We start from the raw sequence: 189,531 nt of genomic DNA, 5'->3' as shown, positions 1-189,531 counted from the left end.
CATCAGCAGCAGGGGCATGGCCAGCAGCAGGGGCAGGGCGCGCGCGGGCGCACCGGGCATGCACAGGCGGCGGCTGACATGCCAGGCCGCCAGGGAGAGGCAGATGACGAAACCGACCTTGATCCAGAAGTCGGGCAGCAGGGCCAGCTGTTCCAGGTTGGGCCGCACGCCCAGCAGCATGGCCATCAGCGCCACGCTGGCCAGCAAGCCGGCGCCCAGGGTGGCGGCGGCGCGCCAGTGCGTGCCGGGCGGCGGCGCGGCGGCCACGTCGGGGCCGCTGGCCAGCATGGCGATCAAGTCATCGGTTTTCATGATGCAATCCCTTCATTGCCTGTTCTTAAATGGGCCGCCAGTGCCTTCAAGCCGCGATGCACGGCCACTTTGACGCTGGCTTCCGAAATCCGCATGGCCGCCGCCGTGTCGCGCACGGACCATCCGTCGAGCTTGGTATGCACGATGGCGTCGCGCTGCTGGGCCGGCAAGCTGGCCAGCAATTTGCCCAGGTCGCGGCTGGCCTCGGCCGCGTCGGCATCGGCGCTGGAAAACAGTTCCTGCGCGCTATCTTCTTCGTCATACGGCAAGTGCTGCGCTTCGCGCCGCGCATGCCGGCGCAGCCAGTCGATCAATTTATAGCGCGCAATTGCATGGATCCACGACGTCAGCGGCACGCCGGTATCGTAGCTCAGGCGCTGGTTGTGGATGGCCAGCAAGCACTCCTGCACCAGGTCTTCCACTTCGTCCGGCCAGCGCTGCAGCCGGCGCCGCAGGAAGGCGCGCAAATGGCCGCTGGTGGCCTGCAGGAAAGCGCGGTAGGCGGCCGCATCGCCGTCCAGCCCGCGCAGCATCAAGCCATGCAGCCGCAATTCCGTGCCATGCAGGTGTTCGCTTACAGGTATTCGTTGCATGCAGGCCTTTGGTGACAGGCATTGAAAAAATAAATCTTAAATTATTTGAGGGTGGCTGTAACCAATCCGCATGGTGCGGCGAATTGACAGGCAAGCACGCTTCTTATTTTTAATATACCGGCTAACGACCATGGACATCAAGCACCGTCTTGCAACACTACTTTTACCCTTGCTGAGCATGGCTGTGGCAGCGCCGGCCGCCGCGCAGATGGCGGCCGGCCAGCGCTGCGAAGTCAAAAGCGGGCCGCAGACGGCGGCGCTGGTGGAGCTGTACAGCAGCGAAGGCTGCTCCAGCTGCCCGCCCGCCGACCAGCGCCTGAGCGCCTTGCGCAGGGACGCGGCGGCGGCCGGCCTGGTCGTGCCGCTGGCCCTGCACGTCACCTACTGGGACCAGATCGGCTGGGCGGACCCGCTGGCGCAGGCGCAGTTCGATGCGCGCCAGGCCGAACTGCTGCGCCACCAGCCGCGCCATGTCGCCTACACGCCCCAGTTCTTTGTGGGCGGCACGGAATTGCGCGGCTGGGATACGCAGCTGCCAGCGGCCATCCGCCGCATCAACGCGACCGCCGCGCCCGTCAATATTGGCCTGTCCGCCACGCCGGGTCCGGGTGGCAAATTACTGCTGGAAGCCTATGCCAGCGCGCCGGACGCGCAAACGGGCGGCCAGCTGTATGTGGCCATCAGCGAAAGCGCCATCGTCTCGACAGTGCTGCGCGGCGAAAACCGGGGCGCCACCTTGCATCACGATGCGGCCGTGCGCCTGTGGCTGGGGCCGGTTGCGCTGGCGCAAGGCCGCGCCCAGCTGCGCCGCGAGGTCAATCTGCCCGCCAGCTGGCGCCCGGAGCAGCTGCAAGTGGTCGCCTTCGTGCAGCGGGCTGACAGCAGCGCCATCCTGCAAGCCGTCAGCACGGCGCAATGCGCGAAAGGAGTGTTGTGATGCATACCTCAACCTTGCCCGGCGCCACCATCCACCCCGCCTGGCTGCGCCTGACGCACTGGCTCAATGCCGTGGCCGTGGTGGTGCTGGCCACCAGCGGCTGGCGCATCTACAACGCGGCGCCATTCTTTCCGTTCGAGCTGCCGCGCGCGCTGACCCTGGGCGGCTGGCTGGGCGGCGCCCTGCAATGGCATTTCGCCGCCATGTGGCTGCTGGTGGCCAATGGCTTGCTGTACCTGATCATCAATATCGCCTCGGGACGGCTGCGGCGCCAGTTCTTTCCCTTGACGCCGCGAGCGCTGCTGGCCGATTTTGTTGCCGCGCTGAAGGGCAAGCTGACGCATGCCGATCCGCGCCACTACAACATGGTGCAGCGCGCCGCCTATCTGTTTGTCATGTTTGACTGCATCGTGCTGGTGCTGTCCGGCCTGGTGCTGTGGAAATCCGTGCAGTTCCCCATGCTGCGCGAGCTGATGGGCGGCTACGAGAGCGCGCGCCGCGTGCATTTCATCGCCATGGCGCTGCTGACGGGCTTTGTCGGCGTGCACTTGCTGATGGTGGCGCTGGTGCCGCGCACCCTGGTCGCCATGCTGCGCGGCCGCTGAAGGAGAACATCATGAAAAAGACCATCATCGTGCCGGAGCAGGGCCAGGCCATGCTGGCCGACGCCTTGCGCCAGATCAAACAGCCGTCGCGCCGCCTGTTTTTGCAGCGCAGCTTGACCTTGGGCGGCCTGGCCCTGCTGACGGGCTGCAACGTCGGCGACCCGTCCGGCATCGAAACGGCCCTGACGGCGGTGTCGCGCATGAATGACCGGGTGCAGGGCTGGCTGTTCGACCCCAATAAACTGGCGCCGACGTATCCGGACTCCATGATCACAAAGCCGTTTCCCTTCAATGCCTATTACGGCGAAGACGAGGTGGAAGAGGTCGACGGCGACGCCTGGCGCCTGGAATTGAGCGGCTTGATCGCTGACAAGAAGCCGTGGACCCTGCCGCAGCTGCGCGCCTTGCCGCAGGAAACGCAGGTGACGCGCCACATCTGCGTGGAAGGCTGGAGCGCCATCGGCAAGTGGGGCGGCGTGCCGTTTTCGCACTTTCTGCAGCGGATCGGCGCCGACACGACGGCGAAATACATCGGCTTCAAGTGCGCCGACGATTATTTCACGAGCATCGACATGGCCACGGCCCTGCATCCGCAAACCATCATGGCCTTGACGTATGACGGCCAGGCATTGCCGCCCAAGTATGGCTACCCGATGAAACTGCGCATGCCGACCAAGCTGGGCTACAAGAATCCCAAGCACATCCAGGCCATTTTTGTGACGAATACCTACCCGGGAGGGTATTGGGAGAATCAGGGCTACAACTGGTTCGGCGGCTCCTAGGAAGGCCGGGGAGGCGGCCAGGGCGGCGTTGCATTGCCTTGTCGTACTACTCGTACTGCCTGCGGCAATGCGCCTGGCCCTGACCACCTCCCGACCTTCCTTAGTTTCGGCAGCAAGCAGCACCCTGTAGCACAGCAATCGCTTTACCACCGGGCACTTGCCCATACAACCCAGAGACAAGGACATATCATGAAAACCACCATCACCACCTTCGCCGCCATCATCGCTTCCGCCATCCTCATGTCGGGCGCCGCTTTCGCGCAGGACGCCATGAAAAAAGACGCTATGGCCAAGGATGCCTCGGCCGATGCCATGCACAAGGACGCCATGCACAAGGATGCGATGGACAAGGACGGCATGCACAAGCCGATGGCCAAGAAACACATGAAGAAGGACCACATGGCCAAGGATGGCATGGCGAAAGATGCCATGGCAAAAGACGCCATGAAGAAGGATGAAATGAAAAAGGATGGCATGGCCAAGGATGCGATGGCCAAATAAGCATAGCGCGCTTGCGCCGCCCGTCTCGGCGGCGCAAGGCGAACGGGGGGGATTGACGCGGCGGGCGAGATACCGCAGAGTGCCGTGACGCCGCCCGACCCAGGATACCCATGCAGCCCTTGCCCACGATTGTAACGCCGCACGCCATCCTGACCGTGCTACATCCTGGCAATGCGCATCTTCTGCTTGCCTATCAACAGGAAAATAGGCAACACCTCGCGCCGTGGGAACCCGAACGCGACAGCCAGTTCTACACGGCAGAGGCTTGCCATGCGCGTGCCGCGAGCGCCTACCGCGCGTTTTTGGATGGCAATGCCGTCAATTTCATCGCCATCGGCCGGGACTCGGACAGGATGATTGCCGGGTGCAACTTCACCAATATCGTCAGGGGACCGCTGCAAGCCTGCCATCTCGGCTATTCTATCGCCAAGGCTTGCGAAGGCCGTGGCCTGATGCGCGAAGTGGCGGCGGCGGGCATCGCCTACGCCTTCGGGGAGCTGGGCCTGCACCGTATCATGGCCAACCACATGCCGGCCAACGTGAAAAGCGAGCGCCTGTTGCGCACGCTGGGATTCGAGCGGGAAGGCTATGCCAGGGCTTACCTGAACATTGCCGGCAAGTGGGAAGACATGGTGCTCAATGCGCTGATCCATCCGCAAGGATAAGCCGCGGTGCCATGCGGACGCGCCGCTACTCTTCGCCGCTATTCTTATATACTGGTTATCTCTTCCGCTTTTCAACCCGCAGAGCCATGACCGACCCGCACACCGCCGCGTTGTCCCCCGAAGCACCTTCTTCCGATAAATCGATCCGCCGCCGCTCGCTGTTCGCCGCCTGCGGCGCGCATGCCGTGCATGACGGCTTGACGGACGTGATCTATGTGCTCCTGCCCATCTGGCAGGCGCAGTTTGCCATCAGCTATGCCATGGTGGGCCTGTTGCGCGGTTCCTACTCGGGCATGATGGCCGGCTTCCAGCTGCTGGCCAGCCGCCTGGCGAAGCGCTGGGGGCGCGAGCGCCTGCTGGTGGGCGGCACGGCGCTGGCCGGCATCGCCTACCTGATCGCGGGGCAGGCGGGCGGCCTGGCCGTGCTGCTGATCGCCTTGCTGCTGGGCGGCCTGGGCGCCAGCACCCAGCATCCGCTGGCCTCGTCCATCGTCACCGATACGCACGAGGCGGGCGGCGGCGTGAAGGAGGCGCTGTCGCACTACAACTTTGCCGGCGATATCGGCAAGACCCTGATTCCCGCGCTGGTCGGTTTGCTGTTGCTCGTGTGTAGCTGGCAAGCGAGCGTTTCCCTGCTGGGCTTGCTGGGCCTGGCGGCGGCCGGCTTGCTGTGGTGGCTGCTGCCGAAGCCGGAAGACATCCATGCCAGCCAGAAGAAAGCGGTCAAACCCGTTACTGGCAGCGGCTCCAGGGCAAGCTTTCGCGCGCTGCTGGCCACGGGCACCCTGGACAGCGCCGTGCGCATGGGCTTTTTGACGTTCCTGCCATTCCTGCTGAAAAGCAAGGGCGCGGGCACGGCCGGCATCGGCGTGGCCTTGTCCCTGCTGTTCGTGGGCGGCGCCTTCGGCAAGCTGCTGTGCGGTTACCTGGGCGCGCGCATCGGCATGATGAAGACCGTGTGGCTGACGGAATCGATGACCTCGCTGCTGATCGTCGCGGCCCTGTGGCTGCCGCTGGCCGGCATCATGGTCATGCTGCCACTGCTGGGACTGGCGCTGAACGGCACCTCGTCCGTGCTGTACGGCGTCGTGCCGGAACTGGCCGAGCCCGGCAAGCGCGAGCACGCTTTCGCCCTGTTCTACACGGGCAGCATCGGCGGCGGCGCGCTGTCGCCCGTGCTGTTCGGCGCCTTGGGCGACCATACGAGCGTGCCCACGGCATTGCTGGCGCTGGCGGCCGTACTGCTGCTGACCTTGCCGCTGGCGTGGAAAGTCCAGAAGGGTTTGGCGCACGGTGGTGCCGCATGACAGGCCGCCTCGCATGAGTCTGCCATTGCCGCGCGATAAACACGATACGCAGAACGCGCAAGCCCTGACCGCCTTGCGCTGGGAAGAACTGCGTCCGGCCATGCCGCAGATCCTCGAGTGGGTCCAGGATGCAAACTGGCCCGTGGCCGCCATCCTCCTGCCTTACCTGGCCGGCATCGGCCCGCGCCTGGCTCCCCATATCAAAACGGTGCTGGCCAGCGACGATGAACAGTGGAAGTACATTGTTCTGCTGGGCATTGTGCGCCATTCCTCCGGGCTGGCTGCCGCCGTGGACGGGGAATTGCGGCGCTTTGCCCTGGCGCCAACGGCTGCCGAGCTGGAAGAGGGCGTGGCCGAGGCGGCCCGGGAAATTCTGGAATGCCAGGTCATCACGGTGGCCGGTCGATAATCAGGGCCATTATTGGAGTGCATCAGTATTGAATGTGCGTGCGTGTGGCCATTCCTGCTATAGACAGGAGGCAATCCGGCCCGAATATATGTCGGTATCCGGGTTTTGAAAACTGTCTATCATTTAACAGCAAGATTACATGGGCAATTTGAGTATCCCGCAAACCAATACATGATCAATAACTTTGCCTACCGCACGGGCGCCGACCAGCCATGGATATGGGCTACCGGAGAACTCAAGCGCTTTGACGAGTTCATCAACGCGTTTCGTTCCCGTTACCTGGCATACCGTATGCCGGTATTAAAGCAGAATTGCAGACGGCGAGAGCGTGACTTTCCGCTACATCAGCAGTGGCGAGGTGTACCGGAAGCGCTTGTTCGGTAATTTCCTGAATGTCAAGACACAGGAACTGGCCTTGTCGGCGCAGGGTTTGCATGTGGACGGCGTCACCTGGCCTGGCGCCAGCCTGAAGTGCATGAATCAGAATGACTGGACCGAGAAACTGACGATCAAGGATGCTGCCGGTACGACGGTGTTTTCATGCATCGGAACGGGTATCCTGAGTTTCGACCTGTTCGCCAATATGATGGACGACGAGATGAATCAGGCCGGGTAAAAATCCACCGTAAATACGGCTTTGTCGACGGCTACCATGTGCAGAAACTGGCGCTGGCGCGGCGCATCGCCGCCATTATTGCTTAGTTCGACAGGTAATCGCTGGGCGCCTGGCCCAGCACGCGGCGGAAGGCGGCCGTGAAGGCGCTGGGGCTGGCATAGCCGAGGTCGAGCGCGACCCGGGTGACGGCTTGCCCGCCGGCCAGCCGCGTGATGGCCGCCAGCAGGCACGCCTGCTGGCGCCATTGGGCAAAGGCCAGCCCCGTCTGGGCGCGGAACTGGCGCGTAAAGGTGCGCCGGCTCATGCCGGCCTGCGCCGCCATCGCGTCCAGGCCGCTGTCCAGGCTGGGGTGCTTGAGCAATTCCATGCACAGCCGCGCCAGCCTGGCGTCCCGCGGCAGGGGCGCGCTCAGGGGCAGGGGCGCCATGGCGGCGATCTCGTCGAGCAGCAAGGCCATCAATCGTCCGGCGCGCGACGCCTGCACATACAGGGCATCGACGGTGACGGCCTCGGCCAGCAGCTGGCGCAGCAGCGGCGAGGCATCGAGCACCTGGCAATCGGGTGGCAAAGCCATGCTGGCGATGGCGTGTGGATCGATAAACACATTGTGCATGGTGACGGCGCCATGCATGCGCATGCCGTGGACCAGTCCGGCTGGTACCCAGCAAGCGCGTTGCGGCGGCACCAGCCAGTTGCCTTGCGGCGTGTGTACGCTGATGACGCCGCGCGCCGCATAGGCAAATTGCCCGCGCGCATGGCTGTGGCTGGGAAAGACGGTATCGGCGGCATAGTCGCGCGCCGTGGCGATCAGGGGGCGCGGCACTTCCGTATAAAAATCATCCATGGCCTGTACTCTACAGTATTTGACCTGGCATCGCAGGCGGGCCGCCCGATCTGCCCTTACGATGCACTCTTTTTCAGGAGTGAACATGCACAATACCTATCATCGCGTGGGTCATGGACCCCACGCCGTCATCGTCCTGCACGGCTGGTTTGGCGACGCGCACGCGTTTGCGCCGATGGAAATAGCCCTCGATGGCGGCGCTTTCAGCTATGTTTTCATGGACAATCGCGGCTATGGCGGCATGCGCGGCGCGGCGGGCGAGTATTCGATGGAAGAGGTCGCCCGCGACGCGCTGGCCCTGGCCGATGCGCTGGGCTTTGCCACATTCAGCGTGGTCGGCCATTCCATGGGCGGCATGGCGCTGGAAAAGCTGGCCTTGCTGACGCCGCGGCGCTTGCGCAAGCTGGTCGCCGTGGCACCCGTGCCCAGCTGCGGCATGGCGTTCGATGGGGCGGCCCGGCAACTGTTTCTCGATGCCAGCGGCGATGTGCAGGCGCGGCGCGCCATCATCGCCCGCAGCACGGGCGGGCGCTCGCCAGCCGCCTGGCTGGATTGGAAGGCGCAGTATTCGTGGGAAAGTGCGGATCCAGCCGCGTTCGCACGCTACTTCCTGGCGTGGAGCGAAACGGATTTCAGTCGTGAAGTGATGCGGGCGGCGTCGCCGCTGCCCTTGCTGGCGCTGGTGGGGGAGCACGATCCCCGTTTCAATGCGGAATTGATGCGCCGCACGTATCTGGCGTGGTATCCGCACGCCCGGCTGGAGGTGCTGGGCAATGCGGGACACTATCCGATGAACGAAACGCCGCTGGCCCTGGCGGCCAGCATCGAGGCATTCCTGTCGAAAAACGACTAGTTAAGCCGTCTTGGCGCGCAGGCGCAGCAGGCTCAGACCCAGCAGTACGAAGGCGCCGCCCGTGATGCGGTTGAACAGCCTGGCGCGGCCTGGCGTGGCCAGCTGGGTTTTCAGCAGGCGCGCCAGGTTGGCGTAAAACAAGTGGGCCAGCATGGCGCAGGCAACAAACGAGGTGGTCAGCACGGTGAACTGGATGGCCACCGGTTCGCCCGGCGTGATGAATTGCGGGAACAGGGCCGAGAAGAACAGGATGGCCTTGGGATTGGTCAGCGCGACCGTCAAGCCCTGGCGGAAGAGTTTCCAGAAGGAATTTGGATTCGCCGCGCCTTGCACTACGGCGGGGGCCTCCGCCACGACGCTGGTTTTGCTGCGCCATTGCTTGATGCCCAGGAAGACCAGATACAGGGCACCGGCCAGTTTCAGCAGCATGAAGGCCGTGGCCGAGGTCGCCAGCACGACGCCCATGCCGGCCATGGCCACGCCGGAAATGATGAACAAGCCAAAACCATTGCCCATGCTGCTGATCATCGCGCGGCGCGGACCGACGGCGATGGCATTCGAGATGGCCAGCAAGACGGCCGGACCGGGAGAAAACGTGACGAGCAGGGCGACGCTGCAGAAAAGCAGCCAGTTCGAGAGGTGCATGGATGTTCCTGGGTGGGGCCGAAGCCGGATTGGGAGAGTCAAAACACCCGTATTGTACGAATTTTTCGGCTCCCGTGTCAGCGGCCCCGGTCTGACTCAGGCTCAAGGTCAGGCAAACAGGCTGGCGACCACATGGTTGATGGCGGCGCCGCCGGCGATCAGCCAGCAGAACAGCAGGCCGGCCAGCAGCAGGGGCTTGATGCCGGCGCGGCGGATGGCCGACATGTGCGTCGTCAAGCCCAGGGCCGCCATGGCCATGGCCAGCAGGGCCGTGTCGAACTCGGTGATGGCGGCCACTGTGCCCGTTGGCAACAGGCCCAGCGAATTGAAGGCCACCACGCCGATGAAAATGAAGGCGAACCAGGGGATGGCCAGCTTGGCCGCCTTGTCGTGGCCCGCAGCCTTGGCCTTGCCGCGCGCCAGCACGGCCGACAGGATGACGAGGAAAGGCGCCAGCATCATCACGCGCACCATCTTGGCGATCACGGCCGCATTCGCCGCCTCTTGCCCGATGGACTTGCCGGCCGCCACCACTTGCGCCACTTCATGCACGGTCGAGCCGATGTAGACGCCAAAGGCCGTGGGCGTGGCGCCCAGCACCTGCCAGCCCAGGTTCAGCTGGTACAGCACGGGGTACAAAAAGATGGCGATGGTGCCGAACACCACGACGGTGGAGACGGCCACAGTAACGTCCTCGCTGCGTCCCTTGACGACGGGCTCCGTCGCCATCACGGCGGCCGCGCCGCAGATCGAGCTGCCGGCACCGATCAGAATGGCGCTGTTGCGTTCCAGCTTGAATACCTTGGTGCCGAGCAACATGGCCAGGCCGAACGTGGACGCCAGCACCAGCGCATCGATGGCGATGCCGGCCAGGCCCACTTGCCCGATATCCTGGAAGGTCAAGCGGAAACCGTACAGGATGATGCCAAGACGCAATAACGTCTGCTTGGAAAAGGCCACGCCCGCGCCGCAAGTGGGCGCCAGGCGGCCATACACGCTGTTGCCCAGCACAATGCCCAGCATGATGGCCAGGGTCAGGGCGCTCATGCCGTGGCTTTGCATCCATTCCAGCTTGCCCAGGGCGATGGCGCCCCAGGCGATCACCCCGCTTAGCAGCAGGCCGGGCAGCAGGCGGCCGTAGCGGTCGCTGAAACTGGTGGTATTCGTCGTTGAGAGAGAAGACATGCCGTACTCCATGGTTCTTGGTTCGTATGGCAGGACTGTACAGCTCGTCGATTAAATGGTAAAACGGATTGTTTTTGTATGTTCAACCTATAAAGTAGGTAATCGAGATGGCTTTGACTTTGCGGCAACTGCAGATTTTCCTGGCCGTGGCGGACACGGGCAGCACCAGCGCGGCAGGCGAGCTGATTGCACTATCGCAATCGGCCACCAGCGCTGCCCTGAACGAGCTGGAAACCCTGCTCGGCGCGCAACTGTTCGACCGGGTCGGCAAGCGGCTGCTGCTCAACGACAATGGCCGCCTGCTGTTGCCGCAGGCGCGGCAGATGCGCGACGCGGCTGCCAGCATCGAGCGCCAGTTCGCGGGCGCCGACCCGTCCGTGCCCGTCAGCCTGCAGATCGGCGCCAGCACGACCATCGGCATCTATCTGCTGCCGCAGATCCTGGCCCAGGCGGCGCAGCAGTACGGGTGCAGCATTCCGCAAGTGACGATTGCCAACACGGCCGACATCGCGGCCGCCGTGGCCGCCTTCCAGGTCGATATCGGCCTGATCGAAGGGCCGTGCCACGAGCCGGGCTTGCTGGTGGAACCGTGGCTGACGGACCAGATGCTGATCGTGGCCGCGCCCGCGCATCCGTTGGCGCAGCTGCGCCATCTGCTCAGCTTTGCGGAGCTGAACCAGGCGGGCTGGCTGCTGCGCGAAGCGGGTTCCGGCACGCGCGAAGCCGTGGAGCAAGCCTTGGTGCCGTATCTGCACTACCTGCGCGCCGCGGGCGAATTCAGCAATTCGGAAGCGATCAAGTATGGCGCGGCGGCCGGTCTCGGCATCGCCTGCCTGTCGCGGGTCGTGGTGGCCGATCTGCTGGCCAGCGGGCAACTGGTGGAGCTGGACACCATGCTGCCGCCGCTGGAGCGCAATTTCTATCTGATCCGCCAGTCGAAAAAAATCCTCTCGCCGCGCCTGGCCGGCTTTTTGGAACTGTGCCGCCACGCCTCGCGCACGGCTTGACTGTTTTTCGTATATGGAATAAATTCCCATATATGGAAAATTCGATCTTTGTAGAAAACGATACGGAACAGCGGCTGGCGGCGCGCCTGAAACAGTTGCGCGTGGAGCAGGGCTGGTCGCTGGACCAGCTGGCCACCGCCAGCCAGGTCAGCCGTGCCACCCTGTCGCGCCTGGAAAATGGCGAAGTCAGCCCGACTACCCACGTGCTGGGCAAGCTGTGCGCCGCGTATGGCCTGGCCATGTCGCGCCTGCTGCGCATGGTCGAAGACGATTTTCCGCCCCTGCTGCGGCGGGCTGAGCAAAGCGTGTGGACGGATGCGGACACGGGCTTTGTCCGCCGTTCCGTCTCGCCGCCCGCGCGGGCGCTGGCCGGCGAGGCGCTCGAATGCGAGCTTGGTGCGGGCGTGACGATCAGCTATGCCGCCTCGCCACGGCCCGGCATGGAACACCATCTGCTGCTGCAAGAGGGCAAGCTCAACGTGACGGTTGACGGCCGCGCGCACGAGCTACAAGCTGGCGATTGCTTGCGCTACCAGCTGCATGGCGCCAGCGCGTTTGCCACGCCGCCAGACAGCGGCGCCCGCTATTTTCTTTTTCTTGTCTGAGGTCGCCATGCCCGCATCGCTACGCCATTTTTCGTCCACCGATATTCTCGAACGCCTGCCGGAACTGGGTACCTTGCTGCAAGACTGCGTGCATGACGGCGCCAGCATCGGTTTTATTCTGCCCTTCGATACGGCGGCCAGCCAGGCGTTCTGGACGGATAATGTGTTGCCGGCCGTGACGCGCGGCGTGCGCCTGCTGCTGGTGGCGGAAGTCGATGGCAAGGTGGCCGGTGCCGTGCAGCTGGACTGGGACACCAATCCCAACCAGGCGCACCGGGCCGAAGTGCGCAAGCTGCTGGTCGCGCCCGCTTTCCGCCGGCACGGCATCGCCCGCCAGCTGATGCGGGCGCTGGAAGAGCAGGCGCGCCTCTTGTCGCGCAGCCTGCTGACCCTGGACACGCGCAGCGGCGACCATGCCGAACCGTTGTACTTGTCGCTCGGCTATGCGGTAGCCGGCAGCATCCCCGCCTATGCGCTGGCGCCCGTTGGCGACCGGCTGGACGCCACCACCATCATGTACAAGCAATTGCAGCGATGAGTGATCGGCCCCTGGCTTGTTGCCAGATAAAATCACCCGCCTGATTACAGACCCGTCCTACCTCGATACCCGGCATCGTCCGACTGGCGTGTGCCGGTGCCGCGCCTACACTGTTCTTTGATAGACCCGGCGGCGGGTCCTTTCTTCTTACAGGAGGCTGATATGGCGAATATCCAGGCAGGATCGGACGGTGCGGCAAAAGAGGAAATGTCGGCAAAACGCTTGAACGTGGTCGACTGGATCTCCATGATCCTCTTGATCGTGGGCGGCTTGAACTGGGCGCTGGTGGGCTTGTTCGATATCGACATCGTGGCCCGCATCCTCGGTGCCATGACGGCGGCTTCGCGCGGCGTGTACGTGCTGGTGGGGCTGGCGGCGCTGTATTCCATCTATCTGTGCGTGCGCAAGCTGCCAGCCAAGCCTTAGATGGGAGCACACATGCCTGTTGGTGCCAGTCCCAAGCGCGAACGCGAATTCAGGAAACTGGAGCGGGATTTCACGCGGGAAGGACGCTACCCGGGCCGCGAGGAAGAAGTCGCGGCGCGCATCGTGAACAAGCAAAGGGCGCAAGCGGGCGAAACGCAGGAGGCGGCAGGCCGGGAGCGGGCGGCCACGCCTGCTGCCAAGGCGGCACGCGACTTGCCGATTGCCGGATATCAGCACCTGACGGTGCCGCAGATACGCGACAAACTGGGCGGCCTGTCTGCTGCCCAGCGCAAGCGCCTGCGCGAGTACGAGGCGGCGCACAAGAAGCGCAAGGGTGTGCTGGATGCCTTGGATAGCTAAGGCGCCATGCTGCTGTTGTGCTTGTGCTTGTGCCTGGCCTGAGGCCTTGCTTCTTGCTTCTTGCGTCTTATGGTTTTAGGTCTTACGGCGACGTCTTACTGCGTGCGCAGGTAGGCCAGCAAGTCGGACACTTGCTGCGCATTGCCGATGCCCCAGAAGCGCATATTATTGCCGGGAATGAAATCGCTCGGTGCTTTCAGGAAGCTGGCCAGGTTTTGCTCGCTCCAGACGATATTCGCGTTTTTCATGGCCGCCGAGTATTTATAGTCGGTGGTGGCACCGGCCTTGCGGCCGATGACGCCCGTCAACTTGGGGCCGAAGCCGCCGCGCGCCGATGGTCCCACCTGGTGGCAGGAGGCGCACTTGCGAAACGCCGCCTTGCCCGCTTCGGCATTGCCCGTGAGGGTGGCAGGCGCGGCTGCGTGCGCGACGGCTGCTGGCGCCAGCAGCAGGGCCGCTGCGGTCAGAGGAGAGAGCAGGCGGAAAAGAAAGGTGGATGTCATCGGTGAGGTGGAAATGCAAGCTATGGCTGTCGATCACGCATTTTACAGTCGGGCATCAAAACCTGCTTCGCAGTAGCACAGCCATGCCAGGAAATGGTACAGGCAGCGCTGCAGGCCAGACTGAAGACGGCTAGCGCTTGCCGCCCTGTGCGCCCAGCGCCGCCATGGCCGACGCGAACACGATGCAGGCGATGGCCAGCCACTGGGTCAGGCTCAGCAATTCTCCCAGCACGGCCATGGCGGCCAGGGCGCTGACAGCCGGCGCCGCGCTGCTGAACATGCCGAACACGCCTTGCGGCAAGCGGCGCAGGGCAAAGATTTCCAGCGAATATGGCAGGGCGCTGGACAGCATGGCAATGGCCAGGCCCAGCAAGGCGATCGATGGCGCAAGCAGGGCCGTGCCCGAGTACGCGACGCCGATGGGCACCGTCACCATGGCCGCCACCGTCATGCCCCAGGCAACGGCCTGGCCACCCTGCAAGGTCGAGGCGCGCTTGCCGAAGATGATGTACAGCGCCCAGCACAGGGCCGCCCCCAGCGCATAGGCCACGCCGACGGGGTCCAGGCTGCCCGGGCTGCCTTGCAGGGGCAGCAGCAGATATAAACCGAACACGGCACAGGCGACGGCAAATAAATCGCGGGGCCGTCGCGACGACAGCATGGCCACGGCTAGCGGCCCCGTCACCTCGATGGCGACGGCAATGCCGATCGGTATCAACGCAAACGCCCGGTAAATCAGCAAGTTCATCAACCCCAGCACGGAACCGTAAACCAGCAAATTCAGCACATCCTTGCGCGTCAGGCGGTAGCGCCACGGCCGGAAGATGGCCAGCAGGATCAGCGCCGAAAACCCCACCCGGTATGCCGTAATCCCCTCGACCCCGATGACGGGAAACAGGTTTTTCGCAATCGCCGCCCCCAGATTGACGGAAATCTGCCCTCCCAGTACGGCCAGGGAAGGAAGCAAAATGCTGTCAGGGAGGGAAGAGGTCGAGGCGGGGGAGGTCATGGGACAGTATTTTAATACGCCACAGGCCGCCAGTCGCTGGCATATCTGCAACGGACGGCAATTTAGCCGCCCGCATTGACGAAGGAGAGCCGGCACTGTTGGGGGAGTGCAAGTATTTTCTGATAATGCTATTCTGCCTGAACACCCGGAATCGCCGGGCGCCACCCCGATTCTTCATCTTGATGGAGCCGTCCCATGAATGGCAGAAGCATGGCAGTGACCCTCGTTCTGGCGTGTGCCGCCGGCATGGCCGGTGCGCAGGCCTTGCCGCCGCAGGCGCAATTACCGGTCTGGGCGACGCAACAGCTCGATAGCCTGGCCAAACGCGAAGCCATCGAAGTGAACGCGCGCGTCAACCCTTTTGTGTTGCGCGGCGACTTCGATGGCGACGGCAAGGGCGATCTGGCTATCCTGATCAAGAACAAGGACAGCAAGAAAGAGGGCATCGTCTTCCTGTTCAGGCAGAAGACGGCACCCCTCATCGTGGGGGCGGGGCATGCATTGTCCAGCGGCGGCGATGATTTCGCCTGGCTGGAAGTGTGGCAGGTGGAAGACAAGGGTTCTCGCCAGCACAGCTACCATGAAAAATCGCTGAGCTTGAAAACGGACGGGATCGTGGTGGCGAAGGAAGGTTCCGCCAGCGCCTTGATTTATATTAAGAGCGGCAAGGCGGCGTGGCAACAGCAGGGAGATTAATGGTGAATGGTCGAGATGATGCCAGATGACGGCAGCGGTGAGAAAAGAATGCATGTGTTCAGTATCGGCGATACCAATTTTGAAGTGGATGTCGCGACATCGCGCATCAGTCTGGCGGCACATGCCAATGGCATGCGGGAAATCAATATCAGGATCGAGGCCGACGACGAGGTGTTCATGCGGCTGACGGAAGACGACGATGCTCCCTGGTCGTGGGCGCTGTATCCGCCGTCCTTCCTTTTGCAGGGCTTGCTCGTTGCGGGAACGGAGGCGGCGCCCGTGCAGATGCTTGCTGTGGATGCCGACGACTGTGAATGCAGTCTCTACATGATGGAATACCGCGACGTCGCCGATCTGTGTCTGGTGGAATTGTCGGCGCAGCGTCTGGTCATGACGGGCAAGGTGGACTTTTTTGGCAAAAGCCTGCCTTTCGCCATCGATATGCCGCGCGCAAGCTAGCGGCAATCTTCAGCCCAGCTAGTGAACTGGGGCAGCCTGTGCGGGCCGCCCCCTTGCATCAGTCCAGCTTCAAGGCCTTCGCCACATCGCCCCACGACACATACTTGAAGTTCTGCGGTCCGTCGGGCAAGCGCTTGTAGCCGTCCTGGATCACCAGCATGCCTTGCGCGTACGCGCCGCCGAGGTTGGCGGAGGTGACGTCGAGGCCATCCGTTTCCGAGGTGCCGTCGATGCCGGCGGGCAGGTTGAATCCCACCTTGAAGCGGCCGCGCACCTTGTACGGCGCTTGCGCGTCGAGCACCACGTAGCTGCTGTCGCCCTGGCTGGAGACGATCAGATAGCCCGTATCGGGCGCGCCACCTGGCTTGCGGTAGATGGCCATGCCTTCCACGTCAGCCGTCAGGTGCGGCCCCACGGGCAAGACCATGGCGAGCGCGTCTGGCTTGGCGGCGTCGGCCGAGGTGGTCCAGATGCCGCGCGTTTCTTCGCCCAGGAACAGTCTGGCGTTGGCATCGTCGGCAACGCAGCCTTCCGGTTGCGTGGCGACCTTGAAGCTGCGCAAGAGGGTGGCGCTGAACTTGTTGCCTTCCAGGCCGATGCTGTATTGCTGGAAGGTGCCATCCTTGTCGTTGATGAACGCTTCCACGCCGCCGCTGGCAGGTTGATACAGGCACATGCCATAGATGCTTTTCAATCCCGTAGGAAAGCGGCCCGCTTCCGCCAGCTCGCCGTTGGCGTTAATCGTGAACAGCATCATGCTGTTGTCGTCGCGCTGGGTGGCCACGGCCAGGTCGACCTTGCTGCCATTGAATGGAATATTCTGGCGCACATCGACGTTGTTCAGGCGGCCCACTTCCAGCAGCTGCGTCTGCTTGCCTTGCAGGTCGTAGACCAATAGCCCCTGTTTCTTGTTGGTGCCGAGGATGCGCGCATCGGCTGGGTTGCTGGACAGCCAGATAGCCGGGTCGTCGGCTGCGTCGCCCTGGCGCGCCATCGGTTCCGTCTGCGCTTGCGGGGCGATGATGGCCACCGCGGGCGATGTTTCCGCTTGGACAACCCATTTCAAGGGCCGCGCCTGCCAACCGTTCTTGCCGCGCAGTAGCAAGGCGTCCTTGTCCAGCGCCAGCTGGCTGTCGCCCTTGCGCACGTTCAAGGCGACCGCTTGGGCCGGCTGCGCCGTCCATGTATCTCCCTGATGGGTGTACAGGTGCAGCTTGTCCGCCTTGCCGTCGAGAACGGCCACGCCGCCCGGCAGCACGGCCAGGGCGCCGGCGCCGCCGTCCAGCTGGCCATACGGCTTGCGCAGGGCCACGACTTCGCGCTTGCCCATGCCTTCCGAATCGGCCTCATACGCCCACACGCCCATGTTGGACTCGCTCACCAGCAGGCGCCGGGCGCCATCGTCGACGCGGCAATGTTTCGCGTGCGGCGGCAGGGCCAGTTTGCGTACCAGGCTGCGCTGCTCGCCCTGCATCACCCACTGTTCCGCCTGGCCATCCTTGCCGATCAAGAACAGGTGATCGAGCTGCTGGGCGTCGCGGTACAGGCACGACGCTTCCACGGAAAACGTCGGCACGGGAAATGGCGCCAGCTTGACCAGCTTGCCGGCCTGCGCATCCACGGACACGGGCAGCGGGCGCTGCGTGTCCGCTTCCAGGAACACGGCCAGCACCTTGCCGCCATCGATGCGCGTGTCAAGCTGCTTGGCGCGCACGGCGATACGGTCCTGCTCCTGGCCGACCGCATTGAACAAATGCAAGCCGTGCTTGTCCAAAGTCAGCCAGCCGCCGCCGGGCAGGCGCGCCAGTTCTTCGGCTTCCTGCGTGAAGGCAGGTACGGCAGTGGCGGGGGCGGCTTGCGCGATGCCGCCGAGGCAAGCCAGCAAAGCGCTGCAGAGTACGGTTTTTTTCATGTTATTGGAAATCATCATCAGAAGGCGCTGGCTTTCAGGCTCACTTTGAAAGTGCGGCCATATTGTTCGTTTTGCACGTTGAATTGCTTCGTGCCTTGGTAGACATAGTATTTCTCGTTGTTCAGGTTGGCTGCTTCGAACGTCACCTGGAACTGCTTGTTGATCTGGTAGGACAACGAGAAATCGAGCTGTTTCTGGCTGTCCACGATACGGTCCTGGCTTTGGTCGAGGATATCGCCGTCCATTTCCAGCAGGTAAGGCGACTTGTAGTTGAGAGCCAGGCGGGCGCTGACGGGGCCCGTTTCATAGCCCAGCATCAAGTTCATCACCTGGTTCGACTGGCCGGGCAGGCGGATATCGCGGTTCAACTGCTGCTTGCTGGCCTTGTCGTAGCGGCCGATTTGCGCGCGCGAGGTACTCAAGGTGCCGTTGACGCCGACGAGCAACTTGTTGAAGGGCGCCGGCAGCATGCGCAGCGGCTGCATATAGGCCAGTTCGATGCCCTTGACTTTCGCCGCGTCGCCGTTCGCATACGAGGTGGCCGTCGTGTAGCCCGTCCATGCTCCCGTGCCGGCCAGGTTGGTCGTGTACGTAAAGTTTTTGATGTCCTTGTAGAAGCCGTAGGCCGACATCACGCCGTCGTTGCCCAGGACTCTTTCGATGCCCAGGTCGAGGTTATTCGCTTTCAAGGGTTTCAAGTCCGGGTTGCCGATCACGGCTTCCGTGTTGCTGGCCAGGCTGATGCCGGGTGCCAGCTGGCTGAAGTTGGCGCGCACGACGGCTTGCGTCCAGGCGGCCCGCACGCTGGTTTTTTGATCGACGTCATAACGGGCTTGCAGGTTCGGTAGCCAGTTGGTGTACGAGCGTTCGCGCGTCAAGGGCGTGGCCACGGGGGTGGCCAACCCTGCGCTGTCCACCTGCGAGCCGGCGGCCTCGAAACTGGTGCGTTCGGCGCGCACGCCGCCCAGGATGTGCCAGGCGTCGAAGTCATAGCTGTTTTGCACATACATGGCGTTGATGTCTTCCCGCATGCGGTAATCGTTGATGATCGATTCCGTGGCCAGGCGCGCCTTGTCGCGGTCCAGGCCCGCGACCCTGGCGCGTATCAGCGCCGGGTCCAGCGCCACGCCGATGTTGCCCAGGTCGTAGTCGAGATTGTGGCCTTGCACGAAAGCGCTCATCGACGTGGCGCCGGCGCCCCAGTAATTGCCGCTGGAAGCCTTGCTGCTGTTATACGCCCATTGATCCGTGTCATTGTTTTTTTCGCGGCGGCTGACTTTGGCGCCGAATTTCAATGTGGCGATGTCGAACTTGCGCGCCAGGTCGATGCGTGCATGGTGCTCATTGTCTTTCGAATAGCGCTTTTGCAGGGTGATGGCGTTCAGCGCATAGCTGGCCGGGTCGTACAGCGAGGCGGGGCCGCTCAACAATGGTTGCTCGGTGCCATTGAAACGGATGCCGGCGAAATTGCTGATGCCGCGGAAACGGCCGTCGTTCAAGGATTCCGGCGTGTCTTCCGTGGCGCGGCTCATGCCGCCTTTCACGTCCAGGGTCCAGTCGCCCGATTTCTGCTGCGTGCCCAGCACCAGCGAGCGCACTTGCTGCGTGTACTTGCGCTGGCGGATGCGGCGCTCGGCGCGCGCGCTGGCCGTCTGGCCTTCGGCCAGGCTGCCGCCCGCGATATTGCTGATGGTCAGTCGGTCGCGCACTTCATCGTCGGAGAATTCGCTGACGAACGAGCGCAAAAACCAGCTGTTGCCCGCTTCCGGACGGTAATCGAGGTTGACGGCCAGGGCGCCGCGCTTGCGCACGGGCAGGTAGTCGCGCAATTCCAGGCCCGACAATTTACCCTTGCTCCAGGCGCCGCCCGTTTCCACGTCATCGGAGCCGAACGAGCGCTTTTCCGCGCTCAGGCCGGCGGCCACGCCCAGTTTGCCATCGAGAAAGCGCTGGGCCCACAGGGCGCCGCCGCTGGGGCTGGTCTTGCCCGTCTTTTCATCATGGCTGGCAGCCACGTTGGCCGACAGCAGCTTGCCCGGCAAGTCGAAGGCGGACAGCGATTTGACTTCGATGGTGGCGCCCAGCGAGTTGGCGTCCATTTCCGGCAGCAAGGTCTTCGAGACTTCCAGCGTGCGGATCAGGCCGGCGGGCAGGATATCGAGCGCCACGGCGCGGCGGCCCGCTTCCGGCGACGGCACCAGCGCGCCGTTGATGGTCACCGCGTTCAGGTCAGGCCCCAGGCCGCGCACGGTGATGTAGCGGCCTTCGCCCTGGTCGCGCTGCACGGACACGCCCGGCAAGCGGGCCAGCGCTTCGGCCGCGTTTTTATCGGGCAAGCCGCCGATATCGTCGCTGCTGATGACGCTGATGATGTTGTCGGCTTTCTCTTGCGCGGCGATGGCGTTGCGCAGGCTGGCGCGCTGGCCGCTGACGACCACGGTGGCGGCCGGCTGGCCTTCGTCCTGTGCCTGTGCTTGGCTGGTGCCGCTGAAGACGGCCATGATGGCCAGGGACAGGGCCGTCAGGCGCAGCGGGGAGGGGAAGGAAGTGTGCATGGTTTTCATGAGGAGCTCGGTTAGGAAGGAAGGAACCGGGCGGATTCTAGGCAGCAAATATGACGGTTGCGTGACAGGCAAGGGCTTGCCACCCTGAAAACAACGGCGGGTGCACGCTTTGCCGCCGGAATGCTGCCGGCATGAGCTGAAATGACCTGCCGCCGCAGGGCGCATGGGCCATGGCTTGCCGGATTCGTATCGGCCGCGCCGGCAATGATGAGCCGTTTGCACCTGCCGCACGGGCGTGGCGCATGTCATCGTGCCGTCATGGGCGGGCGCTATCGTGGCGACAGCACCACTTTTAAAGGTTTTCCCACATGCTGCCATTGCACCGTAACAGCCTGATTGCCGCCGCACTGGCCTTGCCCCTGTTCTTGTTCCTGTACGCCACACTGGGCCACGTTAAACCGTTTGCCGTCTGGAAGTGGATGGATATCGTCTGCGAAGGCGGCACGGCCGTCATGGCGGGCGTCTGGTTTTTGTTTACCCTCAGCAGCCGGCCACGTGGACGGGTGACCAGCCTGATCGCCGGCGGCCTGTGCGCCATCATGCTGGGGTCCTGGGCCGATTGCCTGGACGAATTCTTCGCCATCGACAAGCAGGAAGTATGGGATAACTGGCTGGAAGCCCTGATCCCGTTCGGCATGCTGGTGCTGACGATCGGCATGTATTACTGGCGCCAGGAACAGTTCCGCTTGAATGAACACCTGCAAAAGCGCGAACGCCTGTTCCGCGACCACCGCGCCTTCGACCGCATCACGCAGCTGGCCGATGCCAGCTACCTGCGCACGCAGATGCGCCTGGAGCAGGAACGCCGGCCCGGCCTCGATTGTGCGCTGGTCTTGCTCGACATCGACAGCTTTCACCTGATTAACCGTGAATACGGCCACCGCGAAGGCGACCGCGTGCTGCAAGCCGTGGGCCACATGCTGCTGTTGAACTTGCGTAATGACGATCTGCTGTGCCGCTATGCGGGCGACCGCTTCGCCGTGCTGATGCCGGGCGTGTCGCGCGAGGATGCGGCCGTGCGGGCGCGCCACCTGTGCGTCATGGTGGGGCAGATGCGCCACCACACCAACGACAACCGCGAAATCCGCCTGAGCCTGCGGCATGCGTGCTCGCTCACCGATGGCGTGCCGGAAGTGGTCCTAGCCGAGCTGAGCCGGGCCGTGGAAACGCCGGGCCGCAGCGCCAGTCCCAGGGCCAGCAGCGCCGCGCCCGCCTGATGCCGCTGATTCAGCAGGGCGACCCCAGCATCGCAGCCCATCACCAGCCGGCGCTGGTGCTCGATTATGCGCGCAGCCGGGATCTGGCCACGGCGCCGCTGCTCAAGGGCACGGGCCTGGACGGTGGCGCGCTGCCGTCCGCGGAAAGCCAGGTCAGCGCCGCGCAATACCTGCAATTGCTGGCCAACGTGGCGCGTGGCCTCGACAGTGCCGACACCAGCTTCATGCTGGGCCAGCAAATGCTGCCAGGCCATTACGGCGCCGCCAGCCATGCCTTGCTGCAGGCGCAGAATCTGCGCCAGGCCTTGAGCATCCTGTGCGATTTTCATACCTTGCTATGTCCGCTGCTGCAGCCGCGCTTGCGCGAGGCCGGCGACATGCACGTGCTGTACTGGGTCGACGCGTTCGGCGCACCGAGCCAGCTGCCTTTTTTGGTGGAAATGCACATGACGGCGCTGGCGGCCATGTGCCGCTGGCTGGCGGGCGAGTCCTTGCCATGGCGCTTCTGCTTCAACCGGGCGCGGCCCCGCCACGTGGAGCAGCACGAAGTGCACCTGGGCCAGTGCCTGCGTTTCGATTGTCAGGTGGACGCCATGCTCATCGATTCGAGCTGGCTCGACAAGCCCTGGCCGCGCGGCAATGCCACGGCGGCGGCGCTGGCCTTGCGCGCGGCGGCCCTGGCGCCCGTGCCGGCAGTGAGCCTACTCGGTGCGCTGTACGACTACCTGCTGGTCAATATCCGCTGCGCACCGACCCTGGAGCGCACGGCGCAGGAATTCGGCGTCAGTCCCGCCACCCTGAAACGCCATTTGGCGCGCCATGGCACGCATTTCCAGGCCGAGCTCGACCAGGTGCGCGCACACAAGGCCATCTACCTGTTCCAGGCGCATGGCTACGACAACGATGCCGTGGCCGCCTACCTCGGCTTTCATGATGCCACCAACTTCCGCCGCTCGTTCAAACGCTGGACGGGGCAGACGCCACAACTGTTGCGTCACGCGCTGGCCTTGTTTGTCGCGGGTTGAACGCCGGCGTTGCGCGCCTGCGCCACGGATAGTCGTTCCTACGGGAACAATTGCCCGTTCTGCTACATCCATAGTACACTCGATCAGAGAGCGGACAGACGCGCTTCGAGGCGCTCCGGCACGGCGTCACGCGACGCCGCGATAGCGCCATCACTATGGCGGGCCGGCGGCAGCCGACCGGCGTGCCGTGCCTTAACCCAGCCTGGAAACTGGCGTCACCAGTGTGGTGCGCTGGAAAACGGGCAACTTGATAATGCTCAATCGTGTATTCACAATCGCAGATCGATCCAGTCGTCAGTTTCCGCAACACCCAGGGTGAGGCGGTGCGCGGCACGATTTTCAACTTGCAGCGCAATTCGCTGGTCATGGAAATCTACAATCCATACTCGATTGTGCAGGTCAGCGAGGTGCTCAATGATGTGACCGTGCGCATGGGGGCGAAAAATGCCTATGTCGGCAAGGCCGTCGTCATCAGCAGCGTCAACACGGGCCTGACCGCCATCGTTTCCGTGACCCTGATCGACGAGTGGCGCGAATTGAGCGACGTGGTGGTGGTCAAGGGCGCCGTGTTGAAAGAATCGAGCGCCTTTGTCGCCGGCTGGGGCGAGCGCTTCCGCATCCGCCGCGACTATCAGATCGTCGTCAACGAAATGCGCGCCTTTTTGTCGGAGGTGGCGCGCTGGGTCGAGCAGGTCGACTTGTCCGACTCCTTGCCCAAGGAAAACGGCCGCCTGCGCCCCGATGTCTTCGACGAACTGGCCTTGCCGCTGATGGAGCAAACCCAGCTGTACTTGCGCCAGCTCGAGGTGGAAGCCTCGCTGGTCGAGGAAGAGCGGGCACCGGCCCACCGCGCGTTTGCCCAGGCGGCGCTGCACCCGCTGATCCTGCGCGCCCCGTTCGTCTTCCGCACGTTTACCAAGCCGCTCGGTTATGCGGGCGATTACCAGATGGTCAACCAGCTGCTGGACGATCCGCGCCAGGGCCCGAGCACGTACTTTCAGATCGTCAATGCGGCCTTTTTGCAGGCGGCCGTGGCCACGGCGCACCGCAACCGCATCGATATCCTGACGGAATTTTTGGCGCAAAAGGCGGCCGCGGCGCGCGCTGCCGGGCGCGTGTATAAAGTGCTCAACGTGGGCTGCGGCCCGGCCATCGAGGTGCAGCGTTTTCTCGACACCTGCCCCGATGCGCAATGGTTGGCCTTCGAGCTGGTCGACTTCAGCAGCGAGACCCTGGACTGGACGCGCGCGCGCCTGACCACCATCATGCAGCGCACGGGGCGCGTGGTCGAGATCGATTATGTGCACGATTCCGTGCATAACCTGCTCAAGCGCCGCCACGGCTCGGGCGCCACGGGCTTGCCCGGCAGTTTTGACGCCGTGTATTGCGCCGGCCTGTTCGACTATCTGTCCGACAAGGTGTGTGCGCGCCTGCTGATGCACTTCGCCTCGCGCGTGGGGCCGGGCGGACGTTTGCTGGTGACGAATGTGCACGCCGACAATCCGGGCAAGTTCGGCATGGAGCATTTGCTGGAATGGCATTTGATCTATCGCAATGAAGCGGGGCTGTCGGCCTTGCTGCCCGAACATGCGACGGAGCCGAAAATCTATGTCGACGCCACGGGCGTGAATGTGTTTGCGGAAGTGAGCATTCCTTGATGATGGATACCCCAGGCCTGCACGCCGGCTACACGGCGGTTTTGCGCGATTTCCGCCTGGAATTCAGCCGCGGCGGGGCTTACACGGGTATCGTGCTGATCCTGCTGGGCATGGGCCTCGATTCGGCCCTGTATCCGGACAAGCAGTCGGCGTTTACCAGCGCGCGCATCCTCGTGTCCGTGCTGATCTTTTGCGTCGTGCTGGCCATGCGCACGCGCTGGGCGCAAGACCGCATCCAGGCACTGACCTTTGTCTGGCTGATCCTGCCGCAAATCATGATCGCCTGGATGATCGCCGTCACGGAAGGCGCCACCTCGATCTATTATGTGGGCATGACTCTGGCCATCTATTCGTCGGGCATCGTGCTGGCCTTCGGCCTGTGGCAAAATATGGTTTTTGGCGCCATCTCCTGCCTGCTGTACGTGGCCGCCTGCGCCTGGCATGCGGGCGGCTTCGACTTGCCAAGCACGTTTGTCGTCAACTGCCTGTTCCTCATCATGTCTGCCAGTATCAGCGCCGTGTTTACCTATTTCAATGAGCGCGCCCGTTTCATGCTGTTCCAGTTGAAGGCGGAAGTGGCGCAAAAGAACACGCAGCTGGAAGAAACGAATAAAAGCCTGGCCGATATCAAGGGGCAGATGCTGCAGCAGGAAAAAATGGCCGCCATCGGCACCCTGGCCGCCGGCATGCTGCATGAAGTCAATAACCCCGTGAATTTCTGCATGATGGCCATCGAAGTGGCCATCGAAGATCCGGCCGCCAAGCAGAGCGCGCTGGTCAGCGAATGCCTGGCCGACGCCAAGCAGGGCATGCTGCGCGTGCAGCACATCGTGTCCGATTTAAAGACCTTTGCCTACCGCAAGAGCGGCAACCAGCTGGAAACGGGCCACTTCCAGTTCCGCAGCGCGCTCGACGCGGCCATCCGCCTCGTGGGCCATGAGACGAAGAATGTCAGCATCAGCCACGACTTGCCGGTCGACACCCTGGTGCGCGGCGACGAGGCGGCCATCGTAGGCGTGCTGATCAATTTGCTGGGCAATGCCGTGTTGTCCATGCGCAAGGGCAATGCGCCGCCGTTCGAGATCCGCATCACGGCCCACTGGGACGACAACCGCCTGCGCATCAGCGTGCGCGACAACGGTCCCGGCATCGCTCCGGAAAACCTGGCGCGCGTGTTCGAGCCCTTCTTCACCACGCGCGAAGTGGGGCAGGGCCTGGGTTTGGGCCTGAGCATCAGCTATGGCGTGATCGAGCGCCACGGCGGTACCCTGAGCGCTGAAAGCGTGCTGGGCGAATGGGCCAGCATGAATTTCGACTTGCAGCGCTCCGATTGGGAGGGCCGTTAAGATGGACAACGATAGCCGCGCCAGCGTGCTGTACGTGGACGACGAAGCGCTCGCCTGCAAGTATTTCGAGCGCGCCGTCGGCCAGCGCTACCGCGTGCTGACGGCGCAGAGCGTCGATGCGGCGCTGGTCTTGCTGGAAGACGAGGCCGGCCAGATCGACGTGCTCGTCACCGATTACCGCATGCCGGACCGCCTGGGCAGCGAATTGCTGCAGGAAGTGGCGCAGCGCTATCCGCACATCGTCTGCATGCTCGTCACCGCGTATGCGGACAAGGACGTGCTGCTCGAGCTGATCAATGGCGGCGCCTTGTTCCGTTTGCTGGAAAAGCCGCTCGACCTGGCCGCCATGCAAACGGCGCTGCAGCTGGCCGTGCAGACGGGGCGCGAGCGCGCCGCGCGCCGCCAGGGCCTGGTGGCGATGGAGGAATCGCTGGCTTTTCTGGCGCATGAATTGAACACGCCGCTGGCGGCCATCGCCAATTTTGCGCGCGGCATTGCGCGCCGCGCCCAGGCGGACGCCGCACCGCAGGCCGAGATCGGCGAAGCGGCCGCCCTGATGCACGACAATGCGCGTTATTGCCTGTCGGTGCTGGCCAGCTTTGTCGACACGGTGCGTCTGGCCAGCGCCGCGCCCGGCATGCAGGGCGGACGGCGCGCCGGCAGCGCGCGTCAGCTGCTGGATGCCTTGCTCGACAGCTATCCCTTGAGCACGGCCCAGCGCGCCGCCATTACGGTGGAAGTGGGCGACGATTTCTCCATTGCCGAGTCGCCCAACTGCGTCGCGCTGATTGTATCGTCGGTGCTGGCGAATGCCTTGCGTTCGGCCGGCGAGCAAGCCCATCCTGCGATCGGCATCCGCATCGATGCGGGCCGCATCACGGTGCGCGACAATGGCGCCGGCATCGCCCCCGAGATCGTCGCACAGCTGTTGATCGACCCCGTGAATGCCAGCGGAGGCGAAGGCAAGGGCTGGGGCATGGTGTTTTGCCACCGCATGATGCAGTCGTTCGGCGGCAACCTCGATATCGCCACCGAATTTGACACTTCCACCACGGTAACCCTGAATTTTCCAGTACATATAAGGAACGAGCATGATTGACGCCAATCTGCGTTTACCGGCTCAGCGTGAGCCGGCGCAAGGCTTGCCGACGATACTCTATGTCGATGACGAGGCCAACGCCCTCAAATACTTCCAGCGCGCCATCGCGCCGCTGGCCGAGGTGCTGACGGCCACTTCGGTCGAGGAAGGCAAGCGCATCCTCGACGAGCAGGCCGACCGCATCGCCGTGCTGGTCTCCGACCAGCGCATGCCGGGCGCCTACGGCAACGAGCTGCTGTCATATTGCTGGGACCGCCATCCGCACATCGTGCGCATTCTGACCACCGCGTATTCCGAGCTCGAGCACACGGTGGAGGCCGTCAATCAGGGGCAGATCCACCGCTACATCCAGAAACCGTGGGATATCGCGGCGTTGCGCATGGAACTCAAGCAGGCGCTGGAACTGGCGCGCTTGCGCAATGAACACGCCCAGTTGCTGCGCGAAAAGCTGATGGTGCGCCAGCGGCAAGCCGTCGCCAACCGCATCGGCACCCTGTACGCCTTGTGCGCCAGCCTGGCCGGTCCGGAACAGCAGCTGCCCGTGGAAGCGTATTTGTCGGCGGCCCTGACGGCCGGCGTCACGCCGCCCGAGCCGGACTGGCTGCTGATGGATTATGCCGACCTGGTCAGTTCGGAAGCCTTCCGCGGCACGGCCTTTGCCGCCGCCGTGCGCCAGCAGCTCGACACGCTCGAGCGCGAGCATCCGGGGCGCGGCGTGGAGCAGGCGATCGACATGCTGCTGCCCGTGTTTGGCGCGGCCCTGCAAAACCAGGGCGGCACGGCGCTGTTCCTCGATGGCCGGCTGTTGACGGAATTCCTGGAAACGCCGACCACGGCGCCCGTCTCGGCCATCCACTCATTCTGGCTGGCCAGCTTGCTGTGGCTGGCGCGGCGCGGCTGGTCCCTGCAGCTGAGCAAGACGGACCTGGGTTTGCAAGGCAAGGTGGTGCAGGCCGAACCGGCGCTCACACCGGACCACCTGGCCGCCTGGATCGAGCAATTCTGACAGGGCGCCAAGTAAAACAGGGCCGCGCGGGCCCTGTTGCCATGTGCTGCAAGCCGACTTAGCGTTCCGCCGCCGCCTTCAGGTTGTTCAAGCCTTTTTCAAAATCCTTGCCGATCATCCTGTCCATGCTGACGAAGACCGTCATGACCTTGCTGACGTAAGGGCTGGGGCCGGTCATGGTCCAGTTCACCTTGGTGCCGTCGCCTTCGGGCGCCATGCTGAAGGTCGTGGTGTTGTGGCTTTCGAACGGTTTCAGGAAGTCCAGCTTGATGACGGTGCGCTCAGGCTGCGCCGCTTCCGTGATTTCCATGCGCCCGGCACCCACCTTGTCATTGCCTTGCCACGCATATTGCGCGCCCTGGCCGCTGGCCGGGCCCGTAAACGTGCGGCGCATGGCCGGATCGAGCTTTTCCCACGGCGACCAGGCGGCCCAGTAATGGAAGTCCGTGATCAGGGCGGCGATTTTCTCGGGCGGGGCCTTGATGGTGATTTCGCGCTGGACACTGAAGGTGTCGGGCTTGGTGGTGGCATAGCCGAGGATGGCGGCGACGACGACGACGATCAGCAGCAGGGTTTTTTTGATCATATGCTCTCCAAATCTTGAATGGTCGATGCGAACGAATCAAGGCAATCTTAGCAGATATGAATCGCCGTGCGCAGCCTGTTGGCCTTTATTTGCGCCGGCTTTGCGCAGGGCCGCCCGTACGCCCGCCTGCATGCCCGTTCACTGCCGCACACGCCAGGCTGGTGTCGGTTTGTGGCGAGGGCCAGCGTCCGCTAGAATGCTGCCCTGCAAAGATTTCAACTAGGGAAATATGATTCAACGATCGATCGCCAGGCTGACCCTGGCATGCGGCGTGCTGGCTTCCGCCTTTGCCGCGAACCTGGCGCATGCCGATGCCTGTCCTGCCCATTACGTCGATGGCCGCAAGCCGGAAATCACCAACCCCAAGCTGGACGTGGCGACCAGGGAACTGTGCTACAACGTGTTTGGCGTCATGCACTCGGGTATCACGCGTACGCCGCTGTGGTCGGCCGAGCACTTGACGGCGAACAATCTGGAAGCGGCGCAGGATTTGTCGCGTGAAAACTCCTTCCATGCCGAACGCAAGTTGCCCGCCGCCCAGCGCGCCGAATTGGCCGACTATGCGCGCAGCGGCTTCGACCGTGGCCACATGGCGCCCAACGGCGACATGCCGGACCGCCAGAGCCAGCGCGACAGCTTTACCCTGGCCAATATGGTGCCGCAAGACGCGCGCAACAACCGCTATGTGTGGGCCGGCATCGAGGGCGCCGTGCGCAAGATGGCGAAGAAAGAGGGCGACCTGTACGTGATCACGGGCCCGGCTTTTATCGGCGGCAACTTGCGCAAGGTGGGAAGAGTCATTGTGCCCAGCCATCTGTACAAGGCCGTGTACAGCCCGCGCCAGCGCGCCGGCGCCGCCTACTTCATTGAAAACGTCGACACCAAGGCGTATGAAGTGCTGAGCATCGCGCAACTGGAAGACAGGATAGGCATCGATCTGTTACCGTCGCTGACGCGGCAGCAGAAATTGCGCATGCTGAGTTTGCCGAAGATCAATAGCAAGTCCAAAAAATAATCGCCTTGAGAGGAAATGCCATGTGCGCAAAAAAATTCGTCCCGTATGCCAATGAAAGCGATGTGCTGGAAATCGGCAATCTGACCATCGAAAACCGTGTCGACCGCATCAGCATCAGCGGCGACATCGACCTGACCCTGGACAAGCCGGGCCTGGCGCTGGCGAAGCAGCTGCACAAGCTGCTCGGCGACGTGCTGGCGCAGCTGGAAAAGCAGCCATTGCCGGACCAGCTGCCGCCGCCCGAGGTGACGTCGGTAGCCAATCCATTCGAGTGAGTTGGCTAGCGCGGGGGCGGTTGATCGTCCCCCTTGCTTACAGTTGACGCGGCCCCTGCGGGGTATCGATGTGGGCCACCAGGCGGGCGCCGCATTCCCCTGTCGATGGTTGCACCGTCAGCTGGCTATCCAGGCCCAGCGATAGCAGCAAGCGAGCAATGCGTTCGGGTTCGGGATGAAACAGTTCAAGCTTGATGAGGGACAGCCCATGATCCTGCAGCTTGGCCGCGGGGTGCGCCTCCGCCTGCCACTCGATGAGTGCCGGAGCGACGCCGTTCAGGGGCAACGCGCCATCGTCGGGTATGGTGATCAGCCAATGCAGGGCGCCCCGGCTCATGGCCTCGATATTTCCAAGCGGCTCTGAACAAGCCGCAACGCTTGCCTGGATATCGGTGCTGCGGGCTACCCAGGTGGCGAGTGCCGGTGCCGCATCGGCGGCCAGGGTGTCAAGCGCGAACCAGCGGGGCCAGGACGGTAGCGGCGCGCTGGGGTCGGACGCGATCACCTCCAGATAGACAGCATCGCCAAGCCGCAACAGAAGGTTGTGCGTCCCCATGCGGGCATGCGCTCCGCCAGCCTGAGGTTCCACCCCCAGCGCCAGCCGCACCAGTTCCGCACCCGCTTCCAGCGTTGGCGCCGTGATGGCGATATGGTCAATGTAGCAGCGTGGCATTGCAGATCCTTCACCGTAAGATCGTTGAGATGTTCATGCCAGGTCGTCCTCGGAGGCAACCTCATCCGACATGCTTCGTCAGATGAGGTTGATACTGCGCCAGCTTACTTCGCAAACGCCTGTGCCGCCGGCGTGACGGTGACGGCCTCCGGCTTGATGTTCAGCTGCATCGCGCCGATGACCTTGTCTTCATCGAGCAGGGCCTGCGGCTTGTTGCCGTCATACTTGATGGGAGAAAACGCGTCGCTGACGAGTTTTTCCTTCAGGCCGGCCGCATCCTTGGCGACGATCACCACGGACAGGTTCTTTGCCGACAGATGCTGTTTGATGGCGCGGTTGACGTCTTGTACCGTCAGCTTCGACAGGCCGTCGCGCATCAGCTTGGTAAATTCCGGCGTGCCATACCATTGCGAATCGAGCGCATAGCCGAGTTGCTGGTCCTGCGTCGACGTCATGACGAAGACGTTCTTCATCAGGTAGTCGCGCGTGGTGGCGAAATCGTCCTGCGTCAGGCCGTTGTTGACGAGCTTGCCCAATTCCGTCAGGGCCACGCGCAGGGCGAAGTGGGCGTTCTCCGGCGCCACGGGGCGGATCCAGATCTCGAACAGCTGCGCCTTGCGGCCCAGGTTCGGGTTCGGGAAGAACTGATACATGCCGCGCGGGAAGGCTTCGATGTAGGCGTAATCGCCGTAGTTCATGCCGCGGATTTCGCGGATGCGCTGGTACAGATAGGAATTCGAGGCGCGGTGCTCGCCCAGCCACGTCTTCGCCAGCCACAGGGCGGGGAAGTCCGGGTGCGTGCGCGTCACCTCCAAAGGCAGGCCGAAGGAAATGGCCGTGGCGCGCGTATTTTTCTCGATGATGTCCACTTCCAGACCCTGCGCCTTGCGGCCCGCGGGTTTCACGGTGGCCGGCAAGCCGGGGCCGGCCGGCAAGCTGCCCAGCGCCTGCGTCAGCGAGGTCGTCATGGCGTCGGACACATCGCCGGAAATGCCCACCTTCACGGCGCCTTGCGCATATGCCGTCTTCCAGAACTGTTTCACGTCGTCGAGCGTGATGGCGTCGATGCCGGCGACCGTGCCCAGCACGGGGTGGCCGTACGGCGTGCCCGCGTAGACGTTGGTCTGCAGGCGTTCCTTGGCGAATTCCTCTTCGTTATTGTCCTTCAGGTCCAGCAGCAGCGCATTCTTTTGCGCATCCTTCAGGCGGCGGAAGTCGTCTTCGCGGAAACCGGGCGAGAGCAGCAGGGGCAGGGCGATGGCGTTGAACTGCGTCCAGTTATCCCTGTGGATGGAGCCCGTAAACGTCGTCATTTCCTTGTCCGTCTGCTGGCTGAAACTGCCGGCGAGCGGGAACAGTGCCTGGTTGACCTCGTCGATCTTGCGCTCGGACGAGCCGCCGGACTCCACCATGGCGGCCGTCAGCGCGGCCAGGCCTTCTTTGCCTTGCGGATCGTGCGCGGAACCGGCCGCGAACAGCAGCTTGTAGCGGATTTGCGGCAGCGCCGATTTTTGCACCAGCACGTCGACCTTCGCGTTTGAAGCGGGCGGCAGCAGGCTGGCCAGCTTTGGCGTCGTCGCGATCGCGGCCGCCATCGGCTGGTGCGACAGGGTGGTCACCACCAGGCCCTCGTCCGTCAGGTATTTGCGCGCGGCCGCCTGCAGGTCGGCCGGCGTGAGCGTGTCGATCAGGCGGTAGTACTGGTTGATGGTGGCATACGAGCGGTCGAAGTGCACGAACGAGGCCAGGGTGCCGGCGATCTGCTCCGTGTTGTCGAGCGAACGGATCAAGCCGTACTTTTCCGCCGACTTGGCGTCCGCCAGGTCTTTTTCGCTGACGGGCGTGTCGCGCAGCCGCGCCACGGTGGCCAGGATGGCGTCGCGCACATACACGGCGTCATCGATGTTTTTCACGCGCGCGCCCAGCACGGCCAGGGTCGGATCGACGCGGTCCGGCGTCATCTCGAACAGCTGGTCGACCTTCTGTTCGTTCTGCACCAGGCGTTTATACAGCGGCGAGGTGCGGCCGAACGACAGCGACAGCAAGGTCGCCAGCGCGGCCTGGTCCTTGTCCTTGACGGAAAACGCGGGCGCATGGAAGCCCACGGCCACCCACGGCAATGTTGGCGTGGGCCAGGCCACGTGCTTGTAGACGGGGCCGCGCGGCGCGGGTTCGACGGGCACGGCCGCCTGCTGCTTGCCGCGCTGCCAGCCGCTCCAGTATTTTTCCACCAGCGCGATCGCCTGCTGCGGCTCCACGTCGCCGGCGATGATGATGGTGGTGCGCTCGGGACGGTACCAGCGGTCGAAGAAAATCTTCGAATACGCGTACTGGTTCGGCATGTCTTCGATGTCCTGGATAAAACCCATCGTCGTATGCTTGTAGGTATGCGTCGTGTAGGCGCTGTCGCGCATCACTTCGAACAGTTTCGACACGGGATTGGCGCTGTTCTTGTTGTATTCGCCCAGCACTGCCCGCGATTCCGTCTTGAACGCGTCTTCCGCGTAGTCGAGGTGCTGGAAGCGGTCCGCCTCCACCTTCAGCACGGTTTCCAGGTCCTGCTTGGCAAACGTCGTGTGGTAGTTGGTCAGGTCGTCGCTGGTGTAGGCGTTCTGGCGCGCGCCGGCGCGGGTGATGACTTCCTGGTATTTTTCGGGCGGATAAGCCTTGGTACCGCGGAACATCATGTGTTCGAAGAAATGCGCGAAACCGGACTTGCCCGGCTCGACTTCATTGCGCGAACCCGTCTGCACGGGAATCTGCAGCGAGACGAGGTTGGGAAAGCCCGTTGGCACGATGATGATTTTCAAACCGTTGGCCAGGGTCTTTTCTGTCGCCTTGAACGGCAGCAGATCGGCCTTGCCGGCGGCTGCAGTACTGGCGGCGGCCGGTTTGACGGGCGCGGCACCCAGGTTCGACGCGGCCATGGCCGACAGGGCCAGGGCGAAAGCGGGTAATAAAGCGGGCATGATTCTTGACACGAAGGCTCCTTCTTTTTTGGATGTTATGAAAGTGCAACACCGCAGCATAGAAGATTCGCGCCGCCGTGCATAGGGGCTGACAATCCGTTGTGCGGGCAGGACCATGCGGATGTCTGCGATGGCCGTAGGCATCGCTTCGGCTGGCGCCTGTTGCCTACGTCAGCGTCGTTTCCGGCAGGCTGATGCGGTTGCGGCCCAGGTGCTTGGCACGGTACAGGGCGCAGTCGGCCGTGTGGATCAGCTGACCCAGTTCCGTGCCGGGACCGGGCAGGGCCGTGGCGGCGCCGATGCTGACGGTGACGCAGGCGCCGCCGGGACGCTTGCGCGGCAGCTGCAGCCGTTCCACGCGCTGGCGGATGCGTTCGGCCACGATGGCCGCGCCCTTGAGCGACTGGTTCGGCAGGATGACGGCAAATTCTTCGCCGCCGTAGCGGGCCACCAGGTCGTTCGTGCGCATTTCGCTGGCCACGGCGCCGGCCACCTTGCGCAGGCACAGGTCGCCGCCCTGGTGGCCGTGGCTGTCGTTATATTCCTTGAAATTGTCGACGTCGACCATCAGCAGCGACAGGGGCTGCTCCTGCCGCTGGGCGCGCTGCCACTCGGCCAGGATGGTGTCGTCGAAGCAACGCCGGTTGGCCAGCCCCGTCAAGCCATCGCGCGTGGCCAGGCGTTCCAGTTCCACCTGCGCGCGTTTTTCATCGGTCATGTCGCGCAGGGTTTCGACCACGGCGATCAGTTCACCGTGATTGCCATAGATGGGACTGGCATCGACGGCCAGGTAGCGCCGCCGCCCCGTGCGCGGCATGTCGCACCAGTTTTCCGCGCACAGGTTGCTGCCCGTGCCGCTGCGATATTGCTGCTGGGCATGCAGGGCGCGCATGTCGCCGCCGCGCCCGGACAGCAGCAGGTCGGCCAGGGTGGGGCGCTCGTCGTTGTAAAAGCAGCGGCCCGGCTCGCGCGCGCCCAGCACTTCGGACGCTGGCACGCCCGTCAGCTGCTCGCAGGCGCGGTTCCAGATCATCACCGTGCCATGCACATCGAGTACGAAGGTGGGCACGACCAGTAATTCCATCATCTTGACGGCGAAACCCTGGGCTTCACCATACGGCGATACGCTGGCATGTGCGTGGCTATCCGGCATGAAAGCATCCTTCTTGGGCGTGAGTGGGGGCTGGTTCGTTGGCCATGATGCAGCGTGGCGGGCCGAAGGTGTTGATATTGAGCAATATTTTCAGCGATGGGCCATCGCCTCGTCATGGCGGACCGGCAGCGGCAGCGACAAGCACAAGGTGGTGCCCGCGCCGCTGCGGCTGTTGATGTGCAGGCTGCCGCCGGCGGCGGCCACGCGCTCATGCATGCCGGACAGGCCGCAACCGAGGCGCGGCGGCGAGTCCGGCAACCCTATGCCGTCGTCGCTGATGCGGCACTTCACAGTGGAGCCCGCTTGCTGCAGGCACAGATGGACATGCGTGGCGCGCGCGTGGCGGGCGATATTGGCCAGCGCTTCCTGCACCACGTGGTACAGCAACACGCCATGCGCGCGGCCGGCGGCGGCGTCGAGACGGTAATCGAAACGGCAATCAATGTCCGTGGTGCGCCGGAAGTCGGCCAACAGCTCCTCGCATGCTGCTTGCAGCCCGGCGTCGAGGGCGGGCGGGCGCAAGTCGTGGATCACGCAGCGCAGCGCAGCGATGCTGAGGTCGACATTGCGCACGATCACGGCCAGTTGCTGCGCCAGCTGGGGCGCCGTGCCATGCGTGCTGGTCTGCAGCATGCACAGGTCGATCTTCAAGGTCAGCAGATGCTGACCCAGGTCGTCGTGGATGTCGCGCCCGATGCGCTGGCGCTCCTGTTCGCGTGCCTGCTGCTGCCCGCTGGTCAAGTGCTCCTGCTCGGCGTCCGCGCGCAGCTGTTCCAGCGCCCGCAGGCGCAGCGCCAGGCGGTGCTGGCGCCACAGCATCAGCGCCAGCGCACCGCACAGGATGGCGCAGGCCAGCATCAGGGGCAAGGGCCTCCCGGTCTGCAGCATCGGGCCGGCGGCGTAACCGGCGTGCAGGGAAGCGAGTGCGCCGGCCGCCAGGCAAGCCAGAATGCTCAGGCGACACGGCGGGCGTAGCCAGCGTTGCATCATTTTCTCGCTCCCTAAATGTTTTCCAACAGGCAATGTTCTTACAGAAAATATATTAACCTTGGGCTATTTATATTGTCTAAACGCAAAAGCTGCGCAGTTTTGCCGGCCGCTGTGGCTTTCTTGCTGCCGGATGCCGCGGCGCCAGACGGCAGGCACGGCATTTGCACGGGAAGTGTCGTGGCGGCATATAATAGAGGGTTGTCAATCGGCTTTTGCGGTGGCGGCGCTGTGCGCCGGCGCCGGCGCGTACGCCCTGCGCGATGCGTCAGCCAGCTCTTAGGAAATACAGTGACTTATAGCATCAAAGAGATTTTTTACACCCTGCAGGGCGAAGGTGCGCACGCGGGCCGTCCGGCCGTGTTTTGCCGCTTTTCCGGATGCAATCTGTGGACGGGCCGCGAAAGCGACCGCGCCACGGCCGTGTGCCAGTTCTGCGACACGGATTTCGTCGGCACGGACGGCGAACTGGGCGGCAAGTTCAAGATGCCGCAGGAACTGGCCGCGCTGATCGACAGCCTGTGGCCGGCCAGCTATGCGCCGAGCAAATACGTGGTGTTTACGGGCGGCGAGCCGCTGCTGCAGCTGGACACGGCCCTGATCGACGCCATGCACGCGGTGGGCTTTACCATCGCCATCGAAACCAACGGCACCTTGCCCGTGCCGCCCGGCGTGGACTGGATCTGCGTCAGCCCGAAGATGGGCTCGACACTGGTCGTCCACAAGGGCAATGAGATCAAGGTCGTCATTCCCCAGTTCCAGCAAGACCTGGCCGCCTACGAACAACTGGACTTCGAGAACTTCTTCGTGCAGGCGATGGATGGCCCCCTGGCCGCGCATAACATGAAGCTGGCCATCGAGACATGCAAAAGCAACCCGAAGTGGAAGCTGAGCCTGCAAACCCATAAACTCCTGCAAATACCTTAACAAAAAATATGCTGACTATCACACGCAAGCTCGAATTCGACGCGGGCCACCGCATTCCCGACCACAAAAGCCAGTGCCGCAACCTGCACGGCCACCGCTACACGGTGGAAATCACGCTGGTCGGCAAGGTCATCGAAGCGGAAGGCAATTCCGACAACGGCATGATCATGGACTTTTCCGACGTCAAGACGCTGGCCAAGCAGCACCTGGTCGACGTCTGGGACCACGCCTTCCTCGTGTATGAAAAGGACACGGCCGTGCGCGATTTCCTGGCCAGCTTGCCCGACCATAAGACCGTCGTCATTGACCGCATTCCGACCGTGGAAAACCTGGCTCGCATCGCCTTCGAGATCCTGAAAGCGGCGTTTACCGACCATTTCGGCACGGGCTTGCACCTGCATAAGCTGGTGCTGCATGAAACGCCGAATTGCTGGGCAGAAGTAACCGATGACTGAGACGCACGCTAGTGCGCAGGACGCGCGCTACATGCAGCTGGCCCTGGAGCAGGCCCAGCACGCATGGGACCTGGGCGAAGTGCCCGTCGGCGCCGTCGTCGTCAAGGATGACGAAGTCATCGCCGTGGGCTACAACCAGCCCATCGGCCGCCACGACCCCACGGCGCACGCGGAAGTGATGGCATTGCGCGCGGCCGCCGAAAAGCTGGGCAACTACCGGCTGCCCGGCTGCGAGCTGTACGTGACCCTGGAGCCGTGCGTGATGTGTTCGGGCGCCATGCTGCATGCCCGGCTGGCGCGCGTGGTGTACGGTGCGGGCGACCCGAAGACGGGCGCTTGCGGTTCCGTGCTGGACCTGTTCGAGCAGCCCGCGTTGAACCACCAGACGGCGATCGTTGGCGGGGTGCTGGCCGACGAGTGCGGCGCTTTTCTCAAGCGTTTCTTTGCCGAACGCCGCCGTGCGCAGGCGGAGGCGCGCAAGCTGGCCAATCCGCAGGGCTAGCATCCTGTGCAGCAGGACAGGGCCCGATGGCCTTGTCCAGATGATAACCATGCCAGCCATCCGGCTGGCATTTTTATAATTGTTGCGAAATAACATCTGTCTAGACCAATTGCCATTCTCAAATGAGAATGATTCGTGTTACAGTATTGTTTTCGCCAGCAAACTTTCCTTATGCATCGTTAACACTTTCGTTATCGATCCGGGTTCAAGAGCCAGCCTCCACTCTTAAACCGGACCATCATGACTACTGTGCTTCCGCAGCGCACCGCTGCACCCGTCGTATTCTCAGCTCATCTGCCTGCCCGCCGCCCTAACCTGGTGCTGCGCGCCGCCTTGCTGGGCCTGTTCGCGGCGCCGATGCTGCCTGCTCTCGCGCAGACGGCCGCCATCAATGCGGGCACGGCCGCTCAGGAGCCGGCCAAGTTGCCTGTCTTCCCGGAAATCGTCGTCAACGCCAAGCAGGACTATGAACGCCGCGCCGGCACCAAGACGGTCGTCACGGCGGACGACCTGGAGCGCCGCAATGTCACCGAGATGGGTGGCATCGTGCGCTATTTGCCCTTGATCAGTGCGCCGGCGGCGGCCTCGGGCAGCGGCAGCGTGTGGGACGGCTCCGGCAATACCGGTTACAACATCCGCGGCCTGGAAGGCAACCGGGTCAGCCTGGAACTCGACGGCATCTCGCTGCCCGACGCGGCGCCCAAGCCGGACGGCAACACCCTCAACGCTTTCGCCACGGGCCGTGATTATTTTGATCCGGAAACCTTCCGCGAAGTGCGCATCGATTCGGGCACGACGGCGGCCAGCGGCGCCAACCCCGGCCTGGGCGGCGGCGTGGCCTTCATCACCAAGTCGCCCGAGGATTACCTGGGCGAAGGGCAAGACCATTACGTGGCCTATAAATACGGCCGCGCCACGGCCGACCGCAGCAATGCACACACGCTGACGGGCGCCGCCAAAATCGGCGCCAATCTGCAGGGCTTGGCCGTGTATGTGCACCGCGATGGCGAGCAGCTGGACAGCCGCGGCAGCACGCCCGTCAACCCGGACGACTGGCATTCGAACGCCTTGCTGTCCAAGCTCGTGTGGACCTTGCCTGGCGAACAGAAGCTGGACTTGACGGTCGACATGTTCGAGCGCAAGAACAAGCGCGACCTGCGTAGCAAGGTCAGCACGTATTATCCGACGGGCGTGCAGCAGGATTCCACCACCAAGCGCACGCGCGTGAGCCTGGGCCACGACATGGTGCTCAAGGATTTTGCCCTGTTCGACCGCCTGACGTCGAAAGTGTATCTGCAGAACGCGAAAACCGAGGACAAGACGCAAGGCCTCTACACGTTTGGCAGTCCGGCCCGGCGCTCGATCGATACCAATTTCAAGAATGACAGCATCGGCCTGACGTCGGAAGCGTTCAAGCAGCTCAATGCGGACAACGCGCTGCTGTACGGCGTGCAGCTGGAACAGCTGAAAACGCGCCGTCCGTGGCGCGAAGACCGCGTCATCGTCGCCACGGGCCAGCATCAGGTCACCAACAAGAACCGCATGGCCGACATGGACACGAGCAAGCTGGCCCTGTATGTGCGCGACGATCTCAGTTTCAATCTGGCGGGCAAGAAAGCCGTGCTGACGCCGGGCTTGCGTGCCGATTACCGCAAGAACGAACCGAAAAACCTGCAAACCTATGCGATCGCCGTGCCGAACGCGGCCAAGGAAGTGCGCGAAGAGAGCGACACGTATTTCACGCCCAGCTTGAGCCTGTCCGTGGAAGTCTTGCCGCAGATGAGCGCCTACGCCACCTTCACGCGCGGCACGCGCCTGCCGACGGCGGCCGAGCGCACGGGCACCTACGACTCGTTCAGCTATACGGGAACGGGGCAGGGCTATGCCGTGCTGGGCAATGCCAACTTGCGCAAGGAAACGAGCAAGGCGTATGAACTGGGCCTGAAGGGCGATGTCACCAGGGGCTTGAGCATGCACGCGTCCGTCTACCAGACGGAATACACGGACATGATCGACTATGTGATGCAAAAAGATGATCCGGTGAACTACCCGACCATCACGCGCGGCCTGTTCCGCCCGGAAAACATCGGCAATGCGCGCACCTGGGGCGCCGAGCTGACCCTGCGCGCCGAGCTGGGCGCCTGGGCGCCGGCCATGCAGGGCTATCACGTGGACCTGGCGACCGGCGTGGCCAAGGGCCGCTCCTTCAATACCCAGACGGGCGAGAGCGGCGGCCTGAACTCGGTGGCGCCGGCCAAGTCGGCATTGACCTTCGGCTACGACCATGCGAACCAGCTGTTCGGCCTGGCGCTGACGGCCGTGCATGCGGGCGCCAGGCAGGCGCCGGAAAACCTGCTGATCGGCGATGCAGGCCCGCTGTTTACCGTGCCGTCGTACACCATCTTCGACCTGTCGACGTACTGGAACGTGCACAAGAACGCGAAGATCGTCGTCGGCGTGTACAACTTGACGGATCGCAAGTACTGGGACTACGCCGCCTCGCGCAGCCTGGCCGCCGGCACCACGGCCGCCAGCCGCGCCGAGATCGAGCGCTACGCCAAACCGGGCCGCAACGTCGCAGCCAGCCTCAGCGTCAATTTCTGATTTTTACCGGGGAGGGGCGCCTGCCCCTCTTTTTTTCCATGTTTGATTGAATGGTCCCTCTATGAAGTTATCCAAACTCGTTCTATCCCTGCTAGGCAGCCTGCTGATTGCAAACGCATATGCGGCCCCAGCCACCCTGGCGGAACGCTGGTCCACCTTGCGCACGGAACAGCCGAAGCTGCAGATCCGCGACGCGGCGCGCGCGCTGGGCGTGTCCGAAGCGCAATTGCTGGCAACCAACATCGGCAAGGGCGTCACGCGCCTGCAGGCGGACGGCAACGGGCCGCGCGAAATCATGCGCGCCGCGCTGGACCTGGGCCTTGTGCAAGCGATCACGCGCAATGAAAACGGCGTCATCGAAACGACGGGCGTCGCCAGCAAGTTCAAGCAGGCGGGCGACAAGTCCGAGCAGGCCGACGCCAAGGACCCGGAAACGGAAGCGCGCCAGCGCAATATCGCGGGCGGCTACCTGGGCGGCCAGATCGACCTGCGCTTCCACTTTGAAAACTGGAAATACGCATTTGCCGTGGAACAAGCTGGCCGCGACGGCAAGCCCACGCGCAGCCTGCAATTCTTTGATGCCAACGGCACGGCCGTGCACAAGATCTACCTGCGCAACGAGCCTGGCGTGGCCGTCTACGACAAATTGGTGGCGACCTTCCGTGCGCCCCAGCAAACCGGGGAACTGAACGTGCTGGCCGTGGCGCCCAAGGCCGCTGAAAAGCCGGACAGCGAGATCGACGTCAAGGAATTCCAGCTGGCCTGGAAAGACATGACGGATGTGCACCAGTTTGCGCAAATCATGCGCGAATTCCATCTGACGCGCGAACAGGCCCTGCGCCTGGCGCCGGCCGGCGTCGTCGAGCGCGTGACACCGCAAGCGCTGCGCACCTTGCTGGAAAACGCGGCGAAGGACAAGGTCGCCATCATGGTCTTCCTGGGCAACGACGGCTTGACGCAGATCTACAGCGGCAAGATCGAGAAAACCATGGCCGCCGGCGGTTTCTTCAACGTGCTGGACCCGGACTTCAACCTGCACATCCGCGACACGGCCCTGCGCAGCGGCTGGGTCGTCAAGCGCGGCGGCGTCACGTCCGTCGAGTTCTTCGACAACGACGGCACGCAAGTGGTCTCCTTCTTCGGCGTGCGCGAGCGGGGCAAACCGCAGCCGCAAGCGTGGGTGGATCTGGCCGACAGTCTGCCAAAGGCAAAATAATGTTTTTTTTCAAATTGGTTGGTGTCAGCACGTGACAGAACCGTAGCGAGCGGAAGCGAATTGTGGTCGAGAAGCGCAACCGTACTTTAGGTACGGTGAGCATCGCAGGCCGCAAGTCGCGACGCGCAGTAGGTTCTGTCATGTGCAAGCAGAGCAACACTTCAGCTGGGTGCCGCGTGCCGGTCTCATGTCTGAAGCACAATAGTGGTATGCTGATTGCAAGGCCGCAGCGATCGTGTCTGCGTGCTGGTTCCTGAAGAGAGGCAATCATGGCAACCATCATGGCGAACGGCCTCAACATAGCTTATGAAAGCCACGGCGACCCAGGCGACCCGTGTGTGCTGCTGGTCATGGGCCTGGGCATGCAACTGATCGCCTGGCCGGCGGACTTCGTCGAAGGCATCGTCGAACAAGGTTTTCGGGTGCTGCGGTTCGACAACCGCGACTGCGGGTTGTCGAGCAAGATGGCGCAGGCGGGCAAACCGTATCTGCCGCTGGCCTACGTGAAAAACCTGCTGGGCTGGCCCCTGAAGACTTCCTACACCCTCAATGACATGGCGGACGACGCGCTGGGTTTGCTGGCGGCCTTGCGCATTGCGCAGGCGCACGTGATCGGCGTGTCGATGGGCGGCATGATCGCGCAAGTGATGGCGGCGCGCGCGCCGCAGCAGGTGCTCAGCCTGACCTCCATCATGTCGAGCAGCGGCCGGCGCGGCTTGCCCGGCCCGACGCGGGCGGCGCGCAATGCGCTATTGCAACGTCCGAAACGCAATGCCAGCCGCGCCGAACTGATGGCGCACATGGCGGCCACCGTGCGCGTCATCGGCAGCCCTGCCTATCCCGTGTCGGAAAAACTGCTGTACCAGCGCATCGAGGCGGCTTTGGCGCGCGGCAGTTGCCCGGAAGGCGTGGCGCGGCAGATGGTCGCCATTGCCGCTTCGGGCGAGCGCACGCAGCTATTGCCCAGCATCAGCTGTCCGGCGCTGGTGATCCATGGCGCGGCCGATCCATTGATCCCCGTCGCCTGCGGTATCGATACGGCGGCGCTGATTCCCGGCGCCACGCTCGAAGTGATCGAAGGCATGGGGCACGACATGCCGCCCCAGCTGATCGAGCGCCTGCTCGCCTTGATCGATGTGCATCTGCAAGGTAAGATGGCGCCCCAGATGCGCTCCCAGCCAGCTTAAAAAGTTACTTGGCGCGCCGACCATTTTTGAAGGCACGGGCATTTTGAAGACACCTGAGATTGGCATTGCCATCGTCGCGCCGGGCGGTTATGCGCCCGACGAGGCGGCTTTGGCGCGCGGCATCGCCCGCTTGCAGGCGCAAGGCGCCACCGTCCACAATTACTACCATTCCGAACATATATTCCAGCGCTTCGGCGGCACGGACGCGGGCCGCCTGGCGCAGCTGAACGCGGCGGCCGCCGATCCGGACGTGCAGGTGGTGCTCGCCTTGCGCGGCAGCTACGGCATCAGCCGCATCCTGCCCGACATCGATTTCGACCGCATGGCCGCCAGTCGCAAGCTGTTCGTCGGCTATAGCGACTTCACGGCTTTTCACATGGGCTTGCTTGCGAAAACAGGCCGCCCCAGCTTTGCCGGCCCCATGATCTGCGACGATTTTACGCGCGACGAGCCCGAGCAGTTTACGCTCGATCAGCTGTGGTCCTGCCTGGCAGGACCCACGCACACGGTCACGGGCACGGCGGCGGGCAATCCGCGCGTCGACGCGGTGGGTACATTGTGGGGCGGCAACCTGGCCATGCTGGTGCATTTGCTGGGCACGCCGTATTTCCCGCAGGTCGATGGCGGCATTTTGTTCCTGGAAGACGTCAACGAACACCCGTACCGGGTCGAGCGCATGCTGCTGCAATTGCTGCACGCGGGCGTGATTGGTCGCCAGCAAGCCGTCGTGCTCGGTGACTTTTCCGCCTATAAACTGAGTCCCATGGATAACGGCTACGATTTCGATGCCATGCTGGCCTATGTGCGCGAGCGCTTGCCCGTGCCCGTGCTGACTGGGCTGGAATTTGGCCATATCCGCCGGCGTGTCACCTTGCCGTTCGGTGGCCAGGCGCGGCTGCAATCGGATGCGTCCGCTTTCAGCCTGCAAATGACCGACTACCCGACCCTGGCGCGCCCCTGAACGCCGCCTTGGACGCCATGCACGCCAAGCCCGGCAGGTTGCCGCAGCTCGACGTGCTGCGCGGCATCGCCGTGTTTGGCATCCTGCTGGTGAATATCTGGGGCTTTGCCTGGGGCACGCTGTCCTTGCGCTACGGCACCTTGCCGGCGCAGCCGCCCGTGCTCGACCAGCTCGTCATTTTCGGCGTGGCGGCGCTGGCGCAATTCAAGTTCTACCCCATCTTCGCCTTCTTGTTCGGTGCCGGTTTTGCCCTGCAAACACGTTCGCTGAAGCGCCAGCTGGGCGGCTGGGCGCAGGCGCAATCGGCCTACCGGCGCCGCTTGCGCTGGCTGCTCGTGTTTGGCCTGCTGCATGGTTTTCTTGTTTGGAGCGGCGACGTGCTGACCTCGTATGCGGTGGCCGGCATGCTGATCCTGCCCCTTGCAGCCGCCAAACTGAGCCGCGTACGCAACCGCGCCTGGCTGGTGGCGGCCGGATTTTTATTATTCATGTGTTTGCTCATTCCCGTGGGCCAGCAGGGCGGCGCGCCGGACATCGCGCGCGACCTGCACAGTTTTGCGGACCGCTACGCCATCTACACGCAAGGCGGCGCGTGGGCCGTGGCCAGGCTGCGCGCCAACGATTTCCTCGTCTCCTTGCTGTACGCCGCCGTCATGCTGCCGCACATCATCGTGCTGTTCCTGCTGGGCATTTTGTCCGTGCGCTGCGGCTGGCTGACGCAGCCGCAGCGCCACGAGCGCCTGTGGCGTCGCGTGCGCGCCGTGGGACTGGGCGTGGGCTTGCCGTTCAACCTGCTGGCGGCGGGGGCCGTCGCGTGGCAGGTGGCCGATCCGTATCAGCAAGTGTTCGATACTGCCCTGTTCGAAGTGGGCCTGTTCGCAGGCGGTCCCGTGCTGGCGGCCGGCTATGTGGCGGCGCTGATGCTCGCTGGCCCCTTCCTGCTGCGCTGGCTCGGGGCATGGCTGGCGCCCGTGGGGCGCATGGCGCTGAGCAATTATCTCTTGCAATCCTTGCTTGGCACCTGGCTGCTGCAGGGGCCGGGCCTGGGCTGGGGAGCGGCACTGCGTCCGGCCGAGATGCTGGGACTGGCCGTGCTGATCATGGCGGGGCAGGTGCTGCTCAGCCGCTACTGGCTGCGGCACTTCCGCCAGGGGCCGATGGAGACGCTGTGGCGCCGGCTGGCGCGCTTGCCCGGTTGAGCTAGTCGGCGCCCCAGTCGAAGGCGCCTTGCGGCGACACCGGCGGCGCCTTGGGTTTGGCGGACGGCACCAGGGGATTATCGACGGCATGCCACTCGAACAGGTCCACGTCGAGCATGCAGGCGCGCGCCAGGTGCAGCGCCTGCTCGGGCGTCAGTGCGGGGTCGAGCCAGCGGTGCGCGTCTTCCAGGCTGACGGCCACGGGACGGCGGTCGTGGATATCGACCATGCCGCCCAGGCTGTCGGCCGTCACCAGCACGAAACCCGCTTCCTCGCGGTTGAATTTGTACGGCCCGAACTGGGCCAGCGCCAGCAGGAACAGGCGCGCGCGGTCCTTGCGGTGGATGTGCCACGGCTGCTTGCGGCCTTTCTCTCCCGTCCATTCATACCAGCCATCGACGCAGACGATGCCGCGCCCCGCGCGCAGCAAAGGCTTCCAGTAGGCGCTTGCCAATTTTTCCAGCCGGGCATTGATGGCGATGGGAATTTTTTTCTTGCCGGGGGCGGGCACGGCTTGCGCGGCCCAGGCGGGGCGGTAGCCCCAGAAGACATCGTCGACCCGGTGCACGCCATCCTGGATATGCAGCACGGGCCGGTACGTGCCGGGCGACACGTTCAGGTGCGGCTCGGCCTCGCTGTCGAACACCGCGTCGGTCCAGCCGAACGATGACGCCAGCACGCGCGCCGTGTCATTTTGATCGAATCGTCCACACATGCTGAAATCATACCCGATCGCCGGTGCCCCGAGCGCGGCGCGCGCCCTTTTCGTGAGTGTGGTCAAACGTACAGACCTGGACGGCCGCAAGGCGCACAGTGGAACCCAGTCAGATCCCTGACGCTATTTTTGCATCGGAGGAATTATGTCTTTTGAAAACCCCACCATCCACAAAGGCTTTATCATCAGTGCCACGGCCAGCCAGCGCCGCGATGGCCGCTGGGTCGGCTCGTACATCAGCCAGAACCAGACGTGCGGCGCGTATGCGGACACCTGCGATTACGACGATTGCAGCAACGAAAAAGAAGCGCAGCAAGTGGCCTTGTCGGTAGGCTGGCGACTGGCCGATGGGGTGCCTGCGCGATGAAACAGCCTTAGTGCTTGCCCCGCAGGGCCAGCAGCAAGCCTGCTAGCGGCGGCAGCAGGGCGGTGCCCAGCCGTACGGAAGTCAGCGACGCGGTTTCCACGTCCAGCACATGGGGCAAGGCCAGCAGCAACAGGGGCGCGGGTACGGCAATCGCAAAGAAAAACAGGTACCACGAGTAACCATTTTTCTTGGCCAGCAAGGCGATCAGCGCGCAGCCGACGAGGAAGACCAGCGGTAAATTCACAAATTCCATGGTGTTGGGTTTTCATCCGGGAAAGCGCGTCATTATACGCGCACCCTCGGATGGCCGGATGCGCTTGCCAGTGTCAGTTGCCGACGAAATCCGGCGGCTGCGGCGCCTGTTTTCCGGTCAGCGTCCCGTCGGCCGGCAGCAGCGCCTTGATGGCGCCGTTATAGATGAGTTCCTGGGCATACGCCGATGCCTCGATCAAGGCCGCGTGCACGGACTTGAAACTGCTCGGTGTTTCTATCAGCACGGGCTTGGCATACGCCTGCAAGGTATCGCCGCGCTTGCTGATCAGGATCATGCCCCGGTAGCGCCCATCCTTCTCCAGCGCCCCCGTCACATGAAATTCATAACCCCTGATCTGGTGTTTTTGTTGCTGATCCATGTTTACCGCCTCCAGACCTGATTGTCATGGGCCAGACCATGCTACGCGTATCGAACAGCAGAGTGCTTGATCTCGATCAATACCCCAATTTCTGACTACGATCCAACGCACGTCGTCACCCAGCGCGAATGGCGCGGATCTGCTGGGCGGTCTCTTCGATCTCCCGATACGCTTCCTGGATATAACCATTGATCGGGTGTCCATCCATCCACTCGAAATACGCGCGCTCATCGTGTTTGATGGCAAAAGGGACGTGGTGGTCGCGTATCAATTCGGCCGTTTCGCGCACCAGCGCGGCAAAAAGCAGCTCAATAGTTTCCATGATGGTCACCTTGCGAGACAGGAATGCAGAGCATTGAATGTAGCACAAAGCGCGCCGCCAGCCACGCCGGCGCTTGTGCCGTGCGCGCCCGGGCTTCAGGCCGGATGGCCGATATGCTCGTACAAGATCACGCAGCCGATGATGATCAGCACCAGGCCGCCCACGAGCTCGGCGCGCCGCCCGGCGATGGTGCCGAGCACGCGGCCCAGCATCACGCCCAGGGTCACCATGACGAAGGTGGAAAAGCCGATGGCGGCCGCCGTGACGACGATGTTGGCGCCCAGCAATGCCAGGCCCGCGCCCACGACCATGGCATCGATGCTGGTGGCCAGGCCCGTGACAGCCAGCACCCAGAACGAGTGCGATTGCGCGGGGGCTTCTTCCTCGTCGGCATCGGACAGGGCATTGCGTATCATCAACAGGCCGATGATGCCCAGCAGGCTGAAGGCGATCCAGTGGTCCCACGCTTCCACGTACGGCGCGGCCACGCTGCCCAGAGCCCAGCCGATAATGGGCGTGATCGCCTCGATGACGCCAAAGATCAGGCCCGTGCGCAGCGCCTCGCGCCATTGCGGCTTGTGCAGGGCGGCGCCCTTGCCCACGGCGGCCGCGAAGGCATCGGTGGACATGGCTAGGGAGAGGGCGGCGGTGGCGGCGAAATTCATCGTTGGCTTTCTGTAAAACCTGGCTGGGATGGTGAGTGGCAAATGACAAACCCGGCGATTTTACCCTAGGTACAGCACGACTAACGAGGCCAGCAGGCAATACGCGCCAAAGAAATGCCAGCGGCCCTGTTCCAGCCAGCGCGACAGCCAGCGCAGGGCCAGCAAGCCGGCCAGGAACGAGAGCAGCATGCCCAGCAGACTGGGACCGAGCAGCTGCAGCAGGCTGTTGCCGTGCTCCAGATGGTCCAGGCTGCCATTTGCCACGGCCTGGTAGAAGCGCCAGCCTTCCTTGACCAGCACGGCCGGCGTCAGCACGACAGCCAGGGCAAAGCTGAATTCCTCGGCGCGGCGCTGCGGCACGCCCATGGCGATGCCGGCTGAAATGGTGGCGCCCGAGCGGGAAAAGCCGCGGAAGGGCAGGCACAGGCCTTGCACGGCGCCGATCAGCATCGCTTTGCCGATGGACAAGGTGCCATGCTGGCGCGCTTGCAGGCGTGCGGACACAATGATCAGTACGCCGGCGGCGGCCAGGGCGGCGGCCATCAGTTTCGCGTTGCCGAACAGGTGTTCGATTTCAAAGCCGGGCGCATCCCTGCTCATGACATGCGTAATGCCCTTGAGCAAGCCGAAGCCGACGATGCCCGTCAGGGCCGTGGCGGCCATGAGCAGCAGGACGTTGCTGCGGAAGGCGCTGGCCGAACTGAAATACGTGGCGCGCCAGGATGCCCAGAAATACACGATGACGGCGAACATGGTGCCCGTGTGCAACATCACCAGCAGCATGGTCAGCTCGGGCGAGGTGGGGTCCAGCCCCATCATTTTTTCCGCCATGATGACGTGGGCGGAGCTGGACACGGGCAGCAGCTCGGCGAAGCCCTGGACGATGGAAAGGATAAATAATTGCAAAAAGCTCATGGCGGACGGCACTCAGGCGGGTAAAGCAGGGCCGCCGATTTTACCCGCGGCAGCGTGTGCCTGAACCGTGCGCGTCATTACAGTTTGTCCATGTTGGCGCAGGCCAGCAGCACGCCGAGGGTCATCAGCAGCGTGCCGATCAGCCGGTCGATGGTCCGCTGGTGGCTGACCATGCGCAAACGAAAGTTAGCTTGCGAGAAAAAGATGGCCACCACGGCAAACCACGCGAGGTGGATGGCGGACATGCACAGCCCGTAGCAGAACTGCACACTCAATGGCGTGCCCGGCTGCACCACCTGGGTGTAGGTGCTGATGACAAACAAGGTGGTTTTCGGGTTCAGGGCATTCGTCAGCAAGCCGTTGAGCAACATCTGATGCCGGGGCACGCGGGCGCCGCCATGCAGGTCGATGACGAGGCCCGCGCGGTTGCTCCAGGTTTTCCAGCCGATCACGATCAGGTACACGGCGCCGACAAACTTGATCACCGTAAACAGGGCCGGTGAGCTGGCGATGATCAGGCCCACGCCAAACATCGTATAGAACACGTGCACTTGCACGCCCAGCGCGATGCCGAGCGCGGCCAGCAAGCCCGCGCGGCGGCCATGCAGATAGCTGTTGCGCGTGACCATCGCGAAATCGGGGCCGGGAACGATGGCGGCCAGCAGGGTAATCAATGCAACGGCAAGCAATGCAATCATGTGTCTTCCTTGGGGAGTGGCGGCCGCATGGCAATCGGTGAGTATTCATCGCTTGTATGGGCAAGGCACTGTGCCCATGCCGGTGGCCGGAAGACGCATTATCCGTATAATGACGGACGATAAAAAACGATGATATCTTGCCGATATGCGTGAGAAAAAATGACAGATCATGAGCAGACAGACAGCACTCGGTAGCTTGCGTTTCTTCGAGGCGGCGGCCAGGCTCGGCAGTTTTGTCCAGGCGGCGGACGAGCTGCACGTGACGCACGGGGCGGTCAGCCGGCAAATCCGCCTGCTCGAAACGTCGCTGGGCACGGCCCTGTTCGAACGCCGCAACCGCGGCGTCTTCCTGACCGCGCCGGGCGCGCAGTTGCGCGATGCCGTCCAGCAGGCGTTCGAACGGCTCGACGCCGCCCTCGAAGCGGTGCGCCAGCCGGCGCGCCCGGCGCCGCTGGTGGTGTCATGCGAGCCGACGATCGCGATGAAATGGCTGATCCCGCGCCTCGGCGACTTTTACCGGCGCCATCCCGAAGTGCCGCTGCACCTGTTTGCCTCGGGCGGGCCGGTGGCGTTCCAGCGCGATGCGGTGGACGTGGCGCTGCGCCGCAACGATTTTGCGTGGGATGGAGGATTGCATGTGGAAAAGGTGTGCGACGAATGGATCGCGCCCGTGTGCGCGCCGGCCCTGCTGCGGCAAGGCCGGCTGGACCTGTCTGTGCAACGCCTGCTGCACACGGCGTCGCGCCCGGCCGCCTGGGCGCACTGGCGCGCCGCCGGCACGGACGACGGCCTTGGCTACCACGGCGACAGCCAGACCTACGAGCATTTCTATCTGAGCTTGCAAGCGGCTTGCGCCGGCCTGGGCGTGGCGATCGGCTCCATCTTCATGGCGCGCGAAGACCTCGACAGCGGGCGCCTCGTCGCGCCCTTGGGTTTCCGGCGCGACGGCAGCGGCTATTTCCTGCTGTCGCCGCTGGCGTTCGACGGCGATGCGCGCCGCACCGCCTTGCTGCACTGGCTGCGCGAGCAGATGGGGCAGGCGCTGCCGGCGCCCTAACTTTCCGCTTATTGCGGCGCGGCGGCGGGCTTGAACACGGCGCGGAACGCTTTTAATGCGGCCGGATGGTAGATGGTGCCATGTGTTTCTTCCGGCATCCTTTCTACATGCCATTGCAAGCCGGACGGCGCGTGTTTTTGCAGCACGTCGGCCAGGCGCTGCACTTCCACGGCGATGCCCGCTTCGCTGCTGGATGCCAGGTACAGGCTGTGCTTGCCCGGCTTGCCCTTGGCCAGCAGCTCCGCCGCCTGGCGCGGCAGGGCGCCCTGGTTCCACCACAGGCTGGGGTCGAACGCCAGGTAATGGTCGAACAGCTGCGGTTCCAGCAGGTATGTTTCCACCACGAACAGGCCCGCCAGCGATTCGCCGACGATGGCCGTCTCGCCCGTCGTGCGGTAGCGGCGTTTGACTTCCGGCATCAGCTCGTCGCGGATGAAGGTCCGGTAGGCTGGCGAACCGCTCACGACGGGCGCGATCTTGCGGTCTTGCGCATTATCGGTCGGCCCCGTCAGGTCGCGCCGGCGCTGCGTGTTTTGCATGCCGACCAGCATGAACGGGCGCATCGTGCCATTGGCTACCGACACCTGCAGCAAGCCGGCCACGTGCAAAAAGTCTTCGGCCACGCCGCCGTCCGGCATGTACAGCACGGGCAGCGGTGCGTCGGGCGGCGTATCCCAGGCGCGCGCCACATACACATTGATGTGGCGCTGTTCCTTCAGCGCCTGCGAATCGATCGTGAAACTTTCGCCGATGACGAGCGGCGTGGCCGCGCTGGCGGCTGCGTTGGCGGTGGCGGCGGGCGCGGCAGTGGCGAGGTGGAAGGGGCTGGACAGCAGCAGGGCGGCGGTGAGGTGCAGTGCAAGGCAGGAGCGGCGCATGTTTTCCCGTGATAAGTAGGTTGGATAGATGGCATGTACGCGTATAGACATGCCATTGAGCAATTCTATCTTATCTTTGCTGCAGCCTTACTTGATCGTCAAGAGTTTTCGCTCGCGCACGATACCGGCCTTGTCGATCGTGTAGGCGACCAGCAGCGCGCCATCGTCCACACAGGCGTGGCAAGTGATCAGGGGCGTGGAAAACAGCACGCTTTGGCCACCGTCGCTGGTGGCCGTGCTGCCGACGAACTCGGCGGGCGCGAACGGCACGGAATCCGGATGGGCGGCCGTAAACGCTTGCCAGGCGGGCGTGGCGCGGTCTTCCTCGCGCACGGAGTGCTCGTCGACATCGATGGCGGCGCCGTCGCTGCCGATCAGCAAGGTGCTTTCATTCGTGTTGGCGCGAAACGGATAGGTGACGGTGGCCAGCGCCACCTTGCCCAGCGGGCGCCAGGCAGAGATGTAGCCTGGCATGTTTGCACTGACCAGCATCCTGGCGGCGGCGATGGCTTGCGGGGGCGCACCGGTACGCTGCATGGTGCGCAGCAGGCAGACGTCGGGCGCGGAGTGCGACTGTTCGCTGCGGCAAGCCGACAGCGAGCGTTCCTGCCATACGGCGCGCGCGTCGATGGGGCCCGTCTCCAGTGCATGGGCCGCCTGCATGGCGGCCAGGGCGGAGACGGCAAGGATGGTGCGGCCGGCCAGGTGGCGGAAAAAGCGTGTGGGCATGGGCAATCCTCTCGGTGCGGGAACAATGTATCGTCACCGATTATAGAAGGCGGGCCGGGCCTGCCCACGCACCGCAGGCCCGCTCAGCGCTTCTTTGCCGCCGCCTGGCGCAGGGCCTTCGCTTCCGGTTTGTTGAGAATGTGCGGGCGCGTGGCCAGTTCCGCCTTGACGGCGGCGATGGTGGCGCCGAACTGCTGTTCGGCCTGCTCTGCGCTGGCGCCCGCATAGTGCTGCTGGTTCGATTGGGCGGCACGCAGCCGGCGCAGCAGCGCCAGCAATTGCTTGCCGTGTAGTGCAGGCAAGTCTTGCGCCAGCGCTTGTGCGACCACCGCGCCTTCCACATGGTCGGGCTCGAGCAGGCGCAGCAAGGCCAGGCCTGCGGGTTGCGGTACCGGAATCAACTTGTTCATCCAGCCATTGTAAACGAGGCCACGATTACAGGTACTCCCAGATTTCATCGAACGTCTCGCGCGCGAAATCGTTGCGCCACGCTTCCGAGTCCTTTTCGCGGCTGACGGCGAACACGGCGCGCCAGGTCTGCTTCGGCGAACTCGTGTAGGTGGCGGCGATCTTTTGCAGGCCGGCCTTGCATTGCTCGACCTTGCAGCCACTCTTCGCCAGTTGCTGGGCTGCCGGCGCCCATGCCACGGGCACCTTGACGACCTGGCATTCGAAGTTGACGGCGGCCGTCTGCATGCCGTTTTCCACCGTCACCGGGGCCGCCTTGGTGGCCTGGCAAGCGGCGCCATTCTTGGCGGCGATGACGTTCGCGGCCAGCTGTTCGGCGGCCGGCGTGACGGCCGCGCGCATGGCGGCGGGGAACAGGTCGGCGATCAGCTTGCCGGTTGCCGTCGGGAACTTGGCATCGGCCGCCTTCAAGTCGCTGTACGACGCGTATTCGGCGCTTTGCTGGCCCGCCAGGCGGGTGGGGCGCAGGTAGGCGTTGAGCTTGGCGACGCTGGCTTCATCCTGGTTGATGATGGTCTTGATGTACAGGTTGGCCACGTCCAGCGGCGCCAGTTCCGCAGTGCCGGCGGCGAAGGCGGGCTGGGCCAGCGCCATGGCGGCGGCCAAGGTTGCTGCCAGCACGGCGGTGCGCGATGTTTGTTGTGTTTGATGCATGTGTTTTCTCCACGATTCAATGTCAGGCGCCAAAAGATGCCTTGTGGCAACTCTGGCGCGCGCATTATAGATGGTGAAAGTCATAATGTTGCGCACAGAAGGTTGCGTACCTCAGACATCCGCCTTGCTGGCCGCTTCCAGTAGGGCCAGCAGCAGGTGCTTGCGCCGTCCGTCCGCCTTGCGCGCCAGGGCGGCCAGTTTTTCCAGCTTGCCCCAGATGGGATACAGCATGTGCTCGACCAGATAGCCTTCCAGCCCTTGCAGTTGCTGGCAGAACAGTTCCAGTTTCTCCACATCTTCCAGTTCCACCTGGATCTTGACTTTTGCGCTGTCCGTGCACGCGCGCAGGCAGGTCGCCAGCACGGGAGCGGAGTCGCGCGTGACGCCATATTGCTCGGCAAAGGCCGCCGTGAACTGGTCCTGCACGGACTGGTGTTCCTCGTCGACGTTGGCCATGTAGTGCTGCACCAGCGGAAAATAACGCGCGTCGAGCAGGCCCAGGCCAAACGTGGCATAGCTGCCGGGCATGCAATTCTTTTCGCCTTCCGTGTCGGCATAGAATTCGTATTGCGCGATGGCGGCGCGCGCATACGCTTCCAGCTGCGGCTGCAGGGCGGCGTAGGCGAGGGCGTTGGCAAAGAAGCGGTGCGTATCGGACCTGGCCAGACCCTTGACCGGCAGATACTGCTTGACCTTGGACTTGAGCTTGATCTGGCAGCTTTTCGGGAAACCGTTGTTGAGCAGATGCGTGATGAAGGCCAGCGCCTGCGCATACGCGCCTTCCTCTTCCCGGGCTATCGTGATGCTGATGGTGGCAAACACATCGTTGGCGCGGCATTCCAGCAGTGCATTTTTCAGGTGGATGGCGTCGGGCGCGAAAGTGCCGCTGCCTTCCTTGAGCATGCGCGCGGCCCGTTCGCTGCCCAGTTCGCGTGCGATTTCCAGGAATTTCAGGCCCTTCGACTTGGCGTAGCTCGGTTCATGGCGCAGTATCATGACGGCGCCATACAACAGGAGGTCGATCGGCTGCATGGCCTGGGCATCGAGCGCCACGGCCGCTTTCAAGGCGTATTCGGTGGCGCGGTAAGCGGACTGGACGCGATCATAGTATTGCGGCAGGAACTCGTTTTCCGCCCAGCCGGTGATGGCGCGGATGATATCGTGGCGGTGTTCGGCCAACGTGTCCGGGCTGGCCTTGTTCAAGGCCTGGATGCGGTCGAATTGCGCGATGGTCCAGGTCACGTCGAGTTGCGGGAACAGTTGCTTGTCGAGCAGGTGACGCGTGAGGAAAAACGTTTCCAGCTTTTCCGTCGGATGGGTGCCGTGCGTGAGCTTGCGGTCGACATATGCGTGTATGCGCTCAAGCAATAGTTGGCGTTTATTGTCATTCACGTATTCCAGCAAGGTCAGGTGCAGCTTGCCCTGCGCCGTCTGGAATTTGCCGCGGAAGGTGAAGCGGTAGTCGATCATGGGCGTGTTGACCAGCGGCGCCAGACGGGCTTGCACCAGCGCCGCCAGTTGCGGCGCGATCAAGTCGCGCACTTGCGCGTCATCAAGGCGCACCGGCGTCCGGGGGCGCACATCGTCGTCGAAGCCCAGGTCGATATCGTCGGCAGTGGTGCGGCCCGGTTTGTAATCGAGCATGAAGTCACTGAAGACGCCCGCTTGCAAGGTGGTACGATTCACGGCGTCGTCTAGGTCCATGCGCTGCAGCCGCTCATCGAACCAGGCGTGGATCGCCATCGTCATTTCTCGTGTTGCCTGCTCTAGCAATGTGCTCATTGACTTCCTTGCATGGCGCGTGACAGTGCCATGTTTAATATAAAACACTATTTTAGGTGGACAGGGCCGTCTGCAACAAGGGCCACACGCGAGCGACTACTGGTATGCGCCTATGTTCGGTGGCAGACGGTAGCTTGCGCGTCTTGCCGCTATTCTCGGCTGATTCCTAGCGGAAAATGGCGCCGAGCTTGCGCGCCATTGCCGCGACAACCTAGCCAGGAGCCGCCCGGCCATGCCCTATGAAATTCTCCGCGACAGTATCGCGCTCGAGCAGGCGGGTGACGCCATCCGCTTCCATCTGTCCGTCTTCGGGGCGGAAAAAACTTGCCTTATCACTGACACGGCATTGCGCAGTCTGGACCAGGAGCAGGGCGGCAACTTGCTGGACATCTTCGACACCCACCGCCTGCGCATCGGCCAGCGCGCCTTCGCTTACCTGAGCCGCGATTTGCTGGTCAGCGGCGTGGTCTTGCGCGCACTTGATTTTTAGTTACTATTTCTTTTGCCTGCCCCCGTGTCCTGGCCAGATATGGTATTTCCGCACAGATCGTCAAGTAAATGCAGGTATGGCTGGACGGAAATGTTACATCTCGGTATTCTGCGCATCTGATACTTATTTCTATACAGAAAAAGGTAAGAGGGCAGTTCGGGCCGGCGGCATCGCGGCGCGCACTGCCACGCAAGGTCAGGCATGCAAAGGTGAAGTCGTCCGCCTGCTGAGCGAAACGGTCATGTTTCGGCTCGCGGCGGGCAGGGAACAGTGCTGTCATCTTTAAAATAGTAGGAGAGGTTGCTCATGGATGCAGAAAAGGATGTTGTGTACGGTACAGAAGATTTGTTGATGAGTTTGTGCAACTCGGTGGTTCGGGTGCTCAACGTTGCAACACAAAGCAAGGTCAATTATTCAGGCATGGTGCAGCGCATCACCAAGACGGGCCTGAAGCCGGACATCGGCTGCTTCGTGATGTTCGATGGCGGTTTCACGGGCTTGGTGGTACTCAATTTTGCCGCCGATACGGCGATGGAAATCTACGAGCGCTACATGTTGCACATGGGTATGCCGAAGTCGGAGCTGGCCAGCTTCTACACGTCGGACGAAGTGTCGAACATCATGGGCGAACTGATGAACCAGATCGTCGGCGACTTCACGGGCAAGGTGCGGCGCGAGCTGCAAACGAACATCACCCAGAGCCAGCCGAAGATGCTGGTGCTGAACAAGCAGGTGATGCTCAGCGTCGACACGCCGCTGGACCGCCCGGAAATGCGCCGCGTCACTTTCTATACGGAAAAGAATAATATTTTCTATCTGGAACTGGCGATCGACCGTACCGAGTTCATCAAGCTGCACGATTTCGATTCGCGCGAAGTCGATGCCGATTCGCTGATGGATACGGAGTATGCGAACCGCGAGCGGGACGTGGCCCCCGCGCCGGCAGCCGCGCCGGAAGCCGACGACAACGAAGACTTGCTCAAGTCGCTGGGCATGTAAGCAGCGGTATCGGAGAGCGGCTGGCGGCCGGTTTGCCGCCGGCCGCTGCCGTTGACAGCCTACAGGGTCTTGCTCATGAACACGCGGCTCGTACCTTCGGGACTGCAGGCGATGTCGCCGAAGCGGCGCCAGCCGCGGCGCTCGTAAAATTCGGGCGCCTGGAAACTGATGGTGTACAGCACCGCCGAGGCGCAGCCGCGCCGGCGGCCTTCCTCTTCGAACTGCGCCAGTATCTGGCTGCCCAGTCCCAGCCCCCGCAAGGCGGCGGGCAAATAAAACAAATCGAGAAACAGCAGGCCCAGCGAGGTTCTGCCCATGGCGCCGCCCAGCACCCGCTGGCTGTCGCGGTCGCGCACGACCACGCTCAACACCTGCCTGTCCTGGTATCCCGTGATGGCATCGTTGTAGGCGTTCAAGCCGTCGAGGATGGTTTGCTCGACTTCCGCGTCGAGCGTGGCGCTGACGGAAATAGTGTAGGGCGAGGCGTTGTGCGGGGTGGCAGGCATGGCGGGCAGGAAAATAGTCGGTAACTGTATGAATATACAGTATTTTGGCTATTTTTGCCCGTCTTGTTGCGGCAACGTCAATGTTTCCATGCGGCGCATGCCCACCATGCCGCTGTGCTGGCTGTCATCGAGCGACCAGTATTCGAGCGCATACGCATAGTTGCCATCGATGATGGTCAGCGATTCCTTCTGGCGGCCGTTGGGCGCCTTGTAATACAGGCGCCGCGCGGGCCTGCCATCGACCGTGTGCCTGAACGCCTGCGGGCTGAGGGAGGCGCGCTTGCCCGCCTTGCCCGCCATCGACATCGCCGTGATCGTCACGTAAGCGCGGTCCGGGCAGCGCGCCAGCAGATGGGCGCCGCTCAGGACGGTGGGCCGCGTTTGATCGAGCGGCAAGCCGAACGGATGCGTGCCGGCGATATCCTGGCACCCCATCTGCTGCGCCAAGGTACTCAGCACGGCCGGATCGAGCGCGCTGGTATAGTGTTTTTCGGCGGTTTGCGCCTGGCCCAGCGCCAGGCGGCGCTCCAGTTCGGCCAACGAGATATCGCTGGGCACGGGCAGTGGCGCGGGGGCGTCGGGGTCGGCCGCGCTGGACGTTTCCGCCTGCATGCGCGAGGCAACGGAGTGGCTGCTCCCGGCTGTGCCATCGAGGCCGCGGGCCAATGGCATGGCGCAGGCCAGGGTCATTGCCAGCGATAAAGCCATGTGTTTCAGCATGAAATTTCCTGCAATCCGAGGCAAAATGACACGCATTGTGTCTCAGATCGCCTGCGCATGCGCGTTCTTTTTCGTTAGTGCGCGGCCATCGCCGACGCAATCTCGATCGAATTCAATTTCCAGCCCCACACGCCATGGCGCTGCAGGACCAGTGCGCCGTCCTGCGCATTGCCGTCTTGTGCGCGCACGACGAAGGTGTTCAGGCCGGCATAGCCGGCGGAATATGCGGCTTTTTTCCCGGCGCCATCGGCGGGCGCGTCCGCGTCGCCTGCGGCTCCCGCTTGCGGGCTGACGGCGCTTTTGTTGACCAGTGCGACGACACCCGCGGGCGAGACCATGGCATCGACCATCTTGCCCAGCATGGCGCCGGCGATCGACTGGCCCAGGGCGGCCAGCGGATTGCCGCTGCCGGCAGTCGCTTCGATGCTGCGCGCCATGCTCGCTTCCAACTGCGTCTTGACGCTGGCGCGCAGGGCGGGGAAGTCCACATGCCCGGCCAGGGCGTCGGCGTTGCGTTCGGCCAGGGCGGTCTTGATCTGGTGCAAGGCATAGTAGGGCGAAGCATAGGTGGTGGCGGCGACGGCAATGACGGCCACGGCCGCGGCGATGGTGATTTTTTTCAAGTGATGCCTGTGAGTTGGAGGGGTGGAAACGGATGCCACGCAGCGTATCCGTTAAATTGAAATACAGCAATCATATTTTCTTGCCATTATTTCCCCCCGCATGGGCTCCGGTGGCCCTCGGCGGACGACTATAGAGTGATGAGGGTGGGTGCTGTATAATGGGAGAAAAGTATTTAACTAGCTGTTTTAACTGAATAAAGACCCAATATCACATGCTCTCTACAGCAAATATTACGATGCAGTTTGGCGCCAAGCCATTGTTTGAGAATATCTCCGTCAAGTTCGGCGACGGCAACCGCTATGGCTTGATCGGCGCCAACGGCTGCGGCAAGTCGACTTTCATGAAAATTCTGGGCGGCGACCTGGACCCGTCGGGCGGCAACGTCATGCTCGACACCAACGAGCGCCTGGGCAAGTTGCGCCAGGACCAGTTCGCGTTTGAAGACATGCGCGTGCTTGACGTGGTCATGATGGGCCACACGGAAATGTGGGCCGCCATCCAGCAGCGCGACGCCATCTACGCGAACCCGGAAGCGACGGACGACGACTACATGCAGGCGGCCGAGCTGGAAGGCAAAGTTTCCGAATACGACGGCTACACGGCCGAATCGCGCGCCGGCGAGCTGTTGCTGGGCGCCGGTGTCGCCATCGAGCTGCACCAGGGTCCGATGAGCAATGTCTCGCCAGGCTGGAAGCTGCGCGTGCTGCTGGCGCAGGCGCTGTTCTCGAATCCGGACATCCTGCTGCTCGACGAGCCGACGAATAACCTGGACATCAACACGATTCGCTGGCTGGAAGACGTGCTCAACGAGCGCAACTCCACCATGATCATCATTTCCCATGACCGCCACTTCCTGAACCAGGTGTGCACCCACGTGGCCGACATGGATTACGGCACCTTGAAGATTTATCCGGGCAACTACGACGAATACATGTTCGCCTCGACCCAGGCGCGCAACCAGCAGCTGGCCAACAACGCGAAAGCGAAAGACAAGGTTGCGGAATTGCAAGAGTTCGTGCGCCGCTTCGCCGCCAACAAGTCGAAGGCCCGCCAGGCGACATCGCGCGCCAAGCAGATCGAAAAGATCAAGGTCGACGACATCAAGCCATCGTCGCGCGCCTATCCGTTCGTGCGTTTCGACGGCGAAAAGAAATTGCACCGCCTGGCCGTGGAAGTCGAGAACATCTCGAAAGGCTTCGACCGCCAGCTGTTCAAGAACTTCAGCATCCTCGTCGAAGCGGGCGAGCGCATCGCCATCATCGGCGCCAACGGTGCTGGCAAGACCACCATGCTGCGCTGCATCGCGGGCGACATCGCCGGCCTGCAGCCGGACCAGGGCCGCGTGAAGTGGGCGGAAAACGCCAACGTCGGCTACATGCCGCAAGACCCGACGGAAGATTTCGCCAAGGACACGAACCTGACCGACTGGATCGGCCAGTGGACGAAAGAGGGCGACGACGACCAGGCCGTGCGTTCCATCCTGGGCCGTTTGCTGTTCGGCGGCGACGATGTGAAAAAGGCCGTCAAGGTACTGTCCGGTGGTGAAAAGGGCCGCATGATGTACGGCAAGCTGATGCTGGGCCGCCACAACGTGCTGATGCTCGATGAGCCGACCAACCACATGGACATGGAATCGATCGAATCGCTGAACATCGCGCTGGAAAAATACGCGGGCACCCTGATCTTCGTGTCGCATGACCGCGAATTCGTTTCCTCGCTGGCCAACCGCATCATCGAAATCAAGGAAGATGAAGTGGTCGATTACCGTGGCAACTACGAGGACTACCTGAAGAGCCAGGGTATCGATTAAACACCTGATCAAACCTGCTGCGCGTCGCGCTTTGCGGCCTGTGATGCTCACCGTGCTTCAGCACGGTTGCGCTTCTCGGCCACAAATCGCTGCCGCTCGCTACGGTTTTATCAGGCGTTTGGAAAGCTGGTGGTGTACTCTGGTATCACCACACCGACGCGCCGCGGTTATTTCGTTCCGGCGCAATGCTTCATTGCAATCGTGCCGGTCTATCCCGTTTTTGTTTGACACAGCCATGCAAACTTTAGCCATCAAATCCGTCGAGTACGAACATCCACAAGACGGAGCCAGCTGCACCGCCCACGCCTGGGCACGCACGCCAGCGACGCCGTCCCCGGCCGAAAAAGCCGAACTGATCACGCGCATCAAGCGCCTGCTGATCGAGCGCGAAGCCGTGCTCGTTGCCCACTACTACGTTGATGCCGACCTGCAAGACCTGGCCGAAGCCACGGGCGGCTGCGTCTCCGATTCCCTGGAAATGGCCCGCTTCGGGCGCGACCATCCGGCCAAGACCCTGGTCGTGGCCGGCGTGCGCTTCATGGGCGAAACGGCGAAAATCCTCAGTCCCGAGAAAACCGTGCTAATGCCCGACCTCGACGCGACCTGTTCGCTCGACCTCGGTTGCCCGGCCGATGAATTCACGGCCTTCTGCGACGCCCATCCCGACCGCACGGTGGTGGTCTACGCCAACACCAGCGCAGCAGTAAAAGCGCGCGCGGACTGGATGGTGACGTCGTCCATCGGCCTCGACATCGTTGCTCACCTGCATGCGCAGGGCAAGAAAATCCTGTGGGCGCCCGACAAGCACCTGGGTTCGTATATCCAGAAGCAGACGGGCGCCGACATGCTGCTGTGGCAGGGTAGCTGCCTCGTGCATGACGAATTCAAGGGCATCGAACTCGATTTGCTCAAGGAAGAGTATCCGCAAGCCAAGGTGCTCGTGCATCCGGAGTCGCCCGCCAACGTGGTAGCGCTGGCCGACATGGTCGGTTCCACGTCGCAAATGATCGCGGCGGCGCAAAGCATGGACACGGACACGTTTATTGTCGCCACCGACAACGGCATCCTGCACAAGATGCGCGCGGCCGCGCCGGGCAAGCACTTCATCGAAGCGCCCACGGCCGGCAACAGCGCCACCTGCAAGAGCTGCGCGCACTGCCCGTGGATGGCCATGAACGGCTTGCTGAATCTGGCGCAAACGCTGGAAAACATGCACAACGAAATCCATGTCGACCCCGCTGTCGGCCAGCTGGCCGTGCGCTCGATCAAGCGCATGCTCGACTTCGCCGCCGCGAAAAAGGCTGGCATCCAGCCGGGCGCGGACCTGGCAAAAGAAACCAAATTGTTCCAAGGAATCGGTCCAGCATGAGTACCCTCGTTAATTCTTTCGCTCCCTTCGACCCGGCCCTGGCGCGCGCGTTCGAAGCCAATTTGCTGGCCGCCTTGCTGGAAGACGTGGGCCAGTGCGACCTGACGGGCGAGCTGGTGCCGCCCGACCACATCGTCACGGCCCGTGTCATCGTGCGCGAAGCGGCCGTGCTGTGCGGCGCGCCGTGGTTCGAAGGCATCATGAAAAGCCTGGACCGCAGCATCGACATCGTCTGGCATTATGCCGAAGGCGACATGATGACGGCCGACAGCGTCGTCTGCACGCTTCAGGCGCCGGCGCGCGCCTTGCTCACGGCCGAGCGCAGCGCCCTCAATTTCCTGCAGCTGCTGTCGGCCGTGGCCACGGCCACGCGCCGGTATGTGGACGTGGTGGCCGGCACGAAAGCTTCCATTCTGGACACGCGCAAGACCTTGCCTGGCCTGCGCCTGGCGCAAAAGTATGCGGTGCGCGTGGGCGGCGGCAAGAACCAGCGCCTGGCCCTGTATGACGGCATCCTGATCAAGGAAAACCATATCGCGGCGGCCGGCGGCGTCAGCCAGGCCCTGGAAAACGCGCGCAACCTCGATGCGGGCGTGCCCGTGCAGATCGAGGTGGAAACCCTGGCGCAATTGCAGGAAGCGCTCGATGCGGGCGCCGTTTCCATCTTGCTCGACAACTTCAGCAACGACATGATGCGCGAAGCCGTGGCCCTCACCAATGGCCGTGCCTTGCTCGAAGCGTCGGGCGGCATCAATGTCGATACCGTGCGCGCCATTGCCGAGACGGGCGTGGACCGCATCTCGATCGGCAGCCTGACGAAGGATGTGCGGGCCACCGATTACTCCTTGCGCATCGTCGGCTGATGAAAGGGGCAGGGCGGCGCCTGCTGGCCTTGGCGTTGTTGTGGCCGGCGTTTGCCGTGCCTTTGCCGGCGTCGGCGCGCGAGCTGCTGGCCGTGGGTGCGCAGTTCGAGCGCGTGTTCGAATATCAGGACAGCGGCGAATACGGCGGCCTGGGCGCGGAACTGCTGCGCGTGATGGCGGCGCGCACGGGGAACACCGTGCGTTTCCGCATGGTGCCGTGGGCGCGCGCGCAAGCCATGCTGGTGCAGGGCCAGGCCGATATCCTGATCGGTCCCTACAAGACGCCCGAGCGCATCGCCAGCATGGCGTTTTCCGACAAGCCTTTCTACCAGGACCAGATGGTCTTTTATACGCGCCAGGACGCCAGTTTCGGCTGGGATGGCGATTACGCGGCGCTGAAGAGCCGCAGGGTGGTGCTGCTCAATGGCTGGGCCTATGGCGCGGACTGGGAGCGCGTGCGGCCAGGCCTGCAGGTCAGCGTGGCCAACAATGTGGAAAATGGCTTGAAGATGCTGGTGCACAACCACGTTGACGTGTTCATCAGCAACCGCCGCAATACCGACCCCGTCATCGGCCGTCTTGGCTATGGCCGCCAGGTGAAACCGCTGCCAAGAATCATCGAACTGCAAAACGGCTATTTTGCCTATCCACGCTCACCCGCTTTCGACAGGCTGCGGCTGCAGTTCGACCAGGAACTGAATAACCTGATCGAGACGGGCGAATTGAAACGGCTGGGCAAGCGCTACGACGTCAGCATACCCTGACACTGGCTATCTTTACCGCGCTTGACACGCCTCAAGCATGCTCCATGGCCCGGTTCTACCCTGAAAGCAGGCAGCACAATACTGCCCATCACGCCGAAGGGAATGCCATGGATACGCAGCGCATCAATCACCTGATCTGCACCGGTTGCGCCGTCGCGCTGGCCGCGGCCCTGTTTGCCTGCGGCGGCGGCCACCATCATCACCATCCACCGGCCGTGAGCGCCTATGCGGCCACCAGACTGGTGTCGGACACGCCCGCCTTGCCGTCCGGGCACACGGACCCCAACCTTCTCAACGCCTGGGGCGTGGCCTTCAACCCACGCGGTTTTGTCTGGGTGGCCGCGAATGGCACGGCGAAGTCCACTTTATACGATGGCAACGGCGTGCCGCAATCGCTGGTGGTCAGCACGCCGGCCGGGCCCACGGGTATCGTGTTTAACGGCACGCAGGATTTCAAGCTGAGCCAGAACGGCGTGACGGCACCCAGCCCCTTCGTCTTCGCCAGCGAAAGCGGGACGATTTCCGCGTGGTCGCCCACGGTCAGCCCGACGACGGCCCTGGTCGTGTTCGACGGCGGCGCGGGCGGCAGCGTCTACAAGGGCCTGGCCATCTCGCGCTATGCGGGCGCCAATTACCTGTATGCGGCCGATTTCCACAACGGGCGCGTCGACGTCTTCGATGCCAATTTTGTCCGAGTCAGCTTGCCCGGCGCTTTCAACGATCCTGGCCTGCCGGCCGGCTATGCGCCGTTCGGCATCCAGGCCATTGGCGAGCGCATCTATGTGGCCTACGCGAAGCGGGAAGCCAGCGGCGACGATGAAGAGGCTGGCGCCGGCCTCGGTATCGTGAATGTGTATGACACGGGCGGCACACTGATCAAGCGGCTGGTCACCGGCGGCGCCCTGAATGCGCCATGGGGCATGGCACTGGCGCCCGCCGATTTCGGCACGGCCAGTAATATGTTGTTGATAGGGAATTTTGGCGATGGCCAGATCCATGCCTATGACCCCGACACGGGTACCGCCGCGGGCGTGCTGCTCAAGACGGATGGCACGCCGCTGGTAATCGATGGCTTGTGGGGCATCGCCTTCGGCAATGGCGTCAACAGCCAGCCCGCCAATACGCTGTTCTATGCGGCCGGGCCGGACGACGAGACGCACGGGCAATACGGGCGCATCGATTTGAAGTAGAGGCAACGTCCCCGTGCGCGCGCAGGGCGGCACCGGGGCGATCTTTACAGCTGGCGCGCCTCGAACGTATTGCACTGGGCAATCTGGCCGCTCTCGATGCCCTTGCTGAACCAGCGCACACGCTGCTCCGAGGTGCCGTGCGTAAACGAGTCCGGCACGACATGGCCTTGCGACTGGCGCTGCAGCGCATCGTCGCCAATGGCCGTGGCCGCTTTCAGGGCCGCTTCCACGTCGCCTTGCTCGAGGATCTTGCGGTCCTGGTTCGCGTGAAATGCCCACACGCCGGCAAAGCAATCGGCCTGCAATTCCAGGCGCACGGACATGGCGTTGGCCTGGCGCTCGGAGGCCGTGCGGCGCGCATTGTCGACCTTCTCGGACAAGCCCATCAGGTTTTGCACGTGGTGGCCCACTTCATGCGCGATCACATAGGCTTCGGCAAACTCTCCCGAGACCTTGAAACGCTGCTGCATCAGCTTGAAGAAATCGAGGTCCAGGTAGACTTTCTGGTCGCCGGGACAGTAGAAGGGGCCGCTGGCGCTCTGGCCCGTGCCGCACGCCGTGGGAACGCTGCCCGAGAACAGCACCAGCTTCGGTTTCACATAGCTGCCGCCTTCGGCCTTGAACAGGGCGCCCCACGTGTCTTCCGTATCGGCCAGCACGGTGCGCACGAAGCGGGTCATCTCGTCGTTTGCGGGCGTCTGGCGCGCCGGCGCCTGCTGCGTGCTGATCTGGCCGCCGCCACCGCCGCTGAGCAGATTGAGCAGGGTCAGGGGATTGACGCCCAGCACATAGGAGCCGACGAGGGCGATGACGATGGTACCGATGCCGATCGAGCGCCCGCCAAAACCGAAGCCGCCTCCGCCGCCGCCGTCTTCGCCACGGCGGTCTTCCACATTGTCGCTTTCGCGATTGCCTTCCCATTTCATGATATTTACTCCTGCTGTGCTTGTGCGATTGCGTTGTACGGTTGATGGATGACGCCTGAATATGCTTCTTGCGACGAATCTTGTTATTATCGCAGTAAACCACGCCGCGACAGGGGCGACAATGTTACCCTTTGCAACTTTCTACCGACTCCACAACAGGGACACGCATGGCGCTTGCCAACGATACACGCATTTCGCCCACGGCGGTGGTCCAGGCGCAACTGGACGCCTACAATGCCCACGACGTAGCCGCCTTGCTGGCCATCTACGCCGATGATGCACAGCAATTTCAGTACCCCGACACCTTGCTGGCCACGGGCAGCGAGCAGATCGGCCCCCGCTTCACGGCCCGTTTCGCCGCCAGCCAGCCGCAGGCGCAGTTGCTCAACCGTATCGCCTGCGGCAAGCTGGTGATCGACCATGAAATCGTCCATGGCGGCACGCCGGACGGTGTTTCCGCGCAGGAATTGGTAGCGACCTATGAGGTGGAGCAGGGCCGCATCCGCCGTGCCTGGTTCAGCTTTGGCTCTTTGACCTGCCTGAGGGTGGCGCTGCCGGCCGATGTGCCTGCCATGAACGCGCTGATCGCCCGTTCCGGCGTGGCGCTGAGCGCAGGGTTTTATACGCAGGAACAGGCCGAGGCCGTGACGCGCCACGTATTCGGCGTCGATACGCAGCTCGTTGCCGACCGCACGTATTTCGTCATCGAACGCGATGGCGCCATGCTGGCCTGCGGCGGCTGGAGCCGGCGCGCCACTCTGTACGGTGCCGACCGCGCGAAGAGCGGGTCGGACCCGTTGCTCGATCCGGCCAGCCAGCCGGCCCGCATCCGCGCCTTCTTTGTCGAACCGGCGGCGGCGCGCCAGGGCCTGGGAAGCATGCTGATGCGCCATTGCGAGCGCCAGGCCCGGGCCGCCGGTTTTACGGCGCTGGAACTGGCCGCCACCTTGCCCGGCGTGCCGCTGTACCTGGCCAGCGGCTTTGCCGTCACCGAAGATTTTTATCTCGACTTGCCCGATGACATCAAGTTGCCGCTGGCGCGCATGCACAAGCGGCTGTAAGGCTGTTTACCAGGGCAGCGGCGCCTGTTCCCCGTTGGCATGCTCGCCGTAATACAGCGACGGTAAAAAGCGCGACAGATAGGTAAATTCGCTGTAGCAATGGCGCAGCAAATTCAGGCCGAGCACGTCGGGCACGTCGCGCACGGGGTCCAGGCTATTGCGGCCCAGCAAAAAGCGGCTGCGCAGCACGCAGCCCGTCGGTGTGTCGCGCGTCAGGTGCAGCATTTCGCCATCGAGCGGATCGCCATGCGGGTCCAGTTGCACGTGCTCGCCGAAGCCGATGCGCGCGCAGACGGCGGCCGACAGGGCGCCGCTGTCCTTTGCCTGCTGCAGCTGCGCCGGGTCGAAGACTTCCTTCGGATCATGGAACTTCAGCTTGGCTTTCACGGGTGGAATATCGCCCAAGGACTCCACTGCCTCGATCGAGGCGCCGTAGTAACTCTCTCCCTTTTTCCACGCGCTGTTCCAGCCGTGATGGGCCACGTGATCGTGCGGATGCCACCACTTGATGTGCTGCGTCGTCTCGAAGAAAGTGAACCACCAGTCCAGCATGCGTCCGCTGCAGCCGTGCAGTTCCGTGCGCGCCGCCACCAGCAGGCAGCCGTCGGGCAGGCGCGTGATGCCCGTTTCCAGGTGCAGGGGAAACGGGTCAAGCAAGTCGCCCGTGCGGGCGATGGTCCAGGGATGTTCATAGTGGCGCGTATCAGTCATGTCGTTCTCCTTTGTTTGGGTGAAGCAATTATATATTAAAGAAACGAATAGCGTTTCCTAAATGTGTTTCAGTGTAAAATTGCCCATCAATCAAGCTTGGAGCCGGCATGCAGGAAGCAGAGAGCAAGACAGAGAGCAAGGCTGTGCGTGGACGGGGCCGCCCGGCGCGCCCGCCCGAAGAGGCGCGCGAGGCGGCCGTGCAGGCGGCCACCTGGCTGCTGCTGCACGAAGGCTATGCGGCCACGACCATGGAGGCGGTGGCGCGCCACGCGGGCATGGCCAAGAAGTCGCTGTATCAGTACGCGGCCAACCGCGAAGAACTCGTGGCCCTGGTGGTGCGCGGCTGGACGGACGCCTTTTTACCGGCCATGGCGCACGATGCGGCTGGCCCCGGCGAAGTGCTGCCATTACTGAAGGATATCTTGCAGGCGATGGCCGCGCGCGTGCTGACGGCGGATGCCGTGGGCCTGTTCCGTCTGCTGTGCACGGAGTTTCCCGCGCGCGCCGATTTGCTGGCCGTGTATCAACGCAACGGCATCGAGCGGGGCACGGCTTTGCTGGCCCGGTGGTTACAGCGCCAGGCCGCGCGCGGCCATCTGGTGCTGCAGGATGGGCACGATGGGCACGAACTGGCCGGCTTGCTGCTGGCCATGGTGATCGCCGAGCCGCTGCGGCAGATGGCGCTGGGCTTGCTGGCGCCAGTGCCGGCCTGGGACGCGGCGCCCCGCATCGACGCGGCGCTGCGATTGCTGGGCGGTCAGTCGTTCAAGGTCGCTGGTGCTTCAGCGCTTCGCGGTAGCTGAGGGGAGAGAGCCGTTGGCGGTGCTCTGCGGCAAAAGCCAGCACCTCTGTCGGGCTGTGGCGCGCGTAATCGCGCAAGGCCCAGCCGATGGCCTTGCGGATGAAAAACTCGTCTTCGTGGGCCAGCGCCAGCGCCGCGCCGAACAGCCAGCCGGCATCCGTGTCGGCGCGCCAGCCCAGCTGGTGCAGCATGGCGATGCGGCGCAGCCAGAAGTCTTCGTGGCGCAAGGCCGCGTCCATATGTGCATGGCCATCGCCGCCGCGCTGGCGTTCCGCCTGCAGCACCGCGCCGACAATGCCTGCTACGCCGTCGACGCTGTCCCACCACGCGCGCTGGCGCGCCAGGCCGAGCAGGGCGGGCAGGTGTTCGGCGCCCAGCTGGCGCCGGTGCAGGGCCAGCATGTCGAGCGCCACGTGCTGATACTCGCGCTCGGGCTGTTGCCACAGCCGTTGTGCATGTTCCAGCAGCACATCGGCCCCCACCTCTCTCAAGCCCGCCAGCAAGGCCTTGGCGGCCAGCCGCCGCTGCGGCGCTGCCACGCCCAGGAACACGAACTGGCCGCGCATATAGGCCTGCATGGGGGCAACACGGCCCGGTTCGGCAACCGCTTCGAGCGCCGCCTTCAATTCTGCATGTAGATCCATCGCATCCCGCTTTCTTTCAGGCGTAAAAAAGGCGCCCCGTGGAGCGCCTTTTCATCTTCATCCCATATTACTGGATTTTTGCCTTCTTCATCAACTCGTCGCGGTAGGCGGCGAGTTTTTTCTGTTGCAGCGACTCAGCTACTTGACCCTTGACTTCTTCCAGTGCCGGCAGCTTCGTCGGACGGGTTTCTTCCAGCTTGATCACGTGGAAGCCGAATTGCGATTGCACGGGCGTTTGCGTGACCTGGCCTGGTTTCAGGGCGACCATGGCGTCGGAGAATGGCTTGACGTACGAAGCCGGGCTAGCCCAGTCCAGGTCGCCGCCATTGGCCGCGGAACCGTCTTTCGATACTTTCGCCAGTTCTTCGAACTTGGCGCCGCCTTTCAGCTTGGCGATGATGTCTTTCGCTTCCGCTTCGGTGGCGACCAGGATGTGGCGTGCATGGTATTCCTTGTCGCCCGCTTGTGCCTTGAACTTGTCGTACTCGGCCTTGATTTCAGCGTCCTTGACAGGGTTTTTCTTCACATAGTCGGCCAGCAGGGCATTGATGATGATGCTTTGACGGGCATTATCGATCTGCGACTTGACTTCCGGACGCGTGCCGTAGCCTTGCTTGTCGGCTTCCTGGATCAGCACTTCGCGGCCGATCAGGTCTTTCTTGATGGCTTCGCGCAATTGCGGCGAATCGGCTTGCTTGCCTTGGGCGACGACTTGCTTGACGACCTGGTCGACGCGCGACGATGGGATGGCCTTGCCATTCACGGTGGCCACGTTTTGCGCGAACGCAGGGATCGCGACGACGGCGACCAGGGCTAAGATCAGGCGGGCTGGCTTCAAAATCATGTTCATTCCTAATAAATATACTAAAAATCGAGATGCGCGACTGTCGCGCAGTGCGCATTCAGGCGCAGAATACACGACCGGCGCCGAAAAGGGCGCCGGGGAGGTCCGTTCTTACTGAACTTTCGCTTTTTTGATCATTTCTTCCTGATACGCTTGCAGTTTCTTTTGCTGCAGCGCTTCGGCGATCTGTGGCTTGACTTCTTCCAGTGTCGGCAGTTTTGCCGCGCGGGTGTCGTCCAGCTTGATCACGTGGAAACCGTTAGGCGTTTGCACCGGCGTGTCGGTAACCTGGCCTTTTTGCAGTTTCACGAAGGCGTCCGAGAACACTTTCGGGAACGACGAAGGGGCTGCCCAGTCCAGGTCGCCGCCATTGTCGGCCGAGCCGGTATCTTTCGATTGTTTGGCCAGATCTTCGAACTTGGCGCCGCCTTTCAGCTTGGCGATGATGTCTTTCGCCTCTGCTTCGGTGCCCACCAGGATGTGGCGAACATGGTATTCCTTGTCGCCCGTCTGCGCCACGAAGCGGTCGTATTCGGCCTTGATTTCAGCGTCGTTGACCGGGTTCTTTTTCAGGTAGTCGCCGACCAGGGCGTTGATGACGATGGCTTGGCGTGCGTTCTCGATTTGCTGCTTGACGGCTGCATCTTTACCGAAACCTTTGTTTTCCGCTTCTTGCATCAGCACTTCACGGCCGATCAAGTCTTTCTTGATCATTTCGCGCAGTTGCGGCGAATCCGGTTGCTGGCCTTGTGCGACGACTTGCTTGACGACTGCATCAACGCGCGACGATGGGATAGGCTTGCCATTAACAACGGCAACATTTTGCGCAAAAACAGGTACCGCGACAACGGCGAGTAGTGCGATCAGCAAGCGGGCTGGCTTAAAAGTCATTATTAAATCCTGTTAGGGAAAGTTTCGTAAAAAACGCATGGGAAGAAAACGCGTGCATGGCGCTTGCGGCAAATGGCATACCAAGTTGCCCCGGTACGCCAAAAACGCCGTCCTTACACTACTTCGGACGGCGCCAGGGCCACAATCGCCAATGCATGTATCTCATTATGCATCATATCGTGCACGGAATCATACACCAGTCGATGGCGCATGACGAGCCTGAGCCCCTCAAATCGACTAGAAATTATGCGCAGATTGTAATGGCCTCCGCCCGAGGCGGCGCCCGCGTGGCCCCGGTGGCGCGCCGAGTCGTCTTCCAGCACGCATTCCAGAGGAGAAAGTGCCGTTTCCAGGCGGGTACGAATGCGCTCCATGCGCGTTGCCGTGTCGTTCGTCATCATGCGTCTTCCTTGATATGCTTGGCCAGGAACAGGGTTTGCGCCACGATGAAGGCAAAGAAGATGCCCGTCGCGCCAAACGCTTTAAAACTGACCCAGGCGGCCATGTCGCCCTTGTACAGCACGAAGGCCACGAACAGGTTCAGTGCGCCGATGGCGCCGAAGAAGATGATCCATGCGGCCAGCAACTGGTTCCATACGGCATCGGGCAACTGCACTTGCGCTTCCATGGTCTTGCGGATCAGGTTTTTCTTGAAAACCACGTGGGCGATCAGGAGGGCTAGGCCGGACAGCCAGTAGATCAGGGTCGGCTTCCATTTCAGGAAGAAATCGTCATGCAGATAAATGCTGGCGCCGCCGAACACGACAAAGATGAACAGCGACAGCCACAGCATGCCGTCCACCTTGCGCCCGCGCAGCAGCAGATAGCTGACCTGGCAAGCCGTGGCGATGATGCCGACGAGGGTGGCGAGTATCCATGGCGCCTGGTCAGCCTTGATCAGGCCGCCTGACACGAAGCCGGACAAATACTGCTGCACGAAATCGTGCGTGGCCGCTTCATACATGCCGCCCAGCTTGAAGGCGGCGAAGAAGGCGATCAGCGGGAAGAGGTCGAATAGAAATTTCATGGCGAGACTTTACTATGAGCGTGGTGTAAACATCTTAGGAATGACTTAGGAGCAACATTCGCGCCCCCGGTCATTCCTGTGGCATCAAGGTTGCGGATCGAAGCGCAAGGATGCCGAATTGATGCAATAGCGCAAACCGGTCGGCGGCGGGCCGTCCGGGAAGACGTGGCCCAGGTGGGCGTCGCAGACGGCGCAGACGATTTCCGTGCGCACCATGCCATGGCTGCGGTCCACGATTTCCGTCACGTTGGCCGGGTTCAGCGCCTGGAAATAGCTGGGCCAGCCGCAGCCCGAGTCGAACTTGGTGTCCGAGGCGAACAGCGGCGTGTTGCAGCAGACGCAGGTGTAGATGCCATGTTCATGGTGGTCCCAGAACTTGCCCGTGAAGGCCCGTTCGGTGGCCGCGTGGCGCGTGACTTCGTATTGCATGGAATCGAGCATGGCACGCCATTCGGCGTCCGTTTTCTTGACTTTATTGGTGGTCATAATGTCTCCTTAGGATGAGCAGCTGACTTCAAGGTGGCTGGCCCAGTCGGGTGGCAGGGCCGCATAGTGCTGGTGTTCGGGCTGTTCGTCAAATGGCTTTTGCAGTATTTCCAGCAATTTCGCCACCTCCGTGTAATCCTGCCGCTGGGCTTTCTCGATGGCCACTTGCGCCAGGTAGTTGCGCAGCACGTATTTCGGGTTGACTCCGTTCATGGCCGCTTGCCGCTCGGCATCGACGCTGTGCTCGCGCAGCAGGCGCGCGCGGTACCCCGCTGCCCACGCATCGAAGGCGGGGCGGTCGATGAACATGTCGCGCAATGCCGTGTCATGTTCGGGCGCCGCCACCTGCAGCGTAGACAAGGCGCGGAAGAAATTCGTGAAATCCACGTGATTGGCTTGCATCAGCGCAAACATGCTGTCGAACAGCGCCGTGTCTTCCTCTCGTGCCGTGCGCAGGCCCAGCTTGGCGCGCAGCAAGCTATTCATCTTGTCCGCGAAGGCCGGCTGGTAGCTGTCGAGCGCCGCCTGCGCCTCGGCCACTTCGCCGATCAGCGGCAGCAAAGCCTGGCCCAGCGCATAGCAGTTCCAGTGGCCCACTTGCGGCTGGTTGGCGTAGGAATAGCGGCCTTGCTGGTCCGTATGGTTGCAGATGTGCTCCGCGTCAAACGCTTCCATGAAACCGAAGGGGCCGTAATCGAGGGTCAGGCCCAGGATCGACATATTGTCCGTGTTCATGACGCCATGCATGAAGCCCACGGCTTGCCACTGCGCGATCATGTGCGCCGTGCGCACGCAGACCTCGGCCAGCAAGGCCTGGTATGGATTTGCTGCGGCGCGCAAATCGGGATAAAAACTGTCGATCACGTAATCGGCGAGGATTTTCAGTTCGTCCGGCTGCTTGCGGTAAAACCAGTGCTCGAACGAGCCGAAGCGCACGAACGTGGGCGCCATGCGCGTGACGACGGCCGCCGTTTCCACCGTTTCGCGCATGATGCCTTGCTGCGAACCCATGATGGACAGCGCGCGCGAGGTGGGAATGCCGAGCGCCGCCATGGCTTCCGAGCACAGGAATTCGCGGATGGACGAGCGCAGCACGGCGCGCCCGTCGCCCATGCGCGAATACGGCGTGGCGCCGGCGCCTTTCAGCTGCAGCTCCATCGGACCGTGTGCGGTGGCGATATCGCCCAGCAGGATGGCGCGGCCATCGCCCAGCTGGCCCGCCCAGACGCCGAACTGGTGGCCCGAATACACGGCCGACAGGGGGTGCGAGCGCTCGGCAACCGCATTGCCGGCCAGTAGCGCCACGTAATCAGGCTCGGCCAGGCGCGCCGCATCGAGGCCGATCAGAGCGGCGGCCGATGCGCTGGCGGCCACGAAGTACGGGGCGGGCAGGGGCGTGGGCATCAGGCGCGTATAGAACGCGGGCGGCAAGGCCGCGAAGGCGTTATCCAGTGGTAAGGTAGTAGCGCTGATGGCAATTCCATTCAAAGTAGGGATGGCGGCAAGGTGCGCCAGCCTGGAATGCGATTTTACCGCACCGCGCCAAGGCGTGTGGCGGGCGCCTGGGCGGCCGAAAACGGAATCGAAAATTCCATGCTGCATTGCAATATCGAAATGCGTTGACGATTTCCGCACGACCGTACGAAACTAAGAAAAATCTTTAATTTCCTACAATAACCGAGTAGCCACCCCAGGAGACACGATGTCGGCATTCCCCTTGAGCCCAGTGATGGGCCAGATGATGAACCAGCCCCTGCTGATTTCCAGCATTATCGAGTTTGCAGCGCGTCATTATGGCAACGGCGAAATCGTCTCGCGGCGCGTGGAAGGCGATTTGCACCGCTATACCTACCGCGATTGCCACCAGCGCACGCGCCGGCTGGCGAATGCCTTGCACGGGCTGGGCGTGGGCATGGGCGACCGGGTCGCCACGCTGGCCTGGAATGGCTACCGCCACCTGGAAGCGTACTATGCCGTGTCCGGCTCGGGTGCCGTGCTGCACACGATCAATCCGCGCCTGTTTCCCGACCAGATCGCCTATATTTCGAACCATGCGGAAGACCAGGTCTTGCTGTTCGACTTGACCTTCCTGCCCGTGGTGGAAAAGATCGCCGCCGACTGCACCTTTGTGCGCCACTTCGTGCTGATGTGCGACCGCGACCGCATGCCCGCCAGCAGCACCATCCCCGACCTGCTGTGCTATGAAGACCTGATCGACACGCATTCCGACGACTACGCATGGCCCTTGTTCGACGAGAACTCGGCCGCCACCCTGTGCTATACCTCGGGTACGACGGGCAACCCCAAGGGCGCCCTGTATTCGCACCGCTCGACCGTCCTGCACGCCTATGCGTCGGCCATGCCCAGCGCCCTCAACGTGCGCGCCACCGATACGGTCCTGCCCGTCGTGCCCATGTTCCACGTGAATGCCTGGGGCTTGCCGTATTCCGTGCTGCTGTCGGGCGCGCGCATGGTGTTTCCCGGCGCGGCACTGGACGGCAAATCGCTGTACGAGCTGTTCGAATCGGAGAAAGTGACGTTCTCGGCCGGCGTGCCCACGGTCTGGCTGGGCCTGCTGAATTATGCCTTGCAGCACGGCTTGCAGTTTTCCACCTTCCGCCGCACGGTGATCGGCGGCGCGGCATGCCCGCCGGCCATGATGGATACCCTGATCGACAAGTTCGACGTGGAAGTCATCCATGGCTGGGGCATGACGGAAATGTCGCCGCTGGGCACCACGGGCGGCTTGCAGACCAAGCACCTGGCCATGGACAAGGCGGCGCAGCGCAAGATCCTGCACAAGCAGGGCCATGCGATCTATGGCGTGGACATGAAGATCGTCGATGACGACGGCAAGGAATTGCCGTGGGATGGCGTGGCCTATGGCCATCTGCTGGTGAAGGGGCCGTGGATCATCTCCTCGTATTACAAGAACGAGGGCGGCGAGGCGCTGCAGGATGGCTGGTTCCCCACGGGCGACGTGGCCACCATCGATGCGGATGGCTACATGCAGATCACGGACCGCAGCAAGGACGTGATCAAGTCGGGCGGCGAGTGGATCGGCACCATCGACCTGGAAAACCTGGCCATGGCCCACCCGGCCGTGCTGCAGGCGGCCTGCATCGGCGTGTTCCACCCGAAATGGGACGAGCGCCCCGTACTGGTGGTGGTGCTGCGTCCCGGCATGACGGTCACGCGCGATGCACTGCTGCAATTTTTTGAGGGCAAGATTGCCAAGTGGTGGACACCCGACGACGTGCTGTTCATCGATGCCTTGCCCATGGGCGCGACGGGCAAGATCCAGAAGAACAAGCTGCGCGAGCAGTTCAAGGGGCACCAGCTGCCGGGGTTGTAAGGCAAGCTAGGCCGCTTGCGGCAGCGCCGTCTCCAGCTTTTCCAGCAAATGATCGCACTGGAAGACGGACAGGGTCTGGCGCTGCGCCTCCGTGCCGATATCGATCATTTCATCCATTTCGCCGCGCAGGTCGTCATGCGTTCCCGTGCGGATGATTTGCGGCGCCGCAAAGCGCTGGCTGTCGGAGATGGTCATGATGCTGTCGACGTGGTCGACAAGAAAGCCGTAGCGCTCGTCGCCCCGTTCCACGATCAGGATCTTGCCGCTACTGGCGTCCGGCAGGGCTGGCATCGCGTACAGCTGGCGCAGATCGATGATGCTGATCATTTGCTGACGCAAGTTGAGCATGCCGCGCATGCAGGCCGGCATGCCCGGCGGCGTGGTGATGGCGCCGCTGAAGTCGATGATTTCGCGCACTTGCCCGATTTCCACGGCGAAGCGGGTTTCCACCGTAAACGTGATGTAGACGCGGCGCCGCGCCTTGTGCGTGGCGGCGCCCGTTTCCGAGTCGGCCGGGTACAGGCGCGCGTGGCCGTCGCGCATCTCGACGATCTCCGCCTGCGACAGGATGCCCTTGTGATCGAGGAAAATAATGTCGCCCAAGCCTTCTTTCGTGATGCAGCCGGCAAACATGGTGGCGCGCGCCTTGCTCAGCAGGGGAATCGGCAATACCTCGTCGCCAAAGAAATGCACGATGCTGTCGACGGAATCGACGAGGAAGCCCACGCTCGTGTCATCGAGGCGCACGACGATGACGCGCCGATCCAGCGTGGCCGCCGAGCTGGACCCGGGCGCCTGCAGCAGGGCGCCGAAGTCGACGACGGCCACCTGGCTGCCGCGGAAATGCATGCGCCCCAGGCACAGTTCGCTGTTCAGCAGGGAGCTGTGCAATTCCGGCACGCGGATGATTTCCTGGATGGCCAGCATCTCGAAAGCGAACGTGGCGCCGGCCGCATGGAAGCTGACGCACTGGCGGCGTTCGCTTTGCGCATGGTAGCGGGCCGTGCTCAGCTTGGCGCCCGTCGCCTGCAGGGCCAGTACATGGGGCACGTTTTCAATGCGCAGCAGGGCGTGCGGGTCGAGTACCTGCAGCAGGCGCGCGCCGCCATCGAGCAAGATCGTGCCGGCGATCACGGCATGGCAGTCGCCGGCCGCATAGTGCAGGGCGCTGCGCGCGCTGGCGGGCACGCGCAGGATTTCGCCCGTATCCTGGAAGACGATGCCGATCAGCACTTGCTGGAAATCGAGGATGGCGATCTTGTCCGTGGCCAGGGCGCGCGGCGCATCGGCGCGGAACAAGCGCCCCAGGTTGACCACCGGAATGACGCTGCCGCGCAAGGTGAACATGCCTTCCAGATACGCGGGCGACAGGGGCAGGGCCGTGACTTTGGCGGGGTAGTTCACCACTTCGCGGATGCAGCTGGCGGGCAGGGCGAATTCATCGTCGCCCAGCTGGAAGGAGCCGAACAGTTCGGCGGCCGTGTCGTTTGCGCCATGGGCTTGCAAACCCGTCGCTTCATGCATATCCATATGCGCCTTCCTTGCGTGGAATCAATTCCGGTGGCGCCACCACCTCGGTGACGGCGTAGCTGTGCCGGGCGCAATCGATCAGCAACTGGCGGCCGTGGCGACCTCCCAGCGCGCAAAAACTGACGTGCAAGCCGCACTGGGCCAGATATTTATGCGCCGCTTCCGCGTTTTGCCGGCCCACCTGCAAGCGCCCGTTGCGTGGGCCAAACATGTGGGCGCCGCCTGCCAGCACCACGTCGATATCAACGTAATCGGCCCGGCGCACGCCCATCAGGCGCAGCAGCGAAGGCACGGCCTGGCTGACATAGCGCGCGCCAAGAGCATCGTCGGCCCCGGGCGCTTCCGGCAGCAGACAATGGGCCAGGCCGCAGCATGGGCCGTTCTTCCAGATGAAGCCGATGCCGATGCAGGAGCCCAGCAAGGCTTGCAGCTGCTCGCCATGCGTACCGACGCTAAGTTGCCCCATGCAGACCTGGTGCAGCGGGCCGGCACCGTCGTTGAGGAGGGCGATGCTCATGCCGTGCCCGCCTTATAAATCATGGGAAATTCGAACTGATAGCCGGTACCGAGGCGGGCGATGGTTTCCGACTCGCCCAGGATCAGCCGGCCCTCATCCTTGAGGCTGAGTCGCGCCTGGCGCAGCACGGTTTCCTGGTGCTCCGCGTCAAAATAAATCAGCACATTGCGCAGGAACACCAGGTCGAATTGGCGCGCCGGGTGCAGCGCTTCGAGCAGGTTATGCTGGGCAAAGCTGACGTGTTGCCGCAATTCCTCGTTGACCTTCACGCCATATGGCGCGGGTGAGAAATATTTGCGCAGCAAGTCCGGGTGCGACAGGCGGATGCGCTCGACGGAGCGGCCGCTGTACTGGCCGGCCCGCGCCGCGCCCAAAATCTGCTGCGAAATGTCGCTGGCCAGGATCTGGTAGCGGAAGGCGGGCACTTGCAGCTTGAATTGCTCGCACAGCATGGCGATCGAATACAGCTCCTCGCCGCTGGCGGCGGCGGCCGACCAGATGGCGAGGCAGCCGTCCGGATGGGCGCGCGACCAGGCGGGCAGGTAGCGGTCGCGGAAGTAATCCCAGACCTGCGGCGTGCGGAAGAACAGGGTGTCATTGGTGGTCACCAGGTCGATGAAATGGGCCACCTCGTCGCGGTCGCTGGCCACGCGCTCCAGGTAAGCCTGGTAGCTGTGCAGGGACAGCGCCTGCAGCCGTGGCTGCAAGCGCCGTTCCAGCAGGACGCTCTTGCGCGCGGTCATGGCGATGCCCGTATGCTGGCGTACCAGCGCGATCAGGCTCGTCAGCACCTCGGGCGTCAAGGTGGCCGCGTGGCTCATGGCCTACACCACGAAGCCGGAGACAGTCTGGTTCAGGCTGCCCGCGCGCGCGTTCAGCCCATCCGTGGAGCGGGCGATGCTGTCGCAGTTGGCGGCCGATTTTTCCGTTTCCTCGGCGATGTACTGGATCGCCGTCGACACTTCGCGCGCCGTCAGCAGCTGCTCGTTGGCCGCCTTCGAGATATCGGAGATGGCCAGGGTGGTTTTCGCCACGCCCGAGACGATCTTGTCGAAGGCGTCGCTGGCCTGGCGCGAAATCTCGCTGCCGGTGGACACCCGCTTGACGGATTCGTTGATCAGCTTGGAAATTTCCTTGGTCGCCTGCGAGGAACGCTCGGCCAGCTTGCGCACCTCGTCGGCGACGACGGAAAATCCCAGACCGTGCTCGCCCGCGCGCGCCGCCTCGATGGCCGCATTGAAGGCCAGCATGTTGGTCTGGTTGGCGATCTCGCTGATGACCTTGACGATTTCGCCGATGTCTTCCGACGAGCGGTTGATCAGGTCCATCGCCTCGATCGACTTGGCGACGGCGCGCGCGCCCGATTCCGCTTCCTGCTGCGTGGCCTTCGCCAGCGAATCGGCGTTCGAGGTGTTTTCCGCGATGGAATTGATGGAAAACGTCAAGCCGTCGATGGAGGCGTTCATTTCTTCCACCGTAGCCCCCAGCGCCTGCGTGCCCACGGCTACGCCCGTGGCCCGTTCGGCGATCGTGTGCGAAGCCTCGGCAAAGCCGCTGGCCGCCGACACCACGTTACCGATGACGCCGCGCAAGTCGACGATCATCTTGCTGATGCCGCCGGCCAGCAAATCGATCGGTTCGCCGCCTTCGGGCACGATATGGCAGGTCAGGTCGCCTTGCGCCGCGCGCGCCACCGAGTCGAGCAGGGCATTGACCTTGCGGCTGTCGTCGGCGGCCTTGGCCTGGATGCTGTTTTCCAGGTTCACCTGGTCCGTGATGTCGATGGCGAACTTGACCACTTTATACGGCTTGCCGTTCAGGTCCAGGATGGGGTTGTAGGTCGCTTGTATCCACACCACCTTGCCATGGTTGCCCAGGCGCTTGTAGCGGCCCGCGTCGAATTCGCCCCGGTTGAGCTTTTGCCAGAATTTCTTGTACTCGGCGCTGCCCTCATACTCGGAATCGCAGAACATGCGGTGGTGCTCGCCCTGGATATCGCTCAAGTCATAGTCCATGACGGCGAGGAAATTGTCGTTCGCATCGAGCACCTTGCCCTGCATGTCGAATTCGATCACCGCCTGTGCCTTGCCGATGGCGCTGACCTTGCCTTCGTATTCGGCATTGCGCTTTTTCAGGGCCGTCACGTCGCTGGCGAACTTGACCACCTTGAAGGGGCGGCCCTCCGCGTCAAAGATGGGGTTGTACGAGGCATTGAGCCAGATTTCGCGGCCGTCCTTGGTCACGCGCTTGTATTCGCCCGCGTCGAACTCGCCCCTGCCCAGTTTTTGCCAGAACTGCGCGTATTCCTCGCTTTTGGCGTACTCGGGCTCGCAAAACATGCGGTGGTGCTTGCCTTCGATCTCGTCGAGCGTGTAGCCGACGGACTTGAGGAAATTGTCGTTGGCGCGGATGATGGTGCCGTCGAGCCGGAACTCGATCACGGCCTGGGCCTTGCTGATGGCGTCGATCTTGCCTTCGTACTCGGCGTTGCGGCGCTTGCCGGCCGTGATGTCGGTGGCGAACTTGATGACTTTATACGGTTTGCCGTCCGCGTCGAGGATGGGGTTGTAAGAAGCGTTGATCCACACTTCACGGCCATCTCTGGCGCGGCGCTTGTATTCGCCCTGGTCGAATTCGCCGCGTGCCAGCTTGGCCCAGAAGTTGACATATTCGGCCGTTTTCACATACTCGGGATCGCAGAAGATGGCATGGCGCTTGCCTTGCACCTCAGCCAGGCTGTATCCGACGACACGCAGAAAATTGTCATTCGCATGCAGGATGGTGCCGTCGAGTTCGAATTCGACGACCGCCTGGGCACGGTTCAATGCAGTATGTATCGCTTCTAGGTCCAGTTCCTGAGTGTGGCTGACATGGCTGGCTGCGTCCATAGGATGTCCTTCGATGTGAGAAGAGGAATGGGGGCGATAAAGCTGCTGTTTTTGTTTTTTCTGCGATCCGTATAAGGCAAAAATGGAATTGCATCGACCGTAATTTGGTGATAATCGGTGAGAATGTGCGCAATAAACTGCCGCTAATGTTTTTTCCGCGGCGGCTCTATAGTGGATAAATTGTAGGGTATTGATTTGAATCAATAATTTTATTATTCCCCAGCGTCTGGCGAAAAACAAGGGGAGGGAATAAATAATGTAAGAATTGTCGTAATTACCCCATGCCGGCATATCGCAAACGCATTCCTTCGCATAATAAAACACCGTTATTATTATTGTGATTTTGTTATTTTATTGAATATCCAATTGATAGCTTCTACCGGAGCTTGCTGCTTGCCGCAGAATCGATCCGCAAACGATGTTGTACCATGGCGTAGCATGCTGGCGGCCGTGCGCACACGACAAAAATAATACGAGCGTTCTTTTGTGCGGTATAGTAAAGCTTCATCCCTTGCAACCACCTCATCGCTGAGCAAAACCAATAAGGAAGAGACATGAGTGCTGAATATCAAGTGAACGGCGCCGTTGCCGTCATTACCCTGGTCAATCCGCCCGTCAATGGTCTGGGCCTGGCGACGCGCACGGCCGCCGTGGCGGGCATCCGCCAGGCGCTGGCGGACGAGTCCGTTAAAGCCATCGTCATCACGGGCGCCGGCAAGGCCTTTTCGGGCGGCGCCGATATCAAGGAATTCAATTCGCCCAAGGCGCTCACGGAACCGACCCTGCACACCCTGATCAACGTCGTCGAACAGTCGACCAAGCCCGTCGTGGCGGCGATCCACAGCGTCTGCATGGGCGGCGGTCTGGAGCTGGCGCTGGGCTGCAACTACCGTGTGGCGGCGCCAGGCGCGCAGATGGCCTTGCCGGAAGTCAAGCTCGGCATCTTGCCGGGCGCGGGCGGCACGCAGCGCCTGCCCAGGGTGCTGGGCCTGGAAATGGCCCTGAACATGATCGTCTCGGGCACGCCCGTGGCCTCCGAGAAACTGGCCGGCACGGCCCTGTTCGACGACGTCATCGCGCCGGGCGCCGACCTATTGCAAGCCGCCGTGGCCTTCGCCACCAAGGTGGCCGACGTGCGTCCGCTGCCGAAAGTGCGCGAGCGCAAGGTCGATTACCCGAACCACGAAGCGTTTTTGCAGTTTTCGCGCAATACCGTCAAAGCCATGTCCGGCCCGTTCCCCGCGCCGCTCAAATGCGTCGATGCCGTGGCGGCCGCCGTGACGATGAAATTCGACGACGGCTTGAAGTACGAGCGCGAACTGTTCATGCAGCTGGTGCAGTCGCCCGAATCGAAAGCCTTGCGCCACGCCTTCTTTGCCGAACGGGTCGCCAGCAAGGTGCCCGACGTGCCTGCCGATACGCCCGTGCGCGCGATCGCCAGCGCAGCCATCGTCGGCGCCGGCACCATGGGCGGCGGCATCGCCATGAACTTCGCCAATGCGGGCATCCCCGTGATGCTGCTGGAAACGAAGCAGGAGGCGCTGGACAAGGGCCTGGCCACGATCCGCAAGAATTACGAGAACACGGTGAAGAAGGGCAAGCTGACGCAGGAGAAGGCCGAGCAGCGCATCGCGCTCGTTTCCGGCACCCTGGCGTATGCCGACATCGCGCAGGCCGACATCGTCATCGAAGCCGTGTTCGAAGAACTGGGCGTCAAGGAAAGCGTGTTCAAACAGCTTGACGCCGTCATGAAGCCGGGCGCCATCCTCGCCTCGAACACGTCCACCCTGGACCTGGACCGGATCGCCGCGTTCACCAAACGTCCGCAGGACGTGATCGGCACGCATTTCTTCAGCCCTGCAAATGTGATGAAACTGCTGGAAATCGTCCGTGGCAAGGAAACGGGCAAGGACGTGCTGGCCACGGCGCTGGCCCTGTCGAAAAAACTGAAGAAGACGGGCGTCGTCTCGGGCGTGTGCGACGGCTTCATCGGCAACCGCATGATCGAGCAATACAGCCGGCAAGCCGGTTTCCTGCTGGAAGAAGGCTGTCTGCCGGAACAGGTCGACAAGGCGGTCGAGAAATTCGGCTTTGCCATGGGCCCGTTCCGCATGGGCGACCTGGCCGGCAACGACATCGGCTGGGCCATCCGCAAGCGCCGCTACGTGGAAAAACCGGACGTCACGTATTCGAAGACGGCCGACCTGCTGTGCGAGATGGGGCGTTACGGCCAGAAGACGGGCGCCGGCTGGTACGACTACAAGCCGGGCGACCGCAAGGCCTATCCGTCGGAACAGGTCAACGCGATGATCGTGCAGCATTCGGCCGACATCGGCGTGGCGCGGCGCAAGATCGGCGATCAGGAAATCGTCGAACGGCTCGTGTACGCGCTGGTCAACGAAGGCGCGCGCATCCTGGAAGAGGGCATCGCCCTGCGCGCCTCGGATATCGACATGGTGTATTTGACGGGCTACGGCTTCCCGCTGTTCCGCGGCGGCCCGATGTTCTATGCGGACACGGTCGGCTTGCCGAACGTGCTCGATACCATCAGTGGCTACGCCAAAGGCCGCCACGGCGAAGCGTGGACGCCGGCGCCCCTGCTGGTAAAACTGGCGGGCGAGGGCAAGGGTTTCAATAGCTGATCGGGCGTTATCATCGGCGTCAACAATGCTGTCGCCAACAATGTTATCGGATGACGCGCGGCTTTGCCGCGCTAATCCGATCTACGGTTTGACAGGGGTTCAATGGCCGGGTAGGTCGGATTAGCGCGCAAGCGCGTAATCCGACGCCACCACGCGCGTTTATTTTTTCTTCGCCACCATCTTGACCGCCTCGTTGACGATGACGGGGTTGTCTTTCTGGATGTAGTAGCCGGCGCCCGTGATGCGCTCGATGGCCGGCGCGCCGGACAAACGTTGCCACTCCTTTTCCTGGGCCCGCACCACGTTTTCAAACGAGCCCATTTCCTCGATGCTGAACTTGTCGCGCACCAGCAGCATGGCGGGCACGCGCAGCGGACTGCTCATGTCCACCTGTTGCAGGCACTGCGTCTGGGCATCGAATTCGGCTGATTCCGTGCTGTTGAACATGAGTTTGCGCCGCGTTTTCACGAGCATGGCGTAGGCGGACGCGTCCGTCTGCAGGCGGTTCCATTGCTGCGGGTGCGTGGGGTCGAGCAGGACCAGGCCTGCCACGTCCTGCGGGTACAGTCTGGCATACACATACTGGTACAGCCCGCCCAAGCCGTGGCCGACCAGCACATAGGGCGGTTTCAGGCCCGCTTGCGCCAGCAGGGCGCGCTGCTGGGCGGCGATGGTGCACGGATCGCGCGGCGTGGTGGTCTTCTGGCTGTCGCCGTAGCCGGGGCGGTCGTAGACGAGCACACGGTGCTGCCTGGCCACTTCGGGCACGACATTGGCCCACACATCCTTGCCGTCACCCATGGCCGACTGGAAGACCACGGGCAAGCCGCCCTGGCCGCTCAGGGTGTACGCGATGCTGGCGTCGGGCAGGGCCGCCGTGGCGGGCACGCCTGGCGTGGCCGGGGCGGATGGAAACAGAGAGCAACCGGAAAAACAGCCTGCCAGCAGCAAGCCGGCGCTGGAGAGGAGCATGGTGCGCGCGGGGCGGCCGACGAATAGATGATGCATGAATCTCCTTCTTGGTGCGGGGACCGGGGACCGGCATGGCGTGCCAGCCATTATAGGCAAAACCATATGGAAGTGGAAATGCCGAACAGAAGCGGATTTCCCGATCTGTCAGCTGGCGTCGGCGCGATGGCAGACGGCTTCGATGCGGTTGCCGTCCGGATCGAACAGGAAGGCCGCGTAATAGCTGGCGTGATAGTGGCGCAAGCCGGGCGCGCCCAGGTCGATGCCGCCATGCGCCAGCCCCGCGCGCCAGAACGCTTGCACGGCCGCGCGCGAGGGGGCCTTGAAGCAGCAGTGGCGGCGCGGCGCGTCGTCGGGCTGGGGGCCCAGGCGCACGGAAAAGTAGCTGCGCTCAGGATGTTCCGCATCGCTGCGCTCGCCATAGCCTATCCACGCATTGGCGTGGTCGCTGCCCACCTTGGGCACGTCCAGCGCGGCGAAGACGGCGTCGTAGAAACGCTCGGCGCGTTCCAGGTCGCTGACGGTAAGGGAGACGTGATCGAGCATGGGCACTCCACTATAAAAACAAGGACGGCCATAGCATAGCCCGGATCAGGGCGGCCATGGGCGGGAGTGACCGAGTGATACTGTTGCTGGTTGACTGCCGGTTAAGGGCGGCGGGCGAGCCGCGCCACGATACTGCGGCTTATCAGTTGCACGCGGGGCGCGAACAGCATCACGGCGCAGAAGGCCACGGGCCAGGCGGCGAAGAAGGCATGGTGCCAGCGCGGCAGGAAGTCCGCCTGCAGGCCAATATTGAGCCAGGTGACCCAGGCGCTCATCAGCAGGGTCATGAGCAGCGACATCAGGAAGGCAAATACGCAGCGCAGGCGCAGGGCATCGGACATGGGGCACTTTCTAAATGGTGAAGATATGCAGCGTAACGACTTGCAGCAATCTATACTAGCGCCATATTTTTAATTTCAAATTCCGAAAATGCAATCATGCTGGACGAATCATGCTCGATGACCTGGCCCTGTTTGTCGCCATCGTGGAGGCGGGCAGCCTGCATGCGGCGGCCGTCAAGGAAGACTTGCCCGCCGCCACCGTCACGCGCCGGCTGCAGAAGCTGGAAAGCCAGCTCGGCTACCGTTTGCTCAACCGCAGCGCGCGCCGCCTGCAGCCGACGGCGGAAGGCTGGCAATACTACGAGCAGTGCCGTCCCCTGGTCCACGCCTTGCGGCAGGCGACGCAGCAGCTCGACGCCAGCCTGTCGGCCGTCTCCGGCAGCATCCGCGTGCTGGCGCCCGTCAACTTCGCCAGCGGCTTGCTGACACCGGCCTGGGTCAGCTTCATGCAGCAGTATCCGGACATCCGGCTGGAGCTGGAACTGTCGAACCTGCTGCAAGACCTCGTGGGCAGCGGCGCCGACCTGGCCATCCGCGTGGGCGCGCTCGACGATTCCTCGCTGATGCAGCGCCGTCTGGGCAGCGCCGCGCTGGTGATGGTGGCCGCTCCCGGCTACCTGGAGCGCGCCGGCGTGCCGCGCGACTTGCAGGAACTCGAACGGCACGAGCTGATTGTGGCCGAACCGCTGCGCAGCTGGCGCTTGCGACGGCCCGGCGATGGCGCCGAGATGGTGATCGAACCGCAGGCGCGCCTGCGCGTCAACGAAATGCGGCTGGCCGTGGAGATGGCCGACGCGGGCATCGGCATCCTGCTGTGTCCGCTTTTGCAGTGCCGCGACGAGGTGGCGCGTGGTTCGCTCGTGCGCGTGCTGCCCGACTGGATGCCGCAGCCGCGCCACGTGTACGCCGTGTGGACGCAGCGGCGCTACCTGCCGGCCCGCGTGCGCGTGCTGCTCGAACACCTGGCGGCGTTTGCGGCGGCCAATCCGCTGCTGAACGGGGAACTGGACGGGCAGCATGCCCCGTTGTCTCCAATCCTTTCCATTAAGTAATAACCGAGCGCTTGTACTTTTCGCCAGGATCGCGTTAAGATAAAGCTGCCCGCTTATCCAGAGGGCAATCTGGTGTTTTTTCGCGCAATCCGTCCCTATCCATGAGAGTAGCAATGAAATATCTGATCGTTCCCTTCTTGCTGGCCATCACTGGCTGCGAAGTACTGTATGACGCGAACCGGGACAAGATCGGCGAGTATTGCAACAGCCTCAATAATTTTGACGACCGGAACGCCTGCCGCAAGCGCAACCAGACCAGCTACCAGGAATACGTGCAGCAGCGCGAGCAGCTGAAAAAGGGCAAGAGCGAAAAATAAGCTTGCCGCCGCCTGCGCCGCATCCGCTGCTTAAAAAAACAAACGCCGCTGACCAGTCAGCGGCGTTTTGCTTTGCGGGCCCCGGCCTTGCGGACAGGGCTTGCATCCAATTAATCGTCGGCGTAGATATTGTTATCCTTCGTTTCCTTGACGAACAGGGTGCCGATCACGACAGTCGCCAGGGCGACGACGATCGGATACCACAGGCCGTAATAGATGTCGCCCTTGAAGGCCACCAGCGCGAAGGCCGTGGTCGGCAGCAGGCCGCCGAACCAGCCGTTACCGATATGGTAGGGCAGGGACATCGACGTGTAACGTATGCGCGTCGGGAACATTTCCACCAGCATGGCGGCGATCGGGCCGTACACCATGGTCACGTACAGCACCAGGATGAACAGCAGCAAGACGACCATCGGCTTGTTGATCTGGTCCGGATCGGCTTTCGCAGGGTAGCCCGCTTCCTTGATGCCGGCGCCGATTTCCTTCTTCAGCGCCGCTTCCTTCGCCTTGCTGTCGGCGTCGAAGTTCAGGCCGTCCGGCGTCATGGCGGCGTTAAACGAGGTGAATTCCTTCGTACCGATGCGCACCTTGGCGATCGCGCCGGCCGGCGCGTCTTCCTTCGTGTAGTTCACCGAGCTGTTCGACAGGAAGCCCGTGGCGATGTCGCACGACGACGGGAACTTCTTGGTGCCGGTCATGTTGAACTGGAAGTGGCAGGAAGCCGGGTCGGCCACCACCACCACTGGCGAGTTCTTCAGTGCCGCTTCCAGCTGCGGGTTGGCGAAGTGGGTCAGGCCGTTGAAGATGGGGAAGTAGGTCGCCGCGGCGATCAGGCAGCCGCCGAGAATGATGTACTTGCGGCCGATGCGGTCGGACAGGCCGCCGAAGAACAGGAAGAACGGCGTGGCCAGCAGCAGGGCGATGGCGACGAGCACGTTGGCCGTGGCCAGGTCCACTTTCAGGGTCTGGATCATGAAGAACAGCGCATAGAACTGACCCGTGTACCAGACGACGGCCTGGCCGGCGGTCAGGCCGATCAGGGCCAGGATGACGATCTTCAGGTTTTTCCACTTGCCGAACGCTTCCGTCAGCGGCGCCTTCGAGGTCTTGCCCTCGGCCTTCATCTTGGCAAACGCCGGCGATTCATTCATGGCCAGGCGGATCCACACGGAAATACCCAGCAGGATGACGGAAACGAGGAAGGGAATGCGCCAGCCCCATGCCTCGAAATCCTTCTCGCCCGTCGCCAGGCGGGTGCCCAGGATGACCATCAGCGACAAGAAGAAGCCCAGCGTGGCCGTCGTCTGTATCCACGCCGTGAACGCGCCGCGCTTGCCTTCAGGCGCGTGCTCGGCCACATAGGTGGCTGCGCCGCCGTATTCGCCGCCCAGCGCCAGGCCTTGCAGGATGCGCAGGATGACGAGGATGATCGGTGCGGCGATGCCGATGGAGGCGTGGCCCGGCAGCAAGCCGACGATGAAGGTCGAGCCGCCCATGATCAGAATCGTGATCAGGAAAGTGTACTTGCGGCCGATCATGTCGCCCAGGCGGCCGAAGACCAGCGCGCCGAACGGACGCACGATGAAGCCGGCGGCAAAGGCCAGCAGCGCGAAAATAAAGGTGGTGGTGGGGTCGCCGATGAAGAATTGCTTGGCGATGATCGATGCGAGCGAACCGTACAGGTAAAAATCGTACCATTCAAAGACGGTGCCGAGCGAGGATGCAAAGATGACCTTGCGTTCCTCGGGCGTAATCGGCGTTCCCTTGGTGGACATTTTCCGTACGTCGGCCGAGCCGGATGGTGATGCCATGGTTTGTCTCCCTATGTTTTATAGTGAACCGTTGCCGCGGTCTTTTTGACCATTCTTGCAACAGCTGGAGGCGAGTGTGTTCTCCGAACCTTACGTCATGCTTGCTTGAAACTTACACCAAACTTACAAATTGCTGATCATTCCAACTTTGCGAACGACCGTACTTAAATGTGCTATTCTCATTCCGCAGATACCCCACCCAATAATATCCCCACAAGGAGACACAGCATGAATGAAGCCGTCATCGTATCGACCGCCCGCACGGGCCTGGCCAAGTCCTGGAAGGGCGCGTTCAACATGACGCATGGCGCCACCCTGGGCGGCCATGTGTTGGCGGCCGCCGTTGAGCGCGCGCGCATCGAGGCGGAAGAAGTGGAAGACGTGCTGGTCGGCTGCGCCTTTCCCGAAGGCGCCACGGGCGGCAACATCGCGCGCCAGGTCGCCTTGCGCGCAAGCTGTCCCGTCACCACGGCCGGCATGACCGTCAACCGTTTTTGTTCCTCGGGCTTGCAGGCCATCGCCCTGGCGGCGCAGCGCATCATCGCCGGCGAAGGCGATATCTATGCGGCCGGCGGCGTGGAGTCGATTTCCTGTGTGCAAAATGAAATGAATACGCATATGTACCGCGAGGTCTGGCTGCAGCAGCACAAGCCGGAAGTGTACTGGCCCATGCTGCAGACGGCCGAGACCGTGGCCAAGCGCTATCAGATTTCGCGCGAGCGCCAGGATGCGTATGGCGCGCAAAGCCAGCAGCGCGCCGCCGCGGCCCAGGCGGCCGGCCTGTTCGACGCGGAAATCGTGCCGATGAGCACCGTCATGGGCGTGGCCGACAAGGCCAGCGGCATGCTGGTCTCGCGCGAAGTGACGATCGCCGCCGACGAAGGCATCCGTGCCGACACGACGTACGACGGCGTGGCGAAGATCCGCCCGGCCATCCCGGGCGGCGTCATCAGCGCCGGCAATGCCAGCCAGTTCTCCGACGGTGCGTCTATGGCCATCGTGATGAATGCGAAAGTGGCCGAAGCGAAAGGCTTGCAGCCGCTGGGCATCTTCCGCGGCTTTGCCGTGGCCGGCTGCGAACCCGATGAAATGGGCATCGGCCCCGTCTACGCCATCCCGAAACTGCTGAAAAAGGCGGGCTTGACGGTCGCCGACATCGGCCTGTGGGAACTCAACGAAGCGTTCGCCGTACAAGTGTTGTATTGCGCCGATACCCTGGGCATTCCCATGGACCGCCTGAACGTGAACGGCGGGGCGATTGCCGTCGGCCACCCGTACGGCGTGTCGGGCGCCCGCCTGACGGGCCACGCCTTGATCGAAGGCAAGCGCCGTGGCGTCAAATACGTGGTCGTGACCATGTGCATCGGCGGCGGGCAGGGCGCGGCGGGGCTGTTCGAAGTGCTGTGATGTAAGTAAAACCCAGTCTGCGGGCGGCCTGAGTGCCGCCCGTTTTCTTTTACCGCTCACTTTCTGCAAGGCGCGCCGATAGCGGGTACAGTAATGCTTCATTTATAAACAAGCAGCCTGCCACCATGATCAAGCACATCGTTTTCTGGAAACTCAAAGACCATGCCGAAGGCGCCGACCGCGCCACGAATGCCCTGAAACTGAAAGCCCTGCTCGATGCCTGTTCGGATTTGGTCCCCGGCATTGTCAAATTCGAGGTAGCCGTGGCCCAGCCCGGCCTGGAAGCGACCTACGACATCGTGCTGTACAGCGAATTCGTCAGCCGCGCAGCGCTCGACGCCTACCAGAACCATCCCGAGCACGTGAAAATCAAGCCGTTTTTTGCGGCTGTGCGGGAAGCCAGGCAGTGCATGGATTACGAGATTTAGCTGAGACACCGAAGCAAACCTACTGCGACGGTTTTGCTCGGTGTCGTGAATATCAATGTTAGCCATCAACTTTATTGACAGGAGCATGCATGACCACCTACCAACGCATCGTCCTCGCCTCGCGTCCCACGGGCGAAGTGCAGCCGGATAACTTCCGCCTGGAAACCAAAGACATTCCCGCCATCCAGGATGGGCAATTGCTGGTGCGTAACCAGTACCTGTCGCTCGACCCCTACATGCGCGGGCGCATGAGCACGAATAAAAGCTATGCGGCGCCGCAGGCGCTCGATGAAACCATGATCGGCGGCACGGTGGGCGTGGTGCTGGAATCGAAGCATCCGAAGTTCGCCGTCGGCGACACGGTGGTGGGGACCCTGGGCTGGACGGAAGTGGCCGTCTCGGACGGCACCATGCTGCGCAAGGTCGATACGACGCATATCCCTGCGTCCGCCTACCTGGGCTCCGTCGGCATGCCGGGCATGACGGCGTGGTATGGCTTGAACCAGATCATGGCGCCAAAAGCGGGCGAAACGGTGCTCGTGTCGGCCGCCAGCGGCGCCGTGGGCAGCGTCGTGGGTCAGCTGGCGAAATTGAAAGGCTGCCGCGTGGTCGGCATCGCGGGCGGCGCGGAAAAATGCGCGTATGTCGTAGACGAGCTGGGGTTTGATGCCTGCGTCGATTACAAGGCGGGCAACCTGGCAGCCGACCTGGAAGCGGCCACGCCCAACGGCATCGACGCCATCTTTGAAAACGTGGGCGGCGCCGTGTTCGACGCGACCCTGGCGCGCACCAACGCATTTGGCCGCGTGGCCCTGTGCGGCTGGATCGCCGGCTACAACGGCGAACCGACGCCGCTCGACAATGCGCGCTTCATCCTCACCAACCGCCTCACCGTGCGCGGCTTCATCGTTTCCGAGCAGCCGGAATTCTGGCCGCAAGGCCTGGCGGAGCTGGGTACCCTGGTGGCGACGGGCAAGCTGAAATTCCGCGAATCCGTGGCCGAGGGCCTGGCCAGCGCGCCGGAAGCCTTCATGGGCCTGTTGAAAGGCCGTAACTTCGGCAAGCAGCTGGTCAAGCTCAGCTGATCTCTCTGTGGAAAGGCAGGCCGTGCGACAATAACGGCCTGTCTCTTTCTACATTACACCATGACCAAGCACACCATCCGCCTCGGCGACTGGGCCACCCTGGGCCCTGACGCGACCGCCATCCGTTTTGAAGTCTTTGTCGATGAACAGAAAGTGCCGGCCGAGATCGAACTCGACGACATGGACGCCGTCTGCCTGCATGCCGTGGCCTATGATGATGCCGGCAACGCCGTCGGCACGGGCCGGCTATTGCCGGACGGCCACATCGGACGCATGGCCGTGCGCCAGCCTGGCCGCGGCACGGGCGTGGGCGGCGCCATTCTGACCTTGCTGATGGACAAGGCGCGCGAACGCGGCGATGCGGCGGTGGTGCTGAACGCGCAAACCGTGGCCGCGCCATTCTATGCGCGCCACGGTTTCGTGCAGCAGGGGGAGGTATTCGAAGAGGCGGGGATTGCGCATGTGGAGATGCGGCTGGCGTTTTAACTGTGCTTCCGGTGTTGTCGGATTACGGCCCTTCGGTCCTAGTCCGACCTAGGCCTGCGCTTGCCTGCGGCATCCATGGCAGGTCGGCTTAGCGCAAAGCGCGTAAGCCGACACCACCAGCACCATCAGTTCTGCGCGTGCGACTGGCGCCATTTATCGAGGATCACGGCCAGCACGATCACGACGCCCTTGGCCACATATTGCCAGAACGACGACAGTCCCAGGATCGTCAAGCCATTGTTCATCACGCCGATGATCAGGGCGCCGATGACGGTGCCCCAGACGGAACCGACGCCGCCCATCAGGCTCGTGCCACCCAGCACGACGGCCGCGATGGCGTCGAGTTCATAACCGGTACCCCAGTTGCCGTTGGCCGCATACAAGCGGCTGGCCGACATGGCGCCGCCCAGGCCCGCGAACAGGCCGCTGATGGTGTAGACAAACATCAGCACGAGACCGACCTTGATGCCCGTCAAACGTGCCGCCTGGATATTGCCGCCGACGGCGTAGATATGCAGGCCCAGGGTGGTCTTGCGCAAAATAAACCAGGTCAGCAAGACGACGGCGGCGGCCAGCCAGATCAGCCAGGGCACGGCCAAGAAGCTACCGTTGCCCATCCATTCGAAGCTGGGGATTTCCGTGTTCAGCACGCTGGTGCCGTCGGCCAGCAAATAGGCGGCGCCGCGCAGGGCCGTCATGGTGCCCAGGGTCACGACGAAGGGGTTCAGGCCGACGAGGGCGACGAGCACGCCGTTCAGCGCGCCCAGCAGCAAGCCGACGATGAGGAAGGCGGGAATCGAAAAGCCGGCGAACTGCGCCGACAGCGACATCAGCATGCCTGCCACGGCCGAGACGGCCAGTACGGAGCCGACGGACAGGTCGATGCCGCTGGTCAGGATGACGAAGGTCATGCCCGAGGCCAGCACGATGTTGATCGACACCTGGCGGAAGATGTTCATGGTGTTGGTGCTGGTCATGAAGGTGGACGTGCCGTCGGCCGAGAAATACACGGTCAGGCCATACATGGCCAGGTACAGCACGACCAGCACGGGCAGCATGCCCAGGCGGCGCATCAGGTTCGAGGCATTGAAGGGTTCGCCGGCGCGCGGGGCGCCGCGGGTGGTAGTTGTCATGATTTGCTATCTCCTGTTGATTATTCTTATGCCGCTTCCAGCTGTGTGGCATAGGCGAGGATGTTTTCCTGCGTGATGTCGTCGCCCGTCACTTCGCCCGTCAGGCGTCCTTCGCACATCACCATCACGCGGTCGCAGATGCCGACCAGTTCGGCCAGTTCGCTGGAAATGCACAGCACGGCCGTGCCCGCGTCCGCCAGCTGGTGGATGATCTTGTAGATTTCGCTCTTCGCGCCCACGTCCACGCCCCGCGTCGGCTCGTCGAGGATGAGCACTTTCGGTGCGATGGCCAGCCAGCGCGCCAGCAAGACTTTCTGCTGGTTGCCGCCGGACAATCCTCCCACGATGCCGTCCGGACCGGAGACCTTGACGTTCAGGTTGGCAATCGCCTCGCGCGTGAGCTGGGTCAGGGCGCCACGGTTGACCACGCCCGCCGTCGCATGCTTGGACAGGATATTCATCGACATGTTTTCCATGGCCGACAATTGCATGAACAAGCCCAGGCTCTTGCGGTCTTCCGGCAGGTAGCCGATGCCGTGGCGGATGGCCGCCAGCGGCCGGTGGATGTGCACTTCCTCGCCGTCGAGCCACACTTGCCCCGATTGCTTCTTGTCCGCGCCAAAGATCAGGCGCGCCAGTTCCGTGCGGCCCGCGCCGACCAGGCCGGCAAGTCCCGTCACTTCGCCCGCATGCAGGGCGAACGAGGCGGGCTTGACCTTGCCGCCGCCCACGCTCTCCACGCGCAGGCGCTCGGCACCGCGCGTGGTGCGCCGCTGGTGCGAATAAAAGTCGTCGGCGGGGCGGCCCACCATCATTTGCACGACTTTCTTTTGATCGAGTTCATCCTTGCCCAGTTCGCCCACATAGGCGCCGTCGCGCAGCACCGTGATGCGGCGCGCCAGGCGTTCCACCTCGGCCATGCGGTGGCTGATGTAGAGCACGGCCAGGCCCTTGTCGCGCTGCTCTTCGATGATGCGGAACAATTGTTCTGTTTCCCGGTCGGACAGGGCGGCAGTGGGCTCGTCCATGATCAGGATGCGGCTTTCGTGCACGAGGGCGCGGGCGATTTCCACCTGCTGCTGCTCGGCGATCGACAGGGTCGCGACCATGGTGTCCGCGTCGAAGCGGGAACCGAGGTCGGCCAGGATGGCGTTCGTGCGCGCGCGCATCTCGCCACCCTTGACGGTCCAGAACGGGCCCTTCGGTTCGCTGCCCATGAAGACGTTCTGCGCCACCGTCATGTTCTTGGCCACGCTCAGTTCCTGGTAAATCAGGTTGATACCGAGCGCGCGGGCCTCGCCCGGGCTGCGAATCTTGATCGGCTTGCCGTCGAGAATGATTTCACCGGCGTCCGGCGTGTACACGCCCGAGAGGATCTTCATCAGGGTGCTCTTGCCGGCGCCGTTCTCGCCCATCACGGCATGGATTTCGCCGCTGCGCACCGTCAGGTGCACGCCGCGCAGCGCGCGCGTGGCGCCAAAGCGCTTCTCGATGCCGCGCATTTCAAAAATAATATCGTCGCTCATGACTGTCCTTCCTTGCTTTTGAAACTGTCGCCCGCCCTTGGGCCGGGGCGGGCGACACGTGGTTCAGGTCAGGCAGATCAGTTCTTTACCCAGCCCGTGTAGGTGGCGACGTTTTCCTTGGTGATGGCCGGGGTCGGCAACAGCACCATGGTCTGCTTCGGCGTACGGCCGTTCATGATGTCGTAGCCCATCTGCACGGCATCGGTCGCCATGCGGTACGGGTTTTGCGCTGAGGTGGCGGCAAACAGGCCGGCCTTGTTTTTCAGGGCGTTCTGTCCATCGGGCGCGCCATCGACGGCCGTGATCAGTTTCACGTCCGTGCGCTTCGATTGCTTGATCGCCAGTTCCGCGCCAATGCCGGTCGGATCGTTGATGGCGAACACGCCGTCGATCTTCGGATGGGCCGTCAGCAGGTTCGACATCACGGTCATGCCGCCGTCGCGGCTGCCGCCTGCGTTCTGGTTGTCGGACAGGATTTTGATATCCTTGAACGCGGCCAGGGTTTTCTTGCAGCCGTTCACGCGGTCGATCACCGACGTGACGGGCGGGCCGTTGAGGATCACCACATTGCCCTTGCCGCCGATCTGCTTGGCCAGGTAGGCGCACGAGACGTCGCCGGCCATGGTGTTGTCGGACATCACGGTGGCCGAAGCGCCCACAGCGCCCACGTCGACGGCGATCACGACCACGCCAGCATTGCGCGCTTTCTTGATGGCCGGGGCGATGCCCTTCGAGTCGACGGCGTTCAGGATGATGATGTCGGTCTTGTTGGCGATGAAGTTCTCGATCTGGTCTACCTGGGTGTTCAGGTCATACTTGCTGGAAACAGTCGTGACTTTCACGCCAGGGCCGCCCAGCTTTTTCGCGCTTTCTTCCGCGCCACGGCCAATCGCCACAAAGAACGGGTTGGCCAGGTCGCCCACGCTCACGCCGATCGATTTCAGCGGTTTGTCGGCGGCGAAGGCGCCGCAGGCGGCGGACAGCAGCAGGGAGGCGGTAATGACTTTTTTCATGAGGATCTCCAAGGGTTTTTATTGTAAAAAAACAAACTGTGCTACGGGTAAAGCTTACTTGTTGCGTAATTTCTCGATCATGGCGTCCAGCTTGCCCGCATCGACGGCAAAGCCGCGGATGCCCTCGGCCAGCTTTTCGGTCGCCATCGCGTCGTCGTTCAAGGCGTAGCGGAAAGCGGCCTCGTCGTACGTGACGGCCGGCTGCGCCGCGCCCAGGTCGCCGCCCAGCGCGCGCGCGAACGGTTCGTTTGACGCTTCCAGCTTGGCCAGCAGATCCGGGCTGATGGTCAGCAAGTCGCAGCCGGACAGGGCCGTGATCTGCCCCACGTTGCGGAAACTGGCGCCCATCACTTGCGTGGCGATGCCATGTTGCTTGTAGTAGTTGAAGATGCGCGTGACGGACTGTACTCCCGGATCGTTGGACAAGCTGCGCGCCGCTTCGTCCCATGCCGCGCCCATGGACTTCTTGTGCCAGTCGTAGATGCGGCCCACAAACGGCGAAATCAGCCGCACTTTCGCGTCGGCGCAGGCGACGGCCTGGCAAAACGCGAACAGCAGGGTCAGGTTGCAAAAGATGCCATCGGCTTCCAGTTCGCGCGCCGCCTGGATGCCTTCCCAGGTGGCGGCGATCTTGATCAGCACGCGCTCGCGCTTGACGCCCGCTTGTTCGTACAGGGCGATCAAACGGCGCGCGCGGGCCACGGTGGCGGCGCGGTCAAAGCTCAGGCGGGCATCGACTTCCGTCGACACGCGGCCCGGTACCACTTTCAGGATTTCCAGGCCGAAGCGCACCAGCACCTGGTCGACTATATCGTCGAGCGAGGCATTCTTGTGGGCTGCGACCGTGCTTTCCAGCAAGGGTGCGTAATCGGGCTGCAGCACGGCTTTTAAAATCAGCGACGGATTGGTGGTGGCGTCTTGCGGCGCGAAGCGGGCCAGTTGCAGGAAGTCGCCCGTGTCGGCGACGACGGTGCTGGCTTGCTTCAATTGTTGCAGCTGATTCATTGCTATTCCTTATCACTGAGTTGGTGCAGAGCTTGCACGGCGGGAAACAGGCTACGGTAGCGGCCGTAGCGGATGCTCAAGGCTGCGCTGTGCGCGGCATCGGGCAGGAAAGTATTTTTGATGGGCAAGCCCTGCGTCAGCAGCCTGGCGTCGCCGATGGCGGCAAAGCCCAGCTTGGCCGCGCCCAGGCTGGCGGACAGTTCGCTGTTGTGCAGGGTGCGCATTTCGCGTCCCAGCACATTGGCCAGCAGCTGCGCCCAGTACTGGCTGCGCGCGCCGCCGCCCACCAGCATGCAGTGGGGCACCACGGCGCCCGTTGAGGTGACGGCGGCCATGGCATCGCGCAAGGCAAAGGCCACGCCTTCGAGCACGGCATAGCCGAGCTGGGCCGGCGTGCTGTCGTGGCCCAGTTGCAAAAAGGCGCCGCGCACTTGCGGGTCGTTATGCGGCGTGCGTTCGCCCGACAGGTAGGGCAGGAACAGAGGGGCCGAGGGCGCGATGGGCGCATCGAGCGGCAGGGCGCTTTCCACCAGCGCCAGCAGGGCCGCCTCGTCGGGCTGGCCCAGCACGCCGGTGGCCCAGCGCAGGCAGCTGGCGCCGGACAGGATCGCGCCCATCGCATACCAGCGGCCGGGCAGGGCGTGGCAAAAGCTGTGCACGCCGCCGGCCGGGTTGCCCAAGGGCGCGTCGGTGACGCTGACGATGGCGGCGCTGGTGCCCAGCGAAATGAAGCTGTCGCCGCCGTTGACGGCGCCGATGCCCACGGCCGAGACGGGATTGTCGCCGCCGCCGGCGGCCACCACCACATCCATGGGCAAGCCCAGCTGATCCGCGACGGCGGGCGGCACGGTGCCCGTGGTCGCATCGCCTTCGGCCAGCGCCGGCATCTGTGCGGGCACCAGGCCGCAGGCGGCCAGCATGGGGGCGTACCAGGCGCGCGCGGCCTCGTCCAGCCACAGGGTGCCGGCCGCGTCGGACATGTCGGTGATCTTGTTGCCCGTCAAGCGCAGGCGCAGATAGTCTTTCGGCGACAGCAGGCAGGCGATGGCGGCAAACGCGGCAGGCTCGTGCGTTTGCAGCCACAGCAGTTTCGGCGCCGTCAGGCCCGCCATGGGCAGGCTGCCTGTCACGTCGGCATACGAGGGATAGTCGCGCGCCAGGCTCGCCGCTTCGGCTTCGGCGCGCGCGTCGTTCCACAAGATGGCGGGGCGGATCACGTTGTCGTTGCTGTCGAGCAGCACGGCGCCATGCATCTGGCCCGACAGGCCGATGCAGGCGATGCGCGCGTACTCCTGCGGCCAGCCGGCGCGCAGCTGCGCCAGGGCGTTGACGCAGGCGTCCCACCAGTCCTGCGGCGCCTGTTCGGACCAGCCCGGCTGCGGGCGGCTGGTATCGATGCGCACGGAGGCCTGGCCGCGCACGGCGCCAGTGCCGTCCATCAGCACGGTTTTCAGTTCGGAGGTACCGAGGTCGATACCGAGGGAAATCGCTGGATGCATGGTCGATTACGGTAAAAGGTCAGGGGCAGCCGCAGGAATTGCGCACGCGCAAGGTCGGCGACAAGCGCTGCACATGCTGGGCGCGGCCCGGGTTGGCGATACGGTCGATCAGCAGGTCGACGGCCATGGCGCCCAGCTCTTCCAGCGGCTGCGCCATCACGGTCAGGCGGGGGCTGAAGTAATCGGCCCAGTCGAAATCATCGAAGCCGGCCAGCGCCACATCTTGCGGTACCGCAATCTGTGCGTCGCGCAAGGCGTGCATGGTGCCGATGGTCATCAGGTTATTGCCGGCCACGATGGCGGTAGGGCGCTGTCCTGCAGGCAGGGCCAGCAATTCGCGCGTGGCCGCGCCGCTGCGCTCGAGGTTGGATTCGCCCGAACGCAGCAGGTCCGGGTCGAAGGCGATGCCGGCACGCTGCAAGGCCAGGCGGTAGCCTTCGATACGCTCGTCCGTCGTGGACAGGCCGGGCGCGCCGCTGATGAAGCCGATGCGGCGGTGGCCGTGGGCGGCGATCAGATGGCTGACCAGCTGGGCCGTCGCCTCGATGTTTTCCACGCCCACCTGGTCGAACGGCTGGGGCGACATGCGGTCGACCAGCACGGAAGCGATCTTGTTGCTGGTCAAGTAGTCGAGCGTGCGGTTGCGCGTGTCGCCCGACGGCGCCAGCACGATGCCGTCGACCCGGCGCTGGTGCAGGTTCTGCACCACCTTGAGTTCCTGCTCGGGATCGTCATGCGTATCGGAAAACAGCATCATCAAGCCGTGGCGCGTGCAAGCCGCCTCGATGGCGCGCACGGTTTCGCTGAAGTAATGATTGGTGAACGCGGAAATGGCCACGCCGATGGTGCCCGACGACGAGCCGGCCAGGGCGCGCGCCAGCATGTTCGGCACATAGCCGATCTGCTGCATGGCCGCGTTGACGGCGGCGACGGTTTTCGGGCTGACTTTGCGGGTGCCGTTGAGTACGTGCGAAACGGTCGACAGCGATACGTCGGCCGCGCGCGCTACATCTTCCATGGTCGCCATGGTGTCTCCTGATGGTTTTATTCTTATTGTGTGCTGCGATTGGGTGCGGCTGTGTCGCCGCGTTGGAATCTATCGTAAACAAAAGAAAGCGCTTGCGCAAGCGCTTTCTTTTTTGTGCGGACGAATTGCAAATGGTTTTTCGATGCGGATCGGGGAGGGCGCGCAGGTCGGATTAGCGCGCCGGTGGCGCGCGTAATCCGACACAAGGACGGCGGAGATGCCGGTTGGATGCTTGGGTGGTGTCGGCTTACGCGCTGCGCGCTAACCCGACCTACTGTATGACAAGCTCATGCAATTCGCCGGGCGAGTCTGGGAACAGTTTCACGACGGTCGACGTGCGCGTGCCGTAGCCCGGCGTTTCGATGCAGACGGCGGACAGCACGCGCTCGAGGTCGAGCGGCACGCCCGTGTCGGGCAGGCGGAAGTCGGGTGCGCGCGTGGTGTCGGCCAGCATGTCGAAGTAGGCCTCGTCGGGCGCGCCCTGGCACAGCAGGCTGGCGAACTGGGCCTTGGTCTTCAGGACCTTCGGCCAAGGCGCGTCGAGCAGGGCGTTCGACAGGCCGTAGATGCCCGGTTCCAAGGGCTGGCCATTGCGTGCATCGCCATCGCCGCGGTTGGAAAACCAGATCAGCGTCTCCGCATCGCCCAGCACCAGGTTAAAGCCGTTGTAGGCACCGCTGCCCGGGCGGATTTGCGCGATGTAGTCTTGCGGCGACATATTGCCCGCCAGATAGTCGGCCACCAGGGCGCCGCGCGAGGGGGCGTCCGGGTTGCGGTCTTGCGGGCTGCGGATGTTCGTGATGGCGGCAAAGCGCGAACTGCCGCGGCCGGCCTGGGTAATGCCCATCCAGCTGCCGCCCGCCTGCAGGTCGCGGCCCGCATACACTTGCGGGTGCTCGGGCCAGGCGCCGGCCGGGGCGCTGGCGCGCTCATAGAATTCGTCGCGGTTGGCGGCGGCAATCAGCGGAATGTGCGGATTGACTTTCCAGGCAAAAACGATCAGGCACATGGGGGCAAATCCATGAACACTTCCGTATGGCGCGCGCCGGCCGTCAGGGACAGCAAGCCCGCTTCCTCGGTGGCACTCGCCAGCAGCTCGGCAAAGCCTTCGCCGACGACGGGATAGATTTCCATCCACGTCTGCAAGCCATCCTTGGCTTCGGGACGGCGCTTCAGTTGAGGCGCCACGCCGGACGCGGCCGCCAGTTTCGCCTGCAAGGCGCGCACCCGCGCTTCCAGCGCCTGGGCGTGCTCTTGCTTGACCTGATAATAAATGTACAAATCTCTCATGGCATTCTCACAAGTCGAGTGCGTCGAGCACGTAAGGCATGGGCAGGAAATGCACGGCCGCACCCTGGGCCGAGCCGTAGCGCACGGCGCCGGCGGCGCTTGAACCTTCTTCGATTGCCCCCAGCTTCATTTCAACGAGGGCGTCGATGCCGCCGTCACCGTTCGGCGCCGCGTTGACGACCATGCCGCAAGGTTGTTCGGGGTCGCTGACGGCGAACAGTTCGCCGCCGGCCACGACGCTTGCGTCAGCGATGCTGACGAGGGTGGTGCGGCGCTTGAGCTTGCCCAGATACTGGCTGCGCGCGACGATTTCCTGGCCCGGGTAGCAGCCTTTCTTGAAGTTGACGCCGCCCAGCAATTCAAAATTGACCATTTGCGGCACGAATTGCTCTTGCGTGGCGGCCGTGATTTGCGGCATGCCCGCATGGATGTCAGATAAATGCCAGGCGTCATTGCCGCCCTTGGCCAGTTTCTCAGCCAGCTGCGGCCACACGTCGCGCGCGGTGACGGCGGACGTCAGCCATTCATAGCGGGCGCTGCCGAAGGCATCGGCCACGCGCAGCAGGGTGCCCAGCGCGTGCTCGACCTTGCTGAACGGCGCGGCGGGCAGGGCGGGGAACCAGGCCGACAGGGCCGCGCCGGCTTGCTTGCCGCCCAGGCCCAGCATGACCTGGTTCGCTTCATCCAAGAACGCATCGTGCAGCTTGGCCTTGGCGCGCAGCACGAACATTTGTAAACGCTTCTGGATGGCCGGCTGTATGGCGCGCGGCAATTGCAGATAAATAGTGGTGGCGTTGCGCCACATCAGGAAACTGGCCAGCATCCGGCCTTTCGGCGTGCAGTAGCCGGCCAGGCGCACTTGCTCCTGGTTCAGGTGTTCCACGTCGTTGGTCAGCTGGCCGTGCAGGAAACTGGCTGCCTCGTCGCCGTTCAAGCCGATCAAGCCCTGGTCCGTGATGGCCGCGACAAAACCTTCTTGCAACTGGGACACTGTCAGGGACTGGCCAAAATCGGCAATAGGGGAGTTCGCGGTGCCGTCAGGCGCGCCATCGATGGCAGCGGGGCGGGCGCCTTGGGCGGTTAAAAATTGATTCCAGTTATTCATAATTTCCATTAGATCAGCGATTAAGCATTATCATTACGGGTTCATTATAGTGATGTCGCGCAGATTGCGTCGGCAGCGGCAAGATTGCCAGTGTTGGCGCCGCTTTCCGCGCACTTGCTTCACAAATGAACGATCATAACAAGCGCGCGCTGCCCGCCAGCGCGCGCATCACAAGAATCGGAACAATGGCTTTCTTTAAAAAACTTGTAGTCAGTTCAGTCATCGCCGCCATCGGCGTGGGCGGTACTTTTGTGTACTGGGCGCAGCAGCCCATCACCACGGACGGCGAAGCGATTCCGTTTACGATTGCGCCCGGCAGCGGCGCGCATGCGGCCGGCCAGCAGATCGCGGACGCGGGCGTGCCCATCGTGCCCATCCTGTTCAACATGCTGGCGCGCATCGAAGGCAAGACCTCGAAGATCAAGGCCGGTTCCTACGAGCTGAAGCCGGGCACGACGCCGCAGCGTCTGATCACACAGCTGGCGCGCGGCGAGTTTGCGCAGGAATCCTTGACCATCATCGAAGGCTGGACCTTCAGGCAGATGCGCATGGCCATGGCCAGCCATCCTGGTCTCAAGCACGATACCGTAGGCCTGTCCGACAAGGAACTGATGGCGAAGATCAGCCCCGAATATGTGCTGCCGGAAGGCCTGTTCTTCCCGGATACCTATCTGTTCGCCAAGGGCGCCAGCGAAATGCAGATTTTCAAGCAGGCGCATGCGGCCATGATAGGCCGCTTGTCCGAAGCGTGGGACAAGCGCGATCCGGCCTTGCCGTATAAAAACCCGTATGAGGCGCTGATCATGGCGTCCATCGTGGAAAAGGAAACGGGGCAAAAGTCCGAACGCGCCATGATCGCCGGCGTCTTCGTCAACCGCCTGAAGACGGGCATGCTGCTGCAGACGGACCCGACCGTGATCTATGGCATGGGCGACAATTACCAGGGCAAGATCCGCAAACGCGACCTGGAAGCGGACACCCCGTACAATACCTACACGCGCGGCGGCTTGCCGCCCACGCCGATCGCCCTGGCTGGCGCGCAATCGCTGACGGCGGCGCTGGCGCCGGCCCGCACGCAGGCGCTGTATTTCGTCGCGCGCGGCGACGGCACCAGCCAGTTCTCGGCCAACTTGCCCGACCATAACCGCGCCGTGAACCAGTACCAGCGCTAATATCCTTATCAAATCAAGAGCTTCATGACACAACACTATCAACCGCGCTTCATCACCTTCGAAGGCATCGATGGCGCGGGCAAGTCGACGCATATCGGCTTTGTTACCGATTACCTGCGGCAGCGGGGCGTGCGCCTCGTCTCGTCGCGCGAACCGGGCGGCACCAGCCTGGGCGAAAAGCTGCGCGAACTGCTGCTGCACGAAAAAATGCACCTGGAAACGGAAGCCTTGCTGATGTTCGCCAGCCGCCGCGAACACATCGCGCAAGTCATCGCGCCTGCCCTGGAACGGGGCGAATGGGTCATTTCCGACCGCTTTACCGATGCCAGCTTCGCCTACCAGGGCGGCGGGCGGGGCATGGACCTGGGCAAGATGGAAGCGCTGGAAGCGTGGGTGCACCCGCACTTGCAGCCGGACATCACATTCCTGTTCGACGTGCCGCTGGCCGTGGCCCGTGCCCGCCTGGATGCCACGCGCGCGCTGGACAAGTTCGAGCAGGAGCGATCGGACTTCTTTGCCGCCACGCGCAACGAGTATCTGCGCCGCGCGGCCCAGTTTCCGCAGCGCTTCCGCATCATCGATTCCACGCAAAGCATTGCCGATATCCAGGTGCAGCTCGCGCAATTGCTTGATGTATTGCTTGAGAAAAGCATTGCAATATACTGATTTACAAAGAATAAAATGACCAGTTCTCTCTATCCATGGCAACAGGATGCCTGGCAGCAATTGCAAGCCTTGCGCCCGCGCATGCCGCACGCCATTCTGTTCCATGGCGCGCAGGGCATCGGCAAGGCCGACTTCATCGAGCATTTTGCGCAAGCGCTGTTGTGCGAAGACGTGCGCGCGGACGGCCATGCCTGCGGTGCCTGCGCCTCGTGCGGCTGGTTTAGCCAGGGCAACCATCCCGATTACCGCCGCGTGCGTCCGGAAGCGCTGGAAGACGAGGTGGCCGACGACGGCGAAGAGGGCGAAGGCGCGAAGAAAAGCGCCAAGACCAAGACGCCGTCGAAAGACATCAAGATCGAGCAGATCCGCAACCTGGGCGACTTCATGAATATTTCCACGCACCGCCAAGGCTTGCGCGTGGTGGTGCTGTACCCGGCCGAGGCGCTCAATACGCCCGCGTCGAACGCCTTGCTGAAAACCCTCGAGGAGCCGCCGCCGGGCACCCTGTTCCTGCTGGCGTCGAACAGCCTGGACCGTTTGCTGCCGACGATCTTGTCGCGCTGCAGGAAATTCGCCTTGCCCATGCCCAGCCACGAGCAGGCATTGACGTGGCTCAAGGCGCAAGGCTTGAACGATGCGGACAGCTGGCTGCGCGAGCAGGGCGGCGCGCCGCTGGCCGCCTTGGCCCAGTCCGAATCGGGCGGCCGCGACGAAACGGAACAGCTGCTGCAAGTATTGGCCAATCCCGGCGTGGAAGCGGCCCTGAAAGCGGCCGACAAATTGCAGAAGGCGCCGCTGGCGCCGCTCGTGGCGTCCCTGCAGCGCTGGCTGTACGACGTGTTTTCCGTTAAATTGTCCGGCACCATCCGCTATTACCCGCGCCACCGGCGCGAACTGGAAGCGCTGGCCGGGCGCATCAACGTGAGCCGTCTGATGGCCGCCATCAAGGCGGCGAATGAGCGCCGGGCAATTGCCGAGCATCCTCTGTCGCCCAAGCTCTTTCTCGAAGACATGCTGCTCGACTACGCGTCAAGTTGTCAATGAAATCAAGCGCTTGTGTTACTGAGTTAATGTAAATTATCTCTACGCCGTTTGCCAGGCCCGAAACCTGGTGTTACAGTCAAGGCACTGGACAGCAACGGAGGCGTGCATGCAACGAGTCACTGGCATCGGCGGTATCTTTTTCCAGGCGCAAGACCCGGCCGCGCTGCGCGCCTGGTACCAGCGCCATCTGGGCCTGGACGTGCAGCCCTGGGGCGGCGCCGCCTTCACCTGGACGGATAGCGCTGGCCAGCCCACGGCCGGCACCACCATCTGGTCCGTGGCAGGCAAGGACAGCGAGCAGTTCGCGCCCGGCAAGGCGTCCTTCATGGTGAATTACCGGGTCGACAACCTCGATGCGCTGCTGCAAGCCCTGCGTGACGAAGGCTGCACGGTGCTGGACAAGGCGCCCGATTCGGAATACGGCCAGTTCGGCTGGGTCATCGATCCGGAAGGCAACAAGGTGGAGCTGTGGCAGCCGCCAGAAGGGCAGTAGGCGGGGGCAATAGGCGAAACCTGCGCCATTCAGCGATAATACCGGCTCAGATAACGATCCCTATTGATTATGCGCGACATTATTGCTGGATTCCTACGTTTCCAAAAAGAGGTTTTTCCTGAGCGCCGCGAGTTGTTCAAGACGCTGGCCACGGGACAGACCCCGAAGGCCCTGTTCATTTCCTGCTCGGACAGCCGCATGGTGCCCGAGCTGGTGACGCAGCGCGAACCGGGCGAGCTCTTTGTGATCCGCAACGCGGGAAATATCGTGCCCTCGTACGGCCCGGAGCCGGGCGGCGTCAGCGCCACGGTCGAATTTGCCGTGTCGGCCCTGAACGTGAGCGACATCGTCATTTGCGGCCATTCCGATTGCGGCGCGATGAAGGCGATCGCCACCTGCGCCTGCCTCGATCACATGCCGGCCGTGCGCAGCTGGCTGCACCATGCGGACGCCGCGCGCATGATCAACGAATCGGTCGAGCATCCGACGGAACAGTCGCGCATCGACGGCATGGTGCGCGCCAACGTGGTGGCGCAACTGAATAACCTGCGCACCCATCCCTCGGTGGCGCTGGCCATGGCGCAACACCGGCTGACCCTGCATGGCTGGGTGTACGACATCGAGAACGGTTCGCTCGACGCGCTCGACGAGTCGACCGGCAACTTCGTTCCACTGGCCGAACACCCGGCCTCGCAGATGTAATCGGCTGCCAGCAGCCGAACCGCCCCGGCAAGGGATGCGCGCCGCCGCCGTTCCCCTGCCAGTTTCTGCTCCCTCCGGTACAATCCCGCCTTATGTATATCGATTCCCATTGCCATATCAATTTCCCCGAGCTGGCCGCTCGCATGCCCGAGATCCTCGCCAAGATGGCCGAGAACAAGGTGACGCACGCGCTGTGCGTGTCCGTCGACCTGCCGGACTTTCCGCAGGTGCTGGCCCTGGCCGAGCAGTATCCGCATATCTTCGCGTCCGTCGGCGTGCATCCCGACTACGAGGACACGCCTGAACCGTCCGTGGAGGACCTGGTGCGCCTGGCCGATCATCCGAAGATCATCGCCATCGGCGAGACGGGCCTTGACTATTTCCGTCTGACGGGCGACCTCGAGTGGCAGCGTGAGCGTTTCCGCACTCACATCAAAGCTTCAAGAATCACGCGTAAGCCCTTGATTATTCACACAAGAGCGGCCAGCGAAGACACGATACGCATCATGCGCGAAGAGGGCGCCGGCGTGTCCGACGGCGGCGTGGCCGGCGTCATGCATTGCTTTACGGAGTCGCTGGAAGTGGCGCGCGCCGCCATAGCCATGGGTTTCTATATTTCGTTTTCCGGCATCGTCACGTTCAAGAGCGCCAAGGATTTGCAGGCCGTGGCGCTGGAAGTGCCGCTCGAGCGCATCCTCATCGAGACGGATTCGCCGTACCTGGCGCCCGTGCCGTTCCGCGGCCGTATGAACGAACCGGGCTACGTGGCGCACGTGGCGGAATACCTGTCGACCCTGAAGGGCATCCCTCTGGAGCAGGTGGCGCGTCAGACGACGGACAATTTCTTCAAGTTATTCAATCAGTTGCCATAACTTCTTAAGGTTAACCATGATGAAAAGACTCGCGCTAGCGATGTTGTTGTGCTGGGCCGCCGCCAGCCAGGCGGCGCCGGAACCGGACGCCTTCTTCCGCGCCGTTTCCGTCAACAATGACATTGGCGTGCGCAGCATGCTGCTGGATGGCATGAATCCGAACCAGCCCGACGGGCAGCGCGGCGACATACCGCTCGTGCTGGCCTTGCGCGACGATGCCGACAAGGTGTTCAAGCTGCTGCTCGACGCACCGGGCATCGACATCGAAGCGCGCTCGGCCAATGGCAACACGGCGCTGATGATGGCGGCCTACAAGCACAAGCTCGATGCTGTGAATGCCTTGCTGGCCAAGGGCGCCAAAGTCAACCAGAGCGGCTGGACGGCGCTGCACTATGCGGCCTCGGCGGGCGACTTGCCCATCATGAAGATTTTATTGGACCGCGACGCCGTCGTTGATGCGCGCGCGCCTGCCAATATCACGCCGCTGATGTTTGCCGCCCGCGAAGGACAGGAGGGCGCCGTCAAGCTGCTGTTGTCCTGGGGCGCGGACGCCAGCCTGAAAAGCGACCATGGCTGGACGGCCGTGCAGTTCGCCCAGGCCGGCGACAAGCCCGGCGTGGTGGCCATCATCGAAGCGGCCCAGAAGATGCGCGCGGCACGTAAATAAGTAGATGCAAGTAATGTTTTAATTTCAATATTTTCCATGCCAGCGCTGAAACTGGCATGGAATTGCCTCTCACCTCAGCCCTTTGTTCTCCCTGGCGATTAACGATAATGATCGTGTCGCATTAATCAGGAGATTTTTCGCATGGGTCATCACATCAACGTCAGGCGCCGGCTGGTTTGTCGCCGCCCCTCGCGCAGCCCGTGCGATATCACTGCTTTCTGGAATGACAAAACCGATCGGCCATCGGAGCCAGACTCCAAGAGGACAGACATGCTGAATGAACGAGAAATCGAGAGTTGTTACCTGGGGCAATTTATCCCCGTCCATTACCATCACAATATGTTGATGGACCAGAACCGCATGCACGGGTTCAAGTCGGCGATCGATTACGCGGTGAAACCCGGCATGAAGGTGCTGGAGCTGGGCGGCGGCACGGGCGTGCTGTCGTGGTTTGCGGCCGCGCGCGCCGACAAGGTCTGGTGCGTGGAGTTCAATCCGGACATGGTCAAGGAAGCGCGCAAGATGCTCGCGCTCAATTCCAACGGTGAAAAAGTTGAAGTCGTCCACGCGGACGCCTTCGAATACCTGCCGCCCGAGCCTGTCGATGTGGTCATTTGCGAAATGATCCATGTCGGCATGCTGCGCGAAAAGCAGGTGGAAGTGATTGAATCGTTCAAGCGCCGGTACCTGGCCCGCTTCGGCGGCCCGCTGCCGATCTTCCTGCCCGAAGCCGTCATCATGGCCGTGCAGCCGATGCAGCAGGAATACGATTTCGAGGGGTTTTATGCGCCCATCGTGCAATTCCAGGAAACCACGGCCATTCACCCGGGCGTGCAGGAGCTGGCGCCGCCTTCCGTGTACAGCATCATCGACTTCAGCCAGCCGACGGACAGCGTGTTCGGCTTCGACGGCAAGTTCGTCGTCGAGCGCAGCGGCACCTTGAACGCCTTGCGTTTCGTCACCAAGAACATCCTGGCCGTCGTGCCCGAGCGCTCGACCACCATCGACTGGCTGAACCACTACATGTGTTTGCCGCTGGCCACGCCGGTGGCGGTGAAGGCGGGCGATGTGCTGCAGGTGAGCTTCCAGTACCGGGCCGGCGGCTCGATTCCCTCGCTGGAAGCGTCGATCCGCGCGCAGGTGATCTACGACGTGAATCTGCAGCCAGTCGCGCAGAACGCCGTCTACGCCTAAATGGCATTGGTTTGAAGGCAACGCCGCAGCGATTTCGTCCTGCGGCGTTTGTCCATTCAGGGTATATTTCGTCTTTTACCACTGGACAGCTTTACTATCATGGAACAGATCGATCAGCGTTACCTCGTGCAACAGAACAAAATCAGCGACGGCGAGACCAGGCCGCCCGTGTTTGCCAAGGTAATGCGCAGCAAGGAAGGCGTGTTTGAAGGCGTGTCTTTCATCAAGTCGAAGGACAAGGCCTCCGTGCTGACCATCGAAGAGGCCAATCAGGCCATCAAATGGGCCACCAGCAAGAAGCCGAACGCGCATGAATACATCACGAAAGTGATTTGCGTCGGCCAATAAGTTCCCGTTCATTCCCGTTTTTGCACCGTTCATCCCCTTAGCACGCAGTTCGTCGCATGGCCGTTGCCGCCCCGGCGGCGCTTGACTATAGTGCCGTCACGGTAGCGGGGCAAGCACGGCTTGCTCCGCACATTTCATTCGAGGGGAACGCGATGCTGGGATTCGTGCTGTGGCTGCTGCTCTTGCTGGTGTGCTGGCCCCTGGCCTTGCTGGCCCTCGTGCTGTATCCGCTGGCCTGGCTGCTGTTGCTGCCATTTCGCCTGATCGGCATCGGCGTGGAAGGCGTGTTCGAATTGCTGCGCGCCATCGTCATGCTGCCGGCCCGCGTGCTGGGCGGCGGGCGGCACTGAACTGGATTCCGCATAAAAAAATGGCGCCCTCGGCGCCATTTTTTTATGCGTGTACTGCTTACAGGTCGACCATGAAACCGGCGCCGATCGATTTCTGCGAATAGTTGTAATCGATCAAGCTCTGGCCATAGCCGGAGAACAGCTGCAGATAGCCTTTCAGGTTGGCCTTCAGCGGGAAAGCCCAGCTCGCCTGCATGGAACCGTGCTTCTTGCTGAAGTTGCGGCGCGCCGTGACCGCGTATTCATGGCCCTTGTTGCGGTAGCTCAGGCGCAAGTCGCCATGGCCCATGTAATCGATGATGTCGATATTGTCATTGTCGGCGGCGCTATTGTCGAGGCGGTGCCAGACGCGGGCCGTGACGGCCAAGTTGTCCTTCTCCATGCCCAGTTCCGCATACACGCGGTTCCAGCTGCGCGACAGGGTCGAGGTCTGGCCATTCGACTGGTGCACCAGGCCCAGGTTCAGGTAATTGAATTCCACGCCGGCGAAATTCTTGTTGATTGGCAAGATCAACATCAGTTCCGGCTGGTAATTGGTCTCGCGGAACGGGCTCGATGCCTTGCGGTTATACGCTTGCCAGAAACTTTGCTGCGTGTAGCCGAACCACATGTCGATGGGCGTGCCGGCGATATCTTCCAGCATCTTCATCTTGAAGCTCAGCTGGAACGTCAATTCCACGTGCTGGCTCTTGATGCCGGCTGGCGTGAAATCCTGGAACGGTTCGTCGTTCGAGGCGTCGCTGTAGTTGGCCAGCAGCAGATAGGTGTCGCGGTGCGGACGGAAGTTGAACAGGCCCCGTTTCGAGGCGTCGTTCAGCTCCCACGATTGCTGCATGCGCGAAATCGGTGTTTCCGGCGGCGCCGCGCCAGTCTGCGCGACGGCGGGAATGGCGGCGTTGACGGCGTCCGGGGTGGCCACGCCGGGCGGGCTGACGGGCGTGAAGGGAGCGACCTCGGCCGCCGCTGCCAGGGTGACGGCCGCGCTGGCGGGATCGCCGCCGGCGGCGATGGTGGCTTTTTCAGCCGCCTTGGCCAGGGTATCGAAGCAACCCAGGCGGGCACTGGCGTCGCCAAGCACGGCACAACGCTGCATTTGTTGTTCCAGTTCGCCGGCCATGGCCAGCGCCGGCGAGGCCAGCAGGGAGGAGAGGATTATTTTTCTTAGTCGGATAGTCATAGGCTGAGTGGGGCATGTCATTCGGTGCGCACCTGGGCTGCATGCCGCCGGCGTCGCCTTACACGATAGATCACCGTGCGTCTTGATTCTGATTAATCTTTGTTGAATTAATAGATATGAAAGTATAGCGGAAGACGCCAATTGTCCCGTCCGTGTAGCGTGCGCGCGGGGATCGGTGTGGCGCGGATGGTAAAAACCGCTCTCGCGTGCCGGCCAAATCGATGTCTGCTACACTGGAAAACCGGTGCAAACACTGGCGCGCCGGGCTAGCCATGGAGATTGTGATGACCCGCAAAACACCTATCGAGCGCTACCGCAACATCGGCATCAGCGCCCATATCGACGCCGGCAAGACCACCACCACCGAGCGCATCCTGTTTTATACGGGGGTCAATCACAAGATCGGCGAAGTGCACAACGGCGCCGCCACCATGGACTGGATGGAACAGGAGCAGGAACGGGGCATCACCATCACCTCGGCCGCCACCACGGCGTTCTGGAAAGGCATGGCCGGCAACTTCCCCGAACACCGGATCAACATCATCGACACGCCCGGCCACGTGGATTTCACGATCGAGGTGGAGCGCTCGATGCGCGTGCTCGACGGCGCCGTAATGGTCTACGACGCCGTCGGCGGCGTGCAGCCGCAATCGGAAACCGTCTGGCGCCAGGCCAACAAATACCACGTGCCGCGCATCGCCTTCATCAACAAGATGGACAGGATCGGTGCCGACTTCCTGCGCGTGCGCCAGCAGATCGCCGAGCGCCTGAAGGGCGTGGCCGTGCCCATCCAGCTGCCCATCGGCGCCGAAGAGCATTTCACGGGCGTCATCGACCTCTTGAAAATGCGCGCCATCACCTGGGACGACGCCAGCCAGGGCGTGCAATTCAGCTATGGCGAAATCCCCGCCGAGCTGTTGCCGCTGGCGCAGGAATGGCACGAGCATCTGGTCGAACACGCGGCCGAGGCCAGCACCGAGATGACGGAACGCTACCTGAATGGCGACACGTTCACGGAAGCGGAACTGAAACAGGCCTTGCGCGCGCGCACCATCCGCAACGAGATCGTGCCCATGCTGTGCGGCAGCGCCTTCAAGAACAAGGGTGTGCAGGCCATGCTCGACGCCGTCATCGAATACCTGCCGTCGCCGCTGGAAGTGCCGCCCATCATGGGCCATGACGAGCACGACAACGAGGTGGAGCGCCACCCGGCCGACGACGAGCACTTTTCCGCGCTGGCCTTTAAAATCATGACGGACCCCTTCGTGGGGCAGCTGACGTTCTTCCGCGTGTATTCGGGCGTGGTGAACTCGGGCGACATGGTCTACAACCCCACCAAGAGCGCGCGCGAGCGGCTGGGGCGCATCCTGCAGATGCATGCCAACGAGCGCAAGGAAATCAAGGAAGTGTATGCGGGCGACATCGCCGCCGCCGTGGGCCTGAAAGCCGTCACCACGGGCGACACCCTGTGCGCCATCGACCACATCATCGTGCTGGAAAAGATGGTCTTCCCGGAACCCGTGATTTCCCAGGCCGTGGAACCGAAGACCAAGCCGGACCAGGAAAAGATGGGCATCGCCCTGAACCGCCTGGCGCAGGAAGACCCGTCGTTCAGGGTGCATACGGACGAGGAATCGGGCCAGACCATCATGTCGGGCATGGGCGAATTGCACCTGGAAATCCTGGTGGACCGCATGCGGCGCGAATTCGGCGTGGAAGCCAATGTCGGCAAGCCGCAGGTGGCCTACCGCGAAACCATCACGCGCGCGGTGGAAGATATCGAGGGCAAGTTCGTCAAGCAGTCGGGCGGACGGGGGCAGTACGGCCACGTGGTGCTGAAACTCGAACCCCTGGAGCCGGGCACCGGCTACCAGTTCGTCGACGCCATCAAGGGCGGCGTGGTGCCGCGCGAATTCATTCCGGCCGTCGACAAGGGCATCGTGGAAACATTGAAGTCGGGCGTGCTGGCCGGCTATCCCGTCGTCGACGTCAAGGCGACCCTGACGTTCGGCTCCTACCATGACGTCGATTCGAATGAGAATGCCTTCCGCATGGCCGGTTCCATCGCCTTCAAGGATGGCATGCGCAAGGCGTCGCCCGTGCTGCTGGAACCGATGATGCAGGTGGAGGCGGAAACGCCGGAAGAATTCATGGGCAACGTCATGGGCGATTTGACGGCGCGGCGCGGCATGGTGCAGGGCGTCGACGACATCCCCGGCGGCGCGGGCCGCATCGTCAAGGCCCTGGTGCCGCTGGCGGAAATGTTCGGCTATTCCACCACCCTGCGTTCCTTGACCCAGGGCAGGGCCACCTACACGATGGAATTCAAGCATTATGCGGCCGTGCCCAAGCATATCCTCGACCAGGTGGCATCTGCCGGTAAAGCCAGGTAGGTCGGATTAGCAGGGCAAAGCCCTGCGTAATCCGACAACATTGTTGGCCTGGATCGCCGGTGGTGTCGGCTTACGCGCGTTGCGCTAAGCCGACCTACGCGTCTACGCATCGATTGGTGGCGCTCAAGGTGAAGAGAAGCAGGTCGGAGTGTAACGGACGGCTCAGTGGGCAAGGTTTTGCGCGATGATCGCATCGGCCATCTTCTCGGCCTCGTCCACCGGCTGTTGCAGCGCCTTGGTCGTGTAGACGGTGGAGGCCACCATCGGCTGGTCCAGGGTTGCTCCTTCGCCATGGCTGGTATCGACCGTCACCGTGGTCGACAGGCCGATGCGCAGTGGGTGGGCGGCCAGTTCCTTCGGGTCCAGGGTGATGCGCACGGGCACGCGCTGCACCACCTTGATCCAGTTGCCCGTGGCGTTTTGCGCCGGCAGCAGGGAGAACGCGCTGCCCGTGCCGGCCGACATGCCCAGCACCTTGCCGTGGTAGACCACCTTGCTGCCATATAGATCCGTTTCAATGGTCGCCGCCTGGCCCACGCGGATATTGCGCAATTCGGACTCCTTGAAGTTCGCGTCCACCCATAACTGGTCCAGCGGCACGATGGACATTAAAGGCGTGCCCGGCGTCACGTGCGTGCCCAGCTGCACGCTGCGCTTGGCCACATAGCCCGAGACGGGCGCGACCACGGCGTTGCGGCGCACGGCCAGCCACGCCTGCAGCACGTCGCCCTTGGCCGACAGCACGGCCGGATGGCTGGCCAGGTTCACGCCGGCCACGCCCGACTTGGCCGATTCGGCCTGGCGCTGCGCCACGACCAGCGCCGCTTTCGCATCGTCGACGGCCTGTTTCGCGTGCGCCAGGTCTTCGCCCGAGATCGTCTGGTCTTGCGCCAGCGGCGCGCGGCGCGCCAGATTGCCTTGCGCCGTGGCCAGCGCCAGGCGGCGCTGCTCGATGACGGCGTCGTACTGCGCCACGTTCACATAGCGTTCGCGTTCCTGGCGCACGACGTTGCCCAGCCGCGCTTGCGCCTGGCGCAGGGCCAGGTCGGCATCGATGGCGTCCAGGGTGATCAACGGCGCGCCGGCCTTGACCATCTGCGTTTCGTCGGCGCGGATGGCGTCGACATTGCCCGTCACTTGCGCGGACAGGGTGACCAGGTTGCCGCCCACGTAGGCGTTGTCCGTCACTTCTTCCCTGGACAGCACCAGTTGATAGTAGGCGGTCCAGGCGGCCCCGGCCACGAGAAAGGCGGCCGTGATGGCGATGAGGACGGCCTTGCGCTTGCCCGGCTGTTCGATGGGTGTGGTGGTGGCTGTGGTATCGTTGCTCATGATGTGTTCCGTAATCGATCGTTATTGTTGAGTCGTCGTGGCGGCAAAGTCGCTGCTGCCCCGGTAGCCGCCGCCCAGCGCCACGGTCAGGCCGATTTCCGCGTTCTGGCGCTGGTTTTGCAGCTGCATGCCCAGGTCGACCTGGCCGCGCACGGTCATTTCCGCATTGATCTGGGTGGCGCGGTCGGCCAGCCCCTGTTTCAGGCGGGCATTCGCGTTGCGCAGCTGCGCTTCGCTGGCGCGCAGGTTGTCTTCCTGCAGGCGCAGCTGGTTTTCCACGCCCTGCAGCCGGGCGCCGGCCTGCGCCACGTCGCGCACGACATTGAAGACGTTCTGGTTGTAGTCGGCGATCAGTTCCTTGCGTTCGCTGCGCGCGCCGGCAAGCTGGGCCTGCAGGCGGCCGCTGTCGAACAGGGGCAGCGACAGGGCCGGGCCGATGAACAGGGTGCGGCTGCCGGACTGCAGCAGCTTGCCCAGCTTGATCGCATCGAGGCCGAACGAGGCGCCCAGGTCGATATCGGGGTAGAACGCCGCCTGCGCCGCTTCGATTGTGCTCATCGATGCCTGTACCCGCCAGCGCGCCGCCTGCAAGTCGGGCCGGCGCGCCAGCAATTCCATGCCCAGCTTGGCTGGCAGGGCGTGCGGCAGCGTTTGGGCCTGCTTCGGCTGCAGGCTGGCCAGGGCCGAGCCATCCGCCCCCAACAGCGCGCGCAAGGCTTCGCGTTCCGTGACGACCTGGGTTTCCAGCAAGGCGATCTGCTGCTGGAGCAGACTCAAGCGCGTTTGCGCGGACAAATGATCGTCGCTGACGCCAAGGCCGTTGGCGATGCGCTTTTCCTTGTCCAGCACCAGTTGCTGCTGCAGTTTCACCAGCGCATGCAGGTTGTCCATGCGGGCCCAGCTGTTTTGCATGCTGAAGTAGTGGCGGGCGATCTCGGCTGCCAGCATCTGCTCCGCCATCGCGTATTCGGCGCGGCGCGCATTGACTTCGCCGAGGCTGGCGGCGATCTGCGCCTTGTGCTTGCCCCACCAGTCGAGGTCGTAATGGGCTTGCACGCCCACGGTGACTTCGTTGTAGTAATTGCCGCCGATGGGGGCGGGCATCAGGCCGTTGCCTGAATAGCGCTGGCGGCTGGCATTCGCGCCCAGGTCCAGCCTGGGGCCGCGCTGCGCATGCTGGGCGTCAAACGCGGACAGGGCCGAGCCGATGCGGGCATTCGCCGCCGCCAGGTTCGGGCTGGCGGCCAGCGCCTGTTCGATCAGCTGGTTCAGCTGCTCGTCCTGGAATTGGCGCCACCACTGGGCGGCGGGCCAGCCTTCGCCGGCCAGGTGGATGTCGGCCGCCAATTGCACGGTGGCCAGGTCTTGCTGCGGCAACTGTTGCGTGTCGGGAGGAATGCTGGCGCAGCCGGCCAGGGATAAACTGAGCGCCAAGACGCTGAGGGAGAGTTTCATCGGTGTGTGCATGACGGTTATTCCATGGCCGCGTGGTCGACCACGACAGGCGCATTTTTCTTCGGTGGTTTGATCAGGAGCAAAAGCGGCAGTACGAGGATGGTCAGCCACATCATCAGCCAGAAGTCGTCGAGGTAGGCGATCATCGAGGCCTGCCGCGTGATTTCGCCATTCAGCGCCGCCATGCCCGTGCTGGTGCCCAGGTCGAACACTTGGGCGATGCCAGCGTCGTGCAGGGCGGGGTTGGCGATAGTGACGTGTTCCGTCAGCGAGGCATGGGCGATCTGCGTATTACGCACCAACAAGGTCTGCACGAGTGCAATACCGATGCTGCTGCCGATATTGCGCATCAGGCTGTAAATCGCCGTGCCTTCGGCCCGCATCTGCGGCGACAGGGTGGCGAACGTGGCCGCGCTCAGCGGCACGAAGACGAGGCCCAGGCCGATGCCCTGAATGATGCCGTTCCATACGACGGTCTTCGGCACCAGGTCCAGGGTGAAATTGGCCATTTGCCACAGCGAAAACGCGGTAATCGAAAAGCCCGTGCCCAGCAGGATGCGCGTATCGATCTTGCCCGTCAGCCTGCCGACGATCAGCATGGCCAGCATCGTGCCCAGGCCGCTGGGCGCCGTCACCAGGCCGGCAATGGCCGCCGGGTAATTCATCAAGCCTTGCAGCATCGATGGCGTCAGCGCGCGGGTGGCGAACAGCACCATGCCGACGATGAAGATGAACAGCAGGCCGCTCACATAGTTCGAGTTTTTCAGCAGGCGGTAGTCGAGGAAGGACTTGCCGGCCGGGCGCAGGGCCGTGTGGGCGATGAAATAACAGAGGCTCATGGCCAGCACGATGGCTTCGATCCACGTTTCCGTGGAGGAAAACCAGTCGTTCTGCTCGCCCCGGTCCAGCAGCATCTGCAGCGCGCCGATGAACAGGCTCAGGGTGGCAAAGCCGAACATGTCAAAGCTCATGCGGCGGTTCGGCGGATCCTTGCGGATATAGCGCCAGATGCCGTAGAAGGCCATGGCGCCGATGGGGATGTTGATGAAGAAGACCCAGCGCCAGCTGTAGCTGTCCGTCAGCCAGCCGCCCAAGGTCGGTCCCAGGATGGGGCCGATCATCACGCCCATGCCCCAGATGGCCATGGCCGAGCCGTGCTTTTCGCGCGGATTGATGTCGAGCAGCACTGCCTGCGACAGCGGCACCAGGGCCGCGCCGAACACGCCTTGCAGCAACCGGGCGGCGACGATCTCGGACAGGGTGGCGGACAGGCCGCACAGCACGGAGGCGATGGTGAAGCCGGCTACCGAGACAAGAAAGGTGTTCTTCTGGCCGAAACGGTCGCACAGCCAGCCCGTCAGAGGCGTGGCGATGGCGGCGGCAACGATGAAGGAGGTCAGCACCCAGGTGATCTGGTCTTGCGAGGCGGACAGGCTGCCTTGCATGTGGGGCAGGGCGACGTTGGCGATGGTGCCGTCGAGCGCCTGGATGATGGTGGCGAGCATGATCGAAATCGTGATCATGCGCCGGTTCAGGCTGGGGTCTTGCGAAGCGGGCAGGGCCGGTGCGGCGCCGGCTGTGGCCGAACTCATGCGGATTTCTCCGTGGCCGCCTGTAAGGCTTCCAGCAATTCGGTGGCGGCCCGCAGCTGCTCGGGATCGATGCCCTGCAGCAGCTCCTTGCGGAAACCATCGGCTTCCTTGCGCACCGTGTCATACACCTGCATGCCGGCCTCGGTCAGCACGACGAGTTTCACGCGGCGGTCCGTTTCCGACGGCTGGCGCTGCACGAAGCCCGATTTTACGAGCCGGTCCAGCATCGACACCATGGTGGGATTTTCCACCCCCAGCAGGTGCGCCAGCTCGCTTTGCGAGGGCGGCTGCGGCGACTTGGCGATCATGGCGATGCACATCCAGCTTGCTTGCCCCAGGTCCAGGTCTTTCAGGCGCCGGTCGATCGCATGACGCCAGCCGCGCGCCGTCTTGTGCAGCGCGGCGGAAAAACGCTCTTCGATAGAAATCATAAGGTGAGTGGTCTAATAGTTAGAGGTCGAACTAATATTTTAGCATGCCGGTTTGACAGGCGTACAGGCCTTCCCGTTTATCGGCGCCGCTGGTACATTAACAGTCAGCCCACCACCATCAGGAGACAGCATGACGACGGACAAACAGGACGGCCAGCACCGCGACAGCAGCGACTTTGTCATCACGCAAACGTTCGACGCGCCGCGCGAACTGGTATTTCAATCGTGGGTGGAACCGGAGCGCCTGGCGCAATGGTGGGGGCCTGTCGGCTTTGAATTGAGCGTGCTGGCGCTGGACTTGCGCCCGGGCGGCATTTTCCACTACGGCATGCGCGCCGACAATGGCTATGAGATGTGGGGCAAGTTCACCTACCAGCAGATCGAGGCGCCGGAAAAGATCGTCTCGATCCTGTCATTTGCCGACAAGCAGGGCAATCCCGTGCAGCACCCGGTCAGCGCGACCTGGCCATTGGAATCGTTCAATGTCATGACCTTGACCGAGGAGAATGGCAAGACGACGATGACCTTGCGTTCCACGCCGCACAAGGCCAGCGACGAGCAGCATGAGACGTTCAAGCAGGGGTTTGAGTCGATGAAGGAGGGGTTCAAGGCGACGTTCGCCCAGTTAGCCCAGTACCTGGCGCGTGTTCAGTGATCGTATTGTTTTGAACGGCGGCTATTAAAAACAGCGGGCCGGAGTCGCGGGCCTGAGAAAATGCCCATGGCTGCGTTGCTTGGGCTCGCCGTACATGCGTACTGTCTTCGCCCGCGCGCCTTGCCCTGGCCATTTTTCAGGCCCGCTAGGCCCGGGGAGCCTGGGGTTGGGGCACGGGCGTGTTCTTGCTGCCGTTGCCGGTTCGCGGTTGAGGAGCGGTTGCTATCGCCCCAAAGCGGACGTTGTGGAACAACTTACGCGCCGTTAACCACGCCGAAATTTATCGTTGCGAATGGACTCAACAGCCGTATGAATTAGGGCCAATCTATCTTTGCTCGACGTGAAGGAACGACTCGTTACAAAAAGTTGCGGGTGGCGCAGCAATGAAATTTTGTCGAATAGAGCGCGGAAGGGCTGCTGATCCACACGAATGTACGCTACAAATTGTCCCAGGTATAAGCGGTATGCATTAACGCCGTCCCATTTTTCACGTATTGGATCCATGAGCATATGATGTCCGACTAGGTTATCGCCTTCCCATCGAGACAAGCAGGCTCCGAAACAAGCCGGAATTGGATCATTAGAATCTTGAATCACTTTCGCCGCAGAAGCTTCGAACGGGCCGAGATTCACCCGTGAAAAAAATTCTTGAGATGACACGGACGCGCGCCAGAGTACGGAGATTAAGAATCGCATTATGAGATTTTGATCAACGTCATCCGCTTGTAACCCCTCTACCCCCGATCGAGTCTTTACCGCTCTGAAATGGTGATCTGTCTCATTAAGGAAAATTTTCGCGGCGTAGTCATCGAACGCTTGAAATAATTTTTCGCAGTCCTTGCATAGAATCGTCTGGTCGTAGACGCCATTTCTAGATTTTTTTGGGAAAGTCCCGCGAGTGTTTGAAGCTAAAATCGCTGCTTTTTTTTCTTCTTGATACGGTTTGTAGAAAGCGGCAGGAATTACATGAGAATTCCCTAGTTGCTGTAGTTGACCGCACAACTTACATTTTTTAAATTTGTCGGCTTCCATCAATTTTTTGGTCAGCATAGTTGGCAAGATATCACTGCAGCACTGAGATCTAAATTTGTAGTCACGGTCCGCTTCTGGCCCAGGCTGTGTAAAAACGCAGAAAAATTCGTTGCGTGAAAAAATCTACCGATCAGAACGGCCGCCACACGATTTTCTCGAAACAAGGAATGGTCACCCTACCCACAAAAATGTCGTGTTTTTACGTTTTTACACAGCCTGGGCCGGTTGCCGTCGTTGGCCTGTTACGCCCCAAAGCTGCCAGTGGTGGTGGTCCCGAAACAAGTTCATATAAGAACGATATTAAGAATTTTCCGGAGTGCTTGCTGTTGCAAGTAATTTAAAGAAGAAATCGCTTCCCGCCTGCTGTCCTTCAATCCCATTTTTTCGTACCATTTCCTCCAGGTCCTGTTCGAGTCTTTCGATACGATTCATCATCTCAGGAATTATCATTGACAAGTTTGCTCTGTGCTCTCCCATAGCTAGATGAATATCTGCCGTCCTCCTGGAAGGGCCAAAAACAACATCTTTCCCTGATGGATTTGCAAACTGCCATTTTGACTTTTTCGCAGTTCCTAGTGCTATGAGACACATATAAAAATCATCACTACTTTTGTGAAGGGTAATCCATGATAAGGTTCCCATTGCGGAATTGCCATGTGCAGCGACGTTTTGCAAAGTCTTGTTCAAGTGGTCATTTACATTTCGGATAAGCACAACTTTCGCAGACAGCTCCGAGAAAGTAGGTACGCCTGGAGTCCGTGCTTTTGCCGCCGATTTCATGAGTTGTGTATGAAGTAATCCATAGCGATGAATTGCATCTACAAGCCCCCACGCATGCAAATACGCGCTATTAATCGCCTCTCGTCTGCTCAAGTCTCCATCATCGGAATCAGCCAACCACGTCAAATCTTTGTCGAGGCGCTTGTAGCTGAGCCAAGCTGTCTCCGCCGCATGGCGAATGCAGTCCAGCAACACCGACCTTTCCGATCCTAAGCCGGGTGGAAGACGATAAAGAATAGAGTTCTCAGCAAGCATAAATTTTTAACATATCTTAAGAGCGTCCGCTGCTGGCCGTTGTCAGGCCAAGACCTTACGCACTCCAATGTCCAAGGACCCACTCCCATTTGTGTGTATTGTAGTCCCAACGCCAGTGCGCTTTCACCCATTTAGTTTTACCCATGGGCCGAAGAGTCTGCATGTTTTGGAGCCGATCAAGCGGCTTTGGTGGTTTAGGTGGATGTAGCTTCTTAATTACCATGCGTTGCCTCACTCTCTCAAATGTGGTTGCGTCTACTTGATAAAAAATTTGACCGTCCGCTCTTGGCCGATAGCGCACATAGCTAAGGGCGGCAGGATTATTTTTTGTTGGCCTGCCGCGCCGTTTCGTGATACTGCCAAAGTACGTTCAAGATTTTCCATTCGCCATGATCGTTCTTGTATAAATGCATATAATCGATCCACTCATCCACGGTCAATTTGACGCTTGCCACGCGCTGGTCGACATCGAGGATCTTGATGTCAACACGCGGTTGCGCAGGGAATTTCGTGCCGTCCTTGTTGTAGTTCCTGGCGACCTTGAGCATGGTGTCGAAGTCCGTGTTCATGATGAATTCAGAACCATCGGCGGCCCGCCAGTAAGTGCGTTTCGCGAGCTTCGGATCTATGCCCCGCTCCATGCGGGCCGGATTAACTTGGTGTTGTGACTCAATATAGTCGCGCACCGCGCGTTCAATTTGTTCGTCAGCGATATTGATCGCCTGCGCGAACACTGGCATTAAAGCAAACAAGACTATCAATATAGCTCGCTTCATGATGGACCTTTTTTTACTTAGGGCTGCTGCGGACGTCGCCATTTGTACGCAAATCACAAACCACCTAATTGAAAAATCTCTTTCCTTCGTTCGCAACGATACTCACAAGCTCATCAAAACGCCGGTCACTGAAGTTTAAAGGCCCGACAAATTTCTTCGCTTCGTCCCACGAAAGGGAACGAACTACGTGTCCGGTGTTACTGTCATCAAGGTAAATCACCGGTGCGTGATGTGTCGTATCTTGTGCAGCCGAGAATGCAGTAGTCTGGAGAAAAAATTCATACTGCTGGCCATCGTCTGCATTAAAAGCGAATCCGTACGATCCCCCATCGCGGAAGATATCCGCATACAAAATATTCTCAACTTTCATAGACTGAGTTTCCTTAAATTCGAGCGAGCAACTGGCAGCATCAGGAACCAGTCCTGACGGATAGTGGCACCATAGCATAGCGGATTGCCACGTGGATAAACTCATACATTGTCACGTTGCCGCCAGCGACTGCCTCTGACCGGTTGCCATTACTGCATTACCGGCGCTGCCGATCCTGCTGCTTTACAAATATTTGGGCACTGTTTGCTTCCGGTATGGGTAGCATCGCAAGCTCCGCCCGGGCCGGCATAGCACGCTCCGCCTGGACCTGCATAGGCAGCGCCGCCCGGGCCTGCGTACATGGGGCCGCCTGGGCCGGCGTACAGCGGTCCACCGGGCCCTGCGTAGCAGGCGCCTCCCGGATGCGTTGAACATACGGCGGTTGTTGCCTGTGTGCAGCCAGCAAGAGCCAGGGTGAACAGTGACGCTAGCAAGGAAGCAGGTAGTCTCATCAGGTGCCTAATGTGGGATTCGGGGACTCAAGACGCAAAAGTTCGTTTTGGGCTCGGTGCCATTCGGTTGTTTGACTGGCCGCCCCAGAGCATAGCGAATTGCCAAGCAGAAAATCTCACGGATTGTCACCGTCGTTCGCCGGCGCCCGGTAACCATCGAGGCAGATGCCGCTTGCCTTACTCTGCCATCCCCAGCATCTGCCTGATTACCGGCAAAATCAGCTTCCAAGCATTTGAGCTCGCCGCGATCTCGTCGTAGTGGCTGGCGCCCGGCAAAATCAGCACCTCCGCCTGGTCGCCGGCCAGCCTGGCCTTGGCCGCGTAGTCGTGCGCGACGCGGGGCGGGGAGATGGTGTCGAGCTCACCGGTGGCCAGCACGGTGCGGCTGCCGTTGGGGAGCAGGTCGGCGGCGTTGGTGTCGCTGTAGATGTCGGGACGCTCAGTGCTGGCGCTGCCTGCCAGTTGCGCGATGTCGCGCTCGCAGCTGGTCTTGATCAAGTCCTTTTCGTGGCGCAGGTCGGCCAGGCCGCCCAGGCTGAGGATGTTCTTGATCGGCAGATACTGTGCGCGGTACAGGGGGCTGGTCTTCGGCAGCTTTTCCCTGCCGGCGATCCACTGCACCAGCTGGCCGCCTGCCGAATGGCCCATGGCCATGATGCGGCCCGTATCGAGCTGGTATTCGGGCGCGTGCTGCCGCAGGCTGTCCAGCGCCGCGTGCATGTCTGCGTAGGTGCCCGGATAACCGCCGCCTTCCTCGTCAACGCGGCGGTACTCAACATTCCACACGGCGATGCCTTGCGCCACCAGGGCGTCGGCCACGTTGCGCATCTGTTTGATGCCGCCGAAGGCCACCGTCCAGCAGCCGCCATGCACGAGCACGACGACGGGAAACGGGCCGCTGCCTTCGGGCCGGAACAGCTGCGCGTATTGCGACGGCGCGGAACCATAGGCGATCTGCGCCGTGGGCATGGGGCCGTTCAAGGCCAGGTAGTCGTCCAGGCTCATGGGGGCGGCGACGGCGCCGTGGACGGAGGCGAGCAGGGCGGTGGCGATCAGGGAAGGCGGCAGGGAGGTCGGCATGCTGGGGTTCGCTTGAGAAGATTCGCTTGAGAAGAGAGCAACACTTTAGCATAGGGCCGCGTGGGGCGAGAGATCAAGGGGCACGCTGTTTTCCTCCTGCAAGAGCGTTGCCCCATGGTATATTTCGGGCATCAGTTTTCCCCTTATCGACACGGTGCACGCAAACAACATTCTTTCCTTGCTGGACGCCGAGCATAGTGCGATGGGCAGCATCGCGGCAGGCGCCGACCTGGCCCATGCACTGGAACACTTGTTGCTGGCGCTGCAAGACCTGGCCGAGGGCGGCGCACATGCCTGCCTCGTGCTGATCGACGAGGCCGACCGCTTTCGCGGCTTGTCCGCGCCCAGCCTGCCGCAAGACATGTGCCTGGCCCTGCGCCACGGCGGCGAACAGCCTTCGCCATTCGGCACGGCGGCCTTTTCCGGCGCGCCCGTATATTGCGGCGACATTACGCGCGACGTGAACTGGAGCGCCGGACGCAAGGAAGCCATGCTGCACGGCTACCGCGCCTGCTGGGTCGCCCCCGTGTTTGGCGCCAAGGGGCATATCCTGGGCGTGCTGGGCCTGTTTTTCCAGGCGCCATGCCATCCCACGCAACCGGAGATCGAACTGCTGGCGCTGGCCGCGCGCGTGGCCGCGCATGTCATCGAGCGGGGCCAGCTGGAACAGGCGCTGCACGACAGCCGCGAACACTTTCATTACGCCATCGAGCTCAACACGCAAGTGCTGTGGACGGCCGACGTCGACGGCAAGCTCGATTATGTGGCGCAGCGCTGGCGCGACTGGACGGGGTGCAACGGCCTTGGTAGCAGCTGGCTGGACGCCATCCATCCCGAGGACGTGCCCCGTACACTGGCGGCATGGAGCGCGGCGCTGGCCAGCGGCCAGCCTCTGGACCAGGAAATGCGCGTGCGCCGGCAGGATGGCCAGTACCGCTGGGTGCATTCGCGCGCGTATTGCCGGCGAGACGAGCGCGGCCAAGCCGTGAAATGGTATGGCTCGTGCGACGATATCGACGAACACTGGCAGGCGCGCAACGCCTTGCTCGACAGCGAGGCACAGTTCCGTTCGCTTGCATCGACCATGCCCAACCAGGCCTGGCTGGCGCATGGCAGCGGCGCCACCTACTGGGTCAACGAACAGGTGTGCGAATACACGGGGCAATCGATGAAGTCGCTCGTATCGAACGGCTTTCGCCACTGCGTGCATCCGGACGACGTGCAGATCACGCAGAAAAGCTGGGACCGGGCCGTCGCCACCGCCAGCGCCTACGAGCACGAGTTCCGCATGCGCCGCGCCAGCGACGGCGCCTACCGCTGGTTCCTGGCGCGCGCCTTGCCCCTGTTCGACGAGGCGGGCAAGGTGCTGCGCTGGGTGGGCACGAATACGGACGTGCAGGAACAGAAGAACGTGCTGGAAAAAATGGCCTACCTGAACTCCTCGCTGGAAGTGGAAATGGCCAACCGTACGGCAGACCGCGACCGCATGTGGCGGCTGTCCACCGACATCATGCTGGTGGCGGACCTGTCCGGCATGATCATTGCCGTCAACCCCGCATGGAGCAAGATCCTCGAGCGGCCGGAAGTGGAATCGCTGGGCATGGACTTCATCAGCCTCGTGCATCCCGACGACCGCATGGCGGCCTTGCAGGATCTGTCGCGCCTGGCCCACGGCGCGCCCACCTTGCGCATGGAAAACCGCTACCGCCGGCGCGATGGCGGCTACCGCTGGATTTCCTGGACGGCCGTGCCCGCGCAAAAGCTAATCCACGCCATCGGCCGCGACGTCACCGATGAAAAAGAGGCGCGGCTGGCGCTGGTGCGCAGCGAGCAAGCCTTGTTGCAGGCGCAAAAGCTGGAATCGATCGGCAAGCTGACGGGTGGCGTGGCCCACGATTTCAATAATGTGCTGCAAATTATCTCCGGCAATTTACAGTTGCTCAAGCTGACCGTGGCCGATAATCCGCAGGCGGCCAGGCGCCTCGAGTCGGCCGCTTCGGCCGTCGAGCGGGGCGCCAAGCTGTCGTCGCAACTGCTGGCCTTTGCGCGGCGCCAGCCATTAAAACCGCTGGTGACCGACCTGGGCCGCTTGCTGCGCCGCATGCACGAGCTGATCCGCCGCGCCCTGGGCGAGGCGATTGCCGAGGAAACCTTCATCAGCGACGGCTTGTGGCATACCCTGGTCGACCCGAACCAGATGGAAAACGTGCTGCTGAACATGGCCATCAATGCGCGCGACGCGATGGACAAGGGCGGGCGCCTGACCTTCACCCTGAGCAACGTCACGCTCGACGCCGCCTATGCCAGCCTGCATGCGGACGTGCTGGAGGGGCAATACGTGCTGCTGACCATCACCGACACGGGCCATGGCATGGAGCGCGACGTGATCGACCAGATTTTCGAACCCTTCTTCACCACCAAGCGCGAAGGCGAGGGCACGGGTCTGGGCCTGTCCATGGCCTACGGCTTCATCCGCCAGAGCGCGGGTCACATCAAGGTGCACAGTGCCCCGGGCGCCGGCACGACGTTTAAAATCTACCTGCCCCGTTCGCTGGAAACCCTGGCCGAGCCGCCGCCGGGCCTGACGGGCCCCGTACTCGGCGGCAGCGAAACCATCCTCGTGGTGGAAGACGACGCGCCCGTGCAACATACGGTGGTCGACATGCTGCGCGGCCTAGGCTACGACGTGCTGCACGCGGACGACGGCGCCTCGGCCCTGGCCCTGCTGGGCACCGGCGTGGCCATCGACCTGCTGTTTACGGACGTCGTCATGCCCGGTCCCGTCAGCAGCAAGGAGCTGGCGCGCCAGGCGCGCTTGCTGCTGCCGGACCTGGCCGTGCTGTTTACGTCGGGCTATACGCATAACGCCATCATGCAGGGCGGGCGCCTGGACGCGGGCGTGGAACTGTTGAGCAAACCCTACCAGCGCGAAGACCTGGCGCGGCGCATCCGCCATTTGCTGGCCGACCGCCGCCTGGTGGGCGCGCCCGACCCGTCCGGGCGGCGCATCCTGCTGGTGGAAGACAATGACGATGCGCGTGAAATGACCACCGAGATGCTCAATATGCTGGGGCACACCGTGCACGGCGTGGCCAGCGCGGAAGCGGCCATGCCGCTGTTGGCCATGCCGGGCCTGGACGTGCTGGTGACGGACATCAGCCTGCCCACCATGTCCGGCCTGGAACTGGCGCGCCATGCGCGCGCGCACTGGCCGCAGCTGGACGTCGTGTTTGCTTCCGGCCACGACTGGGGCGCCAGCCTGATGCAGGACGCCAGCGCGCGCTTCCTGCGCAAGCCGTTTGGTCTGGAAGAACTGGCCGGTGCGTTGAAGGCACGCCGGCTCGACGTCTACTGACCTGGCGCCAGCAAGGCCTGCTGTAATTGCTTGACCGTAAATGGCTTCACCAGGAAGCGCGCCTGCGGGTCGAGCACGCCGGAATTGGCCGGCGCATGGCCGGTGGAAAACACCACTTCCAGCTGCGGATAGTCGCGCGCCGCCAGCTCGGCCAGCTGGACGCCCGACATCTGCGGCAGGCTGATATCGGTCAGCAGCAGATCCAGTCCCGGCGTGCCCAGCAGTGGCAGGGCTTCCTCGGCCGTGCCCACGGCGAGCACCGTGTGACCGAGCATGGCCAGCAGTTCGCTCGTCATGGCGCGCGCGTCGGCATTGTCTTCCACCAGCAGGATATGCCTTCCCTCCGGCAGCGCCGGCGCAGGCTGCGGCGCCAGCTGTGCACGGTACTGGTGCAGGGCCGTCACATGGCGGCCATTGGCCAGCAGGTGGCGGATGCGCCGCGCCAGGTCTTCGCGCCGGTAAGGCTTGCTCAGCAGCTCCACGCCCGGCTCCAGCCGGCCGCCCTGCATGATGGCGTCCTGCGTGTAGCCCGAGGTGAACAGCACAGCCAGCTGCGGCAGCAGCACGCGCGCCTGGCGCGCCAGTGCCGTGCTGGCTACCTTGCCTGGCATCACCACGTCCGTAAACAGCAGGTCGATGGGCACGCCGCTGCCGACGATGGCCAGCGCGCTTTCGCCGTCGCTGGCGCGCAGCACGATGTAGCCGAGGCCGCGCAGCATGTCCACCACCGTTGTCTGCACCTGCACATCGTCTTCCACCACGAGGATGGTTTCCTTGCCGCCCAGGACGGGACCGCTCAGCTGCAGCGGCAGTTCCGTTTCCGCTTCGAGCGAGCGCGGCAAGTAGATGCGGAAGGTGCTGCCGTGGCCCGGCATACTGTCCACCGTCAGGTGGCCGCCGCTCTGGCGCAGGAAGCCGTAGGCCATGGACAGGCCCAGGCCCGTGCCTTCGCCTTCGCTTTTGGTGGTGAAGAACGGTTCGAAAATCTTGTCCAGCAGCTCGGCTGGAATGCCCGTGCCCGTATCCGAGACGGCCAGCTGCACGTAGTCGCCGGGCGCCACGTCCGCATGGCGCGCCGCATAGTCGCTGCCCAGCACGCTGTTGCTCAGTTCGATGGTCAGCTGGCCCTGGCCACTCATGGCGTCGCGCGCGTTGATGGCCAGGTTGAGGATGACGTTTTCCAGCTGGTGCGGGTCGACCAGCGCGCGCCAGCAGTCGTCGGCCAGCAGCAAACGCGTTTCGATGGTTTCGCCCGTGGCGCGCCGCAGCAGCTCTTCCGTCGAACGCAGCAGTTGCGCCAGGTCCGTCACCAGCGGTTTCAACGGTTGACGCCGCGCAAAGGCCAGCAGCTGGGCCGACAGCTTGGCACCCCGTTCCACGGCGGCCGAAGCGCTGGCGATGCGCTTGGCGGCCAGCGGGTCGCCGTCCAGGGTCATCTGCAGCAGCTGCAGATTGCCCGAAATAATTTGCAGGACGTTGTTGAAATCATGGGCCACGCCGCCCGTCAGCTTGCCCAGCGCTTCGAGTTTTTGCGATTGCAGCAGCGCCATTTCGCTATGGCGCAACGATTCCTGCATGCTGCGCAAAGTGCTTTCCGCCTCCTTTTCCAGGGTGACGTGGCGCCCCGTGGCAAATACCAGGTCGCCTTCGGTCGCCGCCACCCACGACAGCCAGCGGTGGCCGCCATCGCGGTGCCGGTAGCGGTTTTCAAAGCTGGGCATGGCCTCGCGTGACACTTGCGCCAGCGCCTGGCGCGTGGCGGCGGCATCCTCGGGCAGCACGAAGTCGAACACGCTGCGGCCCAGCATTTCCTCGGGCAGCCAGCCCAGGATGGCGCTGGCGGCCGGGTTGACGGCGGTAAAGCAGCCTTCGGCATTGATGGCGACCATCAGGTCTTGCGCGCTGCGCCACAGCCGCTCGCGCTCGCTGTTGCGCGCGGCCAGGTCCGCTTCCAGCTTCTTTTCCACCGTGATGTCGCGCGCGCTGCAATACACTTTTTCGCCTTCGGGCACGGCCACCCACGACAGCCAGTGCCAGCCGCCCAGCTTGTGGCGGTAACGGTTTTCGAAGCGCAGCGCCGGCTGGCCCTGATTGGCCGCCTCCCAGGCAGCATGGGTGCGCGGCAAGTCTTCGGGATGGATCAGTTCAAAAAATTTTGTCGTGCGGATTTCCTCGACCGACCAGCCCAGGGTGGCTTGCCAGGCCGGGTTCGAGTGTTCGAAATAGCCGTCAAGGTTGAGCACGCCCAGCAAATCGGGGCTGACGTTCCAGGTGCGGCCGAACTCGCGCGTGCGCTCGGCCACCTGTGTTTCCATGGTGGCGCTGAGGGCGCGCAGCCGCGATTCCGCCCGGGCCCGCAAAATGGTCGACCAGACCCGTTCCGATACTTGCACGGCCAGTTCGATTTCGTCCGCATGCCACAGGCGCGCCGCGCTGCTGTGCACGACGAACAGGGCCGCCAGCCGGCCCTCCTTGGCAATGGGAATATTCAGGAAGGCACGGATGCCCAGGCGCGCGAACGTGGCCAGCGCGGCCGGCATGGCCGTGCGCGGGTCGCTCGCCACATCGCTGACGGCCAGCGCCTGGCCGGCGGCCAGGGCATCGGCCAGGCCTGCCGCGTAATCGCCGAGGAAATATTCGCCGGCGGCGCCGGGCGCCAGGCCTTCGCTCCACGCATGCTGCAGGGTAGGGCATTGCAGGCTCTGGTCGATATCGAAACAGGCCACCTGCTGGGCACCCAGGCGCTGTCCCAGCAGCTGCGCCGACAGGGACAGGATCTCGCCCGTGTCCTGCAGCAGGCGCAGCCGGCGTTCCAGTTGCAGCAGGAAGGCGACGCCGCTGGCACCCGCCTGGCTGCGGGAAGCGGGTGTGCTGGGTGTGCTGTTCATGCCGGCCTCAGCTGCCGGCCAGCGGCAGGGTGACGCTGAACAAGGCGCCATTGCCGGGCTGGCTTTGCAGGGTGATGGCGCCGCCATGCGCGTCCACCAGTTGCTTGGTGATGAACAGGCCCAGGCCCAGGCCGCCCGTGCGGTCCTGGTGCATGACGCGCTCGAAGGCGTCGAAGATGCGTTCCTGGTCGCGCGCGTTGATGCCGATGCCATGGTCGCGCACTTCGATGACGGCGCTGTTCTGCGTGTGCGCGAGGCTGATTTCCACGGGCTGGCCCTGCCCGTAGCGCACGGCATTGCTGATCAGGTTGACAACGATTTGCTCGACGCGGAAGGCATCCCAGTAACCGTGGATGGGTTCGAAGGCCAGCACTTCGAGCACGCTGCCGGCCGCTGCCGCGCACGGTGCCAGGTCGTCGGCCACGCGGCGCACCAGGCTGGCCAGATCGACCGATTCGCGGCGGATCGACAGCTTGCCGCTGGTAATGCGCGACACGTCGAGCATGTCGTCGATCAGGCGCACCATGCTGCGGATTTGCCGCCCGTCGCGCGCCACCATCTTGCCCAGCTTTTCCGGCTCGAAGGCGGCCAGGTTGCCCCGTTCCAGGTTGACGGTGCGCATCTGTGTTTCCAGGAACAGCGTATTCAAGGGCGTGCGCAGTTCATGCGCCACCATGGACATGAATTCGTCGCGCAGGCGCAGCGAGCGCTGCAGTTCAGCCTGGGTGGCGCGCAATTCCTTCAATAACGCTTCCTGCTGCTGGCGGCTGTGTTCGAGCGCCTGCACCTGGCGCCGCGTCTCGCTGCGCTGCTGGTGCAGGGCGACAAACACATTGACCTTGCTTTGCACGGCATTGATGTCGAGCGGCTTGTGCAGGAAATCGACGGCGCCGCTTTCATAGCCCTGGAAGGCGAAATTCATTTCCTTGCCAGCCGCCGTGACGAAGACGATGGGGATATGGCGCGTCTTTTCCGTGCCGCGCATCAGTTGCGCCAGCTCAAAGCCATCCATCTCCGGCATTTGCACGTCGAGGATGGCCAGCGCGAAATCGTGTTCGAGCAGCAAGGCCAGCGCCTCTTCGCCCGACGAAGCCTGGTAGACGCTGCGGTCGCTCTCGCGGATCAGTGCATTGAGCGCGCGCAAGTTTTCCGGCAAGTCATCGACGATCAGCAGTTTGGTGCTTGTTTCATTCATCATGTTTCAATCCTGGCATGTGCCGCCCAGCGTAATGGGAAGCGGCGTGCGACGGCGCACGCTTGCGGTAGAGCTTTTCGGGACCCGGCAATGGTTCGAAGTCGGCGGCAAAGCGCGTGAAGTGCGTGCTTTCCTTGCTGCCCAGGCCCAGGAAGCCCCGGTGGCACAGCGAGTCCTGGAACAGACCCAAGGCCCGCTCCTGCAAGGTTTTGTTAAAGTAAATCAGTACGTTACGGCACAAAATCAATTGCGTTTCGATAAAAACACTGTCCGTGGACAAGCTGTGGTCGGCAAAGTTGATACTGTCGAGCAGACGCTGCTGGAAACGCGCTGTGGCGTGTTCGACCGTGTAGTAGTCGGCCAACCGGCCCAGGCCACCCGCGGCCAGGTAGTTGGCGCCGTAGTCATCGAGCCGGTGCAGCGGATACACGCCGCGCGCGGCCGTGGCCAGCGCTTGCGGATTGATGTCGGTGGCGTAGATCGTGCTGCGCTCGAGCAATCCTTCCTCGTGCAGCACGATGGCCAGCGACAGCGCTTCTTCGCCCGTGCAGCAGCCGGCCACCCAGATGGTCGGCGACGGATAGGTTTTCAGCACGGGCACCACATGTTCGCGCAGGGCGAGGAAAAACGTCGGGTCGCGGAACATTTGCGTGACGGGCACGGTCAAAATCTGCAGCAGCTTGCCAAAGCTGGCCCCGTCCTCGAGCACCAGCTGCTGCAAGGCAGGCAAGTCGGTGCAATGGAAGCGCTCGAGCGCCTGGTTCAGGCGCCGGCGCTGCGAGGGCAGGGAATAGTCGCGAAAATCGTAGCTGTAGCGCTGATAGATGGCTTCCATCAGCGCGTGCAGTTGCTCGTCCGTGTAGCGCGGGGACATCAGCGGCTTTCCATCGAGTGGCGTGGCATCAGATGCGTTCCATCTTCGGCATCCACACGCGCAGCAAGGAATACAGACGGTCCAGGTCGATCGGCTTGGCCAGGTAATCGGACGCGCCCGCCTGCAGGCATTCTTCCTGGTCATTCTTCATGGCCTTGGCCGTAATGGCGATGATGGGCAGCTTGTTGTAACGGCCATCGGCGCGGATTAAGCGCGTCGCTTCCAGCCCATCCATGCCGGGCATCATGACATCCATCAACACCAGGTCGATATCGTCCACGCTGTTGAGCTTGCTGATGGCTTCGAAACCATTGCGGCCGATTTCCACCACCACGCCTTTCTGTTCCAGCGCATTCGTCAGGGCAAAGATATTGCGCACGTCGTCGTCCACCAGCAAAATCTTGCGTCCTTCAAACACGCGTTCGCGGCTGCGCACCTGCTGCAGCATGCCCTGGCGCTCGCTCGACAGCTCCGATTCCACCTTGTGCAAGAACAAGGTCACTTCGTCGAGCAGGCGTTCGGGCGAACGGGCGCCCTTGATGATGATCGAGCGCGAATACTTCATCAGGTCCGCTTCTTCCTCACGGCTCAGGTTGCGGCCCGTGTAGACGATGACGGGCGGGAACGAGCACAGCTCTTCATGCTCCATGCGTTCGAGCAATTCGTTGCCCTGGATATCGGGCAGCTTCAAGTCGATGATCATGCAGTCGAAAATCTGCGTCTTCAGCAATTCCAGCGCCTGTTCGCCCAGCGCCACGGCCGTGATTTCCACGTCATTGTCACTGATCAGGTGCACCACGCTTTCGCGCTGGCGTTCGTCGTCCTCGACCAGCAGGATGCGCTTCATCTGTTGCGTGAATTTCGATTCGAGCTTGCGGAACACTTCCTTCAGCTGCTCGCGCGTGCGCGGCTTGGTGGCGTAGCCGATGGCGCCCAGCTGCATGGCTTCCTGGATCTGGTCGTTGCCGGAGACGATGTGCACGGGAATGTGGCGCGTCAGCGGGTTTTCCTTCAACTGCTGCAAGACCAGCAAGCCCGGGCGGTCCGGCAAGCCCATGTCGAGCAGGATGGCGTCGGGCAGGAATTCTTCCGCCAGGCGCAAGCCTTCGTCGGCGCCGTGCGCCACCAGGCAGCGGTATTGCATTTCATGCGCGAGGTCGAACAGGATGCCGGCAAACGACGGTTCATCTTCGATCACCAGCACGGAACGCTGGCCCGTCTTGGCAGGGGGCACGCTATCGCGGTCATCCTGGAACGTGGGCAGCGGCACGGGCTTGGCGGCGGGGGGCGCCTTCGGTGCGGCGGCTGCGACTTTGGCGGGCGCTTGCGGCGTGGCGGCGGGCACGCTTGCTGTTTCCACCGTGCGTTCCGGCATGACGGCCGGCAGCACCAGGGTGAACGTGCTGCCCTGGCCCGGCGTGCTGGCAAGCTCGATGCCGCCGCCCAGCAAGGCGGCCAGATCGCGCGAAATCGACAGGCCCAGGCCTGTGCCGCCATAGCGGCGGCTGGTGGTGCCGTCGGCCTGGTGGAAGGCGTCGAAAATCTTGTGCTGCTGGTCGTCGGCGATGCCGATGCCCGAATCTTGCACCTGGAAGCGCATCTGGCCGGCCGCATCGGCGCTCACGTGCAGGGACACCGTGCCCGCATCGGTAAACTTGATGGCGTTCGACAGCAGGTTTTTCAGGATCTGCTCCAGGCGCTGGCGGTCGCTGACGAAGGATGGCGGCGTGTCCGGCGCCAGCTTGACGTCAAACACCAGTTTCTTTTGCTGCGCCTGGGCGCCGAACAGCATCTTCATGCTGCTGAGCAGCTCGTCGAAGGGCACGGCGTCCGGCGTCAATTCCAGCTTGCCCGCCTCGACCTTGGAAATGTCGAGGATGTCGTTGATGAGGGTCAACAGGTCGTTGCCAGCCGAATAAATGGTTTGCGCAAACGTCACTTGCTCCGGCGTCAGGTTGCCGCTGCTGTTGTCCGACAGCAGCTTCGACAGGATGAGCGAGCTGTTCAGTGGCGTGCGCAGCTCATGCGACATGTTCGCCAGGAATTCGGATTTATAGCGGCTGGCCCGCTGCAGCTCTTCGGCGCGCGCTTCCAGCTGGGCGTGCGCCTGGACGATCGCCATGTTCTTCTGATCCAGCGACAGCGCCTGCACGGCCAGCTGCTCGTTCGACTGTTCCAGCGCCGCTTTTTGCTCTTCCAGGTGGGCTTGCGACTGTTCCAGCACACGCGATTGCTCGCCCAGCTCTTCATTGGCCGTGCGCAGCTCTTCCTGCTGCACTTCCAGTTCTTCATTCAATTGCTGCGTTTCTTCCAGTACATTTTGCAGGCGCTGGCGGTACAAGGCCGCTTCCAGCGACGTGCCGATATTGGCGCCAATCAGGTTCAGCCATTCCTTGGCGCGGGCGCTGACGGGATGTGTAAAGCCCAGCTCGATGACGCCGTTGACGACGCCTTCATTGTTGACGGGTACCAAAACCAGTTCCAGCGGCGCGCCGCTGCCCAGGCTCGACGTCACGGTCAGATAATTGCCGGGCACTTGCTGCACGTGCTTGAGGCGCTTTTCGCGCGCCGTCTCGCCCACCAGGCCTTCGCCCAGCTTGAACACCTGTTTTTCCTTCACGCCCTGTTCGTTGAAGCCGTACACGGCCGTGCGGCGCAGGCTGCCATCGTCGTCGACCACGTACAGGGTGGCCACGGCCACGTCGAGGCGGTGGGCCAGGAAGTCCAGCACGTGCCGTCCCAGCTGCGGCAGGCCCAGCTGGCCGCTCGTGTGGGCCGCCAGTTCCGTCTGTCCCGTGCGCAGCCAGGCTTGCTCCTGCAGCACGTCGTTGTCCTTGCCGCGCTGCTCGAGCGCATCGTTATAGATATCGGACAGGCGCAGCAGTTCGCGCCGTCCCAGGTAGGCGAGCATGCCGGACATGCCCAGGCTGAGGATCAGGAACACGACCACGGCCAGCATGGTGCGGCCCTCGGCCGAGTCGGCCCGCTCCTGGCGCAGGCGCTGCTCCATGGACAGGAAGGTGAGGAATTCGCGGCGGATTTCGTCGAATTCCAGCTTGCCTTCGCCCTGGCGCACGCGCGCGAGGAATTCCTGGTTGTTGCGGCGCTGGGCGATCACGGCTTCCGCGTACTCCATCCACTGGCCTTGCAGCGCGCGGATGCGGCGCAAGCGGTCCACCTGGATGGAGCTGTCGGCGACCAGGTCGAGCAAGGTGCTCATTTCGACGGCGATCTTGGCCTTGCCCGATTTATACGGCGCCAAAAACGTTTCATCGCCTGTCAGCAGGTAGCCGCGCATGCCCGTTTCCAGGTCGACGGACAGCTTCATGACCTCGTTCGCGTTGCCGATCACCCGTTCGGAATGCTCAACCGAGCGCAGGGCCGAGAGCAGATAGGCGATCAGGCCGACAAAGACGAGGGCCGTGACGACCCCGATGACCAACGGCAAGGTGACGTTGCGGGCCAGGATGCGGCGGAAGCTGAAGGAGTCGATCGGAGTCTTGGTATTCATTATGTCCGTGGTGAGGGCTGTCACAAAAAATCAATTTTAATGGAAATGCAAGGTTTCTGGTGGCCAAGCATAGCGTGCGCTAGCATAACAGCCTTGCGCTCAATTGCCGACTCGCAAGCCTGTGCAAAGCGGGCTAGCGCACAGATCAAAGCAGAGAGAAAATCAAGCTGGCCGCGATTGAGGCAGATCAAAGAGATAAGCGGTTTCCATCCTAAGATGCAGGAGGTGGCGGCGTCCCTGCGACGACCGCCGTGTGCAAACCAGCCCATGCAGGAGGACATCATGGCTAATCAATTGATGCGTCGCGATCCGCAAAACCCGCTGGCACGTTTCGACCCGTTCAGCGACATGGAAGATTTTATGCATGACTTTTTCGCGCCCGCCTTGCGCTTGCGCGATACGGGTTCGTCACGCATGCGTGTCGACATTTCCGAAACCGAGCAAGCCTATCAGGTGCAGGCGGATATTCCAGGCGTCAACAAGGACGATATCAAGGTTTCCATCGACGGGAGCCGCGTCTCCATCAGTGCCGAACTCAAGGATGAAAGGGTGACGCGCGACGGCGGCGGCAAGGCCGTGCGCAGCGAACGCGAGTACGGCCAGCAATACCGCAGCTTCGTGCTGCCGCACGAGGTGGACGAGGCCGGCGCGCAGGCGCGCTATGAAAATGGCGTGTTGCTGCTGGACTTGCCGAAGAAAGAGGGGACGGGCGGGCGGCAACTGGCGATACAGTAAGCCGGACTAAGCCGGTCCGGGGAATAAAAAAACGCCGGACGTTGCCGGCGTTTCGTGGGTATTGTCGGGTGGCGGGGCGCTGCCACCCGATTTGCCTCCATATATATGTCAGTCGCGGATTTCCAGCGCCCGGTTCAGGCTCAGCGCGGCCAGCGAGGCGACGGCACCCGACAGCAGGTAGAAGCTGACATAGGCGAGGCCGAAGTTGGCCGACAGGCCCAGCGCCACCAGCGGGGCGAAGCCGGCGCCGACCAGCCAGGCCAGGTCGGACGTCAGGGCCGCGCCCGTGTAGCGGAAGCGGGCAGGGAAGTTGGCCGTCACGGCGCCGGCAGCCTGGCCGTAGGACAGGCCCAGCAGGCTGAAGCCTACGAGGATGAACACGTCCTGGCCCGTATTGCCGCCGCCCATCAGGGTCGGCACGAAGGCGCTGAAGATGGCGATCAGCACGGCCAGCACGCCCAGGGTGGTGCGGCGGCCCACTTTATCGGCCAGCAAGCCGGAAATCACCACGCCGACGGCGGCCAGCACGGCGCCGACCATCTGGATTTGCAGGAAGTCCGGGGCCGAACGCGTCTGGTAGACGGAAATCCACGACAGCGGGAACACGGTGACCAGGTGGAACAGGGCGTAGCTGGCCAGCGCGGCGAGGGCGCCGATCAGCACGTTGCGGCCCTGGCCGCGGCTCATTTCAAACACGCTCACGGGCTGCAGTTCGCGTTCGTCGAGCAGGCGCGCATATTCATTCGTCGACACCAGGCGCAAACGGGCAAACAGGGCCACCACGTTGATGGCGAACGCCACATAGAAGGGATAGCGCCAGCCCCAGTCGAGGAAATCTTCATCCGTCAGGCTGGTCAGCATGAACCAGAACAGGCCGGCGGCGATCAGGAAGCCGGCGGGCGCGCCCAGCTGGCCCAGCATGGCATACCAGCCGCGCTTGTTTTCCGGCGCGTTCAGGGCCAGCAGCGATGGCAAGCCATCCCAGGAGCCGCCCAGGGCGACGCCCTGGCCGATGCGCAGCACGGACAGCCAGATGATGGCGGCAAAGCCCAGGTGCGAGTAGGTCGGCAGGAAGGCGATGCCGGCCGTCGACACGCCCAGGAGGAAGAGGGCGAAGGTCAGCTTGGCGCTGCGTCCCATGCGGCGCTGGATTTCCATGAAGATCACGGTGCCGAACGGACGGGCGATGAAGGCGAACGAGAAAATCAGGAACGCATATAAAGTCCCTTCCAGGCGCTCTTCGAACGGGAAGAAGACGCGCGGAAACACCAGCACCGAGGCGATGGCGTAGACAAAGAAGTCAAAATATTCGGAAGCGCGGCCGATGATCACGCCGACGGCGATCTCACCGGGGTCGATATGCGATTCGACCGTGCCGGCCCCGCGTGCGTCGCGCAGGGAATGGGGGGAAAAGTCGGCAGGTACATCGCCGCTGTGTGTGCGCGTGCTGGACATGATGATCGTCTCCAATATAGTTTCGAGTTCGGCCAACGCGTAACTTACCCCGGGTGTCTCACGCCCGGAGCAGGACTATTCATTAGATAGTTGTAGGAAAAGTCCTCGACTACCAAGTGAAAGTCCGAGCAAGGGGTAGGACAAAACGTCCAATTGCCAGTGCGCTCCAGTGAGAATACAGTACCATATCTTCATCCCCTGTACTGGACTTTCCTGTATGTTTTCATTAAAAGTTCGTCGCGGACTGCTTCTTTTACCTCTCGCATTGTTGGCTGGTTGCAATACGGTGGTACTGAATCCGTCTGGCGACATCGCAGTTCAGCAAGGCAATCTGATTGTCATCTCGACATTGCTGATGCTGTTGATTATCGTTCCGGTAATCGCCCTGACCCTGCTTTTCGCATGGCGCTATAGAAAAAACAACACCGCGGCCAAATACGAGCCGGACTGGGACCACTCGACTCGCCTCGAGCTGATCATCTGGGGCGCGCCCCTGCTGATCATCATCGTGCTGGGCCTGCTGACCTGGATCAGCACCCACACCCTCGATCCATACCGCCCATTGAGCCGTATCGACGCCAACCGTCCTATCGCGGCAACCCACAAGCCGATGATCGTCGAAGTCGTGGCCCTGGACTGGAAATGGCTGTTCATCTACCCGGAGCAAGGCATCGCTTCCGTGAATGAGCTGTACGCGCCCGTCGATCGTCCGATCCGCTTCAAGATCACCGCCTCGTCCGTCATGAACTCGTTCTTCATCCCCGCACTGGCAGGTCAGATCTACGCCATGCCGGGCATGGAAACGCAGTTGAATGCCGTCATCAACAAGCCGGGTGTCTACAAAGGCTTCTCCGCGAACTACAGCGGTGCCGGTTTCTCGGGCATGCGCTTCAAGTTCCACGGCGTCAACGATGCGGACTTCGACAAATGGGTGGAATCGGCACGTGCCGGTGGCGGCGCGCTGAACCGCGACGACTATCTGTCGCTGGCCCAGCCTAGCGAACGCGACCCGGTACGCCGCTACAGCGCCGTGCCGAACGATCTGTACAAGGCAATTCTGAACCGCACCATCGTTTCCGACGCCCTGTGCGTGACGCCGGTCGAGCCATACAAATTGACGATGGCAAAGAGCCCGGCAGCGTTTGTCACGCCAGTAGTCGCTAGCGATGCAGTGGCTGAAAAGGGCGTTCAAGCCAAGTAACGACTGCATGAATCCCGCAGCGCATTGCGCTGCAGATACTGGCGCCGCTTGCCTGGCGCCTCCCTTTTTTCTCTGAGAGTAACAATGCTAGACCATATTGATCTGACGAAGCTTATATTCGGCCGTCTGACTTGGGATGCAATTCCATTTCACGAACCTATCCTGCTGGCGACCTTTGCCATGGTCGCCCTGGGCGGTATCGCACTCGTTGCGGCACTGACGTATTTCCGCGTCTGGGGTACCCTGTGGCGCGACTGGATCACCAGTATCGACCATAAAAAAATCGGTATCATGTACATGATCCTGGGCCTGGTCATGCTGCTGCGCGGCTTTGCCGACGCGCTCATGATGCGTACCCAGCAGGCGATCGCCTTTGGCGACAATGCCGGCTTCCTGCCGCCGCATCACTACGACCAGATCTTCACCGCCCACGGCGTGATCATGATCTTCTTCGTCGCGATGCCTTTCGTGACGGGTCTGATGAACTACGTGGTGCCGCTGCAGATCGGCGCGCGCGACGTGGCTTTCCCATTCCTGAACAACTTCAGCTTCTGGATGACCACCATGGGCGCCGTCCTGGTCATGGCTTCGCTGTTCGTCGGCGAATTCGCCCGCACGGGCTGGCTGGCCTATCCGCCGCTGTCGGGCATCGTCGGCAGTCCGGACGTGGGGGTAGACTATTACATCTGGTCCTTGCAGATTGCCGGGGTCGGGACGCTATTGTCCGGTGTCAACCTGATCGCCACCATCGTCAAGATGCGCGCGCCTGGCATGACCTGGATGAAAATGCCCGTCTTCACCTGGACCGCACTGTGCACCAACATCCTGATCGTCGCCGCCTTCCCGGTGCTGACGGCGGTATTGGCCATGCTGTCGCTGGACCGCGTTGCCGGCTTTAACTTCTTCACGACGGAACTGGGCGGCAACGCCATGATGTACGTCAACCTGATCTGGATCTGGGGTCACCCGGAAGTCTACATTCTGATCCTGCCGCTGTTCGGCGTGTTCTCGGAAGTCGTTGCCACGTTCAGCAGCAAGCGTTTGTTCGGCTACGCCTCGATGGTGTACGCCACCTGCGTCATCATGATCCTGTCCTACCTGGTATGGCTGCATCACTTCTTCACCATGGGTTCGGGCGCCAGCGTCAACTCCTTCTTCGGCATCACGACGATGATCATCTCGATCCCGACGGGCGCGAAGATCTTCAACTGGCTGTTTACCATGTACCGCGGCCGCATCCGTTTTGAGTTGCCGATGCTGTGGACGATCGGCTTCATGGTGACCTTCACCATCGGCGGCATGACCGGCGTGCTGCTGGCCGTACCGCCAGCGGACTTCGTCCTGCATAACAGCCTGTTCCTGATCGCCCACTTCCATAACGTGATTATCGGCGGCGTGGTCTTCGGTGTATTTGCTGCAATCAACTACTGGTACCCGAAAGCCTTCGGCTACAAGCTCGACGCGTTCTGGGGCAAGTGCTCGTTCTGGTTCTGGTTCGTCGGCTTCTACCTGGCCTTCATGCCGCTGTACGTGCTGGGCCTGATGGGCGTGACCCGTCGTGTCAACCACTTTGAAGATCCATCCTTGCAAATCTGGACCATCATCGCCTGGTTTGGCGCCGTCTCGATCGCGCTGGGCATCGGTTCCCTGCTGATGCAGTTCTATGTCAGTTTCCGCAACCGTCACGCCCTGCGCGACGTCACCGGCGACCCATGGGGCGGCCGTACGCTGGAATGGTCGACGTCGTCGCCACCGCCAGACTATAATTTCGCCTTCACGCCACAAGTGCACGAACTCGATGCATGGACTGACATGAAGAAACACGGTTACCAGCGTCCGACGTCCGGTTTCACGAAGATCCACATGCCGAAGAACACCTGGGCTGGTTTCGTGATCGCCGCGCTGTCCGCACTGGTCGGTTTTGGCCTGATCTGGCAAATGTGGCTCGTCGCCGCCGTCGGCTTCGTGGTCATGATGATTACGATCATCGTCCATACCTTTAACTACAAGCGCGATTACTACATTCCTGCGGAAGAAGTGGTCCGTACCGAAGACGCTTATACTAAATTGCTGAGCAGCCATGTCTGATACCATCGCCCATAACACCGGCGCCGCTGGCGCCGCACCAAGCACGCGCAGCTACTTTGTGCGCGAGCACCACCCGGAAAACGGCAGCCTGCTCGGTTTCTGGCTCTACCTGATGAGCGATTGCCTGATCTTCGCCTGTCTGTTCGCCACGTACGCCGTGGTCGGCCGCAGCTATGCGGACGGCCCGACGGGCGCCGCGCTGTTCGACCTGCCGCTGGTGGCCGTCAACACGGCCATGCTGCTGCTGTCGTCGATCACCTACGGCTTCGCCATGCTGGCCATGCAGCGCAAGCAATTGCGCAGCACCCTGGTCTGGCTGGGCATCACGGGCCTGTTCGGCCTGGCCTTCCTGTCGCTGGAAATGTATGAATTCATTCATCTGATCCACGAAGGCGCCGGTCCGCAGCGCAGCGCGTTCCTGTCGTCGTTCTTTGCCCTGGTCGGTACCCACGGCTTGCACGTGACGTTCGGCGTGATCTGGCTCGTGACCCTGATGTTCCAGTTGAACAAGCATGGCCTGACCCCGGAAAACGGCCGCCGCATGATGTGCCTGTCGCTGTTCTGGCACTTCCTGGACGTCATCTGGATCGGCGTCTTCACCTTTGTCTACCTGATGGGAGTGCTGCCATGAGCGACCACCACACACACGGCGATAGCCACCACCATGACAACCACGATCATGGCAGCCTGAAAAGCTACGCCATCGGTTTCATCCTGTCGGTGATCCTGACGGCCATTCCGTTCTGGCTGGTGATGACGAAAGCCATCACCAACTCGGGCACCATGGGCCTGGTTCTGCTGGCGTTCGCGGCGGTTCAAGTGGTGGTACACATGGTGTACTTCCTGCACATGAACACCAAGTCCGAAGGCGGCTGGAACATGATGGCGCTGATCTTCACGATCATGATCGTGGGTATCGCCATGGCCGGTTCCCTGTGGGTGATGTACCACATGAACCACAACATGATGCCGGATCTGATGCCTGAGTACATGCATACGAAAACGGCTCCATGATGAGTCAACCGCGCCCAAGCAACATCGGGCGCGCCCCTGGCGCCGCATCGCAAGATGCCGCGCCAGGCCCACGCGGCATGGCGGTACGCTACGTACTGGCCCTGCTGGCGGGGATCGTTTTTGCCGGTTTCTGTGCCTTGGGCACCTGGCAAGTCAAGCGCCTGTTCTGGAAGCTTGACCTGATCGAGCGCGTCGAACAACGCGTACATGCGCCCGCAACGGACGCGCCTGGACCCGCAGCCTGGGCCAGCATCACGCCACAAACGGATGAATACCGCCATGTGCGACTCTCCGGTACTTATCTCCCCATTTTCAATACCCTGGTGCAGGCAACGACGGCACTGGGCAGCGGCTATTGGCTGGTGACGCCCTTGCGCCTGGCCGATGGCAGCACCGTGCTGATCAACCGCGGCTTCGTGGCCAAGCGCGCCGGCATCGCCGCCAGCACGCCGGCCGGCATCGTCGAGGTCGACGGCTTGCTGCGCATCAGCGAGACGGGCGGCGGCTTCCTGCGCGAAAACAGTCCTGCCACGCAGCACTGGTATTCGCGCGACGTGGCCGCCATCGCCGGCTCGCACATGCTGAGCAACGTGGCGCCATATTTCGTCGATGCGAAGGAAAAATCGGAAACGGCCGGTGATGCCCCCGTCGGCGGCCTGACCGTGATCTCGTTCCACAACAACCATTTGGTTTACGCCTTGACGTGGTTCGCGCTGGCCCTGATGGTGGCCGGTATCACGTGGTGGATCGTGCGCGAAGACAAGCGCCGCCGCGCGCGCAAGGCGGGCAACGCCGATCGCCAGGAAAGCGACCATGCCGGGCATGATTGAAATCCTGCCCAACCGCGAGGTCTTAGAACGCGGCGCGGTGGCGGCCGAGATGGAACATCCGGCCGGCCACCAGAACATGAAACTGCTGATCCAGCTGCGCTGGCTGGCCGTGATCGGCCAGATCAGCACGATCTTCGGCGTGGGCGTGGGATTGGGCATCGCTTTGCCCGTGCCCTACATGCTCGAAGTGCTGTCCTGCCTGATCGCCTTCAATCTGGCCAGCCTCTTGCGCTGGCACGAACGCCAGCCCGTTTCCAACACGGCCCTGTTTCTTGCCCTGCTGGTCGACGTCACCGTGCTGACGGCCCAGCTCTACCTGAGCGGCGGCATCAGCAACCCGTTTGCCTTCCTGTATTTATTGCAAGTCATCCTCAGCGCCGTGCTGCTGGAAGTGTGGTCGACCTGGATCATGGTGGCCATTACCAGCCTGTGCCTGGCCGGCCTGGCCTTGCTGCCCGGCCCCCTGATCCTGCCGATCGACCCCGAGCGCGGTTTTTCCAGCCTGTACGTGCAAGGCTTGCTGATCTGTTTTATCTTGAACGCCGCCTTGCTGGTGGTGTTTATTACGCGCATCAACCGCAACCAGCGTGCCGGCGACGCCAAGGTGGCCGACCTGCGCCAGCGCGCGGCGGAAGAGGAGCACATCATCCGCATGGGCTTGCTGGCTTCGGGCGCGGCGCACGAACTGGGCACGCCGCTGGCAACCTTGTCCGTCATCCTCGGCGACTGGCGCCGCATGCCCGAACTGAGCAAGAACAGCGAATTGCTGGAAGAAATCACGGAAATGCAGGCGCAATTGCAGCGCTGCAAGAGCATCGTCAGCGGCATTTTATTGTCGGCGGGCGAGGCGCGCGGGGAATCTTCCGTGAAAACGACGATCAATACCTTCCTCAGCGACCTGGTGGACGAGTGGCGCACGAGCCGCCCGATCCAGGATTTCGAGTACGATAACCGCATCGAGCATGACGTGCCCGTCGTCTTCGATTCGACCCTGAAACAAACCATCTGCAATGTGCTCGACAATGCGCTGGAAGCGTCGCCCGAGTGGCTGCGCTTCGAAGCGACGCGCGAAGCGGACGCCTTGCACCTGGTCGTTACCGATGCGGGTCCCGGCTTCGAGCCGTCGATGCTGACGCACCTGGGTAAACCATATCAAAGCAGCAAGGGCAAGCCCGGCGGCGGCCTGGGCCTGTTCCTGGTGGTGAATGTCGCGCGCACCCTGGGCGGTACAGTGACGGCGCGCAACCGGGTGCAGGGCGGGGCGGTGGTGCACCTGGCCTTGCCGCTGGCGGCCATCAAACTGGAAAGAGAAAGCGACCACCATGCAGGATGACCGTCTGTTACTGATCGTGGAAGACGACGCCGCGTTTGCCCGCACCCTGGGCCGCTCGTTCGAGCGGCGCGGTTACCAGGTGCTGCTGGCCACCAATTTCGACGAAGCGAGCGCCTTGCTGGAACAGCATTGCCCCGACTACGCCGTCGTCGACCTGAAACTCAATGGCAATACCTCGGGCCTGGCTTGCGTGCAGATGCTGCACCAGCACGACCCGGACATGCTGATCGTCGTGCTGACGGGCTACGCCAGCATCGGCACGGCCGTCGAAGCGATCAAGCTGGGCGCCTGCCAGTACCTGGCGAAGCCGTCGAACACGGACGACATCGAAGCGGCTTTCGGCCACGTGGCCGGCAACGCCGACATCGAACTGACGAACCGCGCCACCAACATCAAGACCCTGGAATGGGAACGCATCCACGAAATGCTGGCCGAGACGGATTTCAATATCTCGGAAACGGCCCGCCGGCTGGGCATGCACCGGCGCACGCTGGCGCGCAAGCTGGAAAAGCAGCGGGTGAAGTAGTCACTGCGCAGTTTGGTCGTCGTCGAATGTCAATTCGATCATACTGTCATCGCTCCAGTCCTGCGCCCAGCTTTGTTGATGGCACGCGTACCCGATCTTTTTATGGATACGTAATCAATGACCCGATGCTTTCTCGGCCGCGCCCGAAGTGACCAATACCTCGTGCTCATACGCACCCAGATGGCCATAATGACCTTTGGGACTAAGATAACCGGCAATATGCACGCGCGGCCGTTCATACACCGAATTGGGCGCCACCAGGCCGACCTCACGCCATGCAACGCCGCCGAAAGAGTTGATCCACCATGTACCGGCATCCGCATCCGCATCGGTCGGCTGGAAAACGCTCTTTTCAAAGCCCCGCGACCAGACGCCATCGCGCTCGATGGGACGGTAGCCATAGCCTGCCATGATCTGGGTGCGCTGGGACGGATGGTCGCGCCAATACTCTTGCCCCTTCGTGTAGGCGTCGCGCATGAGCGCTGATTGCGTCACGATGGCGCCCGCCGGATGGGTCAAGCCTTGAAAGAACCACTGCGCGTAGTCGGCTGGCGGCGTGGCAGACGGTTGTTTGTCCGCCGCCTGCGTTTGGGCAAAAGCGCTGGCGTATTCCAGAACGATATCCGGAATATTATCTGCGCTCGCCTTGCCGGCAAGGGCGGTCAATAGCAGGAATGCCGAAATAGATCGCAGCATCGCGTTTCATCTTTCCATTTGTTAGTCTCTATGCGGGTTTCCGCCATTCCATCTTCTGCACCTGAATATGCGGATGGCTTTCCAGCGCTTCCCATTGCGGCAAAAAGACAAAGCCCTGTTTCCGGTAAAACGCGGCCGCGCGCGCATTTTCCGGCGCCACATCGAGCACCAAGCGAACATGGCCATTGTCCACGGCGCATTGTTTCACGGCATCGACCAAACCCTGCGCCACGGCCAGGCCCCGGTATGCCGCATGTACCCACATGGCGATCAAATGGCACTCGCCATTGCCTGCCACCACTTGCGCGGCCAGGCCGATCGCTTGTTCTCCATCGAAGGCGAGGAAAAACGTGCGCTGCGGCGTGCTGATGGCGCGCTGCTGCCAGTCGGCATCGGCAAAACCGGCCGCGCTGGCATGGCTGGCGCCAAAGGCGGTGGGGGCGTCGAGCAGGGCGGCCAGGCGCGTGGCTTTCAGGGCCGGCCAGTCGGCGGCGCTGGTGGGGCGGATAATGATATTCTTCAAATCGGGGACATTTCTTAACTGGTCGGTGCGGCCGTGGACGAGGATATCTTCTTGTACGCTTGCGCCAGCATCGTGACGGTCGCGACATCGTTCACGCTGCGCGCTTCGATGATCGTCTCGCCCGCATCGATGGCGACATCGCCGTTCGCATAGCTTGCCGGATAGCGCCGTTCGGTGATCTTGTTGCTGGCAACATTGCGCGTGTAGCGCAGCGCCACAAGCTGGCCGCCTTCCTGCCTGATGACGACATAGTTCGGGACGGTGGTGCGTTCCAGTTTCCACGTGCCGATAAAATCCTCGACAGGGGCGGCGCTGGCGTTGGCGAAGATTGCGCAGCCGGCGGCGAGAGCGCCCAGGAGCAGTTTTTCATGGTGGTGACAGCCTATGCAAGAGTGGCCTGCGGTGCAGGAAAATACGTCCATCATGCTTGAATGGCATGGCGCCTGTCCTTGGGATGGCGCTATCCATTGAAGTATTTGACAATATTAACAGGAGTGCAGGCTTGCTCAGCCGTATTTGTTGCGCTTGACCTAGGATTGGTCCCACACTTCAATCGTGAGCAGCTGCCCGGGCGCGCAGGCGGCGATGCGCTCCCCGTGCACGGTGATACTGCCAGGCCAGCCCGTGAGCTGGTCCTGCGGAAATTCGCCGTCCCGTGCTTCGGCGATGCCCGCCAGCAACAGCGGTGCGATGACGTCCGCCGAGGCCGTGTAGCGGTTGGGGAAACCGTTGAACGCCAGCTGGGTCGCCTTGCCTTGTGTACACAGTTGCGCGATCCAGTCCGCGCCGAACAGGCCCGCTTCCCAGGTGGCGAGAAACGTTTCCTTGTTGACTTTCGTCATATCGGCCAGTTGTTCCGGCGTTTGCGTCGAGATAATCGTCCACCAGCCTGACATGGGCACTCCTTTAAAAAATTAACGGGTCATGGCGCGGCGCAGCACATAGCTGAGGCCATCGACGGCGGCCACCATCAGCAACATGGCGACGATGACGGTGGCGGCGCTCTGCATCTGGAACAGCGAAAGATGGTATTTCAGCATCTGTCCCAGGCCGCCCGCACCGACGACGCCGAGAATGGCGGCGGCGCGGATATTGTTTTCCCAGCGGTACAGGGTGTAGGACATCATCTGCGGGCTGCACTGCGGCAAGGTCGCGTATAAAAAGGCCACGGCCGGGCGCGCGCCGTTGATGCGCAGGGTGGCGGCCGGCAAGGGCGGACAGTTTTCAAACGCATCGGCAAACAAGCGCCCCAGCACGCCCACCGTGTGCAAGGCCAGGGCCAGGGTGCCCGCGAACGGGCCCAAGCCGGCGGCGATCAGCAGAATCGAGGCCCACACCAGTTCCGGGATCGAGCGCAGCACATTCAATACGCCACGCGTCGCGTTGCGCGCCAAGTGACCGAAACGGCCGCTGGCGGGCAGGGCCAGCAGCGCGCCGAATACGGCCGCGATCAGCGTGCCGATGGCCGACATGGCCAGGGTCTCGAACGTGGCCACGCCGACTTTCATCAGGAAGGGGCCGGCCAGCTCGGGCGGGGCGAAGCCGTGCAGGAAATCGGCGCTCGTGCGCACGGCGTCGGCGCTGAAGAACTCGCCCCATTTCAGGGGCAGGGTGGCGAAGCTGGCGATGACCAGCAGCACTAAACCGGCCAGCAAGGCCCAGGTCGACCAGCGCACGGGAGCAGGGATGGGCAACATCGGTTCAGTCTTCATGCCAGCCTCCGGCGCAGCATGGCGGACACGGCGTCGGCGCCCGCCACCAGCAGCACGAACACCATCAGCATGGTGGCCAGCTCGCTGCCTGCCATCATCTTCATCGATTCATCCATGCGCTGGCCCAGGCCGCCCGCGCCGACAAAACCCATGACGACGGAACCGCGGATCGCGCATTCCCAGCGGTAAATCGTGTACGACACGAGTTCGGCGGCCGATTCGGGCAGGGCGCCGTACAGCAAGGCTTGCAGTCTGCCGCTGCCGTTGTGCAACAAGGCGTTGCAGGCGGCGTCCGACGACTCGAGGATTTCCGCGTAGACCTTGCCCAGCATGCCGCAATACGTGAGGGCGATGGCGATCACGCCGGCCGTCGGCCCCAGGCCGACGATGCGTACCAGCAATAATGCCCAGACCAGTTCCGGTACGCTGCGCAGCAGCACCAGCAGCGCGCGCACGCCATGGCGCACGCTGGCGGCCAGCGGCGACACCTGGCCGGAACCGATGCGCGAGATCGACAAGCGCTCCGTCACAAGCAGGGTCAATGGAATGGCGCCCAGCATGGCCAGCGCCATGCCGGCCGTGGCCATGGCGATGGTTTCCCAGCTGGAAATGGCCACCAGCTGCAAAAATTCCGGCGTATGGGCGGGCGGCACGAAGCTGGCGACGAATTGCCAGGTGGCCGCCAGGCTTTGCGCATCCCAGAGTATCCACGGCTTGAACTCGGCCTGTACCAGCATCGGCCACAGTACGAACAGCACGATGGCGGCCCCGGTCAGGCGGCCGCGCCAGGCGGGATCGCGCGGTATGGCGGCGTCGGCGCTTTTCAGCAAAGGGGCCTCGCGGCGTCCAGGTTTGCTGCCACCGATTCAAACTGCGGTGCCGGCTCGGCCTTGTTGCGGTACAGCTCGGCGATCATCGCGTCGCTGACCTCGCTGCCCTGCAAGTCGAAGACGATCTGGCCGTCACGCAGGGCGACGATGCGCGTAAAGCAGGCGCGGGCGATGTCCACCTGGTGCAAGCTGCAGATCAGGGTGGCGTTGCGCGCCTGCGCTTCGGCCTGCAGCACATGGATCGTCTGCAAGGCGAGTGTCGGGTCGAGCGCGGACAGCGGTTCGTCGACAAGGAACACTTGCGCATTCGACACGAGTGCGCGCGCCATGCCGCAGCGCTGGCGTTCGCCGCCGGACAGCCGGTCGACCCTGGCATACAGTTTGTCCTGCAGATTGAATTTGCCCAGCGCTTCCCACGCGGCGCGCGGATCGGCGGGCGCCAGCAGCGAACGGATGGCCGTCCACAAGCTCCATTGCGGCAGACGTCCCGCCAGCACGGCGTTGACGACGCGCTGGCGCGGCGGCAGCGGCGGCGTTTGCGGCGCCAGGAACAGGCGCGAGCGCAAGGCGTGGCGTTCGGCGCTGCCGGCTTGCCAGGGAGACGTGCCCAGGATGTTCAATGTGCCCGATGCCGGGCGCAGCGCGCAGGCCAGGGTGTGCAGCAGGCTGGTCTTGCCGGCGCCTGACGGGCCGATCAGGGCGATCTGCTCGCCCTGGGCCACGTCCAGGTCCACGTCGCGCAGGGCCAGCGCATGGCCCGCGGCGCCCGCGTGGTGGACGCTGACCTTGTGAAGTTGGAATGTCATGCGATGTTCGGTGTGGGGGCGGTGGTGTGTCGGATGACGCCATGCGACGGCAGCGTAGGTCGGATTAGGCCGGAGGCCGTAATCCGACAACATTGTCGCCATTATTGCTTGTGTCGGATTATGCGGCTTTGCCGCTAATCCGACCAACGATAAAACGCGTCGACCTATATTACTTCAACAGCTTCGCATCGCGCGCGGCCGCTTCGATATCCTTGTAGTTCTCGGCCTTGGTGGGGATGAACTTCGTGGCGCGCTGCAATTCCAGGATTTCCTTGCCTTCGGCAGTGGAGGGATCCAGCGCCAGGAAGGCGTCCGTCAGTTTCTGGCGCACGGCCGGGTTCATGTCGGCGCGCACGCTCCAGTTGTAGTCGTAGTAGCCTGGTGTCGTGTAGAACACACGCACCTTGCTCGGGTCGACCTTTTTCGCTTCGACCAGCTTTTCCCACACGGAAATGTTCAAGGTACCCGCATCGACCTTGCCGCCGGCTACGGCCGCCACGGTGGCGTCATGCGCGCCCGAGAACGCGATGCGCTTCATGTCCGTGTCCGGATTGATCTTGGCAGCCAGCAAGTAGTAACGGGGCATCAAGTGGCCCGAGGTCGACGATTCCGAACCGAAGGTGAAGTTCTTGCCCTTCAGGTCGGACAATTGATTGATGTCCTTGCTGGTGGTCACAAACACGGAGCGGAACTTCGTGTCTTCCTCGCGCTGCACCAGCGGCACAATCTTGCCGCCGCTGCGCACGTTCGCTTGCACGAAAGTAAAACCGCCGAACCAGACCATGTCGAGTTTGTGATTGATCAAGCCTTCCACGGACGCCGCGTAATCGGTGACGGGCGTAAATTCCACCTTCATGCCCAGCTTTTTCTCCAGATAGCTGCCCAGCGGCTTGAACTTGCGCTGCAATTCCGTCGGCGCTTCATCGGGGATGGCGGAGACGCGCAGCACTTGTTGCGCCTGCGCCAGACCGCTGTGGATGGCCAGGGTAGCGGCGACGGTGGCCAGGATGGCGGGGAATTTGGAAAAAGTGGTCATGGGAGTGCCTTTGTAAAAATATTGTTCATTAAGATACGGAAACCCCGGTCGTGCCTTCCTGCATCTCGCCGACGACGACGGCGTCGCCAAAGCCTTCGGCGCGGAAAATCGCCAGCACTTGCTCGACGGCTTCCGGCGCGCAGGCCACCAGCAGGGGGCCGGCCGTCTGCGGGTCCGTCAGGATCGCCCTGTCGATGGCGCTTAAATTGTCTGCCAGCGCCACTTGCGCGCCGTAGCCTTGCCAGTTGCGGTTTGATGCGCCAGTAATGTTGCCATTTTGCGCCAGTTGCTGCACCTGCGGCAGCAGCGGCACGGCATCCATGGCGATGCGCGCCTGCAACTTGGCGCCGCGCGCCAGTTCCAGGGTGTGGCCCAGCAAGCCGAAACCCGTCACGTCCGTCAGCGCATGCACGCCATCGAGCAGGGCCAGCTTCTTGCCCGGGGTATTCAATTTGGTGGTGTTGTCGATTAAGGAAGCGTAGCCGTCCGCGTCCAGCGCGTTTTTCTTCAGCGCGGCCGACAAGATGCCCACGCCGATCGGCTTGCCCAATACCAGTTTATCGCCGGCGCGCGCGCCCGCGTTGCGTTTCACTTGCGAGGGGTGGACCAGGCCCAGCACGACCAGGCCGTAGATCGGCTCGACGGAATCGATGGTGTGGCCGCCCGCGATGGGGATGCCAGCCTGGGCGCAGACGGTTTCGCCGCCCTTTAATATGAGGCCGATGGTTTCTACCGGCAGCTTGTTGATCGGCATGCCCACCAGGGCCAGCGCCATGATGGGCGTGCCGCCCATGGCGTACACGTCGGAAATGGCGTTGGTGGCGGCGATGCGGCCGAAGTCGAACGGATCGTCGACGATGGGCATGAAGAAATCTGTCGTGGCGATCAGCGCCTGCTCGTCGTTGAGCTGGTAGACGGCCGCGTCATCGGAGGTTTCTATGCCGACCAGTAATTCCTTCGGCAGGGGAAAGCCGCCGCTGCCCTTTAAAATGTCGGCCAGCACGCCCGGCGCAATTTTGCAGCCGCAGCCGCCGCCATGGGCAAATTCGGTCAATCGGATGGGTGTATTGGATGGTAGTGCGCTATCGGACATGGTCGTCATCCTGCTTAAAAAAGGTAAAAAAGCGCGCTCAGGCTCAGGCGGCGCTGGCGGTACGGGGTTCGCCGACGATAGCACATAATGCGCGCGCGGCTTGCTCAAAGGCATGTTCTGAAATATCGGGCAAGACCAGCGGTGTCGCCTGGGCGTAGCGGCTGAAGTTGCGGGCGATCGATTGCCGGTAGACGGGGTCGTAATGCTGGACCAGCAGTTCTTCCACCAGCTCGGCCATGCGGCCCGCCGTGGCCAGTTGCTGCCAGTGGGCGATTTTCTCCTTGCCATGCAGTTGCGTCAACAGGGCCAGCTGCACGTTCAGGCGCTGTGCATCGCCGACGAAATGCGCATAATCCTGCATCAGCAATTGCACGCGCTGCTCCGTGGCCAGCCGCACGTCCGTGCAGGCGGCCGCGCGCATCTTTTCCATCAGCGCGTCGGGCACGCGCAAGCGGCCCACTTTCTTGCTTTCCGATTCGATGAACACGGGAAGATGCGGGTTGAAAGTGCGCAATTGCTGCCACAGCGCGCTTTCGAACGCCTTTTGCGACGGCTGCACTTCCTCTGGCAAGCCGCCCAGCACGGAGCCGCGGTGCGCTGCCAGTTGCTCCAGGTCGATCACCTGCGCGCCTTGCTTGTCCAGCACCTGCAGCAGGCGGCTCTTGCCGCTGCCGGTGGGGCCGCACAGCACGTTGATGAAGTCGAAGCGTTCGGGCAGGATGGCCAGCTCGGCGTTCACGTGGCGCCGGTAATCCTTGTAGCCGCCCTCGAGCTGCGTCACGGGCCAGCCGATGCGCGCCAGGATGTGCGCCATGGCGCCGCTGCGGTTGCCGCCGCGCCAGCAATACACCAGCGGCGACCAAGACTGCGGGTGGCCGAGGAAGCCGTCTTCGATATGCCGCGCGATATTCTGCGCCACCAGCGCCGCGCCCAGCTTCTTCGCCTCGAAGGCGCTCGTCTGCTTGTACAGGGTGCCGACGCGCACGCGCTGCTCGTCGTCGAGCACGGGCAAGTTGATGGCGCCCGGCAAATGGTCTTCCGCGAACTCGGACGGGCTGCGCACGTCGATGATGGCGTCGAACTCATGCAGGCGTGGCAGGATGTCGCTGAAGGGCTGGACTGCAGGGTATTTCATCGTGGCGCGGCTGCTGGGAATGGGGGAAGACGTATTATCCCCGATAAAGGCCGCTGGCGTGGGGCTTTGGCGCCGCCATTTACACTTCGGGTGCCGGGCCGGCGTCCCGCATGCCCGTAAAGAACCGCACCAGGCCGTGCGGCGCATCGTCGCCGAAGCACAGGCGCAGGATGCGCTCCGACTCCGCCGCGGCCACGCTGCTGCGCGCAAACAGCGCCGTTTCATATGCCAGCAGGGCCGCTTCCACGTCGCTGGGGGGCGCGGCAAGCGCTTGCGCCAGCTCGGCGCCGTCCAGCATGGCCAGGTTGGCGCCTTCGCCGGCTGGCGCCATCAGGTGGGCCGCGTCGCCCAGCAAGGTCACGCCCGCCACGCGCTGCCAGCGGTGGCGGACGGGCAGCAGATGCACGGGACGGGGCACGGGCGGCGTGTCCGCGTCCGTGATCAGGGCCGTGAGCGCCGGCGCCCAGCCGGCAAACTGGGCGGCGATGGCGGCCCGGGCGGCGGCCGGGTCGGCAAAATCGATGCTCGCCAGCCATTCTTCCGGTTTACTCAGGGCCACATACGCATGCAGCACGCCATCGGCTTCGCGGTGGACCTGGATGCCCTTGCCCGGCGCCAGCGCGAACAGGGCGCCGGTGCCCACGGCTTGCGCAGTGGCCCCGTGGCGGCGGTCGCTGTCGAACAGATACGTTTCAATGAAGGCAATGCCGCTGTAGGCCGGCTGCGCGCTGGAGAGCAGCGGCCGCACCCGGGACCAGGCACCGTCCGCGCCCACCAGCAGATCGCTGCTTGCCGTGGCGCCATGCGCAAAATGTAAAAGGTGCTGGCCGCCGCCCAGCGTGGCGACGTTTGTCAGCTTGTGGCCCCAGCGCACGCAGCCTTCAGGCAAGGCTGCGTGCAGGATGCGGCGCAACTCGCCGCGCGGCACTTCGGGACGGCCGCCCGTGCCGTCGTCGTCCTCGTCGAGCAGGACGGTGCCATGCTGGTCGAGCACGCGGCTCGCTTCGCCGCCCGCGTGGATGAGGGCACGGAAGGCATCGTGCAGGCCGGCCGCCCGCAGCGCTTGCTGGCCAGTTTCTTCGTGGATGTCGAGCATGCCGCCCTGGCGGCGCGCCTGCGGCGATGCCTCCGCTTCATACACGGTGGCGGCGATGCCGTGGACGTGCAGCACGCGGGCGAGCATCAGCCCGCCCAGGCCCGCGCCGATGATGGCGATATGCATGGTGATCCTTCAGGTGGTGTTTAAAACAGTAATGGAACGGCGTTCCATAAGAATTTTGCGGCAAGCCGGCATCTGTGTCAAGATAAGCAATGCCCCATACCGTAGCGACCCCACCACGACGCGCCGACTCGCTGACGCGCGACACCATCATCGACGCCGCCATTGCCCTGCTCGACACGGCGGGCGAGGGCGGCCTGACTTTCCGCGCCCTGGCCGCGCGCCTGGCGACGGGAGCGGGCGCCATCTACTGGCACGTGGCCGACAAGGATGATTTGTTCACGGCCGCCAGCGACGCCATCGTCGCCCGCGCCATGGAGGCCGCGCCGCCTGGCGATACGCCGCAGGCGGGCATCCGCGCCGTGGCGCTGGCCATGTTCGAGGCGATGGATGCGCATCCGTGGCTGGGCTCGGCCCTGTCGCGCGCGCCGGGCCAGCTGCCCACCGTGCGCATCCTGGAACGCCTGGGCCGGCAGGTTGATGCGCTGGGCGTGCCGCAGGAGCGGCAGTGGATGGCGGCATGCGCCTTGCTCAATTATTTGCTGGGCGTGAGCGGGCAGAATGCGGCCAATGCCGTCATCGCCAGGGAACAGGGCCTGGAGCGCGCGCATTTCCTCGACACTCTGGCAGGCGCCTGGTCACGCCTCGATGCGCAGGCGTTCCCGTTTGCCCGCAAGGTGGCGGGCCAGCTGCGCGCGCACGACGACCGCGCGGATTTTTTGGCGGGCATCGATCTGATCGTGCATGGCATGCAGGCGCTGCAAGCGGGCCGCTAGCCCAGCACATGTCCCAGCAGCGGCGCCAGCAGCACCGTCACGACGCCGGAAAAGATCATCGTCAGGCTGGCCACGGCGCCTTCTTCCGTGCCGACCCGGCGCGCCACGGACAAGCCAAAACCGTGCGCGGCCGCGCCATACGGGGCGCCACGGGCGATGCGCATGCGCAAGGGCAGCAGTTTTAACAAGGGTTTGCCCAGCATCAAGCCGAACAAGCCCGTCATGACAACAAAAATCCCCGTCAGCTGGGCCGAGCCGCCCATGTGGCGCGAGGCTTCCAGCGCGAACGGCGTGGAGACGGAACGCGCCAGCAAGCTGCGCGCCATGTCGCCATGCACGCCCAGCAGCCGGTCCAGCAGCAGGGTGGCGGCCACGGAGGCGACGATGCCGGCGCAGCTGCCCAGCGACAGGGCCAGCCAGTGCTTGCGGATCAGCTTGCGCTCCTGGAAGATGGGCAGCGCAAACGCGATGGTGGCGGGGCCCAGCAGCCACGGCAGCCAGCGCGTCTCGCCGAAATACGTGGCGAACGGCGTCGACGTTGCCTGCACGATGACGATCAATATCGCCGAGGTGCAGATGGCGGGCGTCAGCAGAAAATGCGGGTGGCGCCGGTGCACGGCCTGGTTGGCATAGAACAGCACCAGGGTCAGCAGCAAAAACAGCAGGGACAGCAGCAGGGTGCTCATGCTTGCGCCCTCACGGCGCGCTGGCGCAGCAATTTTTGCAGCCGGAGCTTGCGTTCATGGCGGCACACCCATTCCACCGTCAACGCCGTGGCCAGCATCACGCTGGCAAAGCCCAGGCCGATATTCACGAACAGCATCAAGCCCTGTGACCTCAACAGTTGTGTAAATTGCACCACCGATACGACCAGCGGTATGAAAAACAGCAGCATGTTGGCCAGCAGCCAGTTCGCGCCCAGTTCGATGGCGCTTGGCCGTACCCAGCCCGCCAGCAGCAGGGCCACCAGCACGAACAGGCCCACGACGCCGCCGGAAAACGGCAAGTGCAGGGCCGAGGCGGCCGCGTCGGCCAGCCACCAGGCGGCAATCAGGATGCCCACTTGCCACGCGGTCTGCGCGGGCTGGCGCCAAACAGCAATGGAGAGTGGGGCGGCGGTGGAACAAGGGACGGCTTTCACGGCAGGCTTTCAAACGGATGGGGGAGTTTTCATTGTAGTGAGCCCACATCAAAAGATAAAATGACTTAAACTCATGATCATCATTCGATTTTGGAATGCATCATGGATATCCGCTCCCTGCGCTACTTCGTCGAAGTGGTCGAGCAAGCCAGTTTTACGCGCGCGGCCGCCAGGCTGCACGTGACGCAGCCCACCGTCAGCAAGATGGTGCAACAGCTGGAACAGTCGCTGGACCTGGCCCTGCTGGACCGGGCCGGCAAGCGCTTTACCCTGACGGACGCCGGCAAGGTGGTGCTGTCGCGCGCGCATGAACTGCTGGCCTTGCACGCGGAACTGAAGGTGGAATTGCGCGACTTGCAACATCTGGAGCGGGGAGAGTTGCGGGTCGGCGTGTCGCCGCAGACGCACTCCACCCTGGCGCCATGGCTGGCCGAATACCACCAGCGCTATCCGGGCATCGAACTGAAAATGTATGAAAGCGGCACGCAGGCGATCGAACGCGACTTGCGCACCGGCACGGTGGAACTGGGCACCATGCTCGACTACCCGGGCAACGCCGCCACCTGGCAGGATTTCGAAGCCTTGCCCCTCGTGCGCTCGCCGCTGTGTCTGCTGGCAGCGCCCGGCTCGCCGTGGCACGGGCGCGCTGCCGTGGCTCTGGCCGAGCTGGCCGACAGCCCCTTCATCTTCTATGGCGCCGCCTTCGCCCTGAACGACATCGTGCAGGATGCCTGCCAGCGGGCCGGTTTCGCCCCGCGCATCACGGGTCGCAGCGGCCAGTGGGATTTCATTGCCTCGCTGGTGCGGCTGGGCGTGGGCATCTGCCTGCTGCCGAAGATGTATTGCGACACGCTTGATGCCGCGCAATTTGACGTGATTCCCCTGGCCGGTCCGCCCGTGGAGTGGAACCTCATGCTGGCCTGGCGCCGGGGCGGGCGGCTGTCGTTCGCCGCGCGCGCCTGGCTGGAGCTCGTCAGGGCGCGCATGGCGGACGCGGCCCGTTTACAATAGACGCTCGCCAACTTCCGCCCGACCCGATGAATATCAACGTCAATACCAGACTCAAACGCACGGCCGGCTCATTGCTGCTGGGATTGTTATGCACCGTAGGCCTGATGAGCGAAATGGGCTACGCCCAGGCCGCCTTGCCAGTGTATGGCTATTTCGTCAAGAACACTTACCCGCATGACCCGCAGGCTTTCACGCAAGGCTTGCTGTTCAAGGATGGCCATCTGTATGAAAGCACGGGCCAGAATGGCCAGTCTTCCTTGCGCAAGGTGGAGTTGACGACGGGCAAGGTGCTGCAGAAAAGCATGCTCGACAAGAATGTGTTTGGCGAAGGCATCACGGACGTGGGCGACGAGATCCTGGGCCTGACGTGGATGTCGCAGACCGGCTATGTCTTTGACCTGAAGACCTTCAAACTGAAACGCAAATTCAGCTACGCGGGCGAAGGCTGGGGCCTGGCCAGCGATAGCCAGTTCGTCTACATGAGCGACGGCACGTCCGCCATCCGCGTGCTCCATCCGAAAACCCTGAAGGAAGTGCGCCGCTTCGAAGTGAAAGCCGAAGGGCGGCCCATCGACCGGCTGAACGAGCTGGAAATGGTCGACGGGCAACTGTTTGCCAATGTGTGGGGCGCGGACGTGATCGCCCGCATCGACCCGGCCAGCGGCAAGGTTGTCGGCTGGATCGACCTGACGGGCTTGCTGCCGCCCGAGCAGCGGGGCACGGCCAATCCCGACGCCGTGCTTAACGGCATCGCCTGGGATGGGCGCGGCAAGCGCTTGTTTGTCACGGGAAAATTGTGGCCCAAGCTGTTCGAGATCGAGCTGATCGAAATCCAGCGCCGTTGATGTTTCCTATCGGACAGTGTTGCTGGCGATGAATCGTTTATCATCGCGGTTCTTCGCCCGCTGCGACCCTTTCAGGATGTCATGCCGTTCTTTTCTTTACACCGCCTGGCGGCCGCCGCCACCCTGGCCGCCGTCATCGTGCCCGCCGCGCAGGCGCAAACATCCTACGTGCCGGTGATGCGGCAATACGGCGACTTCGTCGTCACGCGTAATCGCCACGACGCGCTCGTCACCTTGTCTTTCCGCCAGCACGGCTATTGGCCCGGCGGCGCGCGCGAAGTGGTGGAAGTGCGCCCCTTGGCGGCCAGGCGCGAGGGTCAGCCGATGCTGCTGGCATTCACCAAGGGCTATACGGGCCAGGGCACCATCCTCATTGGCGTGCAGAATGGCGAACCGCTGATGCGCCCCATCAGCCCCCTGCAGCGCGACAATATGGTGCGCACGGAGCGCGACCCGGAATGGGGCGTGCCGCAGCCGGGCAATCCCGAAATGCTGCTGTTTGCCCGCGATGGCCGCGCGCTCGACACGCGCACGGGCGAGCTGCTGTGGTTTGACGTGCCCGGCGGCGTCACCGGCGATTACGCGCCCGCCATGCTGGTGTCCGTCTCACCCGACGGGCGGCGCGGCGCGTATTTGACGAATGCGCTGACGAAGGTGGGGATCATCGTCGCCACGCGCGACGACGGCGTGGCCGGCGTGCTGGCTTTGCCGCCAGACACGTATCAAAGGTGGCTGAAGCCCTTGTCGGATGCCGCTTCCGCTCAGGCGGGCGCCGCCATCAAGGCGCGCCAGGGCCGCACGGATTCAAACCGCATCCGGCGCGAGCTGGAACTGGCCTGGTTCGGCCAGCAATTTCAATGGAAAGAAGGCAAGGGCGGCTGGCAAGTGACGGGCTTGGGTCTCAGTTCCGCGCCGCCGGAAGGAAAACAGCCATGAATATCGCCAAACTCGTCGCTAAACTCATCGCCGGCTGCTGCGCCGCAGCGCTGCTGGCCGGCTGCGTGCATGGCGAGCTGTTCCCCAAGGATTATTTGACGCAAGATATTGACAAGCAACAAGCCTTGCTGGAACTGGATGTGTTCTTCGGGCAGGCGCCCGACGACAAGCTGACGTCGCGCACGACGTCACGCAACAGCGTCGAATACGCGGGCGCGCCGCATATCGTCGTGCCGTTTTACCAGAAGGGACTTGGCTTCGACCAGGGGTTCGCGGGCACGTATATGTTCGCCGTGCCCTATCCGATCGCCAAGGTCGAGACGGCCACGGCCAGCAGCCGCGTCTTCGGCCAGCGCATCGAAGGCCCGGGCAGCCCGCGCTACCGCTTCCGCGTGCCGGGCAAGGCGCAGTGGAACAGCAACGAAAGCTTCATGCTGAGCTTTGCGCGCAAGGGCCGCCGCGAAGCCATCACTTTCCGCTTCAGCACCGAGCACAGCTGCCCGTCCGCCTTCCTGGCCACCACGCCAATCTATGGCTTTCCCATCAAGGCCGTCGCCACGTTCAAGGGCAATCAAGGCTGTCTGAAAGTGTGCGACAGCCGCGAGCAGTGGCCCGGCTTTTGCGCCTTCCAGCCGCCGCCGGCGGCCTGACTATCATCCTGCAAGCGACGCGCCGGCGTTGGACGGCGCGGCGCTTATACACGCGCGCGTTTTGCCGATTCTATTCAATTGTCATCGAATGGCGCCTGAAAACGCCTATTTTCACGCTGCAAGGCTGGCGGCATGGGCCGTTGGGCAGCGGATAAATCTTGCCGCAAAAGTATCTTTCTCAGGCGTATGATTTCCGTGCCGTGAGCAGCGCACGCCGATGGCGCGGCCCGGCCCGATATCCGAAACGCATCGTTCCTGTGGAGAGACAGAATGAAAATGCCCGTTTTAGGCAGCACCCCGGCCGCCATCACCAACCGTCCGCTCGACCTGCTGGCCACCGATACGGCGGCCGTGCGCGCCATCGCCCAGGCGGCCGTCAGCGTGGAACTGTTCACCATTCCCCTGTACATGGCCACCATGTATTCGATTCAGGGCACGCACCAGATCAACTCGAAAGGCATCACCTACTACGAAGGGCGCCAGTGGCCGGGCATGGGCACCACGGCGCGCCCCGAACTGAAGGAGCAAAAGGCTTTCAATATCATCTTCAGCGTCTTCATCCAGGAAATGCTGCACCTGCAGATGGCGGCCAACCTGGCCACGGCCATCGGCACGGCGCCGTGCTTCACGGGGTCGGAGCTGCAGTCGCAGGACCACGGCTGGACCTGCTACGGCAAGGATTGCACGCTGATCCCGCACATCGTCGACTTGCAGGACACGGCCGGCTACCGCCACGTGCGCGTCAACCTGGAAGAACTGAACGACAACCAGTGCGACCTGTTCCTCGCCATCGAGCAGCCGGAAGAGCAGGCACGCGCCCAGCTGGCCGAGTTCGACAAGCACAACCACACAAAATATTTTCCCGACGTGCCGTTTGATGGCTGGACACCGGGCAAGCACGTGCACGACCTGCCCCTGTTCGGCACCATCGGCTACATGTATGAGTGCTATGCGCGCTACATCAGCATCGCATACACGGATGGCCAGACCCTGTGGCAAAAGCTGTTCGTCAATGGCTCGGTGCAGCAGGACATGTTCAACAGCCAGGTCCAGGGGCACGCCAAGGCGGAGTTTCCCAAGTTCGACACCTGCTTCGGCCCGCAAGACCAGGATGGCGGCCAGACGGGCTCGTTCAACAAGGCCATCGACATGATGGCGGCCATCACGGACCAGGGCGAGGGCAGCGAAGCGGCCATCCAGCGCTACCGCCGCGACGCGGCGCAACGCCTGATGGCCGTGCAGCCCGACTACCGCGAAGACCTGGCCGCCTTGAAGTGCGACTATCCGTCGTACGCGAACAATGGCAAGGACGCCGAATCGCGCGACGCGCAGGCGCGCCACGATAGCGCCGCCTACGACCACTACGAGCGCTTCGGCCAGGTCAAGGCCATGCTGCCCGTGCAGACCTGGGCCGGCTGGCACAAGGACGGCGGGCGCTGGAGCGAAGCCATGCTGACCAACGAGCGCTATAACCCGGCCACCGCGCCGACGAACATCCCCGCGCCGGCTGCCGTGGCGGGCGCCCTGAACCGCCTGAAGGACGCCGGCGGCACCCTGCAAATGCTGAGCACGGTGGCCACGGGCGCCATCTACGGCATCACTTCCGTGCTGGACAAGTACTGGCTGAACCAGCAACTGGAATTCCCGTATCCGTCGATGGTCGGTGCGGGCGACCGCATGGCCATTTGCTGGGCCGTGCTGGGCCAGGCGCCGAACCTGGCGACGGGCGTGCCGCTGCCCGAGAAAAGCGTGCTGTACCACGCCTGCCAGGGCATGCACCTGGAGGGCGAGGCGTCGTCCACCTGCGCCGCGCTGGCCGTCTACCATACCTGCCGCGGCTCCAACGGCTGCCACGCCCAAGGCGGCTGCGGCTTCGCCCAGGCCGACACGGGCGGCTCGTCCTGCGGCCACTCGGTCAAGGCTGCCGCGGCGCCGGGCTCCGAGTGCTACGTGCCGCCACCGCCGCCGCAGGACGATAAAGTCTACAGCGCGCCCAGCGACAATAAATGCGGGGGCTTCGGCGGCTGCGCCGTGCCGATTTCGGCCTCGCAACTGTATCCGAACACGACTAAAAAGGAGCCGCCCGAGCCCGCCACCATGACCCTGTACGATTTCGGTCCCGCGCCTGAGCACCGCAGCATTCCGCTGGGCCAGAGCATGACGTTCTCGCTTGGCGACAATGTCTATGACAAGGCCTGGGAAGCGTATGGCAAGGTGATGGCGGCGCGCGGCACACCGGTGGGCGCGCCGCCGGCGCCCACCGACCTGCGCCTGGCCTTGCCGCCGTCGACCTGATGCGAGCGATCAAGCCAGCGGTGCTTCCGCGCCTGGGCCTGCAGAACCTGGGCCTGGGCGTGGGGCTGCGTCCGCCCCATTACGCGCACATTCTGGAGCACGGGCCGCAGGTGGACTGGTTCGAGATCATCAGCGAGAACTTCATCGACAACCACGGCTATGCGCGCCACGTGCTGGAGCAGGTGGCGGCGCAGGTGCCCATCGTCATGCATGGCGTGTCGCTGTCGATCGGCAGCAGCGATCCCCTGAGCCTGGCCTACCTGCGCAAGCTGCGCCAGCTGGCCGCCGAGATCCGCCCCGCGTGGATTTCGGACCACCTGTGCTGGACGGGCACCGCCTCGCTCAACAGCCACGATTTGTTGCCCTTGCCGCTGGACGAAGCCAGCCTGCGCCACGTGGCGGGCAGGGTGCGGCAAGTGCAGGAATTCCTGGGGCGGCCATTGATCCTGGAAAACCCCAGCAGCTACGTGGAGTTTGCCCAGTCCAGCATGCCGGAATGGGAATTCCTGGGGCGCCTGGCCGAGGACACGGGCTGCGGACTCTTGCTCGACGTTAATAATGTCCATGTCAGCGCGCATAATCACGGCTATGACGCGGCCGCCTATATCCGCCGGTTGCCGCACGCGCACATCGTGCAAATCCACCTGGCCGGGCCCACCGTCTGCGGCGCGATGCTGATCGACACCCACGACGCCCCCGTGCCGGCGGCCGTCTGGTGCCTGTACGCGCTGGCGCAGCAGCTGACGGGCGGCGTGTCGGCCCTGCTGGAATGGGATGCGGACATTCCCCCGTACCCGCAGCTGCTGGCCGAACTCGACAAGGCACGCGCGGCCGGGCGGGGAGCGTTTTCCGATGCATCGCCAGCCACGGCCACGGCGAGCTTGGCCGCCGCCGTCTCCACGCCGCTGGGCTTTCACCTGGAGGCGGCCCATGCCCCGTAGCGCCGACGGCGGCGAGCGCGTGGACGCACCGCTGGCGCAATTGCAGGCGTGGTTTTTGACGGCCATGACCGCGCCGGGCGGCGCGGCGCGCGGCGCGCAGCTGGCCAGCGAGCGCCACGGCTTGACGCAAGAGCAAGTGCTGAAACGGGCGCGGGGCGGGCCGGCGCCGCTGCACATCCATGCGGACGGCTATGTGCAGCGCCTGCTCGAATGCCTGCAGGCCGACTATCCCGTCTTGCGCAAGGTCATGGGCGACGAGCTGTTCGCGTTTTTTGCCCGCGCCTATGTCTGGCACCACCCATCCGCTTCCCCGACCTTGTACGACCTGGGCGGCGGCTTTGCCGATTTTCTCGCCGCCAGCCAGGGCGCCGCCGGCGCGCAGGAGGACGTCTTGCGCTTTCCCGTCGAACTGGCGCAGCTGGAACGGGCGCGCAGCGAGGCGGGCAGGGCGCCGGGCCTGGAAAAACGAGCGCCGCCATTGTTGCCTTCCGGCCTGGACTTGTTGCTGGGAAATGCCCCGGCCTGGCGTTTGGCGCCGTGCACGCGGCTGCTGGCCCTGTCGTTTCCCTTGTGTTCATTCTGGCAACAGGTGCAGGCAGCGCCGGACGACGCCGTGCCGCCCCAGCCGCAAGCGGCGCCCGCTTATGTGGCCATTTCGCGCATGCATTACCGGCTTGCCATGCAGGACTTATTGCCATGGCAATTTTACTGGCTGCAAGCGCTGGCCGGCGGCGCGCCGCTGGCGCAGTGCGCGCGGCAGGCGGCACAGTCCAGTGGCAGGGCGCCGGACGAGGTGCTGGCCGACGCCATGCTGTGGCTGCCCATGGCGGCCGGGGCCGGAATCATTACCGTCGATGCCTGAGAGGAAAGCGGCGGACGCAAAAAAGGCCGATACAAATCGGCCTCGATGGGAGCGAACAGCTGTGCTTAGCGGTAAAACGCTTCGACTTTGCCCTTCAGCTTGATCTGCAGCGGACGGCCGCGGCGGTCGAGGGACTTGGTGGATGCGACCTTGATCCAGCGTTCGCTGATGCAATATTCTTCCACGTCAAGACGTTCCTTGTCGTTGAAGCGGATGCCGACGTCGTTCTCGAACACGGCTGCAACGTGGTAAGGGCTGCTCGGGTCGATCGACAGGCGATCGGGCAATGGGGGTAAGGTAGTGGTATCGTTCATGGGCGTAATTATCGCCCAGAATGCCGATCCAGACAACGGCCTTTCGCGCGCCGTCTATCATCTGGCGGGGTGCGCAATGGCAGGCACGGCCGTGCGTGTGGATGGCGGTGGTGGTGATGAACTGTGCGGCATTCCCGTCGGGTCGGCCAGCTGGATGACCGTGCCGTGCTGCCAGGCGTCGGCACCGGCGACGATGGCGGGCGCGGCAATATCGGCCCGCTGGCGGCGTTTTTCTGCCGAATCGATGCCGAAGCGGCGGTCGCGCGCGGCGACCATGGCGGCGTCGGCCTGGCCGTCGGCTGTAAAGCCCATCATCAGTTGCGGCACGCCCAGCGGCAAGGTCTTGTGCCGATCCGTATGCCAGGTATGCCAGGTCTTGCCATACGTACCCACCAGTTTTTGCATCAGCGCCTTTTCGGCCACGGCCGGTATGCCGGGCGCGATCAGCTGGCCCGACTTCACTTCATGCACATGGCTGTGCCACAGCGCTTTTTCCGCCGCAGGCAAGCCTTGGTACAGCCTGGCGCTGACGATGTATTCGACGCCCATCAGCTTGGCATCCTTGACGTTGCCGTCGTAAATCACGCATTGAATCAACTCTTCATTGACGATGGCGCAATAGTGGTGCGCCTCCATCTGGCCGCGCAGATTGCCGTTGTAGAAATGAAAACCGTCGAGATAGGCATTGAGGGCCGCAATGGGCGGCCGCGCTTGCAGGGCGTCGGCGCCGGCATCGAGCACGCGCGTGGAGACCCCGGCTGGCGCGCCCGGGGCCTCCACGTTCGATGCCGTATTCCTGGCGCCGCAGGCGGCCAGACCCATGCCCAGCCCGGCGCACAGCATGGCCGTCAGCGCTTTCATGCCGACCGACGGCATCGGGCCATGCCCGCGGGATCAGGATTTGTCGTCATTCTTGTGGCTTTGACGTCCCGCTTCCACGTGCTGCTCATGCGTGCCGCCGCGCGTGCCGGAGCCGGAACCCGATTGCTGGCTGCCGCCGCCGCTCTTGCCTTGGCCCGATTGCTGGCCCGACTGTTGCGAACCCGATTGCTTGTCGCCGTCATTCTTGTGGCTTTGGCGGCCCGCCTCGACATGCTGCTCGTGCGTGCCGCCCTGGGTGCCGCCCGACGATTGGCGGCTGCCGGACTGTTTGTCCGACTGCTGGTTGCCCGATTGCTGTTTGTCCGATTGGCTGTCGGATTTGTCGTTGCTGTTCGAATTCATGATCATGTCCCCTAAGGTTAGTCTGCGTCGTCACCCGCTCCAATATGGGGTCGGATGTTCCTGCCTGAGCTCCGGCGCCGTGCAGCACCGTTGAGACCATTCTCGCTGCATGCGTCGGGCTTAACCATAGGGACACTCCTTGTCGCCACGTAGGAAAACTCCGGCGTAGCAAACAACCATTTCTACATTGGCATTGTTTACAAGTGCCGCGTTTCCTGCGGCGGCCTGTCCCAGTCGTCATGCCGGCCATCGACAAAGGTGACGGGTACCCGGGCCAGCTCGGACGCCGCCGCATCGTCGAGGCAGTTCAGGCCGATGCCGACAAACGGGCCGCTGCGGGGCGAATCGCCATAGCCAAACGGCCGTACGCCGCAGTTGCGGCAAAAATAGTGGCGCTCTCGCCCGGCGCCGAAGCGGTATGCGCTCAAATCCCCTTCACCGGCCAGCAGGCGAAAGTCGGCGGGCGGCACCTGGCTGGCCCAGCAGCGGATCTTCAGGCAATAGGAACAGTTGCAGCGCAGGCTGGGGGCCGCCAGGTCAATCTCGGCCGCGAAGCGCACGGCGCCGCAATGGCAACTGCCATGGTAGGTTTTTTTCATCGGGCCCACTTTACAGGGTGGCCGTACTGTCATGCAACTGCTGGAATTGCGACAGCTGCTGCTGCATCAGCCGCGCATACTGGCCGCCCGCGCGCAGCAGCTCGGCGTGCGTGCCTTGCTGGCAAATCCGGCCCTTGTCCATGACGATGATGCGATCCGCCTTCACGATGGTGGAAAAGCGGTGGGCGATGATGATGGTGGTGCGTCCTTGCATCAGCGCATCGAGGGCTTGCTGCACCAGCTGTTCGCTGGCCGCGTCGAGCGCGCTGGTGGCTTCGTCCAGAATCAGGATTTTCGGCGCGCGCAGGATGGCGCGGGCAATCGCGATACGCTGCTTTTGTCCGCCGGACAGTTGCACGCCCCGTTCGCCCACGAGGGTGTCGTAGCCGTCCGGAAAGGCCGCGATAAAATCGTGGGCATGGGCCAGGCGCGCCGCCGCCACCATCGCTTCGCGCGCCACGACCCGGTCCGGCACGGCAAAGCCGATATTGTCGGCGATGCTGCCGGAAAACAGCGCCGGCTCCTGCTCCACCACGGCCATCTGGCGCCGCAACTGCGTCACGCCCAGCACTTGCGCGTCGATGCCGTCGAATTGCAGGCTGCCCGCGTCAATCTCGTAGTGGCCCAGCACCAGGCTGGCGATGGTGGACTTGCCTGCGCCCGAGGCGCCGACGAGGGCGATTTTTTCGCCCGCGCGGATGGATAGGCTGACGCCGTCCAGCGCCGCGACCTGTACGCGCTCGGGATACGCAAAGCGCACGTCGCGCAGCGCGATGTGGCCCGCCAGCGGCGGCTGCGGCGCCGCCTCGGGCACGGGCCGGTGGCTGCGCAGGATCTCGAAGATGCGGTCGGTCGAGCCCATGGTGCGCATCCAGGTGTTCCAGAATTCGCTGATGGAGCCGGCCGTGTCCGTCACCATGCTGGCATAGATGACAAAGGCCGTCAGCTCGCCCACGCTCAGGCGGCCCTGGCCGATCAGGTGGGCGCCGAAGCACAGGGTGGTCAGCAGGGCAACGAAGGCCAGCAAGCCTTGCGCGCCCTGGAACACGGCCAGCAGCCGCGTGCCGGCCAGGGACACGCCCAGCAGCTCCCGCATGGCTTGCGCATAGCGGGCCATGGCGCCGCCTTGCTGGTTGAACGCCTGCACCAGCCGCGCATGGGCAAAATATTCCTGCGCCACCTTGCCGCTGGCGGCCAGGGTGGCCGAAATGGCCCGCGCGCGCTGCCGGTAATTACTGCCAGATAACTTACCGAGATACAGGCTGATGGGAATGAACAAGGCCAGCGGCAGGCTCAGCATGGGCGACAGCTGCAGCAGCATGGCGATTCCGCCCAAAAACACGCACAGCGAGCGCAGGGCATTGGCCGCGCCGATGGTCAGGCTTTCATGCAGGGCCGACACGTCGGACGTGAGCCGGCTGTTCAGCTCGCCGCCATGGTGCTTGTCGAAGAAGGCGATGGGCTGGTTGATCACCACGTCGAACAGGCGCCGGCGCACGCCCATGACGACCATGTGGCCGCTCGATTGCAGCAGGTAGAAGCGCGCGGCCGAAGCCAGCGCATACAGCACGCTGAAGGCCAGCATGGCGGCGACCATGCCCGGCGTGACGCCGTGCCGGGTGAGCGCGCTCACGTTGTCGATGAAATACGCGATGGCTTGCGGAAAAGCCAGTTGCGCGCCCACGGTGAGGGCCATGCACAGCAGGCCTGCGGCGATGCGCCAGCGTACCGGGTATAGCAGGCGCAGGCGTTCAAAATGCGGGCCGAAGTTGATGTGATTCATGCGGCGCGCTCCTGCGGCGGTGCGGCGTTCAGTTGTCCGACGAGGGCCAGCCAGTCTTCGTCGCCGATCAGGCCGGCCGCTTCCACGAGTCCCTGGTCATTGACAAAGACATAGGACGGCGAGCTCATCAGCGGATTGACGCGCCGGTAGTCGCGCAGCGCCAGCCGTGCCGTGGCCGTCCGCAGGCTGTCGCCTGGCAAAAAGGCGCGCAGCCGGCGGGCCGGCTCTTCGCTGAGCAGCCACATGGCCAGGCCCGCATCGCGCGCCAGCGGCAGCAGCCGTTCGATGCCGGCCAGCTTCTCCGCGCATTTCGGGCAGCGGCTGGCCAGGAACAGCAACACGGCCGCCTGGCCCCGTGCGCCCGGCTGGAAACGCGCGCCGACGGCCAGCGGACGCGCTTGCACGGCAGGCAGGGGCTGGCCCGGCGCCAGCGCCGTGGGCGCGATGCGTTCGCGGCGGCTGGCGCGCAGCACGGCCAGGCTGAGCCAGAGATTGCCGGCGATGGCGAACGCCAGCGCCGCCAGCACCAGTTGCAAGGTGGTGGCATCCATCAGTCCGCCCTTGCCAGGGTGGCGATGTCATGCAGGGAAATCGTGGCCACGCAGACGATGGCGGCCAGTCCGGCTGCCAATACAGTGGTGGCGACGGGCAAGGCCGCTTCCTGCGCCAGTGCAAAGTAGCTGCCGTTGATGCCGACCACCAGCACGTTGCGCAGCAGGTCGTACCGCGAGACGGGCCGCGCCGCTTCGCCGAAGCAGCTGCAGCGCACCACGCTGCGGGTGAAGTAACGGTAGACAAGCACGGCGGTGAGGGTACTCAATAGCAATAGCGACAGCAGCATCGGCAGATGCGTGCCTCCGATCAATATCCAGCCCGCCAGCAGCCAGCCGGAAAGCAGCAACTCGGCCATTACCAGGGCCGGCGCGGCCCAGGCGGCGGCGGAGGGCGGCACACCGAACGAGGTGGCCAGGTTGCCGCGGAAGGCAGCATAGCCGCGCAGCTTGCCCACGCCGGCCGCCAGCAGCAGCAAGGCGACGCAGCAGCGCGCGGTATCGGCCAGTAACGGGGACAGGAACGGCGTCAGCATGCTGGTCCCGTTGTTGTGCTCCACAGGGGTGCGAAGCCGCCCGGACGCTGGCGCCGCAGCTGCACGCCGTCGCGCGACGCCAGCAGCGCATCGTTCCACGGTTCGTCGGGCGCGCTGCGCAGCGCGCCGCCTATGTGCGCCTGCAATTGCCTCGAGATGGCCCAGCCCAGCCGTTCGGCATCGGCATCGCGCGCCATGTTCAGGCCCAACTGGGCCAGCTCTTCGCGCGTCAAGGCGTAGTTGTGCGAGTGGTATCCAGCCACCAATTGCGCGACGATGGCGCGCCGCGCCTCTTGCGTGGCATCTGGCAATTGCCAGGCCAGCAACTCTTCGCCGATCTGCGCCAGCTCCAGGGTGGTGCGGTAAAAGGCCGTCAGGGACGGGGGGAAGATGCTGCCGCACAGCAGGGACAACGACTGCTGGCGCGCTTCGCCGGCATCGACGCCGAACCACTGCTGCGCCATGTCGCCGAAGACCTTGATGTCCAGGCTGGACATGGAGCCGCCGTCGGCGCCGTCGAGCTGCGGGTCGATGGGTGAGAACAGGGCCAGGTCGCCGGCGATGATTTCATCGGCGCCCAGGGCCAGCAGGGTGGCGGCCGACTGGCAGTGGAAGGGAACGATAAAGCGCAGGTGGCGTGCATGCTGGCGCAGCAGCAGGGCGATGCGGCGCGCCGCGTTGACGATGCCGCCACGCCCGTGCAGCACCACGTCGAGGCGCGCCACGGGGCCGATGCCCTGGCACAGCTCGTACAGCGCGGGCAGCAGCTCCATGTCCAGATGCGAGGCGGCCAGGACGATGGCCCGGCTGTCGCGCGTCTGTTCCAGTGCGCGCAGCTGGACGGGGATCTGGCTCAGGTCTGGCTGTGGCATAGCGCTCCTTCGATCAGGGCCTCGGCCACGCTTTCCAGCAGGGGCAGGGCGGGCACCAGTTGTTGTACATATAAAAATTGCCCGACGGGATTGTTTTCCAGGAAAACATACTCACCCTCGGGCGTGACGATCAGGTCCAGCGCGCCATACTCGAGGCCATAGCTGTGCACGAAGGCGAGGCAGCGCTCGTGTAGGTCGTCGGGCAAGGTGGCCGCCTCATAGCGGATGGGCGCCGACATGTCGCGCGAATCGACGGCCGTGCGCGCATCGTCCTGCGAATACAGGCGCGCGGCAAACAGCCGCTTGCCGATCACGGTGATCCGTAGTTCATATTGCTTGGCGATATATTCCTGGAATTGGCAGCTCAGTACGCTGACGGCATCCAGGCTGTCGAGCATGGCATCGTCGACGAGGGTGGTGCCAATGCCGGCGCTGACCCTGTCCGCATCCTCGACCGTTTCGGCGGCCAGGGTGGGCGTGGACATGCTCTTGAAAATGATGGGGCCGCCAACGGCTGCGCGGAAAGCGCGCACCTCGTCTGGCACGTTGCTGATCACGGTGGCGGGTACGCGAAAGCCCATGCGCGCGGCCCGCGCCAGCTGCTCGCCCTTCCATTGGGCGCCGCGCAGGGCCAGCGGATGGCTGAGCCAATAGCAATCGAGCGTGTACAGCACGCTGAAGATGGCCTGCTCCGTTTCCAGCTTCGCGTAGGCGCGCTCCTGCGCGGACAGTCCGGTGCTGGCGTAGGCGTAGTCGGCCGCCTTGCGCAGCCAGACGGCGCCCACCTGGCGCAGGTCCAGCCAGTCGCCATCGGGCAAGTGGCGCAGGCGCGCGCTGGCCTGGCCGCCTAGCAGGCGCTGGCACAGCTGGTAATCGCGGGGAAAGGCGTCGAGATCGATACGGAACGGAGCATGGCCGCGGTCGGCGAGGATGGATGCCACCAGGTCGGCGTGCAGGTCGCCGCTATGGCTGATGATCAGGATCTGTTTGTGCATGAGGGCCCTGCGGCGAAAGAAAACAAAAAGCCTTGCCATGGCAAGGCTCCAGCTGGCGTATGTATCAGCAGAACTCTCCGCCGTCACTCGAACCGACGCGCGAATAACGGTATTGCTCTTCGCTGTCGACCGCCGTGCAGCCGGCCACGGCGACGCCATCGCGCACCTTCCATGGCGCAGGCAGGACAGGTTTTTCCTGCTCCTTTTTCTCAGCCAGTTTAAATGCGAACAATTTCATTTGATTCTGTTTCTGCATATTCCTGTCCTCCTGTGATGGTTTAAATCGCGCATAGTCATTGCGCGCGCACGGAAAGCCGGGCCGCAACTGGCGCCATTTGCATAGTGGATCGCGCAAGGCGCCGCCGCGCCGGGCTGTATTCATGGCGCGGCAAAGATCAGCAATAGATGCCGGTATCGTTAGGCGCGAAGCGCGAACTGTCGCGCAGATTGTAGTCTTCAGGGTCGCCGTAATAGGTGCAGCCCGCCGTGGCGACGCCGTCGCGCACCTGCCATGGCTGCTTGACTTCTTTTTCCACTTCTTTTTCGGCCAGTTTGAAGGCGAACAGCTTGGTTTGATTTTGCATTGTACTATCCTCTTGTAATGGTTAAGTACCGCTTTTGCCGGTGATTCGGCTTTTAAATATTAAGTTTAAAAAAAGAACACGTCAACCGGTGGATAATAAAAGATTGAATGGCCTGACATTAATATGCCGAGCAGAAAATATCACACCGCCATGTGGCAATGTATTTATATCGGCATCCAAATGGCGCTGGCATTATCCTTTACGCCAGGCGGATGGAATCAAAAGGGCTGGAAAGGGAATTGGATATAACCCCGCCTGCGGCGAGGTTATATCGCGCTGCCGTGATCAGCTGACGTGATCAGCAATACTGGCCGCTGTCGTTTGGCTGGATGCGCGAGGTATAACGGTATTGATCATTGCTGCCGACCGCGCTGCAGCCGGCAACGGCGACGCCGTCGCGGACTTTCCAGGCAGTGGCGGGGGCCACCTGTTTTTGCACCTGTTTTTCAGCCAGTTTAAACGCGAACAATTTGGGTTGGTTCTGTTTTTGCATTGTACTATCCTCTTGTGATGGTTAAGTACTGCTTGCGCTGTATGCCATGGTGTATGGCCGTTCGATATTAGCGTCAGAATAAATACGCGTCAACTTGAAACTGAATCGTGCAGGCGAATATATTTGCCAATACTCACCAAATATAACGGGGCTTATCCGTTATTTCAATTTGATAGAAAACAACGGCGCGGGTTTTTATTCGCCGGTGGCGCGCTATTATTGCGCCGCACTATAGCGCCGGTCGTCTGCGCTTATTATCGGCAAGCCGATCGCGCAGATGGCAAGCGGCGGACTATAATGTCGCCTTTCAGCAAGGGAGGCAGGTCATGGAAGCGGTGAGCGACAGCCAGCGGCGGCAGGCGCATGTGCTGGCAGGGGCGTTCGTGGAAGCGCTCGATTTGCGCGATCCTGTTGCGCTGCAACGGGACTGGGCCATGCCGCCCGCGCTGGCCGGGGAAATCTGCGATATGGTCGACAGTTATTTCACGCCGCGGCAGCGCTTGTCGCTTGCGCCGCTGGCGCAAGCCTTTCTGCCGGGCAAGGGAGGGCGTCCGTCCGTCGATGTGTACGCCACCGATGCCGGATCGCTGGGCATGGAATGTCAGCTGCTGGCCGACGGCCAGCCTGGCGAAGCGATCCTGCACCTGGAAATGTCCGGCCATGAAGGCGCATGGCGACTGACTTACAAATATATCGGATCCTGAGGAAGCCATGAATGAACTGATCAGCGAAAAACAGCGGCGCATCTGCGACAAATACGGCATGCCGGCGCAAGCCCCGGAAGCCATGGTGGCCCTGGCCATCGGCAGCCTGGCGCAGTCGCCCATCTACGGCACGCGCATCGTGCTGCCGGAAAACGGCACCATCAGCTGGTTCATCCACTGCGGTGAACACGACGACGCCAGCGGCTTTTACCAGGCCCTGCATGCAGAGCACCTGCACGAGATGCTGCCGCAAGTGGTCGATTACCTGGCCTTGCCCAGCGGCGCCAAGTTTATTCTCGACAGGCAAGGGTACGAGGATGTGTGGCTGGAAGAGCAACTTTCCGACCAGTAAGATTGTCGTTGACGTTGATAAATAGGTATGGGATGCTGCGGTTCCATTTTCAACGATCGAGAGCCGCATCTTGAAGCCATGCCTGCCGTCTGTCCTGTTTCTCATGGCGCTTGCCGCCGTTCCCGCTGGCGTCGTAGCCGCCTCCGCCAGCCAGCAACGGTCGTCGCACGCGCAGCAGGAGATTGCCGCGTTTGTGCGCAGCGAAATGCAGGAGCGCCAGATTCCAGGGTTGCAACTGGCGGTGATCCAGCACGGCAAGGTCGTGCTGAAGCGCAATTTTGGCCTGGCCAGCCTGCAATACCAGGTGCCGGTGACGGACGCCAGCCTGTTTTCCATCAACTCGGCGACCAAGGCGTTTGCGGGCGTGGCCGTGATGCAGCTGGTGCAGGAGGGCAAGGTCGACCTGTCCGCGCCCATCGGCCAGTACCTGACGGGGCTGCCATCGGCCTGGCAAGCCGTGACGGTGACGCAATTGCTCAACCATACCTCGGGCTTGCCCGATGTGCTCGACCAGCGCCGCGGCAAGCTGGTGGGGCCGCAGCCGGATGACGCCGCTGCGGCGTGGACCGCCGTGCAGGCGCTGCCCGTGGAAGCCGCGCCAGGCCAGCGTTACCGCTACAACCAGACCAATTACGTGTTGCTGGCGCAATTGATCGAGCGCCAGAGCGGCCAGCCGTTTACCGGCTTCATCCGGCAGCGGCAGTTTGAGGTGGCGGGCATGCGCCACAGCGGCTTTGGCGACGCGAAGGACGTCGTCGCCAACAAGGCCAGCTCCTATGTGCTGGACCGGGGCGGCAAGGGCTACCGCAACGTGATCGAGGATTTTCCCGTGTTCATGCGCGCCGGGGCAGGCATCAACAGCAATGCGGGTGAACTGACGAACTGGCTGGTCGCGCTGCAGTCGGGCCGCCTGCTGGCGCCCGACAGCCTGAAGCGGCTGTGGCAGCCGACCAGCTTGAATGACGGCAAGCCGGCGCCGTGGGCGCTGGGCTGGCCCACCATCGGCCGCGACGGCCACCGCGCCGTGGCCGGCATCGGCGGCGGCCGCTCGGCCTTCTATGTGTATCCGGACGATGGCCTGGCCGTCATCATTCTCAGCAACCTGGCCGGCGGCCAGCCGGAACAGCTGATCGACACCATTGCCGGCTTTTATATTCCCGCCCTGCGCCAGCAGCGGGGCGGCGCGTATGCCGCGCATTTATTGCGCACCAAGGCGGCCAGCGCCGGTTTTGACGGGCTGGAGCAGAAACTGGCCGCCATCCGGCGCCAGCACGGGCTGTCTGCACCCGCCGAAGACGACTTGAATGCCTGGGGCTACCGCCTGCTGGGCCGGCAGCAGCCGAAACAGGCGCTCGCCGTCTTCCAGCTGGGCGTGCAACTGTACCCGCAAGGGGCGAATGGCCACGACAGCCTGGCCGAAGCGTACGAGGCCGATGGCGCGACGGCACTGGCCGTCACGCATTACCGCCGTTCGCTGGAGCTGGACCCGGGCAACGCGCACGCCGTGGCGCGCCTGCGCGTGCTGGCCCCCGATTAGCGCGCTGCCGCGGCCTGGCCGTGCTCGGCGCCGTGCATGGCCAGATAGGCCGTCAGGTTGTCGTCGGCGATGCCCAGGGCGCGCAAGACTTCCTTCGTGAAAGTGACGGGCGCCGTGCCGGGTGCCGTCACGATGCGCTGGTCGGCCACGGCCCACGGCACGTCCTGGTACAGGGCGGCGCCCGCATAGCCCGTTTCCAGCAAGTTGCCAGCGCTGTTGGAGGTATGGCGCACGGTGTCGAGCACGCCCGCCTGCGCCAGCACGCGCGTGCCGTCGCAAATGCCGGCCAGCACCACGCCCTTGTCGCGGGCCGCGCGCAGCAACGGGCCTAGGTCGGGCGCCTTGCCGCTTTGCCATTGGCTGCCGCCGCACACCATCAGCAAGTCGAGTTCCTCGAGCACAATCTCTTCCAGCGCCAGTTGCGGCGTGACCAGCATGCCGCCGGACGAGGTGACGGGCAAGCCGCCCGGCGTGGCGAACTGCGTATAGAAGCCGTAGTACAGGCGCGCCGTGGAGTTGAGCAGGGCGGTTTCCCAATCGGCAAAGTTCTCGGTCAGTATGGTGATGGCACGTGTCATGAAAAGTCCTGTCGCAGGTGGAGATATCGATATTAATACAGTAATACAGGCTGGCTGGCCTGCTGGTGACGAAAGCATAACGAAAAGCACTGACAGTTTCTGTCAGGAGTGCGTAGGAAACGATGGTACAACTTGCAAGGGACTGCGCTACAATCGCTGGCCCGTCCGCGCGGGCTTGCCCATGTTCAATGCTTACTCTCCATCGCCTCCATGCTGATTCTGTTTTGCCGTGTCCTGTTCAGCATTGCTGGCCTGCTGCTGTTTTTCCTCTTCGATCAGTTAAGCGCGAACGAATGCCTGAAATTGAGCGTCTTGCTGGCGGCCTTCCTGCTGGGCGTGGGCGGCGTGTTGCATGCGTGGCGCGGCAATGCCGGCGCCGGCGCGATCACCGTGCTGGTGCGCGTCGTGGTGCCCGTGTTTTACCTCGATGCCGCCGTCAAGGGGTTTTTGCGTGGCTATTTTGGCATGCGGCCCAATCCGAATGCCGTTTTACAGGCGATGTTTGCGACAGATCAAGCGGAAACGGGAGAATTCTTCCTGCACAACAGCATCGCCCTGGCGCAATCGGCCGGCTGGTTCGTGTTCGTGACGGCGGCCGTGCTGCTGGCCGACCGCCAGCTGCTGCGCCGGCAGGCGGCGCGGGCCAGTAGCGCGCCGGGCCTGCCGCAAAAAGCCTTTGCCGCCGGCATGGCCGTGTTTCTCGTGCTGCTGCACCTCAACACCACCATGCGGCGCGAAAATCCGGCCCTGTTCTGGCCGCTGCGCTACCAGCAGTACAGCGCGCAGCTGGACGCGATGAAATCGATGCAGCATGCGCTGACGGCGGCCATGGCCGCGCCGCGCGACTGGAATGTGCGCTATGCGGGCGAGGACGCGCGCACCGTCATCCTCGTTATAGGTGAGAGCACCAACCGCGCCTCGATGTCGCTGTACGGCTACCCGCGCGCGACCACGCCCCGGCTCGACGCCATGCGCGCGAAGCTGCTGGTCTTCAATGACGTGATTTCGCCCGCGTCCAGCACGGTGGAATCGATGATGACCATGCTCACGCCGGCTGATATCGGCAACCCCGACGCGTGGATGGCCAAGCCGAATTTGCTGATGCTGGCCGAGGCGGCCGGCTACAAGACGTTCTGGGTGTCGAACCAGACGCGCAACGATGGCTGGATCGGACTGCTGGCGGGCGAGGCCGACGAAAGCGACTTCATCAACTACGGCACCGGCCGCGGCGAAAACAATTTCGATGGCAATCTGTTCCAGCCATTCACCCATGCGCTGCGCGATGCGGCGCCGAAAAAGCTGATCGTCGTGCACTTGCTGGGCGCGCATCCCAGCTATGACATGCGCTATCCCCGCCGCTTCGCCCATTTCGACCGGGCGCAGGACGCCGTCAGCGCGCAGATGGCCAGCCAGGGCAGGTCCGGCTGGATACGCAACCAGCGCGACGAATACGACAACGCCATCCGCTATGGCGATTACGTGCTGGGCACCCTGATCGGCATGGCGGAGCAAGCCAAGAGCGGCCGCGCCGCCTCCTTGCTGTTCGTCTCCGACCATGGGCAGGAAGTTGGCTACAGCCGCAATCATGCGGGCCATTCCGCGTCGGACAAGAGCGGCTATGAAATTCCCATGTTGATCTGGGATAACCAGCAAGCGCCGCAGTCGACGGCCGCGCGCGCCGCGCTGGAAAGCCGGCCGTATCAGACGGACAAGCTCGATGCGACCGTGCTGGGCTTGCTGAAGATCGAAACGCGCTATTACGCGGCGCATGACGATATCCTCAGCAGTGCCTTTACGCCCGTGCAGCGCTTCATGAATGGTTTGCAATACCAGCGCGGCCGCCAATAAAGAAGGCCCGGCGCCGCCGCGGGAAGCGGCGGGGCCGGGCCCCTGCATTTGCTGCGGATTTGCCCTGGATTACTTCTCGGCGAATGCGCGCTCGACCACGAAGTCGCCAGGCGTCGAGGTATTGCCTTCCTTGAAGCCGCGCGCTTCCAGCATGTCTTTCAGGTCGCGCAGCATCTCCGAGCTGCCGCAGATCATCACGCGGTCTTCGGCAGGATTGAGTTCGGGCAGGCCCAGGTCTTTGGCCAGCTTGCCGTTCTCGATCAGTTCCGTGATGCGGCCCATGTTGCGGAAGTCCTCGCGCGTCACGGTCGGGTAGTAGCGCAGCTTGTCGCTGACCATTTCGCCCAGGAATTCATGCTTCGGCAGGTGCTCTTCCAGCAAGTCGTGGTAAGCGAGTTCGTCGACCTGGCGCACGCCGTGCACGAGGATCAGCTGGTCGAAGCGTTCGTAGATGTCCGGATCGCGCACGATGCTGAGGAAAGGCGCCAGGCCCGTGCCCGTCGACAGCATGTACAGGCGCTTGCCTGGCAGCAGGTAGTCGGAGACCAGGGTACCGGTCGGCTTGCGGCCGACGATGACGGTGTCGCCCACTTGCAAGTGTTGCAAACGCGACGTCAATGGGCCGCCCGGCACCTTGATGCTGAAAAATTCCAGGTGGTCTTCGTAATTGGCGCTGGCGATACTGTAGGCGCGCAGCAATGGCTTGCCATCGACGCGCAGGCCGATCATGGTGAAATGGCCATTCGAGAAACGCAGCGACGGGTCGCGCGTGGTGGTAAAGGAGAACAGGGTATCCGTCCAGTGGTGCACGCTTAAAACGCGCTCTTCATTCATCGAACTCATAGTATGTGTTGGCTGGTCAAAAAAATGGTTAGTTGCTGGCAACTGCTGGCAAAAGTGAAACCCTGTGTAGGCCCAGACGCTATTGTACTGGCCTCCACACGAAATTGTTACCGTCTATCGCCGCCAATGCTGCCGCACGCGGTGCCGACATTATAGTGCGAATGGCAAGGCGGGGCTGAAATTCGCCCGGAAACGGGCGGTGGGCATGCGGTCTCTTGACCTGGCTCAGTTTTTCGCCAGCGGCGTCAAGATGCGGCCCGGCGCTGCCAGAACGGCGCTTCGCGCCAGCGCTGTTCGGCGCCGTAGAAGCCGCGCCGCATCTGCAGATAGGTTTCAAACGAGGCGAAGATGCTGCGCCGGTAGCCCGCCGCCATGCCGCGGTCGCCGGCCAGCCAGGCTTCCGCCACCCGCGCCGCATGGATGCCGGACGCCATGGCCTGGCCGATGCCCAGCGACGAGATCGGGTCGAAGCAGGCGGCCGCGTCGCCCGCCGCCGTCCAGTTCTCGTCCGCCGGCAGCGAGGCCACCCGGCTGTGGATGGCGTAGTGGCGCAGGGCGCTTGGCGCGGGCAGGCGCGCCACGATACCGCGCACGTGCAGGGTGCCCATGGCGGCATCGTGCCAGTACGCCGGCTCCTTCAGGCGCAGGCGCTTGAGGATGTCGGCGTCCGTGATGAAGGCCAGCGCCACGCGGTCGCCGGGCAGGGGCGCCGCGTAATACCAGCCATGCTGCGTCGTTTCCACCAGGGTGCGGTGCGGCAGGAATTGAGGTTCCTGCAACTGATAATAGGCGTACAGCGCCACCAGCGAGTCTTCCGTGTGGATGGGACGCTTGCGCTGGCGCACGATGGCCGCCTGCTTGCCGCTGCAATCGATCAGGTAGCGGGCCGTCAGGTCCATTTCCTGCCCCTCGGCCGCCACGCGCAGACGCCATGGGTCGCCGTGTTCGAGCTGCACCAGTTGCGCGGGACGCAACAGCGCCACGCCCGCCTGGCGCGCCTGATCGAGCAGGATGGCGTCATACTGCCTGCGGTCCAGGTGCAAGCCGTGGCCGTGGCTGCTGAAGACGGCGTCGCGCGACATCAATTCCCCGCTGCCCCACGCGGCCGCGTGGGAAAACGCGGGCAGCTGGGCGCCATCGACCAGTTCGCGGCCCACGCCCAGAAAATCGAGCATCGAAAAGATCGATGACGACACCGTTTCGCCGGCCCGGTAATCGTCGAACAGCTGCTTTTCCAGCAAGGCGACGCGCAAGCCCGTATAGCGGGCCAGGGTCAGGGCGGCGGCAGTGCCGGCGGCACCGCCGCCGACGATGGCCACGTCATAGCCGCGCGATGGCGGCATGCCCATCGGCGAACTCAATGTGAAAACCGGCGCCGGTTGGCCGGCATGATTTTCTTCGGCGTGTCATGCAGGGCCACTTGCGCGCCGCCGCTGGCAAACAGCTGCGATGCCTTCTCGGGCACCGTCTGCGGATCCTCGTCCTTGAGGAACCACGCGGGCAGGTAGTTGGCATCGTCGCCCGTGATGAAACTGCTGGCATTGCCGACCCCCACGCTGGCGGCGACGAACTTGGCGTGATTGCGCTCCTTCTCGACGAAGTACGGGTACTGGCGGCCCGCCACGGGGTCCTGGTTCTGATTCACGATGAAACCCAGGTAGTGCCATGAACTGATCATCTGCGAAAAACTGTTCATGCCGCGGCTGTACATCACCTGCATGCCGGCCGGCACGCCGGCGAGCGCCTGTTCTTCCTTGGTGGTGGCGCCGTTGATCACGTTCCACGGGCTTTGCGGCGGCCACCAGTAGGCGTAGTAGGTGGGCGGAATGGGGATGAGCGAATCGGGATTCTTGACCAGGTCCGGATTGTCGAAGTTAATCATCTGCACCGAGCAGTCGTAGAAGTCCGCCTGCCACGGGATGGCCATGCGCTTGGTCAGGTCGCCCGGTTCGCAGCCGGTGCCGACGGTCGGATCGTTCCAGTCCACCGGTTCGCACTCGTCGCGGCCAGCCGACAGACCGTTTTTTGCGTAGTCGGCATCCACGCGGTGCAGGATGGCGTACGGTTTTGCATAGATGATGGGATTGCGCACGCTCCAGGTCACTTCGATGCCGGGGCACATGGGCTCGCCCACGCAATTGCCGATGGCCACGTGGTCGAGCGGGTCGACGCCCGGCAAGGCCAGGCCCGGCGCCGTGGGCGAGAATTTGCCGGCCGCCCATTGTTGCAAAGCGAAATATTGCGTATCCGTCAGCACCGAGAATTTGCTGATGACATTGTTGCGCACGGAATTGCTGCCCGAATTCAGGGGCACGAGCGGTATGCCGGCGCCCGGGTCCTCGGTGGTGGCTTCGCTGAACAGTTGCCCGCCCTGGCCGCCCGTGAAGCCCGGCACCTGTTCTTCCGTGCCGGGCCGGATGGCCGACGGCTTGCGGAAATAACTGAAGAATTTTTCGCGCTGCGGCCGGTTCGCTTCCGAGGCGTCGGCCACGTCGAAGGCGGGACGGATGAAGGCCGTCATCGACGGCACCGTCGCCACCCACTGGTAATCGCCTATGCGGGCAAGGAAAGGGCGGATATCCTGCTCGTAATTGACGACATAGTCCGGGTTCCAGCCATCGCTGCCGCTCCAGCGGGCCGTGTCGTAGGCTTCGGGCAGCGCTTTCTTGTATTTGATGGCCATGTCGGCCACGACGTCATCCCAGGTGGAAATATTCACCAGTTCGGGCGCGAACTTCGGCGAGCCGATGACGACCCACGCTTTCAGTTCCACGGAGGGGCTGCCATCGGTGAAATGGATGGTCGCGCTGACGGGGCCGTCGGCCACGTCGTCGTTCCACGTGTCGCCGCCGCCAAAGCCCGTGATGCTTTCGGAGCCGCCGGCGCGGCCATAGGCGCCGATCACCAGCAGGTTGCCGCGCGAATCCGTGCGCATTTCACCGAGGGTGCGCACCGGATAGCCTTGCGTGATGGCCGTGGGATCGGGGAAGGACACGTGCGCATAGGAACCGGCGCCATCCTTGTCGAAATGGGCCTTGCCCAGCGGCGCGTCCAGGGTGCGCGGTCCCGGATCGACGATCAGTTTTTGCCGTGCCGCATCCCCCGTGACGTCGCCGTTGCGCAAATTGGTCCAGGAGGTGGGCGTCAGCTTCCAGGCAGGCGGCGTATTTTCCCAAGTTTCATAGCTGTTGTACGGGCCAAACATCAAGTCGCCCAGCAGGGGAATGAAGTTCCACCAGGCGGCCTTTTTGTTGGCCACGTGCACTGTCCACTCGATTTTGGCAATGCTCGGGTCTTGCAGGTCGACGAGGACTTTTTCGCCGTGGTGTCCCGGCACCGACTTGTAAATGCGGAAACTGGCGGCCTGGCGCCGCACGCGGCCGGCAGCATCCTTGAATTGGGAAACGTGGACCGGCTTGCCATCGGCCAGCAGCGGATCGTTGTTGCTGTCCGCTTCGATCGGCAACCCGCCTATCGATTCCGGCGCCAGGTAAAACGAATCATGGCTGTTGCCCACGCGGGCGATGCCAATGGATGGGTGGATCGAGTACTGTTCCGTGCTATTCATCAAGTTTTCCCCTAGAAGGTTGGCAATCCTGGTGGCATCTGGCGGCAGCTACGGGGAAAGATACAGAGAAAAATTGCCAAAAAAGTCACCCATTGTCACTTGCCGTCAATATATTCCGCTCTTGTGATAGCGCTCAAGTCAACGATTCTGAAATTTCCTGGCAAGCGCACGCGTAATGGAGCGGGGCGCTGGCACATGAGCTTGTATGATGTTGCTAAAAAGAATTATCACAATTCGCGCGGGCGCCGTTGCCCGCCCGGATGCCTGTCCAGTAAAAGGAAATCATGATGTATAAAACAGTGCGCGACCTGTTCCTGCATTTCAAGGAAGCCGTCCCATTCCGCCTCGTCCCCGCCCTGATCTGCACCGCCTTGTTGGTCGGCATGCTATTGCTGCCGGCGCCCGAAGGCTTGACGCCCAAGGCCTGGGGCCTGGTGGCGATCTTCCTCACCACGATTTTGGCGATCATATTAAAAGTCATGCCCATCGGCGTGATGGCGATGATGGCCATTGTCATTGTTTCCTTGTCGCAGGTGACGTCGACCTCGTCCAAGGGCGCCATCACGGATGCGCTCAGCAGTTTCTCGAATCCATTGATCTGGCTGATCGTCGTGGCGATTTTGATATCGCGCGGCTTGAAAAAGACAGGGCTGGGCAGCCGCATCGGCCTGCTGTTCATCTCGCTGCTGGGCAAGCGCACCATGGGCATCGGTTATGGCCTTGCGATCTGCGAACTGGTGCTGGCGCCATTTACGCCCAGTAACACGGCGCGCGGCGGCGGCATCGTCCACCCCGTCATGAAATCGATCGCCAACGCCTTCGATTCGGATCCGGCCAAGGGTACGGAAAAGAAAGTGGGCACCTATCTGGCCCTCGTCAACTACCATGCCAACCCCATCACGTCGGCCATGTTCCTGACGGCCACGGCGCCCAATCCGCTGGTGGTCGATTTCGTGGCCAAGGCCAGCGGCCAGAGTTTCCACCTGACATGGACCACCTGGGCCCTGTGCATGCTGCTGCCGGGCCTGGTCTGCCTGCTGGTGATGCCTTTGATCATCTATTGGCTGTCCCCGCCGGAACTGAAGGCCACGCCCGACGCCGTCACCTACGCGAAGGCGGAATTGAAGGGCATGGGCCCGCTGTCGCCGCCGGAAAAGGTCATGCTGGGCACCTTCGCCCTGTTGCTGCTGCTGTGGGCCAACGTGCCCGCCATGCTGTTCGGCCCCGCGTTTTCGCTCGATGCGACGGTGGTCGCCTTTGTCGGCTTGTTCGTGCTGATCATTACCGGCACCATCGACTGGGACGACGTGCTGTCGGAAAAGAGCGCCTGGGACACTCTGGTGTGGTTCGGCGCCCTCGTCATGATGGCGGAGCAGCTGAACAAGACGGGCGTGATCGCCTGGTTCTCGGCCGGCATGAAGGCGGCGATTGTCGCCAGCGGCATGGACTGGCTGCCGATCGCCGGCGTCCTCGTGCTGGTGTTTGTCTTTTCGCATTACTTCTTTGCCAGCACGACAGCGCACATCAGCGCCATGCTGCTGGCCTTTCTGACCGTGGGCCTGCACCTGATCCCGGCCGCATACCACGTGCCGTTCATGCTGATGATGACGGCCGGCTCGGCCATCATGATGACCCTGACCCACTATGCGACGGGTACCTCGCCCATCATCTTCGGCAGCGGCTTCGTGACGATGGGCAACTGGTGGCGTGTCGGTTTCATCATGTGCGTGCTGGAACTGCTGATCTTTGCCGTCGTCGGCAGCGTCTGGTGGAAGGTGCTCGGCTACTGGTAAACGAACACGCTACAGCTGGCGCGCCAGCCGCTGCACCGTCAGCAGGCAGTGCGCCAGCTCGCCGCCGGTGGCGCGCTTCCACAGCATGGCCGCTTGCGACCAGGCTTTTTTTTCCAGCAAGTCCCTGAGAGCCTCCTGTTGCGCGTCCGGCAAGCCGCCGAACTGGCGCAGCTCCAGCGAGCGGGGCTGGCCGTGGCGGCCGGCCGGGTCCCGCTCTTCGATTTCCTCATGCAGGCTGCCGCAGCGGTGCACGGCGCCGGCCGCGTCGATGGCCGCCAGCGCCAGGTCGGGCGTTTCTTCCAGATCGTAGCCCAGGTCGCGGCAGGGTTCGTCGATCAGCTGGGCGATGTTATAGATCGTGAGCACCTGCGCCGAGCGCACGACGTCCGTCAGGTCGTGCACATTGACGCCAGCGTCCAGCAGGCGCTGCAGGGCAGGGGCGTTGATGAAGGGAAAGCCTGATTCGCCCAGCGCGCGCCAGCGCTCCAGCCACTGGGGCCGCGGCAAGCTTTCATCGACGACATCGGCCCACAGGCCGCGCAGCAGCAACTGCCGCAGCAAGGGACCATATTTTTTCTGTTCAATATCCTGCGCCAGGGCATCGGCCTGTGTCGCATCGAAGCCCGCTTCCTGCAATCGCCCCGTGATCGTTGTCATTCTCCGCCGCCTGCCTTTCCCTGTTTGTGTGTGCAGGCGGCATCATATATGCAAGCACGGCCGTCACGGCAACTGGCCGCGCACGACTTGCAGCAGATAGGCGCGCGCCGCGCCGCGCTCCATGCCTTTTTCCTGCAGCAGCGGTAGCAGGCGCTCAAACAGCTGGCGCCGCTGCAGCGATGGCTCGGACCTGTCGCGCCTGTCCGAAAAGAAATCCATCAGGGTCGAGCCGCACAGGCAATTGCGGTAGACCTCGACGATGGCCACGTTGTTGTCATCGAAGCTTTGTTTCAGCCCGGAGACATTCGGGCGCATCGATCGCGTCTGCACAATAAACTCGTCGGCCGTGGCGAAGACGCGCCCGCAGCAGGCGCAATGTTTGGGAAAGGCGGCCTCGGCCAGGGCGCGCAAGCCTGCGAAGAACAGCTGCTCCTGCATGATGGCTCCTGGCGGCGCGCTAGGCGGCGCGGTTGCTGATCTCGACGCCATGGGGCCCCAGCGGCGGCCGCTGCACGCCCGATTCGAAGCGCTGGAAGGCTTCGCGCAGGTGGTCTTTCAGCAGGGTTTCGTCCCATGGCTTGGTGATGAATTTGTACACCGAGCCTTCGTTGATGGCCGCCGTGACCGAATGCAGCTCAGGGTAGCCGGACAGCATCACGCGCACAATCTCGGGATAGACGCCCTTGATGCGGCGCAATAGTTCGTTGCCCGACATGCCCGGCATGCGCGCATCCGTGAGGATCACGCCCACCGCGTGGGCGGCGACCAGTTCCAGTGCTTCCTGCGGATTGGTGGTGCTGAGTATCTGGTAGCCTTCCTTGCGCAGCGAGCGGCGCAGGGCGGACAGGATATGCTCCTCGTCGTCCACCAGCAGCAGCACGCGCTGGGGCGCCACGGCATGGCAGCTCTCGGGCGGCAAATGAGTGCCTGCATGCAACATCAGATCCATCTCGGCGCCGGGCAGGGGGCGGCTGAAGTAATAGCCTTGCATGGCGTCGCAGCGGTTGGTGTTGAGGAAACCCAATTGCCCCTCCGTTTCCACGCCTTCGGCCACCGTGGTCAGGTGCAGCGACTTGGCCATGGCGATGATGGAGCGGGTCAGCGAAGCGCCATCCACGCTGTCGGTCACGTCGCGGATGAACGATTGGTCGATCTTGACCACGTCGATGGGAAATTGCTTCAGATAGGACAGGCTGGAATAGCCGGTGCCGAAGTCGTCCAGCGACAGGGTGACGCCGATTTCCTTCAACTGCTCCAGCGCCCGCACCACGAGGTCGCGGTTTTGCATCAGCACGCTCTCCGTCAGCTCCAGCTCCAGGCAGTGCGCCGGCAGGCCGCTGTCGGCCAGCACTGCGCGCACCAGTTCCGGCATGTCGACCTGGCGGAACTGGCGTGCCGACACGTTGACGGCCATCGTCAGGTGCGTAAAGCCGTACGCATGCCACACGCCCAGTTGCGCGCACGCCGTGCGCAGCACCCATTCGCCGATGGGCACGATCATGCCTGTTTCCTCGGCCAGGGGAATGAAGCGCTCAGGCGGCACCAGGCCGATGCCGTCGCGGCGCCAGCGCAGCAGCGCTTCCATGCCATAAATCTTGCCGCTGGTGAGGTCGACCTTGGGCTGGTAATGCAATTCCAGCTCGTTCAGCGCCAGCGCCTGGTGCAGCGCGTGTTCGATTTCGGCCCGCTCTTCCACCAGTACGCCCATCTTGTGGTTGTAGAACTGGCAGCCATTGCGGCCCTTGTCCTTGGCGCTGTAGAGGGCCGCGTCGGCCGTCTTGAGCAACATGTCGGCGCTGTCGCCGTCCGAGGGAAAGACGCTGGCGCCGATACTGGTGCTGACGTGCAGGGTATGTTCGCCCAGCACGACAGGATCGGCGAACAGCTCGAGTACCTTTTTCACGATTTGTTCGGCCGTTTCGATGTCGGGCAGGTCCGTCAGCAGGACAACGAATTCGTCGCCGCCCTGGCGGGCCACAGTGTCGCCTTCGCGCACGGCCAGCTTGAGCCGGCGCGCCACTTCCTGCAGCAGGGCATCGCCCACGGGGTGGCCATAGCTGTCGTTGACGAACTTGAAACGGTCGAGGTCCAGCATCAGCGTAGCCAGGTGCAAACGGGTGCGGCGGGCATGGGCGATGGCCTGGCCGATGCGGTCGTTCAGCAGCTGGCGGTTGGGCAAGTCCGTCAGCGCATCATGGTTGGCCAGGTATTCGATGCGCCTTTGCTGCAGCTTGCGTTCCGTGATGTCCTGCACGGTACCGCGCATCAGCAGCACCTGATGGCCTTCACGCACGGCTTCGGCCTGGTGAAAGACGATGCACTCGCCGCCGTCGGGCCGCAGCACCTTGTGCTCCAGGCTGTAGCTGGTGCCGTTGGCATGCAGTTCCATGAAGGCATCGAGCAGCAGGGGCCGCTGGTCTTCGGGCAGGCATTGCAGCAAACGGTCGAAGCTGGTGGGGCCGGAAGCGGCCTCCAGGCCCAGGATGCGCAGCAGTTCCGGCGACCAGTAGCCGTCGCCGCCGGCAACACGGTATTCCCAGTTGCCGAGGCGTGCCAGCGCCTGCGCGTGGCTGAGGCTTTCCTGGATGCGGCTCAATTCGGTGAGCGCGCTGCTGGCTCGCAGCAGGTAGCGCAGGCGGTGCGCCAGCAGCCGCCATTGCATCGGCTTGGAGATGAAATCGCTGGCGCCCGCTTCCAGCGCCTGCTTGATGGAGTCATCGTCATCGTTGCCGGTCAGCACGACGATGGGCACGTGCGCGCCGCCGGGCAGCCGGCGCAGCTGTGCGCAGCATTCGAAGCCGCTCATGCCGGGCATGGCGACGTCGAGCAGGATCAGGTCGGGCACGCCGCGCTGGAAGGCGGCCAGCGCTTCCAGGCCGCTGGCCGCTTCCACGATGCGGAAGCCTTCCGGCTCCAGCGCTTCCGTCACCAGGATGCGCGTCATGGTGTCGTCATCGACCACTAGGACCAGTGCTTGCGGGGGCTGTGCGGTATTCATAGGGTTTCCTTCTCAATGGCCAGGGCGGCGAGGACACGGTCGAGTTCTTGCTGGATGCCGCGGATATGCTGCAGCGCGCTGCCGACGTCATTGCCGCGCGCATATTGTTCGATTTCACGGCAGGTGGCCGACAAGCCCAGCGCGCCCACATTGGCGCAGCTGGACTTGAGCGTGTGCGCCGCCAGCTGCAGCGCCGCGGCGTCGCTGGCCTCGGCCGCCACTTCCAGCTGGCCCAGCAGACGCGGCGCGTCGCTGTGGAACAGGTCGATGATGCGGCCCAGCACGTCGGGACGGCCGGGACGCCGCATGGCGCGCAGGTTTTGCAGGGCGGCGGCGTCGAGGACAGGGTTTGCTCCGCGCGCCGCCGCCGGGACGGCTTCCGTCGCCTCGACCGTCGCCTCCGCCGTCTCCACTGCCGCCGACGGGCGCCAGCGGGCCAGCACGGCCAGCAGGGCGGCGCGCGTGTACGGCTTGGCGAGGTAGTCGTCCATGCCCGCCTCCAGGCACAGTTCGCGGTCGCCCAGGATGGCGTTGGCCGTCAGGGCAATGATGGGCGTGCGGGGGCGGCCTTGCTGGGCTTCCATGCGGCGCAAACGCCGGGTCGCTTCGAAGCCGTCCATTTCCGGCATCTGGCAATCCATCAGGATCACATCGAACGGGTAGCGCTCCCACAGGGCCAGTGCGCGCCGCCCGTTGTCGGCCGGCGTGGCCTCGTAGACCGTGTCTTCCAGCATGGCCAGGGCGATTTCCTGGTTGATCGCGTTGTCTTCCACCAGCAGCATGCGCAGCGGGGCCTGGCCAGGGGCTGCGCCAGCCGCATCCGGCGCGGCGGGCAGGGCAGACGTGGCCGGTATGGCAGCCGTCGCTGGCGCCAGGGTGCCGAAGCCGCCGACGGCCTCGACGCAGTGGCGCAATTCCAGCGCCCGCACGGGCTTGGTCAGGCAGTATTCCACGCCCAGCGCCGTCACCTGGCGCAGATCGGCCGAGGCATCCAGTGAACTGAGCATGATGATTTTCAGCGCCGCCATGCGCGCGTCGCCCTTGATTGCCCGCACCAGCTCGGCGCCATCCATGACGGGCATGCGCATGTCGATGATCGCCAGGTCGAACGGGCGCCCGCTACGCAGCGCCCCTTGCAGCAGATTCAGCGCTTCGGCGCCGTCGGCGGCGCTGGCGGCGGCCATCTGCCACTCGATCGCGTGCTGCAGCAGGATACTGCGGTTGGTGGCGTTGTCGTCCACGATCAGCACGTTCAAGGCATTGAGCGGCACGCGCGGCGGCGGCGCCGCTGGCGCATCCTCGGGCGCCACCTCGCCGACGACGACGGTGACGGCGAAGCTGGAGCCCTGTCCCGCCACGGAGTGGAGCACGATGTTGCCGCCCATCATTTCCGCCAGCTGCTTGATGATGGCCAGGCCCAAGCCCGTGCCGCCGTACTTGCGCGAGGTGGTGCTGTCGGCCTGGCGGAACGGCTGGAAGACGGCCGCCGCCGCTTCCGGCGCCATGCCGATGCCCGTGTCGCGCACTTCCAGGCGCACCTGGCCGGCGGCCGGGCAGCTGACATCGACGGAAATTTCACCCCGTTCCGTGAACTTGGTGGCGTTGTTGAGCAGGTTGGTGAGGATCTGGCGCAGGCGCACGGGGTCGCCGCGCACGTGCTGCGGCACATCGGAGGCGATGCGGCAGGTAAATTCGATGGCCTTGCGCTGGATGCCGTTGGCAAACAGCGCCACCACGTCGTCGATCATCTGGCGCAGGTCGAAGGGGATGTCTTCGAGCACCAGCTTGCCCGCCTCGATCTTGGAAAAATCGAGGATGTCGTCGATGATGCTGAGCAAACTTTCGCCGGAACGGTGCACTGTGTGCACGAAACGCTGCTGCTTGGGACTGAGTTCCGTACGCTGCAGCAATTCCGTCATGCCCAGTACGCCATTCATGGGGGTGCGGATCTCGTGGCTCATCTTGGCCAGGAATTCCGACTTGGCGCGGTTGGCGGCGTCCGCCTCGGCCTTGGCTTGCTTGAGCGCCAGGTCGCGCTGTTCGACGTGCTCGAGCATGCCGTTGAAGCCCGTGATCAGCTGCCCCAGTTCATCGCTGCCATGCTGCGCCACGCGTACCGACAGCGCCTTGCCGCCGCGGATATGGGCAATCGCATGGGACAATCGCGCCAGCGGCCCGGCGATCGATGCGCTGATCAGTCCCGTGATGGCCACGCAGGCCAGCAGCAGCACCAGCGCGATGCCGAGGATCAGCACGAAGGCATGGCGCACGCCGTCGCGCACCTTGACCACCGCATCCTGCTGTTGCCCCGTGATGCGCGCCACCTGCTGCGCGGAATAGGCAGCCTGCTCGCGCTCGAAGGCGCGCACATGGTCGATGACCTCGCCCAGCGCCGTTTGGCTGTCCAGCACGCTGCCCTTGGCCTGCACCAGCCGCTGTCCCGAGCGCTCCACCGCGTCCAGGTAGGTATTGACGCTGCGCGTTTCTGCCAGCAAGCCCAGCTGGCCTATGCTTTGCAGCAAGGTCTGCATGGTGGCCATGTCGCCGTGCAGGGCGCCGATGCGCAGCGCGATATCGTCGCCCAGGCGCGTGACGTCGGCGGCGGCCGTGGCGAGCATGACTTCGCCCACGTCGATGCTGATGGCGTCGACGGCCAGGTTGATTTCTCCGCTGGCATCCTCGATGCGGGCCGAGGTGCGCATATAGCGGCCGGCTTCCGCCAGGCGGTCGCGTCCTATGGCCAGCTGCAGTTCGATGGGGTCGAGCTCCTCGGCCAGGCGCAGGTGGGCGCTGGCCAGCGTGGCGGCGATCTGTTCCTTGAGCGCGGCATATTGCGCCTGCTGCGCCGCGCTGGCGCCGCCCTCGGCCAGCAACCCCGCGCGCAAGGTCATCAGGCCGCTGGCGGGATCGAGCAGCCGGCGCGCCGTGGCGAGCACGTTTTCCCGCAGCGCCTGCTGGGCAGGGCTGATGCCCCGTTCGCCGCTTCCCGCCAGGTGCGCGACGGCGGCCGTCAGCCGTTCGCGCAAGGGGGCGATGCGGAAACGGCTTTTCACGGCCTCCGTCTCGGCCAGCGAAATCTGCATGTCGAGTATGCTCTTGCGCACGTCGGTCAGATAGCGGGCGTTCTCGTTCAGGCGCTGGCTTTGCAGCTGCACTTCGGCGGCCGTGGCCTGGGCCTGGCTGTCGACCAGGCGGATCCTGCCGCGCGCGCCCTTGGCGGCGGCCTTGATCTGCGCCAACACTTGCCGCATCTCCGTCGCCTGCGCCTTGTAATAGGCCTCGTTTTCCAGGCGTTTGCGCACGGCGACGCGCATGCGCTGGAATTCCTGTTCGAAGGCCGTGTGATAGCGCGGTGCCTGCGACTCGCCATGGCGCCGCAATTGCTGGCTGATGCTTTCGGCGGTCCGGATATTGGCAACGATCTTGTTCGACACCTGCTCGAGCTGCGCCAGGTCTTCCGCCTTGCCCAGCTCGAAAAAATCCGAGGCCAGGTCCTGCACGGTATAGCGCAGGCGCAACACGTCCGTGTACAGCGGGACCGTCTCGTCGGTCAAGCCGTGCACATGGGTTTCGATGCCTTTCACCAGCAGCAGGCTGGCCGCCGCCATGGCCGCCACGCCGGCCAGCAGGACGGAGGTACTGATGATCAGCTTGGTCCTGATTTTCATGCCAGGCTCCAAGGTGGGCCGGAAAAGCGGGCGCGCATCACTTTGCGCCTGGCGCCAGGTCTGCCGGAACGATCTTGCCGTCGGCGATGCGGGTCAGGAACACGGCCGTCGACGCCTGGTGGTCGCCTGGGCCCAGCGTGACCCGCATGCCGCCGAGGTCGAGCCGGTCGAAGGTTTCGAAACTCTGGATCAGGCGCTCGCGCGTCAGGTCCGCGCCCGCGCGGCGCAGCGCCGCCACCATCAGGGTGGCCGAGATGCAGCCCTCGAAACTGACGAACGACAGCCTGGCGGCCGGCACATGCCTTGCCAGCAAGGCGGCGCACTCGGCGGCGATCGGCAACTGGCGGTCTTCCGGCAGGGGCACGACCTGCGAAATGACGATGTTGTTGCCTTCCGTGCCCAGCAGTTGCAGCAGGCTGTCCGTGCCGACAAACGATACCGTGGCCAGCGCCGCCTTCAGCCCTGCGGGCCCCGCTTCGCGCACGAAGGCGGCCACCGGCGTGTAGGGGCCGGCCATAACCACCGCTTGCAGGTCGTGGCCGATCAGGGCCGCCAGGCCCGCCTTGACGGCCGTCGTGCCGCGCTGGAAGGAACCCTTGGCGACGAGGTCCAGGCCGCGCCGCTGCAGCGCCCGCACCGTGCCGTCGAGCACGGCATTGCCGAAGCCGTCGTCCTGGTACAGCACGCCAAAGCGCTTGACGCCCCGGCTGGTGAAATACTGCACCAGGGCATCGGATTCATCGTCGTAACTGGCACGGAAGTTGATGATTTCATGCACCACGGGGTGGCGCAAGGTCATTGCGCCCGTAAACGCGCCCACCAGCGGCACCTTCATTTCCTGGACGATCGGGATGACGGCATTGGTGGTGGGCGTGCCCACGTTGCCGAACAGGGCGAATACCTGTTTTTCCTCGACCAGCCTGAGCGTCTCGCTGATTGCCCGGTCGGGATCGTAGCCATCGTCCGCCACCACCAGCTCGATGGTGCGGCCGTGAATGCCGCCGCTCCGGTTCGCTTCCTGGAAAACGGCCGTCGCGCCATCGAGCATGGCCCGCCCCAGCCCCGCGGCCGCCCCCGTCTGGGCATTGACCATGCCCAACAGGATGTGCGTCCCGGTGACGCCCGGTTCGGCGGCATGGACCATGCCGGCCACGAGGGTGCAAGCGAGCCAGCAGCATTCCGGGGAAAAGCGCATGAGCTACCTTTATTGAGGTTGAGCGGTATCAATAGACATGGGGTTGACAACGAGTATGGAGGAAATTGCCAACGAAAAACTCACACATAATCACGGCGCCCGAAGCCGTTGCGGCGCAGCCCGTTCAAGGCAAGGGCAGCTGCACCACCACCTTGCCGCGCGCGCGTCCCTGCGCCAGGTAGGCCAGCGCCTGTTTTGCCTCAAGAAAAGGAAACACTTGGTCGATCACGGGGCGGATGCTGCCCGCCTCAAGCAGGGCGGCGATCTGCGCCAGCTGGCTGCCGTCGGGGCGCACGAAGTGGAAGGCATAGCTGGCGCCGCGCCGCCGCGCCAGGCCGATGATCTTGCGGCTGAGCAAACCGAACACCAGTTTCAATACCACGTTCATGCCGCGCGCGCGGGCGAAAGCGGTGTCCGGCGGGCCGATCAGTGAGATGACGTGGCTGCCAGGCTTGACGATCCGCATGGCCTTTTCCAGCCCGTCGCCGCGCACCGTGCCCAACACGGCGTCGTAATCGCGCAGCACGTCCTCGAACGGCTGCTGTTTGTAGTCGATGACCTCATCTGCGCCCAGGCTGCGCACCAGCGCCACGTTCGCCGTGCTGGTGGTGGTGCCCACGCGGGCGCCTAAGTGCCTGGCCAGCTGGATGGCGAATGTGCCGATGCCGCCGGAACCGGCCGGGATGAACACTTTCTGGCCCGGCTTCAGTTGCATGCGCTCGTGCATGGCTTGCCACGCCGTCAGGCCCACCATGGGGATCGAGGCCGCCTGCACGAAATCAAGGTTCGCCGGTTTCAGCGCGGCCGCCTGTGCCGGCACGACAGCGAATTCGGCCAGGCTGCCGTGTGGCGTGTCGAAAATACTCGCATACACTGCGTCGCCCGCCTTGAAGCGCGTAACGCCGCTGCCCACTTCCACGACGATGCCGGCCAGGTCGCTGCCCAGGGTGGCGGGCAAGCGCAGTTTTAATATCGGCTTGAAGTCGCCCTTGGGAATCAGGTAGTCGATGGGATTGAGTCCGACGGCGTACACCCGCACCAGCAGTTCGCCGGGGCCGGGCGTCG

The 189,531-nt window shown here is 63.2% G+C and carries 190 protein-coding genes (1 of these 190 only partly in view); 85 read left to right on the top strand and 105 right to left on the bottom strand.

The window, feature by feature from the left end:
• Nucleotides 1-312, bottom strand: a 312-nt coding sequence (locus tag CBW66_RS05490) for an NrsF family protein (protein ID WP_139843043.1), incomplete at its 3' end; no start/stop codon positions are given.
• On the bottom strand, nucleotides 309-905 hold the full coding sequence (locus CBW66_RS05485) for a sigma-70 family RNA polymerase sigma factor (protein ID WP_086136959.1): 597 nt from the start codon (nucleotides 903-905) through the stop codon (nucleotides 309-311). The genes CBW66_RS05490 and CBW66_RS05485, both read right to left, overlap by 4 nt.
• A gap of 130 nt (nucleotides 906-1,035) precedes the next feature.
• Here CBW66_RS05485 and CBW66_RS05480 point away from each other — a divergent pair, with 130 nt between their 5' ends.
• The 8 genes from CBW66_RS05480 (at nucleotide 1,036) to CBW66_RS05445 (ending at nucleotide 6,727) form a co-directional block, all read left to right on the top strand.
• Nucleotides 1,036-1,842 carry a DUF1223 domain-containing protein gene (locus CBW66_RS05480; RefSeq protein ID WP_230492128.1) on the top strand — a complete coding sequence of 269 codons (807 nt, stop codon included), beginning with the start codon at nucleotides 1,036-1,038 and terminating at the stop codon, nucleotides 1,840-1,842.
• Nucleotides 1,842-2,447 (top strand): cytochrome b/b6 domain-containing protein, encoded by a 606-nt coding sequence (locus CBW66_RS05475; RefSeq protein WP_170932828.1) that lies wholly within the window; start codon nucleotides 1,842-1,844, stop codon nucleotides 2,445-2,447. The genes CBW66_RS05480 and CBW66_RS05475 overlap by 1 nt, the downstream gene beginning before the upstream one ends.
• Before the next feature lie 11 nt (nucleotides 2,448-2,458).
• Nucleotides 2,459-3,229, top strand: a complete 771-nt coding sequence (locus CBW66_RS05470; RefSeq protein WP_086136956.1) for a molybdopterin-dependent oxidoreductase — start codon at nucleotides 2,459-2,461, stop codon at nucleotides 3,227-3,229.
• A gap of 189 nt (nucleotides 3,230-3,418) precedes the next feature.
• Entirely contained in the window at nucleotides 3,419-3,730 is a 312-nt protein-coding gene (locus tag CBW66_RS05465; protein WP_086136955.1) for a pentapeptide MXKDX repeat protein, read from the top strand.
• A 110-nt stretch (nucleotides 3,731-3,840) separates the two neighbouring features.
• Nucleotides 3,841-4,395 (top strand): GNAT family N-acetyltransferase, encoded by a 555-nt coding sequence (locus CBW66_RS05460; protein ID WP_086136954.1) that lies wholly within the window; start codon nucleotides 3,841-3,843, stop codon nucleotides 4,393-4,395.
• 86 nt (nucleotides 4,396-4,481) lie between these two features.
• Nucleotides 4,482-5,702: an MFS transporter gene (locus CBW66_RS05455; RefSeq protein WP_086136953.1), complete on the top strand. Its 1,221-nt coding sequence runs from the start codon at nucleotides 4,482-4,484 to the stop codon at nucleotides 5,700-5,702.
• Nucleotides 5,703-5,715: 13 nt separating this feature from the next.
• Nucleotides 5,716-6,111, top strand: a complete 396-nt coding sequence (locus CBW66_RS05450) for a DUF5071 domain-containing protein (protein ID WP_086136952.1) — start codon at nucleotides 5,716-5,718, stop codon at nucleotides 6,109-6,111.
• Between the two features lie 328 nt (nucleotides 6,112-6,439).
• Nucleotides 6,440-6,727: a hypothetical protein gene (locus tag CBW66_RS05445; RefSeq protein WP_086136951.1), complete on the top strand. Its 288-nt coding sequence runs from the start codon at nucleotides 6,440-6,442 to the stop codon at nucleotides 6,725-6,727.
• 82 nt (nucleotides 6,728-6,809) lie between these two features.
• Here CBW66_RS05445 and CBW66_RS05440 read toward each other — a convergent pair whose 3' ends face one another.
• Entirely contained in the window at nucleotides 6,810-7,571 is a 762-nt protein-coding gene (locus CBW66_RS05440) for a helix-turn-helix domain-containing protein (protein ID WP_205701098.1), read from the bottom strand.
• A gap of 85 nt (nucleotides 7,572-7,656) precedes the next feature.
• Between CBW66_RS05440 and CBW66_RS05435 the strand changes: the two genes are divergently transcribed.
• The gene (locus CBW66_RS05435) at nucleotides 7,657-8,424 is read left to right on the top strand and encodes an alpha/beta fold hydrolase (RefSeq protein ID WP_086136949.1); all 768 of its coding nucleotides are present in this window, start codon (nucleotides 7,657-7,659) and stop codon (nucleotides 8,422-8,424) included.
• On the opposite strand, the gene CBW66_RS05430 is transcribed toward CBW66_RS05435, so the two are convergent.
• Both CBW66_RS05430 and CBW66_RS05425 read right to left on the bottom strand, forming a co-directional pair.
• Entirely contained in the window at nucleotides 8,425-9,069 is a 645-nt protein-coding gene (locus CBW66_RS05430; RefSeq protein WP_086136948.1) for a LysE family translocator, read from the bottom strand.
• 108 nt (nucleotides 9,070-9,177) lie between these two features.
• A complete protein-coding gene (locus tag CBW66_RS05425; RefSeq protein ID WP_230492129.1) occupies nucleotides 9,178-10,254 on the bottom strand; it encodes a YeiH family protein in 1,077 nt (358 codons plus the stop codon).
• A 107-nt stretch (nucleotides 10,255-10,361) separates the two neighbouring features.
• Here CBW66_RS05425 and CBW66_RS05420 point away from each other — a divergent pair, with 107 nt between their 5' ends.
• The 5 genes from CBW66_RS05420 to CBW66_RS05400 all read left to right on the top strand — a co-directional run bounded on the left by CBW66_RS05420 (nucleotide 10,362) and on the right by CBW66_RS05400 (nucleotide 13,190).
• Nucleotides 10,362-11,261 carry a LysR family transcriptional regulator gene (locus CBW66_RS05420; RefSeq protein ID WP_170932827.1) on the top strand — a complete coding sequence of 300 codons (900 nt, stop codon included), beginning with the start codon at nucleotides 10,362-10,364 and terminating at the stop codon, nucleotides 11,259-11,261.
• A 32-nt stretch (nucleotides 11,262-11,293) separates the two neighbouring features.
• The gene (locus tag CBW66_RS05415; RefSeq protein ID WP_086136946.1) at nucleotides 11,294-11,866 is read left to right on the top strand and encodes a helix-turn-helix domain-containing protein; all 573 of its coding nucleotides are present in this window, start codon (nucleotides 11,294-11,296) and stop codon (nucleotides 11,864-11,866) included.
• Nucleotides 11,867-11,873: 7 nt separating this feature from the next.
• The gene (locus CBW66_RS05410; protein ID WP_086136945.1) at nucleotides 11,874-12,404 is read left to right on the top strand and encodes a GNAT family N-acetyltransferase; all 531 of its coding nucleotides are present in this window, start codon (nucleotides 11,874-11,876) and stop codon (nucleotides 12,402-12,404) included.
• A 162-nt stretch (nucleotides 12,405-12,566) separates the two neighbouring features.
• Nucleotides 12,567-12,830, top strand: a complete 264-nt coding sequence (locus tag CBW66_RS05405; protein ID WP_205701097.1) for a DUF378 domain-containing protein — start codon at nucleotides 12,567-12,569, stop codon at nucleotides 12,828-12,830.
• A 12-nt stretch (nucleotides 12,831-12,842) separates the two neighbouring features.
• Nucleotides 12,843-13,190 carry a hypothetical protein gene (locus CBW66_RS05400; RefSeq protein ID WP_086136944.1) on the top strand — a complete coding sequence of 116 codons (348 nt, stop codon included), beginning with the start codon at nucleotides 12,843-12,845 and terminating at the stop codon, nucleotides 13,188-13,190.
• Nucleotides 13,191-13,285: 95 nt separating this feature from the next.
• Here the strand turns inward: CBW66_RS05400 and CBW66_RS05395 are convergent, their stop codons facing one another.
• Nucleotides 13,286-13,693 carry a cytochrome c family protein gene (locus tag CBW66_RS05395; RefSeq protein ID WP_086136943.1) on the bottom strand — a complete coding sequence of 136 codons (408 nt, stop codon included), beginning with the start codon at nucleotides 13,691-13,693 and terminating at the stop codon, nucleotides 13,286-13,288.
• Between the two features lie 130 nt (nucleotides 13,694-13,823).
• Nucleotides 13,824-14,702: an EamA family transporter gene (locus tag CBW66_RS05390; RefSeq protein ID WP_170932826.1), complete on the bottom strand. Its 879-nt coding sequence runs from the start codon at nucleotides 14,700-14,702 to the stop codon at nucleotides 13,824-13,826.
• A gap of 210 nt (nucleotides 14,703-14,912) precedes the next feature.
• Here CBW66_RS05390 and CBW66_RS05385 point away from each other — a divergent pair, with 210 nt between their 5' ends.
• Together CBW66_RS05385 and CBW66_RS05380 are read left to right on the top strand one after the other, a co-directional pair.
• On the top strand, nucleotides 14,913-15,398 hold the full coding sequence (locus CBW66_RS05385; RefSeq protein WP_086136942.1) for a hypothetical protein: 486 nt from the start codon (nucleotides 14,913-14,915) through the stop codon (nucleotides 15,396-15,398).
• Between the two features lie 6 nt (nucleotides 15,399-15,404).
• Complete coding sequence (locus CBW66_RS05380; protein ID WP_086136941.1) at nucleotides 15,405-15,857, top strand: hypothetical protein; 453 nt, start codon at nucleotides 15,405-15,407, stop codon at nucleotides 15,855-15,857.
• Between the two features lie 58 nt (nucleotides 15,858-15,915).
• Here the strand turns inward: CBW66_RS05380 and CBW66_RS05375 are convergent, their stop codons facing one another.
• A complete protein-coding gene (locus CBW66_RS05375) occupies nucleotides 15,916-17,769 on the bottom strand; it encodes a phytase (protein WP_086136987.1) in 1,854 nt (617 codons plus the stop codon).
• 17 nt (nucleotides 17,770-17,786) lie between these two features.
• Entirely contained in the window at nucleotides 17,787-20,324 is a 2,538-nt protein-coding gene (locus tag CBW66_RS05370; RefSeq protein WP_230492130.1) for a TonB-dependent receptor, read from the bottom strand.
• Nucleotides 20,325-20,641: 317 nt separating this feature from the next.
• On the opposite strand from CBW66_RS05370, the gene CBW66_RS05365 reads away from it, so the two are divergent.
• The 6 genes from CBW66_RS05365 (at nucleotide 20,642) to CBW66_RS05340 (ending at nucleotide 27,684) form a co-directional block, all read left to right on the top strand.
• Nucleotides 20,642-21,550: a GGDEF domain-containing protein gene (locus CBW66_RS05365; RefSeq protein ID WP_086136939.1), complete on the top strand. Its 909-nt coding sequence runs from the start codon at nucleotides 20,642-20,644 to the stop codon at nucleotides 21,548-21,550.
• Nucleotides 21,550-22,575 carry an AraC family transcriptional regulator gene (locus tag CBW66_RS05360; RefSeq protein WP_086136938.1) on the top strand — a complete coding sequence of 342 codons (1,026 nt, stop codon included), beginning with the start codon at nucleotides 21,550-21,552 and terminating at the stop codon, nucleotides 22,573-22,575. Before CBW66_RS05365 ends, CBW66_RS05360 begins: the two co-directional genes overlap by 1 nt.
• 263 nt (nucleotides 22,576-22,838) lie before the next feature.
• Nucleotides 22,839-24,233 (top strand): class I SAM-dependent methyltransferase, encoded by a 1,395-nt coding sequence (locus CBW66_RS05355; protein WP_086136937.1) that lies wholly within the window; start codon nucleotides 22,839-22,841, stop codon nucleotides 24,231-24,233.
• 2 nt (nucleotides 24,234-24,235) lie between these two features.
• Nucleotides 24,236-25,579, top strand: a complete 1,344-nt coding sequence (locus CBW66_RS05350) for a sensor histidine kinase (RefSeq protein ID WP_086136986.1) — start codon at nucleotides 24,236-24,238, stop codon at nucleotides 25,577-25,579.
• Nucleotide 25,580: 1 nt separating this feature from the next.
• A complete protein-coding gene (locus CBW66_RS05345; protein ID WP_086136936.1) occupies nucleotides 25,581-26,678 on the top strand; it encodes a hybrid sensor histidine kinase/response regulator in 1,098 nt (365 codons plus the stop codon).
• Nucleotides 26,671-27,684, top strand: coding sequence for a response regulator (locus CBW66_RS05340; protein ID WP_086136935.1), 1,014 nt, complete (start codon nucleotides 26,671-26,673; stop codon nucleotides 27,682-27,684). Before CBW66_RS05345 ends, CBW66_RS05340 begins: the two co-directional genes overlap by 8 nt.
• 58 nt (nucleotides 27,685-27,742) lie before the next feature.
• On the opposite strand, the gene CBW66_RS05335 is transcribed toward CBW66_RS05340, so the two are convergent.
• A complete protein-coding gene (locus CBW66_RS05335) occupies nucleotides 27,743-28,270 on the bottom strand; it encodes an SRPBCC family protein (protein ID WP_086136934.1) in 528 nt (175 codons plus the stop codon).
• A gap of 229 nt (nucleotides 28,271-28,499) precedes the next feature.
• Here CBW66_RS05335 and CBW66_RS05330 point away from each other — a divergent pair, with 229 nt between their 5' ends.
• Together CBW66_RS05330 and CBW66_RS05325 are read left to right on the top strand one after the other, a co-directional pair.
• Entirely contained in the window at nucleotides 28,500-29,285 is a 786-nt protein-coding gene (locus tag CBW66_RS05330) for a DNA/RNA non-specific endonuclease (protein WP_086136933.1), read from the top strand.
• 20 nt (nucleotides 29,286-29,305) lie between these two features.
• The gene (locus CBW66_RS05325; protein WP_086136932.1) at nucleotides 29,306-29,560 is read left to right on the top strand and encodes a hypothetical protein; all 255 of its coding nucleotides are present in this window, start codon (nucleotides 29,306-29,308) and stop codon (nucleotides 29,558-29,560) included.
• Between the two features lie 37 nt (nucleotides 29,561-29,597).
• On the opposite strand, the gene CBW66_RS05320 is transcribed toward CBW66_RS05325, so the two are convergent.
• From CBW66_RS05320 to CBW66_RS05305, 4 genes are all read right to left on the bottom strand, one after another.
• The gene (locus CBW66_RS05320) at nucleotides 29,598-30,233 is read right to left on the bottom strand and encodes a VOC family protein (RefSeq protein WP_086136931.1); all 636 of its coding nucleotides are present in this window, start codon (nucleotides 30,231-30,233) and stop codon (nucleotides 29,598-29,600) included.
• A 104-nt stretch (nucleotides 30,234-30,337) separates the two neighbouring features.
• A complete protein-coding gene (locus CBW66_RS05315; protein ID WP_086136930.1) occupies nucleotides 30,338-33,214 on the bottom strand; it encodes a pitrilysin family protein in 2,877 nt (958 codons plus the stop codon).
• Between the two features lie 154 nt (nucleotides 33,215-33,368).
• Nucleotides 33,369-34,355, bottom strand: coding sequence for a diguanylate cyclase (locus tag CBW66_RS05310; RefSeq protein WP_230492131.1), 987 nt, complete (start codon nucleotides 34,353-34,355; stop codon nucleotides 33,369-33,371).
• A gap of 90 nt (nucleotides 34,356-34,445) precedes the next feature.
• On the bottom strand, nucleotides 34,446-35,345 hold the full coding sequence (locus CBW66_RS05305) for a sensor histidine kinase (protein WP_086136929.1): 900 nt from the start codon (nucleotides 35,343-35,345) through the stop codon (nucleotides 34,446-34,448).
• A gap of 288 nt (nucleotides 35,346-35,633) precedes the next feature.
• On the opposite strand from CBW66_RS05305, the gene queE reads away from it, so the two are divergent.
• The 8 genes from queE (at nucleotide 35,634) to CBW66_RS05265 (ending at nucleotide 44,393) form a co-directional block, all read left to right on the top strand.
• On the top strand, nucleotides 35,634-36,269 hold the full coding sequence (gene queE, locus CBW66_RS05300) for a 7-carboxy-7-deazaguanine synthase (protein WP_086136928.1): 636 nt from the start codon (nucleotides 35,634-35,636) through the stop codon (nucleotides 36,267-36,269).
• An 8-nt stretch (nucleotides 36,270-36,277) separates the two neighbouring features.
• Entirely contained in the window at nucleotides 36,278-36,724 is a 447-nt protein-coding gene (gene queD / locus CBW66_RS05295) for a 6-carboxytetrahydropterin synthase QueD (RefSeq protein WP_035819191.1), read from the top strand.
• Nucleotides 36,717-37,226, top strand: coding sequence for a tRNA adenosine(34) deaminase TadA (tadA, locus tag CBW66_RS05290; protein WP_086136927.1), 510 nt, complete (start codon nucleotides 36,717-36,719; stop codon nucleotides 37,224-37,226). The genes queD and tadA overlap by 8 nt, the downstream gene beginning before the upstream one ends.
• Before the next feature lie 240 nt (nucleotides 37,227-37,466).
• Nucleotides 37,467-39,830: a TonB-dependent hemoglobin/transferrin/lactoferrin family receptor gene (locus CBW66_RS05285; protein ID WP_086136926.1), complete on the top strand. Its 2,364-nt coding sequence runs from the start codon at nucleotides 37,467-37,469 to the stop codon at nucleotides 39,828-39,830.
• 61 nt (nucleotides 39,831-39,891) lie between these two features.
• Nucleotides 39,892-41,046: a hemin-degrading factor gene (locus CBW66_RS05280; protein ID WP_086136925.1), complete on the top strand. Its 1,155-nt coding sequence runs from the start codon at nucleotides 39,892-39,894 to the stop codon at nucleotides 41,044-41,046.
• Nucleotides 41,047-41,315: 269 nt separating this feature from the next.
• Nucleotides 41,316-42,233, top strand: coding sequence for an alpha/beta fold hydrolase (locus CBW66_RS05275; protein WP_086136924.1), 918 nt, complete (start codon nucleotides 41,316-41,318; stop codon nucleotides 42,231-42,233).
• Nucleotides 42,234-42,276: 43 nt separating this feature from the next.
• The gene (gene ldcA / locus CBW66_RS05270; protein ID WP_086136923.1) at nucleotides 42,277-43,194 is read left to right on the top strand and encodes a muramoyltetrapeptide carboxypeptidase; all 918 of its coding nucleotides are present in this window, start codon (nucleotides 42,277-42,279) and stop codon (nucleotides 43,192-43,194) included.
• A 17-nt stretch (nucleotides 43,195-43,211) separates the two neighbouring features.
• Nucleotides 43,212-44,393 carry a DUF418 domain-containing protein gene (locus CBW66_RS05265; RefSeq protein ID WP_086136984.1) on the top strand — a complete coding sequence of 394 codons (1,182 nt, stop codon included), beginning with the start codon at nucleotides 43,212-43,214 and terminating at the stop codon, nucleotides 44,391-44,393.
• A 1-nt stretch (nucleotide 44,394) separates the two neighbouring features.
• Here CBW66_RS05265 and CBW66_RS05260 read toward each other — a convergent pair whose 3' ends face one another.
• On the bottom strand, nucleotides 44,395-45,108 hold the full coding sequence (locus CBW66_RS05260; protein ID WP_086136922.1) for an SOS response-associated peptidase: 714 nt from the start codon (nucleotides 45,106-45,108) through the stop codon (nucleotides 44,395-44,397).
• A gap of 145 nt (nucleotides 45,109-45,253) precedes the next feature.
• Between CBW66_RS05260 and CBW66_RS05255 the strand changes: the two genes are divergently transcribed.
• A complete protein-coding gene (locus CBW66_RS05255; RefSeq protein ID WP_086136921.1) occupies nucleotides 45,254-45,475 on the top strand; it encodes a hypothetical protein in 222 nt (73 codons plus the stop codon).
• 7 nt (nucleotides 45,476-45,482) lie between these two features.
• Here the strand turns inward: CBW66_RS05255 and CBW66_RS05250 are convergent, their stop codons facing one another.
• The 6 genes from CBW66_RS05250 to CBW66_RS05225 form a co-directional block, all read right to left on the bottom strand.
• The gene (locus CBW66_RS05250; protein ID WP_086136920.1) at nucleotides 45,483-45,728 is read right to left on the bottom strand and encodes a hypothetical protein; all 246 of its coding nucleotides are present in this window, start codon (nucleotides 45,726-45,728) and stop codon (nucleotides 45,483-45,485) included.
• Nucleotides 45,729-45,801: 73 nt separating this feature from the next.
• The gene (locus CBW66_RS05245) at nucleotides 45,802-46,107 is read right to left on the bottom strand and encodes a hypothetical protein (protein WP_086136919.1); all 306 of its coding nucleotides are present in this window, start codon (nucleotides 46,105-46,107) and stop codon (nucleotides 45,802-45,804) included.
• Between the two features lie 115 nt (nucleotides 46,108-46,222).
• Nucleotides 46,223-46,429 (bottom strand): hypothetical protein, encoded by a 207-nt coding sequence (locus tag CBW66_RS05240; RefSeq protein ID WP_139841564.1) that lies wholly within the window; start codon nucleotides 46,427-46,429, stop codon nucleotides 46,223-46,225.
• A 95-nt stretch (nucleotides 46,430-46,524) separates the two neighbouring features.
• Nucleotides 46,525-47,094, bottom strand: coding sequence for a manganese efflux pump MntP (gene mntP / locus CBW66_RS05235; protein ID WP_086136917.1), 570 nt, complete (start codon nucleotides 47,092-47,094; stop codon nucleotides 46,525-46,527).
• 60 nt (nucleotides 47,095-47,154) lie between these two features.
• Nucleotides 47,155-48,009, bottom strand: a complete 855-nt coding sequence (locus CBW66_RS05230) for an undecaprenyl-diphosphate phosphatase (RefSeq protein WP_086136916.1) — start codon at nucleotides 48,007-48,009, stop codon at nucleotides 47,155-47,157.
• 77 nt (nucleotides 48,010-48,086) lie between these two features.
• Nucleotides 48,087-48,707 carry a LysE family translocator gene (locus CBW66_RS05225; protein ID WP_086136915.1) on the bottom strand — a complete coding sequence of 207 codons (621 nt, stop codon included), beginning with the start codon at nucleotides 48,705-48,707 and terminating at the stop codon, nucleotides 48,087-48,089.
• A 169-nt stretch (nucleotides 48,708-48,876) separates the two neighbouring features.
• Between CBW66_RS05225 and CBW66_RS05220 the strand changes: the two genes are divergently transcribed.
• Nucleotides 48,877-49,764, top strand: a complete 888-nt coding sequence (locus CBW66_RS05220) for a LysR substrate-binding domain-containing protein (protein ID WP_086136914.1) — start codon at nucleotides 48,877-48,879, stop codon at nucleotides 49,762-49,764.
• An 8-nt stretch (nucleotides 49,765-49,772) separates the two neighbouring features.
• On the opposite strand, the gene CBW66_RS05215 is transcribed toward CBW66_RS05220, so the two are convergent.
• The 5 genes from CBW66_RS05215 to CBW66_RS05195 all read right to left on the bottom strand — a co-directional run bounded on the left by CBW66_RS05215 (nucleotide 49,773) and on the right by CBW66_RS05195 (nucleotide 54,275).
• Nucleotides 49,773-50,642: an alpha/beta hydrolase gene (locus CBW66_RS05215; RefSeq protein WP_086136913.1), complete on the bottom strand. Its 870-nt coding sequence runs from the start codon at nucleotides 50,640-50,642 to the stop codon at nucleotides 49,773-49,775.
• Nucleotides 50,643-50,729: 87 nt separating this feature from the next.
• Entirely contained in the window at nucleotides 50,730-51,371 is a 642-nt protein-coding gene (locus CBW66_RS05210; RefSeq protein WP_086136912.1) for a hypothetical protein, read from the bottom strand.
• An 83-nt stretch (nucleotides 51,372-51,454) separates the two neighbouring features.
• Nucleotides 51,455-51,781 carry a hypothetical protein gene (locus CBW66_RS05205; protein ID WP_086136911.1) on the bottom strand — a complete coding sequence of 109 codons (327 nt, stop codon included), beginning with the start codon at nucleotides 51,779-51,781 and terminating at the stop codon, nucleotides 51,455-51,457.
• A 25-nt stretch (nucleotides 51,782-51,806) separates the two neighbouring features.
• Complete coding sequence (locus tag CBW66_RS05200; protein WP_086136910.1) at nucleotides 51,807-52,493, bottom strand: hypothetical protein; 687 nt, start codon at nucleotides 52,491-52,493, stop codon at nucleotides 51,807-51,809.
• Between the two features lie 111 nt (nucleotides 52,494-52,604).
• On the bottom strand, nucleotides 52,605-54,275 hold the full coding sequence (locus CBW66_RS05195) for a DUF6138 family protein (protein ID WP_086136909.1): 1,671 nt from the start codon (nucleotides 54,273-54,275) through the stop codon (nucleotides 52,605-52,607).
• A gap of 232 nt (nucleotides 54,276-54,507) precedes the next feature.
• On the opposite strand from CBW66_RS05195, the gene CBW66_RS05190 reads away from it, so the two are divergent.
• Both CBW66_RS05190 and CBW66_RS05185 read left to right on the top strand, forming a co-directional pair.
• Nucleotides 54,508-54,765, top strand: a complete 258-nt coding sequence (locus CBW66_RS05190; RefSeq protein WP_086136908.1) for a DUF1488 family protein — start codon at nucleotides 54,508-54,510, stop codon at nucleotides 54,763-54,765.
• A 306-nt stretch (nucleotides 54,766-55,071) separates the two neighbouring features.
• Entirely contained in the window at nucleotides 55,072-55,764 is a 693-nt protein-coding gene (locus CBW66_RS05185) for a DUF3334 family protein (RefSeq protein WP_086136907.1), read from the top strand.
• A gap of 59 nt (nucleotides 55,765-55,823) precedes the next feature.
• Here CBW66_RS05185 and CBW66_RS05180 read toward each other — a convergent pair whose 3' ends face one another.
• The 3 genes from CBW66_RS05180 to CBW66_RS05170 all read right to left on the bottom strand — a co-directional run bounded on the left by CBW66_RS05180 (nucleotide 55,824) and on the right by CBW66_RS05170 (nucleotide 57,613).
• The gene (locus CBW66_RS05180; protein WP_086136906.1) at nucleotides 55,824-56,270 is read right to left on the bottom strand and encodes a GNAT family N-acetyltransferase; all 447 of its coding nucleotides are present in this window, start codon (nucleotides 56,268-56,270) and stop codon (nucleotides 55,824-55,826) included.
• 48 nt (nucleotides 56,271-56,318) lie between these two features.
• Nucleotides 56,319-56,990: a hypothetical protein gene (locus CBW66_RS05175; RefSeq protein ID WP_086136905.1), complete on the bottom strand. Its 672-nt coding sequence runs from the start codon at nucleotides 56,988-56,990 to the stop codon at nucleotides 56,319-56,321.
• Between the two features lie 74 nt (nucleotides 56,991-57,064).
• On the bottom strand, nucleotides 57,065-57,613 hold the full coding sequence (locus CBW66_RS05170; RefSeq protein ID WP_170932825.1) for a DUF2939 domain-containing protein: 549 nt from the start codon (nucleotides 57,611-57,613) through the stop codon (nucleotides 57,065-57,067).
• Between the two features lie 212 nt (nucleotides 57,614-57,825).
• On the opposite strand from CBW66_RS05170, the gene CBW66_RS05165 reads away from it, so the two are divergent.
• The 5 genes from CBW66_RS05165 (at nucleotide 57,826) to CBW66_RS05145 (ending at nucleotide 63,610) form a co-directional block, all read left to right on the top strand.
• On the top strand, nucleotides 57,826-59,424 hold the full coding sequence (locus tag CBW66_RS05165; protein WP_086136903.1) for an ABC-F family ATPase: 1,599 nt from the start codon (nucleotides 57,826-57,828) through the stop codon (nucleotides 59,422-59,424).
• Nucleotides 59,425-59,659: 235 nt separating this feature from the next.
• Nucleotides 59,660-60,793 carry a quinolinate synthase NadA gene (gene nadA, locus CBW66_RS05160; protein WP_086136902.1) on the top strand — a complete coding sequence of 378 codons (1,134 nt, stop codon included), beginning with the start codon at nucleotides 59,660-59,662 and terminating at the stop codon, nucleotides 60,791-60,793.
• On the top strand, nucleotides 60,790-61,656 hold the full coding sequence (gene nadC / locus CBW66_RS05155) for a carboxylating nicotinate-nucleotide diphosphorylase (protein ID WP_086136901.1): 867 nt from the start codon (nucleotides 60,790-60,792) through the stop codon (nucleotides 61,654-61,656). Before nadA ends, nadC begins: the two co-directional genes overlap by 4 nt.
• Entirely contained in the window at nucleotides 61,656-62,420 is a 765-nt protein-coding gene (locus CBW66_RS05150; RefSeq protein WP_086142842.1) for an ABC transporter substrate-binding protein, read from the top strand. The genes nadC and CBW66_RS05150 overlap by 1 nt, the downstream gene beginning before the upstream one ends.
• 107 nt (nucleotides 62,421-62,527) lie before the next feature.
• Nucleotides 62,528-63,610: a TIGR03118 family protein gene (locus CBW66_RS05145; protein WP_086136899.1), complete on the top strand. Its 1,083-nt coding sequence runs from the start codon at nucleotides 62,528-62,530 to the stop codon at nucleotides 63,608-63,610.
• A 44-nt stretch (nucleotides 63,611-63,654) separates the two neighbouring features.
• On the opposite strand, the gene CBW66_RS05140 is transcribed toward CBW66_RS05145, so the two are convergent.
• Entirely contained in the window at nucleotides 63,655-64,536 is an 882-nt protein-coding gene (locus CBW66_RS05140; protein ID WP_086136898.1) for a neutral zinc metallopeptidase, read from the bottom strand.
• A gap of 167 nt (nucleotides 64,537-64,703) precedes the next feature.
• On the opposite strand from CBW66_RS05140, the gene CBW66_RS29340 reads away from it, so the two are divergent.
• Nucleotides 64,704-65,597 carry a GNAT family N-acetyltransferase gene (locus tag CBW66_RS29340; RefSeq protein ID WP_086136897.1) on the top strand — a complete coding sequence of 298 codons (894 nt, stop codon included), beginning with the start codon at nucleotides 64,704-64,706 and terminating at the stop codon, nucleotides 65,595-65,597.
• A 6-nt stretch (nucleotides 65,598-65,603) separates the two neighbouring features.
• Here the strand turns inward: CBW66_RS29340 and CBW66_RS05130 are convergent, their stop codons facing one another.
• Entirely contained in the window at nucleotides 65,604-66,308 is a 705-nt protein-coding gene (locus tag CBW66_RS05130; protein ID WP_086136896.1) for a hydrolase, read from the bottom strand.
• Between the two features lie 107 nt (nucleotides 66,309-66,415).
• On the opposite strand from CBW66_RS05130, the gene CBW66_RS05125 reads away from it, so the two are divergent.
• Nucleotides 66,416-67,111, top strand: a complete 696-nt coding sequence (locus CBW66_RS05125) for a TetR/AcrR family transcriptional regulator (protein ID WP_086136895.1) — start codon at nucleotides 66,416-66,418, stop codon at nucleotides 67,109-67,111.
• Here the strand turns inward: CBW66_RS05125 and CBW66_RS05120 are convergent.
• From CBW66_RS05120 to CBW66_RS05090, 7 genes are all read right to left on the bottom strand, one after another.
• Nucleotides 67,074-67,754, bottom strand: a complete 681-nt coding sequence (locus CBW66_RS05120; protein ID WP_086136894.1) for a DNA alkylation repair protein — start codon at nucleotides 67,752-67,754, stop codon at nucleotides 67,074-67,076. The two genes, CBW66_RS05125 and CBW66_RS05120, sit on opposite strands and share 38 nt — an antisense overlap.
• A 67-nt stretch (nucleotides 67,755-67,821) precedes the next feature.
• Nucleotides 67,822-68,598: a peptidylprolyl isomerase gene (locus tag CBW66_RS05115; protein ID WP_034756072.1), complete on the bottom strand. Its 777-nt coding sequence runs from the start codon at nucleotides 68,596-68,598 to the stop codon at nucleotides 67,822-67,824.
• A gap of 111 nt (nucleotides 68,599-68,709) precedes the next feature.
• Nucleotides 68,710-69,489, bottom strand: coding sequence for a peptidyl-prolyl cis-trans isomerase (locus CBW66_RS05110; protein WP_070218374.1), 780 nt, complete (start codon nucleotides 69,487-69,489; stop codon nucleotides 68,710-68,712).
• 113 nt (nucleotides 69,490-69,602) lie between these two features.
• Complete coding sequence (locus CBW66_RS05105; RefSeq protein WP_086136893.1) at nucleotides 69,603-69,890, bottom strand: BolA family transcriptional regulator; 288 nt, start codon at nucleotides 69,888-69,890, stop codon at nucleotides 69,603-69,605.
• Nucleotides 69,887-70,516: a septation protein A gene (locus CBW66_RS05100; protein WP_086136892.1), complete on the bottom strand. Its 630-nt coding sequence runs from the start codon at nucleotides 70,514-70,516 to the stop codon at nucleotides 69,887-69,889. The genes CBW66_RS05105 and CBW66_RS05100 overlap by 4 nt, the downstream gene beginning before the upstream one ends.
• Before the next feature lie 84 nt (nucleotides 70,517-70,600).
• Nucleotides 70,601-71,002 carry a peptide-methionine (R)-S-oxide reductase MsrB gene (gene msrB, locus CBW66_RS05095; protein WP_086136891.1) on the bottom strand — a complete coding sequence of 134 codons (402 nt, stop codon included), beginning with the start codon at nucleotides 71,000-71,002 and terminating at the stop codon, nucleotides 70,601-70,603.
• Between the two features lie 9 nt (nucleotides 71,003-71,011).
• Nucleotides 71,012-72,490, bottom strand: a complete 1,479-nt coding sequence (locus CBW66_RS05090) for a YdiU family protein (RefSeq protein ID WP_170932824.1) — start codon at nucleotides 72,488-72,490, stop codon at nucleotides 71,012-71,014.
• 214 nt (nucleotides 72,491-72,704) lie between these two features.
• Between CBW66_RS05090 and CBW66_RS05085 the strand changes: the two genes are divergently transcribed.
• Entirely contained in the window at nucleotides 72,705-74,357 is a 1,653-nt protein-coding gene (locus CBW66_RS05085; RefSeq protein ID WP_086136890.1) for a 3-(methylthio)propionyl-CoA ligase, read from the top strand.
• A gap of 6 nt (nucleotides 74,358-74,363) precedes the next feature.
• Here CBW66_RS05085 and CBW66_RS05080 read toward each other — a convergent pair whose 3' ends face one another.
• The 4 genes from CBW66_RS05080 to CBW66_RS05065 are packed head-to-tail and all read right to left on the bottom strand — an operon-like array spanning nucleotide 74,364 to nucleotide 79,292.
• On the bottom strand, nucleotides 74,364-75,887 hold the full coding sequence (locus CBW66_RS05080) for a chemotaxis protein CheW (protein WP_230492133.1): 1,524 nt from the start codon (nucleotides 75,885-75,887) through the stop codon (nucleotides 74,364-74,366).
• Nucleotides 75,874-76,404 carry a chemotaxis protein CheD gene (locus CBW66_RS05075; RefSeq protein ID WP_086136889.1) on the bottom strand — a complete coding sequence of 177 codons (531 nt, stop codon included), beginning with the start codon at nucleotides 76,402-76,404 and terminating at the stop codon, nucleotides 75,874-75,876. Before CBW66_RS05075 ends, CBW66_RS05080 begins: the two co-directional genes overlap by 14 nt.
• On the bottom strand, nucleotides 76,401-77,225 hold the full coding sequence (locus CBW66_RS05070; protein WP_086136888.1) for a protein-glutamate O-methyltransferase CheR: 825 nt from the start codon (nucleotides 77,223-77,225) through the stop codon (nucleotides 76,401-76,403). The genes CBW66_RS05075 and CBW66_RS05070 overlap by 4 nt, the downstream gene beginning before the upstream one ends.
• 3 nt (nucleotides 77,226-77,228) lie before the next feature.
• The gene (locus tag CBW66_RS05065; RefSeq protein ID WP_086136887.1) at nucleotides 77,229-79,292 is read right to left on the bottom strand and encodes a PAS domain-containing methyl-accepting chemotaxis protein; all 2,064 of its coding nucleotides are present in this window, start codon (nucleotides 79,290-79,292) and stop codon (nucleotides 77,229-77,231) included.
• A gap of 554 nt (nucleotides 79,293-79,846) precedes the next feature.
• Between CBW66_RS05065 and CBW66_RS05060 the strand changes: the two genes are divergently transcribed.
• The gene (locus tag CBW66_RS05060; RefSeq protein WP_086136886.1) at nucleotides 79,847-81,934 is read left to right on the top strand and encodes a 3-hydroxyacyl-CoA dehydrogenase NAD-binding domain-containing protein; all 2,088 of its coding nucleotides are present in this window, start codon (nucleotides 79,847-79,849) and stop codon (nucleotides 81,932-81,934) included.
• Nucleotides 81,935-82,093: 159 nt separating this feature from the next.
• Here the strand turns inward: CBW66_RS05060 and CBW66_RS05055 are convergent, their stop codons facing one another.
• The 3 genes from CBW66_RS05055 to CBW66_RS05045 form a co-directional block, all read right to left on the bottom strand.
• The gene (locus CBW66_RS05055) at nucleotides 82,094-82,942 is read right to left on the bottom strand and encodes an alpha/beta fold hydrolase (protein WP_170932823.1); all 849 of its coding nucleotides are present in this window, start codon (nucleotides 82,940-82,942) and stop codon (nucleotides 82,094-82,096) included.
• A 108-nt stretch (nucleotides 82,943-83,050) separates the two neighbouring features.
• On the bottom strand, nucleotides 83,051-83,449 hold the full coding sequence (locus tag CBW66_RS05050) for a VOC family protein (RefSeq protein WP_086136884.1): 399 nt from the start codon (nucleotides 83,447-83,449) through the stop codon (nucleotides 83,051-83,053).
• A 101-nt stretch (nucleotides 83,450-83,550) separates the two neighbouring features.
• Nucleotides 83,551-83,790 carry a DUF2798 domain-containing protein gene (locus CBW66_RS05045; protein WP_086136883.1) on the bottom strand — a complete coding sequence of 80 codons (240 nt, stop codon included), beginning with the start codon at nucleotides 83,788-83,790 and terminating at the stop codon, nucleotides 83,551-83,553.
• A gap of 110 nt (nucleotides 83,791-83,900) precedes the next feature.
• Between CBW66_RS05045 and CBW66_RS05040 the strand changes: the two genes are divergently transcribed.
• Complete coding sequence (locus CBW66_RS05040; protein ID WP_086136882.1) at nucleotides 83,901-84,842, top strand: LysR family transcriptional regulator; 942 nt, start codon at nucleotides 83,901-83,903, stop codon at nucleotides 84,840-84,842.
• Between the two features lie 113 nt (nucleotides 84,843-84,955).
• Nucleotides 84,956-85,159, top strand: a complete 204-nt coding sequence (locus CBW66_RS05035) for a hypothetical protein (protein ID WP_086136881.1) — start codon at nucleotides 84,956-84,958, stop codon at nucleotides 85,157-85,159.
• 110 nt (nucleotides 85,160-85,269) lie between these two features.
• Here CBW66_RS05035 and CBW66_RS05030 read toward each other — a convergent pair whose 3' ends face one another.
• Entirely contained in the window at nucleotides 85,270-86,970 is a 1,701-nt protein-coding gene (locus CBW66_RS05030) for an MFS transporter (RefSeq protein WP_086136880.1), read from the bottom strand.
• A gap of 228 nt (nucleotides 86,971-87,198) precedes the next feature.
• Here CBW66_RS05030 and CBW66_RS05025 point away from each other — a divergent pair, with 228 nt between their 5' ends.
• From CBW66_RS05025 to CBW66_RS05010, 4 genes are all read left to right on the top strand, one after another.
• On the top strand, nucleotides 87,199-88,377 hold the full coding sequence (locus CBW66_RS05025; RefSeq protein ID WP_086136879.1) for an acetyl-CoA C-acyltransferase: 1,179 nt from the start codon (nucleotides 87,199-87,201) through the stop codon (nucleotides 88,375-88,377).
• A 125-nt stretch (nucleotides 88,378-88,502) separates the two neighbouring features.
• Nucleotides 88,503-88,805 (top strand): Dabb family protein, encoded by a 303-nt coding sequence (locus CBW66_RS05020; RefSeq protein WP_086136878.1) that lies wholly within the window; start codon nucleotides 88,503-88,505, stop codon nucleotides 88,803-88,805.
• Between the two features lie 89 nt (nucleotides 88,806-88,894).
• The gene (locus CBW66_RS05015; protein ID WP_086136877.1) at nucleotides 88,895-89,890 is read left to right on the top strand and encodes an NADP-dependent oxidoreductase; all 996 of its coding nucleotides are present in this window, start codon (nucleotides 88,895-88,897) and stop codon (nucleotides 89,888-89,890) included.
• Nucleotides 89,891-89,950: 60 nt separating this feature from the next.
• Nucleotides 89,951-90,376, top strand: coding sequence for a GNAT family N-acetyltransferase (locus CBW66_RS05010; protein ID WP_086136876.1), 426 nt, complete (start codon nucleotides 89,951-89,953; stop codon nucleotides 90,374-90,376).
• 125 nt (nucleotides 90,377-90,501) lie between these two features.
• On the opposite strand, the gene CBW66_RS05005 is transcribed toward CBW66_RS05010, so the two are convergent.
• From CBW66_RS05005 to CBW66_RS04965, 9 genes are all read right to left on the bottom strand, one after another.
• Nucleotides 90,502-91,509, bottom strand: coding sequence for a ribose ABC transporter permease (locus tag CBW66_RS05005; protein WP_086136875.1), 1,008 nt, complete (start codon nucleotides 91,507-91,509; stop codon nucleotides 90,502-90,504).
• Between the two features lie 26 nt (nucleotides 91,510-91,535).
• Nucleotides 91,536-93,035, bottom strand: a complete 1,500-nt coding sequence (locus tag CBW66_RS05000; protein WP_086136874.1) for a sugar ABC transporter ATP-binding protein — start codon at nucleotides 93,033-93,035, stop codon at nucleotides 91,536-91,538.
• A 77-nt stretch (nucleotides 93,036-93,112) separates the two neighbouring features.
• Nucleotides 93,113-94,048: an ABC transporter substrate-binding protein gene (locus CBW66_RS04995; RefSeq protein WP_077404737.1), complete on the bottom strand. Its 936-nt coding sequence runs from the start codon at nucleotides 94,046-94,048 to the stop codon at nucleotides 93,113-93,115.
• A gap of 54 nt (nucleotides 94,049-94,102) precedes the next feature.
• On the bottom strand, nucleotides 94,103-95,053 hold the full coding sequence (gene tal, locus CBW66_RS04990) for a transaldolase (RefSeq protein WP_086136873.1): 951 nt from the start codon (nucleotides 95,051-95,053) through the stop codon (nucleotides 94,103-94,105).
• A 2-nt stretch (nucleotides 95,054-95,055) separates the two neighbouring features.
• Nucleotides 95,056-96,552, bottom strand: coding sequence for a xylulokinase (xylB, locus tag CBW66_RS04985; protein ID WP_086136872.1), 1,497 nt, complete (start codon nucleotides 96,550-96,552; stop codon nucleotides 95,056-95,058).
• Between the two features lie 19 nt (nucleotides 96,553-96,571).
• The gene (locus tag CBW66_RS04980) at nucleotides 96,572-97,579 is read right to left on the bottom strand and encodes a LacI family DNA-binding transcriptional regulator (protein WP_086136871.1); all 1,008 of its coding nucleotides are present in this window, start codon (nucleotides 97,577-97,579) and stop codon (nucleotides 96,572-96,574) included.
• A gap of 271 nt (nucleotides 97,580-97,850) precedes the next feature.
• Nucleotides 97,851-98,588, bottom strand: coding sequence for an NRDE family protein (locus CBW66_RS04975; RefSeq protein WP_086136870.1), 738 nt, complete (start codon nucleotides 98,586-98,588; stop codon nucleotides 97,851-97,853).
• On the bottom strand, nucleotides 98,579-98,869 hold the full coding sequence (locus tag CBW66_RS04970) for a DUF4936 family protein (protein ID WP_086136869.1): 291 nt from the start codon (nucleotides 98,867-98,869) through the stop codon (nucleotides 98,579-98,581). Before CBW66_RS04970 ends, CBW66_RS04975 begins: the two co-directional genes overlap by 10 nt.
• A 7-nt stretch (nucleotides 98,870-98,876) precedes the next feature.
• Nucleotides 98,877-99,983, bottom strand: a complete 1,107-nt coding sequence (locus CBW66_RS04965; RefSeq protein WP_086136868.1) for a folate-binding protein YgfZ — start codon at nucleotides 99,981-99,983, stop codon at nucleotides 98,877-98,879.
• A 176-nt stretch (nucleotides 99,984-100,159) separates the two neighbouring features.
• On the opposite strand from CBW66_RS04965, the gene mltG reads away from it, so the two are divergent.
• The 10 genes from mltG (at nucleotide 100,160) to CBW66_RS04915 (ending at nucleotide 107,482) form a co-directional block, all read left to right on the top strand.
• Nucleotides 100,160-101,146 (top strand): endolytic transglycosylase MltG, encoded by a 987-nt coding sequence (gene mltG, locus CBW66_RS04960; protein ID WP_070288479.1) that lies wholly within the window; start codon nucleotides 100,160-100,162, stop codon nucleotides 101,144-101,146.
• 24 nt (nucleotides 101,147-101,170) lie between these two features.
• Nucleotides 101,171-101,812 carry a dTMP kinase gene (gene tmk, locus CBW66_RS04955; RefSeq protein WP_086136867.1) on the top strand — a complete coding sequence of 214 codons (642 nt, stop codon included), beginning with the start codon at nucleotides 101,171-101,173 and terminating at the stop codon, nucleotides 101,810-101,812.
• 15 nt (nucleotides 101,813-101,827) lie between these two features.
• Nucleotides 101,828-102,856, top strand: a complete 1,029-nt coding sequence (locus CBW66_RS04950; protein WP_086136866.1) for a DNA polymerase III subunit delta' — start codon at nucleotides 101,828-101,830, stop codon at nucleotides 102,854-102,856.
• Nucleotides 102,857-102,962: 106 nt separating this feature from the next.
• Nucleotides 102,963-103,349, top strand: coding sequence for a VOC family protein (locus CBW66_RS04945; RefSeq protein ID WP_086136865.1), 387 nt, complete (start codon nucleotides 102,963-102,965; stop codon nucleotides 103,347-103,349).
• A 69-nt stretch (nucleotides 103,350-103,418) separates the two neighbouring features.
• Nucleotides 103,419-104,051, top strand: coding sequence for a carbonic anhydrase (locus CBW66_RS04940; protein ID WP_086136864.1), 633 nt, complete (start codon nucleotides 103,419-103,421; stop codon nucleotides 104,049-104,051).
• Between the two features lie 92 nt (nucleotides 104,052-104,143).
• Nucleotides 104,144-104,923: a TatD family hydrolase gene (locus CBW66_RS04935; RefSeq protein ID WP_086136863.1), complete on the top strand. Its 780-nt coding sequence runs from the start codon at nucleotides 104,144-104,146 to the stop codon at nucleotides 104,921-104,923.
• 16 nt (nucleotides 104,924-104,939) lie between these two features.
• Nucleotides 104,940-105,590, top strand: a complete 651-nt coding sequence (locus CBW66_RS04930; RefSeq protein ID WP_086136862.1) for an ankyrin repeat domain-containing protein — start codon at nucleotides 104,940-104,942, stop codon at nucleotides 105,588-105,590.
• A 270-nt stretch (nucleotides 105,591-105,860) separates the two neighbouring features.
• A complete protein-coding gene (locus tag CBW66_RS04925) occupies nucleotides 105,861-106,784 on the top strand; it encodes a methyltransferase domain-containing protein (protein WP_086136861.1) in 924 nt (307 codons plus the stop codon).
• Between the two features lie 99 nt (nucleotides 106,785-106,883).
• Nucleotides 106,884-107,132, top strand: coding sequence for a hypothetical protein (locus CBW66_RS04920; protein WP_086136860.1), 249 nt, complete (start codon nucleotides 106,884-106,886; stop codon nucleotides 107,130-107,132).
• A gap of 152 nt (nucleotides 107,133-107,284) precedes the next feature.
• Nucleotides 107,285-107,482: a hypothetical protein gene (locus CBW66_RS04915; protein ID WP_070218341.1), complete on the top strand. Its 198-nt coding sequence runs from the start codon at nucleotides 107,285-107,287 to the stop codon at nucleotides 107,480-107,482.
• Nucleotides 107,483-107,540: 58 nt separating this feature from the next.
• Here the strand turns inward: CBW66_RS04915 and CBW66_RS04910 are convergent, their stop codons facing one another.
• Nucleotides 107,541-108,659: a phospholipase A gene (locus tag CBW66_RS04910; protein ID WP_230492134.1), complete on the bottom strand. Its 1,119-nt coding sequence runs from the start codon at nucleotides 108,657-108,659 to the stop codon at nucleotides 107,541-107,543.
• A 284-nt stretch (nucleotides 108,660-108,943) separates the two neighbouring features.
• Here CBW66_RS04910 and fusA point away from each other — a divergent pair, with 284 nt between their 5' ends.
• Nucleotides 108,944-111,052: an elongation factor G gene (fusA, locus tag CBW66_RS04905; protein ID WP_086136981.1), complete on the top strand. Its 2,109-nt coding sequence runs from the start codon at nucleotides 108,944-108,946 to the stop codon at nucleotides 111,050-111,052.
• 162 nt (nucleotides 111,053-111,214) lie between these two features.
• Here fusA and CBW66_RS04900 read toward each other — a convergent pair whose 3' ends face one another.
• The 4 genes from CBW66_RS04900 to CBW66_RS04885 are packed head-to-tail and all read right to left on the bottom strand — an operon-like array spanning nucleotide 111,215 to nucleotide 115,862.
• Nucleotides 111,215-112,384, bottom strand: coding sequence for an HlyD family efflux transporter periplasmic adaptor subunit (locus CBW66_RS04900; RefSeq protein ID WP_086136858.1), 1,170 nt, complete (start codon nucleotides 112,382-112,384; stop codon nucleotides 111,215-111,217).
• Between the two features lie 21 nt (nucleotides 112,385-112,405).
• Nucleotides 112,406-113,839 (bottom strand): efflux transporter outer membrane subunit, encoded by a 1,434-nt coding sequence (locus CBW66_RS04895; RefSeq protein WP_086136857.1) that lies wholly within the window; start codon nucleotides 113,837-113,839, stop codon nucleotides 112,406-112,408.
• Between the two features lie 17 nt (nucleotides 113,840-113,856).
• Nucleotides 113,857-115,431 carry a DHA2 family efflux MFS transporter permease subunit gene (locus CBW66_RS04890; protein WP_086136856.1) on the bottom strand — a complete coding sequence of 525 codons (1,575 nt, stop codon included), beginning with the start codon at nucleotides 115,429-115,431 and terminating at the stop codon, nucleotides 113,857-113,859.
• Nucleotides 115,428-115,862, bottom strand: coding sequence for a MarR family winged helix-turn-helix transcriptional regulator (locus tag CBW66_RS04885; protein WP_086136855.1), 435 nt, complete (start codon nucleotides 115,860-115,862; stop codon nucleotides 115,428-115,430). The genes CBW66_RS04890 and CBW66_RS04885 overlap by 4 nt, the downstream gene beginning before the upstream one ends.
• A 130-nt stretch (nucleotides 115,863-115,992) precedes the next feature.
• Here CBW66_RS04885 and CBW66_RS04880 point away from each other — a divergent pair, with 130 nt between their 5' ends.
• Entirely contained in the window at nucleotides 115,993-116,517 is a 525-nt protein-coding gene (locus CBW66_RS04880; protein ID WP_086136854.1) for an SRPBCC domain-containing protein, read from the top strand.
• 264 nt (nucleotides 116,518-116,781) lie between these two features.
• Here CBW66_RS04880 and CBW66_RS28370 read toward each other — a convergent pair whose 3' ends face one another.
• The 5 genes from CBW66_RS28370 to CBW66_RS04865 form a co-directional block, all read right to left on the bottom strand.
• Nucleotides 116,782-117,567, bottom strand: a complete 786-nt coding sequence (locus tag CBW66_RS28370) for a hypothetical protein (protein ID WP_139841563.1) — start codon at nucleotides 117,565-117,567, stop codon at nucleotides 116,782-116,784.
• Between the two features lie 282 nt (nucleotides 117,568-117,849).
• Complete coding sequence (locus tag CBW66_RS28365; RefSeq protein ID WP_139841562.1) at nucleotides 117,850-118,524, bottom strand: hypothetical protein; 675 nt, start codon at nucleotides 118,522-118,524, stop codon at nucleotides 117,850-117,852.
• A 380-nt stretch (nucleotides 118,525-118,904) separates the two neighbouring features.
• Nucleotides 118,905-119,360, bottom strand: coding sequence for a nuclear transport factor 2 family protein (locus CBW66_RS04875; RefSeq protein ID WP_086136980.1), 456 nt, complete (start codon nucleotides 119,358-119,360; stop codon nucleotides 118,905-118,907).
• A gap of 64 nt (nucleotides 119,361-119,424) precedes the next feature.
• Nucleotides 119,425-119,730, bottom strand: a complete 306-nt coding sequence (locus CBW66_RS04870; protein WP_086136853.1) for a hypothetical protein — start codon at nucleotides 119,728-119,730, stop codon at nucleotides 119,425-119,427.
• A gap of 629 nt (nucleotides 119,731-120,359) precedes the next feature.
• Complete coding sequence (locus CBW66_RS04865) at nucleotides 120,360-121,262, bottom strand: alpha/beta hydrolase (protein ID WP_086136852.1); 903 nt, start codon at nucleotides 121,260-121,262, stop codon at nucleotides 120,360-120,362.
• 202 nt (nucleotides 121,263-121,464) lie between these two features.
• Here CBW66_RS04865 and CBW66_RS04860 point away from each other — a divergent pair, with 202 nt between their 5' ends.
• On the top strand, nucleotides 121,465-124,617 hold the full coding sequence (locus CBW66_RS04860) for a PAS domain-containing protein (protein WP_230492135.1): 3,153 nt from the start codon (nucleotides 121,465-121,467) through the stop codon (nucleotides 124,615-124,617).
• On the opposite strand, the gene CBW66_RS04855 is transcribed toward CBW66_RS04860, so the two are convergent.
• From CBW66_RS04855 to CBW66_RS04840, 4 genes are read right to left on the bottom strand one after another with little or no spacing between them, the layout of a single operon-like run.
• Nucleotides 124,611-127,505 (bottom strand): PAS domain-containing protein, encoded by a 2,895-nt coding sequence (locus tag CBW66_RS04855; RefSeq protein WP_170932821.1) that lies wholly within the window; start codon nucleotides 127,503-127,505, stop codon nucleotides 124,611-124,613. The genes CBW66_RS04860 and CBW66_RS04855 overlap by 7 nt on opposite strands.
• Nucleotides 127,506-127,512: 7 nt before the next feature.
• Nucleotides 127,513-128,703 (bottom strand): hybrid sensor histidine kinase/response regulator, encoded by a 1,191-nt coding sequence (locus CBW66_RS04850; protein ID WP_086136849.1) that lies wholly within the window; start codon nucleotides 128,701-128,703, stop codon nucleotides 127,513-127,515.
• Nucleotides 128,693-129,574 (bottom strand): protein-glutamate O-methyltransferase CheR, encoded by an 882-nt coding sequence (locus tag CBW66_RS04845; RefSeq protein WP_086136848.1) that lies wholly within the window; start codon nucleotides 129,572-129,574, stop codon nucleotides 128,693-128,695. Before CBW66_RS04845 ends, CBW66_RS04850 begins: the two co-directional genes overlap by 11 nt.
• A 28-nt stretch (nucleotides 129,575-129,602) precedes the next feature.
• On the bottom strand, nucleotides 129,603-133,085 hold the full coding sequence (locus CBW66_RS04840; protein ID WP_086136847.1) for a response regulator: 3,483 nt from the start codon (nucleotides 133,083-133,085) through the stop codon (nucleotides 129,603-129,605).
• A gap of 282 nt (nucleotides 133,086-133,367) precedes the next feature.
• Between CBW66_RS04840 and CBW66_RS04830 the strand changes: the two genes are divergently transcribed.
• Nucleotides 133,368-133,820, top strand: a complete 453-nt coding sequence (locus tag CBW66_RS04830) for an Hsp20/alpha crystallin family protein (protein WP_086136979.1) — start codon at nucleotides 133,368-133,370, stop codon at nucleotides 133,818-133,820.
• A gap of 108 nt (nucleotides 133,821-133,928) precedes the next feature.
• Here CBW66_RS04830 and CBW66_RS04825 read toward each other — a convergent pair whose 3' ends face one another.
• Nucleotides 133,929-135,275, bottom strand: a complete 1,347-nt coding sequence (locus CBW66_RS04825) for an MFS transporter (protein WP_086136846.1) — start codon at nucleotides 135,273-135,275, stop codon at nucleotides 133,929-133,931.
• Nucleotides 135,276-135,492: 217 nt separating this feature from the next.
• Here CBW66_RS04825 and cyoA point away from each other — a divergent pair, with 217 nt between their 5' ends.
• The 7 genes from cyoA to CBW66_RS04790 all read left to right on the top strand — a co-directional run bounded on the left by cyoA (nucleotide 135,493) and on the right by CBW66_RS04790 (nucleotide 142,267).
• Nucleotides 135,493-136,476: a ubiquinol oxidase subunit II gene (gene cyoA / locus CBW66_RS04820; protein WP_086136845.1), complete on the top strand. Its 984-nt coding sequence runs from the start codon at nucleotides 135,493-135,495 to the stop codon at nucleotides 136,474-136,476.
• A gap of 84 nt (nucleotides 136,477-136,560) precedes the next feature.
• A complete protein-coding gene (cyoB, locus tag CBW66_RS04815) occupies nucleotides 136,561-138,564 on the top strand; it encodes a cytochrome o ubiquinol oxidase subunit I (RefSeq protein ID WP_086136844.1) in 2,004 nt (667 codons plus the stop codon).
• Nucleotides 138,557-139,195, top strand: coding sequence for a cytochrome o ubiquinol oxidase subunit III (gene cyoC, locus CBW66_RS04810; protein WP_034788486.1), 639 nt, complete (start codon nucleotides 138,557-138,559; stop codon nucleotides 139,193-139,195). Before cyoB ends, cyoC begins: the two co-directional genes overlap by 8 nt.
• Nucleotides 139,192-139,578: a cytochrome o ubiquinol oxidase subunit IV gene (cyoD, locus tag CBW66_RS04805; RefSeq protein WP_034788483.1), complete on the top strand. Its 387-nt coding sequence runs from the start codon at nucleotides 139,192-139,194 to the stop codon at nucleotides 139,576-139,578. The genes cyoC and cyoD overlap by 4 nt, the downstream gene beginning before the upstream one ends.
• Nucleotides 139,575-140,408: an SURF1 family protein gene (locus CBW66_RS04800; RefSeq protein ID WP_086136843.1), complete on the top strand. Its 834-nt coding sequence runs from the start codon at nucleotides 139,575-139,577 to the stop codon at nucleotides 140,406-140,408. Before cyoD ends, CBW66_RS04800 begins: the two co-directional genes overlap by 4 nt.
• A complete protein-coding gene (locus tag CBW66_RS04795; RefSeq protein ID WP_086136842.1) occupies nucleotides 140,392-141,741 on the top strand; it encodes an ATP-binding protein in 1,350 nt (449 codons plus the stop codon). Before CBW66_RS04800 ends, CBW66_RS04795 begins: the two co-directional genes overlap by 17 nt.
• Nucleotides 141,731-142,267 carry a response regulator transcription factor gene (locus CBW66_RS04790; RefSeq protein ID WP_086136841.1) on the top strand — a complete coding sequence of 179 codons (537 nt, stop codon included), beginning with the start codon at nucleotides 141,731-141,733 and terminating at the stop codon, nucleotides 142,265-142,267. Before CBW66_RS04795 ends, CBW66_RS04790 begins: the two co-directional genes overlap by 11 nt.
• 114 nt (nucleotides 142,268-142,381) lie before the next feature.
• Here the strand turns inward: CBW66_RS04790 and CBW66_RS04785 are convergent, their stop codons facing one another.
• From CBW66_RS04785 to CBW66_RS04735, 11 genes are all read right to left on the bottom strand, one after another.
• Entirely contained in the window at nucleotides 142,382-142,963 is a 582-nt protein-coding gene (locus CBW66_RS04785; RefSeq protein ID WP_086142839.1) for a hypothetical protein, read from the bottom strand.
• Nucleotides 142,964-142,991: 28 nt separating this feature from the next.
• A complete protein-coding gene (locus tag CBW66_RS04780) occupies nucleotides 142,992-143,486 on the bottom strand; it encodes a GNAT family N-acetyltransferase (RefSeq protein ID WP_086136839.1) in 495 nt (164 codons plus the stop codon).
• A gap of 14 nt (nucleotides 143,487-143,500) precedes the next feature.
• The gene (locus CBW66_RS04775) at nucleotides 143,501-143,911 is read right to left on the bottom strand and encodes a hypothetical protein (RefSeq protein ID WP_086136838.1); all 411 of its coding nucleotides are present in this window, start codon (nucleotides 143,909-143,911) and stop codon (nucleotides 143,501-143,503) included.
• 105 nt (nucleotides 143,912-144,016) lie between these two features.
• Entirely contained in the window at nucleotides 144,017-144,382 is a 366-nt protein-coding gene (locus CBW66_RS04770) for a hypothetical protein (protein ID WP_086136837.1), read from the bottom strand.
• Nucleotides 144,383-144,400: 18 nt separating this feature from the next.
• Nucleotides 144,401-145,198 carry a phosphonate ABC transporter, permease protein PhnE gene (gene phnE / locus CBW66_RS04765; RefSeq protein ID WP_086136836.1) on the bottom strand — a complete coding sequence of 266 codons (798 nt, stop codon included), beginning with the start codon at nucleotides 145,196-145,198 and terminating at the stop codon, nucleotides 144,401-144,403.
• Nucleotides 145,195-146,028: an ABC transporter permease gene (locus CBW66_RS04760; protein WP_086136835.1), complete on the bottom strand. Its 834-nt coding sequence runs from the start codon at nucleotides 146,026-146,028 to the stop codon at nucleotides 145,195-145,197. The genes phnE and CBW66_RS04760 overlap by 4 nt, the downstream gene beginning before the upstream one ends.
• Complete coding sequence (locus CBW66_RS04755; protein ID WP_086136834.1) at nucleotides 146,022-146,834, bottom strand: phosphonate ABC transporter ATP-binding protein; 813 nt, start codon at nucleotides 146,832-146,834, stop codon at nucleotides 146,022-146,024. The genes CBW66_RS04760 and CBW66_RS04755 overlap by 7 nt, the downstream gene beginning before the upstream one ends.
• Nucleotides 146,835-147,003: 169 nt before the next feature.
• On the bottom strand, nucleotides 147,004-147,870 hold the full coding sequence (locus tag CBW66_RS04750) for a putative selenate ABC transporter substrate-binding protein (protein WP_086136833.1): 867 nt from the start codon (nucleotides 147,868-147,870) through the stop codon (nucleotides 147,004-147,006).
• A 28-nt stretch (nucleotides 147,871-147,898) separates the two neighbouring features.
• Nucleotides 147,899-148,963: a selenide, water dikinase SelD gene (gene selD / locus CBW66_RS04745; RefSeq protein WP_086136978.1), complete on the bottom strand. Its 1,065-nt coding sequence runs from the start codon at nucleotides 148,961-148,963 to the stop codon at nucleotides 147,899-147,901.
• 43 nt (nucleotides 148,964-149,006) lie between these two features.
• Nucleotides 149,007-150,098 (bottom strand): tRNA 2-selenouridine(34) synthase MnmH, encoded by a 1,092-nt coding sequence (mnmH, locus tag CBW66_RS04740; RefSeq protein WP_086136832.1) that lies wholly within the window; start codon nucleotides 150,096-150,098, stop codon nucleotides 149,007-149,009.
• A 79-nt stretch (nucleotides 150,099-150,177) separates the two neighbouring features.
• Nucleotides 150,178-151,320, bottom strand: coding sequence for an NAD(P)/FAD-dependent oxidoreductase (locus CBW66_RS04735; protein WP_205701096.1), 1,143 nt, complete (start codon nucleotides 151,318-151,320; stop codon nucleotides 150,178-150,180).
• An 89-nt stretch (nucleotides 151,321-151,409) separates the two neighbouring features.
• Here CBW66_RS04735 and CBW66_RS04730 point away from each other — a divergent pair, with 89 nt between their 5' ends.
• A complete protein-coding gene (locus CBW66_RS04730; protein ID WP_086136830.1) occupies nucleotides 151,410-152,093 on the top strand; it encodes a TetR/AcrR family transcriptional regulator in 684 nt (227 codons plus the stop codon).
• On the opposite strand, the gene CBW66_RS04725 is transcribed toward CBW66_RS04730, so the two are convergent.
• Nucleotides 152,090-152,779 carry an LrgB family protein gene (locus CBW66_RS04725; RefSeq protein WP_086136829.1) on the bottom strand — a complete coding sequence of 230 codons (690 nt, stop codon included), beginning with the start codon at nucleotides 152,777-152,779 and terminating at the stop codon, nucleotides 152,090-152,092. The genes CBW66_RS04730 and CBW66_RS04725 overlap by 4 nt on opposite strands.
• The gene (locus tag CBW66_RS04720) at nucleotides 152,776-153,234 is read right to left on the bottom strand and encodes a CidA/LrgA family protein (RefSeq protein WP_086136828.1); all 459 of its coding nucleotides are present in this window, start codon (nucleotides 153,232-153,234) and stop codon (nucleotides 152,776-152,778) included. The genes CBW66_RS04725 and CBW66_RS04720 overlap by 4 nt, the downstream gene beginning before the upstream one ends.
• A gap of 102 nt (nucleotides 153,235-153,336) precedes the next feature.
• On the opposite strand from CBW66_RS04720, the gene CBW66_RS04715 reads away from it, so the two are divergent.
• The 7 genes from CBW66_RS04715 to CBW66_RS04685 all read left to right on the top strand — a co-directional run bounded on the left by CBW66_RS04715 (nucleotide 153,337) and on the right by CBW66_RS04685 (nucleotide 160,774).
• The gene (locus CBW66_RS04715; RefSeq protein WP_086136827.1) at nucleotides 153,337-154,245 is read left to right on the top strand and encodes a LysR family transcriptional regulator; all 909 of its coding nucleotides are present in this window, start codon (nucleotides 153,337-153,339) and stop codon (nucleotides 154,243-154,245) included.
• A 26-nt stretch (nucleotides 154,246-154,271) separates the two neighbouring features.
• Nucleotides 154,272-155,090 carry a glutaminyl-peptide cyclotransferase gene (locus CBW66_RS04710; protein ID WP_086136826.1) on the top strand — a complete coding sequence of 273 codons (819 nt, stop codon included), beginning with the start codon at nucleotides 154,272-154,274 and terminating at the stop codon, nucleotides 155,088-155,090.
• 81 nt (nucleotides 155,091-155,171) lie between these two features.
• Nucleotides 155,172-156,026: a hypothetical protein gene (locus CBW66_RS04705; protein ID WP_205701095.1), complete on the top strand. Its 855-nt coding sequence runs from the start codon at nucleotides 155,172-155,174 to the stop codon at nucleotides 156,024-156,026.
• Nucleotides 156,023-156,676 carry a hypothetical protein gene (locus tag CBW66_RS04700; RefSeq protein WP_086136825.1) on the top strand — a complete coding sequence of 218 codons (654 nt, stop codon included), beginning with the start codon at nucleotides 156,023-156,025 and terminating at the stop codon, nucleotides 156,674-156,676. The genes CBW66_RS04705 and CBW66_RS04700 overlap by 4 nt, the downstream gene beginning before the upstream one ends.
• Before the next feature lie 270 nt (nucleotides 156,677-156,946).
• Complete coding sequence (locus tag CBW66_RS04695) at nucleotides 156,947-158,971, top strand: ferritin-like domain-containing protein (protein WP_086136823.1); 2,025 nt, start codon at nucleotides 156,947-156,949, stop codon at nucleotides 158,969-158,971.
• Nucleotides 158,971-159,912 (top strand): DUF692 domain-containing protein, encoded by a 942-nt coding sequence (locus CBW66_RS04690; protein ID WP_086136822.1) that lies wholly within the window; start codon nucleotides 158,971-158,973, stop codon nucleotides 159,910-159,912. Before CBW66_RS04695 ends, CBW66_RS04690 begins: the two co-directional genes overlap by 1 nt.
• Nucleotides 159,902-160,774: a DNA-binding domain-containing protein gene (locus CBW66_RS04685; protein WP_086136821.1), complete on the top strand. Its 873-nt coding sequence runs from the start codon at nucleotides 159,902-159,904 to the stop codon at nucleotides 160,772-160,774. Before CBW66_RS04690 ends, CBW66_RS04685 begins: the two co-directional genes overlap by 11 nt.
• Before the next feature lie 65 nt (nucleotides 160,775-160,839).
• Here CBW66_RS04685 and CBW66_RS04680 read toward each other — a convergent pair whose 3' ends face one another.
• From CBW66_RS04680 to CBW66_RS04625, 12 genes are all read right to left on the bottom strand, one after another.
• Nucleotides 160,840-161,088 carry a DUF3297 family protein gene (locus CBW66_RS04680; RefSeq protein ID WP_010398340.1) on the bottom strand — a complete coding sequence of 83 codons (249 nt, stop codon included), beginning with the start codon at nucleotides 161,086-161,088 and terminating at the stop codon, nucleotides 160,840-160,842.
• A gap of 57 nt (nucleotides 161,089-161,145) precedes the next feature.
• Nucleotides 161,146-161,949, bottom strand: coding sequence for an OBAP family protein (locus CBW66_RS04675; protein ID WP_086136976.1), 804 nt, complete (start codon nucleotides 161,947-161,949; stop codon nucleotides 161,146-161,148).
• 33 nt (nucleotides 161,950-161,982) lie between these two features.
• Nucleotides 161,983-162,312 (bottom strand): hypothetical protein, encoded by a 330-nt coding sequence (locus CBW66_RS04670; RefSeq protein WP_205701094.1) that lies wholly within the window; start codon nucleotides 162,310-162,312, stop codon nucleotides 161,983-161,985.
• A gap of 197 nt (nucleotides 162,313-162,509) precedes the next feature.
• Nucleotides 162,510-162,911 (bottom strand): GFA family protein, encoded by a 402-nt coding sequence (locus CBW66_RS04665; protein ID WP_086136819.1) that lies wholly within the window; start codon nucleotides 162,909-162,911, stop codon nucleotides 162,510-162,512.
• A 10-nt stretch (nucleotides 162,912-162,921) separates the two neighbouring features.
• Nucleotides 162,922-164,694, bottom strand: a complete 1,773-nt coding sequence (locus CBW66_RS04660) for an ABC transporter ATP-binding protein (protein ID WP_205701093.1) — start codon at nucleotides 164,692-164,694, stop codon at nucleotides 162,922-162,924.
• Nucleotides 164,691-165,245 (bottom strand): hypothetical protein, encoded by a 555-nt coding sequence (locus tag CBW66_RS04655; protein WP_086136818.1) that lies wholly within the window; start codon nucleotides 165,243-165,245, stop codon nucleotides 164,691-164,693. Before CBW66_RS04655 ends, CBW66_RS04660 begins: the two co-directional genes overlap by 4 nt.
• Nucleotides 165,245-165,781, bottom strand: coding sequence for a MauE/DoxX family redox-associated membrane protein (locus CBW66_RS04650; protein ID WP_086136817.1), 537 nt, complete (start codon nucleotides 165,779-165,781; stop codon nucleotides 165,245-165,247). Before CBW66_RS04650 ends, CBW66_RS04655 begins: the two co-directional genes overlap by 1 nt.
• Nucleotides 165,775-166,653: a hypothetical protein gene (locus CBW66_RS04645; RefSeq protein WP_086136816.1), complete on the bottom strand. Its 879-nt coding sequence runs from the start codon at nucleotides 166,651-166,653 to the stop codon at nucleotides 165,775-165,777. The genes CBW66_RS04650 and CBW66_RS04645 overlap by 7 nt, the downstream gene beginning before the upstream one ends.
• Nucleotides 166,635-167,648 (bottom strand): RimK family alpha-L-glutamate ligase, encoded by a 1,014-nt coding sequence (locus tag CBW66_RS04640; protein WP_086136815.1) that lies wholly within the window; start codon nucleotides 167,646-167,648, stop codon nucleotides 166,635-166,637. Before CBW66_RS04640 ends, CBW66_RS04645 begins: the two co-directional genes overlap by 19 nt.
• A gap of 64 nt (nucleotides 167,649-167,712) precedes the next feature.
• A complete protein-coding gene (locus CBW66_RS04635; protein WP_230492136.1) occupies nucleotides 167,713-167,886 on the bottom strand; it encodes a hypothetical protein in 174 nt (57 codons plus the stop codon).
• A gap of 157 nt (nucleotides 167,887-168,043) precedes the next feature.
• Entirely contained in the window at nucleotides 168,044-168,232 is a 189-nt protein-coding gene (locus CBW66_RS04630) for a hypothetical protein (RefSeq protein ID WP_086136813.1), read from the bottom strand.
• A gap of 298 nt (nucleotides 168,233-168,530) precedes the next feature.
• Entirely contained in the window at nucleotides 168,531-168,725 is a 195-nt protein-coding gene (locus CBW66_RS04625; protein WP_086136812.1) for a hypothetical protein, read from the bottom strand.
• 326 nt (nucleotides 168,726-169,051) lie between these two features.
• Between CBW66_RS04625 and CBW66_RS04620 the strand changes: the two genes are divergently transcribed.
• The 3 genes from CBW66_RS04620 (at nucleotide 169,052) to CBW66_RS04610 (ending at nucleotide 171,318) form a co-directional block, all read left to right on the top strand.
• Nucleotides 169,052-169,429: a hypothetical protein gene (locus tag CBW66_RS04620; RefSeq protein ID WP_086136811.1), complete on the top strand. Its 378-nt coding sequence runs from the start codon at nucleotides 169,052-169,054 to the stop codon at nucleotides 169,427-169,429.
• Between the two features lie 7 nt (nucleotides 169,430-169,436).
• Nucleotides 169,437-169,781 (top strand): hypothetical protein, encoded by a 345-nt coding sequence (locus CBW66_RS04615; RefSeq protein WP_086136810.1) that lies wholly within the window; start codon nucleotides 169,437-169,439, stop codon nucleotides 169,779-169,781.
• 70 nt (nucleotides 169,782-169,851) lie between these two features.
• Nucleotides 169,852-171,318 carry a serine hydrolase domain-containing protein gene (locus tag CBW66_RS04610; RefSeq protein WP_139841561.1) on the top strand — a complete coding sequence of 489 codons (1,467 nt, stop codon included), beginning with the start codon at nucleotides 169,852-169,854 and terminating at the stop codon, nucleotides 171,316-171,318.
• On the opposite strand, the gene CBW66_RS04605 is transcribed toward CBW66_RS04610, so the two are convergent.
• Nucleotides 171,315-171,896, bottom strand: a complete 582-nt coding sequence (locus CBW66_RS04605) for a type 1 glutamine amidotransferase family protein (RefSeq protein WP_086136808.1) — start codon at nucleotides 171,894-171,896, stop codon at nucleotides 171,315-171,317. The two genes, CBW66_RS04610 and CBW66_RS04605, sit on opposite strands and share 4 nt — an antisense overlap.
• Before the next feature lie 210 nt (nucleotides 171,897-172,106).
• Here CBW66_RS04605 and CBW66_RS04600 point away from each other — a divergent pair, with 210 nt between their 5' ends.
• Entirely contained in the window at nucleotides 172,107-173,744 is a 1,638-nt protein-coding gene (locus tag CBW66_RS04600; RefSeq protein ID WP_086136807.1) for a phosphoethanolamine transferase, read from the top strand.
• A gap of 69 nt (nucleotides 173,745-173,813) precedes the next feature.
• Here the strand turns inward: CBW66_RS04600 and CBW66_RS04595 are convergent, their stop codons facing one another.
• From CBW66_RS04595 to lodA, 3 genes are all read right to left on the bottom strand, one after another.
• Nucleotides 173,814-174,587, bottom strand: coding sequence for a ferredoxin--NADP reductase (locus CBW66_RS04595; RefSeq protein ID WP_086136806.1), 774 nt, complete (start codon nucleotides 174,585-174,587; stop codon nucleotides 173,814-173,816).
• Between the two features lie 245 nt (nucleotides 174,588-174,832).
• Nucleotides 174,833-175,930, bottom strand: a complete 1,098-nt coding sequence (locus CBW66_RS04590) for a tryptophan 7-halogenase (RefSeq protein ID WP_170932820.1) — start codon at nucleotides 175,928-175,930, stop codon at nucleotides 174,833-174,835.
• A 14-nt stretch (nucleotides 175,931-175,944) separates the two neighbouring features.
• Nucleotides 175,945-178,155 (bottom strand): CTQ-dependent lysine 6-oxidase LodA, encoded by a 2,211-nt coding sequence (gene lodA / locus CBW66_RS04585; protein ID WP_086136804.1) that lies wholly within the window; start codon nucleotides 178,153-178,155, stop codon nucleotides 175,945-175,947.
• Between the two features lie 287 nt (nucleotides 178,156-178,442).
• Between lodA and CBW66_RS04580 the strand changes: the two genes are divergently transcribed.
• On the top strand, nucleotides 178,443-179,948 hold the full coding sequence (locus CBW66_RS04580) for an anion permease (RefSeq protein ID WP_086136803.1): 1,506 nt from the start codon (nucleotides 178,443-178,445) through the stop codon (nucleotides 179,946-179,948).
• A 9-nt stretch (nucleotides 179,949-179,957) separates the two neighbouring features.
• On the opposite strand, the gene CBW66_RS04575 is transcribed toward CBW66_RS04580, so the two are convergent.
• The 6 genes from CBW66_RS04575 to CBW66_RS04550 form a co-directional block, all read right to left on the bottom strand.
• Nucleotides 179,958-180,605, bottom strand: coding sequence for a hypothetical protein (locus tag CBW66_RS04575; RefSeq protein WP_139841559.1), 648 nt, complete (start codon nucleotides 180,603-180,605; stop codon nucleotides 179,958-179,960).
• Nucleotides 180,606-180,668: 63 nt separating this feature from the next.
• Nucleotides 180,669-181,043, bottom strand: a complete 375-nt coding sequence (locus CBW66_RS04570; protein ID WP_086136801.1) for a hypothetical protein — start codon at nucleotides 181,041-181,043, stop codon at nucleotides 180,669-180,671.
• 19 nt (nucleotides 181,044-181,062) lie between these two features.
• Nucleotides 181,063-183,603: an EAL domain-containing protein gene (locus tag CBW66_RS04565; RefSeq protein WP_086136800.1), complete on the bottom strand. Its 2,541-nt coding sequence runs from the start codon at nucleotides 183,601-183,603 to the stop codon at nucleotides 181,063-181,065.
• Nucleotides 183,600-187,271, bottom strand: a complete 3,672-nt coding sequence (locus tag CBW66_RS04560) for a response regulator (RefSeq protein ID WP_086136799.1) — start codon at nucleotides 187,269-187,271, stop codon at nucleotides 183,600-183,602. Before CBW66_RS04560 ends, CBW66_RS04565 begins: the two co-directional genes overlap by 4 nt.
• Nucleotides 187,272-187,308: 37 nt before the next feature.
• Nucleotides 187,309-188,466 carry an ABC transporter substrate-binding protein gene (locus CBW66_RS04555; protein ID WP_230492137.1) on the bottom strand — a complete coding sequence of 386 codons (1,158 nt, stop codon included), beginning with the start codon at nucleotides 188,464-188,466 and terminating at the stop codon, nucleotides 187,309-187,311.
• A 124-nt stretch (nucleotides 188,467-188,590) separates the two neighbouring features.
• Nucleotides 188,591-189,531, bottom strand: the 3' portion of a protein-coding gene (locus tag CBW66_RS04550; protein WP_086136798.1) for an NADP-dependent oxidoreductase. It continues 67 nt past the right edge of the window; only the last 941 of its 1,008 coding nucleotides appear in the window; its start codon lies off the right edge, out of view; the stop codon is at nucleotides 188,591-188,593.

This window comes from Janthinobacterium sp. GW456P (assembly GCF_002127655.1).
GTDB lineage: Bacteria > Pseudomonadota > Gammaproteobacteria > Burkholderiales > Burkholderiaceae_D > Janthinobacterium.
Note: the sequence above shows the minus strand (reverse complement) of the source record. Positions and strands in the feature narration are given on the sequence as shown.

Coding starts and splice junctions, on each gene's coding strand:
- CBW66_RS04980 (WP_086136871.1), bottom strand. CDS start 97,579: ATGGCGACCATGGAAGATGTAGCGCGCGCGGCCGACGTATCGCTGTCG.
- lodA (WP_086136804.1), bottom strand. CDS start 178,155: ATGAATAGCACGGAACAGTACTCGATCCACCCATCCATTGGCATCGCC.
- CBW66_RS05065 (WP_086136887.1), bottom strand. CDS start 79,292: ATGGACGCAGCCAGCCATGTCAGCCACACTCAGGAACTGGACCTAGAA.
- tal (WP_086136873.1), bottom strand. CDS start 95,053: ATGAATCAGCTGCAACAATTGAAGCAAGCCAGCACCGTCGTCGCCGAC.
- CBW66_RS04655 (WP_086136818.1), bottom strand. CDS start 165,245: ATGGATGCCACCACCTTGCAACTGGTGCTGGCGGCGCTGGCGTTCGCC.
- CBW66_RS28370 (WP_139841563.1), bottom strand. CDS start 117,567: ATGCTGACCAAAAAATTGATGGAAGCCGACAAATTTAAAAAATGTAAG.
- CBW66_RS04750 (WP_086136833.1), bottom strand. CDS start 147,870: ATGACCACTTTTTCCAAATTCCCCGCCATCCTGGCCACCGTCGCCGCT.
- CBW66_RS05240 (WP_139841564.1), bottom strand. CDS start 46,429: ATGGAAACTATTGAGCTGCTTTTTGCCGCGCTGGTGCGCGAAACGGCC.
- CBW66_RS05425 (WP_230492129.1), bottom strand. CDS start 10,254: ATGTCTTCTCTCTCAACGACGAATACCACCAGTTTCAGCGACCGCTAC.
- CBW66_RS05285 (WP_086136926.1), top strand. CDS start 37,467: ATGACTACTGTGCTTCCGCAGCGCACCGCTGCACCCGTCGTATTCTCA.
- CBW66_RS04665 (WP_086136819.1), bottom strand. CDS start 162,911: ATGAAAAAAACCTACCATGGCAGTTGCCATTGCGGCGCCGTGCGCTTC.
- CBW66_RS04930 (WP_086136862.1), top strand. CDS start 104,940: ATGATGAAAAGACTCGCGCTAGCGATGTTGTTGTGCTGGGCCGCCGCC.
- CBW66_RS04935 (WP_086136863.1), top strand. CDS start 104,144: ATGTATATCGATTCCCATTGCCATATCAATTTCCCCGAGCTGGCCGCT.
- CBW66_RS05070 (WP_086136888.1), bottom strand. CDS start 77,225: ATGAGCCACGCGGCCACCTTGACGCCCGAGGTGCTGACGAGCCTGATC.
- CBW66_RS04660 (WP_205701093.1), bottom strand. CDS start 164,694: ATGAATCACATCAACTTCGGCCCGCATTTTGAACGCCTGCGCCTGCTA.
- queD (WP_035819191.1), top strand. CDS start 36,278: ATGCTGACTATCACACGCAAGCTCGAATTCGACGCGGGCCACCGCATT.
- CBW66_RS04635 (WP_230492136.1), bottom strand. CDS start 167,886: ATGAAATTGTTCGCATTTAAACTGGCTGAGAAAAAGGAGCAGGAAAAA.
- CBW66_RS04730 (WP_086136830.1), top strand. CDS start 151,410: ATGCCCCATACCGTAGCGACCCCACCACGACGCGCCGACTCGCTGACG.
- CBW66_RS05105 (WP_086136893.1), bottom strand. CDS start 69,890: ATGATGACGAACGACACGGCAACGCGCATGGAGCGCATTCGTACCCGC.
- CBW66_RS04915 (WP_070218341.1), top strand. CDS start 107,285: ATGCTGGGATTCGTGCTGTGGCTGCTGCTCTTGCTGGTGTGCTGGCCC.
- CBW66_RS05380 (WP_086136941.1), top strand. CDS start 15,405: ATGGTCGAGATGATGCCAGATGACGGCAGCGGTGAGAAAAGAATGCAT.
- CBW66_RS04945 (WP_086136865.1), top strand. CDS start 102,963: ATGCAACGAGTCACTGGCATCGGCGGTATCTTTTTCCAGGCGCAAGAC.
- CBW66_RS05220 (WP_086136914.1), top strand. CDS start 48,877: ATGAGCAGACAGACAGCACTCGGTAGCTTGCGTTTCTTCGAGGCGGCG.
- CBW66_RS05395 (WP_086136943.1), bottom strand. CDS start 13,693: ATGACATCCACCTTTCTTTTCCGCCTGCTCTCTCCTCTGACCGCAGCG.
- CBW66_RS05370 (WP_230492130.1), bottom strand. CDS start 20,324: ATGCACACTTCCTTCCCCTCCCCGCTGCGCCTGACGGCCCTGTCCCTG.
- CBW66_RS05360 (WP_086136938.1), top strand. CDS start 21,550: ATGCCGCTGATTCAGCAGGGCGACCCCAGCATCGCAGCCCATCACCAG.
- CBW66_RS05015 (WP_086136877.1), top strand. CDS start 88,895: ATGACCACCTACCAACGCATCGTCCTCGCCTCGCGTCCCACGGGCGAA.
- CBW66_RS04640 (WP_086136815.1), bottom strand. CDS start 167,648: ATGCACAAACAGATCCTGATCATCAGCCATAGCGGCGACCTGCACGCC.
- tmk (WP_086136867.1), top strand. CDS start 101,171: ATGACACAACACTATCAACCGCGCTTCATCACCTTCGAAGGCATCGAT.
- CBW66_RS04670 (WP_205701094.1), bottom strand. CDS start 162,312: ATGAATTCGAACAGCAACGACAAATCCGACAGCCAATCGGACAAACAG.
- CBW66_RS05045 (WP_086136883.1), bottom strand. CDS start 83,790: ATGTCCGATGCCCTGCGCCTGCGCTGCGTATTTGCCTTCCTGATGTCG.
- CBW66_RS04965 (WP_086136868.1), bottom strand. CDS start 99,983: ATGGAAATTATGAATAACTGGAATCAATTTTTAACCGCCCAAGGCGCC.
- CBW66_RS05200 (WP_086136910.1), bottom strand. CDS start 52,493: ATGCATCAAACACAACAAACATCGCGCACCGCCGTGCTGGCAGCAACC.
- CBW66_RS05390 (WP_170932826.1), bottom strand. CDS start 14,702: ATGACCTCCCCCGCCTCGACCTCTTCCCTCCCTGACAGCATTTTGCTT.
- CBW66_RS04600 (WP_086136807.1), top strand. CDS start 172,107: ATGCTGATTCTGTTTTGCCGTGTCCTGTTCAGCATTGCTGGCCTGCTG.
- CBW66_RS04605 (WP_086136808.1), bottom strand. CDS start 171,896: ATGACACGTGCCATCACCATACTGACCGAGAACTTTGCCGATTGGGAA.
- CBW66_RS05450 (WP_086136952.1), top strand. CDS start 5,716: ATGAGTCTGCCATTGCCGCGCGATAAACACGATACGCAGAACGCGCAA.
- CBW66_RS04590 (WP_170932820.1), bottom strand. CDS start 175,930: ATGCCGCCATCGCGCGGCTATGACGTGGCCATCGTCGGCGGCGGTGCC.
- CBW66_RS05025 (WP_086136879.1), top strand. CDS start 87,199: ATGAATGAAGCCGTCATCGTATCGACCGCCCGCACGGGCCTGGCCAAG.
- CBW66_RS05415 (WP_086136946.1), top strand. CDS start 11,294: ATGGAAAATTCGATCTTTGTAGAAAACGATACGGAACAGCGGCTGGCG.
- CBW66_RS04570 (WP_086136801.1), bottom strand. CDS start 181,043: ATGCAGGAGCAGCTGTTCTTCGCAGGCTTGCGCGCCCTGGCCGAGGCC.
- cyoC (WP_034788486.1), top strand. CDS start 138,557: ATGTCTGATACCATCGCCCATAACACCGGCGCCGCTGGCGCCGCACCA.
- CBW66_RS04825 (WP_086136846.1), bottom strand. CDS start 135,275: ATGTCCAGCACGCGCACACACAGCGGCGATGTACCTGCCGACTTTTCC.
- CBW66_RS05305 (WP_086136929.1), bottom strand. CDS start 35,345: ATGATGCAACGCTGGCTACGCCCGCCGTGTCGCCTGAGCATTCTGGCT.
- CBW66_RS05245 (WP_086136919.1), bottom strand. CDS start 46,107: ATGGATCAGCAACAAAAACACCAGATCAGGGGTTATGAATTTCATGTG.
- CBW66_RS05150 (WP_086142842.1), top strand. CDS start 61,656: ATGAAAGGGGCAGGGCGGCGCCTGCTGGCCTTGGCGTTGTTGTGGCCG.
- tadA (WP_086136927.1), top strand. CDS start 36,717: ATGACTGAGACGCACGCTAGTGCGCAGGACGCGCGCTACATGCAGCTG.
- CBW66_RS04775 (WP_086136838.1), bottom strand. CDS start 143,911: ATGATGGACGTATTTTCCTGCACCGCAGGCCACTCTTGCATAGGCTGT.
- CBW66_RS05165 (WP_086136903.1), top strand. CDS start 57,826: ATGCTCTCTACAGCAAATATTACGATGCAGTTTGGCGCCAAGCCATTG.
- CBW66_RS04625 (WP_086136812.1), bottom strand. CDS start 168,725: ATGCAAAAACAGAACCAACCCAAATTGTTCGCGTTTAAACTGGCTGAA.
- CBW66_RS04950 (WP_086136866.1), top strand. CDS start 101,828: ATGACCAGTTCTCTCTATCCATGGCAACAGGATGCCTGGCAGCAATTG.
- mntP (WP_086136917.1), bottom strand. CDS start 47,094: ATGAATTTCGCCGCCACCGCCGCCCTCTCCCTAGCCATGTCCACCGAT.
- CBW66_RS05265 (WP_086136984.1), top strand. CDS start 43,212: ATGCACGCCAAGCCCGGCAGGTTGCCGCAGCTCGACGTGCTGCGCGGC.
- CBW66_RS04845 (WP_086136848.1), bottom strand. CDS start 129,574: ATGTCCCCGCGCTACACGGACGAGCAACTGCACGCGCTGATGGAAGCC.
- nadC (WP_086136901.1), top strand. CDS start 60,790: ATGAGTACCCTCGTTAATTCTTTCGCTCCCTTCGACCCGGCCCTGGCG.
- CBW66_RS04995 (WP_077404737.1), bottom strand. CDS start 94,048: ATGAAAAAAGTCATTACCGCCTCCCTGCTGCTGTCCGCCGCCTGCGGC.
- CBW66_RS05320 (WP_086136931.1), bottom strand. CDS start 30,233: ATGCCACGCTGCTACATTGACCATATCGCCATCACGGCGCCAACGCTG.
- CBW66_RS05255 (WP_086136921.1), top strand. CDS start 45,254: ATGTCTTTTGAAAACCCCACCATCCACAAAGGCTTTATCATCAGTGCC.
- CBW66_RS05330 (WP_086136933.1), top strand. CDS start 28,500: ATGATTCAACGATCGATCGCCAGGCTGACCCTGGCATGCGGCGTGCTG.
- CBW66_RS05190 (WP_086136908.1), top strand. CDS start 54,508: ATGCCCTATGAAATTCTCCGCGACAGTATCGCGCTCGAGCAGGCGGGT.
- CBW66_RS04710 (WP_086136826.1), top strand. CDS start 154,272: ATGAATATCAACGTCAATACCAGACTCAAACGCACGGCCGGCTCATTG.
- CBW66_RS04885 (WP_086136855.1), bottom strand. CDS start 115,862: ATGATTTCTATCGAAGAGCGTTTTTCCGCCGCGCTGCACAAGACGGCG.
- CBW66_RS05340 (WP_086136935.1), top strand. CDS start 26,671: ATGATTGACGCCAATCTGCGTTTACCGGCTCAGCGTGAGCCGGCGCAA.
- CBW66_RS04870 (WP_086136853.1), bottom strand. CDS start 119,730: ATGAAAGTTGAGAATATTTTGTATGCGGATATCTTCCGCGATGGGGGA.
- CBW66_RS05210 (WP_086136912.1), bottom strand. CDS start 51,371: ATGCCCACACGCTTTTTCCGCCACCTGGCCGGCCGCACCATCCTTGCC.
- CBW66_RS04575 (WP_139841559.1), bottom strand. CDS start 180,605: ATGACAACGATCACGGGGCGATTGCAGGAAGCGGGCTTCGATGCGACA.
- CBW66_RS04705 (WP_205701095.1), top strand. CDS start 155,172: ATGCCGTTCTTTTCTTTACACCGCCTGGCGGCCGCCGCCACCCTGGCC.
- CBW66_RS05345 (WP_086136936.1), top strand. CDS start 25,581: ATGGACAACGATAGCCGCGCCAGCGTGCTGTACGTGGACGACGAAGCG.
- CBW66_RS04650 (WP_086136817.1), bottom strand. CDS start 165,781: ATGCTGACGCCGTTCCTGTCCCCGTTACTGGCCGATACCGCGCGCTGC.
- CBW66_RS05385 (WP_086136942.1), top strand. CDS start 14,913: ATGGCAGTGACCCTCGTTCTGGCGTGTGCCGCCGGCATGGCCGGTGCG.
- CBW66_RS05060 (WP_086136886.1), top strand. CDS start 79,847: ATGAGTGCTGAATATCAAGTGAACGGCGCCGTTGCCGTCATTACCCTG.
- CBW66_RS05280 (WP_086136925.1), top strand. CDS start 39,892: ATGAAGTTATCCAAACTCGTTCTATCCCTGCTAGGCAGCCTGCTGATT.
- CBW66_RS04975 (WP_086136870.1), bottom strand. CDS start 98,588: ATGTGCCTGATCGTTTTTGCCTGGAAAGTCAATCCGCACATTCCGCTG.
- CBW66_RS04680 (WP_010398340.1), bottom strand. CDS start 161,088: ATGAACGATACCACTACCTTACCCCCATTGCCCGATCGCCTGTCGATC.
- CBW66_RS05000 (WP_086136874.1), bottom strand. CDS start 93,035: ATGAGCGACGATATTATTTTTGAAATGCGCGGCATCGAGAAGCGCTTT.
- CBW66_RS05020 (WP_086136878.1), top strand. CDS start 88,503: ATGATCAAGCACATCGTTTTCTGGAAACTCAAAGACCATGCCGAAGGC.
- CBW66_RS04615 (WP_086136810.1), top strand. CDS start 169,437: ATGAATGAACTGATCAGCGAAAAACAGCGGCGCATCTGCGACAAATAC.
- CBW66_RS05365 (WP_086136939.1), top strand. CDS start 20,642: ATGCTGCCATTGCACCGTAACAGCCTGATTGCCGCCGCACTGGCCTTG.
- CBW66_RS05470 (WP_086136956.1), top strand. CDS start 2,459: ATGAAAAAGACCATCATCGTGCCGGAGCAGGGCCAGGCCATGCTGGCC.
- CBW66_RS05110 (WP_070218374.1), bottom strand. CDS start 69,489: ATGACTTTTAAGCCAGCCCGCTTGCTGATCGCACTACTCGCCGTTGTC.
- CBW66_RS04620 (WP_086136811.1), top strand. CDS start 169,052: ATGGAAGCGGTGAGCGACAGCCAGCGGCGGCAGGCGCATGTGCTGGCA.
- CBW66_RS04645 (WP_086136816.1), bottom strand. CDS start 166,653: ATGCCACAGCCAGACCTGAGCCAGATCCCCGTCCAGCTGCGCGCACTG.
- xylB (WP_086136872.1), bottom strand. CDS start 96,552: ATGCATCCAGCGATTTCCCTCGGTATCGACCTCGGTACCTCCGAACTG.
- CBW66_RS05080 (WP_230492133.1), bottom strand. CDS start 75,887: ATGGATATGCATGAAGCGACGGGTTTGCAAGCCCATGGCGCAAACGAC.
- CBW66_RS04790 (WP_086136841.1), top strand. CDS start 141,731: ATGCAGGATGACCGTCTGTTACTGATCGTGGAAGACGACGCCGCGTTT.
- CBW66_RS05120 (WP_086136894.1), bottom strand. CDS start 67,754: ATGGATCTACATGCAGAATTGAAGGCGGCGCTCGAAGCGGTTGCCGAA.
- CBW66_RS04875 (WP_086136980.1), bottom strand. CDS start 119,360: ATGAAGCGAGCTATATTGATAGTCTTGTTTGCTTTAATGCCAGTGTTC.
- CBW66_RS05325 (WP_086136932.1), top strand. CDS start 29,306: ATGTGCGCAAAAAAATTCGTCCCGTATGCCAATGAAAGCGATGTGCTG.
- CBW66_RS04595 (WP_086136806.1), bottom strand. CDS start 174,587: ATGAGTTCGATGAATGAAGAGCGCGTTTTAAGCGTGCACCACTGGACG.
- CBW66_RS05035 (WP_086136881.1), top strand. CDS start 84,956: ATGAAATATCTGATCGTTCCCTTCTTGCTGGCCATCACTGGCTGCGAA.
- cyoB (WP_086136844.1), top strand. CDS start 136,561: ATGCTAGACCATATTGATCTGACGAAGCTTATATTCGGCCGTCTGACT.
- CBW66_RS05485 (WP_086136959.1), bottom strand. CDS start 905: ATGCAACGAATACCTGTAAGCGAACACCTGCATGGCACGGAATTGCGG.
- CBW66_RS05465 (WP_086136955.1), top strand. CDS start 3,419: ATGAAAACCACCATCACCACCTTCGCCGCCATCATCGCTTCCGCCATC.
- CBW66_RS04925 (WP_086136861.1), top strand. CDS start 105,861: ATGCTGAATGAACGAGAAATCGAGAGTTGTTACCTGGGGCAATTTATC.
- CBW66_RS04830 (WP_086136979.1), top strand. CDS start 133,368: ATGGCTAATCAATTGATGCGTCGCGATCCGCAAAACCCGCTGGCACGT.
- CBW66_RS05420 (WP_170932827.1), top strand. CDS start 10,362: ATGGCTTTGACTTTGCGGCAACTGCAGATTTTCCTGGCCGTGGCGGAC.
- CBW66_RS04700 (WP_086136825.1), top strand. CDS start 156,023: ATGAATATCGCCAAACTCGTCGCTAAACTCATCGCCGGCTGCTGCGCC.
- CBW66_RS05195 (WP_086136909.1), bottom strand. CDS start 54,275: ATGAGCACATTGCTAGAGCAGGCAACACGAGAAATGACGATGGCGATC.
- CBW66_RS05430 (WP_086136948.1), bottom strand. CDS start 9,069: ATGCACCTCTCGAACTGGCTGCTTTTCTGCAGCGTCGCCCTGCTCGTC.
- CBW66_RS05125 (WP_086136895.1), top strand. CDS start 66,416: ATGCAGGAAGCAGAGAGCAAGACAGAGAGCAAGGCTGTGCGTGGACGG.
- CBW66_RS04690 (WP_086136822.1), top strand. CDS start 158,971: ATGCGAGCGATCAAGCCAGCGGTGCTTCCGCGCCTGGGCCTGCAGAAC.
- CBW66_RS05275 (WP_086136924.1), top strand. CDS start 41,316: ATGGCAACCATCATGGCGAACGGCCTCAACATAGCTTATGAAAGCCAC.
- cyoD (WP_034788483.1), top strand. CDS start 139,192: ATGAGCGACCACCACACACACGGCGATAGCCACCACCATGACAACCAC.
- CBW66_RS05055 (WP_170932823.1), bottom strand. CDS start 82,942: ATGCATCATCTATTCGTCGGCCGCCCCGCGCGCACCATGCTCCTCTCC.
- mnmH (WP_086136832.1), bottom strand. CDS start 150,098: ATGAAATACCCTGCAGTCCAGCCCTTCAGCGACATCCTGCCACGCCTG.
- CBW66_RS05435 (WP_086136949.1), top strand. CDS start 7,657: ATGCACAATACCTATCATCGCGTGGGTCATGGACCCCACGCCGTCATC.
- cyoA (WP_086136845.1), top strand. CDS start 135,493: ATGTTTTCATTAAAAGTTCGTCGCGGACTGCTTCTTTTACCTCTCGCA.
- CBW66_RS05455 (WP_086136953.1), top strand. CDS start 4,482: ATGACCGACCCGCACACCGCCGCGTTGTCCCCCGAAGCACCTTCTTCC.
- CBW66_RS05010 (WP_086136876.1), top strand. CDS start 89,951: ATGACCAAGCACACCATCCGCCTCGGCGACTGGGCCACCCTGGGCCCT.
- CBW66_RS29340 (WP_086136897.1), top strand. CDS start 64,704: ATGGCGCTTGCCAACGATACACGCATTTCGCCCACGGCGGTGGTCCAG.
- CBW66_RS04800 (WP_086136843.1), top strand. CDS start 139,575: ATGATGAGTCAACCGCGCCCAAGCAACATCGGGCGCGCCCCTGGCGCC.
- CBW66_RS04855 (WP_170932821.1), bottom strand. CDS start 127,505: ATGAACAGCACACCCAGCACACCCGCTTCCCGCAGCCAGGCGGGTGCC.
- CBW66_RS04735 (WP_205701096.1), bottom strand. CDS start 151,320: ATGCATATCGCCATCATCGGCGCGGGCCTGGGCGGGCTGATGCTCGCC.
- CBW66_RS04840 (WP_086136847.1), bottom strand. CDS start 133,085: ATGAATACCAAGACTCCGATCGACTCCTTCAGCTTCCGCCGCATCCTG.
- CBW66_RS04755 (WP_086136834.1), bottom strand. CDS start 146,834: ATGACATTCCAACTTCACAAGGTCAGCGTCCACCACGCGGGCGCCGCG.
- nadA (WP_086136902.1), top strand. CDS start 59,660: ATGCAAACTTTAGCCATCAAATCCGTCGAGTACGAACATCCACAAGAC.
- CBW66_RS04970 (WP_086136869.1), bottom strand. CDS start 98,869: ATGAGAGATTTGTACATTTATTATCAGGTCAAGCAAGAGCACGCCCAG.
- CBW66_RS05410 (WP_086136945.1), top strand. CDS start 11,874: ATGCCCGCATCGCTACGCCATTTTTCGTCCACCGATATTCTCGAACGC.
- CBW66_RS05100 (WP_086136892.1), bottom strand. CDS start 70,516: ATGAAATTTCTATTCGACCTCTTCCCGCTGATCGCCTTCTTCGCCGCC.
- CBW66_RS04940 (WP_086136864.1), top strand. CDS start 103,419: ATGCGCGACATTATTGCTGGATTCCTACGTTTCCAAAAAGAGGTTTTT.
- CBW66_RS04565 (WP_086136800.1), bottom strand. CDS start 183,603: ATGAATACCGCACAGCCCCCGCAAGCACTGGTCCTAGTGGTCGATGAC.
- CBW66_RS05115 (WP_034756072.1), bottom strand. CDS start 68,598: ATGATTTTGAAGCCAGCCCGCCTGATCTTAGCCCTGGTCGCCGTCGTC.
- CBW66_RS05140 (WP_086136898.1), bottom strand. CDS start 64,536: ATGAAATGGGAAGGCAATCGCGAAAGCGACAATGTGGAAGACCGCCGT.
- CBW66_RS05145 (WP_086136899.1), top strand. CDS start 62,528: ATGGATACGCAGCGCATCAATCACCTGATCTGCACCGGTTGCGCCGTC.
- CBW66_RS05050 (WP_086136884.1), bottom strand. CDS start 83,449: ATGCTCGATCACGTCTCCCTTACCGTCAGCGACCTGGAACGCGCCGAG.
- CBW66_RS04895 (WP_086136857.1), bottom strand. CDS start 113,839: ATGAAACTCTCCCTCAGCGTCTTGGCGCTCAGTTTATCCCTGGCCGGC.
- CBW66_RS04695 (WP_086136823.1), top strand. CDS start 156,947: ATGAAAATGCCCGTTTTAGGCAGCACCCCGGCCGCCATCACCAACCGT.
- CBW66_RS05085 (WP_086136890.1), top strand. CDS start 72,705: ATGTCGGCATTCCCCTTGAGCCCAGTGATGGGCCAGATGATGAACCAG.
- CBW66_RS05040 (WP_086136882.1), top strand. CDS start 83,901: ATGCTCGATGACCTGGCCCTGTTTGTCGCCATCGTGGAGGCGGGCAGC.
- CBW66_RS05130 (WP_086136896.1), bottom strand. CDS start 66,308: ATGACTGATACGCGCCACTATGAACATCCCTGGACCATCGCCCGCACG.
- CBW66_RS04880 (WP_086136854.1), top strand. CDS start 115,993: ATGACGACGGACAAACAGGACGGCCAGCACCGCGACAGCAGCGACTTT.
- phnE (WP_086136836.1), bottom strand. CDS start 145,198: ATGAAGACTGAACCGATGTTGCCCATCCCTGCTCCCGTGCGCTGGTCG.
- CBW66_RS05250 (WP_086136920.1), bottom strand. CDS start 45,728: ATGGAATTTGTGAATTTACCGCTGGTCTTCCTCGTCGGCTGCGCGCTG.
- CBW66_RS05475 (WP_170932828.1), top strand. CDS start 1,842: ATGCATACCTCAACCTTGCCCGGCGCCACCATCCACCCCGCCTGGCTG.
- CBW66_RS05335 (WP_086136934.1), bottom strand. CDS start 28,270: ATGATCAAAAAAACCCTGCTGCTGATCGTCGTCGTCGTCGCCGCCATC.
- CBW66_RS05310 (WP_230492131.1), bottom strand. CDS start 34,355: ATGCCGGATAGCCACGCACATGCCAGCGTATCGCCGTATGGTGAAGCC.
- CBW66_RS04630 (WP_086136813.1), bottom strand. CDS start 168,232: ATGCAAAATCAAACCAAGCTGTTCGCCTTCAAACTGGCCGAAAAAGAA.
- CBW66_RS04890 (WP_086136856.1), bottom strand. CDS start 115,431: ATGAGTTCGGCCACAGCCGGCGCCGCACCGGCCCTGCCCGCTTCGCAA.
- mltG (WP_070288479.1), top strand. CDS start 100,160: ATGGCTTTCTTTAAAAAACTTGTAGTCAGTTCAGTCATCGCCGCCATC.
- CBW66_RS05175 (WP_086136905.1), bottom strand. CDS start 56,990: ATGCTGAAACACATGGCTTTATCGCTGGCAATGACCCTGGCCTGCGCC.
- CBW66_RS04865 (WP_086136852.1), bottom strand. CDS start 121,262: ATGCCGACCTCCCTGCCGCCTTCCCTGATCGCCACCGCCCTGCTCGCC.
- CBW66_RS04785 (WP_086142839.1), bottom strand. CDS start 142,963: ATGCTGCGATCTATTTCGGCATTCCTGCTATTGACCGCCCTTGCCGGC.
- msrB (WP_086136891.1), bottom strand. CDS start 71,002: ATGACCACCAATAAAGTCAAGAAAACGGACGCCGAATGGCGTGCCATG.
- CBW66_RS04725 (WP_086136829.1), bottom strand. CDS start 152,779: ATGAGCACCCTGCTGCTGTCCCTGCTGTTTTTGCTGCTGACCCTGGTG.
- CBW66_RS04685 (WP_086136821.1), top strand. CDS start 159,902: ATGCCCCGTAGCGCCGACGGCGGCGAGCGCGTGGACGCACCGCTGGCG.
- CBW66_RS05460 (WP_086136954.1), top strand. CDS start 3,841: ATGCAGCCCTTGCCCACGATTGTAACGCCGCACGCCATCCTGACCGTG.
- CBW66_RS05230 (WP_086136916.1), bottom strand. CDS start 48,009: ATGAGCTTTTTGCAATTATTTATCCTTTCCATCGTCCAGGGCTTCGCC.
- CBW66_RS05030 (WP_086136880.1), bottom strand. CDS start 86,970: ATGGCATCACCATCCGGCTCGGCCGACGTACGGAAAATGTCCACCAAG.
- CBW66_RS05480 (WP_230492128.1), top strand. CDS start 1,036: ATGGACATCAAGCACCGTCTTGCAACACTACTTTTACCCTTGCTGAGC.
- CBW66_RS04560 (WP_086136799.1), bottom strand. CDS start 187,271: ATGAAAATCAGGACCAAGCTGATCATCAGTACCTCCGTCCTGCTGGCC.
- CBW66_RS05185 (WP_086136907.1), top strand. CDS start 55,072: ATGGATGCAGAAAAGGATGTTGTGTACGGTACAGAAGATTTGTTGATG.
- CBW66_RS04795 (WP_086136842.1), top strand. CDS start 140,392: ATGCCGGGCATGATTGAAATCCTGCCCAACCGCGAGGTCTTAGAACGC.
- CBW66_RS05440 (WP_205701098.1), bottom strand. CDS start 7,571: ATGGATGATTTTTATACGGAAGTGCCGCGCCCCCTGATCGCCACGGCG.
- CBW66_RS04900 (WP_086136858.1), bottom strand. CDS start 112,384: ATGAGCAACGATACCACAGCCACCACCACACCCATCGAACAGCCGGGC.
- CBW66_RS05375 (WP_086136987.1), bottom strand. CDS start 17,769: ATGAAAAAAACCGTACTCTGCAGCGCTTTGCTGGCTTGCCTCGGCGGC.
- CBW66_RS05005 (WP_086136875.1), bottom strand. CDS start 91,509: ATGACAACTACCACCCGCGGCGCCCCGCGCGCCGGCGAACCCTTCAAT.
- CBW66_RS05215 (WP_086136913.1), bottom strand. CDS start 50,642: ATGCGCCGCTCCTGCCTTGCACTGCACCTCACCGCCGCCCTGCTGCTG.
- CBW66_RS05205 (WP_086136911.1), bottom strand. CDS start 51,781: ATGAACAAGTTGATTCCGGTACCGCAACCCGCAGGCCTGGCCTTGCTG.
- CBW66_RS04770 (WP_086136837.1), bottom strand. CDS start 144,382: ATGTCAGGCTGGTGGACGATTATCTCGACGCAAACGCCGGAACAACTG.
- CBW66_RS04850 (WP_086136849.1), bottom strand. CDS start 128,703: ATGATGAATGAAACAAGCACCAAACTGCTGATCGTCGATGACTTGCCG.
- CBW66_RS05075 (WP_086136889.1), bottom strand. CDS start 76,404: ATGAGCATCGCCCTCCTCAACGACGGTGCCGGCCCGCTGCACCAGGTC.
- CBW66_RS05260 (WP_086136922.1), bottom strand. CDS start 45,108: ATGTGTGGACGATTCGATCAAAATGACACGGCGCGCGTGCTGGCGTCA.
- CBW66_RS05350 (WP_086136986.1), top strand. CDS start 24,236: ATGGATACCCCAGGCCTGCACGCCGGCTACACGGCGGTTTTGCGCGAT.
- CBW66_RS05180 (WP_086136906.1), bottom strand. CDS start 56,270: ATGCCTGCCACCCCGCACAACGCCTCGCCCTACACTATTTCCGTCAGC.
- CBW66_RS04860 (WP_230492135.1), top strand. CDS start 121,465: ATGGGCAGCATCGCGGCAGGCGCCGACCTGGCCCATGCACTGGAACAC.
- CBW66_RS04555 (WP_230492137.1), bottom strand. CDS start 188,466: ATGCGCTTTTCCCCGGAATGCTGCTGGCTCGCTTGCACCCTCGTGGCC.
- fusA (WP_086136981.1), top strand. CDS start 108,944: ATGACCCGCAAAACACCTATCGAGCGCTACCGCAACATCGGCATCAGC.
- CBW66_RS05225 (WP_086136915.1), bottom strand. CDS start 48,707: ATGATTGCATTGCTTGCCGTTGCATTGATTACCCTGCTGGCCGCCATC.
- CBW66_RS04920 (WP_086136860.1), top strand. CDS start 106,884: ATGGAACAGATCGATCAGCGTTACCTCGTGCAACAGAACAAAATCAGC.
- CBW66_RS04580 (WP_086136803.1), top strand. CDS start 178,443: ATGTATAAAACAGTGCGCGACCTGTTCCTGCATTTCAAGGAAGCCGTC.
- CBW66_RS04675 (WP_086136976.1), bottom strand. CDS start 161,949: ATGAAAGCGCTGACGGCCATGCTGTGCGCCGGGCTGGGCATGGGTCTG.
- CBW66_RS04910 (WP_230492134.1), bottom strand. CDS start 108,659: ATGACTATCCGACTAAGAAAAATAATCCTCTCCTCCCTGCTGGCCTCG.
- CBW66_RS05400 (WP_086136944.1), top strand. CDS start 12,843: ATGCCTGTTGGTGCCAGTCCCAAGCGCGAACGCGAATTCAGGAAACTG.
- CBW66_RS04715 (WP_086136827.1), top strand. CDS start 153,337: ATGGATATCCGCTCCCTGCGCTACTTCGTCGAAGTGGTCGAGCAAGCC.
- CBW66_RS05405 (WP_205701097.1), top strand. CDS start 12,567: ATGGCGAATATCCAGGCAGGATCGGACGGTGCGGCAAAAGAGGAAATG.
- selD (WP_086136978.1), bottom strand. CDS start 148,963: ATGTCCGATAGCGCACTACCATCCAATACACCCATCCGATTGACCGAA.